At 61.0% G+C, this 165,895-nt stretch carries 146 protein-coding genes and 2 pseudogenes (1 of these 148 only partly in view); 83 read left to right on the top strand and 65 right to left on the bottom strand.

Features of this window, described 5'->3' with window-relative positions:
* Positions 1-390: 390 nt before the first annotated feature.
* A complete protein-coding gene (locus AC3WJW_RS21035; protein WP_493727224.1) occupies positions 391-1,749 on the bottom strand; it encodes an MATE family efflux transporter in 1,359 nt (452 codons plus the stop codon).
* Between the two features lie 442 nt (positions 1,750-2,191).
* Between AC3WJW_RS21035 and AC3WJW_RS21030 the strand changes: the two genes are divergently transcribed.
* Positions 2,192-2,464, top strand: a complete 273-nt coding sequence (locus tag AC3WJW_RS21030; protein ID WP_095946406.1) for a hypothetical protein — start codon at positions 2,192-2,194, stop codon at positions 2,462-2,464.
* A 64-nt stretch (positions 2,465-2,528) separates the two neighbouring features.
* Here AC3WJW_RS21030 and AC3WJW_RS21025 read toward each other — a convergent pair whose 3' ends face one another.
* Positions 2,529-5,435, bottom strand: coding sequence for a multicopper oxidase domain-containing protein (locus AC3WJW_RS21025; protein ID WP_493727223.1), 2,907 nt, complete (start codon positions 5,433-5,435; stop codon positions 2,529-2,531).
* Positions 5,436-6,061: 626 nt separating this feature from the next.
* Between AC3WJW_RS21025 and AC3WJW_RS21020 the strand changes: the two genes are divergently transcribed.
* The 5 genes from AC3WJW_RS21020 (at position 6,062) to AC3WJW_RS21000 (ending at position 10,394) form a co-directional block, all read left to right on the top strand.
* Positions 6,062-7,558, top strand: a complete 1,497-nt coding sequence (locus AC3WJW_RS21020; protein ID WP_493727222.1) for a methyl-accepting chemotaxis protein — start codon at positions 6,062-6,064, stop codon at positions 7,556-7,558.
* A gap of 97 nt (positions 7,559-7,655) precedes the next feature.
* The gene (locus tag AC3WJW_RS21015; protein ID WP_102699135.1) at positions 7,656-8,060 is read left to right on the top strand and encodes an antitoxin Xre-like helix-turn-helix domain-containing protein; all 405 of its coding nucleotides are present in this window, start codon (positions 7,656-7,658) and stop codon (positions 8,058-8,060) included.
* Positions 8,054-8,746 (top strand): RES family NAD+ phosphorylase, encoded by a 693-nt coding sequence (locus tag AC3WJW_RS21010; protein ID WP_493727221.1) that lies wholly within the window; start codon positions 8,054-8,056, stop codon positions 8,744-8,746. The genes AC3WJW_RS21015 and AC3WJW_RS21010 overlap by 7 nt, the downstream gene beginning before the upstream one ends.
* A gap of 236 nt (positions 8,747-8,982) precedes the next feature.
* The gene (locus AC3WJW_RS21005) at positions 8,983-9,345 is read left to right on the top strand and encodes a hypothetical protein (protein ID WP_108230278.1); all 363 of its coding nucleotides are present in this window, start codon (positions 8,983-8,985) and stop codon (positions 9,343-9,345) included.
* Positions 9,346-9,650: 305 nt separating this feature from the next.
* Entirely contained in the window at positions 9,651-10,394 is a 744-nt protein-coding gene (locus AC3WJW_RS21000; protein ID WP_493727220.1) for a hypothetical protein, read from the top strand.
* 147 nt (positions 10,395-10,541) lie between these two features.
* Here the strand turns inward: AC3WJW_RS21000 and AC3WJW_RS20995 are convergent, their stop codons facing one another.
* From AC3WJW_RS20995 to AC3WJW_RS20980, 4 genes are all read right to left on the bottom strand, one after another.
* Positions 10,542-12,110 carry an MFS transporter gene (locus AC3WJW_RS20995; protein ID WP_493727219.1) on the bottom strand — a complete coding sequence of 523 codons (1,569 nt, stop codon included), beginning with the start codon at positions 12,108-12,110 and terminating at the stop codon, positions 10,542-10,544.
* Entirely contained in the window at positions 12,107-13,204 is a 1,098-nt protein-coding gene (locus AC3WJW_RS20990; RefSeq protein ID WP_493727218.1) for an HlyD family secretion protein, read from the bottom strand. Before AC3WJW_RS20990 ends, AC3WJW_RS20995 begins: the two co-directional genes overlap by 4 nt.
* 96 nt (positions 13,205-13,300) lie before the next feature.
* Positions 13,301-13,714 carry a cupin domain-containing protein gene (locus AC3WJW_RS20985; protein WP_090456521.1) on the bottom strand — a complete coding sequence of 138 codons (414 nt, stop codon included), beginning with the start codon at positions 13,712-13,714 and terminating at the stop codon, positions 13,301-13,303.
* Between the two features lie 44 nt (positions 13,715-13,758).
* Entirely contained in the window at positions 13,759-14,511 is a 753-nt protein-coding gene (locus tag AC3WJW_RS20980) for an SDR family oxidoreductase (protein ID WP_493727217.1), read from the bottom strand.
* A 245-nt stretch (positions 14,512-14,756) separates the two neighbouring features.
* Here AC3WJW_RS20980 and AC3WJW_RS20975 point away from each other — a divergent pair, with 245 nt between their 5' ends.
* From AC3WJW_RS20975 to AC3WJW_RS20915, 13 genes are all read left to right on the top strand, one after another.
* The gene (locus tag AC3WJW_RS20975) at positions 14,757-16,346 is read left to right on the top strand and encodes a winged helix-turn-helix domain-containing tetratricopeptide repeat protein (protein ID WP_493727216.1); all 1,590 of its coding nucleotides are present in this window, start codon (positions 14,757-14,759) and stop codon (positions 16,344-16,346) included.
* A 261-nt stretch (positions 16,347-16,607) separates the two neighbouring features.
* Complete coding sequence (locus AC3WJW_RS20970; RefSeq protein ID WP_493727215.1) at positions 16,608-17,981, top strand: glutamine synthetase family protein; 1,374 nt, start codon at positions 16,608-16,610, stop codon at positions 17,979-17,981.
* A 7-nt stretch (positions 17,982-17,988) separates the two neighbouring features.
* Entirely contained in the window at positions 17,989-19,380 is a 1,392-nt protein-coding gene (locus AC3WJW_RS20965; RefSeq protein ID WP_493727214.1) for an aldehyde dehydrogenase family protein, read from the top strand.
* Between the two features lie 3 nt (positions 19,381-19,383).
* Positions 19,384-20,544, top strand: coding sequence for an iron-containing alcohol dehydrogenase (locus AC3WJW_RS20960; RefSeq protein WP_102673960.1), 1,161 nt, complete (start codon positions 19,384-19,386; stop codon positions 20,542-20,544).
* Between the two features lie 163 nt (positions 20,545-20,707).
* A complete protein-coding gene (locus tag AC3WJW_RS20955) occupies positions 20,708-22,270 on the top strand; it encodes an amino acid permease (RefSeq protein ID WP_493727213.1) in 1,563 nt (520 codons plus the stop codon).
* Positions 22,271-22,549: 279 nt separating this feature from the next.
* On the top strand, positions 22,550-25,105 hold the full coding sequence (locus tag AC3WJW_RS20950; RefSeq protein WP_493727212.1) for a type VI secretion system Vgr family protein: 2,556 nt from the start codon (positions 22,550-22,552) through the stop codon (positions 25,103-25,105).
* Positions 25,102-27,126, top strand: coding sequence for a T6SS effector phospholipase Tle3 domain-containing protein (locus AC3WJW_RS20945; protein ID WP_493727211.1), 2,025 nt, complete (start codon positions 25,102-25,104; stop codon positions 27,124-27,126). The genes AC3WJW_RS20950 and AC3WJW_RS20945 overlap by 4 nt, the downstream gene beginning before the upstream one ends.
* On the top strand, positions 27,123-28,811 hold the full coding sequence (locus AC3WJW_RS20940) for a type VI lipase adapter Tla3 domain-containing protein (protein WP_493727210.1): 1,689 nt from the start codon (positions 27,123-27,125) through the stop codon (positions 28,809-28,811). The genes AC3WJW_RS20945 and AC3WJW_RS20940 overlap by 4 nt, the downstream gene beginning before the upstream one ends.
* Complete coding sequence (locus AC3WJW_RS20935) at positions 28,808-29,077, top strand: PAAR domain-containing protein (RefSeq protein WP_007978801.1); 270 nt, start codon at positions 28,808-28,810, stop codon at positions 29,075-29,077. The genes AC3WJW_RS20940 and AC3WJW_RS20935 overlap by 4 nt, the downstream gene beginning before the upstream one ends.
* A 135-nt stretch (positions 29,078-29,212) precedes the next feature.
* The gene (locus tag AC3WJW_RS20930) at positions 29,213-29,503 is read left to right on the top strand and encodes a DUF7693 family protein (protein ID WP_493727209.1); all 291 of its coding nucleotides are present in this window, start codon (positions 29,213-29,215) and stop codon (positions 29,501-29,503) included.
* 81 nt (positions 29,504-29,584) lie between these two features.
* Positions 29,585-30,157 (top strand): chorismate mutase, encoded by a 573-nt coding sequence (locus tag AC3WJW_RS20925; RefSeq protein ID WP_493727208.1) that lies wholly within the window; start codon positions 29,585-29,587, stop codon positions 30,155-30,157.
* 6 nt (positions 30,158-30,163) lie between these two features.
* Complete coding sequence (locus AC3WJW_RS20920; protein WP_493727207.1) at positions 30,164-30,907, top strand: SGNH/GDSL hydrolase family protein; 744 nt, start codon at positions 30,164-30,166, stop codon at positions 30,905-30,907.
* A complete protein-coding gene (locus AC3WJW_RS20915) occupies positions 30,900-31,328 on the top strand; it encodes a nuclear transport factor 2 family protein (RefSeq protein ID WP_493727206.1) in 429 nt (142 codons plus the stop codon). Before AC3WJW_RS20920 ends, AC3WJW_RS20915 begins: the two co-directional genes overlap by 8 nt.
* 138 nt (positions 31,329-31,466) lie before the next feature.
* On the opposite strand, the gene AC3WJW_RS20910 is transcribed toward AC3WJW_RS20915, so the two are convergent.
* The 4 genes from AC3WJW_RS20910 to AC3WJW_RS20895 are packed head-to-tail and all read right to left on the bottom strand — an operon-like array spanning position 31,467 to position 35,708.
* Complete coding sequence (locus AC3WJW_RS20910) at positions 31,467-32,591, bottom strand: agmatine deiminase family protein (protein ID WP_493727205.1); 1,125 nt, start codon at positions 32,589-32,591, stop codon at positions 31,467-31,469.
* A gap of 49 nt (positions 32,592-32,640) precedes the next feature.
* Complete coding sequence (locus AC3WJW_RS20905; RefSeq protein WP_493727204.1) at positions 32,641-33,741, bottom strand: extracellular solute-binding protein; 1,101 nt, start codon at positions 33,739-33,741, stop codon at positions 32,641-32,643.
* 1 nt (position 33,742) lies between these two features.
* Positions 33,743-34,651 carry an N-carbamoylputrescine amidase gene (aguB, locus tag AC3WJW_RS20900; RefSeq protein ID WP_493727203.1) on the bottom strand — a complete coding sequence of 303 codons (909 nt, stop codon included), beginning with the start codon at positions 34,649-34,651 and terminating at the stop codon, positions 33,743-33,745.
* 4 nt (positions 34,652-34,655) lie between these two features.
* Positions 34,656-35,708 (bottom strand): agmatine deiminase family protein, encoded by a 1,053-nt coding sequence (locus AC3WJW_RS20895; RefSeq protein ID WP_493727202.1) that lies wholly within the window; start codon positions 35,706-35,708, stop codon positions 34,656-34,658.
* A 134-nt stretch (positions 35,709-35,842) separates the two neighbouring features.
* On the opposite strand from AC3WJW_RS20895, the gene AC3WJW_RS20890 reads away from it, so the two are divergent.
* On the top strand, positions 35,843-36,700 hold the full coding sequence (locus AC3WJW_RS20890; RefSeq protein ID WP_493727201.1) for a LysR substrate-binding domain-containing protein: 858 nt from the start codon (positions 35,843-35,845) through the stop codon (positions 36,698-36,700).
* On the opposite strand, the gene AC3WJW_RS20885 is transcribed toward AC3WJW_RS20890, so the two are convergent.
* The 4 genes from AC3WJW_RS20885 to AC3WJW_RS20870 all read right to left on the bottom strand — a co-directional run bounded on the left by AC3WJW_RS20885 (position 36,701) and on the right by AC3WJW_RS20870 (position 39,130).
* Entirely contained in the window at positions 36,701-37,090 is a 390-nt protein-coding gene (locus tag AC3WJW_RS20885) for a c-type cytochrome (protein WP_429395551.1), read from the bottom strand. It lies immediately after the preceding gene.
* Positions 37,091-37,277: 187 nt separating this feature from the next.
* Complete coding sequence (locus AC3WJW_RS20880) at positions 37,278-37,670, bottom strand: DUF1801 domain-containing protein (protein WP_493727200.1); 393 nt, start codon at positions 37,668-37,670, stop codon at positions 37,278-37,280.
* Between the two features lie 62 nt (positions 37,671-37,732).
* Positions 37,733-38,176: an arsenate reductase ArsC gene (locus AC3WJW_RS20875; RefSeq protein ID WP_493727199.1), complete on the bottom strand. Its 444-nt coding sequence runs from the start codon at positions 38,174-38,176 to the stop codon at positions 37,733-37,735.
* A gap of 24 nt (positions 38,177-38,200) precedes the next feature.
* On the bottom strand, positions 38,201-39,130 hold the full coding sequence (locus AC3WJW_RS20870; protein WP_493727198.1) for a Ppx/GppA phosphatase family protein: 930 nt from the start codon (positions 39,128-39,130) through the stop codon (positions 38,201-38,203).
* A 176-nt stretch (positions 39,131-39,306) separates the two neighbouring features.
* Between AC3WJW_RS20870 and ppk2 the strand changes: the two genes are divergently transcribed.
* A complete protein-coding gene (ppk2, locus tag AC3WJW_RS20865; protein WP_493727197.1) occupies positions 39,307-40,224 on the top strand; it encodes a polyphosphate kinase 2 in 918 nt (305 codons plus the stop codon).
* A 272-nt stretch (positions 40,225-40,496) separates the two neighbouring features.
* Here the strand turns inward: ppk2 and AC3WJW_RS20860 are convergent, their stop codons facing one another.
* Positions 40,497-40,835, bottom strand: coding sequence for a hypothetical protein (locus AC3WJW_RS20860; RefSeq protein ID WP_095966456.1), 339 nt, complete (start codon positions 40,833-40,835; stop codon positions 40,497-40,499).
* 40 nt (positions 40,836-40,875) lie between these two features.
* Positions 40,876-41,538, bottom strand: coding sequence for an ATPase (locus AC3WJW_RS20855; protein WP_493727196.1), 663 nt, complete (start codon positions 41,536-41,538; stop codon positions 40,876-40,878).
* A 230-nt stretch (positions 41,539-41,768) separates the two neighbouring features.
* On the opposite strand from AC3WJW_RS20855, the gene AC3WJW_RS20850 reads away from it, so the two are divergent.
* Positions 41,769-42,074 (top strand): NIPSNAP family protein, encoded by a 306-nt coding sequence (locus tag AC3WJW_RS20850; protein WP_007980671.1) that lies wholly within the window; start codon positions 41,769-41,771, stop codon positions 42,072-42,074.
* Between the two features lie 13 nt (positions 42,075-42,087).
* Here the strand turns inward: AC3WJW_RS20850 and AC3WJW_RS20845 are convergent, their stop codons facing one another.
* The 5 genes from AC3WJW_RS20845 to speB form a co-directional block, all read right to left on the bottom strand.
* Entirely contained in the window at positions 42,088-42,546 is a 459-nt protein-coding gene (locus AC3WJW_RS20845) for a GNAT family N-acetyltransferase (RefSeq protein WP_493727195.1), read from the bottom strand.
* 166 nt (positions 42,547-42,712) lie between these two features.
* Complete coding sequence (gene betA / locus AC3WJW_RS20840; RefSeq protein WP_007980667.1) at positions 42,713-44,401, bottom strand: choline dehydrogenase; 1,689 nt, start codon at positions 44,399-44,401, stop codon at positions 42,713-42,715.
* Between the two features lie 2 nt (positions 44,402-44,403).
* Positions 44,404-45,978 (bottom strand): purine-cytosine permease family protein, encoded by a 1,575-nt coding sequence (locus AC3WJW_RS20835; RefSeq protein WP_493727194.1) that lies wholly within the window; start codon positions 45,976-45,978, stop codon positions 44,404-44,406.
* A 167-nt stretch (positions 45,979-46,145) separates the two neighbouring features.
* Complete coding sequence (locus tag AC3WJW_RS20830) at positions 46,146-47,654, bottom strand: aldehyde dehydrogenase family protein (protein WP_493727193.1); 1,509 nt, start codon at positions 47,652-47,654, stop codon at positions 46,146-46,148.
* 53 nt (positions 47,655-47,707) lie between these two features.
* Positions 47,708-48,709 carry an agmatinase gene (gene speB, locus AC3WJW_RS20825; protein WP_008049320.1) on the bottom strand — a complete coding sequence of 334 codons (1,002 nt, stop codon included), beginning with the start codon at positions 48,707-48,709 and terminating at the stop codon, positions 47,708-47,710.
* A gap of 151 nt (positions 48,710-48,860) precedes the next feature.
* Here speB and AC3WJW_RS20820 point away from each other — a divergent pair, with 151 nt between their 5' ends.
* From AC3WJW_RS20820 to AC3WJW_RS20780, 9 genes and pseudogenes are all read left to right on the top strand, one after another.
* Positions 48,861-49,775: a LysR family transcriptional regulator gene (locus AC3WJW_RS20820; protein WP_102699166.1), complete on the top strand. Its 915-nt coding sequence runs from the start codon at positions 48,861-48,863 to the stop codon at positions 49,773-49,775.
* Positions 49,776-49,843: 68 nt separating this feature from the next.
* A complete protein-coding gene (gene gcsR / locus AC3WJW_RS20815; RefSeq protein ID WP_493727192.1) occupies positions 49,844-51,352 on the top strand; it encodes a transcriptional regulator GcsR in 1,509 nt (502 codons plus the stop codon).
* Positions 51,353-51,494: 142 nt separating this feature from the next.
* Complete coding sequence (locus AC3WJW_RS20810; RefSeq protein WP_493727191.1) at positions 51,495-51,662, top strand: hypothetical protein; 168 nt, start codon at positions 51,495-51,497, stop codon at positions 51,660-51,662.
* Positions 51,663-51,754: 92 nt separating this feature from the next.
* Positions 51,755-52,138 carry a glycine cleavage system protein GcvH gene (gene gcvH / locus AC3WJW_RS20805; protein ID WP_493727190.1) on the top strand — a complete coding sequence of 128 codons (384 nt, stop codon included), beginning with the start codon at positions 51,755-51,757 and terminating at the stop codon, positions 52,136-52,138.
* A 32-nt stretch (positions 52,139-52,170) separates the two neighbouring features.
* Positions 52,171-53,427: a serine hydroxymethyltransferase gene (glyA, locus tag AC3WJW_RS20800; RefSeq protein ID WP_493727189.1), complete on the top strand. Its 1,257-nt coding sequence runs from the start codon at positions 52,171-52,173 to the stop codon at positions 53,425-53,427.
* 165 nt (positions 53,428-53,592) lie between these two features.
* The gene (gene lipA, locus AC3WJW_RS20795) at positions 53,593-54,582 is read left to right on the top strand and encodes a lipoyl synthase (RefSeq protein ID WP_493727188.1); all 990 of its coding nucleotides are present in this window, start codon (positions 53,593-53,595) and stop codon (positions 54,580-54,582) included.
* Between the two features lie 33 nt (positions 54,583-54,615).
* A complete protein-coding gene (locus AC3WJW_RS20790) occupies positions 54,616-55,374 on the top strand; it encodes a M15 family metallopeptidase (RefSeq protein ID WP_493727187.1) in 759 nt (252 codons plus the stop codon).
* Complete coding sequence (locus AC3WJW_RS20785; protein WP_493727186.1) at positions 55,371-56,090, top strand: L,D-transpeptidase family protein; 720 nt, start codon at positions 55,371-55,373, stop codon at positions 56,088-56,090. The genes AC3WJW_RS20790 and AC3WJW_RS20785 overlap by 4 nt, the downstream gene beginning before the upstream one ends.
* A gap of 7 nt (positions 56,091-56,097) precedes the next feature.
* Positions 56,098-56,196 (top strand): annotated as a pseudogene (locus tag AC3WJW_RS20780) (N-acetyltransferase); the annotation flags it as partial.
* Positions 56,197-56,217: 21 nt separating this feature from the next.
* On the opposite strand, the gene AC3WJW_RS20775 reads toward AC3WJW_RS20780, so the two are convergent.
* From AC3WJW_RS20775 to AC3WJW_RS20745, 7 genes are all read right to left on the bottom strand, one after another.
* Positions 56,218-57,606: a purine-cytosine permease family protein gene (locus AC3WJW_RS20775; protein WP_493727185.1), complete on the bottom strand. Its 1,389-nt coding sequence runs from the start codon at positions 57,604-57,606 to the stop codon at positions 56,218-56,220.
* A gap of 44 nt (positions 57,607-57,650) precedes the next feature.
* Positions 57,651-58,391 (bottom strand): TorF family putative porin, encoded by a 741-nt coding sequence (locus AC3WJW_RS20770; RefSeq protein ID WP_493727184.1) that lies wholly within the window; start codon positions 58,389-58,391, stop codon positions 57,651-57,653.
* A gap of 107 nt (positions 58,392-58,498) precedes the next feature.
* Entirely contained in the window at positions 58,499-60,238 is a 1,740-nt protein-coding gene (locus AC3WJW_RS20765; protein ID WP_493727183.1) for an amidohydrolase, read from the bottom strand.
* An 18-nt stretch (positions 60,239-60,256) separates the two neighbouring features.
* Positions 60,257-62,053 (bottom strand): amidohydrolase, encoded by a 1,797-nt coding sequence (locus AC3WJW_RS20760; protein WP_493727238.1) that lies wholly within the window; start codon positions 62,051-62,053, stop codon positions 60,257-60,259.
* Between the two features lie 201 nt (positions 62,054-62,254).
* Positions 62,255-63,277 carry a helix-turn-helix transcriptional regulator gene (locus AC3WJW_RS20755; protein ID WP_493727237.1) on the bottom strand — a complete coding sequence of 341 codons (1,023 nt, stop codon included), beginning with the start codon at positions 63,275-63,277 and terminating at the stop codon, positions 62,255-62,257.
* Between the two features lie 87 nt (positions 63,278-63,364).
* Positions 63,365-64,207 carry a nitrilase family protein gene (locus AC3WJW_RS20750; protein WP_493727182.1) on the bottom strand — a complete coding sequence of 281 codons (843 nt, stop codon included), beginning with the start codon at positions 64,205-64,207 and terminating at the stop codon, positions 63,365-63,367.
* Positions 64,204-65,703, bottom strand: a complete 1,500-nt coding sequence (locus tag AC3WJW_RS20745; RefSeq protein WP_493727181.1) for a purine-cytosine permease family protein — start codon at positions 65,701-65,703, stop codon at positions 64,204-64,206. Before AC3WJW_RS20745 ends, AC3WJW_RS20750 begins: the two co-directional genes overlap by 4 nt.
* 199 nt (positions 65,704-65,902) lie before the next feature.
* On the opposite strand from AC3WJW_RS20745, the gene AC3WJW_RS20740 reads away from it, so the two are divergent.
* Positions 65,903-66,805: a LysR family transcriptional regulator gene (locus AC3WJW_RS20740; protein WP_102699179.1), complete on the top strand. Its 903-nt coding sequence runs from the start codon at positions 65,903-65,905 to the stop codon at positions 66,803-66,805.
* Between the two features lie 506 nt (positions 66,806-67,311).
* Here AC3WJW_RS20740 and AC3WJW_RS20735 read toward each other — a convergent pair.
* Positions 67,312-67,845: a cysteine hydrolase family protein gene (locus AC3WJW_RS20735; RefSeq protein ID WP_493727180.1), complete on the bottom strand. Its 534-nt coding sequence runs from the start codon at positions 67,843-67,845 to the stop codon at positions 67,312-67,314.
* A 69-nt stretch (positions 67,846-67,914) separates the two neighbouring features.
* Positions 67,915-69,642, bottom strand: a complete 1,728-nt coding sequence (ggt, locus tag AC3WJW_RS20730) for a gamma-glutamyltransferase (RefSeq protein WP_493727179.1) — start codon at positions 69,640-69,642, stop codon at positions 67,915-67,917.
* A 136-nt stretch (positions 69,643-69,778) separates the two neighbouring features.
* On the opposite strand from ggt, the gene AC3WJW_RS20725 reads away from it, so the two are divergent.
* On the top strand, positions 69,779-70,291 hold the full coding sequence (locus AC3WJW_RS20725; RefSeq protein WP_104447761.1) for a methylated-DNA--[protein]-cysteine S-methyltransferase: 513 nt from the start codon (positions 69,779-69,781) through the stop codon (positions 70,289-70,291).
* Positions 70,292-70,380: 89 nt separating this feature from the next.
* Here AC3WJW_RS20725 and AC3WJW_RS20720 read toward each other — a convergent pair whose 3' ends face one another.
* Positions 70,381-70,974, bottom strand: a complete 594-nt coding sequence (locus AC3WJW_RS20720; RefSeq protein WP_102699183.1) for an NUDIX domain-containing protein — start codon at positions 70,972-70,974, stop codon at positions 70,381-70,383.
* 58 nt (positions 70,975-71,032) lie between these two features.
* On the bottom strand, positions 71,033-71,470 hold the full coding sequence (locus AC3WJW_RS20715; protein ID WP_493727178.1) for a hemerythrin domain-containing protein: 438 nt from the start codon (positions 71,468-71,470) through the stop codon (positions 71,033-71,035).
* Between the two features lie 145 nt (positions 71,471-71,615).
* On the opposite strand from AC3WJW_RS20715, the gene AC3WJW_RS20710 reads away from it, so the two are divergent.
* The gene (locus tag AC3WJW_RS20710) at positions 71,616-72,038 is read left to right on the top strand and encodes a GNAT family N-acetyltransferase (RefSeq protein WP_493727177.1); all 423 of its coding nucleotides are present in this window, start codon (positions 71,616-71,618) and stop codon (positions 72,036-72,038) included.
* Positions 72,039-72,123: 85 nt separating this feature from the next.
* Here AC3WJW_RS20710 and AC3WJW_RS20705 read toward each other — a convergent pair whose 3' ends face one another.
* Entirely contained in the window at positions 72,124-72,474 is a 351-nt protein-coding gene (locus AC3WJW_RS20705; RefSeq protein ID WP_218483534.1) for a hypothetical protein, read from the bottom strand.
* A 148-nt stretch (positions 72,475-72,622) separates the two neighbouring features.
* Between AC3WJW_RS20705 and AC3WJW_RS20700 the strand changes: the two genes are divergently transcribed.
* The 9 genes from AC3WJW_RS20700 to AC3WJW_RS20660 all read left to right on the top strand — a co-directional run bounded on the left by AC3WJW_RS20700 (position 72,623) and on the right by AC3WJW_RS20660 (position 77,611).
* Entirely contained in the window at positions 72,623-72,871 is a 249-nt protein-coding gene (locus AC3WJW_RS20700) for a hypothetical protein (RefSeq protein ID WP_095966482.1), read from the top strand.
* Positions 72,872-72,891: 20 nt separating this feature from the next.
* On the top strand, positions 72,892-73,221 hold the full coding sequence (locus AC3WJW_RS20695) for a DUF6388 family protein (protein ID WP_218479025.1): 330 nt from the start codon (positions 72,892-72,894) through the stop codon (positions 73,219-73,221).
* A 25-nt stretch (positions 73,222-73,246) separates the two neighbouring features.
* The gene (locus tag AC3WJW_RS20690; RefSeq protein WP_493727176.1) at positions 73,247-73,951 is read left to right on the top strand and encodes a YoaK family protein; all 705 of its coding nucleotides are present in this window, start codon (positions 73,247-73,249) and stop codon (positions 73,949-73,951) included.
* A gap of 187 nt (positions 73,952-74,138) precedes the next feature.
* A complete protein-coding gene (tusD, locus tag AC3WJW_RS20685) occupies positions 74,139-74,531 on the top strand; it encodes a sulfurtransferase complex subunit TusD (protein ID WP_489356515.1) in 393 nt (130 codons plus the stop codon).
* A 1-nt stretch (position 74,532) separates the two neighbouring features.
* Positions 74,533-74,895, top strand: coding sequence for a sulfurtransferase complex subunit TusC (tusC, locus tag AC3WJW_RS20680; RefSeq protein ID WP_493727175.1), 363 nt, complete (start codon positions 74,533-74,535; stop codon positions 74,893-74,895).
* The gene (tusB, locus tag AC3WJW_RS20675; RefSeq protein ID WP_493727174.1) at positions 74,895-75,188 is read left to right on the top strand and encodes a sulfurtransferase complex subunit TusB; all 294 of its coding nucleotides are present in this window, start codon (positions 74,895-74,897) and stop codon (positions 75,186-75,188) included. The genes tusC and tusB overlap by 1 nt, the downstream gene beginning before the upstream one ends.
* Positions 75,185-75,520, top strand: a complete 336-nt coding sequence (locus AC3WJW_RS20670; RefSeq protein ID WP_104447769.1) for a TusE/DsrC/DsvC family sulfur relay protein — start codon at positions 75,185-75,187, stop codon at positions 75,518-75,520. Before tusB ends, AC3WJW_RS20670 begins: the two co-directional genes overlap by 4 nt.
* Positions 75,517-76,518 carry a glycosyl transferase family protein gene (locus AC3WJW_RS20665; RefSeq protein WP_493727173.1) on the top strand — a complete coding sequence of 334 codons (1,002 nt, stop codon included), beginning with the start codon at positions 75,517-75,519 and terminating at the stop codon, positions 76,516-76,518. The genes AC3WJW_RS20670 and AC3WJW_RS20665 overlap by 4 nt, the downstream gene beginning before the upstream one ends.
* A 91-nt stretch (positions 76,519-76,609) precedes the next feature.
* Entirely contained in the window at positions 76,610-77,611 is a 1,002-nt protein-coding gene (locus AC3WJW_RS20660) for a glutathione S-transferase family protein (protein ID WP_493727172.1), read from the top strand.
* 80 nt (positions 77,612-77,691) lie between these two features.
* Here AC3WJW_RS20660 and cysG read toward each other — a convergent pair whose 3' ends face one another.
* From cysG to AC3WJW_RS20630, 6 genes are all read right to left on the bottom strand, one after another.
* Positions 77,692-79,086 (bottom strand): siroheme synthase CysG, encoded by a 1,395-nt coding sequence (gene cysG / locus AC3WJW_RS20655; protein WP_095966489.1) that lies wholly within the window; start codon positions 79,084-79,086, stop codon positions 77,692-77,694.
* A complete protein-coding gene (gene serS / locus AC3WJW_RS20650) occupies positions 79,087-80,367 on the bottom strand; it encodes a serine--tRNA ligase (RefSeq protein ID WP_104447773.1) in 1,281 nt (426 codons plus the stop codon).
* A 16-nt stretch (positions 80,368-80,383) separates the two neighbouring features.
* On the bottom strand, positions 80,384-80,758 hold the full coding sequence (gene crcB, locus AC3WJW_RS20645; RefSeq protein ID WP_102673993.1) for a fluoride efflux transporter CrcB: 375 nt from the start codon (positions 80,756-80,758) through the stop codon (positions 80,384-80,386).
* On the bottom strand, positions 80,758-82,080 hold the full coding sequence (locus AC3WJW_RS20640; RefSeq protein ID WP_015094400.1) for a replication-associated recombination protein A: 1,323 nt from the start codon (positions 82,078-82,080) through the stop codon (positions 80,758-80,760). Before AC3WJW_RS20640 ends, crcB begins: the two co-directional genes overlap by 1 nt.
* A 148-nt stretch (positions 82,081-82,228) precedes the next feature.
* The gene (gene lolA, locus AC3WJW_RS20635) at positions 82,229-82,852 is read right to left on the bottom strand and encodes an outer membrane lipoprotein periplasmic chaperone LolA (RefSeq protein WP_008049385.1); all 624 of its coding nucleotides are present in this window, start codon (positions 82,850-82,852) and stop codon (positions 82,229-82,231) included.
* Between the two features lie 66 nt (positions 82,853-82,918).
* Positions 82,919-85,330: a DNA translocase FtsK gene (locus AC3WJW_RS20630; RefSeq protein ID WP_015094398.1), complete on the bottom strand. Its 2,412-nt coding sequence runs from the start codon at positions 85,328-85,330 to the stop codon at positions 82,919-82,921.
* A gap of 294 nt (positions 85,331-85,624) precedes the next feature.
* On the opposite strand from AC3WJW_RS20630, the gene trxB reads away from it, so the two are divergent.
* From trxB to infA, 4 genes are all read left to right on the top strand, one after another.
* The gene (gene trxB, locus AC3WJW_RS20625) at positions 85,625-86,584 is read left to right on the top strand and encodes a thioredoxin-disulfide reductase (protein ID WP_493727171.1); all 960 of its coding nucleotides are present in this window, start codon (positions 85,625-85,627) and stop codon (positions 86,582-86,584) included.
* A 62-nt stretch (positions 86,585-86,646) separates the two neighbouring features.
* Complete coding sequence (aat, locus tag AC3WJW_RS20620) at positions 86,647-87,327, top strand: leucyl/phenylalanyl-tRNA--protein transferase (protein WP_493727170.1); 681 nt, start codon at positions 86,647-86,649, stop codon at positions 87,325-87,327.
* 57 nt (positions 87,328-87,384) lie between these two features.
* Positions 87,385-88,092 (top strand): arginyltransferase, encoded by a 708-nt coding sequence (locus tag AC3WJW_RS20615; protein ID WP_015094395.1) that lies wholly within the window; start codon positions 87,385-87,387, stop codon positions 88,090-88,092.
* A 111-nt stretch (positions 88,093-88,203) separates the two neighbouring features.
* Positions 88,204-88,422 (top strand): translation initiation factor IF-1, encoded by a 219-nt coding sequence (gene infA, locus AC3WJW_RS20610; protein ID WP_002553999.1) that lies wholly within the window; start codon positions 88,204-88,206, stop codon positions 88,420-88,422.
* A 355-nt stretch (positions 88,423-88,777) separates the two neighbouring features.
* Here the strand turns inward: infA and clpA are convergent, their stop codons facing one another.
* Entirely contained in the window at positions 88,778-91,048 is a 2,271-nt protein-coding gene (gene clpA, locus AC3WJW_RS20605) for an ATP-dependent Clp protease ATP-binding subunit ClpA (protein ID WP_007972069.1), read from the bottom strand.
* Positions 91,049-91,078: 30 nt separating this feature from the next.
* Complete coding sequence (gene clpS, locus AC3WJW_RS20600) at positions 91,079-91,441, bottom strand: ATP-dependent Clp protease adapter ClpS (protein ID WP_015094394.1); 363 nt, start codon at positions 91,439-91,441, stop codon at positions 91,079-91,081.
* A gap of 223 nt (positions 91,442-91,664) precedes the next feature.
* Here clpS and cspD point away from each other — a divergent pair, with 223 nt between their 5' ends.
* Positions 91,665-91,919, top strand: coding sequence for a cold shock domain-containing protein CspD (gene cspD / locus AC3WJW_RS20595; RefSeq protein ID WP_493727169.1), 255 nt, complete (start codon positions 91,665-91,667; stop codon positions 91,917-91,919).
* A 79-nt stretch (positions 91,920-91,998) separates the two neighbouring features.
* Here cspD and icd read toward each other — a convergent pair whose 3' ends face one another.
* The gene (icd, locus tag AC3WJW_RS20590) at positions 91,999-93,255 is read right to left on the bottom strand and encodes an NADP-dependent isocitrate dehydrogenase (RefSeq protein WP_007972065.1); all 1,257 of its coding nucleotides are present in this window, start codon (positions 93,253-93,255) and stop codon (positions 91,999-92,001) included.
* Here icd and AC3WJW_RS20585 point away from each other — a divergent pair.
* The 24 genes from AC3WJW_RS20585 to AC3WJW_RS20470 all read left to right on the top strand — a co-directional run bounded on the left by AC3WJW_RS20585 (position 93,254) and on the right by AC3WJW_RS20470 (position 121,861).
* Positions 93,254-93,421, top strand: coding sequence for a hypothetical protein (locus AC3WJW_RS20585; protein ID WP_162831814.1), 168 nt, complete (start codon positions 93,254-93,256; stop codon positions 93,419-93,421). The two genes, icd and AC3WJW_RS20585, sit on opposite strands and share 2 nt — an antisense overlap.
* Before the next feature lie 327 nt (positions 93,422-93,748).
* Complete coding sequence (locus AC3WJW_RS20580; RefSeq protein WP_493727168.1) at positions 93,749-95,974, top strand: NADP-dependent isocitrate dehydrogenase; 2,226 nt, start codon at positions 93,749-93,751, stop codon at positions 95,972-95,974.
* Positions 95,975-96,185: 211 nt separating this feature from the next.
* Entirely contained in the window at positions 96,186-96,632 is a 447-nt protein-coding gene (locus AC3WJW_RS20575) for an NUDIX hydrolase (protein WP_493727167.1), read from the top strand.
* A 59-nt stretch (positions 96,633-96,691) separates the two neighbouring features.
* Positions 96,692-97,825, top strand: coding sequence for a tRNA 2-thiouridine(34) synthase MnmA (gene mnmA, locus AC3WJW_RS20570; RefSeq protein WP_007972086.1), 1,134 nt, complete (start codon positions 96,692-96,694; stop codon positions 97,823-97,825).
* A complete protein-coding gene (gene hflD / locus AC3WJW_RS20565) occupies positions 97,822-98,445 on the top strand; it encodes a high frequency lysogenization protein HflD (RefSeq protein WP_007972088.1) in 624 nt (207 codons plus the stop codon). The genes mnmA and hflD overlap by 4 nt, the downstream gene beginning before the upstream one ends.
* Positions 98,446-98,569: 124 nt before the next feature.
* Positions 98,570-99,940 (top strand): adenylosuccinate lyase, encoded by a 1,371-nt coding sequence (gene purB / locus AC3WJW_RS20560; RefSeq protein WP_493727166.1) that lies wholly within the window; start codon positions 98,570-98,572, stop codon positions 99,938-99,940.
* Positions 99,941-100,026: 86 nt separating this feature from the next.
* Positions 100,027-101,196 carry a ribosomal protein uL16 3-hydroxylase gene (locus AC3WJW_RS20555; protein WP_493727165.1) on the top strand — a complete coding sequence of 390 codons (1,170 nt, stop codon included), beginning with the start codon at positions 100,027-100,029 and terminating at the stop codon, positions 101,194-101,196.
* The gene (locus AC3WJW_RS20550; RefSeq protein ID WP_095966499.1) at positions 101,189-101,614 is read left to right on the top strand and encodes a GNAT family N-acetyltransferase; all 426 of its coding nucleotides are present in this window, start codon (positions 101,189-101,191) and stop codon (positions 101,612-101,614) included. The genes AC3WJW_RS20555 and AC3WJW_RS20550 overlap by 8 nt, the downstream gene beginning before the upstream one ends.
* Before the next feature lie 298 nt (positions 101,615-101,912).
* A complete protein-coding gene (locus AC3WJW_RS20545) occupies positions 101,913-102,665 on the top strand; it encodes a secretin N-terminal domain-containing protein (protein ID WP_493727164.1) in 753 nt (250 codons plus the stop codon).
* A 473-nt stretch (positions 102,666-103,138) separates the two neighbouring features.
* Positions 103,139-104,464 (top strand): isocitrate lyase, encoded by a 1,326-nt coding sequence (aceA, locus tag AC3WJW_RS20540; protein ID WP_007970439.1) that lies wholly within the window; start codon positions 103,139-103,141, stop codon positions 104,462-104,464.
* Between the two features lie 567 nt (positions 104,465-105,031).
* Positions 105,032-105,445, top strand: coding sequence for an NADH-quinone oxidoreductase subunit A (locus tag AC3WJW_RS20535; protein ID WP_003223812.1), 414 nt, complete (start codon positions 105,032-105,034; stop codon positions 105,443-105,445).
* Between the two features lie 10 nt (positions 105,446-105,455).
* Positions 105,456-106,130: a NuoB/complex I 20 kDa subunit family protein gene (locus AC3WJW_RS20530; RefSeq protein ID WP_007970441.1), complete on the top strand. Its 675-nt coding sequence runs from the start codon at positions 105,456-105,458 to the stop codon at positions 106,128-106,130.
* 72 nt (positions 106,131-106,202) lie between these two features.
* Positions 106,203-107,987, top strand: coding sequence for an NADH-quinone oxidoreductase subunit C/D (gene nuoC / locus AC3WJW_RS20525; protein WP_008020717.1), 1,785 nt, complete (start codon positions 106,203-106,205; stop codon positions 107,985-107,987).
* Positions 107,988-107,989: 2 nt separating this feature from the next.
* Positions 107,990-108,487: an NADH-quinone oxidoreductase subunit NuoE gene (nuoE, locus tag AC3WJW_RS20520; RefSeq protein ID WP_008053447.1), complete on the top strand. Its 498-nt coding sequence runs from the start codon at positions 107,990-107,992 to the stop codon at positions 108,485-108,487.
* Positions 108,484-109,839, top strand: coding sequence for an NADH-quinone oxidoreductase subunit NuoF (gene nuoF / locus AC3WJW_RS20515; protein ID WP_095966502.1), 1,356 nt, complete (start codon positions 108,484-108,486; stop codon positions 109,837-109,839). Before nuoE ends, nuoF begins: the two co-directional genes overlap by 4 nt.
* 136 nt (positions 109,840-109,975) lie before the next feature.
* A complete protein-coding gene (gene nuoG / locus AC3WJW_RS20510) occupies positions 109,976-112,690 on the top strand; it encodes an NADH-quinone oxidoreductase subunit NuoG (RefSeq protein ID WP_493727163.1) in 2,715 nt (904 codons plus the stop codon).
* Complete coding sequence (nuoH, locus tag AC3WJW_RS20505; protein ID WP_015094375.1) at positions 112,687-113,694, top strand: NADH-quinone oxidoreductase subunit NuoH; 1,008 nt, start codon at positions 112,687-112,689, stop codon at positions 113,692-113,694. The genes nuoG and nuoH overlap by 4 nt, the downstream gene beginning before the upstream one ends.
* Positions 113,695-113,706: 12 nt before the next feature.
* Positions 113,707-114,252 (top strand): NADH-quinone oxidoreductase subunit NuoI, encoded by a 546-nt coding sequence (gene nuoI, locus AC3WJW_RS20500; protein ID WP_015094374.1) that lies wholly within the window; start codon positions 113,707-113,709, stop codon positions 114,250-114,252.
* A 9-nt stretch (positions 114,253-114,261) separates the two neighbouring features.
* Positions 114,262-114,765 (top strand): NADH-quinone oxidoreductase subunit J, encoded by a 504-nt coding sequence (gene nuoJ / locus AC3WJW_RS20495; protein ID WP_015094373.1) that lies wholly within the window; start codon positions 114,262-114,264, stop codon positions 114,763-114,765.
* Positions 114,766-114,767: 2 nt separating this feature from the next.
* Positions 114,768-115,076, top strand: a complete 309-nt coding sequence (gene nuoK, locus AC3WJW_RS20490; protein ID WP_007946416.1) for an NADH-quinone oxidoreductase subunit NuoK — start codon at positions 114,768-114,770, stop codon at positions 115,074-115,076.
* Positions 115,073-116,926, top strand: coding sequence for an NADH-quinone oxidoreductase subunit L (gene nuoL / locus AC3WJW_RS20485; protein ID WP_095966505.1), 1,854 nt, complete (start codon positions 115,073-115,075; stop codon positions 116,924-116,926). Before nuoK ends, nuoL begins: the two co-directional genes overlap by 4 nt.
* A 39-nt stretch (positions 116,927-116,965) precedes the next feature.
* Entirely contained in the window at positions 116,966-118,498 is a 1,533-nt protein-coding gene (nuoM, locus tag AC3WJW_RS20480; protein WP_493727162.1) for an NADH-quinone oxidoreductase subunit M, read from the top strand.
* Between the two features lie 7 nt (positions 118,499-118,505).
* Positions 118,506-119,969, top strand: coding sequence for an NADH-quinone oxidoreductase subunit NuoN (nuoN, locus tag AC3WJW_RS20475; RefSeq protein ID WP_015094370.1), 1,464 nt, complete (start codon positions 118,506-118,508; stop codon positions 119,967-119,969).
* A 566-nt stretch (positions 119,970-120,535) separates the two neighbouring features.
* Positions 120,536-121,861, top strand: a complete 1,326-nt coding sequence (locus AC3WJW_RS20470) for an OprD family porin (protein WP_102699204.1) — start codon at positions 120,536-120,538, stop codon at positions 121,859-121,861.
* Positions 121,862-122,058: 197 nt separating this feature from the next.
* Here the strand turns inward: AC3WJW_RS20470 and AC3WJW_RS20465 are convergent.
* The 6 genes and pseudogenes from AC3WJW_RS20465 to AC3WJW_RS20440 all read right to left on the bottom strand — a co-directional run.
* Positions 122,059-122,181: pseudogene (locus tag AC3WJW_RS20465) on the bottom strand (DUF6124 family protein); the annotation flags it as partial.
* Between the two features lie 232 nt (positions 122,182-122,413).
* A complete protein-coding gene (locus AC3WJW_RS20460; RefSeq protein WP_493727161.1) occupies positions 122,414-122,746 on the bottom strand; it encodes a DUF2790 domain-containing protein in 333 nt (110 codons plus the stop codon).
* 67 nt (positions 122,747-122,813) lie between these two features.
* Positions 122,814-123,014, bottom strand: a complete 201-nt coding sequence (locus AC3WJW_RS20455) for a co-regulatory protein PtrA N-terminal domain-containing protein (RefSeq protein ID WP_493727160.1) — start codon at positions 123,012-123,014, stop codon at positions 122,814-122,816.
* 196 nt (positions 123,015-123,210) lie between these two features.
* Positions 123,211-126,363: a CusA/CzcA family heavy metal efflux RND transporter gene (locus AC3WJW_RS20450; RefSeq protein WP_493727159.1), complete on the bottom strand. Its 3,153-nt coding sequence runs from the start codon at positions 126,361-126,363 to the stop codon at positions 123,211-123,213.
* A 26-nt stretch (positions 126,364-126,389) separates the two neighbouring features.
* On the bottom strand, positions 126,390-127,589 hold the full coding sequence (locus AC3WJW_RS20445) for an efflux RND transporter periplasmic adaptor subunit (RefSeq protein WP_493727158.1): 1,200 nt from the start codon (positions 127,587-127,589) through the stop codon (positions 126,390-126,392).
* 58 nt (positions 127,590-127,647) lie between these two features.
* Positions 127,648-128,928, bottom strand: coding sequence for a TolC family protein (locus AC3WJW_RS20440; protein ID WP_493727157.1), 1,281 nt, complete (start codon positions 128,926-128,928; stop codon positions 127,648-127,650).
* Positions 128,929-129,406: 478 nt separating this feature from the next.
* On the opposite strand from AC3WJW_RS20440, the gene AC3WJW_RS20435 reads away from it, so the two are divergent.
* On the top strand, positions 129,407-130,081 hold the full coding sequence (locus tag AC3WJW_RS20435; RefSeq protein WP_102699210.1) for a heavy metal response regulator transcription factor: 675 nt from the start codon (positions 129,407-129,409) through the stop codon (positions 130,079-130,081).
* Positions 130,078-131,487: a heavy metal sensor histidine kinase gene (locus tag AC3WJW_RS20430; protein WP_493727156.1), complete on the top strand. Its 1,410-nt coding sequence runs from the start codon at positions 130,078-130,080 to the stop codon at positions 131,485-131,487. The genes AC3WJW_RS20435 and AC3WJW_RS20430 overlap by 4 nt, the downstream gene beginning before the upstream one ends.
* Before the next feature lie 197 nt (positions 131,488-131,684).
* On the opposite strand, the gene AC3WJW_RS20425 is transcribed toward AC3WJW_RS20430, so the two are convergent.
* From AC3WJW_RS20425 to AC3WJW_RS20400, 6 genes are read right to left on the bottom strand one after another with little or no spacing between them, the layout of a single operon-like run.
* On the bottom strand, positions 131,685-133,427 hold the full coding sequence (locus tag AC3WJW_RS20425) for an ABC transporter substrate-binding protein (protein WP_493727155.1): 1,743 nt from the start codon (positions 133,425-133,427) through the stop codon (positions 131,685-131,687).
* A gap of 47 nt (positions 133,428-133,474) precedes the next feature.
* Complete coding sequence (locus AC3WJW_RS20420) at positions 133,475-133,747, bottom strand: DUF2160 domain-containing protein (protein ID WP_015094367.1); 273 nt, start codon at positions 133,745-133,747, stop codon at positions 133,475-133,477.
* A gap of 10 nt (positions 133,748-133,757) precedes the next feature.
* Positions 133,758-134,558: a carbohydrate ABC transporter permease gene (locus tag AC3WJW_RS20415; RefSeq protein WP_007970460.1), complete on the bottom strand. Its 801-nt coding sequence runs from the start codon at positions 134,556-134,558 to the stop codon at positions 133,758-133,760.
* A gap of 10 nt (positions 134,559-134,568) precedes the next feature.
* A complete protein-coding gene (locus tag AC3WJW_RS20410; protein WP_217835709.1) occupies positions 134,569-135,435 on the bottom strand; it encodes a carbohydrate ABC transporter permease in 867 nt (288 codons plus the stop codon).
* Positions 135,432-136,547, bottom strand: coding sequence for an ABC transporter ATP-binding protein (locus tag AC3WJW_RS20405; RefSeq protein WP_493727154.1), 1,116 nt, complete (start codon positions 136,545-136,547; stop codon positions 135,432-135,434). Before AC3WJW_RS20405 ends, AC3WJW_RS20410 begins: the two co-directional genes overlap by 4 nt.
* Positions 136,547-137,641, bottom strand: coding sequence for an ABC transporter ATP-binding protein (locus AC3WJW_RS20400; protein ID WP_493727153.1), 1,095 nt, complete (start codon positions 137,639-137,641; stop codon positions 136,547-136,549). The genes AC3WJW_RS20405 and AC3WJW_RS20400 overlap by 1 nt, the downstream gene beginning before the upstream one ends.
* A 358-nt stretch (positions 137,642-137,999) precedes the next feature.
* Here AC3WJW_RS20400 and AC3WJW_RS20395 point away from each other — a divergent pair, with 358 nt between their 5' ends.
* Positions 138,000-139,832, top strand: a complete 1,833-nt coding sequence (locus AC3WJW_RS20395; RefSeq protein ID WP_493727152.1) for a sigma-54-dependent Fis family transcriptional regulator — start codon at positions 138,000-138,002, stop codon at positions 139,830-139,832.
* Between the two features lie 200 nt (positions 139,833-140,032).
* Here the strand turns inward: AC3WJW_RS20395 and cysS are convergent, their stop codons facing one another.
* Entirely contained in the window at positions 140,033-141,415 is a 1,383-nt protein-coding gene (cysS, locus tag AC3WJW_RS20390) for a cysteine--tRNA ligase (RefSeq protein ID WP_007970481.1), read from the bottom strand.
* Between the two features lie 21 nt (positions 141,416-141,436).
* The gene (locus tag AC3WJW_RS20385; protein ID WP_104447796.1) at positions 141,437-143,134 is read right to left on the bottom strand and encodes a glutamine--tRNA ligase/YqeY domain fusion protein; all 1,698 of its coding nucleotides are present in this window, start codon (positions 143,132-143,134) and stop codon (positions 141,437-141,439) included.
* A 251-nt stretch (positions 143,135-143,385) separates the two neighbouring features.
* Between AC3WJW_RS20385 and AC3WJW_RS20380 the strand changes: the two genes are divergently transcribed.
* Positions 143,386-143,889, top strand: coding sequence for a peptidylprolyl isomerase (locus AC3WJW_RS20380; protein ID WP_007970485.1), 504 nt, complete (start codon positions 143,386-143,388; stop codon positions 143,887-143,889).
* Entirely contained in the window at positions 143,886-144,638 is a 753-nt protein-coding gene (lpxH, locus tag AC3WJW_RS20375) for a UDP-2,3-diacylglucosamine diphosphatase (protein ID WP_493727151.1), read from the top strand. Before AC3WJW_RS20380 ends, lpxH begins: the two co-directional genes overlap by 4 nt.
* Before the next feature lie 125 nt (positions 144,639-144,763).
* On the opposite strand, the gene AC3WJW_RS20370 is transcribed toward lpxH, so the two are convergent.
* From AC3WJW_RS20370 to AC3WJW_RS20340, 7 genes are all read right to left on the bottom strand, one after another.
* Complete coding sequence (locus tag AC3WJW_RS20370; protein WP_104447799.1) at positions 144,764-146,296, bottom strand: DHA2 family efflux MFS transporter permease subunit; 1,533 nt, start codon at positions 146,294-146,296, stop codon at positions 144,764-144,766.
* Between the two features lie 194 nt (positions 146,297-146,490).
* Entirely contained in the window at positions 146,491-147,693 is a 1,203-nt protein-coding gene (locus AC3WJW_RS20365; protein ID WP_493727150.1) for an HlyD family secretion protein, read from the bottom strand.
* Positions 147,694-147,708: 15 nt separating this feature from the next.
* On the bottom strand, positions 147,709-149,178 hold the full coding sequence (locus AC3WJW_RS20360; RefSeq protein ID WP_493727149.1) for an efflux transporter outer membrane subunit: 1,470 nt from the start codon (positions 149,176-149,178) through the stop codon (positions 147,709-147,711).
* Positions 149,175-149,648 (bottom strand): MarR family winged helix-turn-helix transcriptional regulator, encoded by a 474-nt coding sequence (locus AC3WJW_RS20355; protein ID WP_493727148.1) that lies wholly within the window; start codon positions 149,646-149,648, stop codon positions 149,175-149,177. Before AC3WJW_RS20355 ends, AC3WJW_RS20360 begins: the two co-directional genes overlap by 4 nt.
* 238 nt (positions 149,649-149,886) lie before the next feature.
* Positions 149,887-153,558 carry a translocation/assembly module TamB domain-containing protein gene (locus AC3WJW_RS20350; RefSeq protein ID WP_493727147.1) on the bottom strand — a complete coding sequence of 1,224 codons (3,672 nt, stop codon included), beginning with the start codon at positions 153,556-153,558 and terminating at the stop codon, positions 149,887-149,889.
* Positions 153,555-155,282: an autotransporter assembly complex protein TamA gene (locus AC3WJW_RS20345; protein ID WP_493727146.1), complete on the bottom strand. Its 1,728-nt coding sequence runs from the start codon at positions 155,280-155,282 to the stop codon at positions 153,555-153,557. Before AC3WJW_RS20345 ends, AC3WJW_RS20350 begins: the two co-directional genes overlap by 4 nt.
* 78 nt (positions 155,283-155,360) lie before the next feature.
* Entirely contained in the window at positions 155,361-156,011 is a 651-nt protein-coding gene (locus AC3WJW_RS20340) for a GNAT family N-acetyltransferase (RefSeq protein WP_095966520.1), read from the bottom strand.
* A 284-nt stretch (positions 156,012-156,295) separates the two neighbouring features.
* Between AC3WJW_RS20340 and xthA the strand changes: the two genes are divergently transcribed.
* Both xthA and AC3WJW_RS20330 read left to right on the top strand, forming a co-directional pair.
* Positions 156,296-157,108, top strand: coding sequence for an exodeoxyribonuclease III (gene xthA, locus AC3WJW_RS20335; protein WP_007970500.1), 813 nt, complete (start codon positions 156,296-156,298; stop codon positions 157,106-157,108).
* A gap of 189 nt (positions 157,109-157,297) precedes the next feature.
* Complete coding sequence (locus AC3WJW_RS20330) at positions 157,298-158,638, top strand: substrate-binding domain-containing protein (RefSeq protein WP_493727145.1); 1,341 nt, start codon at positions 157,298-157,300, stop codon at positions 158,636-158,638.
* Between the two features lie 135 nt (positions 158,639-158,773).
* Here the strand turns inward: AC3WJW_RS20330 and AC3WJW_RS20325 are convergent, their stop codons facing one another.
* The gene (locus AC3WJW_RS20325; RefSeq protein WP_095966522.1) at positions 158,774-160,003 is read right to left on the bottom strand and encodes an acyl-CoA dehydrogenase; all 1,230 of its coding nucleotides are present in this window, start codon (positions 160,001-160,003) and stop codon (positions 158,774-158,776) included.
* A 165-nt stretch (positions 160,004-160,168) separates the two neighbouring features.
* Between AC3WJW_RS20325 and AC3WJW_RS20320 the strand changes: the two genes are divergently transcribed.
* From AC3WJW_RS20320 to AC3WJW_RS20310, 3 genes are all read left to right on the top strand, one after another.
* Entirely contained in the window at positions 160,169-161,104 is a 936-nt protein-coding gene (locus AC3WJW_RS20320; protein ID WP_492583981.1) for a LysR family transcriptional regulator, read from the top strand.
* A 149-nt stretch (positions 161,105-161,253) separates the two neighbouring features.
* Complete coding sequence (locus AC3WJW_RS20315) at positions 161,254-161,655, top strand: MerR family transcriptional regulator (RefSeq protein WP_007980992.1); 402 nt, start codon at positions 161,254-161,256, stop codon at positions 161,653-161,655.
* Positions 161,656-161,804: 149 nt separating this feature from the next.
* Complete coding sequence (locus AC3WJW_RS20310) at positions 161,805-162,704, top strand: hydroxymethylglutaryl-CoA lyase (RefSeq protein ID WP_493727144.1); 900 nt, start codon at positions 161,805-161,807, stop codon at positions 162,702-162,704.
* A gap of 656 nt (positions 162,705-163,360) precedes the next feature.
* On the opposite strand, the gene AC3WJW_RS20305 is transcribed toward AC3WJW_RS20310, so the two are convergent.
* Entirely contained in the window at positions 163,361-165,055 is a 1,695-nt protein-coding gene (locus AC3WJW_RS20305; protein ID WP_493727143.1) for an AMP-binding protein, read from the bottom strand.
* A gap of 343 nt (positions 165,056-165,398) precedes the next feature.
* On the opposite strand from AC3WJW_RS20305, the gene AC3WJW_RS20300 reads away from it, so the two are divergent.
* Positions 165,399-165,895, top strand: the beginning of a protein-coding gene (locus AC3WJW_RS20300; RefSeq protein ID WP_102674656.1) for an isovaleryl-CoA dehydrogenase. 667 nt of this gene lie beyond the right edge of the window; 497 of the gene's 1,164 nt are visible here — the first part of the coding sequence; its start codon is at positions 165,399-165,401; the stop codon falls past the right edge of the window.

The raw sequence follows: 165,895 nt of genomic DNA, 5'->3' as shown, positions 1-165,895 counted from the left end.
GTGAGTGCTACGCACTCAAGCGCGAGCAAGCTCGCTCGCCACAGGTTTCGGTGCAGAGCATTATCCGCGCTCTACGTTCCGCCTACACCAACCGCTCAATCTTCTGATGCTGCCACACCAGCTTGTAATACAGCGTCTGCAGCACCAGCATCCCCAGATACGCCACTGGAAACGCCATCCACATCCCTTGCAGCCCGAAGGATGGATGGGACAAGGGGCTTATGTGGCAGAGGCTTTTGTGGCGAGGGAGCTTGCTCCCGCCGGGCTGCACAGCAGCCCCAAATAACCGACAACGATCACCGGGTTTTGTGAGTGCTACGCACTCAAGCGCGAGCAAGCTCGCTCGCCACAGGTTTCGGTGCAGAGCATTATCCGCGCTCTACGTCCCGCCTACACCAACCGCTCAATCTTCTGATGCTGCCACACCAGTTTGTAATACAGCGTCTGCAGCACCAGCATCCCCAGATACGCCACCGGAAACGCCATCCACACCCCTTGCAGCCCGAACTTCGCATCCAGCAGATAGGCCGCCGGCAACTGCACCCCCACCACGCAGACAATGGAGATCGCCACCGGCACCATCACCGTGCCGCTGGCACGCATGATGCCGCCGATAATTGCCTGGAAGCCAAACACCAACAGGCTCCAGAGCATGATGTGCAACAGGTGCTGAGCCATGGTCCGCGTCGCTTCTTCCGTGAGGAACGACGCCAGCAGCCAATGCGACAGCAGATACCCGAGCACCACCAGACCACCGGTCAGGCACACATTGATCATCAACCCCGTGCGCAGGATCGGCCCCATGCGCTCGATGCGCCCGGCCCCAATCGCCTGCGCGCCAAGAATCGACGCGGTAATTGCAATCGACAACGCCGGGAACTGCACGTAATTGACGATCTGCGTCACCGCGCCATAGGCCGCCGTCGCCTGGGAACCGTGCTGGTTCACCAGCGCCAGAATCACCAGCTCCGACAGCGACAACACCACCATCTGCAACCCGGTGGGCAAACCGATGCGCAGCACCTTGCCGAGAATCGCCATGTCCAGCTTCATCGCCGTAAAGAACTCGCGGTCCGGCGCCAGCGGATGGCCCTTGCCAATCAAGCGCCACGCCAGCAACCCCATCGCCACCAGGTTACCCACCAACCCGGCAAACGCCGCACTCTGAATCCCCATCGGCGGCAAGCCAATCCACCCGCGAATCAACGCCGGCGTCAGCGCCAACCCGACCATGGTCGACACCACCAGCGCCAACAACGGCGACAAGGTATCGCTCACCCCGCGCAGCAACTGCGTGAACAGCACAAACACCAACAGCGACGGCATGATCCACAACATCACATGGGCATACGCCACCGCATCGTCCAGCACATCCGCGGGCGTCCCCAACCCCACCAACGCCGACCGCGCAAACACACTGCCCACCACCGCGGCCGTCAACCCGATCAACACCCCCAACAACAAGGTTGCCCCGGCAATCGCCTTCACCAGATGCGTCTCCCGCGCCCCCCACGCCTGCCCGATCAACACCCCTGCGCCGGCACCGAGGCCGATCACCAGGGCGATGAAGAAAAACACGATGGGGAACATCCCCGAGACTGCCGCCAGCGCTTGAGTGCCGAGCATCTGGCCGATGTAGATGCTGTTGACCGTGCCGGACATGGATTGCAGGAAGTTCGACAGCACCATCGGGGCGAGGAAAAACAGGTAGGTTTTCCAGAGGGGGCGTTGGGGGTTGGGGGTTTGCATGGGCGAAGATCCATCTCGACGGCAGGAGCGATGATTAAGGATAGCGTGGGTGGCTGAAACCAAGGGGCGATGACCTTCTCAGGTCTGTGTCGGGATTTCCAGCGACCTGAGGTGAAAGGTCTGAAGTTTCATCATCAAAGGTCCTACACAAAGCTCGGAATGCCTCACCTTCCCGCGCTGATCTCGTGCGGCTTATAGTCGGCGCCGTCGCCCTAATGGCGATTCGGGTTTGGCGACCTGACCTCAGAGAATGCGAAGGCTATCCGCTTTATTGCAGGTATCATCGCACCCGCAAAGCCGCTGTTATGGCGGCTGTGCGCGGGAGACCTTCGGGTCTGCCGGTTTTCTCTGTGCCGGTTCGCCAACCTGCGCACAGCTGCCACCCATTCGTTTGGCGACGACTGAGTGACGGCCTTGAGCCAATCAAACAGAGATCTTCACAATGAATCGATACATGCCCCTCACCGGAATCGACCTGGTTCCGGCCTCCCTGCTCATCGATACCCAAGCCCCACTCGACGTCCTGCAAGCCATGGCCGATTACCGGATTCGGACAGTCACGCAGGTGCTGGAAAACATCGCCTACCGTTCCGAGCTCGGTTGCGACACGGTGGTGCTGGAAGACTTTTCCAAGCTGCTGGTCATTCCGTTGCGCGATGGCTGTGATTTGATGGATGTGATTGGGCGGCGGTTGCGGGCGCAGGCTGCGGAGTGAATGAAAACGGGCGCAGAAGGCGCCCGTTTTTTGTCCGACAGGAAAAGTGGTTTGATGGACGATGCTAGCCTTTGCCCCCACTAACACTTCCACTTCCACTTCCACTTCCACTTCCACTTCCACTTCCACTTCCACTGCCACTGTTATCCTCCTGGTCATTGTTGACCTGTGGCCCGACGCCATCTCCCGTACGGAATGTCGGTAACGCCACCGAGGCCACGAATTTCACGCCGTCCCAGCTGGGCAATGGTGTGGGCATCAACTGGAACTGGCCAGGGTGCTCGGAGTCCCAGCGCAGCAGCATCGCCGTGTCTTCATGCTGCGTATTGTGGCAGTGCTCCATGTAGGTACCGGCGAACTCACGGATGCGTAAAGCCATTTCGACATTGTCGAGGCTCTCGGGATGGGAGCCTACATTGTAGATGTCCTTGCGCGCGCCTTTTTCCCATTCTGGTGGTGGTTTGCCTCCTCGAGTGAGAATGATCCCTTCCTCGAAATGCACATGCACCGGGTGACTCCAGCCATTGCCGCCGTTCTGGATCTTCCAGACTTCCAGCGTGCCCTCCCCCTTGAACCCCGCCGGTGTCGGGCCTGTGGCCAGTTGTGGCGCGGCTGAAATCCGCCGCGGGTCCATGTTGAAGCCTGGGCCGCCATCGGTCTTGATCGTCCAGGGCTTGGAATCCGTGCCGTCGGAGCGGCCAAAGATAAAGGTGCGGTGCCGCGCCCGGGCAAGCCGGGCGATATCGGCAGGGTCGTCACGGTGCAAAGGCAAAGGGATCATGAACCTGCCCTCGGGCTTGCCAGGCTTGGCGGGCTCGAAGTCGACCGGGTTCATGCTGACGTCCTGGCCGGTGTAAGGCTGGACGTTGAGTTGCATGAACAGGCCCACGCCCGGGTCACCGTTGATCCACTGTGGCCCGTGGCTGGTTTGCCTGACAACGGGCAGGTAACTCCCGGAGAGTACATTCGCCAATGGAATGTCACGTTCGGGACGCTTGCCGTTTTCATGCTCCTCGATGTTGACGAAGAAGATCTTGTCACCCGGCTTGATGCCGTTTTTCGCGAAGTCGATGACGATGTCATAGCGTTCGGAAATGCCCTGGATCGGCAGAATGGCATTGTGGTCCTGTCTGTCGCCGTCACCATCGAGGTCCAGGCTGCCATCGAACGGCACCGCGTGTTCCATGATATTGCCGTCGTTGGCAATCATGTGGAACGGCACCCGGTTATAGGAAACCCCGGAGTTTCTCGGGCCAGGAAACTCGCCACCATTACCATTGACCTGACGCACCACCGCCAGCTTGAAGTAGCGAGAAACCGATCCGTTGAGAATGCGGAAACGGTAGCGACGGGCACGTACGTCCAGGAAGGGCTTGTACTCCCAGTTGGTCAGCACCTGGTCACCGAGAAAACCGTCGGTGTTGAAGGGATTGAACCACAACTGGCCGGTCTGGTCCCAGGCCTTGTCGGCGATCGTCAAGTTGACGTCATAGTCGCGGTTACCCCAGCCCAGGCCCGAACCGCTGGGCAAGCGCAGGTTGACCCCGTCGTCGACCGACTCGTTGCCACGGTCCACGGCGCTGTAGTAGTTCATCATCGTCGCATTGCCCTTGTAGACGTTCTGCGCGGTGAAATCGAGCATGTGGTCGTGGAACCAGTGGCTGCTCATGGTTTCGCGCCAGTCGCCACGGATCTTGATGGTGCCGTTGTTGCAGGTCTTGAAGCCGGGGGTGGCGTCGTTGACGAAAAGCTTTTCACCGGGATCGCACGGGAACGCCGCACGCGGATCCTGAGCGCTGGTATTGATGCTGTCGTAACCGGCCAACTGGATCGGCCAGCGATAGTCGTAGTACTGGCCCGGGAAGAAGAACGCGTTGGCAAAACCGTCGCTTTCCGCGGGCGAGTGGCCGTTATGCTCATGGGTGCTGATAGTGTGCAGGCCAAAGCCCCGGTTGGCCGACGGGTCAATTGGCAAGGCATCGTAATGACGCATCAGCATCGCCTGGCCATAGCGCACTTGAAGCAGTTTGGGTGGAAAGGTGCCGTCGAATGTCCACAGCGCATTATGGTCCTGGACAGGGAAGTTGGGGTGAAACTGCACCTGAATGCCCTTGGTTGTGCCCTCGTTGGCCGGGTTGCCGTTGGTGTTGTGATAGAGCCCGCCTGGCGCAAATTCCCCCACGGCGTAGTTATGCCGTTGCATGCGATCACGCAAGCCACTGTTGACGTGCGCGCCGGCTTGCACCGTCTTGAAGGCGTCGCGCGGGAAAAACTCATTGAAACGCTGGTGCGACCAACCTTTTCCCGGCGGCCGGCCTTCTGCGGGCGAATCGACCCGGCGATTGAGGAAAAGCTCGATCTGCGCCCTCCAGGGGTTGCGGTCCAGCACATTGGAGAACTCTGTCGGGAAGGGCGTCAATGCCGGCTGCCTGAGAAAGGCATCCAGCGCAGCCGGCGACGGGCCGCTACGCGCCACCTTCAAGGGGTCTTGCGCGGGGGCGGGGCCCACCGTCGGAACCGGAAACGGAACGGGTGATGGCGGGTCGGCCGCGTTCAGTTTGTTCGAGCCGAATTCCTCGAAAAGCTCCAGCTTCTGTGTGAATGGTTGAACCCCGAACACCGGGCTGGCATTACCGTTAGTGGGGATATTGAAGCTCGGTTGCAGATTGGGCGGCAGCACATTGTCGACCAAGGGGGTCTTGCGGTTACCCACCACTCCATTGGGTAAGTCGAAGGCGCCGACGTTGGCGGGAGGCAGCTTGAGCAAGTCTCGCAATGCGGCATCGGGGTCGGCGGGCGGGTTGGTGAACGCCGATGGGTCGGTAGGAGGCGGTGGATCGGTGTTGTCGAGGGGGGCTGCATGGGTCTGGGACAGGCCCAGCCCGAACATGATCGCGGCAGCAGAGATACTCAGCGCCAGCCTGGTTTTGGACAATGCACTAGGGTTGAACCTTCCGGTATCTAGTTTCATCGCAAACACCTCTGACGGGTTCCCCGGAGCGCGTGGCAATACGTGGGCTACGAGCCACTGCTCCTGGCCCGGCTGGCGAAATGTTAGATTTCGAGCCGGGATGAGAACGATGCAAATCTCCCGCCAAAAGTGACAGGATGAGGCTGATGGCTCCACGCCATGCCCCCCTGCCCGCCGGCTTCAGGCAGGCGTATGAGAAACCTGGATAAAAGCCCCGAATACGGGGACTATCCCCCAATACAGGGTGCGATTGTGTGGGGTGTTCGGGCCAGGAAAAATCGCCATTTTCTGAAAGTATCGACCGGTTGGATCCCAGCCGACTGCAGCTTTTGACGAGTGACCGCATAGGCCGATATCGGCCTCGCCAAAGGCTCCGGCGCGTCCCTGCATGCGAACCCTTACCCCCGCCAATTCAGCATTCCTTGCCTCTAAATCTGACATTGTTCGCCCCTGCCCCTCCAACTCGTCCAAGAATGATGGCAAACAGCTACACTCCCCAGGATTTCTCAACATCTCGACCATGGCGGCAACCGATTTGCCTCATGGTTCAAGCGATAAAAGGCTTGTCTTCCGGTATCAGTCCAACCCCAGCGTCTTCCCGGTTCGATTACATGGAGTCAGCGTACATGCCCTTTCCCCCTCGCTTCCTCGACCACTACCGCAAAGCCGATCGCATCATGCTGGGCCTGATCTGGCTGATGTTCGCTTTCGCGGTGGGCCTGGCGTTCTGGCACGACACCTTCAAGCAGGCGCTGCTGGTGGGTGGCGGTACCAGCCTGTTGTTGACGCTGCTGTATCGCGGCATCGGCGGGTCGCGGTTGATGCGCTGTTTGCTCGGCGTTGGCTTGATGGTGATGGCGGCATTGCACATCAATCAGGCCGAGGGGGTCATTGAGTCGCACTTCGGGATTTTTGCGTTGTTGGCGGTGCTCACGTTTTATCGGGACTGGCTGCCGATTCTGGTGGCGGCGGTGACGATTGCGCTGCATCACGTGGTGTTCCATGTGCTGCAGCACCAGGGTTTTCCGGTGTTTGTGATGGCGCATCACGGTGGCTGGACGATGGTGTTCGTTCACGCCTTTTATGTGCTGATGGAGACGGTCGCACTGCTCTATCTGGCGGTGCACAGCCAGGCCGATGCGGTAGAGAGCCAGGACATGCTGGACAAGATGCTCGCCGCGACTTCGCAGCTGACAACCGATCCCGGCAAGGGTGACAAGGCACGGGCACATGTGTCGCTGGCGCAGCGGTTCGATCAGTTCCTGATGCAGATCACGGCGCTGGTGGACGGAGTGGTGCGTGACTCCAACGGCTTGGGCCAGTTGGGCCAGGAGTTGGCCAAGGCCAGCAACACGCTGGAGAAAGGCGCCAGGCATCAGCTGACGGAAATCGCGCAGATGACCGGGTCGATGCAGCGCATGGGCGATGCGATGGAGCACATCGTGGTGCATGTCGAGCATGCCGTTGAGCATGCCGGCCAGGCCAGTGCGCAGATCACCCGCGGGCAGGAAAGCGTGAACCGTGCCCGGCAGGAAATCACCCATCTGGCCTCGCGCCTGGAAGGCACCAACCAGACCGTGCAGGTGCTGGCCGGGCAGGCGCAGCAGATCGGTACGGTGCTGGAGGTGATCAGCAGCATTGCCGAGCAGACCAACTTGCTGGCGCTCAACGCGGCGATTGAAGCGGCGCGTGCCGGCGAACAAGGCCGGGGCTTTGCGGTGGTGGCCGATGAAGTGCGCAGCCTGGCGCAGCGCACGGCGTTGTCCACCAAGGAAATCCGGACCATTATCGAGGCCTTGCAGCAAGGCAGCCGCAAAGCCGTGGAGGCCATGCAGGACAGCCGCGAAGGCGTGGAGCGCTGTGTCGAGGACAGTCAATTGGCGGCGGCGATGTTGCAGGCCATCGGCAGCGACATCTCACAGATCGATGAACTCAATGGGCGAATTTTCACCACGACCCGCGAACAATCCACGGCGAGTGTCGAGATTGTCGGACGCTTGCAGTCGGTGCAGGGCATCGCGCAGAACACGGCGGATGATGTGCAGACGCTGGCGTCGAGCAGTCGGCGCTTGCCGCCTATTGCGACTCGGCTGGATGCGTTGGGGCGCACGTTTCATCAGTGATGCTTGATGCGGGAAGTGGTCCGCCGGTCGAACCGACTTGCTCTGTAGATTCTGAATACCTATCTTTGAGTCTATAGATTCAAGACAGGTATTGATCATGGCCGTCCCCCTGCAACCCCAATCCTTCAGCAAGAACCAATGCGTCACCGGCCTGCGCGCTGCCGTGAGTATTCTGGAAAAGTGGCAGGCCACCAGCGACCAGGCCTGTCGCATCCTGCGCATTTCCCGCAGCACCTACACCCGCGCCCGTCAGCGTGACCCGGACTGGGCGGTGGCACTGGATGCAGACCAGATGCAGCGCATCAGTTTTGTGCTGAACATTCACGCCACGCTGCGCCTGGTGTTCGACAACCCGGACAACGTGTACGGCTTTGCCTCGATGGCCAACGACAACGAGTTTTTCAATGGCCGCAGCCCGTTGGAGATCATGGCCCAGGGCGACATGATTGCGCTGTATGAAACTTTCCGCCGCATCGACATGTTGCGGGGTGCGCAATGGTGATGGCGAGTGAGCTGGCGGTGTTTGCCGGTCAGTCGCTGCAGGCTTATCGCCTGGTCAATTCGAAGTTTCCGCCGATTGCGTTGTTTGATGACGTGGCGGACGCGGATGAGTTTGAGGTGTTGTTCGAGATTCAGGCGCTGACCAATCCGCGGTTGAAGAATGAGCTGGGTCGGTTGGAGTTGATTGCGCGCAGCGAGATTCCGTTCGGGATTGCCGGGTGCTCTTACGCCATTGCGCCGTTTACCCATGTCAATCCGGCGGGTTCGCGCTTCAGTGACGGCAGTTTCGGGGTGTTGTACCTGGCGGATTCGATGGCAGCGGCGTTGGCCGAAGTGCGGCATCACCAGGCTCTGTATTGGTCGAAGGTGCCGAGCCTGAACTATGAGCGGTTTGTGTTTCGCGGGTTGGCCTGTGCCTTTGGCGATGGCGGAATGAAGGACGCCACCGCCCTGCCGCTGACCGATCCGGTGTATGCGTCGGACGATTACAGCCATTCCCGCGTGCTGGGGCGGGCGGTGCGGGACGCCGGTTGTCCCGGTTTGCGTTATCACTCGGTGCGGATGCCGGGCAGTCATTGCTGGGCGTTGATGACGCCGAAGCCGGTCTCGTCAATTGTGCAGACGGCGCATTACGAGATGGTGTGGAATGGGCAGATCACCAGTGTCAGCCAGATCAGCGAGGCTTGAGCCCCGTTGTCAGGCACATGAAAACCTGTGGGAGCGAGCTTGCTCGCGATTGCTGTGTGTCAATCGACACAGATGTTGAATGTGAAACTGCCATCGCGAGCAAGCTCGCTCCCACATGGATCTGCGATCCATTGACTGCGTCGATAGTCACCATTGATTCAATGAAGTTCTCTTAAAAAATCCCCGGCGTAACATCTGCTCCATACCAACCCATCAGCACCCCGGAGCACACCATCATGAAACGCCAGACCCTCCTCAGCATCGCTTTCTCGGTTTTCGCCGTTAACGCTTTCGCCGCTACCTCTGCTCAACCTGTGGTCGCTGAAGGCGGCTCGGATCGTCTGATTGAAAGCCGTGTGGCCGAGGGTGGTTCCGATCGCCTGATCGAGAATCGTGTGGCCGAAGGTGGTTCGGATCGCCTGCTGGAAAAACGTGTTGCTGAAGGCGGTTCCGATAAGCTACTGCAGAACCGCGTCGCTGAAGGCGGTTCCGACAAGCTGCTGCAAAACCGCGTCGCCGAAGGCGGCTCCGATAAGCTGCTGCAAAACCGCGTAGCTGAAGGTGGCTCCGACCGTCTGATCGAAAGCCGCGCTGTCTGAATGCAGGGCTTTACCGCAGGACTCAACGAAAAGCCCGGCCTCAACAGCCGGGCTTTTTCGTGCGCATAAAATAAATCAGTCCAACTATTTCAGCGCCCCCCTGTAGGGCCCGCTCTTCTTTCATTCAGGACAGTAGGGTAAATCCACGCGACAAACGGTACCCGTTTTTCGCCACTACCTGTCATTTGTTACAGTTGTCACGCCACCACTTGTGCCCCCTAATGAACCTGTCGTCTACAGAGGGGACTTGTTCCACTCCTTGCGATGAATTGAAGCAATCCAATCTTCTCTTTGGAGTTTCCACCATGAACGAGTTTCAAAACAATGCGATTCGCAAGTCCAAACTGGAAAACGATAAATCCCGCACGGACAGCGTCGAACTCCTGCCTGCACCAATGGTGATGGAGCGGGATGAACGTACCACCATTCTTTATGAAGGCGAGATCGAAGAGTCGGGGGCGATTACTCGACTGGCAGTCTATCCGGGCATGGCGCGCGGTGACCGCATAAAGCTGACCTGGGAGAACACTTCAACCGACATAGTGAAAAAATACTCGACCGAGCTGAAAGTCAGCGATCCTGAATCCTTTATCGACATCAGCGTGCCGAAGAGCTTTGTGTGTTATTACATCAAAAATCTCCTAAGGTTTCAGGTCACGTATAAGGTCTTCCCTGCCGCTGGTGGCCCCCCATGGCCTTCCGAATCAACCTCCGTCATATCCGCAAAGATACAGGGATCGGTAATTCCTGCCCCAATAACCCCCGATGTCAAAGATGGAAGTCTGAGCTCGCAGCATGATTACCCCGATGGATTGACCATTCTACTCAGTCCCTATTTGACAATTAACTGCACCTGGACGAGCTACGGTCGGGATGGCCGAGTCCTTTATTTTGAGAGATGGCGTCCGGAAAGTGACGAAAAGACGGTCGTAGTACCTGAAGTACTGAAACTCATAGAGGCAGGCGGAGAAGTTCGTGTCAGCTCTTTTAGTGACAACCCGGAAGAATATATTTTCGATTCCTTGCCTCTGGTTCTGAAGGTGTTGTAACGCTCGACTGCAACTTCTGCTCAACCTGTAGTCGCCGAAGGTGGCTCCGACCGTCTGATCGAAAGCCGCGCGGTCTGAATGCAGTGCTTTACCGCAGGACTCAACGAAAAGCCCGGCCTCAACCGCCGGGCTTTTTCGTGTGGGTGATCAATTCGTCCGTTGTTCATGCACTTTCGCATAGCGCGCCAGGCCAATCTTGATGCCAACCAGGATGGGCGCGGCAAAGACGAACAGCAGGGCCACGGCGAAGAACGCCGTATCGAACGCAATCACCGTGGCCTGACCCGACACCGCCTTGCCCAGCAAACTGGTAGCTGCCCGGCCGGCGGCCACCGGGTCCATGCCCTTCCCTGCCAGCATCGCGGTTGTGGTCGTCAGCCGCTCGATGAGCGCGTGCCCACCCGGAGTGACGTAGGTGCTGAGGACCACGCCATTGGTGACGGCGTGATGCTCGATCAGGGTCTGCAGCCCGGCAACGCCCATCAGGCCACCCAGCTGGCGCCCTGTGTTGAACAGGCCGATGCCGCTGGCCAGGTTGCGGCTGTTGAGGTGGGTGAAAGCGATCAGTGTGATCGACAGAAACAGGAAGCCAAGGCCCACGCCGCGCAGCAGGATGGCCGCCATCATGTTGTCCGTGCCGCTTTCGCTGGTGGAGCCGGAGAGCATCCACATCGCCGCCATGATCAGCAGGATGCCCAAGGGCACGGTGGCCACCGGCGGCACGCGGCGGACCTGGAACAACCAGGCGGCGATGAGCAGCGAACCGACAAAAAAACCGCCGCTGGGCAACAGCAGCAGGCCGGCATCGGTCGGTGTGAAGGCGAGTACCGACAGGGCGAACGCCGGGATCAGGTAGGCGCTGCCGAACAGCGCGGCACCGGCGACGAAACTGACGATAAAGGCAAAGGTGAAATCGCTCGATTTGAACGGGCTCAAGTCAAGCAACCCCTGGCCGTCGGCCAGGACCTGTTGGCCGAGAAAGCCCAGCAGCGCGGCGGCACCGAGCACCGTCAGCACCAGGATGCGCGGTTCCTCGAACCAGTCCCAGCGGCTGCCCTGGCTGAGCACGTAGGTGAAACTGAACAGGGCCGCAGCGAGCAACGAGAACCCGAGCCAGTCAAACGAAGGCTGCCGGACCCTGGCGGGCATGGGGTGGTCAGCGATGAGCAAGAGCCCGGTCGCTGCCAATGCCAGCGGCACCACGCTGAAGAAAATCCAGGTCCAGGACTGGCTGTCGATCAACCACCCTTGCAGGGCCGGTGCGAGGGTCGCGGACGCGACCACGGCCGCCATGGCGAACAGGGCTTGCAGGATCGGCTGAAGGGCGCGCGGATAACCGCGAAAGATGATCGCCTGGCCCGCCACCAGCAAAGCGCCGCCGGCGAAGCCTTGCAGGATGCGCAATGCGATCAGCAGCTCCAGCCAGGCGCTGACGGCAGCCACGCCGCACGCCAGGCCCATGACCAGGGTGGCGCCGATGAGCACGTTGCGTGGAGAAAAGCGCTGCATCAGCCAAGGGGCGAGCATGAACCCGATCAGCTTGAGGCCGATGTAGCCGACATCCAGCCAGGCGAACTCGTCAGGTGTGGCATAGGTGTCGCCGATGATGTCGCTGCGTCCGAGGGCGAGCACGGTGCTGGCGATCGCTTCAGTCAACGTGGCCAGGACGATGCCCGCGATGAGCAGAACGCCGGTCGTCGGCCTGGCGCGACTCATGAGCCGGCCCCTTGCGCAACCTCTACCCGCGCGGACAGCCCCGGCACGATGCGCCCCGGCAGCGGATTGTCAGCCAGGCGGATCTTCACCGGAACGCGCTGTACGACACGTACGAAGTTCCCGGTGGCGTTGTCGGGCGGCAGCAGGCTGAACGCCGAGCCACTGCCCGGTGCAAAACTGTCGACCACGCCGGCCAGTGCCGCATCGGGGTAGCCATCGACCGTGACGCGCACGGGCTGACCGGGGCGAATCTGTTCGAGCTGGGTTTCCTTGAAATTGGCCACGACCCACACATCGTTGACTGGCACGATATCGAGCAGGGCGACACCCGGCGTGACGAAGCGGCCGAGGCGAACCTGACGATTGCCGACCACGCCATCCACAGGCGCATGCACCACGGTGTGATCGAGATCGATCCGGGCGAGATCACGGGCCGCTTCAGCCTGGGCCACCGCTGCCACGGCCGCCTCTCTTTGCGCCACAAACACACTGATGCGTTGCTGTTGGGCCTCGACCGTTGCCGAAGCGGCCGATACCGACGCCACGGCTCTGGATTGTGCCGTGCCGGTTTCATCGACCAGTGCCTGGCTCACGGCGTTGCTGACGATCAGTTTGCGGCTGCGGTCGTGGGTCTTGGCCGCCAGGCTCATGTCGGCGGTGGCCGAGCGTCTTTGCGCTTCAGCCTGCCTGATCAGCGCATGCTGAAGCCGGATCTGCGCGTCGACATGGGTCAGGTTCGCCCGGGCGGCGCTGACATTGGCCTCGGCTTGCGCAAGTCTGGCGCGATAGTCGCGGTCATCGATACGAAACAGCACATCACCCGCGCGCACGGTTTGGTTGTCCTCGACCTCGAGCGCCGTGACATAGCCGGCGACCTTGGCGGCCAGCGAGGTGACGTCGCCGCGGACATAGGCGTTGTCGGTCGAGGTCACGCCACGGGTAAACGCCATGGTGCCCCAAACCGCCACGACCATCACGGCCGCGACACACAACAACAGGCCAATGGTCTTGCGTTTGCTGCGCCGCACCACGACCACCGGCGTTGCGGTGTTTGTGCTGGCGGCAATGGCGGCCTTGTGTTGGAGCGAGTTCATTTTTTTCATGTCCTGTTCAGTAGCAAGCACCAGGCAGCCACGGGGCGGCAGGGTCTGCCGCCCGGCTGTCGAGCTTTCATGAGCGGGTTGATCGGCTCACTGTTTGATGGGTGTGACGAGTACCTTTTCCTCGGTGTCGAGGACGAACACCGCCAACAGGCGTGCCGGTTGGGTGTCACTGGCGTTGGCGCTGACCAGGTGCACGGAACCCGGCTCCTCTACGAAGTTTTCGCCGACGTTGTAGATCTTTTCCGGTTGGCCTTTGACCTGGATGCGAAACGAGCCTTCCAGCACCGTTGCATAGATGAAGGCCGTTTTTGGATGGGTGTGGGCCGGCGACGCGGCACCCGGCCCGTACTCGACGACTACGCCCCTCATGCTCTTGCCGGGGATGTTGGGAATGGGACGGTCGAACACTACCGTGACCTTGCCGGGGGGCGGTTCGGCGGCCGAGGCGGCGCTGATCGAGAGCGCTGCGAAGACTGCGGCCATCAGCAATCGGGTAACCATGGGACTTCTCCTGGATGGGCAGGGATATGTGAGGGTGCGATGCGTTACTGCGCTAACGACCGGGCCAACCAGTCTTCGAAGCGGATCGCCCCCAGGCGTGGGTTCTTGCCGGGAACCAGCGATTGATCGTCGAGCACGGCGCCGAAGTAACGCGCGTGCACGTCCGGCACAACCTTGCGGTTGTCCTGGGTCACTCGCAGAAAACGCCTGGCCAGTTCGTCGATCGGCATGGCTTCCGGGCCGCCCACTTCAACCGTGCCATTGACCGGCGCTGCCAGCACCACAGCGGCCAGCGCCGCCACCACGTCGTCGGACGCTATCGGCTGGATCAACGCCGGCGAAACGCGAAACTCCTCGCCGACGTTGAACGACTGGACGATGCCGTCGACAAACTCGAAGAACTGCGTGGCACGCAAAATGGTGTAAGGAATGCCGGAGGCCTTGATCAGGTTTTCCTGAGCGACCTTGGCCCGGAAATAACCACTGTCGGGAAGCCGTTCGCTACCGACAATCGACAGGGCCACGTGATGACGAACCCCGGCAGCGGCTTCGGCGGCCAGCAGGTTACGGCTGGAGGTTTGGAAGAAATCGAGAACGGCCTGGTCTTCCCACGAGGGTGCGTTCGCCACGTCGACCACCACGTCCGCACCGTCCATCGCTTCGGCCAGGCCTTCGCGGGTGATGCTGTTCACGCCCGTGCTGGGGCTGGCGGCGAGCGCATCATGGCCGCGCTCGCGAAGGGTGTTCACAAGTTTCGATCCGATGAGGCCGGAGCCTCCGATGACGACGATCTTCATGACTGTTCTCCACTTGTCGACGGCAACCATTGCGTCGGTGTAGAGAGATTGCCTGCACGGGTCAGGCAAGTCCTTGGGTTTGCCTTGGAGAGCGCTTGGATTTTTGTCCAAGACCACTGACGGTCGTCCAGCCTTCCTTGCCGCCGACGGTGCAGCGGCTGTCGAGCTGCCGTATCATTCTTCCCAGTTACCCACCCGCCGCCTGGGACACGGAGTTGAGGGCGCTTCGCCAGGGGATGCCCGACTTGCCATTCAGTTTTGAAGACTACGTACTCGATCAGGAACGCCGGGAGCTGACCCTGCGTGGGCAAGTCGTGGCCGTCGGTCCGCAGGTCTTCGACCTGTTGCTGCTGTTCGTCAACAATCCCGACCGCGTTGTCAGCAAGGACGAACTGCTCAAGGCAGTGTGGGGCGACCGGATCGTTTCGGAATCGACGATCACCAGCCACATCAATGCCGTGCGCAAGGCCATCGGCGATACCGGTGAGGAGCAGCGCCTGGTACGCACCGTCGCCCGCAAAGGCTACCGTTTCGTTGGCCGGATCAACGGCGACCTGACCGGGCAAGCGCGACAGCCCGAGAGCGATGAACACCCGAGCGCCGCCCCGAAGCCAAACCCCTCCCCTGCGCTGGTCCTGCCGGAAAAACCCTCGATCACCGTCCTGCCCTTCCATAACCTGAGCGGCGATCCGGAGCAGGAGTACTTCGCCGACGGTGTCGTGGAGGACATCATCGCCGCCCTGTCGCGTCTTCGCTGGCTGTTCGTCATCGCGCGCAATTCGAGCTTCACCTACAAGGGCCAGGCGGTGGACGCCCGAGGCGTTGGCCAGGCGCTGGGCGTTCGCTACGTGCTCGAAGGCAGCGTGCGCAGGAGCGGGAACAAACTGCGCATTACCGGGCAACTGATCGACGCGACAAGCGGTACGCACCTCTGGGCCGAGCGCTTCGAAGGCTTGCTGGACGATATCTTCGAGCTGCAGGACCAAATCACCGAGAGCGTCGTCGGCGCGATCGCGCCGCAACTGGAGCGGGCAGAAATCGAACGCGCCAAGCGCAAGCCGACGGAAAGCCTGGACGCCTACGACTACTACCTGCGGGCCATGGCTAAACTGCACAGCGGCAGCCGGGAAGCCATCGAGCAGGCCCTGCCGATGTTCTACCAGGCCATCGAGCTCGATGGGGAATTTGCCTCGGCCTATGGCATGGCCGCCTGGTGCCACTTCTGGCGCAAGCTCAATGGCTGGATGGGCGATAGGCCTGCAGAAATCGCCGAGGGCATACGGCTGGCGCGGCTGGCGGTGACCCTCGGCCGCGATGATGCCGTCGCATTGACCCGGGGCGGACATGCGCTGGCCCATCTCGCCGGCGAAGTCGACGGCGGAATTGCACTGCTCGACCGGGCACGCCTGCTCAACCCCAACCTCGCCCCCGCCTGGTTTCTGGGCGGTATCCTGCGGGCGCTGCGCGGTGAAACGGACGCGGCCATCGAGCACCTGAACCATGCCGTTCGCTTGAGCCCGCTGGACCCGGAAATGTTCAGGATGCAGGTCGGCATGGCGCTCGCGCATTTCTTCGCCGGGGACTTCGATGCCGCTGCGACCTGGGCGGACAAGGCACTGGGCAATCTGCCCAGCCTGCTGGTCGCCGCGGCACTGGTGGCGGCCAGTCACGCGCTCGGCGGTCGAATGGACAAAGCGAATCTGGCGATGCAACGCCTGTTAGCGCTGGATCCCACTTTGCGCCTGTGCGCCCTCAAGGACTGGCTGCCCATTCAACGGCCTGAGGATTTCGCCCGTTTCGTCGAGGGATTGCGCCTGGCGGGATTGCCGGAGTAAAGGCGATCACCCTTGACCTGTAGGAGCGAGCCTGCTCGCGATGGACGTCAACGATGACGCGGGTTACCTGATTAAACGCGGTGTCCTCAAGTCCATCGCGAGCAAGCTCGCTCCTACAATAGTTGCACATTGCTACGGTAGGCTAAGCTTTGAGCAACTCGTTGCTCATGATGCTCGGTTCTGCAGGTTTTGGGTGTTTCTGGAGAGCGTCTGCAACAGCGATCTCAGACTGGCCAAAACCTTTCACGCAGGATTGCCGTGATGACCGAGCCCCTCCTCAGCTTTGATGCACTCAAACGCGCCGCTGCCGCCGGCGAAATCGACACCGTGCTGGTCTGCATGGTCGACATGCAGGGACGCCTGGTCGGCAAGCGCTTCCAGGTCGAGTTTTTCATCGACAGCGGCCACGAAGAAACCCATTGCTGCAACTACCTGTTGGCCGACGACATCGACATGGAACCGGTGCCGGGTTACGCCGCGGCCAGTTGGAGCAAGGGCTACGGCGATTTCGTGCTCAAGCCCGACATGTCCACCCTGCGGCGCGTGCCCTGGCTTGAGTGCACGGCGCTGGTGCTGTGCGACGTGCTCGATCATCACCATCGCCAGGACCTGCCCCACAGTCCGCGGGCGATTCTGAAAAAGCAGGTCGAGCGCCTGCGCGAGCGCGGCTATACCGGCATGTTTGCCTCGGAACTCGAGTTCTATCTGTTCGATGAGAGCTACGAGGCCATCCACAAGCGCAATTATCACAAACCGAAAACCGCCGGCCATTACATCGAGGACTACAACATCCTCCAGACCACCCGCGAAGAGCCGGTGCTGCGGGCGATTCGCAAGCATTTGCAGGCCTCGGGCATTCCCGTGGAAAACTCCAAGGGCGAATGGGGCCCGGGCCAGGAAGAGATCAACATCCGCTACGCCGATGCCATGACCATGGCCGACCACCACGTCATCATCAAGCACGCCTGCAAAGAGATCGCGCAGTTGCAGGGCAAGGCGATCACCTTCATGGCCAAGTGGCGTTACGACGCCGCCGGTTCCAGCAGTCATATCCATAATTCGTTGTGGGACAAGAACGCGAAGAAGCCGCTGTTCTTCGACGCGAAAGCCGAGTTCGGCATGTCGAAACTGATGCGTGCCTGGGTCGCCGGGCAGCTCAAGTACGCCAACGACATTACCTGCTTTCTCGCGCCCTACATCAACTCCTACAAGCGCTTCCAGGCCGGCACCTTTGCGCCGACGCGGGCGGTGTGGAGCCGCGACAATCGCACCGCCGGCTTTCGCTTGTGTGCCGAAGGCAGCAAGTCCATCCGCATCGAATGCCGCATCGGCGGCGCCGACCTCAACCCCTATCTGGCCTTCGCCGCGTTGATCGCGGCGGGCCTGGCCGGCATCGACGAAAAGCTCGATCTCGTGCCGCCGTTCGAAGGGGATGCCTACCAAGACGAGCATTTGCCGGAAGTGTCCAAGACCCTGCGCGAGGCGAGCGCCGCCCTCAAGGCCTCCGCCATGTTGCGCGAGGCGTTCAGCGATGAGGTGGTCGACCATTACGTGCACACCGCCGAGTGGGAACAGAAAGAGTACGACCGGCGAATCACCGACTGGGAACTGCAGCGCGGCTTCGAGCGCTATTGAGAACATCATGACTGCGAAGGTGCAATTGATCTCCCCGGTCGATGGCCGGGTGTACGTCGAACGAGAGATGGCTGATGCGGTGCAGGTCGAGCAGGCGCTGACCGCCGCTGCCAGTGCACAGGCGGCATGGCAACGCCGCTCACTGAGCGAACGCGCAGCATTGTGCAGCGCCGCAGTGGACGCGATGCTGTCGATGCAGGCGGACATCGTGCCGGAACTGGCCTGGCAGATGGGTCGCCCGGTGCGCTATGGCGCCGGCGAACTGCGCGGTTTTGCCGAACGCGCACGGCACATGATCGCCATCGCGCCGCAAGCCCTGGCCGCTGTAGAGCCGGCGCCTGTGGCGGGTTTTCGGCGCTACATCAAGCGCGAGCCGCTGGGCACGGTGCTGGTGGTCGCGCCGTGGAACTACCCCTATTTGACGGCGGTGAACACGATCATCCCGGCGCTGATGGCCGGCAACAGCGTGATCCTCAAGCATGCGTCGCAGACCCTGCTGGTGGGTGAGCGTTTCGCCGAGGCCATGCGCCGCGCCAATCTGCCGGATGGCCTGTTCCATAACCTGCTGCTCGATCATCGGCAGACCGCCGCGATCATTGATTCGGGCCGGGTACAGCAGGTCAATTTCACCGGTTCGGTCGATGCCGGCAAGGCCATGGAAAGCGCCGCCACGGGACGCTTCATCGGCGTGGGCCTGGAGCTCGGCGGCAAGGATCCGGCCTACGTGCGGGCTGACGCCAACCTCGAGCATGCGGTGGAAAACCTGGTGGACGGCAGCTTCTTCAATTCCGGGCAGAGTTGCTGCGCCGTGGAGCGCATCTACGTCGACCAGAAAATCTTCCCGGTGTTTGTCCAGCGCTTCGCCGAACTGACCCGCCAGTACGTGCTGGGCAACCCGCTGGACGAAGCCACCACCCTCGGGCCGATGGTGACACCGGGCGCCGCCTTTTTCGTGCGTGGCCAGATCGCCGAAGCGCTCGCCCAAGGCGCGACGGCGCTGATCGATCCGCAGGCCTTTAGCGCCGACGTGCCGGGCAGTGCCTACCTCGCGCCGCAGGTCCTGGTCGATGTCAGCCATCAAATGTCGGTCATGCGCGATGAAAGCTTTGGTCCGGTGGTCGGCATCATGCCGGTGGCCAGCGATGACGAGGCCATCGCCTTGATGAACGACAGTGAGTTCGGGCTCAGCGCGTCCATCTGGACCCAGGACCTCGCAGCGGCCGAACGCCTGGGCAACCAGATCGCCACCGGCACGCTGTTCATGAACCGCTGCGATTACCTGGACCCGGCGCTGGCCTGGACCGGCGTGAAGAACAGCGGGCGCGGCGTCACCCTGTCGCCACTGGGCTACGAGCACCTGACCCGGGCCAAATCCTTTCATCTGCGTCACGAGGTGTAGACCATGAACCTGACAGGAAACTGGAACTACCCCACGAGCGTTCGGTTCGGCGTCGGGCGCATCGCCGAGCTGGCCGACGTCTGTCGCAGCCAGGGTATCGAGCGACCCTTGCTGGTCACCGACAGCGGCCTGGCCCGCGCACCGATCACCACGGCGGCACTGGACGCGCTGCGCGCCGCCGGCCTGGGTGTGGCGTTGTTCTGTGACCTCAAGCCCAACCCGGTCGAAGCCAACCTGGCCGGTGGGCTCGACGCCTGGCGTGCCGGCAAACATGACGGTGTGATCGCCTTCGGCGGCGGCAGTGGCCTGGACATGGGCAAGCTGATTGCGTTCATGAGCGGCCAGACCCGCCCGGTCTGGGATTTCGAAGACATCGGCGACTACTGGACCCGCGCCGACGACAGCCGCATCGCCCCGGTCATTGCCGTGCCGACCACGGCGGGGACCGGTTCGGAAGTCGGGCGTGCGGCGGTGATCATCGACGAGCGTACCCACACCAAACGCATCATCTTCCACCCGAAAATGATGCCACGCGTCGTCATCAGTGACCCGGCCCTCACCGTCGGCATGCCCGCCAAGGTCACCGCCGGTACGGGCATGGACGCGTTATCGCATTGCCTGGAAGCGTACTGCGCCCCCGGTTTTCATCCCCTGGCCGATGGCATTGCGGTGGAAGGCATGCGCCTGGTGGCCAACGCCCTGGTGAAAGCGGTACACACGCCGTCGGACCTCGAGGCGCGCGCACAAATGCTCGCGGCAGCGGCCATGGGCGCCACGGCATTCCAGAAAGGCCTGGGCGGGATGCATGCGCTTTCCCATCCGGTGGGTGCGCTGTACGACACCCATCACGGCATGACCAACGCCACCTTCATGCCCTATGTCCTGCAATTCAATCGCACGGCCATCGAGGAGCGCATCACCCGCCTGGCGGCGTACCTGCGTCTGCCCTCCCCGGGGTTCGACAGTTTCCTGGCCTTCGTCCTCAAGTTGCGCAAGGACATCGGCGTGCCCCATACCCTGGTTGAACTGGGCGTGGATGACCGGCAGGCCGACCTGATCGCGGACATGGCGATTGTCGACCCCTCGGCAGGTGGCAACCCGCTGCCCTTGACCCGGGACGGCGTGGCAAAGATTTTCGACGCGGCACTTCACGGCCGTCTGTAGGAGCGAGCCTGCTCGCGATGGACGTCAACGATGACGCGGGGAACCTGACACCCCGCGTCGTCCTCAAGTCCATCGCGAGCAGGCTCGCTCCTACAGAAAACCAAGGTCGAGCCTACGGCGGCTCAGTTCGGCCTGTCCAACACCTGAAAAGGGGCACACAACAATGAACCCAACAAGCCAGCCGGGCACCGAAACCCACGACGATGACGTCAAGGTGCTGCACAGCATGGGCTACGCCCAGCAACTCTCACGACGAATGGGTGTTTTCTCCAACTTCGCCATTTCCTTTTCGATCATCTGCATCCTCTCCGGTGGCATCAACTCACTGGCCCAGGGCACCTCGGGCGCCGGTGGCATATCCATCGGGATCGGCTGGCCGATCGGCTGCCTGATCTCCGGGGTATTCGCCATGGCCATGGCGCAGATTTCCTCGGCCTACCCCACCGCCGGCGGCCTGTACCACTGGGGCTCGATCCTCGGTAACCGCTTCACCGGCTGGCTGACCGCGTGGTTCAACCTGCTGGGGCTGGTCACGGTGCTGGGCGCGATCAACGTCGGTACCTATTACTTCTTTTTCGGTGCCTTCGGACCGGCACTGGGCATGGAGGACACGACCACGGTCAGGGTGATTTTCCTGGCCATCCTCACGGGCCTGCAGGCCTTGTGCAACCACTTGGGTATCGGCCTGACGGCCAAGCTCACCGACTTCTCCGGCTACCTGATCTTCGCCACGGCGCTGGCGCTGACCATCGTCTGCCTGATCTCGGCACCCAGCTATGAATTCGCGCGGCTGTGGACCTTCGGCAACTATTCCGGCGAAGCGGGCGGTAACGTCTGGCCGCAAGTCTCCAACGGCTGGGTTTTCATGCTCGGCCTGCTGTTGCCGATCTACACCATCACCGGCTATGACGCCTCGGCGCATACCTCCGAGGAAACCCGCAACGCGGCCATGTCGGTGCCCCGCGGCATGGTCATGTCGGTGGTCTGGTCGTTGCTGTTCGGCTGGCTGATGCTCAGCGCGTTCGTGCTGATGCTGCCAAACATGGACGAGGCGGCCAAGCAAGGCTGGAACGTGTTTTTCTGGGCCATGAACACCCAGGTCAACCCGACCTTGAAACTGGTGCTTTTCGTGGCGATATTCATCTCGCAGGTGCTCTGCGGACTGGCCACCGTCACCTCGGTTTCGCGCATGATCTTCGCCTTCTCCCGGGACGGTGGCCTGCCCTGCTCCAAAGCCCTGGCCTCGGTCTCACCGACCTTTCGCAGCCCGGTGGCGGCGATCTGGACCGGTGCCACCCTTGCCGTCCTGTTCGACTGGGGCTCGTCGGTGATCTCGGTCGGGGCAACGCCGGTCTATACGATCGTGGTGTCCTGCACGGTGATCTTCCTGTTCTTCTCCTTCGCCATTCCCATCGTGCTCGGCCTGTTTACCTACGGGACGTCGAAGTGGCCGACCATGGGGCCATGGAACATGGGGCGATTCTGGTACTCGGTGTTCGCCATCCTCTCGATCCTGTCGATGATCATCATATTCGTCATCGGCATCCAGCCACCCAACGATTGGGCGCTGTACATCACCATCGGTTTCCTGGTGCTGACCGCCATCGTCTGGTTCGGTTTTGAAGCCCGGCGCTTCCAGGGGCCACCGGTGGGCGACATGATCGTCAAGCGCCAGGCTGAAATCGCCGCGGCGGAAGCGGCGTTGAACAAACAAACCGGCGTTTGATGGCCGCTGCGTGCATTTAGTCCAGTCCTGAAACAGGTTCACGCCTGCTTCAGGACTCGCCCCCGGTACCCACGTATCTCCGCCGCCTAAAACAAAAAAACGTACAGCGCCACTGCGTCGATCGCGATTGCGCCGACAAATCCACATCTAAAAAAGGAAGCGTCCTACATACAAGCTATTTCACAAGCGACTTAATTGCCGCCTTTGGGTTTCCCTAGGAGCATGGATGCGCAGGTCCTGGGGCGACCACGGGTTGCTTATGCCGCAGGAAGCTTGTTAATGGAACTGACAAAAATATCCTCGCCACAGAACCGGCGTCTGATCAGGTTCACCTCCCCGATTGCGAACCAGCAGGAGCTGCTGCTCGAGCACTTTTCCGGCGCCGAGGGTCTGTCGACCCTATTCAGTTTCGAGTTGTCGCTGATCAGTCAGGATGCGCGACTGGAACTCAAGACATTGATCGGACAACCGGCGTCACTCGAGATTGAATTGGCGAGCGGCGAGGCGCGTTACATTCAGGGCTACATCAGTCGATTCGGCCTGCAGAACAGTGACGGCGGCCTGGCTTACTATTCAGCCACCTTGAGCCCCTGGCTGTGGATGCTGTCGCGACGTGTCGACTCGCGGATCTTTCAAGAGCAGAGCATCGAAGACATCCTGCGCACGGTGTTCGCCCACTATGGCGTGCTGCCCAGGTTCGAGTTCCGCCTGGAGCAGCCGCTCAAGTCCCACAGCTACCTCACGCAATACCGCGAGAGCGATCTGGATTTCGTCCTGCGCCTGCTGGAGCGTGAGGGCTTGTTGTTCTACTTCGAGCATACGAAGGAAGAACACCGCCTGATCATCACCGACCATTCCCGCCACCTTGAGCCGCTGGCCGGGCAACCGCGGATCCGCTACCACAGCGCGGCGGTCACCGAGACTGCCGACTCGATCACCCGATGGAGCAGCCAGCGGGTTCTGCAGTCCGGCAAGATGGCCATCCAGACCTTCGACTACCGGCAGCCGCGCAATCCGCTGCCGGTCAGCATGCCCAGCCTCAACGTCCAGGGTGATGTGCCAGCCTACGAGATCTACGACTTTCCCGGTCATTACAGCCACGGTATGCCCGCAGATGGCGAAGCGCTGGTGCGGCATCGACTCGAAGCCCTGGAGGTCCAGGGCAAGACGTTTGAGGGCGCCAGCAACTGTCGCGCCATGCTGCCGGGCTACACCTTCGAACTGACCCAGCACTTCGATCACGATGCTGATCCCGTGGATGACCGCCAGTTCCTCCTGCTCAAGGTGGAGCACCAAGGCCGCAACAACTACCTGACGGATCAACCGGCGAGCTACGACAACAGCTTCGTCTGCATCCGCCACAAGATTGCCTTTCGCCCACCGATCATTACGCCAAGGCCGACGATTTCCGGGCCGCTCACCGCCATTGTGGTGGGCCCGGAAGGTGAGGAGGTTTTCACCGACGAACTGGCGCGCGTGCAAGTGCGCTTTCATTGGCAGCGGGCGCAGGACCCTGCCCAGGGCACGACCTGGCTAAGGGTCGCCATGCCCAGTGGCGGCGCCGGCTTCGGCCATCAGTTTTTGCCGCGCATCGGTCAGGAAGTGCTGGTGACGTTCCTCGGCGGCGACATCGACCGCCCCCTGGTAACGTCGGTGCTCTACAACGCCGACCATTTTCCCCCGCACTTCAGTAACGCCACGGGGTTGCCGGGCAATCGAACCTTATCCGGGATCCAGACCCGGGAACATCAGGGCAAGGGCTTCAACGAACTGCTCTTCGACGATACACCCGGCGCGGTGCGCGCCCGACTGGGCACGACCCATCAGGCCACCGCGCTGAACCTGGGCAAGCTCGTCACGCCGCGAACCGACGGGCAGGCCCAGGCGCGCGGCCAGGGCGCCGAACTGCGCAGCGACGCCGCGATTGCCCTGCGGGCGGCCCAAGGGCTGTTGTTGACCACCTACGCTCGCCACGATGCCCAGGGCTCACAGCTGGACCGCGAAGAACTGCTCAAGCTGTTGGCCGAGTGCGGCGAACTGTTCCAGTCCCTCGGCCAGACCGCCGCTGCCCGTGGCAGCCCGAAGATCGACACCCAGGGCATCGAGGCGTTGCGCCAGTCGTTGAGTCAATGGCCGGCACCCGAAAGCAACAGTCCGGGCGAGCCGGTGGTCGCGGTAGCGGCTGAAGCCGGCATTGCCAGTGCCACGCCGCGCTCGCAGGTGCATTACGCCGGTGAAAACCATGACACCACCGCCCAGGATCATTTGCAGCTGAGCAGCGGCGCGGCCATGCGCCTGCAAGCCGGCAAAGGCATCAGCGCCTTCGCCCAGGACGAGGGCATCAGCGCCATCGCCAATCGCGGCAAGGTGCTGGTGCAGGCCCAGGACGACGACATGGTGCTCAACGCGCAAAAGAACCTGCACCTGTCGGCAGCCGAAGGCGAGGTGCTCATCACCGCCCCCACCATCCGCCTGGTGGCCGATGACGGCAGCTACATCAGGATCGGTGGCGGGGTCGAGATCGGTACCCAGGGCAAGGCGATTGTGCATGCCGGCGAGCATGACTGGGTGGGGCCCAAGACCGACAGTGCTTCGGTGCCTACGTTTGGTCGTGACCCCGCCGCTCAACGATTGGCCTTTCACTACCCCGGCCACGACGACGGCAGCGCCCGACTGGCGGTTGAACATGCTTACCAAATCAAACTGGAGGATGGCAGTACGGTGCAAGGACTGACGGATTCAAGCGGACTGACAGAGCAACTGGAGCGCGAGCAGATGCATCAGGCGCAAACGGCGGCGTTGCGCAACAAAGGCCCGAACGGTGGCCGCCAATGAGCAGCGAAGAGATGTACTGCGTGACGCAACTCACCACCCGCCTGATGCCCAACTGCAACACCGTGCGCAAAATGGAAGTGCCCGCCGACCTGCCGGGGGTGGTGATCTTCCTGCATGGCGTGAATGACCCCGGGGCGTCCTATGAGTCGGTGGAAACCGGGTTGTGCCAGGGGGTGAATGAGCGGCTGGATCGGCCGGATCTCAAGGCGGGGCGGTATGGGGCCAAGTACCACAAGGCCGAAAAAACACCTCGGGAAACGTGGAAAGATAAAGAAGAACAAATACTCGACGACCCTGACACTTATCTGTATCAGCGCGACACGGACGATCCCAAAACCCGCAGCCTGATGATCCCTTTCTACTGGGGCTATCGCGCCGCACCGGAACACGTCAAGCGTGATGACGCCGGTGACCCGTTCCGGATGCGCAACCAGTTTCAGGATATCCAGGGCAATCGCCTGGATCGTCACTTTGCCAAGGCCGGTGGTTTTTTTGTCAATGCCACCAACAACCTGGAAGAGATGTATGGCGAGGGTTTCAAGGCCAACCGGAAAACCGGCATGGTCGAATTGATCAAGCCGAACAATTACCTGCTCTTCGCCAATGCGCCGCTGCGGCGTTACTTTGTGTTGGCCGCTCACCGTCTGGCAATGCTGGTCAGGGAAATTCGCCGGGTATCCCCCGATGAAACCATCACCATCATGGGCCATAGCCAAGGCACCCTGATCGCGTTACTGGCACAGGCCCTGCTGGTGGACAAGGGGCAGCGTTGCGCCGACACCCTGATTCTCGTGGACACGCCTTACAGCGTCCTGCGCGACGTCACCCCCAAGAACCATGACACCCTCGCCACCCTGATCCGTATCGTCACGGCGGTCACGCAAACGCCTCATGCCCAGCCACCATTATCCGCGCTCCGGGAAGCCAAAACCTATGGCGGTCGCAGTGGCCCGCAATGGTCACCGACGCAAGGGACCCGCCAGGACAAGATCGGCAACCTCAGCGTTTTTCCCGAGCGCGACAATCGCGGCAAGGTGTACCTGTATTTTTGCCCGGACGACACCACCGTGGCCCTGGACGACGTGCAAGGCATCGGCACCTACGGGGTGCCGGATGCAACGCCGGATGGCCGGCCGGCGATGATGGCCCTGCAGTCTTTAGGCTTCTATCAACGGCTGTGGACCAAACGTCATCGTGACGGCGAGCCGGTGCTGGTGGGTAAGCCGCCACAACCCGAGTTCATCCGCGCGCCAGGCGAACACCGCTATCCGGGCGGTTCCTTTGTCACCGGAGTGGCATCGCAAGCGCCGATAGCCAAGGGGCAGGAACGCCTGATCAATGCCGAGGCCCTGACCCCGCCCCATGCGCCGCAAATGTTTGGCGGCGAAGCCATCAAGGGCAGCCCGACCCGCGCCGGCGTGGACAAACCGGATGAGGTGGCCAAGAGCATCGCGCTGGGCAAGGATGCCTCGACCTTTTTGTGGATCAAAATGCCCGTCGAATATGACGCCCCGAACACCACGCAGCAGGAAGCGCTGGCGCGTTTCAACGGCTTGTCCGAAGACCCGGAAGACCACACGCGCGCCGTACGAAAAGGCGCGGCCCGCTCCAGTGGCAGTTCCTGTCACGAGCGCGAGGAAACCCCACGCGAGGCCCGGGCACGCATGGAGCATGACCAGAAGACCTGGGGAAACAACTCCTACCACTCGGCGATCCTGCGCAGCCCGGAAAACCAGCGCTGGGTAACGGCAATGGACATTGCCATTGGCCAGGCCCACTGCCTTGACGACCCGGAGATGCGTGAGGTGTTGGTGGCGATTGCGGATTGGAAGATGGATCAAGAGATATTTACTGCGACTAAGGCTCTACCAGGTTGGTCGAGACTCAGCGCTGAGGCGCAGGCGTTAGTGAAGTCCAATTACCTGTATTACCAGGACGGCGTATTTCCGCCCCCTAGTTTGGTATCACTGACACCACCCGCTCTGCTTGCCGGTACTTCTAAAAAAGGAGATGCCTTGTGAGCAGCACTCAACACCGATCCCGAACGCTGCCAAGGCTCAAGCCCTACCTCTGGATCTCCGGAATATTGCTGATCCTTTGGCTCGGCTTCATATGGATTGTCCAAATCAAGGCGCAGGAACTCAACATGGAACTTCGTAACATGAACCCGGTAATGCGCTGGGGGATCGCCGCAATTCTAGGACCGTTGCTGCTGGTATTCAGCGTTCACTGGTGGGGTAAGGCGGTGGCCAGCGAACGGGCGGGACTTGCCGCCTACAAAGCCGACGTCAAGGCGCAAATCGCCGAGCGGCAGGCCACGCAAGCGCGCACCTATGCATTGGAAATACGAGGGTTGGGAATGGCGGTAGATGACTGGCATCAATCGTCAATCTGGAGAGAAATTAAAAAAAAGAACAATAACTTCACTTCAATCTATTCACGAGATTCGAAGGATTACGACTCTTCATTGAGTTCTCGGGAGATCACCAGGAATATCAACATTCGTGTGTCATTCAAACATTCGGCAGGCGAGTCGGTCGCATATTGGCCAATTCCTGTGTTTGCGCTGGGTCCACCAGACACCTATGAGAAGGGCTATCGAGCTTCCGGCTTGATCAACTCAGGCCGCAATAAGGCGACCCTTGGGGTTACCCTTTTTCTCTGGCAGGACGATGAAAGTACCACCCACGCGCAAGGCATGATTGAGCGGCTGTTTCAGTTTTTTGACGATAACCCCCAAGTTCCACAAGCGCTGATCGCGAGTCGGGACGGTGACGTGACGCGTGATGTCTATCGCAAGCCCGGTACTCCAGGGTTGCAAAGCGTCCAGGTGGTACCCACCGTGTACGAAAGCATGACCGGGCTGTTGGTCACCCGCTCGGATCGGGTCGATCGGTATGTTCGACGTTATGCCACCCACGAACGTGAGGACAACCAGAACAAAGACACTGATTTGGGCAAGTTGTGGGCGTTTTACTGGAAACAATCCCGTGAGTTTCTAGATGTGTACGAAGAGGCGGAACGTGCCAAAGGCGCTCAAGATCCCTTAGCTCCCGGCACCATGTCCACCACCTACTGGCAATCCCAACTCCCCACCCTCTGGCAAACCATCACTAACCGCGGGCCAGGAGAGTTCGAACCCTCCCCATGGCTACCCATCCGCTGGGCCCAGCATCAGGTCAAAGAGTTCGACGCCGCGCCGGTGCTGGGTTATCTGCACCGACCAATCAAGGTCTCGATGCAGGATGAACACGGCCAGCGGCTGAAACCGGCGTTGCAGGCCAAAGCCCTGCAGGCAGGTTGGCTGCAGGCCCTGGAGACATTACCCAAAGGGCAAAAGCCGGTCCGCGTGTTCTATGACACCACCGACAACCGGGACGCTGAAATCGCCCTGACAAATGCCTTGCACGGCCTGAATACGGACGGCCATGAGATCGAACTGGGCAATGTCGATGAGGGTTACGACATCGGTCGGCGTCTGGGCAATACCGGGGTCAGTGCGGCGCTGGTGGAAATCAACCTGGCGACCATTGCCAGCTACCTGGACGGCGGAGCCAGCGCGGTGGTCTACGCCGGTCAGGACGGCAGCCTGACGGTACAGATGATCCGCCCACCGGACGAAGCGCGCAAAGCCAGGAACCGTGAGAACCGAGGTGCCGACCCGTTCAAGTTCGGCGCCCCTAACGGCGGCGTACCCAGAACATGAGCCATCCCATTTGCCTGGGTGACGCCACCAGCAGCGGCGGCACCGTGGTTTCCTGCCAGCTCGAAGGCACGCATACCCTCAATGGAAAAACCCCGGCGGTGTTGGGCGACAAGGCTTACTGCCCGCTGCATCTGGGTGAGTTTGCCTTCGTCGAAGGGCATCCGCGCCGGCGTATGAACGGCATTCCGGTTGTATTGCAAGGCCATCTCCTGGCCTGCGGTTGTCATGGCGTGGCGGGTACTGCTCAGAATGTGCAGGTGGTCTAGGCCGAAACTCCGGGTTGTTTCATTGTTGCAGGGCCGCTGGTGGCTCGCGGCGTGAAGCCCGGCCTCATGAGCCGGGCTTCTATGCGCGCTGATGATTTATCCTGTGCCTCCCCCGATTCCATCCCGGAGACACCTGTGCCCGCCCTCACCGCCCGCGAGGTTTACCAGCCGTTGCGCGATGCCGCCCAGGGTATTCGCACCTTCACGCGTATCGATGAACACTGCATGTCGAACCTTGTACGGGTCGACATCGACGGCTGGCGCCTGTTGCTCGATGTCGACGCCGGCCACTTGCGCCACTGCCTGCACGGCCAATGCCCCGATGGCCGCGAGTATGCGTGCGACAGCGGGCAGCGCTTCGGCACCGACCCGGTGAGTTTGCTCAGCACCTGGGAACTGGCGCAGATTGAACGGTTGCTGGCCTGAATCATTCGCAACCTGTCGTTCCCTGGCCGCACTTGTGATACACAAGCCGGAGTGTTTTTTGCGTCCAAGGAGATTCCGTCCATGCCCCGTTCCCCACGCCTTTCGCACTGGCTGGCCTGCACCCTGCTCGGTTTGTTCGCTGGCGGTGCCCAGGCCGGCACGACGCCCCCGGCCCCCGATGCCCTGCAACCCTTGCTGGCGACGATGGATGAGCGCTTGTACATCAGTGAGCTGGTGGCGCTGACCAAGTGGGACAGCGGTAAACCGGTCCAGGACAATGCCCGGGAAGCGCAAGTCATCGCCAACGCACGCAAGCAGGCGGACCAGCGCAAGCTCGACCCCGACGATGTCGCCGACCTGATCACCGCCCAGATCGAAGCCAGCAAACTGGTGCAATACGGCCGGCTCGCGCAATGGCAAGCGGCGCACGAGGCACCAGACACACCACGACCGGACCTCAACAACGACATCCGGCCCAAACTCGACAAGCTGCAGAACCTGCTGCTCAATCAGTACGCCGCGTTCCTGCCTTACCGCAACGACCCGAACTGCCCGCAATGGCTGGCCACCGAACGCTCGGCGCTGATCAAGGATTACCTGCATGGACAGGCGATGATTCGTGCGACCGGGGAGCTGTGTATTGCGGGGCGATAACGTCATATGAGCCGGGTTGAAACCCTCGCCAAAATCCTGCTCGGCCCGGTGTTGCTGATGCAGGGCCTGTACACGCGACGGGTGACGCCCAGGTTGCCGGAGGCCGAGGGTGAACGCCAGGGCGAGGCCGGTAGCGGCGACGTTCTGCGGTTGTTGATTGTCGGCGACAGCGCTGCGGCGGGGGTGGGGGCGGCGACTCAAGGCGAGGCGCTCAGCGGTCGGCTGGTCGAGCGCCTGGCCGAGGATTACCGGGTGTCGTGGAAACTCTGGGCGCGCACCGGTCTGGACTCGCAAGGGTTGCTGGAGCTGCTCGAACAGCACGCCCCCGAGCCGTTCGATGTGGCGCTGTTGTCGATTGGCGTCAACGATGTCACCAGCTCGCTCCCCCTGGATCAGTGGCTCGCTCGGCAACAGCGATTGATGGCGCTGTTGTGCGACAGGTTCGCGGTGAGGCAGGTTGTGGTGTCGCCGCTTCCGCCGATGCATTTGTTCCCCGCCCTGCCACAGCCGCTGCGCTGGTTTCTGGGGTTCAGGGCAAGTCGTTTCAACGCACGGCTTGCGGATCTGGCCGCCGGCGTGGATCAATGCACGATGCTGACCACCCCGCTGGCGCCCGAACCGGGCTTGATGGCCAGCGATGGTTTTCATCCGGGGCCGATGCTTTATCGTCAATGGGCCGACGATGCCGCCAGGGTGATCGACCAACGCTTTCGCACCACAACAATAAAAACAGGAGTTGAAGATGTCTGAACTGAACCTGAACCCCAATGTCGCCGCGTCCCTGAAGCAGTGGCACGCGATGCTCGGCAACCGCGACTTGAGCGCTTTGCCCGAACTGCTCGATCCGCAGGCGGTGTTCCGCTCGCCGATGGCGCACACGCCGTATCCGGGGGCGCCGGTGGTGTCGATGATCCTCAACACGGTCATGACCGTGTTCGAGGATTTTGCCTATCACCGCGAGCTGGCGACGGCGGATGGCTTGAACGTGATTCTCGAATTCAGCGCCAGGGTCGGCGAGAAAGAGCTCAAGGGCATCGACATGATCCGCTTCAACGAACAGGGCAGGATTGTCGAGTTTGAGGTGATGGTGCGGCCGCTGAGTGGCTTGCAGGCGTTGGGTGAGGAAATGGGGCGGCGCCTGGGTGCTTATCTGAAGGCGAGTAAGGCCTGATTTATCTGATTCACCAAAAATTCCCTGTGGGAGCGAGCCTGCTCGCGAAGGCGGTGGGTCAGTGAACAATATATTGACTGACACTCCGCCTTCGCGAGCAGGCTCGCTCCCACAGGTTTTGTGTAGAGCCTGAAATCATCACACCATCGGCTGGTGACTGGTCACGCAGTGTATGCCGCCACCACCGGCGGAGATCGCGTCGATGTCGAGCTGCACCACTTCACGGTCAGGATAGAGTTCGGACAGCAGGTCGAAGGCCTTGGCATCCGCTTTCTTGTCGCCGAATTGCGGCGCAATGATCGCGCCGTTGATCACGAAGTAGTTGATGTAGCCGGCGGCGAAGTCCGGGTTGTTCTTGCTGAACCGGCTGTTGCGCGGGTTGAGCGGTGGCGAAACGGTATGCACCTGCAATTTGCGGCCATCGGCATCCGTGGCGTTTTCCAGGATCTGCAGATGGGCGCGAGTGACCTTGTAGTCGTAGGACTCGGGGTCGTTGTCGAGGTTGGCGATCACCACCCCGGGCTTGACGAAGCGCGCATAGAAGTCGACGTGGGCGTCGGTGATGTCCTTGCCCTTGATGCCCGGCAGCCAGATGATTTTGCGCAGGCCCAGGCGTTCCTTCAGCTCCGCTTCGACCTCGGCCTTGCTCCAGTCGGGGTTACGATTGCGGTTGATCCAGCTGCTTTCGGTCATGATCCCGGTGCCGTGGCCGTCCACTTCGATGCCACCGCCCTCGCCTACCAGTTCGCTGCGCTGGTACTCGGCCTTGGCGTTTTCCGCGACCTGGGCGGCCAATTGCGCATCGTCCTCATGCTGCTGTTTGTTGCCCCAGCCGTTGAAGTTGAAGTCCACAGCGCCGAGGTTGCCGTTGTCATCGACGACAAAATTGGCGCCGATGTCGCGCATCCAGATGTCGTCCAGTTCGGTGATCACGAAGGTGGTGTTGCGGCTGCCGCATTTGGCTTCGGCCAGGCGCCGTTCGCTCTGGCGACAGAACACCGTGACCGGCTCGTATTGGGCGATGCTGCGGGCGATCCGGCCAAGGGCGTCTTGCACGTGGGGCGTGAAGTCCTCCCAGATCGCGGCCTGTGCCCCGAAGGCGATGAAGGCCCGCTGGTGTTCTTCACCTTCATCGGGCATGTACCAGTTGCCTTTGCCGGCCGCGCGTACCGGCAGAGCGGCAAAGCCCAATCCCATGGACGCCACCGCGCCCAGTCCGGCGATGACCGATACCTGCTTGATGAATGTTCGACGTGTCGGCATATGTGTTCCTGCAATCCGGGGTTTGGCCGGCCCTCGGGCCGGCCGGTGATCAATTGACGGTAGCGGTCTTGAACTTGGTCCAGGTACGCATGCGGGCACGCATGTCGGCCTGGGGAATGTCCTTGCCGGGAATCAGCCGCGCGTAGGTGGCTTCATCGATGTAGATGTCCGGGTTGTTGCGCATCGCGGCATCGACGTCCGGGCGCGCCTTGGCGTTGGAGGTCGGATAGCCGGTGAAGTTGCTGATGGCCGCCATGTTTTCCGGGCGCATCACGAAATTGATGAAAGCGTAGGCGTATTCCGGGTGCCGGGCGTCGACGGGAATGGCCATGGTGTCCATCCACACCGTGGTGCCTTCGCGGGGAATGCGGTAGTGGAAAGTGGTTTTCTTGCCGGCGCTGTCGGCCGTGCGCTGCGCCTGGGTCATGTCGCCGCTGTAGCCGAGGGACATGCACAGGTTGCCATTGACCAGGTCGGTCACCGGTTGCGACTGGAATTTGCGCACGTACGGCCGCATCTTCATCAGCAACTCACTGGCCGCCGCCAGGTCCGCCGGTTTGCCGCTACGCGGGTCGCGGCCGAGGTAGTTGAGCACCACCGCCAGCACTTCGTCCGGCGAGTCGATCATCGAGATGCCGCAATCGGCAAACTTCGCCGCCAGCTCCGGCTTGAACAGCATGTCCAGGCTGTTGACCGGTGCGTCCGGCGCACGCTGGGCGATCTGTTCGGCGTTGTAGGTCAGGCCGATGGTGCCCCAGGTGTAGGGGACCGTGGCTTGGCTCGAATGCTCATAGTGCGAGCGCAGCTTCTGCAACCCGGGCTCGACATCGTTCAGGGCAGTGATTCTGGACTGATCCAGCGGTTGCAGGCTGCCGGCGCGCACCAGGCGCTCGGCCACGGTGTCACCGGGGAAGATCAGGTCGTAACCGCTGCCACCGGCGAGCATCTTGGCTTCCAGGGTTTCACTGCCGTCCATGACATCGTAGATCACCTTGATCCCGGTTTCGGCGGTGAACCTGCTGAGGGTGTCCTCGGCAAAATAGTCGGCCCAGTTGTACAGCCGCAGGGTTTTCTCCTCGGCATGCAGCGCAGGCACCGCACAGCTCAGCGCCAGCCCCATGGCCAGGCACAGCTTGTTGATCGTGTTCATGTCACACCCCTTGGGTTGCCCAGCGTGAGTGGATCTGACGACCGTCCTGGGTCAGCAAGGCGCCGTACATGTCCGGACGGCGGTCGCGGTAGATGCCCCAGGTCAGGCGGTCTTCGCGCATGGCCGCCAGGTCCAGGGTGTGGACCAGCACGCCGGTGCTGTCGCGGTCGGCTTCGGCGAGCAACTTGCCCTTGTGATTGCAGATGAACGACGAGCCGTAGAAGCTCATTTGCAGGGTCGGGTCGGTAGTCGCCGCTTCCCGGCCGACACGGTTGGCCGCCACCACGGGCAGCAGGTTGGCGGCGGCGTGGCCGCGCATGGTCATCTGCCAGTGATCGCGGGAATCCAGGGCGGCACAGCCAGGCTCCGAGCCGATGGCGGTCGGGAACAGCAGCACTTCGGCGCCCATCAAGGCCAGGCAGCGCGCGGTCTCGGGGAACCACTGGTCCCAGCAGATGCCCAGGCCGATGCGCCCGAACGCGGTGTCCCAGACCCGGAACCCGCTGTCGCCGGGGCTGAAGTATTCCTTCTCCTGATAGCCGATGGCGTTGGGGATGTGGGTCTTGCGATACACGCCCAACAGGCGCCCGTCGGCGTCGGCCACGCTCAACGAATTGAAGTAGGCATTGCCGGCCTTCTCGTACCAGCTCAGCGGCAGCACCACGCCCAACTCTTTGGCCAATGCGGCAAAGCGCTTGAGCACGTGGCTGTCGCGATACTCCTCGGCCAGGGCCAGGTGCTTGTGGTGTTGCTCGATGCAGAAGTACGGCGTCGCGAACAGCTCCTGCAACAGGATGACCTGCGCGCCCTTGGCCGCGGCCTCGCGGACCAGTTGCTCGGCCTGGTCGAGGTTGTGTTTCAGGTCCCAGGTGCAGGGCATTTGCGTGGTGGCAATGGTCAACAGTGTCATGGCATCAACCCCGCACCGGCCAGGCCGGCTGTTGCTGGGTGATGCAATGCACACCGCCGCCGCCATGGGCCAGATGGTTGATCCGCACCGGCACCACTTCGCGACCGGGGAACGCCTGCGCCAATACTTCGGCAGCGACCTTGTCGGCATCGATGCCGTAGGCCGGCATGATGATCGCGCCGTTGGCGATGTAGAAATTGGTGTAAGAGGCGCAGAACACTTCGGCCTCGGTGTCCACCGCGTCGGTGGCTTCATAGAGTTCGATCAGCTCGAATTTGCGGCCTTGGGCATCGGTGGCCAGTTCAAGGGCGCGACGGTTCTCCCGGGCAACTTCGGCGTACACCGATTGTTGGTCGTGGGTGGCATCCACCAGCAACACGCCAGGGCGGGCAAAGGCGCACACGCCATCGACGTGGCCATCGGTCATGTCACCGGTCACGTAGTCCGGATCGCCCGGCAGCCAGATGGTTTTCTTCACGCCCAACAGGCGGGTGAAGATCTCTTCGATCTCGGCCTTGGTCACACCCGGGTTGCGGTTAGGGTTGAGCAGCACCGACTCGGTGGTGATCAGCGTGCCCTCGCCGTCCACATGGATGGCGCCCCCCTCGTTGCTCAGCGCGGTGCCGAAACACTCCAGGCCCAGATGGTTGAGCGCGCGGCGGGCCAGGCTTTCGTCCAGATCGTGAGCCGACTTGCCACCCCACGCATTGAAGCGCCAGCTCACACCGGCCAGGCCTTGCTGCGGGTGGCAGACGAAGCTCGGGCCGGAATCGCGGCACCAGCTGTCGTTGACTGCCAGTTCGATCAACTCGATGTTCGGCCCGCACAAGGCTTTGGCGCTGGCGACCGCTGAAGGATCGACCACCAGTTTCACCGGCTCGAAACGGGCGATGGCGTTGGCCACCCGGGCGAAGTCCTCTTGAACCTGGGGCAGCGTCACCCGCCAGCCCGACTCCCACAGGGTCTTGTTGTGCGGCCAGACCATCCAGGTGGCGGCGTGAGTGACCCATTCGGCCGGCATCGTCCAACCGCTGTTTTGAATACCGTTCTGCTGCATGACAAGTACCTCTGAGTTAAGTCATTGTGTTCAATGAAAACGCCCTTGGCGGTCTTGGCATGCATGCTACGGCTCGTAAAACGGGCAAACAAACGATGGATTTTGCAGGCAACTGATTAGAGGAACTTATCAATATGCTCAAACACTGGCCGCCCCTGAGCACCCTGCGCGGCTTCGAAGCCGCCGCCCGGCTGGGCAGTTTTCACAAGGCCGCCGAAGAGTTGCACCTCACCCAGTCGGCGATCAGCCAGCAAATCCGCAGCCTTGAAGCGTACCTGGAGCAACCACTGTTCTATCGCAGCGGGCGCAGCGTCAGCCTGACCGATGCCGGTCACGATCTGCTCAGCACCACCCAGGCGTTGTTGCAGCAACTGGCGGTGGGCATTCGCCGGTTGGGGCAATACCAGAAACCCAATCAACTGGTGCTCAACACCACCCCCGCGTTTGCCCGGCACTGGTTGTTGCCACGCCTGGGGGATTTCCGTCGACAGCATCCGCAGGTCGATTTGTGGATCTTCAGCACCGATGAGGTGCCGGACATGGCCAGCCAGACCATCGACCTGGCGGTGCGCGACGACATCAGTTCCCAGGCCGAATGCAGTTTCAAGGTGCTGCACGCCGACCGCCTCTATCCGGCGTGTCACCCGAGCCTGTTGGCCGTGCCGGTGCAACATCGCACCACCCTGCATGGCGAGCGGGAAATGGACTGGAGCCACTGGGCGGTGGAATCGGGCATCGATGTGGGGCAGATGGATCAGGGGCTGAACTTTTCCGATCCGGGGCTGCTGCTGGACGCCGCCTGCACCGGGCTGGGCATTGCGCTGGTGAGCCAGTTGCTGAGCCGGCAGGCGCGGGCCACCGGGCTGTTGCAACCGATGGTGGAACAAACCATCCGCGGCCCGAACTGGGCGCTGCTGACCCACCGTGACAGCGAAAACACGGCGATGGCGCGCAGCTTCACTCAATGGCTGGTGGAGAACCTGGGCGAGTGATTACTGCGCCGGAAATGTTTGCAGATAGGCCAACAGGTCTTCGATTTTTTCCGGATCGCTGAGGCCCCAGAAAATCATGCGCGTGCCGGGCACCACTTTCTTCGGCGCCTCGAGGTAGGCGATCAGGGTTTCGCGATCCCAGACCAGGTTGGCGGATTTCATCGCGTCGGAATACACGTAGTCCGTGGTGACGGCCGAGTGGCGACCGATCACGCCATTGAGCTGCGGGCCGAAGAAGGCGCGAGCCGATTCGCCGATCTGATGGCAGCCGCTGCAGAGGCGCTTGAACACTTTCTCCCCGGCCTGGACATCGCCCGCAGCCAGGGTGGGTGTGCTGAACAGGCCAGCGGTGAGCGCCAGGGCGAAAGTCAGGGCGGCGATTTTCTTCATGTTGCGGTTCCAGTCTGCGAAGGCTCGCTATTGGAACATGACAGCTGAGCATATCCAAAATGGTCAGGTGGGCACGGCCCGATGTGGGAGCGAGCCTGCTCGCGAATTCGGTGTGTCAGTCGACATTGATTTTGAATGTCAGTCCGCATTCGCGAGCAGGCTCGCTCCCACAGGGGGCTTGGCGAGCTTACTTCCTGGTGCGGGATGTATTGAGTTCAATCGCCGCCTGAATCAACGCCGTCAGCGCCTTTTCATCGATCTGCTCGCCCTCGCGAACATCGATGGCACGTCGGGTATTGCCTTCAAGGCTTGCATTGAACAGCTTCGACGGGTCGTCCAGCGATGCGCCCTTGGCGAAGGTCAGCTTCACCACTTGCTTGTAGGTCTCGCCGGTACAGAGGATGCCGGCACGGGACCACACCGGCACGCGCCACTTCCACTCTTCGATCACTTCGGGGTCGGCCTGCCGGATGATCTTGCGAAGGCGGGCCAGGGTTTCGCCGCGCCAGTCGGCCAGTTCGCGGATTCGCTCGTCGATCAGTGCCGAGGCTTCGCTGGATTCAACCTTGTCCGTTTTCATCACTGTCTGCACCCTCATCATGATGGTTGTGACCGATGAGGGTAGACGCTGTTGGCGGCTTTTCAGGAATCGCTGACTGACGGTGCCTGGGACAGGGGGCGGGTTTTCACGGTGATGAACATTTTGATGCGGTCGCCGATTTCCTGGAGGGTATGGCGGAACGGGTCGTGTCTTTCGCTGGTGGTCGGGTCTTCGAAACTCCAGACCATCACTTCACCGGTAAACGGCATGCGCGCGGCCTCTTCGGAGGACTTGTCGCACAGGGTGATGACGTAGTCGAACTCCTGCCCTTCGAAATCCTCGAGGGACTTGCTGCGCAAGCCGCTGGCATCGACATGGATGTGTTCGAGGGATTCGAAGGTGCGTGGATCGATCTCGGTGGCCTCAAGCCCGGCGCTGAAGGCCAGGAAGTCGGCAGGGTCGGTGTGGCGAAGCAAGGCTTCGACCATGGGTGAGCGGACATCGTTTCTGGCGCAGACGAACAGCACGCGACGTGGTTCGGTCATGGGTTTACCTCGGCTGGCAGGTTGTCAGTGTTTGTTCATCAATCCATGCAATACGCCGAGCCGCAATCCCGGTTCAGACGCAATCATATGCGTGATCCCGAACACCTTGAACGCCGCCAGCATCACCACCAGGCCACCGGGCAGAATGCTCAGGCGGTGGGTGGGCAGACCGGCCAGCTTGAGGTGTTTCACATGTTTGACTTCCAGCAGGCGCAACGACAGGCGCAACAGGCCGCCGTAGGTGATGCCGCTTAGCCCGTCATCGTTCAGGCCATTGGCCTTGAGCACCTTGGCCAGCATCCGCGCCGTCCCGGAAGAGCCGATCGCCTGCTGCCAGCCCATGGCGCGGTAGCGGCGGGCAATGCGTTCGAATTGCACCGTGGCCGCACGTTCGGCCTCCAGCAACGCTTCGGCCAGGATCCGCCCGCCGTGGAAGTAATGCGCACCGAAGGTGCCGCTGCCGATGGCAATGCTTTCGGTAACCAGAAGTTGGTCGCCACGGCCGATGATCATTTCCGTGGAGCCACCGCCGATATCCACCACCAGCCGCGTGGTTTGCGCCGGCAAGGTATGGGCGACGCCGGCGTAGACCAGTTGCGCCTCTTCGTGACCGGAAATGACGTCGATGCGAAAGCCCAGGTGACGCTCGGCACTGGCCAGGAACAGCGGCGCGTTGTCCGCCTCGCGCACGGCACTGGTGGCCACCGCGCGCACGCGTCCGGCCTCGAAACCGCGCAACTTCCTGCCGAACCGCGCCAGCGCCTGCCAGCCACGGTCCAGCGCCAACTCATCGAGCGCCCCGCCCTGCAGGCCTTCGGCCAGACGCACCGGTTCGCGCAGGGTCTTCACTTCCTGAATGACCATCTGCTGGTTTCGTCTCACCGACTGACCAATCATCAGGCGAAACGCATTGGAACCCAGGTCGATGGCGGCAAACAGCGGGGCGTCTTTCATAGGGGTTCCTTGCACATTCATCTGCCGGCGGACTGACGGCCGTCGGGCACTCAAGACGGATTGCGAGGATCTTGCCATGGCTTCGATGACACCCATGTGACACCGCTGGGCATCACTACTTCGTAACAAACTGTGACTAGCATCGGCTGTGCCACCCATGACGCGAGTGTCTCACCATGCTTTCCAATCAGGACACCTTGATCCAGCGCATCCACCGCGAGCTGCTCGATATCAGTGACGAAGAACTGGAACTGGAATTATCGGAAGACGGACACCACCTGGACGCACTGTTCGATGAACACATCGAGGATGGCAGCGAGAAAGAAGCCCGGCGCCGTTACTTCGCCGAACTGTTTCGCCTGCAAGGCGAACTGGTGAAGCTGCAAAGCTGGGTGGTCAAGACCGGGCACAAAGTGGTGATCCTGTTCGAAGGCCGCGATGCCGCCGGCAAGGGTGGCGTGATCAAGCGCATCACCCAGCGCCTCAACCCCCGGGTCTGCCGGGTGGCCGCCCTGCCCGCCCCCAACGATCGCGAACGCACGCAGTGGTATTTCCAGCGCTACGTGTCGCACCTGCCCGCTGCCGGGGAAATCGTGCTGTTCGACCGCAGCTGGTACAACCGCGCCGGCGTTGAAAAGGTCATGGGGTTCTGCAATGACGACCAGTACGAAGAGTTCTTCCGCACCGTGCCGGAATTCGAGCGGATGCTTGCCCGCTCCGGTATCCAGTTGATCAAGTACTGGTTCTCGATTTCCGACCAGGAACAGAATCTGCGCTTTCTCAGCCGCATTCACGACCCGCTCAAGCAGTGGAAACTCAGCCCCATGGACCTGGAGTCACGCCGTCGCTGGGAGGCCTATACCAAGGCCAAGGAAATCATGCTCGAGCGCACCCACATCGCCGAAGCGCCCTGGTGGGTGGTGCAGGCCGACGACAAGAAGAAGGCCCGGCTCAACTGCATCCATCACCTGCTCAGCCAGATGCCTTATGAAGAGGTCGAGTTGCCGGTGATCGAATTGCCGCAGCGCGAGCGCCAGAAAGACTATTCGCGGGGGCCTGTGCCGCAGGAAATCATCGTGCCGGAGGTTTACTGACAATCAGTTTGCTCAACTCAAAACCTGTGGCGAGGGAGCTTGCTCCCGCTCGGCTGCGCAGCAGTCGTGAATCAGAACAACGCGGTATGCCTGAAAAACCGCGATGGATGGTTTTGGGGTCGCTTCGCAACCCAGCGGGAGCAAGCTCCCTCGCCACAATTGTGCATTTGTCATCGAATCGTCATGAAGTGGGCGCCATACTCAGCTCATCCAATGCGTGCTTTAACTTTCTGCTGCCTCTCCCGGCGGCTTTTTTTTGCCTGAAATTGCGCTTACAGGCATTCCTGCGCCGCACGCTCGAAACTGGACGGCACGAAGGTCGACGCCAGCAGCTTGCGCTCGTACAGGAACACCTTGCCGCCGTTCGAGGCCTTGTAGGTTTCAAGCACGTTGTCCGCCGCCACTTTGCTCGATACGACAATCCGGTAGCTGCGCTGGGTCTGCGAGACCGTGGGCGCCAGTGCATCGTGCTGCAACTTCGGCACCACGCAATGGGTGTACGCCTCGGGCGACTTGCTGGTCTGCAAGGTCAGCGTCGGATTGTTCGGTGTGGCACAACCGGCCAGCAACAGCGAGGCGAAGGCCAGGGTCGGGGCAAAAAAAGTGCGCATGAATCAGGTCCTGAAAAGCAATCTATGGTGAATTGGCTGGTTAATGGGTTGCTGCGGTCAATCCGGCGGAGACCAGCGCGCTCAACGACGCATCGAACTGTTTCAGCGCGGTCAGTTGCAGGTCGCGTTGCTGTTCGATTTGCGCGGCAATCTCGGGCGCGGTCTTGTCATGCACCCACACCGACGGCAGCTGTTTTTCCACTGCGCCTTCGGCCTTGCCGATGTATTGCAGGCCGGCGTCGTAGAACCGCGCGGCGAAACGCGCCTCGACCCGGTCATTTCGCTGGGTCAGCAACTGGTTGTGGGTATCGAGCATCACCACCACATCGGGATGGGCCTGTACCAGGGCATCGAGGCTGTCGTAGACCGTCACCGACAGAAAGGTCTTGTGCAACGAACTCAGCAGCCAGTCGATGGCCAGTTGCGGATCGGAGCTGTCGACGAAGGCCTGGCGAATTCGCGCATCCAGTGCGTGCTTCGCGCCGTTCACGGCCACCGAGTGGTATTGCTCAAGATATTGCAGGTTTTCCACGGTGTGTTCGCTGTAGAGCACCCCGACCGTCTGCCCGTATTGCAAGCCGCCCTGGCTACCGGTGATGGGCGGCAGGTGGCAGGCGCGTGCGTCCTCGGCAAAGGCCGATGCGGTAGTCGCAACACTGCCCAGCAACAGGGCAATCACAGCCAGTCGGGTCAGGATTTTCATCGCGCAGGTTCCTTGAGCAGCGTGTTCAATGCCGGCAATTTTCCGCCTTTGCGCAAAAAACAGAACTTGCGATTCTTGATGGTGACTATTGACTGAACCAATAGTGCGGTGGCACCAGCACAGGCCTCTGGCGCAAACCTACCGGTCAATGTCGAACAAGCGACTGTGCCGGGCGCCCACTGTTGATTACAGTGGCGACTGCCCTGAAAACCTGATCAAGGAGTGAAACAATGGTGACCTGCTACCTGAAGTACGTGCTCGACCCCTACCAGCTCGACGCATTCGAGCACTACGGCAAGTTGTGGATCCCCCTGGTGGAGAAGTTCGGCGGCCAGCACCACGGCTACTTTTTGCCTTCGGAGGGCGCCAACAACATCGCCCTGGCGCTGTTCACCTTTCCCAGCCTGGCGGCCTACGAACATTACCGGCAGCAATCGATGAACGATCCGGCGTGCATCGCAGCGTTCAAATACGCCGAAGACCGGAAATTCATCCTCAGCTACGAGCGTTCATTCATGCGGCCGGTGTTTGCCTGAAAGGCTTGCTGACTCAGTCTTTTTTCAGATCCAGGCAGTAGGTGTAGTAACCGGGGTCGCGCACCCAGCCCAGGGATTCATACAGGCGCTGGGCGGTGAAATTGTCGGTGGCGGTTTCCAGGGTCATGCCTTTGCCACCGGCCAGCCTTGCAAAATCCCGGGCGGTGTTCATCAGCAAGGTGCCGACGCCTTTGCCCCGGGCAGCGGGCGTGGTGAACAGATCACCGAGCAGCCAGGTGCGATGGGCGTCGATCGAGGAAAAGGTCGGGAACAGCTGGACGAAGCCGAGGTCTTCACCGTCGGTGTCCCGGGCAAGAAAAATCACCGATTCATCCCGGGCGATGCGCTCGGCGATGAAGGCGCGGGACTGCGCCAGGTTCGACGGCTGCTCGTAGAACATCCGGTAGGCGTCAAACAGAGGGGCGATCTGGTCGATATGCGATGCGTCGGCGCGCAGGGCCTGAATAGCCATGAGGGTGCTCCATTGCGGTCTCAAGGATTTACAGACTAGCAATGGAGGTGAAGCTGAGAGGGATTTTTTCAAAGCAGGATCAAAAGATCGCAGCCTGCGGCAGCTCCTACATTGGAATGTGTTTCCCTGTAGGAGCTGCCGCAGGCTGCGATCTTTGCTTTTTGGATCAAACCCGCACGTTACGCCCTGGCAAGGAGGTCCGCTGGCTGCTTTCCCAGCCCTCCACCAGCCCCACCGGCACATCCGACGCCGGCAGCATCTGCACGCCACGTACCAGATCGGACGCCCGCTCGGCCAGCATGATGGTCGGCGCATTGAGGTTGCCGTTCGGCTCAGTCGGGAACACCGACGAATCGATCACCCGCAGACCGGCGATACCACGCACGCGCAATTCGGAGTCGACCACCGCCATGTCGTCCTCGCCCATGCGGCACGAACCGCAGGGATGGTAGGTGCTTTCCAGGTTGTCGCGCACGAAGGCGTCGAGGTCTTCATCGCTGGTCACCTGCGCGCCCGGGGCGATTTCGCCGTCGCGGAAGCGGTCCATGGCTTTCTGGCCGATGATCTCGCGGGTCAGGCGAATGCAGCGGCGGAAGCCTTCGCGGTCCTCTTCTCGCTCCAGATAGTTGAAGCGAATCTCCGGATGCTCGTACGGGTCGGCCGAGCGAACCCGCACGTAACCACGGCTTTTCGGTTTGTTGGGACCGGTGAGCACCATGAAGCCATGGCCCTTGATCGGCTTGTTGCCGTCGTAGCGCATCGCTGCCGGCAGAAAGTGGAACTGGATGTCCGGCCAACGCAGGCCCTTCTCGGAGCGGATGAAGCCACCGGCCTCGAAGTGGTTGGTGGCGCCCAGGCCGTCCTTGAACAGCAGCCAGCGCAGACCGATCATCAGCTTGCTCAGCGGGTCCATCTTGCTGTTGAGGGTCACCGGTTCCTTGCAGCCGAACTGGATGTACACCTCGGCGTGATCCTGCAGGTTCTCCCCTACCCCCGGCAGGTCATGGCGCACGCCGATCCCGGCCTTGCGCAGGACATCCGCCGGGCCGATGCCGGAGCGTTGCAGCAGGTGCGGCGAGCCGATCGGCCCGGACGAGATCAGCACTTCGCGGTTGCAAAGCACCTGGTGGGTCTGGCCGCCGTGGTCATACATGACCCCCACCGCACGTTTGCCTTCGAGGATGACCTGGCGGGTCATCGCATGGGTGATCACCGTCAGGTTCGGACGGCCCATGGCCGGACGCAGGTAGGCATTGGCCGTGGAGCAGCGCACGCCGTTTTTCACGGTCATGTGCATGGCGCCGAAACCCTCCTGCATGTAGCCGTTGCAGTCTTCGGTCTTGATGTAGCCCGCCTCCGCGCCGGCTTCGACCCACGCGCCGTACAGCGGGTTTTTCATGTGGTTGCCGTTGGTGGTGTGCAGCGGTCCGGTCTGCCCGCGATAGCTGTCACCGCCCGACTCGTAGCTCTCGGCGCGCTTGAAGTACGGCAGGCAGTTGCGATAGCCCCAGCCTTCGGCACCCAGGGATTCCCACTCGTCGAAATCCAGCGCATGGCCGCGGATATACACCAGGCCGTTGATCGAAGACGAACCGCCCAACACCTTGCCCCGTGGGCAGTGAATGCGCCGGCCGTTGAGGAAAGTCTCCGGTTCGGTCTCGTAGCGCCAGTTGTACTTCTTGGTGTTCATCGGGATCGAGAAGGCACTGGGCATCTGGATCACTACGCTCTTGTCGCTGCCGCCGAATTCCAGGACCAGCACCGAGGTGGCCGGGTCTTCGCTCAGGCGGTTGGCCAACACACAACCTGCCGAGCCTGCGCCAATGATGATGTAGTCGTATTTTTGCGTGGTCATGCTTATCTCCCGACCGTCGATTCAGTGAATACCGGCAGTGGCTGCTGTTTGTGGGTCAGCGTGTCGCCAGTGGTGTATTGCGGGGAGGTTTTTTCGATCTGCTGGATCACCGTTTCTTCCCGCTTGAGGTCGATCGAGCGGCTCAGCCAGTAGTACGCCAGGCCTGAGACGATCAGCCCGACCAGCCAGGCGATGTCGATGCTGCCCAGTGCCTTGGCGAGCGGGCCGACATACACCTCGCGCTGTTCAACGCCGTCGAAGATGTAGAAGAACGGGATCATCGAGATAAACCCGATGGCATAGGCGGCGATGCCGCGCAGTCCCCAGCTGCCATAGATGTTGCCGTGGGGCATGAAGAAGTGCGGGATGGCGTAGCGGCCTTTGCGCACGAAGAAGTAATCAGTGAGGTTGACCGAGGTCCAGGGCACCAGGAAGTACAGCATCACCACCAGGTAGATCCCCAGCACCGACAGGCCTTTGCCGGAGCTCTGGATGCTCAGGGCCACGCCCAGTTGCAGCAGGATCACGAAGCCGATGGCCAGGATGCGTGCCTTGCGGGTGGGTTCGATGTGCTTGATCGAGTCGACGCAGGTCAGCGTGGTCAGCTTGGCGCTGTAGATGTTCATCGCGATCACCGGCAGGAACGCCAGGATAGTGACGACCACCACCGCCGTGCCCATCAGTGGCGACACGGTGTTGCCGACTTGCCCCAGGGCCACCAGCACGTCAGTGGTATGCAGGTGATCGGCCAGCCAGCCACCCACGGAAATCATCCATGCACCGGACAGCGAAGCCCCGAGGAACACCACCGCGATCAGCTTGCCACTGGAAGTGTTTTTCGGCAGGTAGCGCGAGTAGTCCGACACATAGGGCGCATAGGCGATGTTGTAGCTGGCGGCCGCCGCAAACTGCGCAATGAAACCGGTCCAGTTGAAACCCAGTGGCTCCCGGGCCACTTCGCCTTCCGCGAGTGCCGGCAGCACCGCATCCGGTACCCAGCCCATCAGCACCGCCATGGTCACCAGGCCATACAGCGGCAACGACAGGAACAACGCCCATTTGAAGCTGCGGTGCATCCAGTCATGACCGAGGATTGCCAGCACCGCCGCCGGGATGGTCACCGCCACCGCGATCACCGCCGGGCTGAAACCGAACAGCGTGTGCAACCCCTGCATCATCAACACCAGATTGACGATGTTGAAGCCGGCGAACACGAACAGCGTCGCCAGCAGCACCAGGATCACCCCGCGATAACCGAACTGCGCGCGGGACTGGATCATCTGCGGCAGGCCCAGGTGCGGGCCTTGCGAACCGTGAAACGCCATGAACAGCGTGCCGAACATGATGCCCAGCGTGCCGGCGAGCGTGGTCCAGAGCGCGGTCAGACCGACGCTCGGGCCGACGAAGCCGATGGTCATGGTGAAGAAAGTGAAGTTGCCGAGGAACCAGAACGGGCCCTGGCTCGACAGTTTGTCGGTGCGCTCGTTCTCGGGGATGAAGTCGATCGAATGGCTTTCGACGACGGGTTTGTCATCGAGGCTGGACACGCTCGGGGCTGACTTGGCGTTAGTGTTCATGATGGTCTCTTATTGTTGGAAGATCATGACGAGATAGGTGTACGCCCTTGTAGGAGCTGCCGCAGGCTGCGATCTTTTGATCTTGATCTTCAGCCGTCCGACAGGACAGCAAAGATCAAAAGATCGCAGCCTGCGGCAGCTCCTACAGGGATTGAGTCAGCCTTGACTCAGGGGAGCGTGATCCAGACTGCCTTGGTTTCGAGCAGGTAATCGAGCTGCTCGGCGCCCAGGTCCTTGCCGAACCCGGACTGTTTGTAGCCACCGAACGGCATCGACGGATCGAGGGTGCCGTGGGCGTTGACGTAGACCGAACCGGCCTTGAGGCGCGGGATCAGGCTGTGCACTTTGCCCAGGTCGTTGGAATACAGTGCGGCAGCCAGGCCGTAAGGCGAGTCGTTGGCCAGGGCCAGGGCCTCTTCCTCATCGTCGAAGGGGGCGGTGACCAGCACCGGGCCGAAGATCTCTTCCTGGACAATGCGCATGTCGTTGCGGCAATGGGCGAAGATGGTCGGCTCGACGAAGAAGCCAGGGCCATCGACCGCTTGTCCGCCGTAGACCAGTTCGGCGCCTTCGGCCTTGCCGGTCTCGATGTACTCGGTCACGCGCTGCTTTTGCAGGGCCGAAACCAGTGGGCCGATGAAGCAGTCCGGGTCCAGGCCCGGGGCCATTTTCAGGGTGCGTGTATAGGCGATCAGCTCACCCAGGAATTGGTCGTAGACGCTGCTATGAATATAGGCCCGTGTACCGGCGTCGCATACCTGCCCGGAGTTGAAAAACACGCCGTTGGCGACCGCTTGGGCGGCGGACGGGATGTCGGCGTCGGCGCAGACGATGACCGGTGATTTGCCACCGAGTTCGAGGGTCAGGCGCTTCATGTCATCCAGCGCTGCGCGGCCGACAGTCTGGCCGACCGGGGTCGAGCCGGTGAAGGTCAGTTTGTCGATGCCGGGGTGGGTGGCCATGGCCGCACCGACCACACTGCCGCGCCCCGTGACGATGTTGATCACGCCGTCGGGGATGCCCGCTTCCTGCACCAGTTCAGCGAAACGCAGGGCCGACAACGAAGTCAGTTCGGCGGGCTTGACCACCACTGTGCAACCGGTCGCCAGGGCCGCGCCGAGCTTCCAGGCCATGGTCTGCAACGGGAAGTTCCACGGCACGATGGCACCGACCACGCCGACCGCTTCCTTGCGGGTATAGGCCAGGTAGTTGCCCGGCAACGAAGGTTCGACGGTGCGGCCGTGCAGCTTGGTGGCCCAGCCGGCGAAGTAACGCAGGGTATCGACGGTGCCCTGGATGTCTACATCCTTGGCGAAGGCCACGGATTTGCCCATGTCGATCGATTCGATTTCCGCCAGTTCGGCAGCGTTCTGTTCGATCAGGTCGGCCAGGCGCTGCATCATGCGCTCGCGCTCGGCCGGTTTGGCCTGACGCCAGGCGCCGCCGTCGAACTGGGCGCGGGCGGCTTGCACGGCGCGGTCCAGGTCATCGGTAGTGCCCATGGGAATGCGGGTGATCAAGCCTTCGGTCGAGGGTTCGATCACATCGGAGGTTTCGCCGTTGCCGGATTCAACCCAGGCGCCGCCGATGAACATTTTCTGGACCTTGCTGAGGAAGGTCTGGGTGGCTTCGCTGACGCCGAATTTCTGCAGGTAACTCTTGACGATCGTGTCCATTTTTATTCTCTCTGCCCGGCAGTCAGGTCCTGCCGGGTTTTGTGGTTTCGATATCAGGCTGGAGTGGTTTCGCTCTCGGCGGCCGCACGCACCTTGCCGCGCTCGTGGAAGATGAAACCGATGCTGTTGAGCAGCAGTTGCGCGGCGAGGATCGAGGTCATGCCGGTCGGGTCGTACACCGGCGCCACTTCCACCAGGTCCATGCCGACGATGTTGCCCTTGCTGCGTTTGGCCAGGGCCTGGATGATTTCCAGCACTTCGTAGTAGAGGAAGCCGCCGTGGCTCGGGGTGCCGGTGCCGGGGGCGATGGACGGATCGAAACCGTCGATGTCGATGGTGATGTAGTAGTTGATGTTCTGCGGGATCAGCGCCAGCACACCCTCGACGCCGAGGCGGCGCACATCGCGTACCGAGAGGATTTTCGAGCCGGCTTCATGGGCAGCTTCGTAGTCGTCACGGTTGGACGACGACACGTTGCGAATGCCCATCTGGGTCATGCCGACGATGTGGTTCATTTCCGAAGCGCGGCGCAGCGGGTTGCCGTGGCCGTAGCGCACACCGTGGCGCTCGTCGACGAAATCCAGGTGCGCATCGAAGTGGATGATGTGGATCGGGCCGCGGCCTTCGAAGGCCTTGATCACCGGCGCGTGCACCGAGTGATCGCCGCCGAGCACCACCGGCATCACGCCGGCATCGAGGATCTTGCGCACGGCGTATTCGGTGTTCTTGTTGCTGGTGGCCATGTCGGTGTGGACGATGTCGGCATCACCGACGTCGACCATGCGCACATCCGATGCTGTGAGGTACATCACGTCGTCTTCGTGATCGTAGGCACCGGCGTGGCCGAAGGAAAACAGCGTCGATGCTTCACGAATCCCGCGGGGTCCGAAGCGTGCGCCGGAGCGCCACTGGGTGCCCATGTCGTTGGGCACGCCCAGCACCGCGACGTCGGCATCCAGTGCATCCCAATCGGTGCACACCGGGGATTTGCCAAAGGTGCAATGACCCACGAATGGCAGGTTCAGGCGACCGGATTCATAACCGTTGTTCGACATTTCTAGCCTCTCCACTTCTTGTTATCGGCCTGGCGGACTGCAAGGCGACCGCCGTTGGAAAGACTATGGGCGCAGGTTTTCGTGGAAAAAATGCTAAACATCAGATACTCATATCGGCATTCCCGATGCATCCACAGGCCGGAGGTCCAAGATGATCCAGCTGCACGATGTCGACCTGAAACTGCTCAGAGTGTTTGCCACAATTGTCCGTTGCGGCGGTTTCTCGGCCGCGCAGGCGGCGCTGAATGCCGGGCAGTCGACCATCAGCGAGCAGATGACCCACCTGGAAACCCGCCTGGGGGTCAAACTCTGCCAGCGCGGGCGCAGCGGCTTTCGCCTGACCGAACAGGGCGTGGCGATTCATGAAGCCACTCAACGCCTGCTCTCGGCGGTGGAAAACTTCTGCATGGACGCCGACGTGCTCAAGCAGCACATCAGCGGCAAGCTCAACCTGGGGATCATCGACACCACGATCACCGACCCCGACTCGCCGATCCCGCGCACCACCCAGCGCTTCGTCTCCCGCGGCCACGACGTGCACCTGAACGTGTACGTCGGCACCCCGGCGGAACTCGAAGAACGGGTACTAGACGGTCGACTTCATCTCGCCATCGGGCACTTCCCGATCCATGTGCCGGGGCTGCTGCAATCGCCGCTGTACCAGGAAGCCCTGGGCTTGTATTGCGGGCGGCGCCACCCGCTGTTTGGCAGCCAGGCAGAAGGTGAGGAACTGCTCGAAGAAGTCGCTGCCGGGCGCATCGTCGTGCGTGGCTACATGCAGCAATACGACCTCGAGCACCTGGGCGTGAGCAAGGCGGCCGCCACCGTCGATAACATCGAGGCTTCGGCTATCCTGATCATCTCCGGCGCCTATGTGGGCTTCCTGCCCGAGCACTTCGCCAGCCAGTGGGTCAAGAGCGGCGAGATGCATCAACTGGCAGCCGCGAGCCTGCGCCTGAAGTCACCCTTCGATGTGATCACCCGGCGCGGTACGGCTCCGCCGCCCATCCTCCAGGCGTTCCTTGAGGACCTGGCCGCCAGCGCCCGTAAAACCGCCAAGCCGTGATATGCCACTCGCCAAATTGAAATTTTGCCGGGCATACTGATTCGGTTCGCCAACCTTGCAGGCCCGTCATGCGCATCCACGTCACCTTCATCGACCGCGTCGGAATCACCCAGGAAGTGCTGGCCCTGCTCGGTGGACGCAGTTTCAACCTGGACGCCGTGGAGATGGTCCCGCCGAACGTCTACATCGATGCGCCGACCCTCGGCGCCGAGGTGCTCGAGGAACTGCGCGAAGCCCTTTTCGATGTGCGCGGCGTGCAGGCCGTGACCCTGGTCGACATCCTCCCGGGGCAACGCCGGCGTCTGCAACTGGACGCCTTGCTGGCCGCCAGCTCCGACCCGGTGCTGGCGGTGGATGACCGTGGTCATGTGCTGCTCGCCAACCCGGCGCTGATCGCCCTGTGCGGCCGCGAACCGGCCGGTGAGTCGCTGACCGCCCTGTTCGACGATGCCGATTTGCAGCGCACCCTGATCGCCCATCATTTCCGCCTGCCGATGCACGAGGTCAGTCTGGGCGGCCAGACCTTGCTCCTCGACGCGATGCCGATCACCGACGCTGGCGCCCTGCTCACCCTGTATCAACCCAATCGCATCGGCGAACGCCTGTCGGCGCTGCACCACGACCATGCCGAAGGCTTCGATGCGCTGCTCGGCGAATCGCCGCCGATCCGCGCGCTAAAAGCCCGCGCCCAACGGGTGGCGGCCCTTGATGCACCGCTCCTGATCCAGGGTGAAACCGGCACCGGCAAGGAGCTGGTGGCCCGCGCCTGCCATGCCATCAGTCCACGCCACGACGCGCCATTCCTGGCCCTGAACTGCGCGGCACTGCCGGAGAGCCTCGCTGAAAGCGAGCTGTTCGGCTACGCCCCCGGCGCCTTCACTGGCGCGCAACGGGGCGGCAAGCTCGGCCTGCTGGAACTGGCCGACCAGGGCACGGTGTTTCTCGATGAAGTGGGGGAAATGTCACCTTACCTGCAAGCCAAGTTGCTGCGTTTCTTGAGCGATGGCTGCTTCCGTCGGGTCGGTGGCGACAAGGAAGTACGGGTCAATGTGCGGGTGCTCAGCGCGACCCACCGCGACCTGGAAAAAATGGTCGCCGAAGGACGCTTCCGCGAAGACCTGTTCTACCGCCTCAACGTGCTCAACCTGCAAGTGCCGCCGCTGCGCGAGCGCGGTCACGACATCCTGCTGATGGCCAATCACTTCATGCAACAGGCCTGCGCGCAGATCCAGCGGCCGGCCTGTCGCTTGGCACCGAGCACCTTCGGCGCCCTGCTCGGCAACCGCTGGCCGGGCAACGTGCGGCAACTGCAAAACGTGATCTTTCGCGCGGCGGCGATCTGCGAAAATCCACTGGTGGACATCGACGACCTCGACATCGCCCGCACCGCCGTCGAGCGGCAAAACGACGGTGAAGTCGGCAGCCTGGAAGAGGCCGTTGGCGACTTTGAAAAGAACCTGCTGGAACAGCTTTACCGCAGCTATCCATCGAGTCGGTTGCTCGCTGCGCGGTTGCAGACGTCCCATAGCGCCATCGCGATTCGCCTGCGCAAATACGGCATTCCCAACAAACCCTGAGTTATCTGTCGGAACACATTGTCACCGACAACACATTCCCCTGTGGGAGCGAGCTTGCTCGCGATGAGGGAGTGTCAGTCAATATCAATGTGACTGTCATGCCGCTATCGCGAGCAAGCTCGCTCCCACAGGGGACTAAGTCGTGCGCAAGATCGTCGTTCGCAAATCGATACAGCGTAGCGAAATCAAGACACCCCCTTCCCTGCCAGCAATCACGGCGCTTGTGTCCGAGGCTTTACCTGCCTGTATTGATTTCAGTACAACGTCAGTCATCGCCAATTTGAAAAACATCTTCAAGCCATTGATTTAAAACAACTAATAAACCTTGGCACCACCCTTGCTATCACTCATCCAACCCCGCTCGTCGCCCCGCCACGAGCCTTAAAACAATAAGGAGTTGATATGAGCCAATTGCGTTTTACCGTCGATCACGAATGGTTGCGCCTTGAGAGCAATGGCCTGGTCACCGTCGGCATCACGGCGTTTGCCCAGCAGGCGCTGGGGGATGTGGTGTTCGTTCAGGTGCCTGAATTGGGCGCCTTCAATACAGGCGCTGAAGTGTCGGTGCTGGAGTCGGTGAAAGCCGCCAGCAGCATCGGCATGCCGCTGGACGGTGAGGTAGTCGAGGTCAATCACACGCTGGAAAACAGCCCGGAACGGGTCAACGAAGACCCGTTGGGCGAAGGCTGGTTCTTTCGCTTCAAACCGGTCGATGTCGAGGCGTTGAGCGAATTGCTGGATCAAGACGCCTATGCACGCCTGACCGCCGAACACGCCGACGCTTGAAGCCCCCACGAATCCCGAAAAAGGACCACACCATGTTCAGCAAGCACGACCAGATCAAAGGCTACGACGACGAACTGCTGGCGGCGATGAATGCCGAGGATGCGCGGCAGGAACACCATATCGAACTGATCGCCTCGGAAAACTACACCAGCCAGCGGGTCATGCAGGCCCAGGGCAGCGGCCTGACCAACAAGTACGCCGAAGGGTATCCGGGCAAGCGCTACTACGGCGGCTGTGAGCACGTCGATGTGGTCGAGCAACTGGCCATCGATCGCGCCAGACAACTTTTCGGCGCCGACTACGCCAACGTCCAGCCGCACTCCGGCAGCCAGGCCAACGCCGCGGTTTATCTGGCGTTGCTGCAAGCGGGCGACACCGTGCTCGGCATGAGCCTGGCCCACGGCGGCCACCTGACCCACGGCGCCAAGGTGAGTTTTTCCGGCAAGTTGTACAACGCCGTGCAGTACGGCATCGACACCGCCACCGGCCTGATCGATTACGACGAAGTCGAGCGTCTGGCACTGGAGCACCAGCCGAAGATGATCATCGCCGGCTTCTCGGCCTATTCGAAGACCCTGGACTTCCCGCGCTTCCGCCAGATCGCCGACAAGGTTGGCGCCTACTTCTTCGTCGACATGGCCCACGTCGCCGGGCTGGTGGCCACGGGGCTGTACCCGAACCCGCTGCCCTACGCCGACGTGGTCACCACCACCACGCACAAGACCCTGCGCGGCCCCCGTGGCGGTCTGATTCTGGCCAAGGCCAACCCGGAGCTGGAGAAGAAGCTCAACGCCGCCGTGTTCCCCGGCGGTCAGGGTGGCCCGCTGATGCACGTGATCGCCGCCAAGGCCGTGTGCTTCAAGGAAGCGCTGGAGCCGGCATTCAAGACTTATCAGACGCAGGTGATCCGCAATGCCCAGGCCATGGCACAGGTGTTTATCGAGCGCGGTTATGACGTGGTCTCCGGCGGTACCGACAACCACCTGTTCCTGGTCAGCCTGATCCGCCAGGGCCTGACCGGCAAGGACGCGGACGCCGCCCTCGGGCGTGCCGGCATCACCGTGAACAAGAACGCCGTGCCCAACGATCCGCAATCGCCGTTCGTGACCTCCGGCCTGCGCATCGGTACGCCGGCGATCACCAGCCGTGGCTTCAAGGAAGCGCAAAGCATCGCCCTGGCCGGGTGGATCTGCGACATCCTCGATCACCTGGGCGATGCCGACATCGAAGCCAATGTCGCCCGCCAGGCGGCGGCCCTGTGCGCGGACTTCCCGGTCTACCGCGACTAAGCACACAACACAAAACCCTGTGGGAAAAACCTGTGGGAGCGAGCTTGCTCGCGATGGCGGACTTTCATTCAACATCAATGCTGAATGTAATGGCCTCATCGCGAGCAAGCTCGCTCCCACAGGGTCTCCCACAGGTTCTGTACCCTGTTGCACAAGGAAAGAACCATGAACGCCATTGTCGAATCGACCGGCAACCACCCGGCCAAAGTGGAGGTCGGCACCAAACTGCGCGGTGCGGACAAGGTCGCGCGGATTCCGGTGAAGATCATTCCCACGGATGAATTTCCGCGCAAACCCGACTGGATCCGCGTGCGCATGCCGATCTCTCCCGAGGTCGAGCGGATCAAGCAACTGTTGCGCAAGCACAAGCTGCACAGCGTCTGCGAAGAAGCCTCGTGCCCGAACCTCGGCGAGTGTTTTTCCGGTGGCACCGCGACCTTCATGATCATGGGCGACATCTGCACCCGGCGCTGCCCGTTCTGCGATGTCGGCCATGGCCGGCCCAGACCGCTGGACATCAACGAACCGATGAACCTGGCCGTGGCGATCGCCGAGCTGCGCCTGAAGTACGTGGTGATCACCTCGGTGGATCGCGACGATTTGCGCGACGGCGGCGCCCAACACTTTGTCGATTGCCTGCGCGAGATCCGCAAGCTGTCGCCCGGCGTGCAACTGGAGACCCTGGTGCCGGATTATCGCGGACGCATGGACGTGGCCCTGGCGATCACCGCCACTGAGCCGCCGGATGTGTTCAACCACAACCTGGAAACCGTACCGCGCCTGTACAAGGCCGCGCGCCCCGGTTCGGACTTCGAGTGGTCGCTGGACCTGCTGCAGAAGTTCAAGCTCGCCGTGCCCCACGTACCGACCAAATCCGGGCTGATGCTGGGCCTGGGCGAAACCGACGAGGAAGTGATCGAGGTCATGCAGCGCATGCGCGAGCACGACATCGACATGCTGACCCTCGGCCAGTACTTGCAGCCCTCGCGCAGTCACCTGCCGGTGCAGCGCTTCGTGCACCCGGACACCTTTGCCTGGTTCGCCGAGGAAGGTGCGCGCATGGGTTTCAAGAACGTCGCGTCCGGGCCGCTGGTGCGTTCGTCCTATCACGCCGATCAACAACTTCATGGAGGTGCCAGCGGTTTCCAGCCATGATGGAGTGACTGGTCATGCATGGAGCCGTTCCCGATGCCGCGTTCACCCTGTCTGTTGTTGCTGTGCCTGAGCCTTGCCACGCCGTGCATGGCCGACGAGCCGAAACCCGGGCACATGCTGTATGTGCGCAGCGTCGACCCGGGCATCGTGCAGGACATCCGCTACGCCAGCGCACACAATTTCACCGGGCACCCGCTCGACGGCTACCAGGCGGCGGAGTGCCTGCTGTCGCAGGACGCGGCGAAGGCGTTGGCCCGAGTGCAAAGCGCACTGAAAGCCGAAGGCTATGGCTTGAAGGTCTTCGACTGCTATCGCCCGACCCGCGCGGTGGCGGACATGGGCCGCTTCGCCAGCGAACCCGGCGACCCACTCAAGACCGAGTTCTATCCACGGGTCGACAAGCAGGACTTCTGGCGCCTGGGGTATGTGGCCCGGGTGTCCAATCACTCCCGGGGCAACACCGTCGACCTGACGATGACCGGCCCCGACGCCCTCCCCGCCGACACCTGGACGCCTTCGGTGAAACCGGTGGATTGCACGGCGCCTTATGGCGAGCGCTGGCACGACGGCGCGCTCGACATGGGCACCGGTTTCGATTGCTTCGATGAGCGGGCGCACACCGACTCGGCGCTGATCAACGCCACGGCCAGGGCCAATCGCCAGCGACTGACCGATGCCATGGCCAAGGAAGGCTTTGTGGGGTATTCGGCCGAGTGGTGGCACTTCACGTACAGCGGCAATCCGCCGAAGCCGGACGTCATGGACTTCCCCATCACGCCGTTGGCGCCATGAACAATCTGCTCAAGGCCATGTTGATGGCGCTTTTTCCGCTGGCCGCCATGGCCCAGGGACTCGATGGCAGCGACCAACTGATCGTGGTCACCAGTAAAGGCTGGAATGACATCCAGGGTACTGCCCAGCGCTATGAACGGCACGGGCAGACCTTGCGCAAATTCGAAGCGCCCTTTGCCGTCGTTCTCGGCAAGAACGGCATGGGCTGGGGCAAGGGGCTGCTCGACAGCGGGCCACCTGAAGGACCGGTCAAGCAGGAAGGCGATGGAAAGGCGCCAGCCGGGATGTTCAAGCTGGGCACAGCGTTTGGCTACGCGCCTTCGGCCGATACCCGCCTGCCCTATCTGTCGCTGACACCGAGCATCGAATGCGTGGATGACAGCCAATCGACTCGCTACAACGAACTGGTCGACGGCGCGGTCGTCGAAAAGGACTGGAGCAGCTCCGAACGGATGCGCCGCCCGGATGAGTTGTACCGCCAGGGCATTTTCATCCAGCACAACACCCCGGCCTCTCCCACTGCCGGCTCGTGCATTTTCTTCCACATCTGGCGCGGCCCCACGACGCCGACCCGTGGCTGTACGGCCATGGACCCGGCGGATATCGAGCGGTTGTTCGATTGGCTGGACCCGGGCAAATCCCCAGTGCTGGTGCAACTGCCTGAAGCGCAGTACGAGGCGTTGCGTGAGCGTTGGAAACTTCCCGAACGCCAGTAAACACCGGACCCTGTGGCGAGGGAGCTTGCTCCCGCTGGGGCGCGAAGCGGCCCTAAAAGATGGGACTGCTACGCAGTCCAGCGGGAGCAAGCTCCCTCGCCACAAATGCTAGTCTCTCCTGGTCGTGTTAACCCCGCTCAACCACCACGCCACTCATCGATGGCTTGGCCAGCGCGTAATAGATCACACCCGGCACCAACAACCCGACGATCCAGGAAATGTCCACGCCGCCCAGTTGCGCAACCATCGGCCCGGAGTAGAAATGGGTGTCGACAAAGGGCAGCTGGATCAACACGCCGATCACATAGACGCTGATCCCCAGTACGTTCCAGCGACCGTAGCGGCCTGTCGGATCGGACAGCGCCGGGATGTCGTAGCGTTCCTTGTTGATGAAGTAGTAGTCCACCAGGTTGATCGCGCTCCACGGGGTGAAGAACGTCAGCAGGAACAGGATGAAGTACTTGAACGAGTTGAGGAACGAGTACTGCCCCGCCAATGCCAGCGCGGTGGACGCCGCGACGATCAGCAGCACAAACAGCATGCGCTGGCGGGCGCTGATTTCCAGGCGGCGGCGAAAGCCACTGATGATGGTGGCGATGCACATGAAGCTACCATAGGCGTTGAGGGTGGACACCGTGACCTTGCCGAACACAATGCTCAGGTACAGCAAGGAGGCGATCACCCCGCTACTGCCCAGGCCGACAATGGTCGCCACTTCGTGCCCACGGAAATTCGCCCCGGCCAGTGCAGCGGCGAACACCCCGAGCACCATCGAAGCCTGGGCCCCCAGCACTGTGCCGAGACCGACGGCGGCGAAGGTTTTCCACGACGACGTCTTGCTCGGCAGGTAGCGCGAGTAGTCCGCCACATAAGGGCCGAAAGCGATCTGCCAGGACGCCGAGAGCGACACCGCCAGCAGGAACGTGCTCCAGCTGAAATGACGGTTGTCGAGCAGCAGGCCGATGTCGTTGAGGGTCATCAACCGGGTGAACAGGTAGGCGAAGGCGATGATGCCCAGCACGCTGGTCACCCGACCGACCAGGTGAATCACCCGATAGCCGAAGATCGTCAGGAACGCGATGCACGCCGCGAAAATCAGGATGCCGGCGCTGTCGCTGACACTGATCAACTGCGCAATCGCCTGCCCCGACAGCACCGCGCCGGTGGCGCTGAAACCGAGGTACATCAGGCACACCAGGACAATCGGGATCGCCGCGCCATACACCCCGAACTGCACGCGGCTGGAGATCATCTGCGGCAGCCCGAGCTTCGGCCCTTGCGCCGCGTGCAGCGCCACCACGGTGCCGCCAAACAGTTGCCCGATCAGCAAGCCGATCAGCGACCAGAACACATCGCCGCCCAGTACCACGGCGAGGGCACCGGTGACGATGGCGGTGATTTGCAGGTTGGCGCCAAGCCACAGGGTGAACTGGCTGTAGAGGCTGCCGTGACGCTCAGCCTCGGGAATGAAATCGATCGAGCGGGTCTCGATCAGGGGACTGCGTTGCGCACTCATGACGGTGTTTCCTTTGAGGAACTGTTTTTGTTGTCGGGGGTGAATCAAAAAGCCTTGGTGGCGCTGGCAACGACCGTGGCCGAACACAGGTCGTCATAGCCATACCAACTGCTGCACTCGCTTTTCGACAAGTCCGTGTCGACGTAGCTCAGGCCCCAGGTCACGCCGACGAAGTCGCGTGTCAGCTTGGCCTCCCACTCGTAGTAAGACTCGCGGTTATCGCCACTGGCGGACCAGAACGCGGGGTCTTTCACATCGTTGCGTCCAAAGCGCAGATCCAGGCCGACTTCAGCCGGCAGATCGATTTTGTAGCCCAGGTAGGTGTAAAGGGTGTCCTGGTCCTCACCGAAGAAGTTCGGTGTGTCCTTTGAGTAATAGGCACCGAGCTTGACGCCATACACATCGACAATGGCGTAGACCTCGCTGAGGTTGAATTCGGAGTTTTTCGGGTAGTCGTACTTGATGTAGCCCAGGTCCAGGCTGATGGCCTCGGTCGCCTGCCAGTAGTAACCCGCGTAGTACTCAAGCTCTTGCCGGGTATCGAAGTCGCCACCGAAATCCACGTTGGAGGTCCAGGCGCCGATGTACAGGCCACTGCTGTGCAGCAGCGTTGCCCCGCCCTGCACGGCCGGATCCCCCAGGGTTTGCGAGATGCCGCGGGTACGGTAGTCGCTGACGACGCCCAGGGTCATGTCAAGGCTGAAGTCATCGTTGAGGGTCAGGGCTTGACTGCTCAGGGGGGCCAATGCCAGTGCGGCGAGGGTCAATGCTGAAAGTGCGTTCATACAGTTCTCTTGTTGTTATGGCGTACGGGGAATTTCAGGCATGGCGATGCCAGGCCCCTCGCGCTACGAGGGGCTGGCGGTTTTTGCGTATGTCGGGTGTTCGCGGGTCAGGACGCGGGGGCGTAGACCTGCTTGCCGGCGAAGAAGGTGTTCAGGACTTTGGTTTCGAACAGGTCGTCATCGCTGACCTTGAACACGTCGCGGTCGAGGATGATCAAGTCAGCCTGCTTGCCCGGTGCCAGCGAGCCGATCTGCTTGTCCAGGCCCAGGGTTTTCGCGGCATTGAGGGTGTAGGCATAAAACATGGTCTGGCGGTCGATGCTTTCCTTGGCATTGAGTACGCCCAACGGTCCCTTGCGGGTGCTGGCCTGGGCAATGGCGTTGAACGGATTGGCGCTCGACACCGGCCAGTCGCTGCCACCGGCAATCGTTGCACCGGCGTCATGCAGGGACCGCGCGGGATACTGGTAACCGTAGGCAAAGGCGCTGATGTAGGGTTTGACCAGTTCGACGGTGTAGGACTCGCCGGTGGCCCACAGCAATTGCATCGAGGCGATCACGCCCAGTTGCTTGAAGCGCGGAAACTCCTTGGGATTGACCAGCTGCAGGTGCGCGATGCTGTGCGGCACCGGTTTCGGGCTGAGCTTGCGCGCATAGGCCACGCCATTGAGTGCCTCACGCACCGCGCGGTCGCCGACGGCGTGCATGTGCACGATCCAGCCGCGTTTTTCCGCCGTCACCACCAGTTCACCGAAGTGCGCCGGGTCGGTCAGCAGTTGACCGTCCTTGTGGCTGTTCTTGTACGGCACGATGACCGCTGCGGTCTGCCCCGGGAACTCGAGAATGCCGTCGACAAAGACCTTGATGCCGGGGAACGTCAGGTTAGGCACGCCCTCGAACTGCTTCATCACCGTGGCGATCACTTCCAGGTCGGCGGGTTTGCTCTTCGGGTTGGTGACCATCAACGCGGCGACGTGGGCGCTGAGTTCGCCGTTCTGCGCCAGCGCCTTGTACAGCGGCAGGACGCCGACGCTTTCGGCGGTGGCATGGAAATCGAACAGTGAGTCTTCACTGCCGCCGTTCGCCGCGGCGTCCATCCACGCCGTGATGCCGAACTGGTTGTTGACCCGCACCGCCTCTTTCGCGGCCTTGAGCATGGTCTCCTGGCTGGGCGCGGGAATTGCGCTGCGTACCACGTCCCAGCGTGATTCGGCAAAGTAGCCATTCGGCGTGAAGTCCGCTTCATGGCCGACGTAACCGCGCTCTTTCTCCGGCAGGCTCTTGACCAGTGCAGCGTCGATGTTCAGACGCTTGAGCATCGCGTTGTTGGCCCAACCGGTGTGGCCGTCGATGCCGCTGAAGACGACAGGCTGATCGGCCCAGCGCCCCTGATTGAACACCTTGCCCAGTTCACGGCTTTTTTCCCAATAGGCCGAACTGACCCCGGCGACGCTGATCACATCGCCAGCCCGGGCGCGCCCGGCCTTGTCCTCTTCAATCAACCACTGCTCAAGTTCGGGCAGCGGTTTGACTTCGTCCAGCAGGTTGGCCTTCATGCTGTCGAACGCCCCCACCACCGGGTGGCTGTGGGTGTCGATCATGCCTGGCATCAACACCTTGCCCGCGAGGTCGATGCGCTGGGTCCCGGCATCGGCCAGTGCGTTGATTTCGGCATTACTGCCGACTTTCAGAATCTTGCCGTCTTGCACCGCAACAGCCTGCACCAGCGTCTGGCCGGGTTCAGCGGTAAAGACCTTGCCGTTGAACAACACAAGATCAGCGGCGGCCATCGCCTGCACCGACGACAAGGCCAGCGCGGCGGCCAACAGGTTTGGAATCAATCGCATCGGAACGCTCTCTGGTTTTTATTGGGCGGATCGGGAAGTAACAGCCTGGACAACCACGTGCGGCGCAAGCCCCAGGAACGGCGCCTTGGCCCACACGACCTTGCCGCCGACCAGCGTCAGCAGCACGTCATTGCGCCCCAGTTCCTCCTCGGGCACCTGCATGAAGTTCTTGTCGAGCACGATCAGGTCAGCGAACTTGCCGACTTCGACCGAGCCCAGCACCGCCTCCAGCTTCAGCTGTTGCGCGGCATTGAGGGTGATGCTGCGCAGCACTTCGGCTCGCGACATGGCCGGATCGCTGTTGAGTCGCCCGGCATATTTGGGTCCATAGCTGTGCGGGTTGGTGGGGTCGCCGGAGCGGGTGACACCGACTTTCAGTGCCAGGAACTCATCGAGGGGATCGACCGGCCAGTCGCTGCCGAACGCCACTCGGCCCCCGGCATTGGCGATGCTGCCCGAGGGCTCCATGCGCTCGAAACGCTCGGCGCCGAGGTGATCGCTGGTGCCATCGACCGTGGACGGCGCCTGCTGCGCCCACTGGAACGACATGGTGGCCGTGACGTCCAGTGCCTTGAAACGTGGGTAGTCGGCAGGGTCGACCGACTCGGCGTGCGCGATGGCCGGGCGGAAGTCCTGACCGGGCAGTTCCTTGCGTACGTAGGCGACGCTGTCCAGTGCGTCCCGCACCGCGCGCTCGCCGGTGGCGTGCAGGTGCGGATCGAGACCGGCCTTGACCGCTTGCAGCACCAGCGGATTGAGCACTTGCGGCGGGAAGTACAGCTCGCCCAGGTTCTTGCCCGGCGTCCATTGCGGTGCCTTGTCGGTGCCGCTGTTGTGCAGGTACGGGGTCAACATGGCGCCGGTGTCCGCCGGGGCATTGATGATGCCGTCCATGAACAGTTTGACGTGGCGCATGCTCACGCCCGGCGCGACATGCACTTCGCCCTGGTCGTAGGTGTTGGCCAGGGCCTTGGCCTCGGCGATGGTTTTCACCGGGTCGGCGGCCGCGGCGGCCGGGTCCAGCTTGATCGCCAGCAAGGCCCGGGCGGTCAGTTCGCCGGACTTTTGCAGAGTGGTGAAGGCCTTGCCGCTTTCCGGCCCCGACAGGGCATCGAAGAAGCTGGTGATGCCCTGTTGGCGCATGGCGTCGAGGGCCGCACGGGTCTGGTTGAGTTTTTCTGCGTCGCTGGCGGGCGGCACCACGGCGGCCAACGACTCGGCGGCGCCGTCCTCGCAGATGCCGTTCGGGTTGCCGGCGCTGTCACGTCGGTACTTGCCGTCTTCCGGGTCGGGGGTGTTCTTGTTGATCCCGGCCAGTTCCAGGCCGCGAGAGTTGGTCAGCACGGTGTGAAAATCGGTGGAGCGCACCTGGATCGGACGCTGGGTCTTGAGCGCGTCCAGGGTCGACTTGTCGGCGTCGCCGTCAAGCCCGGTCATGCCCATGCGATCCCAGCTGCCGACTTCCAGCCAGACATCCGGGCCCTTGTCCTTCTCGGCATCGAGGCAGGCCTGGATGCTCGCCTGAAACTGCGCGCGGGTCATGGTCTGGTATTTCAGGTCACACAGCGTCATGGCGCGACCGCCATCCCCCGGGTGCATGTGCGCATCAACGAAGCCCGGCATCAGCATGCGCCCGGCCAGATCGATCAGTTGTGTCTGCTTGCCGATGTAGCCGTCGACCCCGGCATCGCTGCCGACGTAGACGATCTTGCCGCCCGAAATGGCGATGGCCTGCTGCACGGAGTTCTGGCCATCGACCGTGTAGACGTAGCCATTGCGCATGACCGTGTCGGCGGGTGTCGCCGCCAACGCCATGCCGGAAAATGTCGTGGTCGCCGCCATGGCGACAAAAAGCCTGGAAAGTCTCAAATGCCTCACCCCTGTTCTTATTGTTTTGAAGCGGCCCGAACGGCTGCACAAGCCCTTGTATAGACAGGGCCTACCCTATAGGGCGCAGCGTTCGAATGGACCTCTGCAAATGAGGAGGGGTCAGGCAAATAATTGAAACGGCTGGGATTAATCCCGGCGCACGGACTCCGTCAGCCCGCCCGGCGAACGCAGGACCGAGCCCAGTTCCACCTTGCTTTTCACACCGAGCTGCAAGTAGCAATTGCGCAGGTAGGTGCGCACGGTAGACGGGCTCAAGGCGAGCATTCTGGCGATTTCCTTGTAGGAGTGGCCAGCGGCGAACAGCATCGCCGCCGTGCGCTCCCGAGGTGCCAGGCCATCCCCGCCCGAGGGGGCTTCGAGGGACAGGATGACGTGTTCGGCGTTGGGGCTCAGGGTCAGGGCGCAGCGGCCCAGACGGATCACACAGGGGGCCTTGGACAATTGCGCGATCACCTCCGGTGGCAGCGTGGAACCGCTCCAGCCGGGCAGTTCGCGCTGGATGGCAACACACAACCTGGCCCCCACATAGAGCAGACTGCCGTCCATGCGCGCGATGCCAAAATCACTCCCGCCGTTTTCGCTGTCGAAGCGAATCATGTCCTGCACTTGAAACCGCCACAGCTGGAACAGGTGATCGCAGAACGCCAAAAACAGCTCGGCTTCGTTCTCCTCGAACGCCTGTTCATCCTCACCCCGGTAGAGGCAGACGAAAAACATCAGGCCGCTTTCGGGCAATTCGTAAGTGATGCTCATCAAGTGATAGAGATCGAAGCGCCGGGCGAAATCATTGACTGCCTCGCAAGGGTCGGTGAAACCCTTGTCGCGCACCACTTCACCGGGACGATTGAGCGTGGCGTAGGAGAACTGATCGTTGGCCGCCACCGGATGCCATTCGGCGGCAAAGGATTCAGGAAGATTGATGCTGCCATGCATCCAGCTTTGCATGGGCACATCAGGACCTGGCGCAGACATTTCGCCCCACCAGGCAGAGGCGAAGGGCACCAGTTGACCGAATGCCTGCAGGCCATCGGCGATGAATCGCGACGCCCCGCTCTCCCGCGCCAGCCGACCAAGGTGCAGTACGCAATGATTGAACGCCTTGAGCGTGACCATCGTTGCGTCACCGTCGACTTTATTTCCCGCCCCCATCATTGCGATCCCGTTCACTGCATGGCCTTTCGTTTCGACGATGCCATAGGCCCCTGACGGGCGTCCAGCACGCAATGACATCATCGGTTACAAAGTGCTGTGCAACCCGTACAGCTGTGGCCGGCGGTCCTGATGCAGGTCGTTGCGGGCACTGATGCGCTTGTTGCGCGCTTCGGCGAGGTTCAGCGTCGCCAGCAGGATCTGCTCGCCGCCCTGCTCCGCCGGACCGGCCAAGGGGTAACCGTCGGCATCGACGATGACCGACCCTTGCACCCAGCCGACCCCGCGTTCATGGCCATAGCGATCGCACGCGGCGATGAACATGCGGTTCACCGAGGCATTGGCCTGCACCCGCAACACTTCCGCCGGGCGCTCGGTTTGCGGCCGCGGACCGTCGGGCCAGTTGACCGGCGCGCACAACAGATCGGCGCCGGCCAGCGCCGGAAGACGCACCCACTCAGGGAATTCCAGGTCGTAGCAGATCAGCATGCCGAGCCGTCCATGCAGCGTTTCGACCACCGGCGGCGGCGCATCGCCGGCGGTGAAGATGTCCTTTTCGGCATCCCACAGATGCGCCTTGCGGTACACCGCGCGCAGGCCCTGGGCGTCGATCATCGCCGCGCTGTTGGCCAGCTCATCGTCGGGCAGGCGTTCGCAGAAGCCGCCGACGATCACCAGATCCAGCTCACGGGCCAGGGCCTGCCACAACTGCAAGGTCAGACCGTCAACGGTTTCCGCCAGGCTCAGCGCTTCGTCGCGGTCGGCAAACACATAGCCGCTCTGCACCAGTTCGGGCAACACCACGACCTGCGCCCCCTGAAAGGCCGCCTGGCGAATCGCGCGCTCGGTGAGCGTGCGGTTGTAGGCCAGGTCACCTATTTTCGGTGCCAGTTGGCAACAGGCGACCACGGTATTTTTTGCGTTGTTCAACGCCCTGCCTCCGCAGATGAATGGGTCATGGCGACGATGTCGCTCTCGCTCAGGGCGTCGATCACCCGGCGTTCAGCGGCCAGGTCAATCGAGCGGCTGAGCAGGTAATAGGTCAGCCCCGAGACCACCAGGCCCACCAGCCAGGCGATGTCCACGCCTTCCAGCACCCGCGCCAGCGGGCCGACAAACACCTCTTTGCCGGCGGCGGCATCGAAGATGTAGAAGAACGGCACCATCGCGGCGAAACCGATCAGGTACGAAACGATGCCGCGAAATTGCCAGGCGCCGTAGATGCCCTTCGGCGTGAAGAAATGCGGGATCGCATAGCGGCCCTTGCGCACGAAGAAGTAGTCCACCAGGTTGACGGCGGTCCATGGCACGAGGAAGTACAGCAACAGCACCAGGAAGGTGTTCAACAGCGCGATGCCATCCCCTTTGATCGACAGCACGCAGGTCAACAGAATCACGCTGATCACACTGATCGACAGCACGCGGGCGCGGGGTGTCGGGGTAATTTTCTTTATCGAGTCGACACCGGTCAGCAGCGTCAGCATGGCGCTGTAGGTGTTGAGCGCGATGATCGGCAGGAAGCCCGCCACCGAGACGATCACCAGCAGATTGCCCAACCCCGGCACCATGGAAGAACCGACCTGATTCAACGCCACCAGTGCATCCGCGGCTTTCAACTGCTGCGCCAGCCAGGCGCCGAGGCCGATCATCCAGCTGCCGGACAACGAGGCACCGATGAACACCGCCGCGATCAGTTTCACCCGGCTGGTGTTTTTCGGCAGGTAACGGGAATAGTCGGACACGTAGGGCGCATAGGAAATGTTGTAGCTGGCACCGATGGCGAACAGCGTGGCGAAGGCCACCCAGTTGAAGCCCAGATCGGTCGCCGGCGTGACGCCTTCCTGACCCGCACCGAACATCAGGGCGATGGTCACCAGGGCGTACAGCGGCAAGGTCGCCAGCAAGGCCCACTTGAACGCCTTGTGCATCAGGTCGTGGCCGTAGATCGACAACAGCGCACCGATCAGCACCACGGCCACGGCGACGATGGTCGGGTCTATGCCGAACACATGTTCCAGGCCGTTCATGATCAGCGAGATGTTCACCACGTTGAATCCGACGAACACGAACATCGTCGCCATCAACGCCAGGATCACCCCGCGATAGCCGAACTGGGCGCGGGACTGGATCATCTGCGGCAGGCCCATTTCCGGGCCCTGGGAGCCGTGGAACGCCATGAAAATGGTACCGAACATGATGCCCAGGGCACCGGCGAGCATGGTCCACAGTGCGGACAAGCCGAGGCTCGGGCCGACAAAGCCGATGGAGATGGTGAAGAAATGGAAGTTGCCCAGGAACCAGAACGGCCCCTGGCTGCTGAGTTTGGCGTGACGTTCGTTTTCCGGAATGTAATCGATGGAGTGGCCTTCGATGGCCAATCCGCCACTCGCCTCGGCGGCGCGCGCAGACACTGGGGAACCTGACATACGATTGTTCCTATGCTGGTGTTTGTTGTTTTTGTGGTTACAGCGCTCGCTACGACGTCCAGATCGGGTAAAACTCCAGAAAAAGCTGACGATGACGCTGGTTTCACGGCAATGTAGGGCGTGAATCCGGGCAATAAAATATCGCAGGCACACTGTTCACATAGATCAGCGTCTATGTAATCGAGAATCGGGAGCCCCCATGCTGGGAACTGTTACGGAGCTGGATCTGCGTCTGATCCGGGTATTTCTGACCGTCGTCGAGGCGGGCGGCATCTCGGCGGCGCAAACCGCCCTCAACACCACGCAACCGACGATCAGCGCGCAATTGGCGACGCTGGAAGCGCGGGTCGGCTTCCGTCTGTGCGAGCGCGGGCGTGGCGGGTTTTCCGTCACGCCCAAAGGCACGCAGTTCATCGAGGCGGCCCGACGCTTGCTGGCGGCGGCCGAAGGATTCCGGGTCGAGGTGCAGCACATCAACCGCAAAGTCTCGGGCAGCATCAACATCGGCCTGCTGGGGCAGATCGATCCGGTGGCGAACAAGAAAATCGGCCTGGCCATTGCCCGTTTGCGGGCTCGGCACGAGGGGCTGTACTTCCATTTCACCGAGCTATCGTCGTCCCTGCTGGAAGAGAAAATCATCAACGGCCATATCGACCTGGCCATTGGTTACTTCTGGCACCGCTTGCCCAGCATCGATTATTTCCCGCTGTTCCCGGAAACCCAGATTGCCTACTGCGCGCCCTCGCATCCGCTGTTCGACCAGGTCGGCGCACTGACCCGCGAAGATGTCAGCGGCTTCGACTGGGTCTGGCCGAGCCATCCGTTGCCGGAGATGCCGGCCCCCACCTCCATCGAACGCCTGACCGTGCTCACCGACAGCATGGACGGCGCGGCCTTGCTGATCCTGTCCGGCCAGCACCTGGGGTTTCTGCCGCAACACTACGCGACCCGACATGAACAGCTGGGGCAATTGCACCCGCTGAACCCGGATCTGCTGCGCTATGAGGTGAGCTTTCATGCGGCGGTGCGGCATTCGTCTCGTCAGAAGGACCTGGTGAGTGCGTTCCTCAACGAGCTGATCGAGATTTTCGGAGCGGTGTAGGGCCCTGTGGGAACGGGCTTGCTCGCGAAAGCGGTGTATCAGCCAACATCAATGCTGGCTGTAATGACGCCATCGTGAGCAAGCTCGCTCCCACAGGGGTGGTGGGTGTACGCAACATCTGCCAGCAACCGAAATCACTGTGGGAGCTTGCTCGCGATAGCGGTGGGTCAGCCAACATCAATGCTGGCTGTAATGACGCCATCGCGAGCAAGCTCGCTCCCACAGGGGTTGGTGGGTGTACGCAAAATCTGCCAGCAACCGGGATTACTGTGGGAGCGAGCTTGCTCGCGATAGCGGTGGGTCAGCCAACATCAATGCTGGCTGTAATGACGCCATCGCGAGCGAGCTCGCTCCCACAGGGGTGGTGGGTGTACGCAACATCTGCCAGCAACCGGGATTACTGTGGGAGCGAGCTTGCTCGCGATAGCGGTGGGTCAGCCAACACCGATGCTGGCTGTAATGACGCCATCGCGAGCAAGCTCGCTCCCACGGGGAAATGTGGTGGATTAGAGTTGAATATCTTTGGCCGGGATCACGTCGATCCGCGCCACGGAACCGGTCAGGCGCTTCAGGTCCTTGTTGTGTTCGGCGATGATGTCTTCGGCGGTCTGGTTGCCGTTGTCGACGGTGGAATGTGCGTCGCTCGCCAGCACCACGTCATAACCCAGTGTCAGGGCCTGGCGCACGGTGGTATTGATGCAGTAATCGGTTTGCAGGCCGCAGATGACCAGGCGCTCGAAGTCTTGCACCGGCAACAGTTTTTGCAGGTGGGTCTTGTAGAACGAATCCGGGGTGGTCTTGCGCACGCGATGATCCGTGGGCGAGGTTTGCAACCCTTCGGCCAGTTGCCAGCCGGGAACATCATGCGCCAGCGGGCTGCCCGCTTCTTCGTGCTGGATCAGCACCACGGGCATTTCGGCCTTGCGGGCCCGGGCCGAGAGATCGTTGATCGTATCGATGACTCGTCCAATCTCGAAGCACTCGTACTCTCCGGAACACAAAGCCTGCTGGACGTCGATGATTAACAACGCAGTGGTCATGATTTCCTTCCTTGAACGGTCGATGGTTCAGGGGACGAACATAAGCCCGTCCCCCTCCGGACACAACCCTCAGTAACCCAGCGACAACCCGGTGTTACGCCGTGGGTCGTTCGCCCCGTAGAAACGGTTCTTGCCCACCGGCTTGCCACCCAGGGACGGCGCCCCGACCAGGATCGCCGCCAGGTGGTTGGCGTCCTGTGGACCGGCAAACTTGTGCCCCCAGCTTTCGAGGATCTTCACCGTGTCCGGGCTGGTGGTGAAGGCTTCCAGGTTGGTTTCCTCCGGCAGCCACTGCTGGTGGAAACGCGGTGCATCCACCGCTTCCTGGATGTTCATACCGTAGTCGATCACGTTGAGCATGGTCAGCAAGGTCGCAGTGATGATGCGGCTGCCACCCGGAGTGCCGACCACCATCACCACTTTGCCGTCCTTGGTGACGATGGTCGGGCTCATGGACGACAGCGGCGCCTTGCCGGGTGCGATGGCGTTGGCCTCGCCCTGCACCAGGCCGTACATGTTCGGCACGCCGATTTTCGAGGTGAAGTCGTCCATTTCATCGTTGAGGATGACCCCGGTCTTGCTCGCCATCACGCCCGCGCCGAACCAGTCGTTGAGGGTGTAGGTCACCGACACCGCGTTGCCCCACTTGTCGACGATGGAGTAATGCGTGGTGTTGTTGCCTTCATGGGGCGCTACGCCGGGCTTGAGCTCACTCGATACCGCGGCTTTTTGTGGCTTGATCGCTTCGCGCAGCTTGGTCGCGTAGTTTTTATCCAGCAGGTGGGCAATCGGGTTCTTCACGAAATCCGGATCGCCCAGGTAGCTGTTGCGGTCCACATAGGCGTGGCGCATCGCTTCGATCTGATAGTGCATGCCCTGGGCCGAGTGGTAGCCCAGATCCTTCATTGGATAGCCTTCGAGGATGTTCATGATCTCGCAGATCACCACGCCGCCGGAGCTCGGTGGCGGTGCCGAGACCACGTGGTAGCCACGATAGTCGCACTCGATGGGCGCCAGTTCGCGGGTCTTGTATTTGTCGAGGTCGGCCTGGGTGATGATGCCCTTGTTGGCCTGGCTGGAAGTGACGATGGCGTCGGCCACCCAGCCCTTATAGAAACCGTCGGCGCCTTTCTCGGAGATTTCCCGCAGGGTTTTGCTCAGGTCCTTTTGCACCAGCTTCTGGCCGACCTGCATCGGCTCGCCATTGCTGAGGAAGATCGAGCCGGAATCCTTCATGTCCTTCTTGAACATGTCGGTGGCGTAGTCCAGCAGATCGACATCCCCCTGCTCCAGCACGAAACCGTCTTCGGCCAGCTTGATGGCCGGGGCGATGATTTCCTTGCGCGGCTTGGTGCCGTACTTGGACAGCGCCAGTTCCATGCCCGAAACGGTGCCCGGCACACCCACGGCCAGGTGGCCACGGGTACTCAGATCGGGAACGACGTTGCCGTCCTTGTCCAGGTACATGTTGGCGGTGGCGGCCAGCGGCGCTTTTTCACGGAAGTCGAGGAAGGTCTTGCGCCCGTCCGCCAACTGGATGGTCATGAAACCACCGCCACCGAGGTTGCCAGCCGCGGGATACACCACCGCCAGCGCGTAGCCGACCGCGACCGCTGCGTCGACGGCGTTGCCGCCGTTCTTGAGCACATCCACGCCGACATGGCTGGCCAGGTGCTGGGCGGTGACCACCATGCCGTTTTCCCCCGTCGCCGGGGCCACGGACGCGGCGTGAGCAGTCAGGCAGCTGAGAACCAATGAGGTCGCAATCAGCGATTTGGCAAAAGGTTCGTACTTCATGAGTCGGTCTCTTCTTGTCATTAACCAGGGGAACGCTTCAAAAGCAGTGAGCAAGTATGGTCGGGATTACGTATTGCGCCTCCTCGTCGACACAGTATCCTTAACGCTTGTTCAGCAATTTCCCGCGAGCCCTGGCATGACCTATACCTGCATCACCGTGGTTTCCCCGGTCGGCCAGTTGAAGCTGGTGGCGAACGGTTCGCGACTGGCAGCCATCCTCTGGGAAAACGACAAACCCGGGCGGGTGCGCCTCGGCCCGATGAGCGAGGCGCCGGACAACCCGATCCTGGTGCGTACCGCCGCGCAGCTGCGCGAATATTTTTCCGGCACCCGCGATCGCTTCGAACTGGAACTGGACTTTGCCGGCACGGAATTTCAGAAAAAGGTCTGGGCGGCGCTGCTGACCATCCCGTTCGGCGAGACCCGCAGCTACAGCCAGATCGCCGAACAGATCGGCAACCCGGCGGCGGTCAGGGCGGTGGGTGCGGCGAATGGCAAGAACCCGATTTCGATCGTGGCGCCGTGTCACCGGGTGATTGGTGCGTCGGGCAAGCTCACCGGGTTTGCCGGTGGGCTGGAGGCCAAGGCGTTGTTGCTCACCCTTGAAGGCGGGCAAACGCCCGGCACCGCGCGCCTGCCCGGCTTTTGACCTTGTAGGAGCTGCCGCAGGCTGCGATCTTTTGATCTTGCATTTAAAAGATCAAAAGATCGCAGCCTGCGGCAGCTCCTACGGGGAGATCAGGATTGATTGAAGAGGTTTTTCATCGCCGCATACTGCAACAGCATGATGGTCTTGGCGTCGCAGATCTCGCCACGGTAGAACGCTTCGAGGGCGTCGTCGAACGCCCACTCCAGCACTTCCAGCTCTTCGGTTTCCGCCTCCAGTCCGCCACCGTCGCTGACTTTCGACCTGGCGTCGTACTCGGCAATGAAGAAGTGCAGTTTTTCCGTCACCGAACCGGGGCTCATGTACGCCTCGAACACCTTCTGCACATGGTGCACGCGGTAACCCGTCTCCTCCTCCGCTTCATCGCGGATGCGGTCTTCAGGCGCCGCGCCTTCCAGCAGCCCCGCCGCCACCTCGATCAACAGCCCGTCATGACCGTTGACGAACACCGGCAAGCGAAATTGCCGGGTCAGTACCACGGTTTTCTTTTCGCGGTTGTACAAGAGAATCGCCGCGCCGTTGCCACGGTCGTAGACCTCCCGGACCTGGCGTTGCCACTCTCCGTTGTTGCGTTGGTAATCGAAGGTGATTTTCTTCAGCAGGTACCAGTCGTGGGACAACACCTGGGACTCGAGGATGTTGACCCGCTCGGCTGTGTTCGACATGACAACGCGTCCTGTTAATTTGTCAGAGAGTGCACATGTTAGGTGAAAACCCGCCTCTTCAAGCAAGCTGCGCCTTGTACTCCTTCTCGTATTGCCCGGCCAACGACTCTTTCTGTTTGTCGTCGAGCAGTTTGCCGGCCATCTGGAAGAACTTCTGCTCTTCTTCCTCGAGGTGGTGATGCATCGTCTCCGAGAGCTTCTTCGCGGTCACCAGCCAGGCCGGGCTGGACATTTCGGTGTCATCCAGCGCCTCCATCATTTCGTCCATTTCGTGATGCTCGGCGATGCCATGACGGCTGAGGTCGACCCCGTTGTCGAACTTCATCAGCGGAATGTAGAAATGCCGCTCTTCAGCCGTGGCGTGAGCCTGCAATTCTGACTTGAGTTGCTTGTACGCCTCGACCCGCTCAGGCGTATCGCCGCTGGTATGGATCAGCGCCTTGGCATAGGTCCGTTGGCGTTCGTGGCTTTCGCGCAAGGCTTCAAAAATGTTCACGGGGCGTTGTCCTCATCAGCGGCGCCTGGAGTGACGCGTCTTAAGGAATGACAGCTGTGCGTTGGCGACGGTTCAACTTTCCCGGGGATGGAACAATCACAGCAACCGGGATAGGCTGCGGCTTCACTGCCATAAGGATATAGCCATGAACCTGCGTATCGAACTGTCGCAAAACCCCACGGAAGAACAACGCCAGGCCATCCTCAAACCCTTGCGCGCCTACAATGGCTCGAAGGCCGAAGGCAACGTGCCTGAGCACATCGCCTTGCTGGTGCGCGACGACAACGACGAGATCCTCGGTGGCCTGCATGGCCGATTGTTTTACCAGTGGTTGTACATCGACTTGCTGGTGGTGCCGGAAGAGGCCCGGGGACAGGGCCTGGGCTCGAAACTGATGCAGATGGCCGAGGACCTGGCGCGGGAACGGCATTGCGTCGGGTTGTGGCTCGACACCTTCGAATTCCAGGCGCCGGAGTTCTACAAGAAGTGCGGCTACAGCGAGATCGGGCACATTGCCGATTACCCGCCGGGCCACAAGCACTTCTTCTTCCAGAAGCGCCTGAGCTAAAAGATCGCAGCCTGCGGCAGCTCCTACAGAGGACGCGAAACCTGTAGGAGCTGCCGCAGGCTGCGATCTTTTGATCCTGATTTGCCTACAGGCAAGTCGCCAACGCCGCCAAGCGGCGCTTGGCCACGAAATCATCCTTCTGCGCGTAGTAGCTCAACACCGTGCCCGAGGCATCGGTGGTCACGTCGACGAAGGACTCCGCCGAACGGGTATAAACGGTCGTGCCGCCCTTCTCGCCAGGCTCCAGATAGGCGGCGGCATCCACGCCGAACACGGCCTCGTCCTGCCAGGAAAACTGCACGCACTGGGCGACGTCCTTTCCCGGTTTATCCGAGTTCAGGGTCTTGTACGGGGCCTTGGTGCGGGCGTCGTTCATCGCCGAGCCGGCGCATCCGGCCAGCAACGTCACGGCCAGCGCCACCATCAGAATTCGCATTGCATTCACTCATCGGGAAAAAGCGGACTTTATCACCCCGGCAGCCCGTATCGTTCTGCTTTACTGCATTTATACCGCGACAGCGCACAACGATTCGCGCACCCTGTCGCGCCAATAACGCCCCATCGCACCCCTGACTGGAAATCTGATGACACCTAATGCCGAGTTCTACAAACCGAGCACTGAATATGCCGACAAGCTGATCAGCCAGATCGGGCAGACGCCGTCCTGGATCGCCAAGCGAATCGGCGTCACCGACAAGCGGATTCGCTACATCCTCGACGGCGAAAGAACCGTCAAAGGCGAAACCACGCCGATCCAGATGACCTACACCGAGCAGTTTGCCCTCGAATGCCTGGCGGCAGCGGCCAAGGCCAGCAAGCAGCAATCCTCGTAATCCGTTTTCAAGGAGCGACCATGGCGGCAACCGAGCAGCAACATGAACAGGCACTGAAGCGGTTTCTCGACGAACGCCCCGAATTGCGCTACGACCTCGACAACCTCAACCCGTTGCAGGCCCAGGCCAAGGGTGAAACCCCGGCGCAGTACCGCGACGAACGCTTGCACGAAGCCTTCGAAGCCGAGGCGGAACGGCAAGGATTGTTCGCCTGGGAGCTGACGCTGCAACTGACGGCTGCTACGGCCGAAGACTACGAAGCGCAGCGCCTGGAAGTGCACCGGGAAGTGGCGGAAATGGCCGGTATGGACTGGCTGGAGTATTGCGAGTTGAATGGGATAAAACCCTAAGCACCGTTCAAGGATGCCGTCGCCAATGCTGCCCAACACCGCCAGGACCCACGCCAGCCCCGGTCACTTGCACACGCAGAAATGGCGCGGGCGCATAGGCCTGAGCCTGGTGGCCATGCTCTCGGTACTCGCCGGCATGACCGACGCCATCGGCTTCATGGCCAGCGGCGACTTCGTCTCGTTCATGAGCGGCAACACCACCCGGATGGCTGTCGCCATCAGCACGGGCGACCTTGGCTTGACCCTGCGCCTGGTGATCCTCGTCGCGACCTTCATCATCGGCAACGCCCTGGGCATTATCGTCAGCCGCCTGGGTGGCCGTCGGGCCCTGCCACTGCTGTTGTGCATCGCCACCCTGCTGTGCGCCGCCGCGGCCTGGCCTTACGACGCGCAACTGCCGGCCCTGCTGGCGGCGATCATCGCAATGGGCATGCTCAACGCCGCGGTGGAAGAAGTGAACGGCCTGCCGGTAGGACTGACCTACGTCACCGGTGCCCTGTCGCGTTTCGGCCGCGGACTGGGCCGCTGGATGCTCGGCGAGCGCCGTAACGGCTGGCGCGTGCAACTGATTCCCTGGACCGGCATGTTCGCCGGCGCGGTACTCGGTGCCGTGCTGGAACATCACCTGGGACTCAAGGCGTTGTTTGCCAGTGGCCTGCTGGCTGCCGCGCTCGGGCTGTTGTCGCTGAAGATCCCGCGACGCTGGCAGTTGGGGTACATGCCGCGCTGACACCTCAACCCCCTGTAGGAGCTGCCGCAGGCTGCGATCTTTTGATCTTGTTTTTAAAAAATCAAAGTCAAAAGATCGCAGCCTGCGGCAGCTCCTACAGGGGGGTTTGCGGGGATATGGCAGGTTACTTTCGCCGCCCTGCCGATAAAGCATTATCATGGCCGCAGTTTCGCTGATCGAGTCTGTCATGAAGTTCGCCATCGCCGTGTTTTCCGCCGCCCATGCGCCCTCCTCGCGCCGCGCCCTGCTGTTCGCCCAAGCGGCGCTGGCCGGCGGGCATGAGATCGTCCGGCTGTTTTTCTATCAGGACGGTGTCTACAACGCGTCCGCCAGCGTGGTCACGCCCCAGGATGAACTGGACTTGCCCAAGCAATGGCGCGCCTTTGTCAGCGACCATCAACTCGATGGCGTGGTGTGCATCGCCGCCGCCCTGCGCCGTGGTGTCTTGAATGAAGAAGAAGCCCGGCGTTATCAGCGCGAGGCCGTTGCCGTCGGTGCGCCGTGGGAATTGTCCGGCCTCGGCCAATTGCATGACGCGGCGCAGGATGCCGACCGCCTGATCTGTTTCGGAGGCGCATGACATGGCCAGATCCATATTGATCATCAGCCGCCAGTCGCCATGGTCCGGCCCGGGCGCGCGGGAAGCGCTGGATATCGTGCTGGCCGGCGGCGCCTTCGATCTGCCGATTGGCTTGTTGTTTCTCGATGACGGCGTGTTCCAGCTGGCCGCCGGTCAAAACGCCAGGACCTTGCAACAGAAAGACCTGAGCGCCAACCTGCAAGCCCTGCCGCTGTTCGGTGTCGAGGAACTGTTTGCCTGTGGCGACAGCATCACCCGGCGCGGTCTCGACCCGAGCGGCCTGGTGCTGGAAGAAGCCCGGGTGTTGGCCGCCCACGAAATCACCGCCCTCATTGACCGTTACGACCAGGTGATCACCCTCTGATGTCGACTTTGCATGTGTTGTCTCACTCCCCGTTCGGTGACGAACGCCTGACCAGTTGCCTGCGCGTGATCGGCGCCAACGACGGCTTGCTGCTGTCCGGCGATGCCGCCTATGCCCTGCAGCCAGGCACCGCGCCTTTCACGGCACTCAGCACCGGCGGCCTGAAACTGTTCGTCCTGGCCGAAGATGCCCAGGCCCGAGCGTTGGTGGTTCCGGACTGGGCCCGGGCCATCGATTACCCGGCCTTCGTCGAACTGTCGATTCACTATGACAAGGTCAACAGCTGGCTATGAATGCATTGACGGTCGGCGCCCGCGCCATCGAGCTGGACAAGGACGGCTTCCTGGTCGAACTGAATGACTGGTCTGCCGATGTGGCCAGTGCCCTGGCGGCTGCCGAAGACATCGAGTTGACGCCCGAACACTGGGAAGTCCTCGACCTGCTGCGCAGTTTCTACGCCGAGTTCCAGCTGTCACCGGCCACCCGCCCGTTGATCAAGTACACCGCATTGAAACTCGGCCCGGAAAAAGGCAACAGCCTGCACCTGAACCGACTGTTCAAAGGCACCCCCGCCAAACTCGCCGCGAAGCTGGCGGGCCTGCCCAAACCGACGAATTGCTTATGACCGATTACCCAGCACTGACCCTCGAAACGCCCGCCGAGCACCCGTTCGCGCAATTCGTGCGGATCCTTGGCAAAGGCAAGCGCGGCGCCCGCGACCTGACCCGGGTCGAAGCCCGCAAAGCCATGGGCATGGTGCTCGATGAAAGGATCGAGGAAACCCAGCTCGGCGCATTCCTGATGCTGTTGCGGCACAAGGAAGAAAGCGCCGAGGAAATGGCCGGATTCACTGAAGCCTTGCGCGAACGCCTGAACCCTCCGGCGCTGGCGGTGGACCTGGACTGGCCGACCTACGCCGGCAAGAAGCGGCACTTGCCGTGGTACCTGTTGGCAGCCAAGTGCCTGGCGCAAAACGGCGTGCGGATTTTCATGCACGGCGGCGGCGCCCACACGGCCGGTCGCCTGTACAGCGAACAACTGCTGGGTGAATTGAACATCCCGCTGTGCCGCAACTGGCAACAGGTGGGTTCGGCACTGGATAACGGTGGCCTGGCCTTCATGCCATTGATGGACTGGGCACCGCAGCTGCAACGGATGATCGACCTGCGCAACACCCTCGGCCTGCGCTCGCCGATCCACTCGCTGGCACGGATTCTCAATCCGTTGGGCGCGCGTTGCGGCCTGCAGAGCATTTTCCACCCCGGCTATCAGGCCGTGCATCGCGATGCCAGCGGCTTGCTTGGCGATACCGCGATTGTGATCAAGGGCGATGGCGGCGAGATCGAGATCAACCCGGACGCCGACAGCCATCTGTACGGCACCACCGGCGGTGAGAGTTGGGACGAGGAATGGCCGCAGTTGTCGGCGCAGCGTCACGTCAAACCCGCCTCGCTCGATCCCGAGCACCTGAAAGCGGTATGGCGTGGCGACGTGGTCGACAGCTACCCGCAAATGGCCCTGATCTCGACCATGGCCCTGGCCCTGCGTGGACTCGGCCAGAGCCGCGAACAGGCCTTTGAAACCGCCGGGCAATACTGGGCCGCGCGCAACAAATCGATTTAACCGATCATTCGCGCCCGATCTTTGCGCTTTTTGTTCGAACCCATGGGAATAGACTCGACTCCAACGAATATTGGCTTCTGGAGTCTTGAACATGGGTTTGTTAGTCGATGGCCGCTGGCAGGACAAATGGTACGAAAGCAGCAAGGATGGCGCGTTCCAGCGTGAACAGGCGCAGCGTCGGCACTGGCTGACCGCAGACGGCAAGCCGGGACCGACGGGCATCGGCGGGTTTGCCGCAGAACCCGGTCGCTATCACCTGTACGTGTCCCTGGCCTGTCCGTGGGCCCACCGCACGCTGATCCTGCGCAAACTCAAAGGCCTCGAAAGCCTGATCGACGTTTCGGTGGTCAGTTGGCTGATGCTGGAAAACGGCTGGACCTTCGACAAAGCCCTCGGCTCCACCGGCGACAAGCTCGATCACTTCGACTTCATGCACCAGCGCTACACCGCCGATACCGCTGACTACACCGGCCGCGTCACCGTACCGGTGCTGTGGGACAAACAGCACAAACGCATCGTCAACAATGAATCATCGGAAATCATCCGCATGTTCAATGGTGCCTTCGACGATCTGACCGGTAACGACCTGGACTTCTACCCGGCGCCGCTGCGTGGTGAGATCGATGCGTTGAACGAGCGGATTTATCCGGCGGTGAACAATGGCGTGTACCGCGCCGGGTTTGCCACGTCGCAACAGGCTTACGAACAAGCCTTCGATGAGGTGTTTGCCGAACTGGACCGCCTGGAGCTGCTGCTGGGCGCCAACCGCTATCTGGCTGGCGAATACCTGACCGAAGCGGACATCCGCCTGTTCACTACGCTGATTCGCTTCGATGCGGTGTACTACGGGCACTTCAAGTGCAACCTGCGGCGGATTGCGGATTATCCGAACCTGTCGAACTGGCTGCGGGAGATCTATCAGTGGCCAGGGATTGCCGAGACGGTGGATTTTGAACACATCAAGAACCATTACTACGCCAGCCACCGCACCATCAACCCGACGGGTGTGGTGCCAAAAGGGCCGGCGCAGGACTTTACCGTGGCCCATGACCGGGAGCGGTTGAGTGGGAAAGGGGTTTGGAAAAAGAGCTAAAAGCAAAAGATCGCAGCCTTCGGCAGCTCTTGTAGGAGCTGCCGAAGGCTGCGATCTTTTCGCAACAGCCAACACAGAAATCAGACCTGCCCCTGAGCCCCTTCAAACCACGCCAGCTTCTCGCGCAGTTGCACCACTTCACCGACGATCACCAGCGTCGGCGCATGCACTTCATGCTCCGCCACCAATCGTGGCAAGTCGGCCAGGGTTCCGGTGAAGACGCGCTGATTGACCGTGGTGCCCTGCTGGATCAACGCCGCCGGGGTATCAGCACCGCGACCGTGCTTGATCAGCTGCTCGCAGATGATCGGCAAGCCCACCAGGCCCATGTAGAACACCAGCGTCTGTGCCGGCGCGACCAGATCGGCCCATGGCAAATCGGTTGAGCCGTCCTTCAGGTGCCCGGTGACAAAGCGTACCGATTGCGCGTAATCGCGGTGGGTCAGCGGAATCCCGGCATAGGCCGCGCAACCACTGGCCGCCGTGATCCCCGGCACGACCTGGAACGGGATGCCATGGGCCGCCAGCTCTTCGATCTCCTCACCGCCACGACCGAAGATGAACGGATCGCCGCCCTTCAGACGTACTACACGCTTGCCCTGTTTGGCCAGATCGACCAATTGCTGGTTGATCTGATCCTGCGGCACCGCGTGATCGGCACGGCGCTTGCCGACGTAGACCCGCTCGGCGTCGCGACGGCACAGTTCGAGAATCGCCGGCGCCACCAGACGGTCGTACAGCACCACGTCGGCTTGCTGCATCAGACGCAGTGCCTTGAACGTCAGCAGATCGGGATCACCTGGCCCTGCGCCCACCAGATAGACCTCACCGGTCGCCACGGGAGCTTCGCCATCGATTTTCGCCTGGAGCAAGCGCTCGGCTTCAGCGCCCTGCCCGGCCAGTTGCCGATCGGCAACCGGGCCCTGGAAAACATCTTCCCAGAATGCCCGACGCTGCTGCACATCCGGAAACAGGCCTTTGACCTGATGACGAAAACGCGCCGCCAGACCGGCCAGTTGACCGTAGGTGGAAGGAATCCAGGTTTCGATCTTGGCGCGGATCAAGCGTGCCAGCACCGGCGCATCGCCACCGCTGGACACGGCAATGATCAATGGCGAGCGGTCGACGATGGCCGGGAAGATCACGCTGCACAGGGCCGGCGCATCCACCACGTTGACCGGCACGCAACGCCGATGGGCATCGGCGGAGACTTGTGCATTCAGCGCTTCGTCGTCGGTGGCGGCAATGATCAGCCCGCAACCGTCCAGATCCGCTTCGGCGTAGCCACGCAACAGGCACTCGCCACCGCTGCCGGCAACCAGTTCGCGCAGTTGTGCTTCGATTTCAGGTGCAACCACCCGCAGCTGCGCACCGGCATCGGCCAGCAGGCGGGATTTGCGCAAGGCAATTTCCCCCCCACCGACGACCAACACACGACTGCCGCGAAGGTTGTGAAACAGCGGCAGATATTTCATTTAGCCGATGACCTCAAGGCCACCCATGTACGGCTTGAGAACCTCGGGCACACGGATCGAACCGTCGGCCTGCTGATAGTTCTCCAGCACCGCCACCAGGGTGCGACCCACTGCCAGGCCGGAGCCGTTCAGGGTGTGTACCAGTTCCGGCTTGCCGGTTTCCGGGTTGCGGAAGCGCGCCTGCATGCGGCGGGCCTGGAAGTCGCCACAGTTGGAGCACGACGAGATTTCGCGGTACTTGTCCTGGCTCGGGATCCACACTTCCAGGTCGTAGGTCTTGACCGCGCTGAAGCCCATGTCGCCGGTGCACAGCGCCAGGGTGCGGTAAGGCAGTTCCAGCAGTTGCAGGACTTTCTCGGCGTTGGCAGTCAGGCCTTCCAGCGCTTCCATCGATTTCGACGGCTCGACGATCTGCACCATTTCAACCTTGTCGAACTGGTGTTGACGGATCATGCCGCGGGTGTCGCGGCCCGAAGCGCCGGCTTCACTGCGGAAGCACGGGGTGTGGGCGACGAACTTGATCGGCAGCAGTTTCGAGTCGACGATTTCGCCGGCGACGATGTTGGTCAGCGACACTTCGGCGGTCGGGATCAGGTACAGGTCGGCCTCGCCTTCGCGGGCGATCTTGAACAGGTCTTCCTCGAACTTCGGCAGCTGGCCGGTGCCTTGCAGCGCCGGAGCCTGGACAAGGTAAGGCGTGTAGGCCTCTTCATAGCCGTGCTCGGTGACGTGCAGGTTGATCATGAACTGCGCCAGGGCGCGGTGCAGACGGGCGATCGGGCCACGCAGCAGGGCGAAACGGGCGCCGGACAGCTTGGCGGCGGTTTCGAAGTCCAGCCAGCCGAACTTCTCGCCCAGGGCCACGTGGTCCTGAACCGGGAAATCGAAGGCAGTCGGGGTGCCCCAACGGCGCACTTCGACGTTGCCTTCTTCGTCTTCGCCAACCGGCACGGATTCGTGCGGCAGGTTGGGAATACCCAGCAGGATCGAGTCCAGCTCGGTCTGGATCGCGTCCAGTTCGACTTTACCGGCGCTCAATTCGCCCGCCATGCGCTCGACGTCCGCCATCAGCGGCGCGATGTCTTCGCCGCGCTGCTTGGCCTGACCGATGGATTTGGAACGCGCGTTACGCTCAGCCTGCAGTGCTTCGGTGCGGGTCTGGACGGTCTTGCGCTGTTCTTCCAGCGCTTCGATGCGCGCAACATCCAGCACAAAGCCACGGGATGCCAGGCGGTCCGCTACGTCCTGAAGGTTGCTACGTAACAGTTTGGAATCGAGCATGTCGGTTTCTCGTTTATCAAAGTTTGGTCAAGGACAGGCCGGCCCAGGTGGCAAGCAGCCCGCCGAATACGCTGAGCGCCGCATAGCCCAGGGCCAGCGGCACTTGCCCGCTTTCCAGCAGGCGCACCGTATCCAGTGAAAAGGATGAAAAAGTCGTCAGCCCCCCGAGGAAGCCGACCATCAACCCGGCGCGCACCTCGATGGGCACCTCCGGGCGTATCAAAAACAGACCGTATAGAACGCCGATCAGCAAACAGCCCACGATATTAACGGCCAGCGTCGCGGTATAGAAGTGCCGCGGCCAATTCGCGTTGATCCAGTTACCCGTGGCAAAGCGCAACAGCGTGCCGGCCATCCCGCCAGCGGAAACCGCAACGATCAAGGGAAGCACTATTTTCTCCGCTGCCGGGGGCTTAAACGGTCGAGTTTTGCCAGGTGGTTGAGTTTTTCGCCGATCTTCAACTCCAGGCCACGGGGCACGGGCTGATAGAACGGAATCGGGTCGAGTTCTTCGGGGAAATAGTCTTCCCCGGCGGCATAGGCATCAGGTTCGTCGTGGGCATAGCGGTATTCGTCGCCATAGCCCAACTGCTTCATCAGTTTGGTCGGCGCATTGCGCAGGTGCAGCGGCACCTCCAGCGAGCCGTGTTCGGCGGCGGCGCGCAGCGCGGTCTTGAAGCCCATGTACACCGCGTTGCTTTTCGGCGCGCAGGCCAGATAGGTGATGGCCTGGGCCACCGCCAGCTCGCCTTCCGGGCTGCCGAGACGCTCCTGCACTTCCCAGGCCGCCAGGCACAGGCTCAGGGCACGCGGGTCGGCGTTGCCGATGTCTTCGCTGGCCATGCGCACCACGCGCCGGGCCAGGTACAGCGGGTCGCAACCGCCGTCGATCATGCGCGCGAACCAGTACAGCGCGCCGTCGGGGTTGGAGCCGCGCACCGATTTGTGCAGCGCGGATATCTGGTCGTAGAACGCTTCGCCACCCTTGTCGAAGCGACGACGGGTGTCGCCGAGCAGGCTTTGCAGGAGCTCGGTGCCGATTTCGCTGTTGTCTTCGGCCAGGTCCGAGGCGTTTTCCAGCAGGTTGAGCAGGCGTCGACCATCGCCGTCCGCGGCCGACAGCAGCATCTGGAAGCCTTCATCGCTGAGGGTCAGGTTGCGCTTGCCCAGGCCCCGCTCTTCGGTCAGCGCGCGCTGCACCAGTTTGCGCAGGGCCGCTTCGTCGAGGCTTTTCAGCACGTAGACGCGGGCGCGGGAGAGCAAGGCGTTGTTGAGTTCGAACGAAGGGTTTTCCGTGGTCGCGCCGATGAAAATCAGCGTGCCGTCCTCGACATAAGGCAGAAACGCGTCCTGCTGGGACTTGTTGAAACGATGCACTTCGTCGACGAACAGAATGGTGCGGCGGCCGTACTGTGCGGCCTGCTGCTTGGCGATTTCCACCGCCTGACGGATCTCCTTGACCCCGGCCAGCACCGCCGAGACCGTTTCGAAGTGTGCATCCGAGACTTCCGCGAGCAATCGCGCCAGGGTGGTTTTGCCCACGCCCGGCGGCCCCCAGAAAATCATCGAATGCAGGGCACCCTGCTCCAGCGCTTCGCGCAAGGGCTTGCCGCGAGCGAGCACGTGTTCCTGACCGACGTACTCGTCCAGATTGGCCGCGCGCAGGCGGGCGGCCAAGGGCTGGGCGATGGGGGTGCTGCGAAACAGATCCATGACTAGCTATGAAACCTCACTGGTTCTCTATCCCTTGTAGGAGCGAGCCTGCTCGCGATGGACGTTAACGATAACGCTGGCAGCCTGACACCCAGCGGTGTCCTTGAGCCCATCGCGAGCAGGCTCGCTCCTACAGGGGTTCTGCGTTTTATTCCTGGATTACATCGGCACCCTTGGGGATGTCGAACTTGAATTTGGACGCCGGGATCGGCTCGTTGGCCTTCACCCCGGTGAACAGGATATTGGTGCGCTGGCCGACACTGTCGATCAGTTGCATGTCGTTGACCAGACCATTGCGGAACGACAGGCGCAGGCTGTCGAACAGGGTGTCCTTGGTTTTCGGCTTCAGGGTGAAGTCGATCACGCCGCCGGCTTCCTTGGCGCTGATGTCGAAGCTCTGGCTGATCTTGGACACGTCACCGGACAGCAGCAAGGCTGGCGTCTGGGTCAGGCGCTGGTCGAGGTTCTTGATGGTGGCCTGTTCCAGGTCCGGGTCCCACAGGGTGACTTTCTTGCCATCGGAGATCATGGTCTGCTCGGCCGGCGCATCGGTGTGCCAGTAGAACAGGCCCGGACGCTGCAGGGACATCTCGCCGGCGGTTTCCTGCAACTGGGTGCCGGTGCCATCAAGGGTCAGTTGCGAGAAACGCGCCGTCAGGGTCTGGGATTTTTCCAGCAGTTGGGTCAGGCGTGCCACGTCCTTGTCATCGGCGTTAGCCTGGAGCGTGGTCAAAGCCAGAACCGGCAGCAACAGCATGCGGATCAGACGCATGGGAGTCCTCATAACATTCGTGGGAGTGCGAGCGGCGCCAAAGGGCGCCACCCTTTCATATTCGGGTCAGTCGCGCACCGGGCCAGGGGCCAGGACTTCACGCGAACCGTTGGTGTTCATGGACGTCACGACCCCGGCCATTTCCATGGCTTCGATCATGCGCGCGGCGCGGTTGTAGCCGATCTTCAGCTTGCGCTGAACCGCGGAAATGGAGGCGCGACGGCTTTCCAGCACGAACTGGACCGCTTCGTCGTACAGCGCGTCGGCCTCGGGATCGTCACCGTCGCCGCCCCCGCTGCTGCCTTCGAAGCCACTGCCCGCCTCTTCGACGCCATTGAGGATGTCGTCGTTGTATTCCGGCGCGCCCCGCAGTTTCCAGGCCTCCACCACGCGGTGAACCTCATCGTCGGACACGAAGGCACCGTGAACACGAATCGGCAGACTGGTGCCCGGCGGCATGTACAGCATGTCACCGTGGCCCAGCAGTTGTTCGGCACCGCCCTGGTCGATGATGGTCCGCGAGTCGATCTTGCTCGACACCTGGAACGCCATGCGTGTCGGGATGTTGGCCTTGATCAGACCGGTGATCACATCCACCGACGGACGCTGGGTCGCGAGGATCAAGTGAATGCCGGCCGCACGCGCTTTCTGGGCGATACGCGCGATCAGCTCTTCAACTTTCTTGCCGACGATCATCATCATGTCGGCGAATTCGTCGACCACCACCACGATGGTCGGCAGCTTTTGCAGGAGCGGCGCTTCGTCGTGGATGCTTTCGCGCTTGTACAGCGGATCGCTCAACGGCTCGCCGGCGTCCTGGGCTTCCTTGACCTTGGCGTTGAAGCCCGACAGGTTTCGCACGCCCATCTTGGCCATCAGCTTGTAGCGGCGCTCCATCTCGGCAACGCTCCAGCGCAGGGCGTTGGCGGCGTCCTTCATGTCGGTGACCACCGGGCACAGCAGGTGCGGAATGCCCTCGTAGATCGACAGTTCCAGCATTTTCGGGTCGATCATGATCAGCTTGGCGTCTTCCGGGCCGGACTTGAACAGGATCGACAGGATCATCGCGTTCACGCCCACCGACTTACCGGAACCGGTGGTACCGGCCACCAGCAGGTGTGGCATCTTCGCCAGGTCGGTGATGACCGGCTTGCCGCCGATGTCGTGGCCCAGGGCCAGGGTGACCGGGGATTTGAAGTTGTCGTACTCGGGGGTCGACAGCACCTCGGAGAAACGCACGATCTGCCGGTCTTCGTTGGGAATCTCGATACCGACCGTGGTCTTGCCCGGAATCACTTCCACCACGCGCACGCTGGTCACGGCCAGGGAACGGGCCAGGTCTTTGGCCAGGTTGGCGATGCGGCTGACCTTGACGCCGGCGGCGGGCTGGATTTCGTAACGGGTAATCACCGGCCCCGGGTGGATCGAGTCCACGGTCACTTCGACACCGAACTCCTTGAGCTTGATTTCCAGCAGGTGGCCGACCGCCGCCAGGGATTCGGGCGAGTAGTTGAGCTGTTTCTTTTCCGCGGGATCGAGAATCGAGATCGGCGGCAAGGTGCCTTCCACGGCGCTGTCGACGAACAGTGGCGCCTGTTTCTCTTTTTCCACGCGTTTGCTCGGCGCGGCCGGTTTTGGCGGCGCGGGTGCAATCACCGGCGGCACCTGCTTCTCACGCTCGGACATGTGCTTGCTCAGGGCCTGCTCACGCTCGATCAAACGCTCCTTGACCTTGGCCTGCTCGCGTTTGTCGGTGACGGTCGGTGCAACCACTTCATCCATACGGTCATCGACTTCACGCAACTGGGCGACCAGCTGTTTGCGTTCGGTACGGGCCGCCCACCAGCGATTGGCCGCGCCCTGGAAGAGTTCGAACAGGTCGAGGGTGATCTTGCCGGTGATGTCCATCACCTTGAACCACGACAGGTCGGTAAACACCGTCAGGCCGAACAGGAACAATGCGATGAACAGCAGCGTACTGCCCTGGATATTCAGGGCGTTCCTCGCCAGTTCGCCGAGGCTTTCCCCCAGCGCACCGCCCGCACCGGCCGGCAGACCGGTCGCGGCATGGAAATGGATATGGGCCAGCGCGGCACCCGACAGCACCAGGAACACCAGGCCGATCAGGCGCCAGGAGAACAGCCAGCCGCTCCACTGCCACGGCTCGTGACGCTGGCGGAAGATCTGGTACGCCTTGACCGCCAGCAGCAACGGGAAGATGTAGGCGAAGTAACCCAGCACCATGAACAGGATATCGGCGCTGTAGGAGCCCGCGGGCCCGCCGAAGTTCTGCACGTCGTCGATCTTGCTGTTATGGCTCCAGCCCGGATCATCCTTGCCATAGGTCAGCAAGGCCATCATCAGGAACAGGCACAGTGCACCGATGGCGATCAGCGCACCTTCCTTGAGTCGGTAGTGCAAGTGCTGGCGCCAGAGCGGAACGACGGCTGGTTTAGGTGCTGCGGTGGATTTCTTCAAAACGCTTCTTTTCCTGCGCCAATGGCGCGTCCATCTGTTGAAAGTCTAAAAAACTGCCCAATCCAGGCAGGTAAAAAAGTTAACACACGTAACCGGGACTACTTTTAACACTGCGCCCCGGCTTTTATAAACACGGTGCGCACTGAATATATGTAACACGCAGGGCATTGTACGGGTTTGTACGCACGACGCCATGCTTGAGACCCTTGGGTGTAGCATAGTCAACAGCACATGACATGCTATTCAATTTGAGCATGCATTGTCTTTTGTGACAAAGGCTTATGAGGTGTTTTTATGAGCGAAGCGAAGCATTCCCGCCTGATTGTCCTGGGCTCCGGTCCTGCCGGTTACAGCGCAGCCGTTTATGCCGCCCGCGCCAACCTCAAGCCCGTTGTCATTACCGGCATACAGGCAGGTGGCCAGCTCACCACCACCGTCGAAGTCGATAACTGGCCAGGCGACGTCGAAGGCCTGACCGGCCCCGTGCTGATGGAGCGCATGCAAAAACACGCCGAGCGCTTTGCCACCGAGATCGTTTACGACCACATCCATACCGCCAAGTTGCAACAACGGCCATTCGAACTGATCGGTGATGGCGGCACCTACACCTGCGACGCCCTGATTATTGCCACCGGCGCCTCCGCGCAATACCTGGGCCTGCCGTCGGAGGAAGCATTTGCCGGCAAAGGGGTGTCGGCGTGCGCGACCTGTGACGGGTTCTTCTATCGCAACCAGGTGGTCGCGGTGGTCGGCGGCGGCAACACGGCGGTCGAGGAAGCCTTGTACCTGTCGAACATCGCCAGGGAAGTGCACCTGATCCATCGACGCGACAAACTGCGCTCGGAGAAAATCCTCCAGGACAAACTCTTCGAAAAAGCCGCCAACGGCAATATCCGCCTGCATTGGAACCAGAATCTGGACGAAGTGCTCGGCGATGCCAGTGGCGTGACCGGTGCCCGCCTGCGGGACAGCCAAACGGGTGAAACCAAAGAGCTGGCGCTGGCCGGGGTGTTTATCGCCATCGGCCACAAACCCAACACCGACCTGTTCATCGGGCAACTGGAAATGCGCGACGGGTATCTGCTGGTCAAGGGCGGCAGCGAAGGCGATGCTACCGCCACGGCGATTGCAGGCGTGTTTGCCGCCGGCGACGTGGCCGACCATGTTTATCGCCAGGCCGTTACGTCTGCCGGGGCCGGTTGCATGGCGGCGCTGGACGCCGAAAAATACCTCGACGACATTCCTGCCGTTTGAAGGCAAACTTTATGGCGGGCCAACGCCCACCACTGCCCTCCCCTTCTGCAAGCCCGGATGCCATGCTGACTTGGTTACAACGCAACACCTTGCATTTCCCACCGCTGGAAAAGGCCATGCGCGACCCCAACGGGCTGCTGGCTGCCGGTGGCGACCTGTCCGCCGATCGGCTGATCTCGGCTTACCGCCACGGCTGCTTCCCATGGTTTTCCGAAGGCCAGCCGATTCTCTGGTGGTCGCCGGACCCGCGCACGGTTCTGTTTCCCGACGAATTGCACGTCTCGCGCAGCCTGAACAAACTGCTGCGCCAGCAACGCTACCAAGTGACCTTCGACCAGGACTTCGCCGCCGTCATTCGCGCCTGTGCGGCGCCCCGGGATTATGCCGACGGCACCTGGATCACCGAAGCGATGCAAGAGGCCTACATCGAGCTGCACAGGCGGGGTCACGCGCACTCGGTGGAAGTGTGGGACGGGGACGAACTGGTCGGCGGCCTGTATGGCCTGGCGATGGGCCGGTTGTTTTTTGGCGAGTCCATGTTCAGCCGCGCTGACAACGCCTCTAAATTCGGCTTTGCCACCCTGGTCCGGCATCTGAAAGACTCGGGTTTTGTACTGATCGATTGCCAGATGCCCACCGATCACCTGCATAGTTTGGGAGCCCGGGCGATTCCGCGTCGCGAATTTGCCGCTTATCTGGCCCGGCATCTGGACCAACCCAACCATGCCACCTGGGTTTGCTGAGCGACTTTTGCGCGCGTGGCTTACACTTATTCAAAAGCATTATCCCGAGGGTTGATCATGACCGAGTTGGCGCGTTTGAAGTTCTATGCCACTCAGCCGCACTCTTGCAGTTATCTGCCCGATGAGCAGGCCACAACCCTGTTCCTCGACCCTAGCCAGCCCATGGATGTGCATGTCTATGCAGACCTGTCGGAGATGGGGTTTCGTCGCAGTGGCGATCATCTCTACCGGCCGCATTGCCAGAATTGCAATGCCTGCGTTCCGGCGCGCATTCCCGTGGGGCAGTTCACGCCCAACCGGCAACAGAAACGCATCTTCAAGCGCAACGCGGACTTGCAGGTGCGCCCGGCCAAGCCCCGCTTCAACGAAGAGTACTTCGAGCTTTACCAGCGCTACATCGAACAGCGTCACGCCGATGGCGACATGTACCCGCCCAGTCGCGACCAGTTTTCGACCTTCCTGGTGCGAGACCTGCCGTTTTCACGGTTTTATGAGTTCCGCCTGAACGGCCAGCTGCTGGCCGTCGCCGTCACCGATTTACTGCCGAACGGTCTTTCGGCTGTCTACACCTTCTACGAGCCAGCCGAAGAGCGTCGCAGCCTTGGGCGCTATGCAATCCTGTGGCAAATCGCCGAGGCCAGGCGACTGGGGCTAGAGGCGGTCTACCTCGGCTACTGGATCAAAAACTGCAAAAAAATGAATTACAAGACTCAATATCGCCCTATTGAGTTGCTGATTAATCAGCGCTGGGTGGTTCTAAACTAGAGCCGGCCCTAAACCCCTTGGCTTAAACCCCACTTTTCGGGCACAATGCACGCCGCTTTTGCCTGGCGCAGTTGCACCGGGCCATTCATTGGACACCGAGGGCTTTACTGCATGTCGAAAGAAGACAGCTTCGAAATGGAAGGCACTGTCGTCGACACCCTGCCCAACACCATGTTTCGTGTGGAGTTGGAAAATGGGCACGTCGTAACCGCGCACATCTCCGGCAAGATGCGCAAGAACTACATCCGTATTCTTACCGGCGACAAAGTGCGCGTAGAGCTGACTCCCTACGACTTGAGCAAAGGGCGCATCACCTACCGCGCCCGCTAAGGTAGGAGCGAGCTTGCTCGCGAAAAACCTGAGAGCACCGCGTCAAGTCAGAGTCCCCGCATCATCGTTGACGACCATCGCGAGCAAGCTCGCTCCTACAGTGATAGGGCCCGCTCGCCGATCAAGTCAATACAAAACGCCCGGCTTATGCCGGGCGTTTTTGTTTGTGCGGGATTTGACCCACTCTCGAATTCCTGACGCCGATCCTCTGTAGGAGCTGCCGAAGGCTGCGATCTTTTGATCTTAAAAAACAAAATCAAAAGATCGCAGCCTTCGGCAGCTCCTACAGGGGGATTCGTGTTCAGATAACAAAAAGGCGCCTTTCGGCGCCTTTTTGTTTTATTGCGATTTAACGTCAGGCCATCTCGGCCGTGGTCTCGAACTCGAAGGTCAGCTCGCCATCCTTGATGTCAATGTGCACCACACCGCCATGTTCGGCCAGTTCGCCAAAGAGAATCTCCTCCGCCAGTGGACGCTTGATCTTGTCCTGGATCAGGCGAGCCATTGGGCGAGCACCCATCGCCGCATCGTAGCCACCCTCGGCCAGCCAGCTGCGGGCCGCATCGGTGACTTCCAGCAACACCCGCTTGTCTTCCAGCTGCGCCTGAAGCTCGGTAAGGAACTTGTCCACCACGCTCTTGATGACCTCATGGCTGAGGCGACCAAACTGGATGATGGTGTCCAGACGGTTGCGGAATTCCGGCGTGAAGCTCTTCTTGATCACTTCCATCGCATCGGACGAGTGGTCCTGGAAGGTAAAACCGATCGAAGCACGAGCCGCTGTCTCGGCACCGGCGTTGGTCGTCATGATGACGATCACGTTACGGAAATCCGCCTTGCGCCCGTTGTTATCGGTCAAGGTACCGTGGTCCATGACCTGCAGCAGCAGGTTGAAGACTTCCGGATGCGCTTTCTCGATTTCATCGAGCAACAGCACGCAGTGTGGTTGCTTGGTGATGGCTTCGGTCAGCAGACCGCCCTGGTCGAACCCGACATAGCCCGGAGGCGCACCGATCAGACGCGATACGGTGTGGCGCTCCATGTACTCGGACATGTCGAAGCGAATCAGCTCGACACCCAGTGCCTTGGCCAACTGACGCGCCGCTTCGGTTTTACCGACACCGGTAGGCCCTGCGAACAGGAACGAACCGACAGGCTTGTCAGGGGACTTGAGGCCGGCACGGGACAACTTGATCGCGGTTGCCAGCGAGTCGATCGCGGCATCCTGACCAAATACGGTCAACTTCAGGTCACGCTCGAGGTTACGCAGCAGTTCCTTGTCGGAGCTGGTGACGTGCTTTGGTGGAATCCGCGCGATTTTCGCGACGATGTCTTCGACCTGAGGCACTTCAATGCGTTTAACACGCATCTCGACCGGTTGCAGGCGCTGGTAGGCACCCGCTTCGTCGATCACATCGATCGCCTTGTCCGGCATGTGACGATCATTGATGTAACGCGAAGCCAGTTCGGCAGCCGCGCGCAGGGCTTCATCGCTGTATTCGATATTGTGATGGCTTTCGAAACGCCCCTTCAGGCCGCGCAGAATGCCAATGGTGTCTTCCACCGAAGGCTCCGACACATCGACCTTCTGGAAACGCCGGGCCAAGGCACGGTCCTTCTCGAAGATGCCGCGGAATTCCTGGAAGGTGGTCGATCCGATGCAACGGATATCACCCGAGGACAGCAGCGGCTTGAGCAGGTTCGAGGCATCCATGACGCCACCGGACGCAGCACCCGCACCAATGATGGTGTGGATTTCGTCGATGAACAGGATCGCCTGCGGCCGTTTTTTCAGCTCATTGAGCAACGCCTTGAAGCGCTTCTCGAAATCACCACGGTACTTGGTACCGGCCAACAAGGCACCCAGGTCGAGGGAGTAAACCACGCTGTTCGCCAGCAGGTCCGGCACCTGGTTGTCGACAATGCGCTTGGCCAGGCCTTCAGCGATCGCGGTTTTACCCACGCCCGCCTCGCCCACCAGCAGCGGGTTGTTCTTGCGCCGGCGCGCCAGGATCTGTGCGACACGCTCGACTTCCAGCTCACGCCCCACCAACGGATCGATACGACCCTGGCGCGCGAGTTCGTTGAGGTTGCTGGCATAAGCATCCAGGGGATTGCCCGAGGAAGAAGACTCACCGCCCTCGTCGTCCTGCATATCTTGCTCACCTTCAGAGTGATCGCCATGCCCCGGCACCTTGGAAATGCCGTGGGCGATGTAGTTGACGACATCTATGCGGGCAACGCTCTGCTGTTTCAGCAGGAACACCGCCTGACTCTCTTGCTCACTGAAGATCGCGACCAGCACGTTGGCGCCAGTCACTTCGCGTTTGCCCGAGCTCTGTACGTGAAACACAGCACGTTGCAGTACACGCTGGAAGCCCAGGGTTGGCTGGGTTTCGCGATCCTCGTCATGCACGGGGATCAATGGCGTGGTGGAGTCGATGAACTCCTGCAGGTCATGCTTGAGTTTGTCGAGGTTTGCGCCGCACGCACGCAGAACGGTGGCGGCAGCCTCATTGTCCAATAGGGCCAGCAGGAGGTGTTCGACGGTCATGAACTCATGACGCTTCGAACGGGCCTCCTTGAAGGCAAGATTGAGGGTGACTTCGAGCTCGCGGTTTAACATAGCTTCACCTCATACCCAAGTGGTCGGCGATTAACCGTCCTTCTCGATTTCACAGAGTAGCGGATGCTGGCTTTCCCTGGCGTACTGGTTGACCTGCATGGCCTTGGTCTCCGCGATGTCGCGGGTAAACACTCCACATACTGCCCGTCCTTCTGTATGGACGGCCAGCATGACCTTGGTCGCCAGCTCGCGATTCAGGTTAAAAAACACCTCGAGCACTTCGACGACGAAATCCATCGGTGTGTAGTCATCGTTGAACAAAACCACCTTGTACATCGGCGGCGCCTGTAGAGCAGGCTTTGCCTCCTGAACAGCAATGCCTGCGGAATCGTCGTCGTGTAAATCAGGGCGATCCTGATTGAATGTTAGTCGAATCTGGCTGATTGCATGCATGGAAAGAAAGGTTCGTCAGTTGTTCAAATACAGTGGTGGGGGCGGCTATCAGCGATTTCAACTCCGACTGCCGGTCAGCTTGACTATCGGCAAAAGGGTGTTACAACCAATAGAGCCCACAGTGGGTAAAAAAGGTCCGCGGAGTCAAACTTATTTACAGGTTCGACTGCGGATGTACTGGATGATACTCCAGTGATGGAGTCTGTTGCAGAGGGAGTTGGGTATGGCAGTCGGCAAGGTGAAGTGGTTCAACAATGCCAAGGGTTATGGATTCATCAACGAGGAAGGCAAGACAGAAGATCTGTTTGCCCACTACTCGGCCATTAAAATGGAAGGTTATAAAACCCTGAAAGCCGGGCAAGCCGTCGTATTCGACATCATCCAGGGCCCCAAAGGCCTTCACGCGGTCAACATCGGCAACCCGGTGGACGCCTCGAAAACCGCGACACCGTTACCTGAGCAGACCGTTTCGGTTTAACACCGCCGCATCAGCCAGCCATAAAAAAACCGCCTGACTCAACTTCTTGAATCAGGCGGTTTTTTGTGTGCCTGCGTTTTTACATGTGCGAGATCAGTGCATCACCGAAACCGGAAGACGACACCAGTTTCGCGCCCTCCATCAGACGCTCGAAATCATAGGTCACGGTCTTGGCGGAAATCGCGCCATTGGTGCCCTTGATGATCAGGTCGGCCGCTTCGGTCCAACCCATGTGGCGCAGCATCATTTCAGCGGAGAGGATCAGCGAACCCGGGTTGACCTGGTCCTTGCCGGCGTACTTCGGCGCCGTACCGTGGGTGGCTTCGAACATGGCCACGGTGTCGGACAGGTTGGCACCCGGCGCGATACCGATACCGCCCACTTCCGCCGCCAGGGCGTCGGAGAGGTAGTCACCGTTCAGGTTCAGGGTCGCGATCACATCGTACTCGGCCGGGCGCAGCAGGATCTGCTGGAGCATGGCGTCGGCGATGGCATCCTTGACGATGACGTTTTTGCCGGTTTTCGGGTTCTTGAACTGCATCCACGGACCGCCGTCGAGCAGGGTCGCGCCGAATTCTTCAGCCGCCACTTCGTAGGCCCATTCCTTGAAGGCACCTTCGGTGAACTTCATGATGTTGCCTTTGTGCACGATGGTCAGCGAGTCGCGATCGTTGTCGACCACATATTGCAGGGCCTTGCGCGCCAGACGCTTGGTACCTTGCAGCGAAACCGGCTTGACACCGATACCGCAGTTCTCGTCGAAACGGATCTTGGTGACGCCCATTTCTTCTTTAAGGAACTTGATGACCTTGGTGGCTTCCGGCGTACCGGCCTTCCACTCGATACCGGCGTAGATGTCTTCGGAGTTCTCGCGGAAGATGGTCATGTCGACATCGCCTGGCTTCTTGACCGGGCTAGGCACGCCTTCGAACCAGCGCACCGGACGCAGGCAGACGTACAGGTCGAGTTGCTGGCGCAGGGCCACGTTCAGCGAACGGATGCCGCCACCGACCGGGGTGGTCAGCGGGCCCTTGATGGAAACCACGTAATCCTTGACCGCGTCCAGGGTCTCCTGAGGCAGCCAGGTGTCCTGATCGTAGACCTGAGTCGCTTTTTCCCCGGCGTACACTTCCATCCAGGAAATCTTGCGTTCGCCACCGTAAGCCTTCTTAACAGCAGCATCGACAACCTTGATCATGACCGGGCTGATGTCGACACCAATGCCGTCGCCTTCGATGAAGGGGATGATCGGGTTATTAGGAACATTGAGAGAATGGTCTGCATTGACGGTGATTTTGTCGCCGACGGCTGGAACCTGAATCTTCTTGTAACCCATGCTGAACTCCATTGATTGGATTGAACATCTGGCTTGGTTCGAGCGTAACCCAGTTGAATCGGCGCGCAAACCCTATGTTCTGTCCATATGCCGCAAAGCCGCACAACCAGCGGCCTACAAGCCTGAAAGCAAAGGGAAAAACGCCAAACTCAAGCACGACGAATGACCTTACGCCCTGTTCGTCCCTGCGACCTTTAGACCAATGGACGACATTCGTTGCGTATGAACCATCGGCAGATTGCCAGCTACCTATGTATAATGCCGCCGCTGACTAAAGGGTCACGACGGACTGAACAGCTCTACGACGAGTGTTTACGCCCGATTGGTCGGTCTGTTACCGCAGCCCGACTGCTTGACGCCCCACTGATGCACCCAACATCACAGCAACGAAACCTCGATATTCGGCTCATGGATGACTTTGAACGAACGCGCTTACCCGGCGCCCTCGAGTTTCTGCGCACGCTTTAGCAAAGAAGAGAGAGTTAATCCGAATATGCCCACCCGCTCGAAGATCATCTATACCTTCACCGACGAAGCTCCTGCCCTCGCCACCTATTCACTGTTGCCTATCGTAGAGGCGTTCACCGCCTCGGCTGATATCGCCGTTGAAACCCGCGATATCTCTCTTGCAGGGCGCATCCTGGCCAGCTTCCCCGAGCAACTGGGTGACAAAGCCGTAGCCGACCACCTCGCCGAACTGGGCGCCCTGGCCGTTACGCCTGAAGCCAACATCATCAAGCTGCCGAACATCAGTGCTTCGGTTCCACAACTGCAGGCCGCGATCAAAGAGCTGCAAGCCCAGGGCTACAACCTGCCGGACTACCCGGAAACCGTGATCTGCGACGCCGACAAAGAAGCCAAGGCGCGCTACGACAAGGTCAAGGGCAGCGCCGTGAACCCGGTTCTGCGTGAAGGCAACTCCGACCGTCGCGCGCCGCTGTCGGTCAAGAACTACGCGCGCAAGCACCCGCACAAAATGGGCGCCTGGGCCAAGGACTCCAAATCCCACGTTGCGCACATGAGCACCGGCGATTTCTACGGCAGCGAAAAAGCCGCCCTGATCGACGCCGCTGACGCCGTGAAAATCGAACTGATCGCTCAAGACGGCACCGCCACCGTCCTGAAAGAAAAGACCAGCGTACAAGCCGGTGAGATCCTCGATTGCGCGGTCATGAGCAAAAACGCCCTGCGCAGCTTCATCGCCGCCGAAATCGAAGACGCCAAGGCACAAGGCGTGCTGCTGTCGGTTCACCTGAAAGCGACCATGATGAAGGTCTCCGACCCGATCATGTTCGGCCAGATCGTTGCCGAGTTCTATAAAGACGCACTGGCCAGGCACGCTGACGTGCTGGCACAGATCGGCTTCAACCTGAACAACGGCATCGGCGACCTGTACGCTCGCATCAAGGCCCTGCCTGCTGAACAGCAAGCGGCCATCGAAGCTGACATCCAGGCGGTCTACGCCGCTCGCCCTTCCCTGGCGATGGTCAACTCCGACAAAGGCATCACCAACCTGCACGTGCCGAGCGACGTGATCGTCGATGCTTCGATGCCGGCGATGATCCGTGACTCCGGCAAGATGTGGGGCACCGACGGCCAGCTGCACGACACCAAGGCCGTGATCCCGGATCGTTGCTACGCGACCATCTACCAGGCCGTGATCGAAGATTGCAAAGCCAACGGCGCATTCGACCCGACCACCATGGGCAGCGTGCCGAACGTTGGCCTGATGGCGAAGAAAGCCGAAGAGTACGGCTCCCACGACAAGACCTTCCAGATCAAGGCTGACGGCGTTGTTCGCGTCACCGACAGCAAGGGCAACCTGCTGCTGGAGCAGTCGGTTGAAGCCGGCGACATCTTCCGCATGTGCCAGACCAAAGATGCACCGATCCAGGACTGGGTCAAACTGGCGGTCAACCGTGCTCGCGCCAGCAGCACCCCGGCGATTTTCTGGCTGGACCCAATGCGCGCCCACGACGGCGTGGTGATCGAGAAAGTTCAGGCTTACCTGAAGGATCACGACACTACCGGCCTGGACATCCAGATCATGTCGCCGGTCGACGCCATGAAGTACACCCTGCAGCGCACCCGCGAAGGCAAGGACACCATCTCGGTGACCGGCAACGTACTGCGCGACTACCTGACCGACCTGTTCCCGATCATGGAACTGGGCACCAGCGCCAAGATGCTGTCGATCGTGCCGCTGATGAACGGCGGTGGCCTGTTCGAAACCGGCGCCGGCGGTTCGGCGCCGAAGCACGTTCAGCAACTGCTGGAAGAGAACTTCCTGCGCTGGGATTCGCTGGGTGAATTCCTGGCCCTGGCCGCGTCCCTGGAACACCTGGGCGTGACCTACAACAATCCAAAGGCGCTGGTACTGGCCAAGACCCTGGACCAGGCCACCGGCCAGTTCCTGGACAACAACAAGTCGCCATCGCGCAAAGTCGGCAACATCGACAACCGCGGCAGCCACTTCTACCTGGCGCTGTACTGGGCTCAAGCCCTGGCCGCCCAGACCGAAGACACTGCACTGCAAGCGCAGTTCGCGACCCTGGCCAAAACCCTGACCGAGAACGAGGCGACCATCGTTGCCGAACTCAACGCCGTTCAGGGCAAGCCAGTGGACATCGGCGGTTACTACCACGCCGACGCCGAGCTGATCAGCAAGGCCATGCGCCCAAGCGCAACCTTCAACGCAGCGGTTGCAGCGCTGGTTTAAGGTTGTAAGGAAGCACCACAAACCCCGGCCATGTGCCGGGGTTTGTGTTTGTGGCGTTTACACAACTTTATCTGTCGAAATCGGACCCTGTGGGAGCGAGCCTGCTCGCGAATGCGGTTTATCATTCAACATCAATGCTGGCTGACCCACCGCTTTCGCCAGCAGGCTCGCACACATTGATCGCATTCCAAACTTGATCTGAGGACGCTTCATGGACTGGAAACCCCACATCACCGTCGCCACCATCGTCGAAGACAATGGCCGCTTCCTGATGGTCGAAGAGCTCAAGCACGGTCGCGTGGTGCTCAACCAGCCCGCCGGCCACCTGGATCCGAACGAAACCCTGACCGAAGCCGCCGTGCGCGAAACCCTCGAGGAAACCGGCTGGGACGTCGAACCGACCGGCGTACTGGGCATTTACCTCTACACCGCCCCGAGCAACGGCGTGACCTACCAGCGGGTCTGCTTCATCGCAAAACCGCTGAAACACCACCCCGATTACCAACTGGACGACGGCATCGTCGGCGCCAAGTGGTTGACCCGCGACGAATTAATGGAACAACGCGACAACTGGCGCAGCGAGCTGATCATGCGCTGCATCGACGACTATCTGGCAGGCCAACACTTCGGCCTTGAATTGATCCGTCCTTCTCTTTAGCCATGCAGGCTCCAGCCTGTTAGAATCGCGTCCTTTTTCAAGACACTCATTGAATCCCTATGCGTGATCCAGCCCCTTCTGACACACAAAAGAAGCGCGTCATTGTCGGCATGTCCGGCGGCGTGGACTCTTCCGTTTCCGCCCTCCTGCTGATCGAGCAGGGTTATGAGGTGGAAGGCCTGTTCATGAAGAACTGGGAAGAAGACGATGGAACGGAATACTGCACCGCCATGGATGACCTGGCGGACGCCCAGGCCGTGTGCGACAAGATCGGCATCAAGTTGCATACCGCCAACTTCGCCGCCGAGTACTGGGACAACGTGTTCGAGCATTTCCTGGCCGAATACAAGGCCGGACGCACGCCGAACCCGGACATCCTGTGCAACCGCGAAATCAAGTTCAAGGCGTTCCTCGACTACGCCATGATGCTTGGCGCCGACCTGATCGCCACCGGCCACTACGTGCGTCGCCGCGACATCGATGGCCGTACCGAACTGCTCAAGGGCCTGGACCCGAACAAGGACCAGAGCTACTTCCTGCACGCCGTCGGCGGCGAACAGATTGCCAAGACCCTGTTTCCGGTCGGCGAGCTGGAAAAACCGCAAGTGCGCGCGATTGCCGAGAAATACGAGCTGGCGACCGCGAAGAAGAAGGACTCCACCGGGATCTGCTTCATCGGCGAGCGCCGTTTCAGCGATTTCCTCAAACAGTACCTGCCGGCACAACCGGGCGAGATCAAGACCACCGAAGGTGAAATCATCGGCCGTCATCACGGCCTGATGTATCACACCATCGGCCAGCGCCAGGGTCTGGGCATCGGCGGCCTGAAAGACGCCAGCGACGAGCCGTGGTACGTGCTGATCAAGGACCTGGAGCACAACGAGCTGATCGTTGGCCAGGGCAATGACCACCCGTGGCTGTTCTCCCGCGCCCTGCTCGCTTCCGATATCTACTGGGTCAACCCGATCGACCTGAGCCAGCCACGCAAGCTGACCGCCAAGGTTCGCTATCGTCAGAGCGACCAGCCCTGCACCCTGGAAAAAACCGCCACCGGTTATCGCGCGACGTTCGATGACCCGCAACGCGCAGTGACCCCAGGCCAGTCCGTGGTGTTCTATGACGGTGAAATCTGCCTCGGCGGCGGTGTGATTGAAGTCGCCGAGCCGTGGACGAGCAAGGGCCAGGCCCTATGAACCCGATTCAGGAGCAACTGACAGCACTGGGCGGCGTGTTTCTCGCCGCGGTGCTGGTGGACAGGATTGCCAAGAGCGGCCAGACCAACGAGGCCGGCCTGAGCTGCATGCTCGGCAGCCTGCTGATCCGTGACCCCAAGGACACCCTGGAAGTCTATGGCGGCGATGACATCAACCTGCGTGAAGGCTATCGCGCCCTGATCGGCGCCCTCGAGCGCGACCCGAGCGCCCTGCAGCGCGAGCCGCTGCGCTATGCCCTGGCCATGCTCGGTCTTGAGCGCCAACTGGCAAAACGTGGCGACATGCTCGAGGTGATCGGCAAGCGTTTGCCGCAGATCCAGTCCCAGGTCGAACACTTCGGCCCGGCGCACGAAAACGTGATCGCCGCCTGCGGCGCGCTGTACCAGGACACGTTGAGCACCCTGCGCCAACGCATCCAGGTGCACGGCGACATGCGCAACCTGCAACAACCGAGCAACGCCTCGAAAATTCGTGCCCTGCTGCTGGCCGGCATCCGTTCCGCACGCCTGTGGCGGCAATTGGGCGGTCATCGCTGGCAGCTGGTGATCAGCCGCCGAAAATTGCTCAAAGAGCTTTACCCCTTGATGCGTAACGAATAACCCGCATCGACAGCACCGAACTCTGCAATACGCGTAATACGCCGGTCAGTTGGCGACGGACCGGCGGATTTTTTCATGTATGATACGCGCCCCATTTCGTTGCCCGACTGTCCGAGAACACCCCATGCAGCTCTCTTCGCTCACTGCGGTTTCCCCTGTTGACGGCCGCTACGCCGGCAAAACCCAGGCCCTGCGCCCAATTTTCAGCGAGTACGGCCTGATCCGTGCCCGCGTTCTGGTTGAAGTGCGCTGGCTCCAGCGCCTGGCCGCTCACCCTGCCATCAGCGAAGTGCCGGCGTTCTCCGCCGAAGCCAACGCTGTGCTCAACACCCTGGCGGAAAACTTCTCTCTGGAGCACGCCGAGCGCGTCAAAGAGATCGAGCGCACCACCAACCACGACGTCAAGGCCATCGAATACCTGCTCAAAGAGCAAGCGGCCAAGCTGCCGGAACTGGCCAAGGTCAGCGAGTTCATCCACTTTGCCTGCACCAGCGAGGACATCAACAACCTGTCCCACGCCCTGATGCTGCGCGAAGGCCGTGATGACGTGATGCTGCCGCTGATGCGCCAGACCGCCAACGCCATCCGCGAACTGGCCATCCGTTTCGCCGACGTGCCGATGCTGTCGCGCACCCACGGTCAACCGGCCTCGCCGACCACCCTGGGCAAAGAACTGGCGAACGTGGTTTACCGCCTTGAGCGCCAGATCGCTCAAGTCGCTGCCGTTCCGCTGCTGGGCAAGATCAACGGCGCTGTCGGCAACTACAACGCCCACCTGTCGGCCTACCCTGAGATCGACTGGGAAGCCAATGCCCGCGCCTTCATCGAAGACGAACTGGGCCTGGGCTTCAACCCGTACACCACGCAGATCGAACCGCACGACTACATTGCCGAGCTGTTCGACGCGATCGCCCGTTTCAACACCATCCTGATCGACTTCGACCGCGACATCTGGGGCTACATCTCCCTGGGTTACTTCAAACAGCGCACCATCGCTGGCGAAATCGGCTCGTCGACCATGCCGCACAAGGTCAACCCGATCGACTTCGAAAACTCCGAAGGCAACCTGGGCATCGCCAACGCACTGTTCCAGCACCTGGCGAGCAAGCTGCCGATCTCCCGCTGGCAGCGCGACCTGACCGACTCCACCGTACTGCGTAACCTCGGTGTCGGCTTCGCCCACAGCGTGATCGCGTACGAAGCCAGCCTCAAGGGCATCAGCAAGCTTGAGCTCAACGAGCAGAAGATTGCCGCCGACCTGGACGCCTGCTGGGAAGTATTGGCCGAGCCGATCCAGACCGTGATGCGTCGCTACAACATCGAAAACCCGTACGAAAAACTGAAAGAACTGACCCGCGGCAAGGGCATCAGCCCTGAAGCGCTGCAGACTTTCATCGACGGCCTGGACATGCCAGCCGCGGCCAAGGCCGAGCTGAAACAGCTCACCCCGGCGAACTACATCGGCAACGCTGTAGAACAAGCCAAACGCATCTGATCGATCGCTAGACCCTTTGAAGACGCCCGGCCGCGCCGGGCGTTTTTATTCCCGTCTGAAAAGTGCATTTTTTCAATAGGTTACACATGAATCCTGATATTCCTCTTCAACTTCTGGGCGGCATCACGGCACGGGAATTCCTGCGCGATTACTGGCAGAAAAAGCCGCTGTTGATCCGCCAGGCGATTCCTGATTTCGAAAGCCCGATCGACGCCGACGAACTGGCCGGCCTGGCGCTGGAAGAAGAAGTCGAATCGCGCCTGATCATCGAGAATGGCGAGCGTCCATGGGAACTGCGTCGCGGCCCGTTCGCCGAAGATGAATTCAGCAAGCTGCCTGAGCGTGACTGGACCCTGCTGGTTCAGGCCGTGGACCAGTTCGTCCCGGAAGTCAGCGAACTGCTGGAAAACTTCCGCTTCCTGCCGAGCTGGCGCATCGACGACGTGATGATCAGCTACGCCGCGCCGGGCGGCAGCGTGGGTCCGCACTTCGACAACTACGACGTGTTCCTGCTGCAAGGCCACGGCAAGCGCAACTGGAAGATCGGCCAGATGTGCAACGCCGAGAGCCCGATGCTGGCCCACGCCGACCTGCGCATCCTCTCCGAATTCGAAGCCACCGATGAATGGGTGCTGGAGCCGGGCGACATGCTCTACCTGCCGCCGCGCCTGGCCCACTGTGGCGTCGCCGTGGATGACTGCATGACCTACTCGGTGGGCTTTCGCGCGCCGAGCGCCGCTGAAGTGCTGACCCACTTCACCGACTTCCTCAGCCAGTTCCTGTCGGACGAAGAACGCTACACCGACGCCGACGCCTTGCCGGCTGCCGATCCTCACCAGATCCAGCGCGATGCACTCGACCGCCTCAAAGGCCTGCTGGCCGAGCACATGAGCGACGAGCGCCTGCTGCTGACCTGGTTCGGCCAGTTCATGACCGAGCCTCGCTACCCGGAACTGGTGGTGGGTCCGGAAGACGTCGAAGAAGAGGACTTCATGTCCGCCCTGGAGCAAGGCGCGATCCTGATTCGCAACCCGAGCGCGCGCCTGGCGTGGTCCGAAGTCGATGACGACCTGCTGCTGTTCGCCAGCGGCCAGAGCCGTTACCTGCCGGGCAAACTGCGCGAACTGCTGAAGATGATCTGCGCCGCCGATGCGCTGCACGCCGACAACCTCGGCGAGTGGTTGAGCGATGAAGACGGCCGCGGCCTGCTGTGCGAACTGGTCAAGCAAGGAAGCCTGGGGTTTGCCGATGAATAAGATTCACGTACGTGTCGCAGACTGGCAAAAGGACAACGCCGAGATCCGGCGCATTCGTGAAGCGGTGTTCGTCGCCGAGCAATCCGTTCCGCCAGAACTGGAATGGGACGCCGATGACATTGATGCCGTGCATTTCCTCGCTTACGAAGGCGACTTTCCGATCGGCACCGCGCGCCTGCTGCCTGACGGCCACGTCGGTCGGGTCTCGGTGCTCAAGGACTGGCGCGGCCTGAAAGTCGGCGATGCGCTGATGCAAGCGGTCATCGGCGAAGCCGAAGAGCGCGGACTCAAGCAGCAGATGCTCAGCGCCCAGGTACAAGCCACGGCGTTCTATGAGCGCCTGGGCTTTCACATGGTCAGTGAGGAGTTCCTGGAAGCCGGGATTCCGCATGTGGACATGGTGCGGCATTCGGCCTGATACCGAGTCGCCTACATCGCGAGCAAGCTCGCTCCCACAATAGATTTGTGAGTTGCTGAAGATTCTGGCAACACCATCGATCCCTGTGGGAGCGAGCTTGCTCGCGATAGCAGCCTCAAGAACACCACAAAACGCCCTGACATCACGCGATGCCGGGGCGTTTTGCTGTCCAGGATTCAACTTGCGCCACTACAGGCCGACAAACTGGCAATATCAATAAAAATCCAAGGGCAAGATCAAAAGATCGCAGCCTTCGGCAGCTCCTACGGGCTTTGTTTATTTGGCGGAGATAACGGATATGTCCCTACGCACCCTGCTCACCACCCTGCTGCTGGGCTGCAGTTTTTCGGTGATGGCAGCCACAGAAATCGTGCCCCTGAACTACCGCACCAGCGCCGACCTGCTGCCGGTGGCGCAGGATTTCGTCGGCAAGGACGGACAGGTCAGCGCCTACGGCAATCAACTCATCGTCAACGCCGATCAGCGCAAGATCGACGAACTTAAGGCCCTTCTTTCCCAACTCGACACGGCACCCAAGCGCCTGCTGATCACGGTCGACACCAGTGACAACAACTTCCAGGGTGACCAGGGTTCTTCAGCCAACGGCGCCAAGACCCGCATCATCAACTACAGCACCGACAGCCGCGACGGCGGCATTCAGCAAGTGCAGGCCAGCGAAGGCGCACCGGCGCTGATCCAGGTCGGCCAGAGCGTGCCGCTGACCAGCTCGCAGACCGACTCCTACGGCGACCTGCGCAGCCAGACCGAATACCGCAACGTCACCCAGGGGTTTTACGTCACCGCAAACGTCACCGGCGACATCGTTCACCTCTCGATCAGCACCAACCGTGACCGCATGAGCCAGGAACGTCAGGATGTAGTGAACGTGCAAAGTACCGACACAACCGTCACCGGCCACCTCGGTGAGTGGATCCTGCTGGCCGGGGTCAATGGCCAGACCCAGGCCGACAAACAGGGCCAGACCCGCAGCTACTCAACCCAGAGCCGCAACGACATGACTTTGCGGGTGAAAGTCGACACCTTGGACTAAACCACCAAAAACTGACTGGCGAGTCGTATTAGACCAAAGATGTAGTGCTTGAAAAAAAGCACTACAAAACGTTTGACGAGCCAAAAAAGCGAAGGCATGATGGCCTCGCTCCCGCTAATCAGGGGCCCTGGCAAGGGCCTTCGAGGCGATGTTCGCACCTACCCCGCGAACCGCTTCGTGTCTGTACCGCCCACAAGGTGTGTTTGACGAGGTTGTCGACTGGAACGAAGTTGTCCCGAGGGACGGAAGCGTAATAGGTAACCCGGCACCACACTGATGTTCGTACCAAGGCCCACGACGCCCGAATGCGCCCGCAGTTCGCCTTTACCTGCTCACTTCCCCTCGAGCCCATCGTTCATCCCGTCGCCCTCCCCGCCGAATCCGACTTGACCGCTTAAGCTTCTGGTCAGCGAGCGCAGGAATTTTCCACCGCAGAACAACTTTTCATAAAGACGCGACGAGGTTTATCTCCCATGGCACTGACACGCGAACAGCAAATTGCAGCCCTCGAAAAAGACTGGGCTGAAAACCCGCGCTGGAAAGGCGTGACACGCACTTACTCCGCTGCTGACGTCGTCCGCCTGCGTGGCTCGGTTCAACCTGAGCACACCTTTGCAAAAATGGGCGCCGAGAAGCTGTGGAACCTGGTCACCCAGGGTGCCAAGCCAGCCTTCCGTCCTGAGAAAGATTTCGTCAACTGCATGGGCGCCCTGACCGGCGGCCAGGCTGTACAACAAGTCAAAGCCGGTATCCAGGCGATCTACCTGTCGGGCTGGCAGGTTGCTGCGGACAACAACTCCGCCGAATCGATGTACCCGGACCAGTCGCTGTACCCGGTGGACTCGGTTCCAACCGTGGTCAAGCGCATCAACAACTCGTTCCGTCGTGCCGACCAGATCCAGTGGAAAGCCGGCAAGAACCCGGGCGACGCTGGCTACATCGACTACTTCGCACCGATCGTGGCTGACGCCGAAGCCGGTTTCGGCGGCGTACTGAACGCCTACGAGCTGATGAAGAGCATGATCGAAGCAGGCGCCGCCGGCGTTCACTTCGAAGACCAGCTGGCTTCCGTGAAGAAATGCGGCCACATGGGCGGCAAGGTACTGGTTCCTACCCAGGAAGCCGTACAGAAGCTGACCGCTGCCCGTCTGGCAGCTGACGTCGCCGGTACTCCGACCATCATCCTGGCCCGTACCGACGCCAACGCCGCTGACCTGCTGACGTCCGACTGCGACCCGTACGACCAGCCATTCGTGACTGGCGAACGTACCCAGGAAGGCTTCTACAAAGTGCGCGCCGGTCTGGACCAGGCCATCGCTCGCGGCCTGGCCTACGCTCCGTACGCCGACCTGATCTGGTGCGAAACCGCCAAGCCGGACCTGGACGAGGCTCGTCGCTTCGCTGAAGCGATCAAGAAGGAATACCCGGACCAACTGCTGTCGTACAACTGCTCGCCTTCCTTCAACTGGAAGAAAAACCTGGACGACGCGACCATCGCCAAGTTCCAGCGCGAACTGTCCGCCATGGGCTACAAGCACCAGTTCATCACCCTGGCCGGCATTCACAACATGTGGCACAGCATGTTCAACCTGGCGCACGACTACGCCCGCAACGACATGACTGCCTACGTGAAGCTGCAAGAGCAGGAATTCGCTGACGCCGCCAAGGGCTACACCTTCGTGGCTCACCAGCAGGAAGTGGGCACCGGCTACTTCGACGACATGACCACCGTGATCCAGGGTGGCTCGTCTTCGGTAACCGCACTGACCGGTTCGACTGAAGAAGAACAGTTCCACTGATCTGTTTCTTGAGTAAACAGCCGCTGCGGACCGGATAGAAAGCTAACCGCAGCGCTGCACATCTGACGCCCCGACCGCCTGGTTCGGGGCGTTTTTTTTGCCTGCGATTTCACCAACACCACACTCTCCCTGTAGGAGCGAGCCTGCTCGCGAAAAACTCAAGGACGCCGCTGGGGAATCTGGTTCCCCGCGTTATCGTTCACGACCATCGCGAGCGAGCTCGCTCCTACAAGTAACGCCCATATAAGACAACTTCCCGAGTATCTGCAGGACAAGCAGTTTGAAAACCGAGCCAAATAATATTGATTATCATTTAAAGGCAACTATGTTCGTTACATTCCTTACAAAACATAATTGACGAAATGCCGGCTAATGCCCACGGGCCAAGGGCCACAGGGCTTTTGGGGTTCCCTATGTCCTTATTCCTATAAATAATTTCGCTATAGGAATTTTACTTGCCGGGTGTTTAGCCATAAAATCAGCGGGATTGATTGCTGCGACATATCGTCACTGCTTTTGTTTCTTTTCAAGCTCAGAGACCTTTGCTCTCTGTTAAGGATTACCAGCATGCCCGAAGCGACAGGACTCATGGCCCACAACTGGGGCTTTGCCATTTTCCTTCTAGGCGTCGTCGGCCTCTGCGCCTTCATGCTGGGCGTCTCCAGCCTCCTCGGGTCAAAAGCCTGGGGCCGCAGCAAAAACGAACCGTTCGAGTCCGGCATGCTACCTACAGGTGGCGCCCGCTTGCGGCTCTCAGCCAAATTCTATCTGGTCGCGATGCTCTTCGTGATCTTCGATATCGAAGCCCTCTTTCTCTTTGCATGGTCTGTGTCCGTCCGCGAAAGCGGCTGGACCGGATTCGTCGAAGCTCTCGTTTTCATAGCAATTCTGTTGGCAGGCCTTGTCTACCTATTCCGAGTGGGCGCCCTTGACTGGGCTCCGGAAGCTCGGCGCAAGCGGCAAGCGAAGCTGAAACAATGAGGCTTTGGCAATGCAATACAATCTCACCAGGATCGACCCCGATGCTCCTAACGAGCAGTATCCGATTGGCCAGCGGGAAACCGTTTCCGATCCGTTAGAAGATCAAGTCCACAAAAACATTTTCATGGGCAAGCTCGAAGACGTGCTCAACGGCACGATCAATTGGGGGCGCAAGAATTCCCTGTGGCCGTATAACTTCGGTCTTTCGTGCTGCTACGTGGAAATGACCACCGCCTTCACGGCGCCCCACGACATCGCGCGCTTTGGCGCCGAGGTTATCCGGGCATCGCCGCGCCAGGCGGATTTCATGGTTATCGCCGGTACCTGCTTCATCAAGATGGCGCCAATCATTCAGCGTCTCTACGAGCAAATGCTCGAGCCTAAATGGGTCATCTCCATGGGTTCGTGCGCCAACTCCGGTGGCATGTACGACATCTACTCCGTCGTTCAAGGGGTGGACAAGTTCCTGCCCGTGGACGTCTACGTGCCTGGCTGCCCGCCCCGCCCTGAAGCTTTCCTGCAAGGCCTGATGCTGTTGCAGGAGTCGATTGGCCAGGAGCGTCGCCCTCTTTCCTGGGTCGTTGGCGATCAAGGCGTGTATCGCGCCGAGATGCCTTCCGAGAAGGAAAAGCGCCGCGAACAGCGTATTCAGGTAACCAACCTGCGCAGCCCCGACGAAGTCTGATCCAGATCTGCTGTTTCAAAGAAACGAGAAGCTGGCTTCATTCTTTACGTTGACCGAAAGCGATAAATAACCATGACTACAGGCAGTGCTCTGTACATCCCGCCTTACAAGGCAGACGACCAGGATGTGGTCGTCGAACTGAACAACCGTTTTGGCCCGGAGGCGTTCACCGCCCAGCCTACCCGCACCGGCATGCCGGTGCTTTGGGTTGCCCGCGCCAAACTCGTCGAAGTCCTGACGTTCCTGCGCAACCTGCCCAAGCCGTACGTCATGCTCTATGACCTGCACGGCGTGGACGAGCGTCTGCGCACCAAGCGTCAAGGGCTGCCGAACGGCGTCGACTTCTCCGTGTTCTACCACTTGATGTCGATCGAACGTAATAGTGACGTAATGATCAAGGTCGCCTTGTCCGAGAGCGACCTCAGCCTGCCGACCGTCACCAGCATCTGGCCGAACGCCAACTGGTACGAGCGTGAAGTCTGGGACATGTACGGCATCGACTTCAAAGGCCACCCGCACCTGTCGCGCATCATGATGCCGCCGACCTGGGAAGGTCACCCGCTGCGCAAGGACTTCCCGGCACGCGCCACCGAGTTCGATCCGTTCACCCTGAACCTGGCCAAGCAGCAGCTCGAAGAAGAGTCCGCGCGCTTCAAGCCGGAAGACTGGGGCATGAAGCGTTCCGGCCCGAACGAGGACTACATGTTCCTCAACCTCGGCCCGAACCACCCGTCCGCGCACGGTGCGTTCCGCATCATCCTGCAGCTGGACGGTGAAGAGATCGTCGATTGCGTACCGGACATCGGCTACCACCACCGTGGTGCCGAGAAGATGGCCGAGCGTCAGTCGTGGCACAGCTTCATCCCGTACACCGACCGTATCGATTACCTCGGCGGCGTGATGAACAACCTGCCGTACGTGCTCTCGGTCGAGAAGCTGGCCGGCATCAAGGTGCCCGAGAAGGTCGACGTCATCCGCATCATGATGGCCGAGTTCTTCCGGATCACCAGCCACCTGCTGTTCCTGGGTACCTACATCCAGGACGTCGGCGCCATGACCCCGGTGTTCTTCACCTTCACCGACCGCCAGCGCGCCTACACGGTGATCGAGGCCATTACCGGTTTCCGTTTGCACCCGGCCTGGTACCGCATCGGTGGCGTCGCCCACGACCTGCCGCGCGGCTGGGAAAAGCTGGTCAAGGACTTCGTCGAGTGGATGCCCAAGCGTCTGGACGAATACCAGAAAGCCGCCCTGGACAACAGCATCCTGCGTGGCCGGACCATCGGCGTCGCCGACTACAACACCAAAGAGGCCCTGGAATGGGGTGTCACCGGTGCCGGCCTGCGCTCTACCGGTTGCGACTTCGACCTGCGTAAAGCGCGCCCGTACTCGGGCTACGAGAACTTCGAATTCGAAGTGCCGCTGGCCGCCAATGGCGATGCCTACGACCGCTGCATCGTGCGTGTCGAGGAGATGCGCCAGAGCATCAGGATCATCGACCAGTGCCTGCGCAACATGCCGGAAGGCCCGTACAAGGCGGATCACCCGCTGACCACGCCGCCGCCGAAAGAGCGCACCCTGCAGCACATCGAAACCTTGATCACGCACTTCCTGCAAGTTTCGTGGGGCCCGGTCATGCCGGCCAACGAATCCTTCCAGATGATCGAAGCGACCAAGGGCATCAACAGTTATTACCTGACGAGCGATGGCGGCACCATGAGCTACCGCACCCGGATTCGTACCCCAAGCTTCCCGCACCTGCAGCAGATCCCTTCGGTGATCAAAGGCAGCATGGTCGCGGACTTGATCGCGTACCTGGGTAGTATCGATTTCGTTATGGCCGACGTGGACCGCTAAGCATGAACAGCACGCTTATCCAGACAGACCGTTTCACCTTGAGTGAAACCGAGCGCTCGGCCATCGAGCACGAGTTGCATCACTACGAAGACCCGCGCGCGGCGTCGATCGAAGCCCTGAAGATCGTCCAGAAGGAACGTGGCTGGGTGCCGGACGGCGCCCTGTACGCCATCGGCGAGATCCTCGGCATCCCGGCCAGCGACGTTGAAGGCGTGGCGACGTTCTACAGCCAGATCTTCCGTCAGCCGGTCGGCCGTCACATCATTCGCGTCTGCGACAGCATGGTCTGCTACATCGGCGGCCACGAGTCCGTGGTCAGCGAAATCCAGAGCAAGCTCGGCATCGGCCTGGGTCAGACCACCACCGATGGTCGTTTCACCCTGCTGCCGGTCTGCTGCCTCGGCAACTGCGACAAGGCGCCGGCGCTGATGATCGACGACGACACGTTCGGTGATGTGCAGCCTGCCGGCGTTGCCAAATTGCTCGAGGGCTACGTATGACCCTGACTTCCTTCGGTCCAGCCAACCGCATCAAGCGTTCGGCCGAGACTCACCCGCTCACCTGGCGCCTGCGCGACGACGGCGAAGCCGTATGGCTCGACGAGTACCAGGCCAAGAACGGTTACGCCGCTGCGCGCAAGGCCTTCGCCGACATGGCCCAGGACGACATCGTCCAGACCGTGAAAGATTCCGGCCTCAAGGGTCGCGGCGGTGCAGGCTTCCCCACTGGCGTGAAGTGGGGCCTGATGCCCAAGGACGAATCCATCAACATCCGCTACCTGCTGTGCAACGCGGATGAAATGGAGCCGAACACCTGGAAAGACCGCATGCTGATGGAGCAACTGCCCCATCTGCTGATCGAAGGCATGCTGATCAGTGCCCGCGCACTGAAAACCTACCGTGGCTACATCTTCCTGCGTGGCGAATACACCACCGCCGCCAAGCACCTGAACCGTGCCGTGGAAGAAGCCAAGGCAGCGGGCCTTTTGGGCAAGAACATCCTGGGCAGCGGTTTCGATTTCGAGCTGTTCGTCCACACCGGTGCCGGGCGTTACATCTGCGGTGAAGAAACCGCACTGATCAACTCCCTCGAAGGCCGCCGTGCCAACCCGCGCTCCAAGCCGCCCTTCCCTGCCGCCGTTGGCGTGTGGGGCAAGCCGACTTGCGTGAACAACGTCGAGACCCTGTGCAACGTGCCGGCGATCATTGCCGACGGCGTGGACTGGTACAAATCGTTGGCTCGCGAAGGCAGCGAAGACATGGGCACCAAGCTCATGGGCTTCTCCGGCAAGGTCAAGAACCCGGGCCTGTGGGAATTGCCGTTCGGCGTCACCGGTCGCGAGCTGTTCGAAGACTACGCCGGTGGCATGCGCGACGGTTACAAGCTCAAGTGCTGGCAGCCAGGCGGTGCCGGTACCGGCTTCCTGTTGCCGGAACACCTGGACGCACAAATGTACGCCGGCGGCATCGCCAAAGTGGGCACCCGTATGGGTACCGGCCTGGCCATGGCGGTGGACGACAGCGTCAACATGGTGTCCCTGCTGCGCAACATGGAGCAGTTCTTCGCCCGCGAATCCTGTGGCTTCTGCACCCCGTGCCGCGATGGCTTGCCATGGAGCGTCAAGCTCCTGATGGCCATCGAGAACGGTGAAGGCCAGCCAGGCGACATCGAGACCCTGCTGGGTCTGGTCGGCTTCCTCGGCCCAGGCAAGACCTTCTGTGCTCACGCACCGGGCGCCGTGGAGCCGTTGGGCAGCGCAATCAAATACTTCCGTCCAGAGTTCGAAGCCGGTATCGCGCCTGTCAGCGCCGCCGTCCCGCCTCTGGCAAGGCCGATCGTAGTCGGCGCGTAACCGCTTAAAAAGGCGAAGGGTCCGTGCCCTTCGCTTTTCGTGTGATGACGCCGTAAGCGGCTGTGTTGATTCACGCGAATGACAAGATTCCATTAGCCACGCCCGCTGACACCGGGCCAACGAAGAACTTTGAACCATGGCCACTATCCACGTAGACGGCAAAGAGCTCGAAGTCGATGGGGCAGACAACCTGTTACAGGCATGTCTGTCGCTAGGCCTCGATATCCCTTATTTCTGCTGGCACCCTGCCCTGGGCAGCGTTGGCGCTTGCCGCCAGTGCGCGGTCAAGCAGTACACCGACGAGAACGACACCCGTGGTCGCATCGTCATGTCCTGCATGACCCCTGCCACCGACAACACCTGGATCTCCATCGAAGATGAAGAGTCCAAGGCGTTCCGCGCCAGTGTTGTTGAATGGCTGATGACCAACCACCCTCACGACTGCCCGGTCTGTGAGGAAGGCGGTCACTGCCACCTGCAAGACATGACGGTAATGACCGGCCACAACGAGCGCCGTTACCGCTTCACCAAGCGTACCCACCAGAACCAGCAACTGGGCCCGTTCATTTCCCACGAAATGAACCGCTGCATTGCTTGCTACCGCTGCGTGCGCTTCTACAAGGACTACGCCGGCGGCACCGATCTCGGTGTGTTCGGCGCCCACGACAACGTGTACTTCGGTCGCGTTGAAGACGGCACCCTGGAAAGCGAGTTCTCCGGCAACCTCACCGAGGTCTGCCCGACCGGTGTGTTCACCGACAAGACTCACTCCGAGCGCTACAACCGCAAGTGGGACATGCAGTTCTCGCCGAGCATCTGCCATGGCTGCTCCAGCGGTTGCAACATCTCCCCGGGCGAGCGTTACGGCGAACTGCGCCGCATCGAAAACCGTTTCAACGGTTCGGTGAACCAGTACTTCCTGTGCGACCGTGGCCGTTTCGGCTATGGCTACGTCAACCGCGAAGACCGTCCACGTCAGCCGCTGCTGGCCAACGGCACCAAGCTGAGCCTCGACGACGCGCTGGATAAAGCTGCTGATTTGCTGCGCGGTCGCAACATCGTCGGTATCGGTTCGCCACGCGCCAGCCTCGAGAGCAACTACGCGTTGCGCGAACTGGTCGGTGCCGAGCACTTCTACTCGGGTATCGAAGCCGCCGAACTGGAGCGCATCCGCCTGGTCCTGCAAGTGCTCAAGGACAGCCCGCTGCCAGTGCCGAACATGCGCGACATCGAAGACCACGACGCCGTGTTCGTCCTCGGTGAGGACCTGACCCAGACGGCTGCGCGCATGGCCCTGTCCCTGCGTCAATCGGTCAAGGGCAAGGCCGAAGACATGGCCGACGCCATGCGCGTCCAGCCTTGGCTCGATGCCGCGGTGAAGAACATCGGTCAGCACGCGCTGAACCCGCTGTTCATCGCCAGCCTGGCTGAAACCAAGCTCGACGACATCGCCGAAGAGTGCGTGCACGCCGCTCCCGACGACCTGGCCCGCATCGGTTTCGCCGTGGCTCACGCCCTCGACGCCAGCGCACCGGCCGTTGAAGGCCTGGACGCTGAAGCCCTCGAGTTGGCCAAGCGCATTGCCGACGCCCTGCTCGCGGCCAAGCGCCCACTGATCATCGCCGGTACTTCCCTGGGCTCCAAAGCCCTGATCGAGGCTGCTGCCAACATCGCCAAGGCCCTGAAGCTGCGCGAGAAGAACGGTTCCATCAGCCTGATCGTGCCGGAGGCCAACAGCCTCGGCCTGGCCATGCTCGGTGGTGAATCGGTCGACGCCGCGCTGCAAGCGGTGATCGATGGCAAGGCCGACGCCATCGTCGTGCTGGAAAACGATCTGTACACCCGTACCGACAAGGCCCGTGTCGATGACGCCCTGACTGCCGCGAAAGTGCTGATCGTCGCCGACCATCAGAAGACTGCCACCAGCGATCGCGCACACCTGGTTCTGCCAGCCGCCAGCTTCGCTGAAGGCGACGGTACCCTGGTCAGCCAGGAAGGCCGCGCCCAGCGCTTCTTCCAGGTCTTCGATCCGAAGTACATGGACGCGAGCATCCTGGTCCACGAAGGCTGGCGCTGGCTGCATGCCCTGCGCGCCACCCTGCTGAACCAGCCGATCGACTGGACCCAGCTGGACCACGCCACCGCCGCTGTCGCTTCCAGCACTCCGGTCCTGAACCGCATTGTCGACGCCGCACCGTCCGCCGCGTTCCGCATCAAGGGCATGAAACTGGCCCGTGAACCGCTGCGCTACTCCGGTCGTACCGCCATGCGCGCCGACATCAACGTGCACGAGCCGCGTACCCCGCAGGACAAGGACACCGCGTTCGCCTTCTCCATGGAAGGTTACTCGGGTTCGGCCGAACCGCGTCAGCAAGTGCCATTCGCCTGGTCTCCGGGTTGGAACTCGCCGCAAGCCTGGAACAAGTTCCAGGACGAAGTCGGTGGTCACATCCGCGCTGGCGACCCGGGCACCCGCCTGATCGAAAGCACCGGTGACTCGCTGAACTGGTTCGCCAGCGTTCCACGCGCGTTCAACCCGGCTCCAGGCACCTGGCAGGTCGTGCCGTTCTTCCACCTGTTCGGCAGCGAAGAAAACTCTTCGAAAGCCGCTCCGGTCCAGGAACGCATTCCGGCGGCCTACGTCGCACTGGCCAAGTCCGAAGCCGACCGCCTGGGCGTCAACGACGGTGCCATGCTGAGCCTGAACGTGGCCGGCCAGACCCTGCGTCTGCCGCTGCGCATCAATGAAGAGCTGGGCGCAGGCCTGGTGGCATTGCCTGCGGGCATCGCCGGCATTCCGCCAGCGATCTTTGGCAAATCCGTTGACGGTCTGCAGGAGGCAGCTCAATGACCTGGTTCACTCCTGAAGTGATCGACATCATCATCACGGTCCTCAAGGCCGTGGTGATTCTGCTCGCCGTGGTGGTTTGCGGTGCCCTGCTCAGTTGGGTCGAGCGTCGCCTGCTCGCCCTCTGGCAGGACCGTTACGGCCCGAACCGCGTCGGCCCGTTCGGCGCGTTCCAGATCGCCGCCGACATGATCAAGATGTTCTTCAAGGAAGACTGGACGCCTCCATTCGCCGACAAGATGATCTTCACCCTGGCACCGGTCGTGGCCATGAGCGCCCTGCTGATTGCCTTCGCGATCATCCCGATCACCCCGACCTGGGGCGTGGCGGACATCAACATCGGCATCCTGTTCTTCTTCGCCATGGCCGGCCTCTCGGTCTACGCGGTGCTGTTCGCCGGCTGGTCGAGCAACAACAAGTTCGCCCTGCTGGGCAGCTTGCGGGCCTCGGCGCAAACCGTGTCGTACGAAGTGTTCATGGGCCTGTCGCTGATGGGCATCGTGATCCAGGTCGGCTCGTTCAACATGCGCGACATCGTTGAATATCAAGCGCAGAACCTGTGGTTCATCATTCCGCAGATCTTCGGGTTCCTGACCTTCTTCATCGCTGGCGTGGCCGTGACTCACCGTCACCCGTTCGACCAGCCGGAAGCGGAACAGGAACTGGCCGACGGTTACCACATTGAATACGCCGGCATGAAATGGGGCATGTTCTTCGTCGGCGAGTACATCGGCATCGTGTTGATTTCGGCGCTGCTGGTGACCTTGTTCTTCGGTGGCTGGCATGGTCCGTTCGGTCTCCTGCCGCAGATCCCGTTCATCTGGTTTGCACTGAAAACCGCGTTCTTCATCATGATGTTCATCCTGCTGCGCGCGTCGATCCCGCGCCCACGGTATGACCAGGTGATGGATTTCAGCTGGAAGTTCTGCCTGCCGCTGACCCTCGTCAACATGCTGGTGACCGCTGCGATCGTGTTGCTCAACACGCCCGCCGTCGCGGCTCAGTGAGGATAGAGAATCATGAAGTACATATTTGACATCGTGCATGGCTTCTACACCCAGCTTCGCAGCCTGGTGATGATTTTCGGCCACGCCTTCCGCAAGCGCGACACGCTGCAGTACCCGGAAGAACCGGTCTACCTGCCGCCGCGCTACCGTGGACGCATCGTCCTGACCCGCGACCCCGATGGCGAAGAGCGTTGCGTAGCCTGCAACCTGTGCGCCGTGGCCTGCCCGGTCGGTTGCATCTCGCTGCAGAAAGCTGAAACCGAAGACGGTCGCTGGTACCCGGACTTCTTCCGCATCAACTTCTCGCGCTGCATTTTCTGTGGCCTCTGCGAGGAAGCCTGCCCGACCACCGCGATCCAGCTGACGCCGGATTTCGAGATGGCCGAGTTCAAACGTCAGGACCTGGTCTACGAGAAAGAAGATCTGCTGATCTCCGGCCCCGGCAAAAACCCTGATTACAACTTCTATCGTGTTGCAGGTATGGCGATTGCCGGGAAGCCGAAAGGCTCCGCGCAGAACGAAGCCCAGCCGATCAACGTGAAGAGCTTGCTGCCTTAAGGAAGAAAGATGGAATTCGCTTTCTATTTCGCATCGGGTATCGCTGTGGTGTCCACGCTTCGCGTGATCACCCACACCAACCCTGTGCACGCCCTGCTCTACCTGATCATTTCGCTGATCGCCGTGGCCATGACGTTCTTCGCCCTCGGCGCACCGTTTGCCGGTGTCCTGGAAGTGATCGCCTACGCTGGCGCCATCATGGTGCTGTTCGTGTTCGTGGTGATGATGCTGAACCTGGGCCCCGCCTCGGTTCAGCAAGAGCGCGCCTGGCTCAAGCCTGGCATATGGGGCGGCCCGGTCCTCCTCGCCACGCTGCTGCTGGTGGAACTGCTGTACGTGCTGTTCTCCCACCAGACCGGTGAAGCCATCGGCCACACCACCGTAGACGCCAAGGCCGTGGGCATCAGCCTGTTCGGTCCTTACCTGCTGGTGGTTGAACTCGCCTCGATGCTGCTGCTCGCCGCAGCCGTCACGGCGTTCCACTTGGGCCGCAACGAAGCCAAGGAGCAATGACGATGCCTGCTATCCCCATGGAGCATGGTCTGGCGGTCGCCGGCATCCTGTTCTGCCTCGGTCTGGTCGGCCTGATGGTCCGCCGCAACATCCTTTTCGTGCTGATGAGCCTGGAGGTCATGATGAATGCCTCCGCCTTGGCGTTCATCGTTGCCGGTAGCCGCTGGGCGCAGCCGGATGGACAGATCATGTTCATCCTGGTGATCAGCCTGGCAGCCGCCGAGGCCAGTATCGGCCTGGCGATCCTGCTGCAACTGTATCGCCGCTTCCACACGCTCGATATCGACGCTGCCAGTGAGATGCGCGGATGAACCTTCTCTATCTGACTTTCGTATTCCCTCTCATCGGTTTCCTGCTGCTGTCGTTCTCCCGTGGACGCATCTCGGAAAACCTGGCCGCGCTGATTGGCGTCGGCTCCATCGGCCTGTCGGCGATCGTTACCGCCTACGTGATCTGGCAATTCAACGTCGCCCCGCCGGAAGGCGGCCACTACACCCAGGTGTTGTGGCAGTGGATGGCGGTGGAAGGCTTCACGCCGAACTTCGCCCTGTACCTGGACGGCCTGTCCTTGACCATGCTCGGTGTGGTTGTCGGCGTCGGCTTCCTGATCCACCTGTTCGCGTCCTGGTACATGCGCGGTGAAGCCGGTTACTCGCGTTTCTTCGCCTACACCAACCTGTTCATCGCCAGCATGCTGTTCCTCGTGCTGGGCGATAACCTGTTGTTCCTGTACTTCGGCTGGGAAGGCGTGGGCCTGTGCTCGTACCTGTTGATCGGTTTCTACTACAGCAACCGCAACAACGGTAACGCCGCACTCAAAGCCTTCATCGTGACCCGCATCGGTGACGTGTTCATGGCCATCGGCCTGTTCATTCTGTTTGCCCAGCTGGGCACGCTGAACGTCCAGGAACTGCTGGTGCTGGCACCGCAGAAATTCCAGGCCGGCGACTTCTGGATGGTCATGGCCACCCTGATGCTGCTGGGCGGCGCTGTCGGTAAATCCGCGCAACTGCCACTGCAAACCTGGCTGGCGGACGCGATGGCCGGCCCTACTCCGGTTTCGGCACTGATCCACGCCGCAACCATGGTGACCGCCGGTGTCTACCTGATCGCCCGTACCCACGGCCTGTTCACCCTGGCGCCGGAAATCCTGCACCTGGTAGGCATTGTCGGTGGCGTGACCCTGGTCCTGGCAGGTTTTGCAGCCCTGGTTCAGACCGACATCAAGCGTATCCTCGCCTACTCGACCATGAGCCAGATCGGCTACATGTTCCTGGCCCTGGGCGTCGGTGCCTGGGATGGCGCGATCTTCCACCTGATGACCCACGCCTTCTTCAAGGCCCTGTTGTTCCTTGCATCCGGTGCGGTGATCGTTGCCTGCCACCACGAGCAGGACATCTTCAAGATGGGCGGTCTGTGGAAGAAACTGCCACTGGCCTACGCCAGCTTCATCGTCGGCGGCGCGGCCCTGGCGGCCCTGCCACTGGTCACCGCGGGCTTCTACTCCAAGGACGAAATCCTCTGGGAAGCGTTCGCCAGCGGCAACCACGGTCTGCTCTACGCAGGTCTGGTCGGTGCGTTCATGACTTCGCTGTACACCTTCCGCCTGATCTTCATCGCGTTCCACGGTGAAGCGAAGACCGAAGCCCACGCCGGTCACGGCATTGCCCACTGGCTGCCACTGTCGGTGCTGATCGTGCTGTCGACCTTCGTCGGCGCAATGATCGTTCCGCCGCTGCACGGCGTGCTGCCTGAGAGCGTCGGCCATGCCGGCGGCGAAGCCAAGCACAGCCTGGAAATCGCCTCGGGCGCCATCGCCCTGGCCGGTATCCTGCTGTCTGCACTGCTGTTCCTCGGCAAGCGTCGCTTCGTGACGGCCATCGCCAACAGCGGCATCGGCCGTGTCCTTTCGGCCTGGTGGTTCGCTGCCTGGGGCTTCGACTGGATCTACGACAAACTGTTCGTCAAGCCGTACCTGGCGATCAGCCACATCCTGCGCAAAGACCCGCTCGACCAGACCATCGGTCTGATCCCGCGCATGGCCAAGGGCGGTCACACCGCCCTGAGCCGTACCGAGACCGGTCAACTGCGTTGGTATGCCGCCTCGATGGCTGCGGGTGCCGTGCTGGTCATCGGCGCCGTCGTGCTGGTAGCGGTCTGATATGAACCTTGCGAATTTGCGAAAGGAAACGAACCCGTCATGATTCTGCCTTGGCTAATCCTGATCCCCTTCATCGGCGGCCTGCTGTGCTGGATGGGTGAGCGCTTCGGCGCCACCCTCCCCCGCTGGATTGCGCTGATCACCATGTCCCTGCTGCTCTCCCTCGGCCTCTGGCTGTGGGCCAACGGTGACTATTCATTCGCTCCGGCACCGGGTGCCGATCCGACCTGGGCGCTTGAGTTCAAGCACGTCTGGATCCAGCGCTTCGGCATCAACGTGCACCTGGCCCTCGACGGCCTGTCGCTGTTGATGATCATGCTGACCGGTCTGCTGGGTGTCCTCTCGGTACTCTGCTCGTGGAAAGAGATCCAGCGTCACGTGGGCTTCTTCCACCTGAACCTGATGTGGATCCTGGGCGGTGTCGTCGGCGTGTTCCTCGCCCTCGACCTGTTCATGTTCTTCTTCTTCTGGGAAATGATGCTGGTGCCGATGTACTTCCTCATCGCGCTCTGGGGTCACAGTTCTTCGGACGGCAAGAAAACCCGGATCTACGCGGCGACCAAGTTCTTCATCTTCACTCAGGCTTCCGGCCTGATCATGCTGGTGGCGATCCTGGGCCTGGTACTGGTCAACTTCAACGACACCGGCGTGATTACCTTCAACTACGCCGACCTGTTGAAGACCAAGATGTCGACGACCACCGAGTACATCCTGATGCTCGGCTTCTTCATCGCCTTCGCGGTCAAGCTGCCCGTGGTGCCGTTTCACTCCTGGCTGCCTGACGCTCACGCCCAGGCGCCGACCGCCGGTTCCGTCGACCTCGCCGGTATCTTGCTGAAGACCGCGGCCTACGGCCTGCTGCGTTTCGCCCTGCCACTGTTCCCGAATGCGTCGGCCGAGTTCGCGCCGTTCGCCATGACCCTGGGTCTGATCGGGATCTTCTACGGTGCGTTCCTGGCGTTCGCGCAAACCGACATCAAGCGTCTGATCGCCTTCTCGTCCGTTTCCCACATGGGCTTCGTACTGATCGGCATCTACTCCGGCAGCCAACTGGCGCTGCAGGGCGCGGTGATGCAGATGTTGGCCCACGGCCTGTCGGCGGCGGCACTCTTTATCCTGAGCGGCCAGCTGTACGAACGCACCCACACCCGCGACATGCGCGAGATGGGTGGCCTGTGGTCGAAGATCGCCTACCTGCCGGCCCTCAGCCTGTTCTTCGCGGCGGCGTCCCTGGGTCTACCGGGTACCGGTAACTTCGTCGGTGAGTTCCTGATCCTGATCGGCACCTTCCCGATCGCCCCATGGGTCACCATCATCGCGACGTCCGGCCTGGTGTTCGGTTCGGTCTACTCGCTGATCATGATCCATCGTGCCTACTTCGGCCCGGCCAAATCGGACGCGGTGATGCATGGCATGGACGGTCGCGAAATGATCATGGTGGTCGGTCTGGCAGCGCTGCTGGTCTACATCGGCGTGTACCCGCAACCGTTCCTCGATACCTCTGCCGCTACGATGCATGGCGTGCAGCAGTGGCTCGGCACCGCCTTCACTCAACTCGCTTCGGCCCGGTAAGAGCGCTATGGAATTCACGACTCAACACTTTATCGCGCTAGCGCCGCTGTTGATTACCAGCGCCACGATCATCGTGGTGATGCTGGCAATCGCCTGGCGCCGTAACCACTCCCAGACCTTCCTGCTGTCCGTGGCGGGTCTGAACCTGGCGTTGCTGTCGATCCTGCCAGCCTTGAAGGTCGCGCCATTGGCCGTGACCCCACTGCTACAAATCGATAGCTTCGCTTGCTTGTACATGGCACTGATCCTGGTCGCCACCCTCGCTTGTGTCACCCTCGCCCACGCCTACCTCGGCGATGGCGGCACGGGTTACCCGGGCAACCGTGAAGAACTGTACCTGCTGATTCTGATGGCCGCCGCCGGTGGCCTGGTGCTGGTCAGCGCGCAGCACCTGGCCGGGTTGTTCATCGGTCTGGAACTGCTGTCGGTGCCGGTCTACGGTCTGGTGGCCTATGCCTTCTTCAACAAGCGTTCGCTGGAAGCCGGTATCAAGTACATGGTGCTGTCGGCTGCCGGCTCCGCGTTCCTGTTGTTCGGTATGGCCCTGCTGTACGCAGACTCCGGCTCCCTGAGCTTCGTCGGCATCGGTCAGGCACTGGCAGCTACTGGCCTGCCAAGCTCGCTGGCACAACTGGGCCTGGGCATGATGCTGATCGGCCTGGCGTTTAAGCTGTCGCTGGTGCCCTTCCACCTCTGGACTCCAGACGTCTACGAAGGTGCTCCGGCACCGGTCGCAGCGTTCCTGGCCACCGCTTCCAAAGTGGCCGTTTTCGCAGTGATGGTGCGCCTGTTCCAGATCTCGCCAGCGGCCAGCAGCGGCGTGCTGAGCGACGTACTGACCATCATCGCCATTGCGTCGATCCTGTTCGGTAACCTGCTGGCCTTGACCCAGAGCAACCTCAAGCGTCTGCTGGGTTACTCGTCCATCGCCCACTTCGGCTACCTGCTGATCGCCCTGGTGGCGAGCAAGGGCCTGGCCGTGGAAGCCATCGGCGTGTACCTGGTCACCTACGTGATCACCAGCCTCGGCGCCTTCGGCGTGATCACCCTGATGTCCTCGCCGTACAAAGGCCGTGACGCAGACGCCCTGTACGAATACCGCGGCCTGTTCTGGCGCCGTCCGTACCTGACCGCCGTACTGACCGTGATGATGCTGTCCCTGGCCGGTATCCCGCTGACTGCGGGCTTCATCGGCAAGTTCTACATCATCGCCACCGGTGTCGAGTCGCACCAATGGTGGCTGGTCGGTTCCCTGGTACTGGGCAGCGCCATCGGTGTGTTCTATTACCTGCGTGTGATGGTCACCCTGTACCTGATCGAACCGAACCTGCGTCGCGTCGACGCCCAGCTGCACTGGGAACAACGTGCAGGCGGCGTGATGCTGCTGGCCATCGCGGTACTGGCCTTCTTCCTCGGCCTGTACCCACAACCGCTGCTGAACCTGGTTCAACAGTCGGGTCTGGCGGGTTGATCGCTTAGGCGACTCTCGGCAACAAACAGAAACGGCACCTTCGGGTGCCGTTTCTGTTTTTGTGGCATTCAACATCGCGAGCGTTTGGGATGACCTCCTCGCGGGCAAGCCCAGCCCCCACAGTAATCGGGATGATCACAGATTCTGTGCATGACAAAAACCTGTGGGAGCGTGGCTTGCCCGCGAAGGCGTCAGGTCAGTCGATATCTTCGTTATCTGACCCACCACCTTCGCGAGCAAGCTCGCTCCCACAGGTTTCAGTGGTGTTCACAAACGCCAAGTACACCCAAATCCACTCCAGGAGTGAGATTGCTCGCGATAGCAGCGTATCAGTCAACACCTGCTTGATTGACACCTCGCTATCGCGAGCAGGCTCACTCCTACAAGGGTTCGCTGAAGTTCGTGTGGTACCCACATGACGAAATTGTAATTCCCTCATCACCTTGGCGTTATCCGCAGCTTGCAACGATGTCACCCGGCGACCATGCCGGCGGGCCTATGCCCGCCTAACAATAAAACCCACGCCGAAGCACGTGACCGCTCTGCCGAAACCCAAGGAGTAATTGATGGTTAGCACTATAAAAATGTCGATGGCCGCTTTGGCTGTAGTGGTCGGCTCAGGGCCGTCCATGGTCTTGGCGGAAGATAAAGCCGAGGGATTTGTCGAAGGCAGCAGCCTGACGGTACTCAACCGCAACTTCTACTTCAATCGCGATTACCGCAAAGGCCAGTCCAGCCCCACTGGCAATGGGTATTCCGAAGCCTGGGCACACGCCATCATCAGCAAGTTCGAATCCGGGTATACCCAAGGGACTTTCGGGGTCGGGGTCGACGCGTTTGCGATGATCGGATTGAAGCTAGACACCGGTGACGGGCGCAACGGTGGCCGCAGCTCATTTGATGTGTTGCCGGTCGACAGTAACGGCCAGGCGCAGGACGAATACACCAAGGTCGGTGGCGCCGCCAAAGTGCGGGCCTTTGACACGGAGATAAAAGTCGGCGACGTGTTTCCTGCGACGCCTGTCGTCGCGGCGGGTGACTCCAGACTGTTGCCGGAAAGCTTCCGCGGCGTCACGGCGACCAACACCAGCATCGAAGGCCTGACGGTTCAGGGTGGTCGCTTGCATGCGATGAGCCAGCCGACGTCCAGCGACATGCGCGAAAACTTTGAGACCTTCTACGGCGGCCCGGTTGACTCACCGTGGGCCAGTTACTTCGGTGGCGACTACACGCTGAACAACAATCTCAGTTTCAGCCTGTACTCCAGCCGCCTCAAGGATGCCTGGAATCAATACTACGCAGGCACCGCATGGACTTACCCGTTGTCGGATGAGCTGTCGCTGTTTGGCAGCCTTAACTATTACAAGGCGGTCGATGAAGGCAAACAGTTACTCGGCACATTCGACAACAACATCTGGAGCGGTCGGGTCGGCGTGAAACTCGGCGCCCACTCCGTCGCGTTATCGCACCAGCGTAACAACGGCAATGACGACTTCGATTATCTGCGCCAGTCCGACTCGATCTACCTCGACAACTCCATCCAGTACAGCGACTTCAACTCGCCCAAGGAACGTTCGTGGATGGCGCGGTATGACCTCGACATGACGACCTATGGCGTGCCTGGATTGTCGTTCATGACCCGTTACGCCCGTGGCAGCGACGCCGACTATTCCAACGCCAACTCCGTGTACATGCGCCGCGATGCCGAAGGTAATCCGCTGACCGACCAAAAGCGCTGGGAACGCGACATCGAAGTCAAATACGTGGTGCAGACCGGCTCGTTGAAAGACCTGTCGCTACGCCTGCGCCAGGCCAATACCCGGGCTACCGCGTATGAATCGGATCTGGATGAAGTGCGGGTAATTATCGAGTACCCGCTGGCGATTCTCTGATTTCACTGCTTGTGCATATTCACCTTTAGAAGCTCCTTGCTCCTTTGGTAAGAGGTGAATTTTTTGGCGTCCTTTGGGACGCCTTTTTTGCGCCCGGACTTGGCCGGCTCAACCAGCATCTTTATCGACTGCCCCACCGCTATCGCGGGCAAGCCTGCTCCCACAGAGTTTAGTAGTGTTAGCAGGGACCGCGGTGATCAGCCCGCGGGATCGACATTATCCAGCTCCTCGTTCACCGCCAGCTCGCCGAGCATGTCGACCTGCGCAATCCCCAGCAGCGTCCTGCGGTGGGTGCCTTCCAGCAGCGCGGCGAAGTCTCCCGCGCACCGCCGCCATAACGGAGTGCACACCATCAAGGTGCGCAAGCATACGTCATGAAAGCCACTTTTGCGCTTTCGGGGTACCGGGGTTCCAATCCCGTTCGCTGACTTGGCAGCGACCAGCACAGGCTAGTGACCGGACGTCCGACGGACAACCTGAAAACACTGCGGGAAGGTTCTGCCATTCCGTCACAGCCTTAAACATCGTGAATTGAAATACCCAATGCAGGCCTCACCCTCCGCGCTGACGACAATCCCCCGCCACCGTGTATTTGAGGGTGTTGAGCTGGCCTTTCGAGTCTTCGTAGGTCATTGCGGCAGGTACCACAGCGCAAGCCGCTTGCGGGCGCACGACGCTCACTACTTTGACCACATCCAGCTTCATTCCGTATTCATAGTCCTTGACCACCGGCGCCGGTTTGCCCTGGTTGACCGCGTACTGTTCCATGGCTTTGGTATTGGCGCTGAGCGCGCGCTCAAACGTGCGATCACCGCCACCCTCAGCCAATGCATTCAGGGACATCGCCATCACGCCGGTGAACGTCATCAACTTGATCAATTTCATGTTCATTACCTTCATAAAAAAGCCCACCACCGGAATTCGATGACGGGCTTGTTCAAGTGCGGCACGCTTACAAATCTTTGCTCTTGTCGTCCTTCTTTTCATTGACGACGACGGGATCCCGGGCCTGTTCCTTGGCGACGAACAGTTCTACGGAACGGTCTTTGGCCGCCATCATTCTAGCGAATGTCCTGTCGCCGCCACCGGCCGCCAAGACCACAGAAGACATCATCAACGCCGCTGCAAACGCACCCATTTGTACAAGTTTCATCTTTGATTCCTCGTTTAATTAACTAACGGGATCAAGGTAACAATCTGAACCTTTCGTGACGGTGGCGCGCAAATTACATATCCGTTATGTGCCAGGAAAACTGTGGGAGCCTGCTCGCGAAAGCGGTGGATCAGTCAGCATCATTACCGACTGACAGGCCGCCTTCGCGAGCAGGCTCGCTCCCATAGGGGGTCACCTATTGGGTTGGGATAGTGTCTTCGTCTCGTCGATGGGCAAACTGATATAGCGCCGGCAGGATCAGCAACGTGAGGATGGTCGAGGACACAATCCCGCCGATCACCACCGTCGCCAGCGGACGCTGCACCTCCGCCCCGGTGCCGGTCGCCAGCGCCATCGGAATGAAGCCCAGTGACGCCACCAGCGCCGTCATCAACACCGGCCGCAGTCGGGTCAGCGCACCCTCGTTGATCGCATCAGACAGCGAACGCCCCTCCTCCCGCAAATTGCGGATAAACGCGATCATCACCAGCCCGTTGAGCACCGCCACCCCCGACAGCGCAATGAATCCGACGCCTGCCGAGATGGACAGCGGGATGTCCCGCAGCCACAACGCCATGACGCCACCGGTCAAGGCAAATGGAATCCCGGTGAACACCAGCAGCCCATCCTTCAGATTGTTGAACATCATGAACAACAAACCGAACACCAACAGCAGCGCCACCGGCACCACGATCTGCAAGCGCCTGGCCGCCGATTGCAACTGCTCGAACTGCCCACCCCAACTGGTCCAGTAACCCGCGGGAACCTGCACATCGCGTTCGATCACCTCGCTGGCCTCTTTAACGAACGAACCAATATCCCGACCACGCACGTTAGCGCTGACAATCACCAGCCGCTTGCCGTTTTCTCGGCTGACCTGATTGGGCCCGAGCACCAGATCGAGGCTGGCAACGTCCTTGAGCGCGATGAAGCCAATCTGGTCGGCAGCGCGATTGAGCGGCGCCGGTACCGGGATCAGCAGCGCCGACAGGCCGTCGATGTCCTTGCGCATGGCATCGGACAGGCGCACCACCATGTCGAAACGCCGGTCGCCTTCGTACAGCGTCCCGGCCTGACGCCCGCCCACCGCCACCGCAATGGTGTCTTGCACATCGCCAACGTTGAGGCCATAACGCGCGGCCATGTCGCGATCGATGTTGATGGTCAGCACAGGCAGGCCGGTGGTTTGTTCAACCTTGACCTCGGAAGCGCCATTGACCTTCTGCAGGGCTGCGGCAACCTTTGCCGCCGTGGCATTGAGTACGTCCATGTCATCACCGAACACCTTGACCGCCACGTCGCTGCGCACGCCGGAGATCAGTTCGTTGAAGCGCAACTGGATCGGCTGCGACAGCTCATAGTTGCTGCCCGGCAACGTCGCGGCGGCTTGTTGCAGTTCAGTCATCAGGGTTTCACGGGACTTGCCCGGGTCCGGCCACTGATCTTTTGGCTTGAGCATCACATAACTGTCGGAGATGTTCGGCGGCATCGGGTCGGAGGCGATTTCGGCGGTGCCGGTACGGGCGAACACACGTTCGACTTCCGGCACTTTAGCGAGGACCAGGGTTTCCAGACGCTGCTGCATGTCCACCGACTGGGTCAGGCTGGTGCCTGGCACGCGCAAGGCTTGCAGGGCAAAATCGCCTTCACTGAGGCTCGGCACAAACTCGCTGCCCATGCGGCTGGTTACCGCACCGCTGAGCACAATCACGCCCAATGCCATGCTTACGGCCAACGCCCGATGGCTCATCACCCAGGCCAACGCCGGGGCATAGACCTGGCGCGCACCGCGCATGACCACACCCTCCTCTTCCTTGACCTTGCCGGTAACAAACAGCGCAATGGCTGCCGGAACAAACGTCACTGACAACAGCATGGCGCCCAACAACGCGATGACCACAGTGAACGCCATCGGGTGGAACATTTTTCCTTCGACACCGCTCAAGGCGAAGATCGGCAGGTACACGACCATGATGATCAACTGGCCGAAAATCAGCGGACGACGCGCCTCTTTGGCGGCCGCAAACACTTCGTGAAAACGCTCGGAACGGGTCAACAAACGCCCGTGATGTTGCTGCGCATGGGCCAGCCGTCGCAGGGTGTTCTCAACGATCACCACCGCGCCGTCGACAATGATGCCGAAGTCGAGAGCGCCGAGGCTCATCAGGTTGGCGCTGACCTTGTTGCTGAACATGCCGGTGAAGGTGAAGAGCATCGACAGTGGAATCACCATGGCGGTGATCAGCGCCGCGCGGATGTTGCCGAGAAACAGGAACAGAATCGCGATCACCAGAATCGCGCCTTCCACCAGGTTCTTCTTCACTGTGGCGATGGCTTTGTCCACCAGATGCGTGCGGTCGTACACCGGCACCGCGATCACGCCGTTGGGCAAGGATTTATTGATCTGTTCGAGCTTGCTGGCAACCGCTTGCGAGACGGTACGGCTGTTTTCGCCGATCAGCATGAACACAGTACCGAGCACCACTTCGCGACCGTTCTCGGTGGCGGCACCACTGCGCAATTCGCGGCCGATTTCCACGGTGGCGACGTTCTTCACTCGTATCGGCGTGCCGTCGATGTTGGCCATGACAATGTTGGCGATGTCCTCGGTGCTCGCCACTTGCCCCGGTGCACGAATCAGCAACTGCTCGCCGCTGCGCTCGATGTAGCCGGCGCCGACGTTGGCGTTGTTGCGCTCCAGCGCCGTGACCAGATCGGTAAGGGTCAGTTTGTACGCCGCCAGCAGTTTCGGATCGGGAGCGATCTGGTATTCCTTGGCAAACCCGCCGATGGTGTTGATCTCGGCGACACCCTGGACGTTGCGCAACTGCGGCTTGATGATCCAGTCCTGAATCACCCGCAGGTCGGTCGGCGTGTACGGCGTGCCGTCGTCCTTCAGCGCACCTTCCTGCGCCTCGACCGTCCACAGGAAAATCTCGCCGAGACCGGTGGAAATCGGCCCCATCATCGCATCCACTCCCTCGGGCAAATGCTCCTTGGCGATCTGCAGTCGCTCGTTGACCAGTTGCCGGGCGAAGAACAGGTCGGTGCCGTCCTTGAAGATCACCGTGACCTGCGACAGACCGGAACGCGACAGCGAGCGGGTCTGCTCCAGCGACGGCAGGCCGGCCATCGCGGTTTCAATCGGGAAGGTGATGCGCTGCTCGGTTTCCAGCGGCGAGAACCCGGCGGCGCCGGTGTTTATTTGCACCTGGACGTTGGTGATATCCGGCACAGCGTCGATCGGCAGTTTTTGATAACTGGCGATGCCGAGGCCGGCCATGAGCAAAACGGCGAGCAGCACGATGATGCGCTGCTCGATGGCAAACTGGATCAGGCGTTCGAACATGAGAACTTTCTCGTCGAGGGGGCGGATCAGTGGGAGTGCTCAGCCGAGGCTTTGCCCAATTCCGATTTGAGAACGAAGCTGCCGGCGCTGGCGACTTGCACGCCGGGCTCCAACCCCTGGGTGATTTCCACCTGACCGGCCGCGCGACTGCCCAGCCCCACTGCTTGCGCCTTGAAACCGTCGTCGGTGCGCACGAACACGGTGGGTTTGTCCTCGACCGTCTGGATCGCCGTTTCGGGCACGGCGACTTTGGCTTGTCGGCTGTCGGTGGCGACCAACGCATTCACGAACAGCCCCGGACGCCACGAGCCTTGCGGGTTTTCCAGGGTGACGCGAACCGTTGCAGTGCGCGTCTGTTCGCCCAGTAAACTGCCGACGTAAGCTACGGTGCCGACGACTTCTGCCCCCAGCTCCGGAGCGCTGACAGAGACCGGTTTACCGACCTGTACCTTGTTCAAATCCTTGGGCGAAACGCCGAACGTCACCCACACCCGGGACAGGTCCGAGAGCGTGAAAGCAGCTGTGGTCTCATCGACCACCTCCCCCGGTGTCAGGTGTTTTTCCACCACTACGCCGTCAAAGGGCGCACGCAATTCGTATCGATTGCCTCCGCTGGCGACCACGCTGCCACTGAGTACGCTAATTTTCTGTCGGGCATTGCTCAGGGCGATTTCGGCCTCTTCCAACGCCTGACGGGCCTGGAGGAAATCCTGCTCGGGGGAAATCTTGTCCTGCCACAACTGCCGCTCACGCTCGAACGTGGTGCGCGCCAACGCCAGACGTCGCTGTGCGGCTGCCTGCTCGCTGCGCTGATCGGAAATCTGCTGACTGGCGATCACCGCCAGCAACTGCCCCTTCTTCACCGACTGCCCGAGGTTGACCGACACCGACTCGACCACCCCCGGCACGCGAGGCACCAGGTGCGCGGTGCGGTCTTCGTCAAAGCGCACTTCCCCGGGAAACGGCAGGCCAAGACTGATGTTCTGTGCCTGTGCTTCGGCCAGTTGAATGCCGGCCGCCGTGATCTGCTCGGTGCTCAACGTCAGGTGCCCTTCTTCGCCTTCGGCATGTTCGCCGTCGGCTGCTGCGCCTTCTTCAGCATGGTCGGCATGCTCCGCAGCCTCATCGGCGTGGGCATCAATCGATGTGTTGCCCGGCCACATCGAACCAATAGCAACGCCCAGCGCCAACGTCGCTGCAACGACAACGATCAGTTTTTTATCCATGGAAACTCCTCTGCGTCATACCGCCGAGGCGGTCGAGCAGTTATGTGAAAGATTAAATTCAGGGGCTGACGCCGAACGCGCCGAGATCGCCAAAAATGCGTTCAATGCGCACCCGCGCGTCCGTCGCCTCGGCAACGGCCTGGATGTACTGGGTGCGGGCGCTGATCAGGGTGCGCTGAGCATCGAGCACGTCGAGGAAACCGAACTTGCCCATTTCGAAACCGCGAGTGGCGCTGTCGACGGCACTTTGCGCGGCGGGCAGGATGGTCTGGTTGAACGCTTTGACTTCGCTGTTGGCGGTCTGCCATTGCGCAAGCGTGGTCTGGATTTCCGTACGCAAGCGCAGTTCGGTGGCATTGCGCAGATCCCGCGCCTGATCAGCGCGCCGCGCCGCCGCCAGCACGTTGCCCTGATTGCGATTGAACAGCGGAATCGGCATCGACAGCCCCACCACGTTCACCCGCTCACGCTCCGTTTCGCTGTATTGGCTGCCGACACTGACGGTCAGATCAGGAATCCGCTGCGCTTTCTCCAGCCCCAAAGAAGCCTCACGCTGATCGATCTGCAATTTGGCCAACCGCAGCTCGGGGGTTTCGTTCAGGCGCTCGAGCAATTGGGTCGGCGGCGGCAAGGAGGGCATGCCTTGAGGAGCGGTCTGCACACTGACCAACGTCGGCAACGATGCGCCCATGACCTGCGCCAGTTGCTGATAGGCATTGGCCTGATCGCGCTCGGCCCGGCTCAACTCCAGACGCACTTCCGACAGTTGCACTTGCGCCCGCGTGCCTTCGACCGGCGATGATTTGCCCGCCTGGATACGGCCCTGCGCCACCCGCAGTCCCTGCTCGGCCAGTTCCAGTGACTGGCGGGACAACTGCAAGCGATGCTGCGTCGTTTGTGCGCTGGAGAACGCCTGAATCACATCGGCGCGCAAGGCGTTGCTCCTGCGCTCTAACTCGATTCCGGCGGCATCCTGCGCACGGCTGGCGACATCGATCCGCGCACCGCGTTTGCCGCCCAGTTCAATTGACTGGCTGAGCATCACCGTGGTGGTTCGCGACTCACTCCGCGTGTCTTCGGCCTCCCACGACACTTCAGGGTTGGGGACCAGACCGGCCTGTTGTCGATCCCCTTCAGCAATTCCGATCTCCCATTGGGCGGCCGCCAACTCCGGGTTGCCGGCAAATGCCGTTTTCAGGGCCTGATCCAGCGTCAATGTCGAGCCGGACGAAACAGCCGCCAGACACGGGCCGGCCAGTAATAAAAAGCAGGTGGCCGTCACCACGCCTGCAGTTTTTTTCAGGCGTGATCGCGCCGTCAGTTCTCTTAAACCGGGCAATGGAGTACTTCCTTTTTAAATCAAGAAAATTCAATATCGCCACAGTAGGGTTTTGAACTTATCGACAAGGTGACTGGAACATTACAAATACGTTATCCACCGTTCCAGCGAGTTGTTTTGCTCTACCATGCGAAGTGCTAACCGCCATGTAGTAATACCAAGAAACAAATGCCCGATATTTATCCGCCGAACAGTACTTGCCCGCTTTCAATTCCCATGAGGCTGAAGCATTCTCGACGCAGCCCTCTGCGTCAGGCTGTCACACCAGGCCATTTTAAGGGCTCGAGGCCTAGCCTTGCTGTTGACCCTGTAGCCACTATAGGCTTTATCGTGCACGCCTTGACCGGAGAAATCTCTGTAGGAAAGGAAGAACCCATTCAACTCGTCGTTATAAAAAATCGTCCGGAGCCTCTATAAGAACAACAACTTTCCCGACCACCTTAATTACATTTTCTTTAAATAAAAGTGGTGATTGATCATGCGAATCCTTGTCGTCGAGGACGAGCTTAAAACTGCCGAATACTTACATCAGGGACTGACGGAAAGTGGTTACATCGTTGATCACGCGGCCAATGGAACCGATGGACTGCATCTGGCACAACACCAGGTTTACGACGTGGTGATACTGGACGCCAATCTGCCGCAACTGGACGGTTGGGGCGTACTGGAACAACTGCGCCGCACCCGCTCTACTCGCGTGATGATGTTGACCGCTCGAGGTCGTTTGGCCGACAAGATTCGCGGTCTGGATCTGGGCGCCGACGATTATCTGGTCAAACCCTTCGAGTTCCCCGAATTGTTGGCACGGGTGCGTAGCCTCATGCGCCGCAGTGAAAACATCCCGGTTCCGCAAGTACTCAAAGTGGCCGATCTGGAACTCGATCCAGGGCGCCACCGCGCCTTTCGCGGCGAGCAGCGCATCGACCTGACTACCAAGGAGTTCGCCCTGCTGCATCTGCTGATGCGCCAGTCTGGCGAGGTGCTTACTCGCACCCAAATCATATCGCTGGTGTGGGACATGAACTTCGACTGCGACACCAACGTGGTCGAAGTTTCGATCCGGCGCTTGCGGGCGAAAATCGACGACCCGTTCGACAACAAGTTGATTCACACCCTGCGCGGTGTCGGCTACGTGCTGGAGGCGCGGGAATGAAGTCTGCGAGCCTGTCGCTGCGCCTCGGTCTGACGGTCAGCATTGTCGGGGCGCTGCTGGTGGTGTTCCTGGCGATCCTCGCTTATTTCACCCTGACCCACGAGTTGAACGCAGTATCCAGAGACAGCCTGGAAAAGAAGATGGAGCAAGTTGAACACAGCCTGGCGCTGTACACCGATCCCGGAGAAATCAGTTCGAAGCCGCACATTTTGCTCGACCAGGTCATGGGGCATGACAACCTCACTCTGACCATTTACGAGCTCAGCAATCTGCGCGCACCGCTATTGAAGTCCGGCACCGGCATGGCCGATCCGCGCCTCGAATTGAAGGCGGTGCGGACGACCACGGATCAGTTAACTTACTCCACAGGTACCGACGCTCAGGGCACGAAGTTCCTCACGGCCTCCAGACTGATCCGCATCAAGGACGGCACCCGCGTCCCGGTGCTGTTGTCGATGGACAATGCTCACGATCAGGCGTTGCTCAGCGCTTATCTGCGTTCGACGCTGATGGCTTTGCCGTTACTGCTGATTTTCATCGGTCTCAGTGCCTGGGTGGCAGTGCGGCGTGGCCTGGCACCGATGCACGAGTTTCGCAAAGTGGCGGAGATGGTGTCGACGCAGGACCTCGACCATCGACTCTCGGTGGTGAGCATGCCGCAGGAACTCAGTGAACTGGCGCAAGGCATCAATTTTATGCTGCATCGCCTCGACAGCGGCGTGCAGCAGTTGTCGCAGTTCTCCGATGATCTGGCCCACGAATTGCGCTCGCCTATCAACAATCTGATGGGCAAGGCACAGGTAACACTGTCTCGGGAACGCACGACTCAGGAATACAAAGATATTTTGGTGTCGTGTACCGAAGAACTGGAACGCGTCGCACGAATAGTCTCGGACATGCTGTTTCTGGCGCAGGTCAGCCACCCGGCATCGCTCGCACCTTTCGAGCTGATTGCGCTGGAAGATGAAGCCCTGAAAGTCGCCGACCTGTTTTCTCTTTCGGCGCAGGACAAGGAGATTCATCTGAGTGTGGTGGGCGGTGCTCGCGTGCTAGGCGACCGGTTGATGATTCAACGGGCGATCTCGAACCTGCTGTCCAACGCACTGCGCCACTGCCCGGCTGGGCAAACGGTTTCGCTGCTGATTGAACAAGGTGCGACGCAGGTTTCCTTGCTGGTCAGCAATCCCGGCGCGGGCATCGAAGCGCAGCATCTGCCGCATCTGTTCGACCGCTTTTACCGAGTCGACAGCAGCCGTTCCCGCGCTCAGGGCAGCACCGGACTGGGCTTGGCCATCGTGCGCTCGATCATGAGCCTGCATCAGGGGGTGGCGGAGGTTAAGAGCCTGCCGGGGGCGATGACGGTGTTCAGGTTGGGGTTTCCTGCGATTGAGGGTGTGGCGCTTTGAGGTATCAGACTTGAGATTTCCGCTGTCGGGGCCGGCCTCATCGCGGGCAAGCCCGCTCCCACAGGTTATGTGTCGTGCACAAGATCTTTGGTCACTCTCGGTCACTGTGGGAGCGGGCTTGCTCGCGAAGGGGGCGGAACGGGCACAAACAAAAACGGCACCTTTCGGTGCCGTTCGCCTTTCACATTCCCAAACACTTACTTGCGCGCATCCGCCCACGATTTCAGCAGCTCGCTGTAGCTCACGGTTTCGCCTTTCGGCTTCTCGTTTTCCAGTTTCGGCTTCGGCGCGCCCGGCTGATCGAACCAGTACTGAGCATCGCGCTCGGGGTTCATTTTCGGTGCGCAGGTGGCTTGTGCCTTCGAACGCTCCAGGCGGGTCATGATCGCGTCCTGATCCTTTGCCAGGCCGTCGAGTGCCTGTTGCGGGGTTTTGTCGCCGCTGGCCGCTTCGGCGATGTGGCTCCACCACAACTGCGCGAGCCGAGGATAATCAGGCACGTTGGTCCCGGTCGGGGTCCATTGCACGCGGGCCGGGCTGCGGTAGAACTCCACCAGGCCGCCGAGTTTCGGTGCCAGGTCGGTCATCGCCTGCGAGTTGATGTCCGACTCGCGGATAGGTGTCAGGCCGACGATGGTTTTCTTCAGCGACACGGTTTTCGAGGTCACGAACTGCGCATAGAGCCAGGCCGCCAGTTTCTGCTTCTCGGGCGTGGACTTCATGAAGGTCCAGGACCCCACGTCCTGATAGCCCAGCTTCATGCCCTCTTCCCAGTAAGGTCCCCGTGGTGACGGCGCCATGCGCCATTTCGGCGTGCCATCGGCGTTCATCACCGCCAGGCCTGGCTTGGTCATGTCGGCGGTGAAGGCGGTGTACCAGAAAATCTGCTGGGCGATGCTGCCCTGGGAGGGCACCGGGCCGGATTCGGAGAAGGTCATGCCCGCCGCTTCCGGTGGCGCGTACTTTTTCAGCCAGTCGACGTACTTGGTGGTGGCGAACACCGCCGCCGGGCCGTTGGTGTCGCCGCCGCGGGTTACGCTGGAACCCACCGGGTGGCAGTCCTCGACACGAATGCCCCACTCGTCCACCGGCAAGCCATTGGGGATGCCCTTGTCGCCGCCACCGGCCATGGAGAACCAGGCATCGGTGAAGCGCCAGCCCAGGGACGGGTCCTTCTTGCCGTAGTCCATGTGCCCGTAGACGCGCTTGCCGTCGATTTCCTTGACGTCTTCGCTGAAGAACTTGGCAATGTCTTCATAGGCGGACCAGTTCACCGGGACGCCCAGCTCGTAACCGTACTTTTCCTTGAACTTGGCCTTGAGGTCCGCGCGTTCGAACCAGTCGGCACGGAACCAGTACAGGTTGGCGAACTGCTGGTCAGGCAACTGGTAGATCTTGCCGTCCGGCGCAGTGGTGAAGGAAATGCCGATAAAGTCCTTGATGTCGAGGGTCGGCGAGGTGAAGTCCTTGCCTTCGTTAGCCATCAGGTCGGTGATCGATTCGGTCTTGCCGTACCGAAAGTGCGTACCGATCAAGTCCGAGTCGTTGACCCAGCCGTCATAGATGCTCTTGTCCGATTGCATCACAGTCTGCAGCTTTTCCACCACGTCGCCTTCCTGCAGCAGGTCGTGGGTCAGCTTGATCCCGGTGATCTCGGTGAAGGCCTTGGCCAGCACCTTGGACTCGTACTCGTGGGTCGCGATGGTTTCCGACACCACCTTGATGCTCATTCCGCGGAAGGGCTCCGCCGCCTTGATGAACCACTTCAATTCTTCCAGCTGCTGATCGGCCGTCAGTGTGGATGGCTTGAATTCACTGCCGATCCATTTTTTTGCGGCATCTTCGTAGGCATCGGCCCAGGCCGAAGCGCTCAAACCGCTGAGTGCCAGCATGGCTGCCAATGAAATGCTATGTCGCAGCTTATTGTTTTTGTCGAACATAGAGACCTCCTTATTGAGTTTCGGAGCAACAGTGCCGAGCGATTCGACTAGCCCCAACGCATCACAGCCAACAGCCACACCAGGGACAACGCGAACGCCACCCAGATGCTCCAGTCGGTGACGCCGATTACCAGCAAATGCAGGTAGGCGCTGCCGAGAAGACCGATGAACAAGCGATCGCCACGGGTGGTGGCAATCGGTAGCAAACCTCGCCGAAGCACGCTCGGCGAACGCAATTCCCAGGTGGTCATGCCCACCAGGATCAAGGCAATGACGCCGAAGAACGCCGCCGTGGGGGCGGTCCAACTCATCCATTCCATCATCAGCTCCTCATACCCGGCCCAGGGCAAAGCCCTTGGCCACGTGGTTGCGAACAAACCAGATCACCAGCATGCCCGGCAGGATGGTCAACACCCCCGCCGCCGCCAGTACACCCCAGTCGATACCGGATGCCGAAACGGTGCGGGTCATCACCGCCGCGATGGGCTTGGCGTTCACCGAGGTGAGGGTTCGTGCCAGCAGCAGTTCGACCCAGGAAAACATGAAGCAGAAGAACGCCGTCACACCGATGCCGGAGCCGATCAATGGGATGAAAATCTTCACGAAGAACTTGGGGAAACTGTAGCCATCGATGTAGGCGGTTTCGTCGATTTCCTTGGGAACGCCGGACATGAAGCCTTCGAGAATCCACACCGCCAGCGGCACGTTGAACAGGCAGTGAGCCAGGGCCACGGCGATGTGGGTGTCGAACAACCCGATCGACGAATACAGCTGGAAGAACGGCAACAGGAACACCGCCGGCGGCGCCATGCGGTTGGTCAGCAGCCAGAAGAACAGGTGTTTGTCGCCCAGGAAGCGATAACGCGAAAACGCATAAGCCGCCGGCAATGCCACGGTCAGGGAAATGATCGTGTTCAGGCTCACGTAATACGCCGAGTTGATGTAGCCGGTGTACCAGCTCGGGTCGGTGAAGATCACCTTGTAGTTGGCCAGGGTGAAATCCTGCGGGAACAGCGTCAGGCCGCCGAGGATTTCGCTGTTGCTCTTGAAGGACATGTTCAGCAGCCAGTAGATCGGCACCAGCAGGAACAGGATGTAGAGCAGCAGTGGGATCAGCTTTCTTTTGCTCATGGCGCGGGCCTCAGCGGTTGGCGTCAGAGTGAGTCATGGCGGTGTAGAACAGCCAGGACACCAACAGGATGATCAGGAAGTACACCAGCGAGAACGCTGCGGCCGGCCCCAGGTCGAATTGCCCTACGGCCATCTGGGTCAGGGTCTGGCTGAGGAAAGTCGTGGCATTACCCGGGCCGCCACCGGTGAGCACGAACGGCTCGGTGTAGATCATGAAGCTGTCCATGAAGCGCAGCATCACCGCGATCAGCAGCACGCTCTTGAGCTTGGGCAACTGGATATGGCGGAACACCGCCCAGGCGGAGGCACGGTCGATCCGCGCCGCCTGGTAATACACGTCCGGAATCGCCCGCAACCCGGAGAAGCACAACAGCGCCACCAGCGAGGTCCAGTGCCAGACGTCCATCACCAACACGGTGACCCAGGCGTCCATGGTGTTCGCCGCATAGTTGTAGCTGATGCCCATGGCCTTGAGGCTCGCCCCCAGCAAGCCGATGTCGGCGCGGCCGAAGATCTGCCAGATGGTGCCGACCACGTTCCACGGGATCAGTAACGGAATCGCCAGCACGATCAGCACCACCGAAGACCATCGGCCCTTGGTCGGCATGGTCAGGGCGATGGCAATGCCCAGCGGAATTTCGATCAGCAACACGCAGGCGGAATAGATGAACTGGCGCAACAGCGAGTCGTGCAGCCGAGGGTCGAGCAGTACCTGCTTGTACCAGTCGGCACCGACGAAATAGCGGCTGGACTGATCGAAAATGTCCTGCACCGAATAGTTGACCACGGTCATCATCGGGATCACCGCACTGAACGCCACCAGCAGGAACACCGGCAGCACCAGCCACCAGGCCTTGTTGTTCTGCACCTTGTTCATGGCTGCGCCTCCTGATTGGCATGGGCTTCGAGCAGGAAATCATCGGCGTACACCATCAGCCATTGCGCAGGAAAGCTGATGTAGGCCGTGCCCTGTGGCACCGGTTTGTCTTCGGCCAGGCGCACTTTCAGGGGCGTGCCATCGAGGTCGAGGCTCATGATCTTGTAGGTGCCCAGGTCCTCGACGTGTACGACCTGTGCCCGCAGTGCATCATCAAAGGCTTCGTCCCACACATGGACAAACTCCGGGCGAATGCCGACCTTCAGGGTTTTCCATTCGGATTCGGCGATGCGTTGCTGCATGGTCTCGGACAGCGGCAGGTGGGTCGAGGCGAACCCGACGCCCCCCGGTTGCGGCTGCACCTCGATCAGGTTCATCCCCGGGCTGCCGATGAAGTAGCCGACAAAGGTGTGGCTCGGGCGCTCGAACAATTCCCGTGGTGTGCCGAACTGCACGATCTGTCCGCCGTACATCACCGCAATCTTGTCGGCGAAAGTCGAGGCCTCCAGTTGATCGTGGGTGACGTAGACCATGGTGATGTTGAACTGCTCGTGGATCTGCTTGAGCTTGCGTCGCAGCTTCCACTTCAGGTGCGGGTCGATCACCGTCAGCGGCTCGTCGAACAGGATCGCCGACACATCGTCGCGCACCAGCCCGCGGCCCATGGAGACTTTCTGTTTTTCGTCGGCGGTGAGGTTGCGTGCCTTTTTGCTCAGCAGGTTCTGCAGGTCGAGGACCTCGGCGATTTCCTGCACCTTGGTATGAATTCTTGGCTCGGCCATGCCCTGGTTGCGCAGCGGGAAGGCCAGGTTGTCGAACACCGTCATGGTGTCGTAGACCACCGGGAACTGGAAAACCTGAGCAATGTTGCGCTTCTCCGGCGTCAGGTCGTTGACCGCCTTGCCGTCGAACAGCACATGCCCCTGGGACGGACTGAGCAGCCCGGAAATAATGTTGAGCAAGGTTGATTTGCCACAGCCCGACGGACCGAGCAACGCATAGGCGCCGCCCTGCTCCCAGATGTGGTCCATCTCGCGGATCGCGTAGTCCTCCGGTCCCACTGGCGTTTTGGTGTAGCTGTGGGCGAGGTTCTGCAAACGGATTTCGGCCATCAGGCTACCCTCGCGACACGCTGGCCCGGCGCCTGCACCAGCCGGCCCTGCGTATCGAACACAAACAGTTTATGGGTCGGGATGTAGATACGGATCGGCGCATCGACGTCGTATTCGTGAACACCCGGCAAGTGCAGCACCAGCAGGAAATGCTCGTTGCGCACGTGCAGGAAGGTTTCCGAGCCACTGATCTCGGCCACCTCGACGGTCACCGCCAGTTCGAGGTCATCGTCATTGCTCGGCACCAGCGAGATATGGCTGGGTCGCACGCCGAAACGGAACTCGCCCTCGCCCACCGGGCGCAAATCGACGTTCAGCGGAAAGTGCACGAAGTTGGCGAAACTCACTTCGTTGCCGGCAATGCGCCCCGGCATCAGGTTGATCGGCGGTTCGGAGAACAGCTCCGCCGCCAGCACGGTTTGCGGCTGGTGATAGACCGAGGACGACTGGCCGCTCTGGATCACCCGGCCCTCGTGAAGAATGGTCGTGGTGCCGCCCAGGGCCAGGGCCTCGTTGGGTTCGGTGGTGGCATAGATCGCGATGGTGTGGCGCGCCTTGAACAGCTCGCGCATTTCCTGGCGCAGCTCCTCGCGCAACTTGTAGTCGAGGTTGACCAGCGGCTCGTCGAACAGGATCAACTCGGCATCCTTGACCAGCGCCCGGGCCATGGCCGTGCGTTGTTGCTGGCCACCGGAAAGCTCCAGCGGATAACGCTGCAGAAATTTTTCGATGCGCAGCATCTTCGCGGTTTCCAGCACCTTGCTCTGGATCAGCTCGCTGGACACACCGGCCTGGCGCAGCGGCGAGGCGATGTTGTCGAACACCGTCATGGTCGGGTAATTGATGAATTGCTGATAGACCATCGACACATTGCGCAAGCGCACCGGCCGTTGGGTAACGTCGACGCCATTCATCAGGATGCGGCCACTGTCGGGCTTGTCCAGACCGGCCATCAGGCGCATCAGGCTGGTTTTTCCGGACAGGGTGCGACCCAGCAAAACGTTGAAGGAACCGGGTTCAAAACTCAGGTTGGCATCGTCGATCCAGGTCTGGCCCTCGACGGTGCGGCTGACGTGCTCCAGGGTGAGTGACATGGCTCGGCCTTTTATTATTGGAGTCAAGCGACCGGAACGATAAAGCGACATCCGTGCCAAAAATCCCAAGCCATTGATTCAGCTGGAAATGAGTAAAAACCACAGCCCGTCGACGTTCGTTGCTGAACACAAATGAACAATCTGAAATGAACAATTGAACAGTTCACCCATTGACAGTGAACAATAGTGAACAACACTCTACGGACTGTTCACGGCCCTTGTAGGAGCTGCCGCAGGCTGCGATCTCTTGATCTTGCTCTTCAAAAACAAGATCAAGAGATCGCAGCCTGCGGCAGCTCCTACAGGGGGCGCATGTACCCATAACAACAATAAAATGCTGATTCAGAGACTGACTGCCATGCCCGCACCCGCATCGCCGCTGTCCCACGACGCCATCATCCAGGACTCCTGGTCGCGTTGCCGCGCGTTCGGCCTCAGTCATCAGAGCGCTCCGGCATTCGATCAATTGCCGGCCGCGGGCATCGCGCAACTGCTGGAGAGCCAGCATTCACTGGTGCAAACCACCCATCAGGAAGTGCTGCCCTACTACGAGAACATCCTGAGCAATTCCAATTGCCTGATCATGCTCGCCGACCATCAGGGCCAGGTGCTCACATCGTGGGGCACCCAGCGCTTTATCGAGCCGAAACTGGCCCGGGGTTTCAGCGCCGGCGCCAGCTGGATGGAACGTTGCACCGGCACCAACGCCATTGGCACCGCCCTGGCCTGTGAACAAGCCGTGCACATCGAGCACGATGAACATTTCCTCAAGGCCAACCGCTTCATGACCGGTTCCGCCGCGCCGATTTTCGATGCCGATCGCAAGGTGATCGCAGTGCTGGACGTGTCCAGCGACAGCTACCTGCCGCCATCGCACACCCTGGGCATGGTCAAGATGATGAGCCAGACCGTGGAAAACCGGCTGATCCTCAACCTGTTCCACGGCCAGCATTTCCAGTTGACGTTCAATACCGGGTTGAACAACCTCGACAGCCAATGGGCCGGTTTGCTGATTTTCGATGAAAGCGGCCAGGTGCTGTCGGCCAATCGCCGGGCCGACAATCTGCTGGGCATCAGCCTGTCGCGGGTCAGTGTCGAGAGCCTGTTCAAGGTCTCGCTGCTGGAACTGCTCAATCAGCCCGAAGGCCTGCCCTTCGCCTTGCAAACCTCAGGACGCAACCGCTTCCAGTGCCTGCTGAAGCGGCCGAAACAGGCATCCATTCAACCCCGAGTGTTCACCGAGCCGGTTGTAGCTGCACCCGCGGCCATCAGCCTCAACACCCTGCATTTCGGCGACAGCCGCGTGGAAAAAGCCGTGCGCCAGGCCGAACGTTTGCTGGAAAAAGACATTCCACTGCTGATCCACGGTGAAACCGGGGTCGGCAAGGAAGTCTTCGTCAAAGCCCTGCACCACGCCAGCTCGCGCAGCAAACAAGCGCTCATCGCCGTCAACTGTGCGGCGATTCCCGCTGAACTGGTGGAATCCGAGCTATTCGGTTATGAGAAAGGTGCCTTCACCGGCGCCAACCAGAAAGGCAGCATCGGGCTGATCCGCAAGGCTGACAAAGGCACGCTGTTTCTCGACGAAATCGGTGACATGCCGCTGCCGACACAGGCGCGACTGTTGCGGGTGTTGCAGGAGCGTTGCGTTCAGCCGGTGGGCAGCAGCGAATTGTTCCCTGTGGACTTGCGCATCATTTCAGCGACCAACCGCTCGCTGCGCGAACAAGTACAGCTGGGGCGGTTTCGTGAAGACCTGTATTACCGCATCGGCGGCCTGACTCTGGAGTTGCCGCCCCTGCGCGAACGCAGCGATAAGGAGGCACTGTTCAAACGCCTGTGGGAGCAGCACCGCGAACCGGCGCAATGGGCCGGTTTGAGCCAGGAAGTGATGGCGTTGTTCGGCCGCCACCCGTGGCCGGGCAACTTGCGCCAGGTCAGCAGCGTGATCCAGGTGGCCCTGGCCATGGCCGAGGAACAACCGGTGCGGGCAGAGCACTTGCCGGATGATTTTTTTGTCGACCTGGAGATGGAGCCGGTGGAGACGCCGGAGCCGCTGGGCATCGACTTGAATGATGTGGAAGCACTGAATCGGCAGTTACAGGCGGTCGGGGGGAATATTTCGTATCTGGCCCGGCTGTTGGGGGTTAGTCGCAATACCCTTTACAAGCGGTTGCGTCAGGCTGAATGACAAGTTGCCCGAACGGGCCCCTTCGCGAGCAAGCTCGCTCCCACAGTGTCCGTGTCGAACACAAAATCTGCGCACACCACAGAACCTGTGGGAGCGAGCCTGCTCGCGAAGGCGTCAGCCCTGTCACTTCAAAATGAACTGCCAACCCCATAAACAAAAACCCGCACAAGGCGGGTTTTTGTTTTTCAGCATTACATCTATCAGTCAGCCAGACGCCAGGTCGTGCCGCCCTTGCCGTCTTCCAGCACCACGCCCATGGCGGTGAGCTGGTCGCGGATGCGGTCGGATTCGGCCCAGTCCTTGCCGGCACGTGCCGCCAGGCGAGCGGCAATCAGCGCCTCGACTTCGGCTGCATCCACGCGGCCTTCGGCACCGGCCTGCAGGAAGTCATCGGCTTCGAGCTGCAACACACCCAGCACGCTGGCCAGTTCTTTCAGACGCGCCGCCAGGCCGGCCGCTGCATTGAGATCGCTCTCGCGCAGACGGTTGATCTCGCGGACCATCTCGAACAGCACCGCGCAGGCTTCCGGCGTGCCGAAGTCGTCGTTCATCACCTGGGTGAAACGCTCGACAAAGGCTTCGCCGCCGGCAGGTGCCACGTTCGGCAGGCCTTTCAACGCGTGGTAGAAACGCTCCAGGGCGCCCTTGGCGTCCTTGAGGTTGTCTTCCGAATAGTTGATCGCGCTGCGGTAGTGGCTCGACACCAGCAGGTAACGCACGACTTCCGGGTGGTACTTGTCGAGCACGTCGCGGATGGTGAAGAAGTTGTTCAAGGACTTGGACATCTTCTCGCCATTGATACGGATCATGCCGCAATGCATCCACGCGTTGGCGTAGGTCTTGCCGGTGGCCGCTTCGCTCTGGGCGATTTCGTTTTCGTGGTGCGGGAACTCAAGATCGCTGCCGCCGCCATGAATGTCGAAAGTCTCACCGAGGCAGCAGGTCGACATCACCGAGCACTCGATGTGCCAGCCCGGACGCCCGGCGCCCCACGGCGATTCCCAGCTCGGCTCGCCCGGCTTGGCGGCTTTCCACAGCACGAAGTCCAGCGGGTCCTGCTTGGACTCGTCGACTTCGATGCGCGCACCAATGCGCAGGTCTTCGATCTTTTTGCGCGACAGCTTGCCGTAGCCCATGAACTTGCCGACGCGGTAGTACACGTCGCCATTGCCGGGGGCGTAGGCGTAACCCTTGTCGATCAGGGTCTGGATCATCGCGTGCATGCCCGGGATGTGATCGGTAGCACGCGGCTCCATGTCCGGTTTCTTGATGTTCAGGCGCGCTTCGTCTTCGTGCATCGCCGCGATCATGCGCTCGGTCAAGGCTTCGAACGACTCGCCGTTCTCGTTGGCCCGATTGATGATCTTGTCGTCAATGTCGGTGATGTTGCGCACATAGGTCAGGTCGTAACCGCTGAAGCGCAACCAGCGGGTCACCAGGTCGAACGCAACCATGCTGCGGCCGTGGCCCAGGTGGCAGTAGTCGTACACGGTCATGCCGCACACGTACATGCGCACCTTGTTGCCATCGAGCGGCTTGAAGACTTCTTTACTCTTGGTGAGCGTGTTGTAGATCGTAAGCACGTTATTTCCCTTGACGCTGAATCACTGGCCCCACGAATCACGCAGGGTCACGGTACGGTTGAATACCGGCTGACCTGGTTTCGAGTCCTTGAGATCGGCGACGAAGTAGCCTTCGCGCTCGAACTGGAAACGGTCTTCCGGCTGTGCATTGCCCAGCGAAGGCTCAGCACGACAACCGGTGAGTACCTGCAGCGAGTCAGGGTTGATGTTGTCCAGGAAACTGGCGCTGTCTTCGGCCTTCTCCGGGTTCGGAGAACGGAACAGACGATCGTACAGACGCACTTCGCACTCGACGCTGGCAGCGGCCGGCACCCAGTGGATCACGCCTTTGACCTTGCGGCCTTCCGGGTTCTTGCCCAGGGTGTCCGGATCGTACGAGCAGCGCAGTTCGACGATGTTGCCATCGGCGTCCTTGATCGCTTCGTCGGCGCGGATCACGTAGCTGCCACGCAGACGCACTTCACCGGCCGGTTCCAGGCGCTTGTAGCCCTTCGGCGGCTCTTCCATGAAGTCTTCACGGTCGATGTAGATTTCACGGGCGAACGGCAAAGCGCGCACGCCCATGTCTTCTTTCGGATGACGCGGCAGTTCGAGGTTCTCGACCTGGCCTTCCGGGTAGTTGGTGATCACGACTTTCAGCGGACGCAGCACACACATGGCACGCGGGGCGCTCTGGTCGAGGTCGTCACGGATGCTGAACTCGAGCATGCCGAAGTCGACCACGCCGTCGGAACGGTTGGTGCCGATCATTTCGCAGAAGTTGCGGATCGATTTCGGCGTGTAGCCACGGCGGCGGAAACCCGACAGCGTGGACATGCGCGGGTCGTCCCAGCCGTTGACGTGCTTTTCATCGACCAACTGCTTGAGCTTGCGCTTGCTGGTGATGGTGTAGTTCAGGTTCAGGCGGCTGAACTCGTACTGGCGCGGGTTGGCCGGCACCGGCAAGTGCTCGAGGAACCACTCGTACAGCGGACGGTGGCTTTCGAATTCCAGGGTGCAGATCGAATGGGTGATGCCTTCGATGGCGTCCGACTGACCGTGGGTGAAGTCGTAGTTCGGGTAGATGCACCACTTGTCACCGGTCTGGTGGTGGTGAGCGTGACGGATGCGATACATGATCGGATCACGCAGGTTCATGTTCGGCGAGGCCATGTCGATCTTGGCCCGCAGCACCCGTGCGCCGTCCTTGAACTCGCCGGCTTTCATGCGGGCGAACAGGTCCAGGTTCTCTTCGACGCTGCGGTCGCGGAACGGGCTGTTCTTGCCCGGTTCGGTCAGGCTGCCACGGTATTCCTTGGCTTGCTCCGGAGTCAGGTCATCGACGTAGGCATTGCCGGATTTGATCAACTCCACCGCCCAGTCGTGCAACTGGTCGAAATACTGCGAGGCGTAGCGCACTTCACCGGACCACTCGAAGCCCAGCCATTTGACGTCGCTTTCGATCGCGTCGATGTATTCCTGGTCTTCCTTGGCCGGGTTGGTGTCGTCGAAACGCAGGTGCGTGACGCCGCCGAACTCCTGGGCCAGGCCGAAGTTCACACAGATCGACTTGGCATGGCCGATGTGCAGGTAGCCGTTGGGCTCAGGCGGGAAACGGGTGACGATCTGCGTGTGCTTGCCCGAGTCCAGGTCTGCCTGGATGATCGGCCGCAGGAAGTTGACCGGCACGGCTGGGCCGGTCTTGGCATTCGAGGTAGGGTCGACAGTGGGCTTGCTCATAGGATCCTTGAACGTACAAGTGCGTGGCCGTAATGAAGGCCGGACAAAACAAAGCCGCTATCATAGCCGATGCCGTCAAGTGCCTGACAGAGCGCACTCTGTAAACCGTCGCATTTAATGGGCTGCAAATGAAAAAACTGCCTCGAAATTCGTGCCTGTCACGCTAAACTGCGCACCTTGGCCGAGACAGGCTGAACCGGTTGCGGGATGGAATGTTCCAAAACCACGAATTCCTTAAATGAGTAACGATCATGACCCAAGTCAAACTGACTACCAACTTTGGTGACATCGTCATCGAACTGAACGCCGACAAAGCCCCGATCACCGTGGCCAACTTCGTCGAGTACGTTAAAGCCGGTCACTACGAAAACACCGTTTTCCACCGCGTCATCGGTAACTTCATGATCCAGGGCGGCGGTTTCGAGCCAGGCATGAAAGAAAAGAAAGACAAGCGTCCAAGCATCCAGAACGAAGCCGACAACGGTCTTTCCAACGACAAGTACACCATCGCCATGGCCCGCACCATGGAGCCGCATTCGGCTTCTGCACAGTTCTTCATCAACGTGGCGGACAACAGCTTCCTCAACCACAGCGGCAAGAACGTTCAAGGCTGGGGCTACGCGGTATTCGGTAAAGTGACCGCCGGCACCGACGTTGTCGACAAGATCAAAGGCGTGGCCACCACTTCCAAGGCCGGCCACCAGGACGTACCGGCAGACGACGTGATCATCGAGAAAGCCGAGATCATTGAGTGATATTGCTGATTTCAGATTTACATCTGGAAGAGGAGCGCCCGGACATCACCCGGGCGTTTCTGGATTTGCTCGCCGGACGCGCCCGCTCGGCGAGTGCGTTGTACATCCTGGGCGACTTTTTCGAGGTGTGGATTGGCGACGACGCCATGACGCCCTTCCAGCGTTCCATCTGCCAGGCCCTGCGCGACCTCAGCGACAGCGGCACGGCCATTTTCCTGATGCACGGCAATCGTGATTTCATGCTCGGCAAGGCCTTCTGCAAGCAGGCCGGCTGCACCCTGCTGAAAGACCCGAGTGTCGTGCAATTCAACGGCGAGCCGGTGCTGCTGATGCACGGCGACAGCCTGTGCACACGCGACGAAGGCTATATGAAGCTGCGCCGCTACCTGCGCAACCCGATCACCCTGTTCATCCTGCGCAACCTGCCCTTGCGCACCCGGCACAAGCTGGCACGCAAACTGCGCAGTGAAAGCCGTGCACAGGTGCGGATGAAGGCCAATGACATCGTCGACGTCACGCCCGAAGAGATTCCGCGGATCATGCAGGAGTTCGGGGTGAAGACCTTGATCCACGGGCATACCCATCGTCCGGCCATCCACAAGTTGCAGTTGGGCGACCAGGCCGCCCGGCGCATCGTGCTGGGGGATTGGGATCGTCAGGGTTGGGCGTTGCAGGTCGACGAACAAGGGTTTGCGCTGGCGCCGTTTGACTTCGCCCCGCCGCCGCAATTGGCAGCTCCCGCGAACTGAAGGCTGTAGGAGATCCCTGTGGGAGCGAGCTTGCTCGCGATAGCGGATTAACATTCAACATCTCTGTTGACTGATCCACCGCCATCGCGAGCAAGCTCGCTCCCACAGGGGTTCTGCAGTGTTTGTTAGTGCCCGGCAGACGCCGCAGGCCCGGCCTTCGCCGTAAACGGCGGCTTGGCCAGCCACACGATCAGGATCAGCCCCATGAACATCCAGCCCAGCAAGGTGAAGTAATCCACCGTGGACATGATGTACGCCTGACTGATCACCATCTGATCCAGTTGCGTGTAGGCCTTGGCCCCCGCCCCGCCCAGGTTGCTCAGCGCTTCGCGGGTCGCCGGGTCGAACGGGGTGATGCTTTCGGTCAGGTAGGCATGGTGCTGGTCGGCACGGCGAATCCAGATCCAGGTGGTCAGCGACGCCGCGAAACTACCGCCCAGGGTCCGCAGGAACGTCGCCAACCCGGAACCATCGGCAATCTGGCTCGGCGGCAGGTCCGAGAGCAGGATGGTCAGGGTCGGCATGAAGAACAACGCCACGCCGATCCCCATGAACAGCTGCACCATGGCGATGTGCTGGAAATCCACTTCATTGGTGAACCCGGCGCGCATGAAGCAACTGAGGCCAATGGCCAGGAACGCCCCGCCCGCCAGTAACCGCATGTCGAATTTCGGTGCGTATTTGCCAACAAAAGGTGCCAGCAACACCGGCAGGATCCCCAGCGGTGCCACGGCAAAACCGGCCCAGGTCGCGGTGTAGCCCAAGCGTGTCTGCAGCCACTGCGGCAGGATCAGGTTGATCCCGAAGAACCCGGCATAGCCCAGGATCAGCACGATGGTGCCGTAGCGGAAGTTGCGGTGGGCGAACAGGCGCAGGTTGACCACAGGGTGTTCATCGGTCATTTCCCAAATGATGAAGAAGGCCAGGGCTACCACCGAAATCACACTGCCGATCACGATGAAGCTGGATTCAAACCAGTCGGCATCGTTGCCCTTGTCGAGCACGATCTGCAGCGCCCCGACACCGATGATCAGCGCGATCAGGCCGACGTAATCCATCGGCTGGCGGCTGGTGACCACCGGGCGCTTTTTCATCTGCTGGGTGACCACCCATGCCGCGAACAGGCCGATCGGCACGTTGATGAAGAAAATCCACGGCCAGCTGTAGCTGTCGGTGATCCAGCCGCCGAGGATCGGCCCGGCAATCGGCGCGACCACGGTGACCATCGCCAGCAGCGCCAGGGCCAGCCCCCGTTTCGCTGGCGGATAGACCGCAATCAGCAATGTCTGGGTCATCGGGTACAACGGCCCCGCCACCACCCCTTGCAGCACCCGGAAGCCCACCAGCTCGGGCATCGAGGTGGATATCCCGCACAGGAACGAGGCCAGCACGAACAGCAGCGTCGCCCAGACAAACAGCTTCACCTCACCAAAACGCCGACTGAGCCAACCGGTCAGCGGCAAGGCGATGGCATTGCTCACGGCGAACGAGGTGATGACCCAGGTGCCCTGCTCCGAACTCACGCCCAGGTTGCCGGAGATCGTCGGCAGCGCCACGTTGGCGATGGTGGTGTCGAGCACCTGCATGAAGGTCGCCAGCGACAGGCCGATGGTGCTGAGCAGCAGGCTGGGCGGTGTGAAAGACGCGTTATTGCTCATGGCGAATCCTTTGATACCAGACGGGCGCAGCTAACCCTGTGGGAGCGAACTGTGGCGAGGGGGCTTGCCCCCGTTGGGCTGCGAAGCAGCCCCAAAATTTCCGATGTATCGAAGATCTTGTGAGTGCTGCGCACTCAAACGGGGGCAAGCCCCCTCGCCACAGCCGGCTCCCACAGGGTCGAGGTAATGGCATTTCAGCGTTGCGCGGTTTTGCTGACCGCAGCGCTGTTGTCGTGGATCAACTGGGTGATCATCGCGTCGGCCTCGGCCAGCTGACGGTCGTAGACGTTGGTGCTGAACGAAGCCTTCTGCGGCGGCTGTTGTGCCAGCACCGGCCCGCTCTGGTCGTGCAGGTCTACGTCGACCATGGTCGACAGGCCGACCCGCAGCGGATGTTTTGCCAGTTCTTCGGCGTTGATGTGGACTCGCACCGGCACGCGCTGCACGATCTTGATCCAGTTACCGGTGGCGTTCTGCGCCGGCAGCAGGGCAAAGGCGCTGCCAGTGCCGGCGCCGAGGCTGTCGATGGTGCCGCTGTATTTCACGCTGCTGCCGTACAGGTCCGTCTCGATCTCCACCGGTTGGCCAATGCGCATGTCACGCAGCTGGGTTTCCTTGAAGTTGGCATCGATCCACAGTTGATCCAGCGGAATCACCGCCATCAGCGCGGTACCCGGTTGCACGCGTTGGCCCAGTTGCACCGAGCGCTTGGCCACGTAACCGGTGACCGGTGCAATCAGGACGCTGCGTGAGTTGTTCAGGTAGGCCTGACGCAATTGTGCGGCGGCGGCCATCACGTCCGGGTGCGAAGACACCACGGTGTCATCGACCAGCGCGCTGGTGGTCTTGAGCTTTTGTTCGGCATTGGCCAGGGCGTTTTGCGCCGAGGTCAGGTCGTCGCGGGCGTGGGACAGCTCTTCCTGGGAAATCGCCCCGCCGGCGGCGAGGTTCTTGCGGCGGCTGAAGTTGTCCTGGGCCTTTTGCACTTCGGCTTTCTGCGCATTGACCTGGGCTTTCATGCCATCCACATCGCTGTACAGGCCACGCACCTGACGCACGGTACGCGCCAGATTGGCCTGGGCATTTTGCAGACCGATTTCGGCGTCGTTCGGGTCGAAGTTCACCAGCACCTGGCCTTCATGCACCAGATCGCCATCGTCGGCGCCGATGCTGACCACGGTGCCCGTGACCAGCGGGGTGATTTCCACCACGTTGCCGTTCACATAGGCGTCGTCGGTGCTTTCGCTCCAGCGCCCGTAAAACTCGTGGTAGGCCCAGACGCCCGCGCCGCTGAGCACGACGGCGGCAGCCAGGACCAGCAGCATGAACTTGCGTTTGCCCGAGTTGGGGTTGCCCTGGGAGTTTTCAGGAGGTTGAGTTGTATCGGCAGTGGCCATGACGAGTACCTTGAATTAGTGGATCAGCGTGGCTGGCGTGGCGTTGGCCGAGGCGATGGCCTCAGGCTGGAAACCGCCGCCCAGCGCCTGCATCAGTTGGATCGACAGGTCGATCTGCTCAGCGTTCAGGTTGGCCAGCTGACGCTGGGCCTGGAGCAATTGCTGCTCGATGCTGAGCACGTCCAGGTAGTTGCCGATGCCGGAACCGTAACGCTGGACCACGGTGTTGTAGGAATCCTGGGCGATGTCGGTGGCGTGCTGCTGGGCAGCGATCTGCCGGCCGATATCGCGCAGCTGGTTGATGCTGTCACTGACATCCCCCAGCGCCTTCACCAGGCTTTTGTTGTACTGCGCCACCGCGAGGTCGTAGTCGGCGTCGCGCGAATCGAGGTCGGCGCGCAAGCGGCCACCGTCGAAAATCGGCACAGAAATCGTCGGTGCAATGCTGAAGAAGCGGCTGGCCGATCCAAACATCGCATCGCCCAACAAGGACTCGGCGCCGGCAGCGGCGCTGAGGTTCAGGTTGGGGTAGAACCGGGTCTTGCCGGCGTCGATGCTTTTGCTCGCCGCCTCGACCCGCCAGCGCGCGGCGACCAGGTCCGGGCGACGCCCGAGCAACTCGGCCGGCAACACCGAAGGTAGCGCTACCGCACTCGGCTGAAGAATGTTCGGCCGGGCAATTTCATTGCCGCGGTCCGGACCTTTGCCGAGCAGCACCGCAAGGGCGATCTTCGCGCTGTTCAGACGCTTTTCAGCGTCGATCAAATTGGCCTGGGAGGTGGCTTCGAGGCTTTCGGTCTGCTGGAACTGGTACTGGCTGTCGATCCCGGCCGTCAGGCGGCGTTGGCTCAGCTCGAGCATTTGCCGGGTGCGCTTGAGGTCTTCGTTGGACAGGTCATAGACGATGTGTGCCTGACCGAGATCGCTGTAGGCCCGGGCGACGTCGGCGGCCAGGGTCAGTTGCGCGGCCTGCTGGTCGACTTCGGCGGCACGGGCCTGGCCGAGGGCCGCTTCCCAGGCATCACGCTGGCCGCCCCACAGGTCGAAGTTGTAGTTGAAACTGGTGCTGATATTGCGAATGGTGGCGTAAGCGTCACCCTGCCCGAGCGGGTCCTGGTCCCGGGCCAGGCGCGAGCGGCTGACACCGGCGCTGGCATCCAGGGTCGGCATCCGCGCAGCGTCGGCAGCGTAGGCGGCGGCGCTGGCCTGGTGGGCACGGGCGCCGGCGATCTGCATGTCCGGGCTGTCGCGCAGGGCCTCGCGGATCAGGCCGTCGAGTTGCGGGTCGCCAAGGCTTTTCCACCAGTCGCTTTTCGGCCAGGCGGCCGGCGACAGGGTCACGCCGCCGAGGGACTGCCCGGCCTTGAAGTTTTTCGCGTCGAGGCTGACACCTTCGGTTTTCAGGCCGCTGTAACTGGCGCAACCGGCCAGGCTCATGGCCAACAGCACCAGGCTCAGGCCGGCACGCAAGGGTTTGTTGCTCATTTGTCACCTACTCGCAGCAGGGTGATAGAGTCACCGGCCGCTACCAAAATCTTCTTCAGAATCATCTCCAGGGTTTTCAGCTCTTCCGGAGTGATGGCACCGGCCAGTTCATTCATGGCTTCGGCACCGATGTGCGGCAGGCGATCAGCCAGCCTCTGCCCTTCCTCCGTGAGTACCAGCTGCACCTGACGGCGATCCGCCTCGGAGCGTTGGCGGGCGAGGAACCCCTTCTGTTCCAGACGATCGAGCATGCGAGTCATCGAACCGCTGTCCAGGGACAGGTGACGGCACAACTCGCCCGGCGAATCGACGCCGTACTGGGCCATGATGATCAACACCTTGAACTGCGCGGCGGTGATGCCGTGGGGTTCCATGTGGGTGTCGATGATCCGGTCCTTGAGCAGCGCGGCGCGCCCGAGCAGCAGGCCGAGATGGCAATTGTGGAAATCGTCTGGAGAGAAATGTTTCATCTGACCACCGGTTAGCTGCCTAGGCAGTGAATGTATGTCAAGATGTTACTGCCTAGGCAGCGAATGTCAACGCAATAGTTAGCATGCTTGGTAAATAGTTGACTAATGGCATCAGATTTTGTGCTGTCCACGCCGACGCCTTCGCGAGCAGGCTCGCTCCCACAGGTTCTTGCGTAACCCTTGTGGGAGCGAGCCTGCTCGCGATGGCAGCGACTCGGTTTGGAGAGGAAACGGGAGCTTAGAAATCCCGCTTGTAGAAGATGTCCAGCGAACTGGCCACGCCGCCGGCGGCTTCGAGGTAGACCCTTTTGCTCAGCTTGTAGCGCAGGGCAATGGTGTTGGCCGGTTCGAACACGCCGACGCCATAGCGCAAGCTGAGCTTCTCGGAAATATTGCCACTGGCCACCACACTGGTGGCGTCGCCACTGCCCTGGGTGTCGAGCTGGAAGTCCTGGATGCCCAGGTTCTTGGCGATGCCGCTGGTCAAACCGGAACTGCCCATCAAACCCAACCCGAGGGCCGCCTGGGCGAGCATGTTGTTGTCTTCGCCATTGCTGCTCAGCGGACGCCCGAGCACCAGATAGGACAGGGCCTGCTCCTGGCTCATGGCCGGTTCTGAAAAGATTTGCGTGGTCGGTTGTTCGGCGCTGCCACTCAAACGAATGCCGGCGATGATGTCGTCGGTCTTGCGAATGGCTTCGATGTCCAGGTACGGCTGATCAATGGGCCCGGCAAACAGCAAACGTGCCCGGCGCACTGAAAGCCGCTGGCCGTAGGCGCGGTAACGCCCGTCGTTGAGCCACAGCTCGCCACGGGTGTCCATGTTGTCGCCGATATGCACATGCCCCTGCACATTCGCCGTCAGGCCAAACCCGGCAAAGCTCAGCTTGTCCTCGCCGACCAGCACTTCGATGTCCATCTTCATCGCCAGCGGTGGCTTGCCCTCCTCGGTCTGCTGACCGACGATCACCGTGTCATCGGAGACCTTGACCGTCGACGGCGGCAATTCACGAATGGTGATTTCACCCCTGGGCACCAGCACCTTACCGGCGATGGCCAACTCATCGCCCTTCATTGAGATCTTCAGGTCCGGTGCGACTTCGAGCTTGGCGTAAGGCTCGACGGTGACCGGCAATTGCGAGCCTTTGAGTGCCAGATCCACCACCAGCGCCTGACCCCAGGCGATGTTGCCGTTCAAGCTGCCCTGCCCGGCCTTGCCGCTGTTCCAGCCACCGTTCAGTTGCACGCTTTCACCGGCGATGAGCGCCTGAACGTGCAGGTTTTGCAGCTCCATCGGCAATTCAGGCCCGGTCACCACGCCGTCACTGAGTTGCAGACTGCCATTGACCTGCGGCGCCAAAAGCCCGCCGGAAATCGTGCCGCTGCCATTCAGGCGCCCGGTCAGCTTCTCGACCATCGGCACGAACGGTCGCGCCACCGACAGGTCCAGCCCGCTCAAGCGGAACGAGCCGCTCAACGGTTTGTTCTTCGGTAACGGATTGAGCTGCGCCTGCACCATCAGTTCGCCGAGCTTGCCGCCAACGAAATTGAGTTCGGTGTCGATACGTTTGGGCGTGAGTTTGCTGGTGAGTTTCAGGGTCTGGTACGGGAAGTCCAGCCACTGGTCCTTTTCCTTGATGCGAAACGTGCCGCCGCCGGCATCGACGCTGACCTGGCCGTTGGGGCCACTGGCCGGCAGGTCCAGTTGCAGGTCGGCATTGAGCCGGCCCTGCCAGGCGAAATCCTTCGGCAACCACTGCGCGAGGCTGTCGATCGGGAACTGCCTGAGGTGATAACGCAGCTTCGGCTCGGGCATCAGCCGCGAGTCTTCACCACACAGGCTGGCCTGGCCGGATGCCCAGCAATGGGCACCGAAGTTGATTTTGCCGTCCGCCAGGCGTTCGAGTTTCGCCGGCCCTTGCAGCTTCCAGTCCTGGCCACCGGCCTGGATATCACCGCTGGCCAGGCGTCCGCGCCAATTGCCTTTATCCAGCGCACCGTCCAGACCCAGCGCCAGTTTCAGTTTCGGCCCCTGCAGATCGAGGCTCAACTTCTGGCTCTTGATGTCGCCCTGGCCGCTAGCGGTCAGGGTTCCCAGCGAGGTGTCACCGGCCTGGATGCCGCTGCCCTTGAGGTCGATTTTTGCCCGTTGCGCACTGTCCAGCGTGGCGTCCAGGTTCAGGCTTTGCAGGCGATTGTCCTGGAAAACCAATTGCGAGCCCTGCAGGTCAAGCTTGCCTTGGGGCGCCTTGAGCGTGCCGGCGACATCCACGCGGCCATTGAGTTGGCCGCGCAGCTCTGGCCAGAGCTGGGCCAGGCGCGGCAGCTTGAGATCGATCTGCCCGGCGAGTTTCTGTTGCAGGCTGCCCTTGCCGCTGATGCTGTTCTCGCCCAGGCGAACCTGTAGGGCGTTGAGGTTCCATTGCTCACCACGGCCATCGGCCTTGGCCTGGATCACCGCCGGTTGGCCGCGCAGTTTGCCCTTGAGGTCCAGGTCGGCATTGAGACTGAGCACTTCGTTTTTCAGTTCGCCGGTGCTGCGCAACGGCCCCGCCAGCGTGCCCGGCAGCTCTGCGACCCAGTACGCCGGGTTGATCGCCGACAGGTCCAGCGCGGTATCCCAGGCAATGCCGTCGGCGAACTGCAGGTTCAGGTGCCCTTCAGCCTTGCCCTGCCCGGCCTGGAGTTGAATCTGTTGCAGGTAGATTTTCGTCAGGTCGCCCGCGAACGGACTGGCCAGGGTGAAGGCGCCGGCCGGACCATCCGCCGCGGCGTCAAAATGACCGAGGTACTTGCCGTCGGTGTAGGACACCTCACCGTTGAAGCGGCGCAACGCCACCTCCGGCTCGTCGATCAATGGATAGAGACGGTGCCACGGGAAGTCCAGCCAGTCGATTTTCGCTTCGGCGCTCAGGCCTTTGCTCCAATCCACAAGCCCTGTGAGCTTGAGGCTTTGCTTGTCGTTGGCGGTCAGGTCCAACGCGGCGATCTGCGCGCCGTTGGCGTCGACCTTGCCTTGCAGCGCCAGGGCGACCGGCCCTTGCTCGGCGGGCAGCGTGGCCTTGCCGAGCAGCGCGTAGCCGTTCTTCAAGTCGCCAGCGCCAGTGAGTTCAAGCTGATTGAGTTGCAGGGTGTCCGGCAGATCGGCACCGGGTTTGAAACCATCGGCGGTGATCCGTACCTTGGCCGGCAGGTTGTCCACCAGGGGTTGCAGTTCGCCGGTCAGTTGCCCGTTGAGGTAACCGCTGCTGTCGGCTTTCAGGTTCAGGGTCTTGAGCAGATCACCGTCGACCTTCAACGCCAGCACCAAGGGTTCAGGCGTCGACAACAGGGTCAGCTTACCTTCGGCGCCGAGCGGCCAGTTGCCGCTGGGTTGCAGCAGGCCGGACAGGTTCAGGCTCAAGTCATCGCGCTGTAACGATACCGAATCGATCTTCAAACCGGCCGCGGTCCAGTGCGCCACCAGCTGCAAACCCTTGAGCTCTTCGCTGCCGTTGAACAACAGGCTGCCGACCTTGATCTCCCCCAGCTCGATGGCCAAGGGTAACTTGAGCTCCGGGAGCGTGATCGGGCCGCTGTCCGGCTCTTCGCCACCCGGCGGGAACGTCAGGCTGACCTTCTCGGCCTGCAATTGCTCGATGCACAAGGTCATGCGGGTCAGGCACAACGGCGACCAGGCGAAAATCACCTGGTTCAGTTCAACCCGGCTGGTGTCCTGCTGCCACAGCACCCGGTCGGCACTCCACTGCCCGCCCAGCCGGCCCTGGAAGTTGTCCAGGGTCAAACCCGGTACGAAGCCCAACGCCCAGCGGCTGCCCGTCGCTGTGCCCAGCACCGTGGCCAGCGTCAAGACAATCAGCATCAACAGTGCGGCTATTGCCAGCAGCGTTACTTTCAAACCACGCTTCACAGCTCAGGCCCCATGGAAAAGTGCAGTCGAATACCGCCATCGTCGTCCAGCGCATGGGCCAGGTCGAGGCGGATCGGCCCCACCGGCGAGACCCAGCGCACGCCGATACCGACCCCGGTCTTGAGGCTCGGCAGCTCGAGGGTGTTGAAAGCGTTGCCCTGATCGACAAAGGTCGCGATTCGCCATTTTTCGGCGACCGAATACTGATATTCCGCGCTGGCGGCCACCATGTAGCGGCCACCGATGCGGTCGCCGTCGGAGTTTTCCGGGGACAGGCTCTGATAGTCGTAGCCACGCACGCTCTGATCGCCACCGGCGAAGAAGCGCAGCGATGGCGGAACCGATTTGAAGCCGTTGGTGGCACTGCCGCCGACCTGCACCCGCCCGAGGAAGCGGTGTTTATCGAACACCGTGGTCAGGCCTTTGACCAACGCCGTGCCGTAGAGCAGGTTGCTGTCAGAACCCAGACCCTCCTTGGCCACTTTGGACTCGAATTGCAGGCGATAGCCGTTGTGCGGATCGATGCGGTTGTCGCTTTTGAGGTACGAATAGCTCACACCGGGCATCAGCAAGGTGCTGAGTCCCGAGTCATCGCCCAGTTGGTAATCCTCGCGCTGCCACTTCAGCGATACCACCCGTTGCCAGCCACTGGGCAGTTTGCTGTGCCATTCGGGGCCGAGGGTCAGCAACTTGCTGTGGCTTTCCTTATCGGCGATTTCTTCATTCTGGTAGCCACCGGCAAAACGCAGTTTGTCGGTCAGTGGCGGGTCCAGCGGAATGTCGTAGAACAGCCCGACGTTTTGCCGGGGTGCCGAGACTTCGGTTTCCCAGCCATAACTGTGACCTTGTGCGTTGACCCAGTGCCGGGTCCAGTTGGCCTTGGCCCGTGGGCCGACGTCGGTGGAGAAACCCAGGCCCAGGCCCATGGTCCGTGGCTTGCGGGTTTCGAGCTTGACGTCCACCGGGATCGCATTCTCTTTTGACGCCGCGGGTGCCGCGTCCACGCGCACGCCTTCGAAGTAGCCACTCGATTGCAGGTTCTGATTGAGTTCGGCAATCAACTCCGAGTCATAGGGTGTACCGGCCTTGAATGGCACCATGCGTTGCAGCAGCTCGTCATCGAACGGCGTATCACCCTCGAAACTGACCTTGCCCAAGGTATAGCGCGGACCGCTTTCATAGATCAGTTCGATATCGGCAACGCCGGCCCGCGGGTCGACCGAGAGTTTCGAACGGGTGAAGCGGCCGCTGAAAAAGCCATAACGCGAAGCCTGATTCTGGATCAGGCGCTTGGCGTCCTCGTAATGCCCATGGTTGAGCACGGCCCCGGACTTGAGCGCGTCGCTTTTGGGGATTCGAAAGGATTTGAGGGACGCGGCGGGTCCTTCGACTCGCACCGTGACATTGCGCAGGTGCACCGGCTCGCCGGGGTCGACCTTCAACACCAGGCGCGGCTTTTCGCCGCCCTTCACTTCACTGTCGATGTGCGGCTGGTAATAACCCAAGGCCTGGGCGGCCTTGCGCGCCTGCTCCTCGGCGCCACGACTGAAGCGCTGCAAGGCTTCTTCGTCACGATCGCCGAGGCTGCCGATATAGCCCTCTATATTGGCCTTCAGTTCATCGTTGGACGGTTTGATCCGCACATCCAATTCACTTTGCGCCAGCGCCGTGCAGCTGGAAAACAGCATGAGCACGCCACTGGTAAATCTTCCTGGAAACTTCATAGGCGCGGATGCTATCACGAGCATGGTTCATGAACATGGAAGCGTGATAGAGCCTGACATGCAAAGAAAGTTCGCGGGCTAAGCCGTTGCTGTCTGTAACACCTGGGGATTGGGGTGAAAAAACACGTGCTCACGAACCGGCCCTACGGCGACTTCACCGATTTCCTCATAGCCCTGACGTTTATAAAACTCCAGATAACGAGGATTCCCGGTGTCGAGGATCACGCCCTGTGAGTGTTCATCCACCGCGCACCAGTTGTGCACGGCTTGCAACAGTTGTTCGCCGAAATGCTGACCCTGGAACTGCGGGTGAACCCCCAGCAACGGCAAGACGTGCACCGAGTCGTTCGGCACGCAGGCCTCCACGGCAGCGTGATACTCCAGATAGCGACGGGTGCAGCGAAATCCCGTGCTGAGCACCATGCGCAGGCGCCAGGCCCAACTTTCGGTGACCCCAAGGCGACGTTGCGGCGGCGCGATCAGGGCGATGCCGATCAGGCGGTCGTTGACCAGCAGACCGATGGCCGGCAGGTCCTGGAGAAAGTGCTGGGTCACCAGTTCGCGCACCGTGGCGCGAACCCGCTGTTCGTAACCGGGGCGTTCGGCTTCGAACAAATAGCCGAAGGTCGGTTCGTGTCGATAAGCCTGGTACAGCAGCGAACGGGCTTCACGGGCGTAGCCGCTGTCGAGCATGTGAATATCGGCGATGGCGGTCGAAGTTTCGGGCATGACGGTTGATCTCCCCGGCACAGCTCGGATGGCTGCGCTCTTGTTGTTACTGTTGTTACGAGTTGATCGGCGCTGACACAGTTCCTTAAAGATCCGCAATCAGTGTAGGCAATGAAATCGCCTTCGCGAGCAAGCCCGCTCCCACAAAAGCAAAGGCCGGCGCATAACCTGTGGGAGCGGGCTTGCTCGCGAAGAGGCCATCACTGCCCACACAAGACTACACCCCACACTGGCCCGATTCCCCCATGTCAGCTAGCATCGCCCTTTTGCCAGGACTGCCGACCATGAAGATCGTCTCCTTCAACATCAACGGGCTGCGTGCCCGTCCCCATCAGCTGGCGGCGCTGATCGAAAAGCACCAGCCCGATGTGATCGGCCTGCAGGAAACCAAGGTCCACGATGAGCAGTTCCCGCTGGCCGAAGTGCAGGCGCTGGGCTACCACGTGTATTTCCACGGGCAAAAAGGCCATTACGGCGTCGCCCTGCTCTCGCGCCAGGAACCGCTGGCCCTGCATAAAGGGTTCGCCACCGACGAAGAAGATGCCCAGCGGCGTTTCATCTGGGGCACCTTCGCCGACGCCAACGGTGTACCGGTCACCATCATGAACGGTTATTTCCCACAGGGCGAAAGCCGCGACCACCCGACCAAATTCCCGGCCAAGGAACGCTTCTACGGCGACTTGCAGCAATTGCTGGAAAGCCAGTTCAAGAACGACCAGCCGCTGGTGGTGATGGGCGATGTGAACATTTCCCCGGAAGACTGCGACATCGGCATCGGCCCGGACAACATGAAGCGCTGGCTGAAGACCGGCAAATGCAGCTTCCTGCCGGAAGAGCGCGAGTGGATGGCCCGCCTGAAGAATTGGGGCCTGGTCGACAGTTTCCGTCACCTGAACCCGGACGTGACCGACACCTTCAGCTGGTTCGACTACCGCAGCCGTGGCTTCGAAGACGAACCCAAGCGCGGCCTGCGCATCGACCTGATCCTCGCCTCCCACGGCTTGCTGCCGCGGGTGAAGGCCGCCGGTGTGGACTACGAACTGCGCGGCATGGAAAAACCTTCGGACCATGCGCCGATCTGGCTTGAGTTGAGCTGATCCCTGACGGCTGCATCAATTCCCTGTGGGAGCGAGCCTGCTCGCGAAAGCGGTGTGTCATTCAACAATGATGTCGACTGATACGCCCTCTTCGCGAGCAGGCTCGCTCCCACATGGGAAAGTGTCATTTTTCGGAAACCTTACTGACTTAATCTCCCGACACCTCCTTTGGCTATTTAAGGTGCCGGCATGATGCTGCGCGTATTGTTCCTGTTGATGCTGTGCCTCGGCTTGCCACACCTGGCGGCTGCCGGCAGTTTGCCGACATCCGGACAAGGCCCGGTGCTGCGCATTCAGGGCTCCAACACCATCGGCGCGGCCCTGGGACCGGCGCTGGTCGAGGGCCTGCTGGGCGAACAGGGCCTGCGCAGGATTCACCGCGAAACCCTGGCTACCGCCAACGAACTGCGCATCGTGGGTGAAACCGATCAGGGCAGCCGGGTTGTCGTGGAAGTCGCAGCCCACGGTTCGAGTACTGGTTTTGCCGCCCTGAAAGCCGCCAATGCCGACCTCGCCGCCTCATCGCGCCCAATCAAGGACAGTGAACAGGTGAGCCTTGCATCCCTGGGCGATCTGAAAAGCCCGGGTGCAGAACAAGTCATCGCCATCGATGGCCTGGCGATCATCCTCCACCCGGACAATCCGCTGAATCAACTCGGCACCGAGCAACTGGCGCGCATTTTCAGTGGCGAAGTCAGATCCTGGGAGGAAATCGGCGGACGCGGCGGGCCGATTCATCTGTATGCGCGGGATGATCAGTCCGGTACCTACGACACCTTCAAGGAACTGGTCCTGAGTGATCGCGGGAAAAGTCTCAGTAGCACGGCTAAACGCTTCGAATCCAGTGAGCAACTGTCCGACGCCGTGAGTGCAGACCCACAAGGCATTGGTTTTATCGGCCTGCCCTACGTGCGTCAGGCCAAAGCCGTGGCGATTGTCGATGGGCAATCACAAGCCATGCCGCCACTGAACAACCTGATTGCCACGGAAGACTATCCGCTGTCCCGTCGACTGTTTTTTTATCTGCCGCCGAGTGGAAAGAACCCTTGGGCCGATGCACTGGCGGCGTTCGCCCAAAGCAGTAAAGGGCAAGCGATTGTCGCCGCCAACGGTTTCATCGCCCAGACTGTCCAGGCCATGAGCGTGACACCCAATGCGTTGATGCCCGAGGGTTATCAGGCTCTGAGCCGGCATGCGCAGCGTTTGTCGGTCAACTTTCGTTTCGAGGAAGGCAGTGCAACGCTGGACAACAAGGCGCAACAAGATTTGTCCCGGGTGCTCGACTATATAAAGCAGCACGACAAAACCAATGGCCAGGTAACACTGGTGGGCTTTGGCGATGCCAAGAGCGACCCGGCGCGCGCCGATCTGTTGTCGAAGCTGCGAGCCATGGCGGTAAGGCGGGAGTTGGTGAAAAGCGGTGTGGTGTTTCGCGAGATTCGCGGGTTTGGAGCGCAGATGCCGGTGGCGGCCAATAGCGCCGATGAGGGAAGGATCAAGAATCGGCGGGTTGAGGTTTGGGTGTATTGAAAGTGCTGTGGTGAATGTACGGACGCCTTCGCGAGCAGGCTCGCTCCCACAGTGGATCTTCAGTGAACACACTATCTGTGACCACAGAGTTCCCTTGTGGGAGCGAGCCTGCTCGCGAAGAACGATGACGCGGTATTACTGCCCGCTACGCATCATTTCTTTAGGCACATACTTGCCGATTTCGAACTTGCCGATCGCCGCACGGTGCACTTCGTCCGGGCCATCGGCCAGGCGCAGGGTGCGCTGCATCGCGTACATGTAGGCCAGCGGGAAATCGTTGGAAACCCCTGCCCCGCCATGGATCTGGATCGCCCGGTCGATCACCCGCAGCGCAACGTTCGGCGCGACGACCTTGATCTGTGCGATCTCGCTGCGGGCCACTTTGTTGCCAACGGTGTCCATCATGTACGCCGCCTTCAGTGTCAGCAGGCGTGCCATGTCGATCTCCATCCGCGAATCGGCGATCTTGTCGACGTTACCGCCCAGCCGTGCCAGGGGCTTGCCGAATGCCGTACGGCTCACCGAGCGCTTGCACATCAGTTCCAGTGCACGCTCGGCCATGCCGATCGAACGCATACAGTGGTGAATCCGGCCCGGGCCAAGGCGACCTTGAGCGATTTCGAAGCCGCGGCCTTCACCCAGCAGGACGTTTTCGTACGGCACCCGGACGTTTTCAAACAGCACTTCGGCGTGACCATGGGGCGCATCGTCGTAACCGAACACCGGCAGCGGACGCACAATCTTCACGCCGGGGGTATCGACCGGCACCAGAATCATCGAGTGCTGGGCGTGGCGTGGCGCGTCCGGATTGCTCAGCCCCATGAAAATCAGGATTTTGCAGCGTGGGTCGCAAGCACCCGAGGTCCACCATTTCTTGCCGTTGATCACCCACTCGTCGCCATCGCGAACCGCACGGGCGGCCATGTTGGTGGCATCGGAGGACGCCACGTCCGGTTCGGTCATGGCGAATGCCGAACGGATCTCGCCGCGCAGCAAGGGTTCGAGCCAGCGTTGCTTCTGCTCTTCGTTGGCGTAACGCACCAGCACTTCCATGTTGCCGGTGTCCGGGGCCGAACAGTTGAACGGCTCTGGCCCCAGCAGCGAGCGGCCCATGATTTCCGCCAGCGGCGCGTATTCGAGGTTGGTCAGACCGGCACCGAGCTCAGACTCAGGCAGAAACAAATTCCACAGCCCTTCAGCCTTGGCCTTGAGTTTGAGTTCTTCCATGATCGCGGTCGGCTGCCAGCGGTCGCCCTCGGCGACCTGGCGCTCGAACACGGCTTCGGCGGGATAAACGTAGGTGTCCATGAACGCTGTTACGCGCTCACGCAGTTCCTGAACCTTGGGCGAATAAGCGAAATCCATGAGCGAGATACCTTCTTGGGGGAGGTTGTTTAGATCATGCAATCGATGCTAGAACAGCCATGAAAATTTACCTAGCCTATTCTCGGCGTGTATAAACATTCATCACCGATATATGATCGGCTGATCGTCAAGGTCAGCCCGCCCACACAATAAGAGAGCCGCGTAATGAATCTGAGCAAGGTCGATCTCAACCTTTTCATCGTCTTCGACGCGATCTACACCGAAGCCAACCTGACCCGCGCCGGGCAGATTGTCGGCATCACCCAACCGGCGGTGTCGAACGCTCTAGCCCGGCTGCGCGAGACCTTCAACGACCCGCTGTTCGTACGCACGGCCCAGGGCATGGTGCCGACGCCCATGGCGCAGAACATCATCGGCCCGGTGCGCAATGCGCTCTCACTGCTGCGCGTGTCGGTGCAGGAAAGCCGCATTTTCAACCCGCAGCAAGCGGTCAAGACCTATCGCATCAGCATGACCGACCTCACCGAAGCGGTGATCCTGCCACCGCTGTTCCAGCGCCTGCGCCGCCTGGCGCCGACGGTGATCATCGAGAGTTTTCTGTCCAAACGCCGCGAGACCACCAAGGAACTGGCGGCCGGCCGCCTGGACTTTGCCGTCGATGCGCCGCTCAACACCGACCCGCAGGTGCGTCACGTCAAGTTGATGGAAGACCGCTACGTGTGCGCCATGCGCAAGGGGCATCCGCTGGCGGGCAAGGAAAAACTCACGCTGGATGATTACCTCAGCCTGACCCACATCCATATTTCCAGCCGCCGCAGCGGCCTCGGCTATGTCGACCTGGCGCTGGGCAAGATGGGCATCCAGCGCAAGATCGCCCTGCGTTCCCAGCATTACCTGATGGCCTCGCAGGTGTTGCAGCAGACGGACATGGTCATGACCGTGCCGGAACGTTTCGCCCGCCGCAACGACCTGCACGCCTTTTATCTGCCGGTCAACGATGTGCCGCCGGTGGAAACCCACCTTTACTGGCACGAAAGCACTGACCAGGACCCGGCGAACCGCTGGATGCGCGAGCAGATGATCGAGCTGTGCCAGCAGGTGACGGCGCAGGAGAAAAAGCTGGATAAGCAGGCGGTTTGAGAAAAATCAAAAGATCGCAGCCTGCGGCAGCTCCTACGTGGGAATTGTATTCACCCTGTAGGAGCTGCCGCAGGCTGCGATCTTTTCTCCCTTGACGTAAACGTCAACCTGCCATTAGCTTAGCGCCATGACCTTTTGCGAGCGCCTCCATGAGCAGCCAGACCTACAGCATTTCCGACCTCGCCCGCGAGCTCGACATCACCACCCGCGCCATTCGCTTTTATGAGGAGCAAGGCCTGCTCAGCCCCGAGCGCCGTGGCCAGGAACGCATTTACTCGCCCCGCGACAAAGTCAGCCTGAAGCTGATCCTGCGGGGAAAACGCATCGGTTTCTCGCTGGCTGAATGCCGCGAGCTGATCGAGCTCTACGACCCGTCCAGCGGTAACACCAAACAGTTGCACAGCATGCTGGCGAAAATCAGCGAGCGCCGTGAGCAGCTTGAACAGCAGTTGCTGGACATCGAACAGATGAAACTGGAACTGGATACTGCCGAAGAGCGCTGCGTACAGGCGCTGGAGCAGACCCTTAAAAGCCAGGAATCGATTCAGTAAATCCACACCGCCCCCTGTAGGAGCGAGCCTGCTCGCGATGGTCGTTAACGATAACGCGTGTTTGCTGGATAAACGCGGTGCCTGAGAACCCATCGCGAGCAGGCTCGCTCCTACAGGGTTCTCCGAACAATCAGCACAGGTCGAAGCCCATGCCCCTCCCCACCCACGTACGCATTGTCGAAGTCGGCCCGCGCGACGGCCTGCAAAACGAAGCCCAACCCATCAGTGTTGCCGACAAGGTGCAACTGGTCGATGCACTGACCGCAGCCGGGCTCGGCTATATAGAAGTCGGCAGTTTCGTGTCGCCCAAGTGGGTGCCGCAGATGGCCGGCTCCGCCGAGGTTTTCGCGCAGATCCAGCGCAAACCGGGTGTGGTCTATGGCGCGCTCGCTCCCAACCTGCGCGGTTTCGAAGATGCCCTCGCCGCCGGGGTGAAGGAAGTGGCCGTGTTCGCCGCGGCGTCCGAGGCGTTTTCCCGGCGCAACATCAATTGCTCGATCAGCGAAAGCCTGGAGCGTTTCGCGCCGATCATGGAGGCCGCCAGACAACAGGGGGTGACCGTGCGCGGGTACGTGTCCTGCGTGCTGGGGTGCCCCTATGAAGGTCACGTCCCCCCGGAGCAAGTCGCTTTGGTCGCTCGCGAGCTCTATGCCATGGGCTGCTACGAGGTCTCGCTGGGGGACACCATCGGCACCGGCACCGCTGGCGCGACCCGGAAAATGTTCGAAGTGGTATCAAAGGATGTACCCCGTGAAAAGCTCGCCGGGCACTTCCACGACACCTACGGCCAGGCCGTGGCCAACATCTACGCCAGCCTGCTGGAAGGTATTTCGGTGTTCGACAGCTCCATCGCCGGTCTCGGCGGCTGCCCTTATGCCAAGGGCGCCAGCGGTAACGTCGCGACCGAAGACGTGGTTTACCTGCTGAACGGCCTGGGTATCGACACCGGAATCGACCTTGACGCCCTGATGCTCGCCGGTCAACAGATTTGCAGCGTATTGGGTCGCCCTACCGGTTCCCGTGTGGCCAGGGCCCGCAGCGCACAGTGAGTGGGTTGAGTGTGTCCGGGTGTTACCGCGCAGACTCAATCGTGGGCGCAAGCGAGTAACACGGAAACAAAATGTAGGGTTTTGCCTGAGGCGAAAAACCCTACAAAATCGCAAATCGTTGATTTTAAAGGCTTTTAAAAAGTTGGCACGGCTCCTGCTATATCTATCGCATAACAAGAATAAAAAAATTGCGGCAACCCTAATAAAAACAAGACGTAACGACTCTGACATAACAAAAACAACACGGCAGAGACGCAGCTAACAGATTTTTTTGGAGAAGATGTGCTTTTCAGGGTGCTTTTCGAAGTGACCCGCAGCCAGACAGAGAATAATAAAACTACCTTCAGGTAGCTCCCGTACTGGTTGGATCGCTCAGCGAAAAAGCAGATCAGCGCTCAAAAAAATACGTTTGCTCTTGATCCCGGATGGGGATCGCCAAAAACAGCGGTAAAGGGCAACGGTTGCCAAAAACAAAAACAGACCGACCCTCAATAATAAAAAAAGAGCACGCGCAACGACAAATTAAAGGGGAGCTTCGGCTCCCCTTTGTGCTGTCTGGCATTCAGGTTTTCCACATACATCTGTAGGAGCTGGCGCAGCCTGCGATCTTTTGATCTTGCCCTTGAAAATCAAAAGATCGCAGCCTGCGGCAGCTCCTACAGCTTCGCTTTGAGCTCCGCGACGCTTATCTCGCGCATCCGGAACTTCTGGATCTTGCCGGTCACGGTCATTGGAAACTCTTCCACGAACTTGAAGTAACGCGGCGTCTTGAAGTGCGCGATGCGCTCCTTGCACCAGGCCTGCAGCTCTTGTTCGGTAGCGCTGTGGCCGGGGTGGAACTTGATCCAGGCGACGATCTCTTCGCCGTAGCGCGAGCATGGAATGCCGATCACCTGCACATCCGCAACGGCCGGATGCGTGAAGAAAAACTCTTCCAGCTCCCGCGGGTAAATATTCTCACCGCCACGGATGATCATGTCCTTGTTGCGCCCGGCAATACACACGTACCCCTCATCGTTCATGCTCGCCAGATCACCAGTGTGCATCCAGCCGGCCTGGTCGATGGCTTCTGCGGTGCCTTCGGGGTTGTTCCAGTAACCCAGCATCACGCTGTAACCACGAGTGCACAGCTCACCGATGGTGCCCCGCGGCACCAGGTTGCCCGCTTCGTCGATGATCTTGCTTTCAAGCTGCGGCTGGGTGCGGCCGACGGTGGTCACGCGCAGTTCCAGGTCGTCTGAAGGACCGGTCTGCAATGACACCGGACTGGTTTCCGTCATGCCGTAGGCAATCTGCACTTCGCTCATGTGCATGTCGCTGATGACCCGGCGCATCACTTCGATAGGACAGGTTGCGCCTGCCATGATCCCGGTGCGCAGGCTCGACAGATCGAATTCGGCACGTTGCGGTTGATCGAGCATGGCGATGAACATGGTCGGCACGCCGTACAGCGCCGTGGCTTTTTCGTCAGCCACAGTGCCGAGGGTCAGCAACGGATCGAACGCGTCGTTCGGATAGATCATCGTGCTGCCATGGGTGATGCAGCCGAGGTTGCCCATGACCATGCCGAAGCAGTGATACAAGGGCACCGGGATCACCAGGCGATCGGCCGCCGTCAGGCCCAGGCTTTCACCGACCATGTAACCGTTGTTGAGAATGTTGTAGTGACTGAGGGTCGCGCCCTTGGGAAAACCGGTGGTGCCGGAGGTGTACTGGATATTCACCGGCTGATCGAAATGCAGGCTGTTCTGGCGCTCATACAACTGCTCGACCGTGACGCTGCCAGCCAGATCGGCCAGTTGCGACCATGGCAGGAAGCCCGATGGTGGCTGCGCATCCAGGCTGATGACGCCACGCAACTCCGGCAACCGCTCGCTGTGCAACTTGCCGATGGATTGCTCGGCCAACTCCGGCACCAGCCCTTGCAGCATGGAGTGATAGTTCGAGGATTTGAAAGCCCCGGCACACACCAGCCATTGGCAGCCGGATTGCTTGAGTACGTATTCGAGTTCGGAACTGCGATACGCCGGGTTGATATTGACCAGGATCACGCCGATTTTCGCGGTGGCAACCTGGCTGATGCACCACTGCGCGCAGTTCGGCGCCCAGATACCAAGGCGGTCCCCGGCTTGCAGCCCCAGCGCCAGCAGTGCCCTGGCGTGCAGGTCCGCAGCCTCGGCCAACTGCCGCCAGGTGTAACGCAGCTGTTGATGGCGCACCACCAGCGCCTCCCCGTCCGGGTACTGCGCGACCGTGTTGTCGAACGCCTGGCCGATGGTCATCGCCAGCAAGGCTTTGTCCTGGGAACCACGGGTGTAACTGCGTTGCGGGCTTGCACTGGGTTGATCCATGACGACCCCTATTGTCTTTATTTATGGGCTTGCCGCGGCTGCCTGTGGAGAGCAACCCGTGGCGAGGGGGCTTGCCCCCGTTTGAGTGCGCAGCACTCACAAGATCTTCGACATATCGGAAATTTTGGGGCTGCTTCGCAGCCCAACGGGGGCAAGCCCCCTCGCCACAGGCCATCACCACAGGATGGGGCCGCGTTCTATCTTGAACTGGCTCTACTCTCGCTCAAGTTGACGTTAACGTAAAGGGTGATTGACAGCCATTCGTCACAGGCTTACGTTAACGTAAAGGTGAGAACCCAATCACGGCCCTCCCCCGCCCCACAAAAAAGCCAAAAGGTGACCCATGAGCTATCCATCCCTGAACTTTGCCCTCGGTGAAACCATCGACATGCTGCGCGATCAGGTCCAGTCCTTCGTCGCCAAGGAGATCGCCCCGCGCGCCGCTCAGATCGACATCGACAACCTGTTCCCCGCCGACCTGTGGCGCAAATTCGGCGACATGGGCCTGCTGGGCATTACCGTGCCGGAAGAGTACGGCGGCGCTGGCCTGGGTTACCTGGCCCACGTGGTCGCAATGGAAGAAATCAGCCGTGGCTCGGCCTCGGTGGCCCTGTCCTATGGCGCCCACTCCAACCTCTGCGTCAACCAGATCAACCGCAACGGCAACCACGAACAGAAATCCAAATACCTGCCGAAGCTGATCAGCGGCGAGCACATCGGCGCGCTGGCCATGAGTGAGCCGAATGCCGGTTCCGACGTGGTCTCGATGAAACTGCGCGCCGACAAGCGTGGCGACCACTACGTGCTCAACGGCAGCAAGACCTGGATCACCAACGGTCC

This window comes from Pseudomonas sp. GW821-FHT07G06, from assembly GCF_058986625.1.
The sequence above is the reverse complement of the archived record's forward strand: the minus strand, read 5'-3'. Positions and strand labels throughout refer to the sequence as shown.

Excerpts from the sequence above, each read along its gene's own strand:
- AC3WJW_RS21035 (WP_493727224.1), bottom strand. The coding sequence starts at position 1,749 with ATGCAAACCCCCAACCCCCAACGCCCCCTCTGGAAAACCTACCTGTTT.
- AC3WJW_RS21030 (WP_095946406.1), top strand. The coding sequence starts at position 2,192 with ATGAATCGATACATGCCCCTCACCGGAATCGACCTGGTTCCGGCCTCC.
- AC3WJW_RS21025 (WP_493727223.1), bottom strand. The coding sequence starts at position 5,435 with ATGAAACTAGATACCGGAAGGTTCAACCCTAGTGCATTGTCCAAAACC.
- AC3WJW_RS21020 (WP_493727222.1), top strand. The coding sequence starts at position 6,062 with ATGCCCTTTCCCCCTCGCTTCCTCGACCACTACCGCAAAGCCGATCGC.
- AC3WJW_RS21015 (WP_102699135.1), top strand. The coding sequence starts at position 7,656 with ATGGCCGTCCCCCTGCAACCCCAATCCTTCAGCAAGAACCAATGCGTC.
- AC3WJW_RS21010 (WP_493727221.1), top strand. The coding sequence starts at position 8,054 with ATGGTGATGGCGAGTGAGCTGGCGGTGTTTGCCGGTCAGTCGCTGCAG.
- AC3WJW_RS21005 (WP_108230278.1), top strand. The coding sequence starts at position 8,983 with ATGAAACGCCAGACCCTCCTCAGCATCGCTTTCTCGGTTTTCGCCGTT.
- AC3WJW_RS21000 (WP_493727220.1), top strand. The coding sequence starts at position 9,651 with ATGAACGAGTTTCAAAACAATGCGATTCGCAAGTCCAAACTGGAAAAC.
- AC3WJW_RS20995 (WP_493727219.1), bottom strand. The coding sequence starts at position 12,110 with ATGAGTCGCGCCAGGCCGACGACCGGCGTTCTGCTCATCGCGGGCATC.
- AC3WJW_RS20990 (WP_493727218.1), bottom strand. The coding sequence starts at position 13,204 with ATGAACTCGCTCCAACACAAGGCCGCCATTGCCGCCAGCACAAACACC.
- AC3WJW_RS20985 (WP_090456521.1), bottom strand. The coding sequence starts at position 13,714 with ATGGTTACCCGATTGCTGATGGCCGCAGTCTTCGCAGCGCTCTCGATC.
- AC3WJW_RS20980 (WP_493727217.1), bottom strand. The coding sequence starts at position 14,511 with ATGAAGATCGTCGTCATCGGAGGCTCCGGCCTCATCGGATCGAAACTT.
- AC3WJW_RS20970 (WP_493727215.1), top strand. The coding sequence starts at position 16,608 with ATGACCGAGCCCCTCCTCAGCTTTGATGCACTCAAACGCGCCGCTGCC.
- AC3WJW_RS20965 (WP_493727214.1), top strand. The coding sequence starts at position 17,989 with ATGACTGCGAAGGTGCAATTGATCTCCCCGGTCGATGGCCGGGTGTAC.
- AC3WJW_RS20960 (WP_102673960.1), top strand. The coding sequence starts at position 19,384 with ATGAACCTGACAGGAAACTGGAACTACCCCACGAGCGTTCGGTTCGGC.
- AC3WJW_RS20955 (WP_493727213.1), top strand. The coding sequence starts at position 20,708 with ATGAACCCAACAAGCCAGCCGGGCACCGAAACCCACGACGATGACGTC.
- AC3WJW_RS20950 (WP_493727212.1), top strand. The coding sequence starts at position 22,550 with ATGGAACTGACAAAAATATCCTCGCCACAGAACCGGCGTCTGATCAGG.
- AC3WJW_RS20945 (WP_493727211.1), top strand. The coding sequence starts at position 25,102 with ATGAGCAGCGAAGAGATGTACTGCGTGACGCAACTCACCACCCGCCTG.
- AC3WJW_RS20935 (WP_007978801.1), top strand. The coding sequence starts at position 28,808 with ATGAGCCATCCCATTTGCCTGGGTGACGCCACCAGCAGCGGCGGCACC.
- AC3WJW_RS20925 (WP_493727208.1), top strand. The coding sequence starts at position 29,585 with ATGCCCCGTTCCCCACGCCTTTCGCACTGGCTGGCCTGCACCCTGCTC.
- AC3WJW_RS20920 (WP_493727207.1), top strand. The coding sequence starts at position 30,164 with ATGAGCCGGGTTGAAACCCTCGCCAAAATCCTGCTCGGCCCGGTGTTG.
- AC3WJW_RS20915 (WP_493727206.1), top strand. The coding sequence starts at position 30,900 with ATGTCTGAACTGAACCTGAACCCCAATGTCGCCGCGTCCCTGAAGCAG.
- AC3WJW_RS20910 (WP_493727205.1), bottom strand. The coding sequence starts at position 32,591 with ATGCCGACACGTCGAACATTCATCAAGCAGGTATCGGTCATCGCCGGA.
- AC3WJW_RS20905 (WP_493727204.1), bottom strand. The coding sequence starts at position 33,741 with ATGAACACGATCAACAAGCTGTGCCTGGCCATGGGGCTGGCGCTGAGC.
- aguB (WP_493727203.1), bottom strand. The coding sequence starts at position 34,651 with ATGACACTGTTGACCATTGCCACCACGCAAATGCCCTGCACCTGGGAC.
- AC3WJW_RS20895 (WP_493727202.1), bottom strand. The coding sequence starts at position 35,708 with ATGCAGCAGAACGGTATTCAAAACAGCGGTTGGACGATGCCGGCCGAA.
- AC3WJW_RS20890 (WP_493727201.1), top strand. The coding sequence starts at position 35,843 with ATGCTCAAACACTGGCCGCCCCTGAGCACCCTGCGCGGCTTCGAAGCC.
- AC3WJW_RS20885 (WP_429395551.1), bottom strand. The coding sequence starts at position 37,090 with ATGAAGAAAATCGCCGCCCTGACTTTCGCCCTGGCGCTCACCGCTGGC.
- AC3WJW_RS20880 (WP_493727200.1), bottom strand. The coding sequence starts at position 37,670 with ATGAAAACGGACAAGGTTGAATCCAGCGAAGCCTCGGCACTGATCGAC.
- AC3WJW_RS20875 (WP_493727199.1), bottom strand. The coding sequence starts at position 38,176 with ATGACCGAACCACGTCGCGTGCTGTTCGTCTGCGCCAGAAACGATGTC.
- AC3WJW_RS20870 (WP_493727198.1), bottom strand. The coding sequence starts at position 39,130 with ATGAAAGACGCCCCGCTGTTTGCCGCCATCGACCTGGGTTCCAATGCG.
- ppk2 (WP_493727197.1), top strand. The coding sequence starts at position 39,307 with ATGCTTTCCAATCAGGACACCTTGATCCAGCGCATCCACCGCGAGCTG.
- AC3WJW_RS20860 (WP_095966456.1), bottom strand. The coding sequence starts at position 40,835 with ATGCGCACTTTTTTTGCCCCGACCCTGGCCTTCGCCTCGCTGTTGCTG.
- AC3WJW_RS20855 (WP_493727196.1), bottom strand. The coding sequence starts at position 41,538 with ATGAAAATCCTGACCCGACTGGCTGTGATTGCCCTGTTGCTGGGCAGT.
- AC3WJW_RS20850 (WP_007980671.1), top strand. The coding sequence starts at position 41,769 with ATGGTGACCTGCTACCTGAAGTACGTGCTCGACCCCTACCAGCTCGAC.
- AC3WJW_RS20845 (WP_493727195.1), bottom strand. The coding sequence starts at position 42,546 with ATGGCTATTCAGGCCCTGCGCGCCGACGCATCGCATATCGACCAGATC.
- betA (WP_007980667.1), bottom strand. The coding sequence starts at position 44,401 with ATGACCACGCAAAAATACGACTACATCATCATTGGCGCAGGCTCGGCA.
- AC3WJW_RS20835 (WP_493727194.1), bottom strand. The coding sequence starts at position 45,978 with ATGAACACTAACGCCAAGTCAGCCCCGAGCGTGTCCAGCCTCGATGAC.
- AC3WJW_RS20830 (WP_493727193.1), bottom strand. The coding sequence starts at position 47,654 with ATGGACACGATCGTCAAGAGTTACCTGCAGAAATTCGGCGTCAGCGAA.
- speB (WP_008049320.1), bottom strand. The coding sequence starts at position 48,709 with ATGTCGAACAACGGTTATGAATCCGGTCGCCTGAACCTGCCATTCGTG.
- AC3WJW_RS20820 (WP_102699166.1), top strand. The coding sequence starts at position 48,861 with ATGATCCAGCTGCACGATGTCGACCTGAAACTGCTCAGAGTGTTTGCC.
- gcsR (WP_493727192.1), top strand. The coding sequence starts at position 49,844 with ATGCGCATCCACGTCACCTTCATCGACCGCGTCGGAATCACCCAGGAA.
- gcvH (WP_493727190.1), top strand. The coding sequence starts at position 51,755 with ATGAGCCAATTGCGTTTTACCGTCGATCACGAATGGTTGCGCCTTGAG.
- glyA (WP_493727189.1), top strand. The coding sequence starts at position 52,171 with ATGTTCAGCAAGCACGACCAGATCAAAGGCTACGACGACGAACTGCTG.
- lipA (WP_493727188.1), top strand. The coding sequence starts at position 53,593 with ATGAACGCCATTGTCGAATCGACCGGCAACCACCCGGCCAAAGTGGAG.
- AC3WJW_RS20790 (WP_493727187.1), top strand. The coding sequence starts at position 54,616 with ATGCCGCGTTCACCCTGTCTGTTGTTGCTGTGCCTGAGCCTTGCCACG.
- AC3WJW_RS20785 (WP_493727186.1), top strand. The coding sequence starts at position 55,371 with ATGAACAATCTGCTCAAGGCCATGTTGATGGCGCTTTTTCCGCTGGCC.
- AC3WJW_RS20775 (WP_493727185.1), bottom strand. The coding sequence starts at position 57,606 with ATGAGTGCGCAACGCAGTCCCCTGATCGAGACCCGCTCGATCGATTTC.
- AC3WJW_RS20770 (WP_493727184.1), bottom strand. The coding sequence starts at position 58,391 with ATGAACGCACTTTCAGCATTGACCCTCGCCGCACTGGCATTGGCCCCC.
- AC3WJW_RS20765 (WP_493727183.1), bottom strand. The coding sequence starts at position 60,238 with ATGCGATTGATTCCAAACCTGTTGGCCGCCGCGCTGGCCTTGTCGTCG.
- AC3WJW_RS20760 (WP_493727238.1), bottom strand. The coding sequence starts at position 62,053 with ATGGCGTTGGCGGCGACACCCGCCGACACGGTCATGCGCAATGGCTAC.
- AC3WJW_RS20755 (WP_493727237.1), bottom strand. The coding sequence starts at position 63,277 with ATGGGGGCGGGAAATAAAGTCGACGGTGACGCAACGATGGTCACGCTC.
- AC3WJW_RS20745 (WP_493727181.1), bottom strand. The coding sequence starts at position 65,703 with ATGTCAGGTTCCCCAGTGTCTGCGCGCGCCGCCGAGGCGAGTGGCGGA.
- AC3WJW_RS20740 (WP_102699179.1), top strand. The coding sequence starts at position 65,903 with ATGCTGGGAACTGTTACGGAGCTGGATCTGCGTCTGATCCGGGTATTT.
- AC3WJW_RS20735 (WP_493727180.1), bottom strand. The coding sequence starts at position 67,845 with ATGACCACTGCGTTGTTAATCATCGACGTCCAGCAGGCTTTGTGTTCC.
- ggt (WP_493727179.1), bottom strand. The coding sequence starts at position 69,642 with ATGAAGTACGAACCTTTTGCCAAATCGCTGATTGCGACCTCATTGGTT.
- AC3WJW_RS20725 (WP_104447761.1), top strand. The coding sequence starts at position 69,779 with ATGACCTATACCTGCATCACCGTGGTTTCCCCGGTCGGCCAGTTGAAG.
- AC3WJW_RS20720 (WP_102699183.1), bottom strand. The coding sequence starts at position 70,974 with ATGTCGAACACAGCCGAGCGGGTCAACATCCTCGAGTCCCAGGTGTTG.
- AC3WJW_RS20710 (WP_493727177.1), top strand. The coding sequence starts at position 71,616 with ATGAACCTGCGTATCGAACTGTCGCAAAACCCCACGGAAGAACAACGC.
- AC3WJW_RS20705 (WP_218483534.1), bottom strand. The coding sequence starts at position 72,474 with ATGCGAATTCTGATGGTGGCGCTGGCCGTGACGTTGCTGGCCGGATGC.
- AC3WJW_RS20700 (WP_095966482.1), top strand. The coding sequence starts at position 72,623 with ATGACACCTAATGCCGAGTTCTACAAACCGAGCACTGAATATGCCGAC.
- AC3WJW_RS20695 (WP_218479025.1), top strand. The coding sequence starts at position 72,892 with ATGGCGGCAACCGAGCAGCAACATGAACAGGCACTGAAGCGGTTTCTC.
- AC3WJW_RS20690 (WP_493727176.1), top strand. The coding sequence starts at position 73,247 with ATGCTGCCCAACACCGCCAGGACCCACGCCAGCCCCGGTCACTTGCAC.
- tusD (WP_489356515.1), top strand. The coding sequence starts at position 74,139 with ATGAAGTTCGCCATCGCCGTGTTTTCCGCCGCCCATGCGCCCTCCTCG.
- tusC (WP_493727175.1), top strand. The coding sequence starts at position 74,533 with ATGGCCAGATCCATATTGATCATCAGCCGCCAGTCGCCATGGTCCGGC.
- tusB (WP_493727174.1), top strand. The coding sequence starts at position 74,895 with ATGTCGACTTTGCATGTGTTGTCTCACTCCCCGTTCGGTGACGAACGC.
- AC3WJW_RS20670 (WP_104447769.1), top strand. The coding sequence starts at position 75,185 with ATGAATGCATTGACGGTCGGCGCCCGCGCCATCGAGCTGGACAAGGAC.
- AC3WJW_RS20665 (WP_493727173.1), top strand. The coding sequence starts at position 75,517 with ATGACCGATTACCCAGCACTGACCCTCGAAACGCCCGCCGAGCACCCG.
- AC3WJW_RS20660 (WP_493727172.1), top strand. The coding sequence starts at position 76,610 with ATGGGTTTGTTAGTCGATGGCCGCTGGCAGGACAAATGGTACGAAAGC.
- cysG (WP_095966489.1), bottom strand. The coding sequence starts at position 79,086 with ATGAAATATCTGCCGCTGTTTCACAACCTTCGCGGCAGTCGTGTGTTG.
- serS (WP_104447773.1), bottom strand. The coding sequence starts at position 80,367 with ATGCTCGATTCCAAACTGTTACGTAGCAACCTTCAGGACGTAGCGGAC.
- AC3WJW_RS20640 (WP_015094400.1), bottom strand. The coding sequence starts at position 82,080 with ATGGATCTGTTTCGCAGCACCCCCATCGCCCAGCCCTTGGCCGCCCGC.
- lolA (WP_008049385.1), bottom strand. The coding sequence starts at position 82,852 with ATGCGTCTGATCCGCATGCTGTTGCTGCCGGTTCTGGCTTTGACCACG.
- trxB (WP_493727171.1), top strand. The coding sequence starts at position 85,625 with ATGAGCGAAGCGAAGCATTCCCGCCTGATTGTCCTGGGCTCCGGTCCT.
- aat (WP_493727170.1), top strand. The coding sequence starts at position 86,647 with ATGCTGACTTGGTTACAACGCAACACCTTGCATTTCCCACCGCTGGAA.
- AC3WJW_RS20615 (WP_015094395.1), top strand. The coding sequence starts at position 87,385 with ATGACCGAGTTGGCGCGTTTGAAGTTCTATGCCACTCAGCCGCACTCT.
- infA (WP_002553999.1), top strand. The coding sequence starts at position 88,204 with ATGTCGAAAGAAGACAGCTTCGAAATGGAAGGCACTGTCGTCGACACC.
- clpA (WP_007972069.1), bottom strand. The coding sequence starts at position 91,048 with ATGTTAAACCGCGAGCTCGAAGTCACCCTCAATCTTGCCTTCAAGGAG.
- clpS (WP_015094394.1), bottom strand. The coding sequence starts at position 91,441 with ATGCATGCAATCAGCCAGATTCGACTAACATTCAATCAGGATCGCCCT.
- cspD (WP_493727169.1), top strand. The coding sequence starts at position 91,665 with ATGGCAGTCGGCAAGGTGAAGTGGTTCAACAATGCCAAGGGTTATGGA.
- AC3WJW_RS20585 (WP_162831814.1), top strand. The coding sequence starts at position 93,254 with ATGCTGAACTCCATTGATTGGATTGAACATCTGGCTTGGTTCGAGCGT.
- icd (WP_007972065.1), bottom strand. The coding sequence starts at position 93,255 with ATGGGTTACAAGAAGATTCAGGTTCCAGCCGTCGGCGACAAAATCACC.
- AC3WJW_RS20580 (WP_493727168.1), top strand. The coding sequence starts at position 93,749 with ATGCCCACCCGCTCGAAGATCATCTATACCTTCACCGACGAAGCTCCT.
- AC3WJW_RS20575 (WP_493727167.1), top strand. The coding sequence starts at position 96,186 with ATGGACTGGAAACCCCACATCACCGTCGCCACCATCGTCGAAGACAAT.
- mnmA (WP_007972086.1), top strand. The coding sequence starts at position 96,692 with ATGCGTGATCCAGCCCCTTCTGACACACAAAAGAAGCGCGTCATTGTC.
- hflD (WP_007972088.1), top strand. The coding sequence starts at position 97,822 with ATGAACCCGATTCAGGAGCAACTGACAGCACTGGGCGGCGTGTTTCTC.
- purB (WP_493727166.1), top strand. The coding sequence starts at position 98,570 with ATGCAGCTCTCTTCGCTCACTGCGGTTTCCCCTGTTGACGGCCGCTAC.
- AC3WJW_RS20555 (WP_493727165.1), top strand. The coding sequence starts at position 100,027 with ATGAATCCTGATATTCCTCTTCAACTTCTGGGCGGCATCACGGCACGG.
- AC3WJW_RS20550 (WP_095966499.1), top strand. The coding sequence starts at position 101,189 with ATGAATAAGATTCACGTACGTGTCGCAGACTGGCAAAAGGACAACGCC.
- AC3WJW_RS20545 (WP_493727164.1), top strand. The coding sequence starts at position 101,913 with ATGTCCCTACGCACCCTGCTCACCACCCTGCTGCTGGGCTGCAGTTTT.
- aceA (WP_007970439.1), top strand. The coding sequence starts at position 103,139 with ATGGCACTGACACGCGAACAGCAAATTGCAGCCCTCGAAAAAGACTGG.
- AC3WJW_RS20535 (WP_003223812.1), top strand. The coding sequence starts at position 105,032 with ATGCCCGAAGCGACAGGACTCATGGCCCACAACTGGGGCTTTGCCATT.
- AC3WJW_RS20530 (WP_007970441.1), top strand. The coding sequence starts at position 105,456 with ATGCAATACAATCTCACCAGGATCGACCCCGATGCTCCTAACGAGCAG.
- nuoC (WP_008020717.1), top strand. The coding sequence starts at position 106,203 with ATGACTACAGGCAGTGCTCTGTACATCCCGCCTTACAAGGCAGACGAC.
- nuoE (WP_008053447.1), top strand. The coding sequence starts at position 107,990 with ATGAACAGCACGCTTATCCAGACAGACCGTTTCACCTTGAGTGAAACC.
- nuoF (WP_095966502.1), top strand. The coding sequence starts at position 108,484 with ATGACCCTGACTTCCTTCGGTCCAGCCAACCGCATCAAGCGTTCGGCC.
- nuoG (WP_493727163.1), top strand. The coding sequence starts at position 109,976 with ATGGCCACTATCCACGTAGACGGCAAAGAGCTCGAAGTCGATGGGGCA.
- nuoH (WP_015094375.1), top strand. The coding sequence starts at position 112,687 with ATGACCTGGTTCACTCCTGAAGTGATCGACATCATCATCACGGTCCTC.
- nuoI (WP_015094374.1), top strand. The coding sequence starts at position 113,707 with ATGAAGTACATATTTGACATCGTGCATGGCTTCTACACCCAGCTTCGC.
- nuoJ (WP_015094373.1), top strand. The coding sequence starts at position 114,262 with ATGGAATTCGCTTTCTATTTCGCATCGGGTATCGCTGTGGTGTCCACG.
- nuoK (WP_007946416.1), top strand. The coding sequence starts at position 114,768 with ATGCCTGCTATCCCCATGGAGCATGGTCTGGCGGTCGCCGGCATCCTG.
- nuoL (WP_095966505.1), top strand. The coding sequence starts at position 115,073 with ATGAACCTTCTCTATCTGACTTTCGTATTCCCTCTCATCGGTTTCCTG.
- nuoM (WP_493727162.1), top strand. The coding sequence starts at position 116,966 with ATGATTCTGCCTTGGCTAATCCTGATCCCCTTCATCGGCGGCCTGCTG.
- nuoN (WP_015094370.1), top strand. The coding sequence starts at position 118,506 with ATGGAATTCACGACTCAACACTTTATCGCGCTAGCGCCGCTGTTGATT.
- AC3WJW_RS20470 (WP_102699204.1), top strand. The coding sequence starts at position 120,536 with ATGGTTAGCACTATAAAAATGTCGATGGCCGCTTTGGCTGTAGTGGTC.
- AC3WJW_RS20460 (WP_493727161.1), bottom strand. The coding sequence starts at position 122,746 with ATGAAATTGATCAAGTTGATGACGTTCACCGGCGTGATGGCGATGTCC.
- AC3WJW_RS20455 (WP_493727160.1), bottom strand. The coding sequence starts at position 123,014 with ATGAAACTTGTACAAATGGGTGCGTTTGCAGCGGCGTTGATGATGTCT.
- AC3WJW_RS20450 (WP_493727159.1), bottom strand. The coding sequence starts at position 126,363 with ATGTTCGAACGCCTGATCCAGTTTGCCATCGAGCAGCGCATCATCGTG.
- AC3WJW_RS20445 (WP_493727158.1), bottom strand. The coding sequence starts at position 127,589 with ATGGATAAAAAACTGATCGTTGTCGTTGCAGCGACGTTGGCGCTGGGC.
- AC3WJW_RS20435 (WP_102699210.1), top strand. The coding sequence starts at position 129,407 with ATGCGAATCCTTGTCGTCGAGGACGAGCTTAAAACTGCCGAATACTTA.
- AC3WJW_RS20430 (WP_493727156.1), top strand. The coding sequence starts at position 130,078 with ATGAAGTCTGCGAGCCTGTCGCTGCGCCTCGGTCTGACGGTCAGCATT.
- AC3WJW_RS20425 (WP_493727155.1), bottom strand. The coding sequence starts at position 133,427 with ATGTTCGACAAAAACAATAAGCTGCGACATAGCATTTCATTGGCAGCC.
- AC3WJW_RS20420 (WP_015094367.1), bottom strand. The coding sequence starts at position 133,747 with ATGGAATGGATGAGTTGGACCGCCCCCACGGCGGCGTTCTTCGGCGTC.
- AC3WJW_RS20415 (WP_007970460.1), bottom strand. The coding sequence starts at position 134,558 with ATGAGCAAAAGAAAGCTGATCCCACTGCTGCTCTACATCCTGTTCCTG.
- AC3WJW_RS20410 (WP_217835709.1), bottom strand. The coding sequence starts at position 135,435 with ATGAACAAGGTGCAGAACAACAAGGCCTGGTGGCTGGTGCTGCCGGTG.
- AC3WJW_RS20405 (WP_493727154.1), bottom strand. The coding sequence starts at position 136,547 with ATGGCCGAAATCCGTTTGCAGAACCTCGCCCACAGCTACACCAAAACG.
- AC3WJW_RS20400 (WP_493727153.1), bottom strand. The coding sequence starts at position 137,641 with ATGTCACTCACCCTGGAGCACGTCAGCCGCACCGTCGAGGGCCAGACC.
- AC3WJW_RS20395 (WP_493727152.1), top strand. The coding sequence starts at position 138,000 with ATGCCCGCACCCGCATCGCCGCTGTCCCACGACGCCATCATCCAGGAC.
- AC3WJW_RS20385 (WP_104447796.1), bottom strand. The coding sequence starts at position 143,134 with ATGAGCAAGCCCACTGTCGACCCTACCTCGAATGCCAAGACCGGCCCA.
- AC3WJW_RS20380 (WP_007970485.1), top strand. The coding sequence starts at position 143,386 with ATGACCCAAGTCAAACTGACTACCAACTTTGGTGACATCGTCATCGAA.
- AC3WJW_RS20370 (WP_104447799.1), bottom strand. The coding sequence starts at position 146,296 with ATGAGCAATAACGCGTCTTTCACACCGCCCAGCCTGCTGCTCAGCACC.
- AC3WJW_RS20365 (WP_493727150.1), bottom strand. The coding sequence starts at position 147,693 with ATGGCCACTGCCGATACAACTCAACCTCCTGAAAACTCCCAGGGCAAC.
- AC3WJW_RS20360 (WP_493727149.1), bottom strand. The coding sequence starts at position 149,178 with ATGAGCAACAAACCCTTGCGTGCCGGCCTGAGCCTGGTGCTGTTGGCC.
- AC3WJW_RS20355 (WP_493727148.1), bottom strand. The coding sequence starts at position 149,648 with ATGAAACATTTCTCTCCAGACGATTTCCACAATTGCCATCTCGGCCTG.
- AC3WJW_RS20345 (WP_493727146.1), bottom strand. The coding sequence starts at position 155,282 with ATGAAGTTTCCAGGAAGATTTACCAGTGGCGTGCTCATGCTGTTTTCC.
- AC3WJW_RS20340 (WP_095966520.1), bottom strand. The coding sequence starts at position 156,011 with ATGCCCGAAACTTCGACCGCCATCGCCGATATTCACATGCTCGACAGC.
- xthA (WP_007970500.1), top strand. The coding sequence starts at position 156,296 with ATGAAGATCGTCTCCTTCAACATCAACGGGCTGCGTGCCCGTCCCCAT.
- AC3WJW_RS20330 (WP_493727145.1), top strand. The coding sequence starts at position 157,298 with ATGATGCTGCGCGTATTGTTCCTGTTGATGCTGTGCCTCGGCTTGCCA.
- AC3WJW_RS20325 (WP_095966522.1), bottom strand. The coding sequence starts at position 160,003 with ATGGATTTCGCTTATTCGCCCAAGGTTCAGGAACTGCGTGAGCGCGTA.
- AC3WJW_RS20320 (WP_492583981.1), top strand. The coding sequence starts at position 160,169 with ATGAATCTGAGCAAGGTCGATCTCAACCTTTTCATCGTCTTCGACGCG.
- AC3WJW_RS20315 (WP_007980992.1), top strand. The coding sequence starts at position 161,254 with ATGAGCAGCCAGACCTACAGCATTTCCGACCTCGCCCGCGAGCTCGAC.
- AC3WJW_RS20310 (WP_493727144.1), top strand. The coding sequence starts at position 161,805 with ATGCCCCTCCCCACCCACGTACGCATTGTCGAAGTCGGCCCGCGCGAC.
- AC3WJW_RS20305 (WP_493727143.1), bottom strand. The coding sequence starts at position 165,055 with ATGGATCAACCCAGTGCAAGCCCGCAACGCAGTTACACCCGTGGTTCC.